Origin of the sequence: Fervidobacterium pennivorans DSM 9078, from assembly GCF_000235405.2 — a bacterium.
In the GTDB taxonomy this organism is placed as follows: domain Bacteria; phylum Thermotogota; class Thermotogae; order Thermotogales; family Fervidobacteriaceae; genus Fervidobacterium; species Fervidobacterium pennivorans.
Genome location: NC_017095.1, coordinates 1,111,201 through 1,341,886 on the forward strand (window position 1 = coordinate 1,111,201; position 230,686 = coordinate 1,341,886).

Genomic DNA, 230,686 nt, shown 5'->3' on the forward strand with positions numbered 1-230,686 from the left:
AACCTTGTATATGAACGCAGGTCCGGAGATTGGAGTTGCAGCATCGAAAACATATGTAAACCAACTCATTTTGCTTTACCTTCTTGGTCTTTACATCATCAAAAAGCGTGGCCTTTGGAACCAGGAACATCGCGAAATTGTGAAACAAATTGTCGAATCACCAAAAACGCTTAAAGGAATAATCACAAACAAAGAGATAGAAAACGTAGCAGATAATTACAAAAATTACCATCACTTTATGTACATAGGCAGGGGCATAAATACAGCAACAGCACTTGAAGGCGCACTGAAACTAAAAGAAATTAGTTATATAAACGCGGTTGGTTATCCAGCTGGCGAGCTAAAACATGGACCGATCGCACTTTTGGACCCAAAATTCCCAGTCTTTGCCTTTGTACCAAAAGACAGCCTCTATGAAAAGATGAGAAGTAATATCGAAGAAACAAGGGCAAGAAACGCAAGAATAGTCGCAGTTGCAACTCAAGGAGACGAAGAAATAAAGAAAATTGCACACGATGTTATCTATGTTCCAGAAGCACACGAAGACCTCTATCCTTTGATATTTGCGCCTGTAATTCAGCTGTTCGCTTACCACATTGCCGACAAACGTGGTTATGACCCAGATAAACCCAGGAATTTGGCAAAGAGTGTTACAGTAGAATGATGCAAGTTTGTGTTCTGACAATGAAAAACGTATCGTCAAGGAAAAATTAAGAGGGGATGGAATTAAAAGGTCCCCTCTTTTTGTCAAAAAACATAAAGTTTATATACTCTTAACTTAATTTGCTTTGTAAAAAATACTTTTTGGTATATAATAAACAAAAGAGCACATGAACTAAAATCTTCAAATCTGATTAAAACCGAACCGAAGAATATAACAAAGCACAGGGAGGTAAAGTATGGCACAAAAGTTTTGTTCATTTTGTGGACGAGCAGCAGACAAAGTAGAAAAGCTTATCGCTGGACCCGGAAACGTCTATATTTGTAGCGAGTGTGTCGAGTTATTTCACGATATCCTTCAGAGTGATAAGAAGATAAAACCAACAAGTTTTGGCTCAAGAGATAGAAAGGAACTACCAACCCCATCACAGATAAAAAGTGAGCTTGACAAATACGTTATCGGTCAAGAGCGAGTTAAGAGAATACTTTCAGTAGCGGTTTATAACCACTACAAACGCGTATTCTTTGGTAGAGACACTGCAGACGTTGAGATTGAAAAGTCAAACATAATTCTTATCGGTCCAACGGGTAGTGGTAAGACACTTATGGCAAGGATTCTTGCAAAAATTCTCGATGTGCCTTTTGCTATAGCCGATGCCACACCCCTTACAGAAGCAGGTTACGTTGGTGAGGATGTTGAAAACGTAGTTCTTAGGTTACTTGAAGTCACGAACTTTGATGTTGAGCGTGCACAGTACGGTATCATATATATCGATGAAATAGACAAAATAGCAAGGAAGTCTCCGAATCCTTCGATAACAAGAGACGTAAGTGGCGAAGGTGTCCAGAAAGGATTGTTGAAAATCGTTGAAGGAACGATAGCTAACGTGCCACCACAGGGCGGAAGAAAACACCCATACCAAGAGTTTATCAAAGTGGATACAACAAACATCCTCTTCATTGTTGGTGGAGCGTTCGACGGATTGGATGAGATAATCAAAAGAAGAATAGAAGGTAGTGCGATTGGTTTCAACGCACCTGTGAAAAGTAAAGAACAGATGAGGCTTGGTGAAATCTTGAGGCATGTCACCCCTGATGATTTGGTCCAGTATGGTCTAATGCCAGAGTTCGTTGGAAGATTCCCAGTAATCGGTACACTTGACGATTTGACCGTCGATGACTTAGTCAGGATACTCAAAGAACCGAAGAACGCAGTTCTTAAACAATACAAGAAACTCTTTGAGATAGATGGCGTCGAACTGGAAGTTGAGGAAAGTGCATTGTATGCCATAGCCAAAGAAGCTCTGAGACGTGGCACAGGAGCAAGGGCTCTCAAGAGTGTATTTGAAGAGGTTATGATAGATATCATGTTCGATATTCCTGATTTGAAAGCCGTTGAAAAGGTTGTCGTGACCGAAGAATGTGTCACTAAGCGCGAAAGACCTAAGATATACATGAAAGAATCGGCTTAACCAAATTTCAACAAATGCATCTCAAGCTTAAACAAGATGAAGGTGTTGTAGATGATAGTACTCGGAATTGAGACAAGCTGCGATGAAACATCAGTTGCTTTAGTTGAAGACAACAAAGTTATAGCAAATCTTGTTTATTCACAAATACTTACGCACAAAAAGTTTGGTGGAGTTGTGCCAGAAATAGCAGCGAGGGAGCATTTAAAAAAGCTCCCCGCTCTTTTTAATCAGTTATTATCTGAAACTCAGGTGGATATTTCACAAATAGACGGTATTGCCGTCACAAAAGGACCTGGACTCATAGGTGCTTTACTTGTCGGTGTATCTTTCGCTAAGGGATTGGCATTGAGATACAATAAAAAACTTGTTGGGGTAAATCACATAGTTGGACATGTTTATGCAAATTATTTAGCATATTCTGAGCTGAAACCTCCGTACATCGTTCTGATGGTTTCAGGTGGTCATACACTCATACTGAAAGTCGAAAGAGAAGGGAACATAAGACTCATAGGCAGAAGTGTTGATGATGCTGTTGGTGAAGCTTTTGATAAAATAGCAAGGCTTTTAAATTTGGGTTATCCCGGTGGTCCCGAAATCGATAGAGTCGCCAAATTAGGGAATCCTAAGGCTTTCCACTTTCCAAGACCAAAGATGTACGATGCGGACTACGATTTCAGCTTTTCTGGACTTAAGACTGCCGTGCTCTATGAGATTGAAAAACTCAAAAAAAGCGGTATTTCCGAACTACCAACCAACGACCTTGCCGCAAGTGCCCAGGAAGCGATGATAGATGTGTTGCTTTACAAAGTAACAAAAGCGGCAAAGGACAACAATGTAGATAAAATAGTCTTAGCGGGTGGTGTTGCTGCAAACAGTAGACTCAGGGAAAAACTGAATGAATTCGCTTCTGAAATTGAGTTTTATATACCTCCTCTTGAATTTTGCTCGGACAACGCAGCCATGATAGCAAGGGCCGGGATGGAGCTACTGAAAAAAGGTATCGACGATGGATTGATGCTTGAGCCTGTTCCAAATTTATTTGAGATGAATGAAATTATCGTCGGTTCATAACCTAAGTAGTGGTGATACAAGTGTGAATTATATCGTTGAAGTCGAGGCAGAAGTATTGAAGGACATAATCAAGAAAGCTGACAAAGTTTGTGGCACGTTAGAACCATCGATGAGAAAATTAGTATTCCTCTCAGAAGATGAGAGGTTGTATGTTATTGCATCGGACGGTTGTCTCAGCGGATATTTTCCTGTTGTCCCATTCTACTCCAAGATAACCTCTCCTTTTGAAGTTCCTCTTGATGTTGTAAAACATTTTGTATCAGAGCTCAGCGGAAAAATCAGCTTGCATTTCCAAGATGGTGTTCTTAGTCTAAAATCTCAGAATGAAATTCTAAGACTTAGGATTGCACCGTTTCAAAAAGATAGAGAAGAGAAAATCTTTGTGCCAAAACATCCAGAAGGTGCTGCTTTTTCTAAAAGAAAACTTTTATCCGAGATAGATTTTGCTTCCTCATTCCTTGAAGAAGGAAGCTATGTAGACTTATATTTTTCTCGAAACGCGCTTGAGGTTATATCGCAGCACTACGGACTTGTTGCCTACTCGCGCTTAGACGTTGAAAGGAATACAGATAATTCTGAGATGGTCTCTGAAAATGATGTGGTGAGTTTTTCAATTCGTATACCATACGTATCCACGAGGCATTTGATAAAAGTTCTTGAAATCGAAGAGACTAACCAAGTGCAGTTTTCGTTCAACCCAATCAGGAATAAGGTAATTATCTTCTCAGGCGATACATTCACAATGTGTGCAGATATTCCCGAAGAAACACCTCACATGCTTAGGAACTTATGCAGCAGATTTGAACCAAAAATCAGAATCTTGTCTTCTTTACTCCAAAGATTGCTACGAAGGTCGTTGATTGCAGGAAGGTTTTCGGATGTGGAAATATACTCAAGACACGGGGAAATTGTTGTTGTCTCTCAACACGGTCCAATTGCATACAAAGGTTCGATACCAATCCAAAGAGAAAGTGAAGAAGTACGATTCTCTTTTCAAACCAAAGCATTCATGCTCAGAAGTGTATTGAATCGAATAGGTAGCCAACATGTGCTCATCGATAATGTAGATGAATATGTTCTTTTGGCTCCACCATCACTCTCCAGATTCCTGGTTGTTAGAAATCAGAGAATTCAATAATTGCAATGCTTCTAACCTTTTCTCCACGTTGTTTTCAGATTTAGTTTCTTGCGCAATTACCTTCCCTCCAAGACTTTTGTAAATCATATCGCTCAGTTCCTTTAAATCTGTCCTTGCCGCCTTTAGCGCATACTGTTGCAAAAGCATCTCTCTAAACCATCTTTCACCAAAACTCTCCTGTATAAGTCCACTCTTTGGGACTGTATTGTACATCTTCTTGAAAACTTCGTATATATACCACGCTGCGAACTCCTCAGAAACCTTCCTGAGTTGTTTTTGATATTCTTCCGACTTTGTATCTATACTGAGGCTTTTTTTCGGATTCAAACTCTTTCCACTTTCAGGCTTTTGTTTACCCAAATTGATAATTCTATTCACATTGTTGTTGACCTTATTGAGTTCTATACCCATGTTCAACCCCTCTTGAATAAATTACATAATTCTCAGTTGCGCGTAAATCACACCAGCTTTGTGCAACTCTTGAATAATCGCAATAATATCCTGAGGTGTTGCGCCTACGGATTTTAAGGCTGTTATGAGATTACCAATCGTAGCTTGCTTATCACCAATCTGCCCGTTAGATATAACAATAACAAAATTACCATACGAAAGCACAAAATCAGCAATTTTCACATCTCTACCGAACACCACAGTTCCAGTTCGTTCGTTTATTACTACCTGTGCTGGAGTATCTACAGGAACTTCAATCTCCTCAAGTAACGCTAGAAAAGCTATAACGTCGTCGGCAAAAGCGTTTGGAACAGTTACCCTTACACTTGCCCCATCGATAGCTTTCGCAATGTTTGTTTTGAATGTAGTATTTATAGCTGTGGCTGTTCGTGCAGCCGTTGTGAAGTCCGGTTTATCTAACAATATCGTTATGGTATTTCCATCGACTATATTCATGGGTATTTCCCTTTCAACAAGTGCACCGTTTGGGATGTAGCCAACGACTGTGAACCGTTTTTGCAAGCTCGCAGAGCCTTTTGCATCCTCTCCACCAACAGATATTGGTCCTTGCGCAACCGCATAGATATTACCATCGGCACCGTAAAGTGGGGTTTGTAAAAGAACACCGTTACGCAAACTCTTCGCATCGTTTATACTCGCTACAACAACATCCAGCCTCATCCCAGGCTTGTAAAACGGTGGTATATCGGCAATAACCATAACAAGCGCCGCGTTTCTACTCTTCAGGTCATTGGGATTGACCGCTATTCCGAAGTTCTTCATCATATTTGCCAAAAGCGAAGAACTGAGTGTTCCACTATCACCCGTCCCATTCAAACCGACAACAAGCCCTATACCAAACAACTGGTTATCCCTGGCACCACGAAATTTAGCAAAATCCTTTATTCTAACAGTTGCTGAGAACGAAATTGTTGAAATTAAAACTAAGAAAAGCATAACAACTATCGCCTTTCTCACCATACGCATCATACCCTATGCCTCCACCAAGTCTCAGATACACTGAATCTAAAATCTAAACAAGTTTGCAATTGCAGAAAGGAGTAATCCTAGCCACGAACTCTGTTGTGGGTCATCTTGAAAAACGATTTTGCCATTTTCCCAAATTTGTGCATTAATAAGGTCTGTTGAATTAACAATATTACCAGGCTTTATTGCATCAGGATGGACCCAACCAGTTATAATAATCTCCCTGAGGTCATTCCCAACTTTAATCTGTTTGCGTCCTTCGAGGAATAACTTTCCCTGTTCATCCACTTGCTTTACAACAGCAGTTAACTCCAAAACGGCATTTGCCTGGCTTTTGTTGTCGCGCTTATCCGTAGTTGAACCACTTGCTGGTAGATACTTGCTTAAATCAAGCCCTACGAGTTTTGTTCCAGTGTTTATCGCGTTTAGAAAGGCATTTGTCAAAGAATTGACTTGCGATGACGTTGAAATCCTCGGCGATTCGTAGACCATTATCGTAACGTAATCTCCAACCCTGGAAGGTTTGTATGTTCCTATAAGATTTTTAAACTGGGGGTTGGTCGAAGATGTGTAAAGAGAAGTTGCGTATAGACTGGATGCTAAGAAAAATATCGCAAAAAGTGATATTACTAAAATCCTATTTGAAATGCATATCCAGAACCCTTTCTTCATCTCTACTTCACCTCCAACACCATTACAGTTCCATCTTGTTGAACAGTTCCTTTTATGATACTTCCATTGTCTAAATTCTTCACAGATATCACATTGCCAGCATAACCGTGTTCCAACGCTTGGGCGAGAACAGAGACTGTGACGCCTCCTACGATGCTGTAAGCTTTTACCACCTGACCTTTTATAACGATGGGAACGTCTTTCGTGTATCGCATATCGAGTATTTCACCTTTTATAAACACCTTATCTGCTAGCAAAGGCAAATCTTCTTCAAAAATAGGAACTTTATTCAATGCAAGCACATTCTCTTCACTATAAACCACATCTGTAACCCCAATAACTTCTCCCCTTTCTATCTTTCTACTTGCAACTGCAACTTTCCTTACAAGAATTGCTTCGTACATGAGAGAAACATACCCAACCGTTCTGTTTCCTTTCTTCAACGTAATTCTGACGAATGGAGAACTCTTATTCAGTACTTGAACAAAAACAGAATAATTATCATGGTCGATAATTTGACCAACTTGATTTTTCAACCTGAACTGTGTTCCTTCGGGATATCGCTTCGAAAGTTCACTCAGCACGATACCGGTTATATTATCGACAGTTAAAACCTCACCGGTAGCACTTTGAACAGCACTTTCCTGTGGTTTAGCTTCAATTACAATTGGCATGTCATCTATTTGAGCTTCGACGTTGCCAACACGTTTTTTGATTAGATTCACAAGATAACGCTTATTTAAAGAAAGTTTGCTATTAACAGGCACATACGCAACAATTATCTTTTCGAGTACCTCCTTTGGAACATCGGTTTGAGAAGCTTCAACAAGTTCGAGCATAGTAACTGGTCCACCGGAAGTTGTAACAGAGGATTTGAATGAAACGGAGTATGATAAAAGCACTGTGGAAAAAATAAAGAAGACAAAAATAAAACTTCGTTTCATAAAGCTCGCCTCGCTAACATACGACAAATGATATTAAATTATCCCCAAATGCGCTATTACACAACTTATTATACTACGGATTTTCTCCATTCTCCTCGAAGAGTTATTTTGTAGCAATCATTGTAACTTGTCCTTCATTTCATATTCATTTTGAAAAAAGATCAAAAAATGATACAATATTAAAAGTTAAACCTTATCCAAGCGTAACTGAATTTCTAACCTTAGCTGCTTAAGAGTTAAAAGAGGTGATAATGAGCAAAATGTTTCTGGTTCCTTGTTTAACATATCATCACTATATTTCCTTTCCTCACTTTTGTGTCATCATTCTTGTTCAATAAATTCTTTGGTACACTTATTAGTTCACTTTTTACAGCAATTTTTTGCCTTCGTTGGAGTTACTTGAGAAAGGAAGGGGATGGATCATTTGGCTTGAAAACATTATTTTTTTCAGCTTTTTGATAATATCTGCATTTTATTACTACTATTCAACAAAAAGGGTACTACATTTAAAAGAAAAAGCATTCAATGATGAAAAATTGAACGCAGAAAATTACTGTGTTTCTGTGATAATACCTGCCAGAAACGAGGAGAAGAATTTATCTAAACTCTTGCCTCTTTTACTGGACCAATCTGTCCGACCATATGAAATTATTATAGTTGATGATAATTCAACTGACAACACTTCAGTTGTTGCAAGCAGTTTTCCAAATGTATGTGTTGTCAAGCTGACGACTGAGCCCCCAAAGGGTTGGATTGGAAAGTCTTGGGCAATTTGGAACGGATATCTAAACTCGCATGGTGATTATCTGCTCTTTTTAGATGCGGATGTTGAACCAAGTAATGTATTTATTGAATCGCTTGTTAAAATACATAAGAAGTATGGTGGTTTGCTATCTATATGGCCTTATCAACGTTTGGAAAAATTCTACGAACATTTCACATTACCATTTAATCTTATGATTGTATATGCTAGTAACAATTTAGGTTTTCCAAACAAAAAACCTTCCGGTGCTTTCGGACCAGTGATCTTTACTTCGAAAAAAGATTATCAACTAATAGGAGGACATGAAGCTATAAAAGATAGTGTCCTTGAAGATATCAAACTTGGAAGACTGTATTCTGAACATGGTTTGAATGTGTCGAATTTTCTTGGGAATCATACAGTTAAATTTAGAATGTATCCATTAGGACTTAAACAACTTTTCGAAGGCTTTTCAAAAAATATGTCCTCAGGTGCAATAACAGGTGGCTGGTTTTCTTTTATTCTCGCCATTCTTTGGATGTTCGGAATTTATTCCTCGATGACTTCAATCTTCACTTTTGGTGGAATTTTGCGTTATTTTGTGACTTCTATTGTGTTATACATCATGGCAAAACCAACAGGAGAATACACTTTTTACGATGCATTACTTTATCCAATGTATTACGCGTTTTTCTTGATTGTTTTCTTTAATTCTCTGTATTTAACGATATTCAAAAAAGAGGTTTATTGGAAAGGAAGAAAAATTGATGTTCAATAACAAAATTCCAATTTATTTATCAATCATTGCACTACAATTTCTTTCTGGTAGTGTCATGTATTCATACATATTTGCAAAATTACTTAGGATTGATTTAACGAAAGTACGTGACGGCAATCCCGGCTCGTCTAATCTTTGGCGTGTCGCCGGATGGAAATGGGGTTTTACAGCACTTGCACTTGATTATTTTAAAGGAACACTACCACTTGCCATCTTCATTCTTAAATACGGTCAATCTTTAAATAAATATATAATTTCTCTTGCAGCACTTGCTGGGATTCTCGGACATGCTTTTTCACCAATGCTTAAATTCAAAGGCGGCAAAGCAATAGCAACATCTTTTGGTGCATGGTCTGTTCTTACAAAATGGGAAGGCCCCACAATCCTTGGTGGAGTTTTCACTGCATTTTCTGTGTACCACATGTTAATTGGAAAAAAGCAAACAACTCCTGAAGAGGACACTATCAGAGTTTTGTTCGGTTATATAGCACTTCTTGTGTATGTCATATGGAAATCCATGCATGGATATTATGAGCTTACAATTCTTTACATAGGTAATTTGTTTGTTATTCTATATAAGCACAGAAGGGAATTAGCAAAAATAATATTTCATAATAAGGCTAAAGCGAGGTCCCATGTATGAGAACTTCAGAAAAACTATTTTTTCTAATTTTTGTGTTAGTTTTTTTGTTTCTGATTAATATATCTATATTTTCACAGAATAACAATAATATGAATGTGTATTATCAAAGATTTTTAGATGCGCGTTCTTTCAAAAACGAGACGGAAATGCAAAAATTGAACTATGCTATAGAAAATGAATTAATGACTAATTTATACGATAATTCCGAAATTCTAAAACTTAAAACACTACCTTCTGAGGTTTATGAGAAATTTGGCGAAGAGCTCATGGAGTACAAGAAAAGAACAAGAATGTTTATCTAAAATAAGTAAAAGGGGAAGAGCTATGATTAAAAATCAATGGTATGTTGTTTTGTCTTCAAGTGAATTAAAGAAAGGGCAATTGATTGGGTTAACAAGGTTTGGTGAAAAACTTGCGATGTGGCGTGACGAAAAGGGAGATGTGCACTGTATATCTGATATATGTTGTCATCGAGGTGCTTCTCTATCTCATGGTAAACTCCTTGCTAATGGTGAAAGATTAATGTGTCCTTTCCATGGTTTTGAGTATGATCCGACTGGAAAGGTTCAGGCTATACCATCAAATGGTCGAACAGCACCAGTTCCAGAAAATTTCAAAGTGAAATCATACAAAACATATGAACTTGCTGATTTTATCTGGATATGGTATGGAGATAACGATCCGCCTTCACCACCAAGTTACTTTGACGATATAGATGATTCATTAGTTTATAGCCAATTCAGTGAAATTTGGAATGTCCATTACAGCAGAGCTATAGAAAATCAGCTTGATCCCATACATGTTCCTTTTGTTCATTATAATACCATTGGTCGCGGAAATAGAACAGTAGCTGATGGCCCTATTGTGAAATGGATTAACGATACTATGTTTTATTTCTACGTTTTTAATAGAGTTGATGATGGGACCCCTGCAAGAAAACCTGAGGAAATGGAAATTTCTGAAATGAGCAAAGTGTACCTTGAGTTTAAATTTCCAAATATTTGGCAAAATCACATACATGAAAAATTGAGAGTAACAGCCGCTTTTGTTCCTATCGATGATGAACATACTCTGATATATCTTCGTTTCTACGTAGGATTTACGAAAATCAAATTTATAGACAAGCTTATATCTTTACTTGGTATGCCATTCAACAGGAAAGTATTGCACCAAGATAAAGCTGTTGTTGAAACACAGATTCCTAAGAAATCAGAGCTCAAGATGTCAGAGAATCTAATAAACGGTGATTTACCCATCCTAGAATACAGAAAGAAAAGAGAAAAATTGAAGAGTGTTATTAATGATTAAAGGGGTGAGTTAATGGATATGACAAAACAAAAAAATCAAAGTGATAATGAATACGCGATAAAATCATTAGAACAGTTAATCCAATTGTGGACAAAGACGTACAACGATGAAGGTAAGCCCGATTGGTCGCATCTTTTACCTTATTATGATGAAAATATACATTTTAGGGACACTGTTCAAGAAATATATGGTATCGATGAGTTCAAAGCTATGGTCGAGCGTTTAACAAAGCGCTCTAAAGAGCTGCATATGAAAATTTTAAACGCAGTTATGGAAGGTAATATCATCTTTGTAGAGTGGAATATGATTATAAACTTCAGAAAGACTAAAACATCAGTAGTTCACGGTACAAGTAGACTTATTCTCAATGAGAAAGGAAAGATAATAGATCAAAGGGATTACTACGACTTATGGGGTGATATATTCGACAATATCCCAATATTTGGTAAAATTTATAGAAAATTCATGAAAAGGGTGTTTGGATGAGGAAAGAATATAATGGTTGCTCAGTAAGAAGATATTGGTCCCAGTACAAATGGTCAAACATATTTGAGATGATACGGAATATGTCCAGCAAGCCAAAAAAATGTTCAGATAGGTTCGACGGAAAACTTGTTGTTATAACAGGAGCAACATCGGGTATAGGTTATGAAACAGCAAAAAAGTACGCTTCAAACGGTGCAAATTTACTTACAATAAACAGAAATAAAGCTAAATCGGAGGCTCTATGCAAGGAAATATCGGAACGTTATGGAACAAAATGTAGTTACATAATTGCTAATTTAAGCAAAATAAAAGATATCAAAAATGTCGTAGAAAAATTAAATTCGCTCGATTCAAAAATAGACGTTCTTATTCACAACGCTGGTTTGTATCTCAATAAACTGACTATTACAGAGGATGGTTTCGAAACAAACTTTGTCGTACATTATCTCGCCCCGTTTATAATAAATTACTCTCTAATTGAAAAGCTAAAGAAAGATAATTCAACCCGTATAGTATTAGTTAGCTCTGAAGGATACAGATTTTCAGCATGGGGAATATGCTTAGATGATTTGAACTGGCAAAAGAGAAAATATTCAGGCTTAAAAGCATATGGAGCTGCAAAACTTGCTCAAATTTTGAGTATGCATATTTTTGCAGAAATTTTCATTTCTAATAACCTCAATGTTACCATTAATGCTATGCACCCAGGCTTTGTAAGAACAAACACCGGTCAGGACAATGGACCTGTATATAAATTTTTCAAAAAGAATTTTTTAGATAAAATATCCCGAGATCCTTCAGAGTCAGCAGAAGCACTTTATTATCTAGGAGTATCTAAAGAAGTCGAAGGAATAACAGATAAATTCTTCCATTACACTAAAATTGAAGAACTAGCACCTCCTGCAAAAGATATCGAATTAGCAAGGAATTTGTGGAAAAAAACATTAGAAATTATGAAAGACGCTTGTGGTTTTTAGAGAGGTGAAAATATGTTAAAAAAGCAAAGAAAAAAGGTAATCATAGTCGGCGGAGGGATATCAGGACTTACAGCATCTGTTTACCTGGCGAGAAAAGGTCATAATGTAACACTATTTGAAAAAAACGAGAAGTGCGGTGGTTTGGTAAATACTTTTGAATACAATGGTTTCAAACTTGAAGGTGGCGCACGCGCACTCGTGAACGCTGGTGTCATTATCCCAATGATTGAAGACCTCGGTTTAGACATAGAGATACTTAAAAATCCTATCACAATAGGTATTGAAGATAAGATACTACGTGTCAACGGTGTTGAAAGTTTAGAAGAGTATGCAAAAATTCTAGAAGATATCTATCCTGAAGCAAATAAGGAAATTGATGAATTGATATATGTTGAAAAGGAAATACTTGAATACATGAAAATCCTTTATGGCGTTGACAACCCACTCTTTTCTTTCAACAAAATAAAAGAAGAGGGAAAGCTTTTAGAGATGATGCCACGATACCTAATCTGGTTTTTTAAGTTCTTGAAGACCATAAAAAAGATAAATGAACTAAATGACCCCGTAGAAGATTATATTTCAAAATTCATCAAAAACGCTTCTTTAAAAGATATTGTGATACAACACTTTTTCCGAGGTACTCCTTCATTTTTCGCATTGAGCTACTTCTACTTATATCTCGATTACATATATCCAAAAGGTGGTGTTGGAACTTTTACACAAAAACTTGCCGAAAAGATAACCGAATATGGAGGTAAAATTTTTACTAATACATCAGTTGTAAAAATCATTCCATCAAAAAACATGGTGATTGACAACAAAGGAAATTCACACAATTACGATGAATTGATTTGGGCTACGGATTTGAAAACTTTTTACAAAATTCTTGATGAAACAAATCTGCCAAATTACTTGGTAAACAAAATTGAAAAGGAAAAAAATAAGGTGATGAAAGCACGTTCTGCTGAATCAGTTCTGACGGTATATCTTGGTATAGATGAGCCATCTGACTCGTTTGAGAAGATTTCAACAGGTCACTTCTTCTACACACCAAAAAGAAATGGAATTGGAGAATTCAACAAGTCTTGGCTTAAAAGGATTATAGAAAATTACGAAAATACAAGCAAAGAGGAAATTCTTAAATGGCTTGAAGGTTTTATTAACTACAACACATATGAAATTTCTATACCGGTTCTAAGAGACAAGAGTATGGCACCAGAAGGCAAGACTGGATTGATTGTAAGTTTCCTTATGGACTATGCTCTTGTCAAAAAGATAAGTGAAGATGGTTGGTATAACGAATTCAAAGAATACGCTCAAGACATTATAATCAAAAACTTAAAAGAAAGCATATATCCATTCATCGAAAATAAAATAATCTTTAAGTTTACTTCAACTCCACTTACCCTTGAAAAGATGTATGAAACATCAGAAGGCTCTATCGTAGGTTGGTCTTTTGAAGATGAAATACCCGTTCCTTCTGGCATTTTCAACATGAAAAAATCGGTTAAAACCCCCTTAAAAAATATATACAAGGCAGGAAAATGGGCATATTCTCCCGCTGGAGTCCCAACTGCAATAATTACAGGTAAGTTGGCTGCAGATATGATATAACTTGAATAAGACTTTTGCTCATTTATTTGGAATGATTTTAAAAACCTTTTTGTGTATAAGAGAGGGCAATAATTCTGTATTTCACAAGTTCAGTATTACAAATGGCGAGATAAGTTTCTTTAAGGTGCCTAGAAAGGTTTTTAGTCCAATTTTTCGGGGTGAATAAATAATAAGAGGAAAAACTCGGTCCGGCGCTGGAACCTCACAGAGATCAGGTGTTTCTCGCCTGGAAAACGACAGAAAGAACAAAAGAAGGACCCTGGAAAAAACTGAACGAGTCCTTGAAGAGACTCCGCACAGATCACTTCGATTTCTACCTCTTTCACGCTGTGACCACTTTAGATGAGTGGAAGCCATCTTTCCACCGGGCGGAGCTGCAGAGGCTTTTTTAAAGGCGAAAGAAGAAGGCCTTATAAGATACAGAGGAAGCATCCATGGCACTCCGTTTCACACTTTCACTGCCTGTTACTGCTGCGGTGAGTCCAAGTCATCAGGAATTTCTGTGGTGGATGTGTGACATTGTGGAAAAACAGGGAACGGAAATCAGCAAAGAAGAGCTGAAAATACTCGAAGAAAAAGCAAAAACAGTGGTGCCTGTTTTCCCTCTGGATCACTCCTGAATCATGTAGCGCATGATACTTGTTAGCTTTCTTCTGATTTTAGCGTTTTCTTCACACCAGAAAGCCACAAAAGAGGGCTGGATTTTGAGGGAGTACTTCTTTGCAAACTCTCTCACCTCGTCTGGCCCTTTCAATCTGATTTCAAACTTTACTCCATCGTACCTTCCATGGTTTCTCAAAAATGTATTGATCAATACCTTTTCTTCTTTTCCAAGTTCTCCATATCTTTCTATAAATTCTGAAAGCCTTCTTCCATTCATTTTATCCAGAGCTTTACTTAAAGTTGCCTTTCTTCCTTCAATATATGGATGTGCCCTGATCATCTCTGCCACAAATCGCATAGTTTCATATCTCTTGCTCATGAACTCTTTGAATTCTTCGGGATACTCAAGTAACCTGCAAGCTTCCCTAAATTTATCCTTTCTTGATATGTAGAACTCCTTTTTTCCTATCTGTGCCATGTACGTTGAAATGAACAACTTTTTTCTTTTAAGCGGTGGCATCTCTTTGATGCTTTTTATCGCTTCTTCAAATCGCATCTCTATCTCCAATTTGACTAGTTCATTGTACACGGGAAAAGGTGCTTTGACATTCACAGTAGAAGGTTTTATTAACTTTTTCAGAGTATTTCCCCTGACACTTTGTGTTTTTCCGTTTATAATCTCGGAAAGCCTCCCGGCTGACACCCTTTCTTTTCTGTATGTTCCTACCATGCCTTTAATGAAAGTCCTCAGTTCTTCTGTATTTGGATACTCTGACACGTTATAGCAGGGCTTCCACATTCTAACCTCATCTAAAAATTCTGAGTGGATCTCTGGAACTGTCAAAGAAGAGATTATTTCTGCCGTGAACGCGGTAGAAACAAGGCCAAGGTATTTTTCAATTGTGAAAAGGGTATCAAATGCATCAAAAAGATTGCCTGCTTCTTCGCGATAGTATCCAAGCCAGAACACAGCCTTCTGCGAGATGGAATAAGCCCAGATGGGATGTGTTTTTCTTATTCGCCATGCTATGCCATTCAAAGCGCTGACCATACCGGATGGGTGAGGTACTTTCTTTGAATGTTTGTACGACCGAACATAATGGAATATTGCCTCTGAGATCTTACTCTGCTCTGCGAGTTTCCTAGCCCTTGCAAGATGCAAGAACGCAGATGTTGGATCATCTACTTCGTACTCCTTTCCCCATATTCTCACGGATCGTGAAGATGATATACCGAACGCTTCGGCGTTTATTAACACAGGTAAAGCAACATTACGAGCTATTTTTGACATCGAAGGTAGTCTTTTTTTCAAGTATCTGTACAGCTTCAAATCAGGTTTTCCCAGGTTTCTGGAGATACCCAGTTTCTTAGCCATTAAAATGTCTCTTGCCGTTTTTGACCTGCAGACTTTCAGTGCTTTTTCTATCATCTGAAGAGCTGGTTCATACTCACCTCTCCAGATATGTTTAATCACCTGTGCGAAAACTTTCCAGTTTTCGGGGAAATCATTCTCAAGAAGATAGTTAACAAAAGGAACTGTGAAAGAACCGTATGTGAATATTGGTCGAAGAATATCCGGTATTTTCTTCATCTCAATCCCCCTGTTTCTGTTATATACAAAAAAAATCAAAATATTGTTAATGATAAAATAAAAATGTACTGAAAGTGGAATATAAGGATGTACAAAATTGTACATTGATATGATATCCTTTCTCATAGTGAGGAGGGATATCAAATGCAGAACTTAACAGCACATTTAAACATGATAAGGGCGATGAAAATGAAACCTAACTTTTCAGAACTTGCAAGAATATATGGGATGGATAGAAGAACAGTTAAAAAATATTATGAGGGTTATGAAGGAAAACCTAAGAATAGAAATAAACCAAGTAAATTGGACAAATACTATGATGAGATAAAATCAAAGCTTGCTATCAAAGGAGTTACAGTCAAGGGTGTTTATGAGTATTTAAAATCAAAAGATGAGACAATAGGAACATACTCAAATTTCAATAAGTATGTTAAGAAAAAAGGATTAAAGCCAGAGAAGAAAGTAAAAGGTCACCCAAGATTTGAGACAGATCCAGGTGAGCAAGCGCAAGTTGATTGGAAAGAGAATATAAAGCTTGTCTCAAGAAATGGAGAGGAGTTTGTTATTAATGTTCTTGATTTTAAATTAGGTTATTCAAGATATTGCTGCTTTGAGATAAACAGGACAAAAACTCAAGAAGAATTAATAGAAAGTCTAATAAGAATATTCAAAGATATAGGCGGAGTACCTAAAGAGATTTTATTTGACAATGCAGCAGCAGTTGTTGATATAACAGGTGAGAAAATTAAAGTAAATTCAAGATTTAAAAGTTTTGCAAAAGACTTTGGGTTTGAAGTGAAACTGTGCAAACCAAGACATTCGTACACAAAAGGAAAAGTTGAAGCAGCAAACAAGTTTATAGATTGGATACTGCCATATCAGGGTGAATTTGAAACAGAAGAGGACTTAGCAAGGATAATAAAAGAGATAAACGCAAAGGTCAATATGCAGCCAAATCAAACAACTCAAGTCCCACCTGCTCTTCTGTTTCAAAAAGAAAAAGAGTATTTACAACCCTTGCCAGACAAAAGGTTAATAGAGAGTTACCTAAATTCCTACAAGTCAGTTAAAGTCCAAAAGGACTCTCTGATTTACTACAAGGGAAGTAAATACTCTGTTCCACCCGAATACATAGGAAAAACAGTCCAAGTAAAGGAGGTGGAAAACAAAATTTATATTTATTATAACACAAACCTGTTAAGGATACATGTTATTGATGAAAAAAGTATCAATTATCACGATGAAGATTACAAACAGCTAATGCTAATGAGAGTTGGTCAAAAAGAAGAGCTTAACAAGATATGTGAGGAGAACGTAAAGAAATTTGATAATCTGTTGAAAAACTAAAGAAAGGAGAAAATCTAAAAATGAGCAACTATGTGAAACTACTTAACAACTTAGAAGAGTTAGGTCTTCACAACATAAAGAATAATCTTGACAAATACTTAGATTTAGTGGCAAGCGGAGAAAAGAGTATGACAGATGCATTGTATGAACTTAGCAACTTAGAGATAAAAGCCAAAGAAGAAAGGGCTATATTAGGATGTGTGAGGGTGGCAAATTTCCCATTTATAAAAGGTATAGAAGATTTTGATTTTTCATTTCAGCCAAGTATAAACAAGCAACAGATAATGGACTTAATGAGTTTGAGATTTTTAGAGGGTAATGAAAATATACTATTTGTCGGAACACCAGGGGTAGGGAAAACGCATCTAGCCACAGCAATAGGTATAGAGTGTGCAAAACGAAGGTATTCAACGTATTTTATACATTTTCAAGAGTTAATAGCTCAGCTAAAGAAAGCATTATTGGAGAACAGATTAGAGTACAGACTTAAGCATTTTTCGAAATACAAAGTTTTAATAATAGATGAGATAGGTTATTTGCCAATAGACAATGATGGAGCAAATTTATTTTTCCAGCTGATATCAAGCAGATATGAGAAGAGCAGCACAATAATAACAACTAATGTTGTATTTTCAGAGTGGGGAGAGATATTTGGTGGAGCGACGATAGCAAATGCAATTTTGGATAGGCTACTCCATCATTCTTACGTGATTTTCATAAAAGGTCCTTCATACAGATTGCAGTCAAAAACAGTATATTTTAGCAACACAAACCAGCAAAACTAAGTTTATTTTTTGTACATTTTTATTTTCGATTTTTTGTTCATTTTGATATTGACATTTACAAATATTGTGAGTTACAATAAAATTATATCTCAAACCTGCCTTCAAAAGCTAACTCTGAAGTACTCACAAATTATTTGTAGGACTTGAAAACCATATAGGTTGCGCTAATATCTACTCCGGGGTGGAAAAATGGGAAAAATTTTGGCGACTGTTATCGTTTAGATGGCCCAAAAGAGATACAAAATTATACAAGACCCAGTTTAATTGACAAAACTGACAGTTTTGAACAAGTAAAAATGAACATAGATCTATTAAAACAGAGTGATTTTTACATGTCATTTGAGGTTACTTACACAGGCCTACACAAAAGACTCAATTGGGATATTTTAAAAATAGACACTTACTTTTACTCTGAATTCAATACCACAAATGTAATTGTCTCCCCAGTATATGACTGGAATGGTTCTTTAGAAGAGGAATTAAAAATAGACGTTTCTATGGAGGAAAAATATTATGAAATGATAAACCTCCTTTTGAAAAAATGAACAAATAAGATTTGAATGATTTTGAACGCGTTTTCTTACATAAATTACTAATGTTATACTAAAACTGGGAAATTTTTAATCAATGATTTTAAGGAGGAGGGAACAAACCAGCATGAAGTTCTTTTCACTTCCTGAACATATCAGAGAGAGCATAAGAAAATTTGAAAGAAAATACAGAGGATACTATCCACTTTTCTTTTTTCTTGAAGCGCTGTTTCTGATTTTCAACATTCTCACCCCTCTTCTCATCAAAAGCACCATCGATAGTGCTTTTTACAAAGGAAGTGTCAGGGAGATTTTGCTCTTTGCAGGCCTGTATCTCCTCGTTCTGATTCTTCAGTCCTTTGTGATGTACAAACTCAACTATTCAGCAGCCAGATATCTGGTCAATAACTCACGCATCAGAGAAACAAGGAGCACCTATGCAAAGCTTCTATCTCTTCCCCTCGATCATCTGAGTCCTCAAAACGCAGGTGATTATCTCTCTGTGTTCACACGGGACATACCAAAGGCAGTTTCAGGGATATACCTTGGAAGATTACAGATTTTATTCAATCTGGGATTTTTCGCCGTTGTTCTTGTGGTGCTCTTCTTCCTAAACGTGAAGCTAACCATCGCTGTTCTTGTAAGTATTTTTCTGTTTTATCTGTCGACTCTTTTCTTCAAAAAACTCGTCATCAGGACCTCTCAGAAAGATCAGGAGAGCTATCAAACGTTTATGAAGAGAGCAAGAGAGGTGATCGAAGGAACTTCAACTCTCAAACAGTTCTCTGCTTCTTCACTGCTCAAAAATTTTCTTGACTCAAGTGCCAGGGAGTGGAGCAGAGCAAATATTAAGTACAGTGTGGCAAGTGAACTATCAAACACAAACATCGATATGAACAGGTGGATAGGGAGCACCCTTGTACTTGCCTTTGGAATATACCTTCTCTGGAAAGAGGAAATAAGTGTCGGAACTCTTGTTGCCTTTCAAGCCTACATGAACTGGATATACGACACCGTGAGAATGGTGCTCACAGGTTTGACTACGTTCTTCTCCTCGCTACCAAACTGGGAAAACTTCACGAGAATCTTCTCGCTGCCTTTTGAGAAAACAAGTGGAAGGAACCTGGAAGAGTTCGAAAAACTGGAAGCTGAACACGTCGAATTCAGCTATAGCGGAAACACAGTACTCACCAATATAGATATGAAAATAAAACGGGGTGATAAAATCGCCATAGTAGGGGCTTCGGGAGTAGGAAAAAGCACTCTTGTTTCTCTGTTCAACCGTCTCCTCTCACCCACAAAGGGTAAAATCCTGATCAACAACATTCCCATCGAGGAGTACTCTCTCTCCTCTCTCAGAAAAAGTATCATCCTTGTTCGATCAAACGACATGCTCTTCGACACCTCAATAAGAAACAACATCACCTTCTTCGAACACTTCCCCAAAGAAGAGATAGAGAAAGTCCTCAAAATATGTGAGTGTGATTTTGTGGAAAGGCTGGAAAACGGAATAGACACCCCTGTTGGAGAGAAAGGTGCAAAACTCTCAGATGGCCAGAGGCAGAGAATACTTCTTGCAAGAGCTCTTTTGAGAAAGCCAGAAGTGTTGATTCTGGATGAAGCCACCTCTGGCATAGACAGTGAAACAGAAGAGAGAATACTTGAAAGAATCCTGAAAGAAATAAACACCGTAATCATCATCTCCCACAGACTTTCTACAATAAAAAAGGCCAGGAAGGTATATGTCCTGGACAGCGGACGTATCCTGGACTCTGGAACTCATGAAGAACTGATGAGCAGATGTGAAAGATACAGAGAGCTTCTAGAAAAACAGTTCATAAAGAAGTGAACTGGAGGGAAGAAAGAATTGAAAGGGAAAAAACTGCGCATTATGAGAATGACACACATAAAACTTGCCATTTTAACAACCTTGAGTTTGATCCTCTCGAGCTTCTTCTATTCCAGAAGAGTCACTCTGCTGCAAAACGCTATTGACACGGCTTTACAAAATAAAGGGCTGTCAGCCTTTCTGGGCAATGTCATACTGTTTCTTGGATTTCTCATACTGACGATCGCTTTCGACTTTATCGCCAGTTTCGTCTCTGCCGTTAACAAAGTGGGAATGTTCAGGAACCTGGTGGAGAGTCAGATAAAACTGATGCTCAACGCCGATACAAACGATTTGAAAAGAAAAAACACGGGTGAAATAATAACACGGGTATTCGATGACGGGTGGTATGTAATTGATATATACGCTCAGGCACTTCCGGAACTGATATCTCTATCTTTCAAAGTGGCTTTACTTGTGGTTGCATTTTACCAGCTCAGCCCCTGGCTTCTTCTGATAGCACTGTTGCTATCTCCTATATACGGCTTCCCTATATCCACCTCCCGAAAAAAAATAAAGGATTATCAACAAAAAGAACGTTCAAGCTTTGAAGAGTGCGTCAAGTTCATAAACGAGACTATGAGCGGAATCAACGTTATCAAAGCGTTTGAATCCAAGAATGTGTTCTATAAAGAATTTGGAAAGCGCTCAAACCTCTGGATGAGCGCCCTGAACAATCTGTTCAATGTGATAGCAAAGACAGAGAGTCTCTTCCCGTTTCTGAATGGTCTGCTTCCAATAACCGTTGTTACCTTGTCCTCCATTCTCGTTGCAAGAGGAAAGATAACGATCGGAAGTGCGATCTCCTTTTACTATTTCGTAAGTGGCTTCTACGGCTCTGTAAGCGGTGTCTACAGCTCTGCTCTGGACTTCATAAGGTTGGGGATATACAGAAGACGTATCCAAGAGATTGCTCAACTCAATCCTGAAAAAGAAGGTAAAAAAGTGCTCAGAGACATCAAGGAAATACGTTTGCAAAATGTCTCTTTCAACTATCCTGATGGTAAAGAGATTCTCACTGACCTGAATCTCAGAATAAAACGGGGTGACAAAATCGCCATAGTAGGGGCTTCGGGGGTAGGAAAAAGCACTCTTGTTTCTCTGTTCAACCGTCTCCTCTCACCCACAAAGGGTAAAATCCTGATCAACAACATTCCCATCGAGGAGTTCTCTCTCTCCTCTCTCAGAAAAAGTATCATCCTTGTTCGATCAAACGACATGCTCTTCGACACCTCAATAAGAAACAACATCACCTTCTTCGAACACTTCCCCAAAGAAGAGATAGAGAAAGTCCTCAAAATATGTGAGTGTGATTTTGTGGAAAGGCTGGAAAACGGAATAGACACCCCTGTTGGAGAGAAAGGTGCAAAACTCTCAGATGGCCAGAGGCAGAGAATACTTCTTGCAGGAGCTCTTTTGAGAAAGCCAGAAGTGTTGATTCTGGATGAAGCCACCTCTGGCATAGACAGTGAAACAGAAGAGAGAATTCTTGAAAGAATCCTGAAAGAAATAAACACCGTAATCATCATCTCCCACAGACTTTCTACAGTGAGGAAAGCAAGCAAGATCATTTTAATGAACGGCGGAAAGGTGGAAGCTGAAGGAACACATGAAGAACTCATGGAAAAATCTCCTCTCTACAGAAATATCGTGAAAAACCAGCTTGTGATGTAGAGAGATTGCTTCAACATCTGAAAAACAAATGAATCATTCAATTTGTTATAAACACATTCAAAATCAGGAAGGAAGATAAACCCTGGGGCATCAAAAAGGTTCTTCGTTTTTATTCTCTCGTTTAAAGACGCTTTTCTGATCCTTATAATAATAGGCGGATTTCTTGCAACGTCTTCTGCTATTTTCGATTACTTCATTCCTCTCATTGCGAGAGATATTATCGATGCGCTGACGGGCCTGGAATTGAAACTGGGCAAGATTTATCTTCTTGGTTCACTCTTTGGTCTCTCATTCACTCTGACGTACGTTGGAGATCAGAGCTATTTAAAAGCAAAGTACAGTGCTGGACTTACCCTTCTTAACCAAAAAACACCCCCTTGATGGTTTTACTCTACCACTTCGGGGGTGTCTTTTTTTGTTTCATTTTTTGGTTTAGTGCAAAACCGTATGTTCGCTATTTTTTGAATACTTCACACATCCAAATCAACCAAGCTCAGTTGTCTTGCATGTCTCATTATGTATCCTCTGCGTTCTTCTGCATCCTTCCCCATAAGGATTTCAAATAGATTGTCCGCTTCTTCCGCATCTTCTATCGTTATTCGAATTATCTTTCTGGTCTTTGGATTCATCGTTGTCTCCCAGAGTTGCTCTGGATTCATTTCTCCAAGACCTTTGTATCTTTGAATTTCATACCGTTTTCCGTTTATGCTCGCAAGTTTGGCTTTCAGTTCTTCATCAGAATACAAGTAAACAGGCTTTTCTCCACTGACAGTGAGTTTGTAAAGTGGTGGCATTGCAACGTATATTCTTCCGTTTTCCAGTAATGGTCTCATGTACCTATAAAAGAGCGCCAAAAGTAGTGTTCTTATATGTGCACCATCGACGTCAGCATCGGTCATTATTATTATCTTTCCATATCTCAACTTCGATTCGTCAAAATTATCTCCGGTCCCAGTTCCTATAGCTGTGATGATATCTCTAATTTGTTCGTTTTTGAGAAGTTTTAGTTCATTGCTTTTCTCAACGTTAAGTATCTTTCCTCTCAATGGCAAGATTGCTTGGAAGTTCCTGTCTCTTGCCTGCTTAGCACTTCCACCTGCTGAGTCACCCTCAACAATGAAAAGTTCTGATTCTTCCAGGTTTTTGGTTATGCAGTCTGCAAGCTTTCCAGGCAATGTCGACGCGCCAAGACTACTCTTTCTTTTTACAGCCTCTCTCGCACGTTTTGCAGCCTCTCTTGCCTCACGTGTTTGCTGTGCCTTTTGGATTATAACCTTCAGCACAGACTCGTTAACTTCAAAGTAATCTGTTAGCTTGTCCCTAACAACTTTTGCGACGGCATCTTGGACTTCTTCGTTACCAAGTTTGGATTTCGTCTGTCCTTCAAACTGAGGTGTTCCCATCATCAAGACTGCTATGACTGCTGTCATCCCTTCACGCAGGTCTTCACCTCTGAACGGTTCACCTTTTATCATATTTTTCTTCTTTCCAAGTTCGTTAACAACTCTTGTGAAAGCTGTTTTAAAACCTGTCACATGCGTTCCACCGTCGACAGTCTTTATGTTATTCACAAACGAGATAATTTCCTCAGTGTCACTATCCGTATACTGGAATGCTACTTGAACCTGGACATCCTGGACACTACCTTCTATGTAAACCACTTCGTGAAGCGTTTTCTCTCCCCTGTTTAAGTAGGATACAAATTCTTTCAATCCTCCTGAGTAGTGAAGGGTTCTATGGATATTGTTTCTCTCGTCAATAAATTCAATTGTGACATTCGGATTTAGGAACGCCAAATCTCTAAGTCGTGTAAGTATCGTGTCTGAATCGAATTCAACGGTTGTGAATATAGTCTTATCCGGTTTGAATCGAACTATCGTTCCACGTTTCGTAGTTTCACCAATAACCTCTACTTCTGTTACTTTTTGACCTCGTGCGTAGCGTTGGCGGTAGATTTTACCATCTCTGTGAACTTCTACTTCCATCCATTCTGAAAGTGCGTTCACAACTGAAGCACCAACACCATGTAAACCTCCACTGACTTTGTAGCTTTCTTTTGAGAATTTACCTCCAGCATGGAGTGTGGTCATTACAACTTCCAACGCACTCGTTCCTGTCTCGGGATGTATATCCACAGGTATTCCTCGTCCGTTGTCTTCAACTTCAACAGAACCATCGGCCTTTATAGTCACTTTAATTTTGTCACAGTAACCTTGGATGGCTTCATCTATACTGTTATCAACAATTTCGTACACAAGATGGTGCAAACCTGTCTTCCCCGTAGACCCAATGTACATACCCGGTCTCTCGCGAACGGGCTCAAGACCTTTCAAAACCTTTATATTTTGTGCAGTGTATTGATTTGTCATTTCTTCTTTGTTTACAACATTATCCACAATTGCCACCTCCAATTTAAAAAACTCTTCTTAACCCCTACGTTCAATTTCAATCTTCAAGTCTGAAATTGCCAGTCCTAAGTGCTGTTCTATCCTTTTTTTGACCTGACGTTTCATCTTCCTCAGTTCGTTAACCCACATTATATCGTCACACACAACCGTTACTATCCCTGAATCGAAGTTTTTGAAAGCGCAGTGTTTTGAAACTGCACTACCGAGTATCTGCGTAGTTCCATCCTCCAATAAAGACATGATAAGCAACTTTCTAAAAAATTCGTTGCTCTTTGCTAAATCTTCAAATGCTTTTTTTAGAGTAAGCATTTTACATACTCCTCAAATTCTTTGGCAAGATTCTCAGAAAAGTTTGTACTAAGAGTTTTTAATGTGCCAATCTGATGAACAGGAACAATACCTCTACTTGTGTGTGTTAAGAAAACTTCATCAGCGTAAAAGATTTCAAATGGTTCAACGTATCTTTCTTCTACATTGTGACCTTTTTCTTTCAGAAATTTTATTACATACATACGTGTAATTCCGTCCAAAATACCAGAATCCAACGAGGGCGTTACAATCTTATTGTTCTTTACTAAAAACACGTTACTAAATGTCCCTTCGCAAAGTTGTCCTTTACTGCCGAGTAAAAGTACGTCGTAATTATCGCCTTTTGTAAGTCTTGCAAGGTATATATCTGGTCTTCCTATGGATTTCAAATCTGGAGGAATACTACTCGCATCTGCCCGTCGGACGGTTGTAAAATCTACTTTGACATAGTTAACTTCAAAACTCTCGGTAGATTCCTGAAGGACGTAACTGATTAATCTACCGTCGTATACGTATACTACCCTTATTCGTTCTGAAAGATTGTCGTATACTAATTTTTCAAACTCCTTATAAGTAGGAGGTTCTATCTTTAAATATCCCAATGATTTACAGAGTCTACGATAATGTTCATCAATCGCAAACGGTTTTCCGTTGTAAGTTCTAAGAGTTTCGTAAACAGCTATTCCCCTTGTCAATGCTTCTAGAATTTCACTCGTTTGATGCATACTTTTGAACAACTTTCGACACCACGCCTTCGTTTGTAACGGAACATATTTTTACTTTTGAAAATTCTCCCGTGACACCACCACTGCTTTCGTGGAGTAAGTAGTATTCGTCATATCCATAAGCAATTCCATTCTGCACACCTTCGACCAATACGATGGTTGTCTTACCTACAAGCTTCTTTCTATACTCGTATGCAACATTATCTGCGTGCTTGATAAGAATCTCTGCACGCTCTTTCTTTACATTCCCTGGAATTTGGTTTTCAAAACGTGCAGCAGGTGTATTAGGCCTTTGCGAATATCTAAAGGTATGTACTTTGCTGAACCCTACGGTTTTAACAAAATCTAAAGTTTCTTTGAATTCTTCATCTGTTTCTGCAGGAAAACCAACCATTATATCAGTCGTGATCGAAAACAATGGGTCAAATTCTCTGAGTTTGAGAACTCGAGAGATAAAATCATCCGCCGTATAGTTTCTACCCATCCTTCGCAACACACTCGTGCTTCCACTTTGAGCAGGGATATGCAAATGATTACAAATTCTCTCTTCTTGAGCAATAACTTCTATCAACTCATCTGTCAAATCCTCAGGATTTATCGAGCTCAACCTAATTCTAAAATCTCCTTCAATCTTTGCAATCGTTCTGAGTAATTGTGCAAGATTTAAACCTAAATCTGCACCATATTTTCCCAAGTTTAAACCTGTTATTACTATTTCTCTGTGTTTTTTCCTAACAAGCTTTTCTATCTCTTTGACAACAACCTCCAACGGTTTGCTTCTAATCTTTGTACCTCTCAACGAACGTATAACGCAGTATGTACATCCATTGTTACAACCATCTTCGACTTTCACAAAAGCCCGGGAACGCTCAGTTACGGAGTTTTCAACAATCTCGAACGATATATCATCCTCTTCCCAGTAACGCGAGTTGAAGTAACCTCCTACTTTGTTTATGAAGCTTAGTATGCGCTTTTTCTCAAGATTTCCTAGTACTAGGTCTACGCCCAAATTTTTGTATTCCTCAGCCGTTCTGGGAATCTGAACATAGCAACCTGTGAGTATTATCTTAGCATCTGGATTGAGCTTTCTTAAATGCCGTATTGTTTGTCTAACTTTCCTCTCTGCTTCGCTCGTGACAGCGCAACTGTTGAGTATATAAACCTCTGCTCCTCTGTCTTCGCCATAAAGTACTACATATCCCGCGTTTTCAAGGATTTCTATCATTAATTCACTTTCGTATTGATTAATCTTACAACCATGAGTAATTACAGAGACTCTCATCAGTCTTTCATCACTCCTATTCAATCAAATACCTTTATCAAACTTCTCCAGGTATTTCGATGTTTATAGCACTCTGCAAAATCGCGGCTCTTGTAACATAACCAAGCAATACGTTGTTCACATCAACAACAGGAATAATCCTATAGCCTTTCCTCATTATCATATCTGATACGTAAAGCAATGTATCGTTAGGTTTGACTGTGAATACGGGCTTTGTTGCGTATTTACCAATGGGCTCCTTGGCTATATTCTTCAAATTTTTTATGAATAAGTTCGTGTCTGGCAAAAATGCTGCTGTTTGAAGTAAATTAAAATAGCTTGGTAAACACGCCTTGATTATATCGTCTTCGCTTACAAATCCAACAACTTTCAAGTCCGTGTCTACAACGCACAGACCCGATAATCCTGTTTTGTTAAGTATTTCTATAACCTCTTCAACGGTGTCGTTTTCGAAAACGAATGTCAAATCGTAGGTCATAAAATCCTTAACCTTGAGATTCTGCATGTTACTCCACCCTCTCAGTTGTGACATGGGCTAGGAATTCTTCAATTTGACCTACTGACGGAGGTTCTTTACCCAAATAACTCGTCTTTGCAACAGCTGCCGCGTAACCATACCTTGCCATATCAAGGCAGCACTTATTTTGAAGATACGCATAGACCATGGCAGCAACAAACGTGTCTCCGCTACCAAGTAAGTATGAGTGGTCTATCTGAACTTTTGGTGAGAACTTCCAAACACCGTCCTCGTTCGCAACAAAATCATGTATCGTTTTGTAGGATAGTATAACCAGTTTTGCTCCTTGTTTAATAAGGTCTTTTGCCGCATTTATGTATTCTTGTTCAGTACTTAAAATATTTCCAAGAACCTTTTCACTTCTTCGCATGTCATATTTCAAAACGTCTGGAGACGTAATTTTTATGGAATCGGTTATAATCTCATCGCGTGCCTCCCAAAAAACAAACTTATTGTATTTCTTCGCTATCTTTGTCAGCTCGCCGTAAATGCTGTTTGGTACACCTCTCGGAACACTACCTGAAATCACAACTACCTTTACCTTTTGTACCAGTACTTCATACCTTTTGATAAACTTTCTAACGTCTTCCTCAGTTACAGTCGGACCCTCTGAGTTTATCTCTGTTAGTGTATGGTTTACTGTATCCTCAATAGCTATATTCTCACGAGTTTCATCGTTTATTCTCAAAAAGCTTGTGGTTATAAGCGTATTTTTCTTCCGTAACTCAGAAAGTAATACATTACCAACGTATCCTCCGAGAAAACCTGTTGCAATAGAACTAACACCGTAATGCGACAAAATAACAGCAACATTAATTCCCTTTCCACCAGGGGTCATTGTATTTTTTTCATTTGGAACAACATTCAATTCATCGACTTTAAAATTGTCAATTACAAATTCACGGTCTAACGCTGGGTTGAGACATACAGCCAAAACTTCCATAATTTATACCCCCAATACATATTCTTTGGGATCACCGTAGAACTTTACCTGACCGTTTTTCATAACAATTAGCACGTCACCTAAACCTATAAATCTTTTCAGTGTTCTTGTTGCCAATATTATAAGCTTGTACTCAGAAAGCCCTTTAAGCACTCTTGTAACCGATTCTACGTGCTCGTCATCAAGATGGTCAAGCAAACAATCGAGTATAAGAACTGAAGATTGTCTAAGAGTGGAGACAAAAAGAAGCAGTCCGATCTTTTCAAGTACATACAAAGAAGAAAGAGGTGTTTTTTCGAATTTATAAAGAGCTTTCAACACTCCAAAATTATCAAGCTCACTAGCGTGGTCTTCTATTTTGAATTTATAACTCGAGCCAAAAACCAACCTAATGAGTTCTTTGAAGTTGAGATAATCAAGCGATTCGAGAAAGTTTGTATCCAAGTAAGTAACTATCTGCCTAACTTCTTTTTCATCCATTTGAAAGATGCTTTGGCCATCAAAATATACGTTCCCTGCGTATTCTATATTCGGATAAACTTCTTGGTTCAGCAGAGCAAAGCTTCTGAGGAACGCGGACTTACCGGAACCCCTAGGACCATACAAAACTGCAAATTGACCGGTATTGAGAGATACATTCACATTTTCAAATAGCACACTGTCTTGCACTTTTGCACTAAATTTTTCACAGGTTAGATTTGTTATCTTACTTTGAGTCTTTCTTTTTCTCATCCTTCTTCACCATGTCTTTTAATCTTTCTTCCAGTTCCGATTTTGCCTTCTCATCACCCAAGTTGGCAAGCTTTATCAATTCGTATTGAGAAAGTATTTTTTCTTTCTTTCTTCTAACAACCTTTTGCACTTTATCAACTCCTTTTGATTAGTTTTTCTTTTCCTCTGTATTATACCACAAAACCCAGGTTCTTGCACCGACTGACAGATTAATATTCTTAGGCTCAGGTTAAGAAAGGTAAACAAAAAGTAAAAAATGGGCTACGCAAACTGTAGCCCATTTTACATTTTAATCCTGTCTTTTTTTCGTTACGTTTTGCTTTTTGCCCTTTAATGTTGTTTTATGCTTGCTGTTTAATAAACTCGCCCAATCTTCTCATACCCTCTTCTATTTTTTCCACTGATGTAGCAAAACTGATTCTCACAAAACCTGGCATCTCAAACGCACTACCTGGAACTGTTGCAACCAATTTTTCTGAAAGTAGCTGCCTACAAAATTCTTCATCGTTACCATTGACTTTGAAGAAAAGGTAAAACGCACCTTTCGGCTCAACAAATTCTAATCCGTAATCTTTTGCAAATCTCAGTATAACCTCTCTTCGCTTTTTGAATTCCTCAATCATGGAAGCATTATCCGTGTTACATGCCTCTATTGCCGCGTATTGAGCTGGGGTATTTATATTCGAACTAACATGACTCTGGATTTTGGAAATCCTCTTTTTTATCTCTTTGTTCTTAGTTGCCGTGTAACCTACACGCCAACCTGTCATCGCATGGGATTTACTGAATGCGTTGACGTATATAAGTAGTTCATCCTTTACAAGCCCATACATAGAAATGTGTTTTCCTTCGTAAACGAGGTCATCATATACTTCATCACTAATAACAAATATGTTTCTCTCATTCGCTATCGTTGCAATGAGTTCAAGCGTTTCTTTATCATATATGCCACCCGTTGGATTGTTTGGTGAATTCACAAGTATGGCTTTAGTCTTATCCGTTATGTGCGATATGATTTCCTCTTTTGTAGGGATGAAACCATTTTCGAATCGCGTCCTGACAATCACTGGTTTACCTCTTGCTAACAGCACCTGCGGAACATAACTAACCCACAACGGAGCAAACATCAGAACTTCGTCATTTTCTTCAAGTATTGCAGAAAAAGCGTTGAAGAGTGCCTGTTTACCACCGTTGCTAACAACAATCTCATCAGAAGAATATGACACACCCTTCTTTTCTTTCAAATATTTCGATATCGCTTCACGCAGTTGAGGTATACCGTTGCTATCTGTGTACTTTGTGAACCCTTTTTGCAAAGCTTCGATAGCTTTATCAACTATGTTTTTCGGTGTCGGAAAATCTGGCTCTCCCACGGTAAAGTTAATTACGTCTTTGCCTTCAGATAAGAGCTTTTTTGCAAGTGCATCAATCTCCAGTGTTTTTGACGGTGCTATACATTCTGTAGGATGCATTTGATAACACCACCTATGTACGTTTTGCTGTTTATCTTACTTTTTGTATCTGAATATTGGGAACTTCGTTGCAGAAACATCATCTAACCTTTTAACAGGTGTTGTGTATGGAGCTTTCTTAACAAGCTCAGGATTGCTGTGAGCTTCTTCGTAAATCTTTTCCATGATTTCCACAAACCTGTCAAGAGTCATTTTGCTTTCGGTTTCGGTTGGTTCTATCATCATCGCTTCGTGAACGATAAGTGGGAAGTAAATAGTAGGCGCGTGCATTCCGTAATCAAGTATTCTCTTTGCAATATCTAGTGTTTTCACACCTGTTTTCTTTGCAAATTCCTCGTTGTCGATTACGAATTCATGCATGCAAATCCTATCGTATGCAACTTTGTAAAGTCTTGAGAGCTTCTTTCTCAAATAATTTGCATTAAGAACAGCCATATCACTTACGTGTTTAAGCCCTTTATTTCCCATAGTTAGAATATAAGTGTATGCCTTAACCATCACTAGGAAATTACCGTAGAAGCTGCGCACCATACCTATAGATTTTGGTAAATTGTAGTCCAAATCGTATCCACTTTCCGTCTTTTTCACAATAGGCACGGGTAGGTAAGGTGCCAAATGTTTTTTAACACCTATTGGACCACTTCCAGGTCCACCCATGCCATGTGGTGTGCTGAACGTTTTGTGGAGATTCAGATGAACAATATCGAATCCCATATCTCCGGGACGAGTTCTACCCATAATTGCATTCAGGTTTGCTCCATCGTAGTAAAGTAATGCACCAACTTCGTGTGCCATCCTCGCTATTTCAAGTATGTCTTTTTCAAAAAGGCCCAATGTATTTGGGTTTGTAAGCATTATTACAGCAACGCTGTCGTCCAGGTGTGCTTTCAACTCATCAAGGTTTACACAGCCATCTTCGCCAGATTTTAATTCAATAACCTCAAATCCCGCCATCGCAGCGGATGCAGGGTTCGTTCCGTGCGCACTATCTGGAACGAGCACTTTTCTTCTCTTTTCAAGTTCGCCTTTATCTTCAAAATAAGCTCTTGCAACCAAAAGTCCTGTCAGCTCTCCATGTGCACCCGCTGCTGGTTGGAGCGTCATATCATCGGTCCCTGTTATCTCACAAAGCAGTTCCTTTAAATGCCCCATGAGTTTTATCGCACCAGTAATTGTTTCCCTTGGCTGGAATGGATGGAGATTTGTGAAGAGTGCTGCCATGTCTTCATTAATCTTTGGATTGTACTTCATCGTGCAAGAACCGAGAGGATAGAAACCTCTATCAACCGAGTAATTCTTAAGTGCAAGGTCTGTGTAATGCCTTACAACATCCACTTCGGATACTTCAGGAAGCATTGGAGGTTCTTTCCTCAGTAAGTGTTCAGGGATTTCACATTTAACCTCTTCGATATCGTAAACAGGTAATTCGTAACCTTTCCTACCTTGAACGGATTTTTCAAAGATTGTCATTTTGACATCACCTCAACAAGTTTCATCATGGATGTCTTGGTGTTAACTTCCGTTGCACAAACAAGCGCGCTCGGTCCAAGTGATTTGTATACCCTGTCTATTGGTATCGGACCAAGTACACCTTCCTTAACCATAGCATGCCACTTTTCCCTATAATTCTCTGGTACCTTAATCACAAACTCGTTGAAGAACTCACCTTTGAAAATCCGCTGGAAACCTTTTTCTTCGAGCATCTTGGCAAGCACATGCGCGTTGTTATATGACCTCCAAGCAACTTCCCTTAACCCCTGTGGGCCCATCGTGGAAAGATAAATTGCATTAATCAAAGCTATATAAGCCTGGTTGGAGCAGATGTTAGATGTGGCTTTTTCTCTTCTGATATGTTGTTCTCTTGTTTGAAGTATCATTACATAACCTTTCTTACCCTCTATATCTTTTGTTTCTCCAATAATTCTTCCGGGCATTTTCCTTACGTGCTTTTCAAGTGTTGTGAAAAAGCCTATGCCAGGTCCTCCAAGGTTTGGAGTAACACCAAGTGCTTGTCCTTCGCCAACAACGATATCAGCTCCGAACTTCCCTGGTGCTTCCAACAATGCTAAGGACACCGGTTCCGCCACAACTATGAATACAACGTTCTGAGGCACAATCTCCCTGATAGCCTTTAAATCTTCGATAACTCCAAAGAAATTCGGATAAGCAACTGCTACTGCTGCGACATCCTCGGAAAGCAAGCTCTTTAAATTGTCCATATCTACTTTTCCAGTCTCATCGTATTTAATTTCAAAAATTTCAATTCCCTGAGGTTTTGTGTAAGTCTTGGCAACCGTTCTGTATTCGGGATTTATTGATTGTGCAACAAGCATTTTGGTTTTTCCCGTTATCCTCGTTGCCATTAACAAGCTTTCTGCAAAGGCACTTGCACCATCGTACATGGAAGAGTTCGCTACTTCCATACCCGTTAACTCACACATCATCGTCTGGTATTCAAATAACATTTGGAGAGTGCCTTGAGAGACTTCTGCCTGATAAGGAGTGTAAGCGGTAACGAAGTTAGGATTTGAAGCCAAGTGTTTAACAACCGTAGGAATGTAGTGGTAGTATACACCTGCACCTAAGAACACGTTCTCAGGGTCAAACGATACATTTTCTTTAGCCAGGCTTTCCGCTATCTTCCTTACAGTAAATTCGTCCTTACCTTCAGGTATGTTGTAACCATCTATTGTCTTGGGCACATCAACGAACAAATCATCGATACTGTTAACACCTATTTCTTGGAGCATTTGTTTGATTTCTTCCTCAGTGTGTGGTATGTACCTGTGCACGTAACTCACTCCCTTCTGACTCCCTACCTAATTCAGATTATTCACTTTCGTGACCTTACACTACCACGGTAGAATGGAGTTTTAACAACCGTTCCGTCTACGTATTTGTCTCTTATCAATACCTGAACAATATCTCCAAGCTTGATATTCGCATCTACGAGAGCAAAGGCTATTGGTTTATTTAACGTTGGTGAGAACGTTCCGCTTGTTATATAACCTACCTTTTGCCCGTCTTTGTAAACTTCCATTCCGTGTCTTGGGACAAGCTTTGATTCGAACATCAACCCTCTGAGTCTTCTTTTTAATCCTTCCTCTTTTTGTTTTAGCAGTGCTTCCTTGCCATAAAAATCACCCTTTTCAAACTTCACTGCCCAGGAAATTCCCGCCTCGAGTGGTGTTATTGTGTCATCCATATCGTTTCCATACAACAAAAGCCCTGCTTCAAGTCTAAGAACATCTCTTGCACCCAAACCAGCTGGTTTTATGCCAATCTCAAGTAACTTGCGCCAAACAAAAGGTGTTTCGTTGGCAGGTAGGTAGAGCTCAAAACCATCTTCGCCTGTGTAACCAGTTCGCGAGATGATACCTTTTACTCCAAATATTTCACCCTCTGCAAAGGAGTAAAATCCTATATCTTCGAGATTCAGATTTGTATGTGGCTGGAGCTTTTCTTGAGCCTTTGGACCTTGAACGGCAATCAGACCTGTCTCGTCCGATATATCTTTAAGGGTAACGTTGAATTTCTGTGCCAGGTTCGATAAGTGATTGAAATCTTTCGTTATATTTGCTGCGTTCACTACGAACATAACCTTATCAGGTGCAATTTTGTACACAAGTAAATCATCCACAAATCCACCGTTTTCATTACACATGGCTGTGTAAATGACATCTCCAAATCCAATTGAACCAAAATCGTTAGTTACTACATAATTTGCAAAGTTTATAGCATCAGGTCCTTCACACAAAAATTCTCCCATGTGAGAGACATCAAACATTCCAACTTCTTTTCTTACCATGTTTACCTCAGCAACGATTCCCTCGTATTGTAACGGCATGTAGTAGCCTGCAAATTCTACCATCTTTGCTCCTAACTTTACATGGTCTTCATACAGTGGTGTGTATTTCACCTTAGTTCCCTCCTTTTGAAGTAAATTACAAGCTTCCTCGTAGTACTCCTCAGGCACTAATACCTCGCATTGAGCGCTACTTCCAAAAATCGGATGAACAAATACGTCCGTCTTTTGGATAATCACCGGAATACCATATGCCTCTAAAAATTTCTCAATAAGTTTCGCTTCTATTTCTCCTATTGTACTTTTGATTATTTTCCACATGACATATACCATCTCCAAAACGGATTTAATCTTCCCTTCAAAATCTATTTTAGTTCGTAATTCTAAGTTTTTCAAAACAACCTTATTCTTCCCAATAACGTTTAGGAACGATTTTCAAGTGTGAAGCGTCTTTTTTGTATCGTCCCACCTTCGCACACGGTCTTCCGTTAACTTCCACGATATCTGCAGTTATATCTATTTTTTTCTTCAAAAGTTTCGAGCCAACACCGTAGACATCTACAGGAACTCCTAATGATTCAAAGAGTTTTATTTTTTCCTCGTCAAAACCTCCTGAAACAACTATCTTTAAATCCTTTAACCCAACCTTATCGAATTCATTTCTTGCTCTCCAAACAAGTTCAGGACACACACCAAACGATTGAGGACCTATTGGAGTAACGGATTTATCTCTTAGATTTCCTGAAGTGTCGAATCTAACTCCCCAGATTTTGTTTTTGCCAGGTCCTATTATCGGTGATGGATCCGTTTCTCCAAGTATGAAGGGTTTTCCCATCACGTATTCGTAATGCTTCTTAACAACTCTGAACGTTGTTCCAATAACATCGTTGTCCCAGTCTACAAGGACTATCCTGTTCACATTATCCGGCATGTATTTGTCAAACGCAATAGCTGCGTCTTCGGTGCTACCATCGTATGCTGCAATTAATGCGTGTGGTATAGTTCCCATGGATTCAACTCCCCAGTAATCCGCGTTCGCATCGGTCGATACACCGAATGCACCTGCTTTAAGCGCAGCGTATCCATCCGTTGCTTGGACCCAGTAATGGTCAAAACGAGCACTGAAGAAAAGTATAGGTTTTCCGTTTGCCGCTTCAACAACTTTCTTAACAGCGGTTGCTGTGCTCGTTGCACGGGCTATAACTCCCAATAAGACGGTTTCAAGGTAACCAAAGTAGACAGGGTCGCCTTCGATAGTCATCAGTGGCTCGCCTTCAGGAACAAATTCCCCATCGTAGACTGCTCTGACTTCTATCTCATCCCATTTATCAACCCAAAGGTCGTTCAATTTCAACCTAATGTCCCATTTCTTCCTTGTAAGTTCAACAATCTTTTCAACATTCCCTTCAACAGCCAAACTTTGCATCGCTTTGTCCAAACTGATAATTTCGTTGTAGAGTTCTTTTGCCTTTACTTCATCTTTGTAATACCCTGTGCAATACCTAAGGATAGCCAACGCCTCGTCAACTCCACAAACTATTGCGTTGTCACGTGGAAAGAATTGGTAATACACTCTTGGGTGTCTGTTGTCCTTTTTTAAAACTTCAACGTATCTAGTGAAGTATTTGTCCGAATAATATCCCATCCTTATTCTATCTATAGGAACTTTAAAGACCTTGGGATGCAATCTTTTAAGATTCGTATTCTTCTGCTCGCTCATCGTCTTACCTCCCTTTCAGAACATTACTTGTTTTGTAATCGATACAGACTCTGCATAATGTACAACGCTCACGACAATCTATGGTAGTCTCACCTGAAAAGTATTTCTGATACTCGTTCCAAAGGAAGTTTTTATCAACTCCGCTATCGAGATGGTCCCAAGGAAAATCTTCTAATCCATACGGCCCCAAGTAAAGAGATATGTCTATTTCTTCAAAAAGTTTCGACCATTTTTCGTACGAGAAATGCTCACCCCATTCATCATAGTAACCAATTTTGTATGCCTTTTCAATGACTGGAAAAAGTAATCTATCACCACGAGAGAGTATACCCTCAACGAAACTTTTTTTACCATCGTTAATGTCCAATTTTCCAAATTTTTTGTATGGATTCAATATCTTTTTCACCATGTCCATGTATTCTGGCGGCTGGAGTTTTGCAAATTGGAAAGCCGTGTGTGGTTTTGGAATCAGTAAGTTTATTGATGCCGTTATGTCCATGAAACCAACTTTCTTGATAGCCTTTACAAGTTCACCTATTTCCCGTATATCTTCTTCTGTTTCATTCGGAAAACCAACCATGAAGTACAGTTTTATTCTCCTCCAACCTGCTTTCTTAGCTTCTTGAGCTGTTCTTAATATTTCGTCATATGAGATTTGCTTGTTTATCGCGTCTCTCATCCTTTGACTTCCAGCTTCCGGGGCAAAAGTTAGACCTGTTTTTCGAATTGTGGAAATTTTCTCAGCCAATTGTATATTAAAAGCATCAACGCGGGTCGATGGGATGGAGAGTGATATTTTCTTCTCTTTTATGTACGGAAGAAATTCATCGACTAATTCGTTAATCTGGGAGTGGTCTAATGCGGAAAGTGATAGGAGTGAAACTTCATCATATCCTGTATTTTCTATCAGCTTTTTTGCAATCTCAACAACCTTATCGAAACTTCTCTCCCTCACAGGCCTATAGACATACCCAGCATGACAAAATCTACATCCACGAGTGCAGCCCCTGCTGATTTCTACAACGACCCTATCATGAACACTCTCAACATGCGGAACTATTTTCCTCTCAAAATGTTTTACACTATCCAAATCCTTCAGTATGTTCCTTCTCACTTTTGCTGGCACAAAATCGTATTTTGGAACAACCTTTCGGCCAGTGTATGAATAAAAGATAGGAACGTAAACTCCCTCAATCTTTGCAAGTTCTTTTAGACGACTTTCTCTATCGAATCCTTTAGTTTCTTTTACCACCCTAAGAAAATTTTTAAAATTCACTTCCCCATCGCCTAAGTACACAGCATCGAATGCTTCAGCAATTGGTTCACAGTTGAACGCTACCGGTCCGCCACCAACAACTATTGGGTCATTATCCCTTCTATCGTAGCAACGAATAGGAATACGCGAAAGCTCTAATAACTTGAGCACATTTGTATAGGATAACTCGTATTCAAGAGAAATTCCGAGCACGTCCATTTCATAAATGGGAGTTTTTGTTTCAAGTGTAAAGAGCGGGATATTGTACTTTTCCATTTTTTCAATCATATCGGTCCACGGTAGGAATGTCCGTTCTGCATAAACAAAATCCAGTTCGTTAGCAAGCCAATAGAGTATCTCAAGCCCATAGTGAGACATTCCAACTTCGTAGACATCCGGAAAAGCTAAAGCAACACGGAGGATATCCTTTTTAACTTCTTTGACCACGGTGTTGTATTCTCCACCAATGTATCGCGCAGGCTTAGAGACTGTGTTTAAATGTTCAGAAAGGAACCTAAGAATTTCGTTGTTCAAATTTACCACAGTATACCTCCTGTACGCTTAATCTATCAGATAACTAAAGGATATAGAAATCTTCGCAACACCGGACACATTCAGCTCAACCTCAGCATAATCTGCTAACTGTTTAACGATAGTTCCAGCCGAGATAGAGAGGTTTGAAATACCTTTTGCTTGTATGACCACCTTTGTAAGTCCGTGCCCTTTTAAATTTAATTCTCCAGTTATATAAACCCTTCCGCCGATTTTTGTTGATTTAGTAAGTGTCCAAGAGTGAAAAACTTGCCAGCTCTTTGAAATAAAAACGCTTCCTTCTTTGTTCAAATCAGGCATTTGTGTAAGCCCGATAGGAACAGTATAGCCCAGGATATTACCATAAACATATAACTCTCCAGCGGGAAGTTCTTCATCTGTCTTCAGCTCAACAACATAATCGGCAGCTTGCCAGTTGTAACTGTAGTTGTAAGTTAGACTTATCCTATTGATATCCTTTCTAACCACTTTGACGGTCTTATTCTTGATATTTAACCCCTTATCCAAACCTTCCATGTTCCCCAAGACGAAAATCTTTCTACCAGCTGATGATGTTTCGAGTGCTTCTACTGACTGTGCAAGGGTCATTTTGTTAAAAGTCGTTGCTCTTGTTTCATCCGGAGCTGTTGACAAAATTACATACGCCTTTTCGATAGGTGCCTTAAGCTCAAAAAACTGTTCAAGTGTGTCTTCTTTTAAGCTGTAGTATATCCTGTATGAACCAGGAATCCTGAAAAGCACATCAGCCTCTTCACTAAGTCTAAGAACATTCTCAGTCTTTCCTTTCTCAAGTACCTTTGCAAGTCCAAAAGCAGTATTTGTGAACATATCCCCTGTTTCTGAAACAAGATAATTCTCCAATATCTTGTAAGTTCCTAGCGGTAATGTTGTGGGTAGTTCGTATTTTGTTTGGGTTGCTGTCGATTCAACATACCATTTCGATGCCGATGCCTGTAAAACCTGCCAGCTCTCAGGAATAACGAAGCCGTCTGCGACATTTTTGACCAACCAACCATAATAATTGAACAAGACAAGGACATCAGCAAATAGGATAGATGAGAACACAACCAGCATAATTGGTACAACTAACAGAGTTAACAGAACTCTTGACACTTTTCGAGAAACCATAAATTTTTGGGTCATACCAGACCACCTCTTTGTTTTTGGCGTTCTTTACGCCATACTACTTCCACATAGCCCAAACATTCTTTTTTTATCTTCTTTTTTAAAACAACGAGCTTGTTTATTCTCTGAAGTGGTTTTCTTTAAAAGCCAAACAGGTTTCCAACTTTATGAGTAGCGGTACTTAGATATTCATGGTATATGGAGCCCCGTCAAATGATTTAATGAAACATCATTACATCAGAGTATATCAGCATTCCAAAACTTACTCCAACGAGCACTAAAAACAAAATCGCTACTATTTTCCAAAATCTCTCAGCACGATACGATGAGTAAACAGGAACTGCGTATCCAAGGAGCATACCTGATAGTAACCCACCTATATGTGCCGCGTTGTTTATGCCAGAACCTGGAATAAATCCAAGTGCGACATTCAATATTATCATCGGTAGCAGAGCACTCCCCGTTATCGGTTTCAAAAAGAAAGGCGTATCTTTTCTAAAACCAGCTGCAAAGAGTGCTCCAACCAATCCAAAGATGGCACCGCTTGCACCTACTGATAGTGAATCATGGTAGAAAAAGTGTGTAGCTATATTACCGGCTATACCGGTTAAAATAAAATAGGAGAGGAAACGGTATGTACCGTAAATCCCCTCCGCATAGCTACCAAGTATGTAAAGAGCATACATATTGAACGCTAAGTGCAAAAAACCACCATGCATGAACATTGCAGTTACGATTCTCCACCACTCACCTTGGTCAACAAGCGGACCGTATTGTGCACCGAACAAGAGATAAGCATAGGGCTCACTTACGAAAAACGTTTGAACAACGTAAAACGCAAGCAAGATTATGGAATCTATCATTATGATGTACATGTACAATTGCCTTCGTGAAGCTATTTTATCAAGAAATCTGAACATACTACTCCTCCACTAAATGAAATTAAGCCAATGGATTGTATTTCGCAATTATCTCGTTTGTTTTTTCTTCCCTTATACTTTCAACTTTTTGCCATACCTCGCTCATAGCCGTTTTGAGCATATCGTTGAACATTTCCAAATCATCTAATAACTCCTTATCGTATACGATGTCCCGTATTTGCCTGTCACACGTTGCCACGATTTTGAGTGCACCACCGCCAACTTCAACCTCTACCTGTTCTTGAGCGAATGATTCTTCCAAGTTTTTGAGTTCTTCCTCCATCTTCATTTGTAGCCTCTGAAGTTCCGCAAAGTTCTTTGGAATTCCCGGTGCACCACCGCCACCACCAAGGTTTCTTCCACCAAAACTCTTCAACTTTTTCATACTGTTATCCTCCTTTTTGTGATTTTTAAGCAATATTATCTGTCCGACATCTCGTATATTCTGAAGTTATCTGTTCTGAGCAACTGCTTTTTCGGAGTAACTAAAAGAACCTCAGCACCGTATTTTGGGAATACGGTTCGCGTAAATAACCACCTATCTTCTCCAAGCACAAACGCTGCGGTTGAAAACGCATCGGCAATAACAGGGTCACCAGCTATCACGGTTGCACTGATTGCTTTATTTGCAGGATAACCTGTTCTTGGGTCCAGTATATGGTGGTACCTAACGTTATCAACGATAAAGAACCTCTCGTAATCGCCACTTGTGGCTATGGAACCTTCACTTAGGTAGACTATTGTTATATTTTCCCCTGGCTGTCCTCGTGGGTCTCTGACACCTATAACCCAATGTGTTTTGTTGTATTTTGGACCAAGAATCATTATCTGCCCACCCGTTTCCACAAATCCATGACACGATTTATCGAATTCCTTAGCTATCTGGTAAGCACGTTTCAGCGCGTATCCTTTTAATATACCGCCAAGGTCTATCCATGCACCGTTCGTTTTAATTTTCTTGTTAATATAGTCAATTGCTATTTTTTGATAACCGGAGTTCGAAACTGCTTCCGCTATTTCACTGGCACTAGGAACTGTGAATGTTCCTGTTGCCTCTCTTTCTGTAAACTTGCTGAATCCCCATAGCTGGATGAGTCGTCCTAATGCAGGGTCAAACGCACCTTCCGTATCACGCGCAATCTTAAGTGCCAAATCTATCACCGATAATGTTTCATCATCAACTTCAACCCAATCTTCTGAGTGGTTCAGCTTGTATATGATAGATGACTCAATGTATGGATCAAATTTCTTTTCTAATCGTTTCATTTCGTTAAATATTGCCTTGGAAATGGTCGAAGGATTGACCTTTGAAGAAATTCTGATACGAACGTAAGTTCCAAATATGTAATCTTCAAAATCTGAATACTGACCCGTTTTTCCAGAAACAAAGAGCAGGTAAATAGCTGCGATAATTATGAAAAGAACAATAACTGAAAAAACCACGATTCTGTTGAGTATCATGATTTCTTTAGGATCTGGTTGCTGCACACCTTACACCGCCCTTCCTCATCCAAATTTACAATCTCTACATTATAGCCTCTTCTAATTATAACAAGACTTCCACACTTTGGACAATATGTACTTTCGTATCGCTCGTCCCAGACATTCCCCAGGTATACGTAATTCAGATATTTTTTGGCAAGTTTGTAAGCTTCTATTAGAAATTCCACTCTCGTTGGAGGCTCACCGTATCTATATGCTGGATGATAACGAGAAAGATGCAGTGGGATATCGCTAGATATCTTTGCTAATGCCTTGAATTCTTCTTCAAGTTCATCGAAATTGTCGTTTCCTCCTGTAACTATCAGTGTAGTAACCTCCACATGAACACCTGCGTTATGCGCTTTTTCTATAGTCCTCAGCACATACTCATACCTTCCGCCACAAACTTTTTGATAAAAATCGTTGTTAAAGCCTTTAAGATCTATGTTCATTGCATCGATGAATGGTATCAATTCTTCGAGTGGCCGGTCGTTGATGTAACCATTTGTAACCAATACGTTCTTGAGATTTTTAGCTTTTGCCAGTTTGGCCGTCTCATATACAAACTCATACCATACTATCGGTTCACTGTATGTGTAAGCAATGCCTATGTTTCCTTCGTGTATGTATTCCGTTGCAATATCGACTAAATCTTCAGGAGTTATCTTTTTTACGTATGGTGGTCTTTGTTGGGAAATCTCCCAATTTTGACAAAATTGGCATCGAAAGTTGCAACCCCAAGTGCCCACGGATATTATCAAACTTCCTGGGTAGAAATGGAAAAGAGGTTTCTTCTCTATTGGGTCAAGTGCTATCGAACTGACTTCACCATAGTTCAGTGAATAAAGCTTACCGTTTATATTTTTTCTAACTCTACAGACTCCAAAACTGTTTTCTTTTATTACACATTTATGAGGGCACAGGTCACATTTAACCATGTTATTTCCAAGCTGTTCGTAAAACATCGCTTCTTTGAGCTTCATAAACTCAGGCACACTATCGTACTCGTGGGTGCTCATTCAGACTCACCACCTTATTAACTTCTGACAAATAACGTCCTAAAGGAGTTTTTAAGAGGTCTTGCGTTTTGTATTATTTCACCGTTTGGTAGAACGATTCTTTCATATCCATTGCCAGCTGTTGTTTTGGATATCTCACTTTTCAAAGGTTCTTCGTCGAGTACATAATCTATTTTTAGCTTTCCCAATTCGTATGTGTTGGGGTATATTAGTGTATATTCGCCATCTGGAATATGAGCCTTAAAAACACTCTTTCCATCGGTTCCGAAACCTGCTCTCACTGCCACATGTATACCGAACGGTAGTTGCAAAGCATAGGCAAGAGAGAATGGGGCTAATAGATTCTCAATCTTTGTTGGAGGGGTCAACGCTATCTTCAAAATATCGTACTCCATCTGAGTCCGTTCCCAGTCATCTTCAACCTTTATCTCTTCTTTTTGTATCACCTTTCCGAAAAGCTTGCTCCCAATCTTAACAACCTCTGGGTTAATACCACTTTTCAAAGAGCGCAATTTTTGGATAGCTTTCCTTCTACTTCCAAATATCTCGTCAAATGTCCCAATCTTTATTAGCGCCTCTATTGTGGAAAGTGAAAACCCGGATTTCTCTACAAATTCTTCAAATGAATTGAATGTCTGATTTTGCAAAATTTCTGCCTTTTCCGGAGAAATTCCAGGAACAACATAGAGTGGCATCACATATGTCTTTTCTTCTGCCTTTCTGTTACTTTGAGCAGGTAAAGACCCGATGTTCACCTTAGGTGGACGTATAGTGAAACCGAGCGCCTGTAAATTGTAAACAGCTGTAGGTAGAATAGTTGTGTCGTACTTTAGATAAACATCGTAAAAAAGCTTTGGATAATTGATTTTGAAATATGCCATAAGATACGTAATGTGCGCATACGCTACTGCGTGGGATTTGTTAAACGCGTACTCTCCCAAACTAAGTATAACTCTTGCGAGCTCTTTACCCTCACTGCCGTAAATTTCTACAAGTTTATTTGTGAGCGTTTCGTATATTTCTCTGACCTTGCTTACATCCTTTTTTGCTATCGCCTTTCTCAGTTCATCTGCCTGAACACTTGTCAATCCTGCTAAGTCCATAGCAATTTTCATTACCTGCTCTTGGTAAATTGGAAAGCCGTAAGTGTCACTTAATTGCGGAACTTTGAATTTCAGCTCTTTTTTCAATTTGAGTTGCCTTATTTCCCTAGTTACACCAGCTTTGATAGGTCCTGGCCTGTTGAGTGATATTGCTAAAACAAGCTCTTCAAACTTTGAAGGTTTTAAATCACGAACAACTTGCTTACCTATAAAACTGTCAAGTTGGAAAATATTATCCGTAAAACCAACAGATATGTACTTGTATGTCTTTTTACCTTCGCCGGTTTTTTCAAATTCTGGTATCATTTCGTATAAATCGTCCAGCTCACCATTCTTAGAACCAACAGAAAAATTCCACAATCGTTTTGCTTCTTCTTTTATGTACTTTAGGATGGTCAATGTCTTTAAACCAAGAATGTCAAACTTCACATATCCTAGCTTTTCTAAATCTTTCATATCCCACTCTACCGTTTCCGTGCCGGGGGCAAGAGGAAGGTTCATTGGAGTCGTTGAAATTATAACGCCAGCTGCATGTGTTGTTCTTTGAACAGGGATATCAGATAGGTAATCTGATAAAGGTCCATATTCATTCAATACCTTTTCTGGCATTGTTGCAAACGCACTTATATTGTAGACATTTGCAAATTCCTCTCTTAGAATACTTATCAGTCTTTGGCGCTGTATATCTTCAACGTCTAAATCAATATCTGGATAATCTCTCCTACCCTCGTTCAAAAACCTTTCAAATAGCAATCCGAATTCCATAGGGTTTACCTTTGTAATTCCAAGCCTGTAAGCGAGCAAACTACCAACAGCACTTCCCCTTCCCGGTCCAACTTCTATGTTATTTTCCCTTGCCAAATCCACTATGCGCTTAATTGTGTAAAAATACCCCTCGAATCCAAATTTCTTGACTAATTCAATTTCGTGTTTGAGCCTGTCGTAATATTCCTTCTCGTTTTCCAAAAGTTCGAGCAGTACATCCTTTGATTTTTCATAATGTAACGTTTGAGTACTCTTCAAATCGTATCTAAATTCGCCTCTAACCTTGAGTTCAAAACCTTTGAAATCTGTCACTAAAGAAACTCCCTCAGGAGCTTTTCCAAAATATTCTACCAATGCCTTAAAATAATCTTCTTGACCAGGCAGATAGTAAATCGGTGGCTGGGAGATGGACTCGAAGTTATGCTTGAGAAATTCCACAAGTTCCGGTGTCTTTCCATAGTCATTGTATACACTAAACATCTTTTTCAAATCGTTTGTGTCTTTGGCAATATAAGTATCTATACCAACTCTAAGTCCTACGATACCTTTTACTTTGTAAATCGTAGCTGTTTGCAAAAACTTAACGACGCCAGAGAATGTAGTGTCAGAAAGCACAACCTGGTCAAAACCGTTCTCCAGGCACCATTTAAATAACTCTTCGAATTTTATCACGGAACCTTCAAAAGAATAAGGCGAAGCGATGCAAATAGTTATAAATCAACCACCTCAAACAATCGGTATCTCAGATATATTTTCACTGGCCAGATGCATTTAAGATTTCGCGTCTCAACTCTGGAAGCCTTGGATTTCTAAACACACCGTATCCCATCACCAGAATATCAACACCTGCTCTAACAAGTTCTACGGCGTTTTCGTTTCCTACCCCTCCATCAACCGCTATCTTAAAGTTTAGCTTTCTTTCCTTCCTAATGTCATTAAGTCTTTTTATTTTATCCATCATTGTTGGAATGAATTTCTGTCCAGAAAAGCCTGGATTGACTGTCATTACCAATATACCATCCACGTATGGTAGTATTTCATCTAAAGTGGACAACGGCGTTGCCGGATTGATAGCAACGAAAGCTTCCGCTCCAAAAGACTTTATATACTCTACCGTTCTGTGCAGATGATAACATACCTCTTGATGGACAGTGATTCTTGTAGCTCCCTTTTCGACGAAACCCTTGATAAGTTCTGTTGGATTTGTAACCATAAGGTGTGCATCAATGGGCATATTGGTAAATGTTCTAAGAGCCTCTATCATTGGAAATCCAAAAGTTAAATTCGGAACAAAGTGCCCATCCATGACGTCAAGGTGTATCTCGTCTATCAGCTCCTGCACTCTTTTAACCTCTTCACTAAGGTGTGCTAAGTTGGCTGCAAGTATAGATGCACTCACAATAGCCATAGTTTATCCTCCTTTTCGAACAATTATTACACTCATTGCGGTTATTAAATCTAGATTGAACCTTCGTGATACACACCAGAAAAATAAACCGTCATAATTTTAATAGAAATTTTCCCTCTTTTCTGATATAATTATACACGTGGAAACTAAAAATACAAATATTTTGCGAGGTGAAGATGTGTCGGTAAGGAGAATCGTTGTACCTGCTGATGTTGCTATGATAGAAGTGCTTGGACAGTACGATAACAAGGCACGGTATCTGAGAAGGAGATACAACGTGGAAATCTCAGTTGTAGACAACGAAATCAGAGTAAGAGGAGAGGATGAAAAGTCCCTCGATATTGTCGAAAAGGTTTTAAGGGAAGTTATCAACATAACACGCGATGGTCACTTGCTTGACTGGACAGAATTTGAATACATAGTTGAAGAAAACGAAAAGATAGAAAACCCTAGAGAAGTATACAAAAAATCTGTTGGAAAGGTAAAAGCTAAAACAGAAGGCCAGAAAAGATATCTGGAAGCCATAGAGAAAAATGATATAGTCTTTGCGATAGGGCCCGCAGGCACGGGTAAGACGTATCTTGCATCGGCTGTAGCTGTAGATTATCTAAAATCAGGAAAAGTGCAAAGGATTGTCCTCACAAGGCCGGCGGTTGAAGCTGGAGAAAAACTTGGATTTCTGCCTGGCGACTTGACAGAGAAAGTAGACCCTTATCTCAGACCTTTGTACGATGCACTTATAGATATGCTTGGAATCGAAAAATTCATCTCTCTTAGGGAGAAAAACGTTATAGAAATAGCACCACTGGCATATATGCGTGGCCGAACACTGAACAACGCTTTTATAATACTTGATGAAGCACAGAATACAACATATGAACAAATGAAAATGTTTCTGACACGTATGGGTTTTGGTTCGAAAGTTATAGTTACTGGTGACATAACACAAATAGACATAGAAGAAAGGTCAGGACTAGTAGTAGCGCAAGAGATACTCAAAGACATAGAGGGTATTGCGTTTGTTTACTTAACTGATGCTGACGTTGTAAGACACCCCCTTGTTAAGAAAATCATAAGAGCATACGATAACTTTGAAAGAATGGAAAAACAAGAAAAAATGGAGAAGCAAAAAACAAGTAGATGAATTATCAGAAACATAAAAAACGACGTTCATACGAGGAGAGAACGGGAAGAATGGAACAACAAGCTCATAGGTCAGAAGTAATGTTAAGCGAATCTTTCATGTACGATGGTATAATTATTGCACTCATCATAAGCGTTGCAAATAACCTCTACGACCTTGGAGTCCTTGACCTTGCAAATGAGTTTATTTTGATACTCATAATATGGTATGGCATTATTGAACATTTCATCCGGAACTCTAATGTCATCAACTTTGATATCAGGTATAGATTACTTTTCTACACAACCCTGCTTGGTGGAGCAGCCTTAAATACTATAGTTTATAAAACATACGGTATTAGCTACATACCAATTATAATTGCTCCAATGATTATTACACTCCTTGTTGACTACGAGTTCGGTGCTAGCGCTGGGTTGATTCTCTCACTTTCAACCGCTTTTCATCACCACGATTTCTTCATGTTCCTACACCTTTTCCCTCAAGTGGTTATCTCTACATACTTGCTAAAGAACACAAAGAATAGAATACAGGTCGCAAAAGCTGGTTTAGTATCGGGTATCGTTAGCTTGTTAATGATTCTTTTACAAGAACCAGTTCGACATTTTTACTTCTCTCTGAAAGACTACATAGTGATATTCTTGAACCCCATATTCTCATCTATTGCCGTTGTTGGCATTCTGCCGTATATCGAAATAACGACACGCATTTACTCCAACATTGGGCTTGCTGAAATTGCGACGATTAACCATCCTTTGCTTAAAACTCTTTCACTCCATGCGCCTGGCACCTATCAACACAGCTTACGAGTTGCTGAACTAGCCGAACATGCTGCAGAAAGCATAGGTGCTAATTCAGTACTTGTCAGAGCCTGCGCGCTTTACCATGACATTGGTAAGGTAAGAAACCCTGAGTTTTTTGTAGAGAACTTAAAGTCACCTGAGGAAAACCCGCACAATACATTACCTCCTGACGTTAGCAAGAGTATCATTATGAAGCACGTTACCGATGGTATCGAAATTGCTCGGAAAAACAGATTACCTATCCAAATAGAACTAGCAATTCCTCAACACCATGGAACAAGAGTACAGAAGTATTTCTATATAAAGGCTTTGACAGAAAACCAAAATACCCCTATAGAAGAATATCGATATCCAGGACCAAAACCAAAAAGTAAAGAAATGGGTATTCTGATGCTGGCTGATATTGTTGAGGCAACATCAAAGAGTCTTAAAAACACTTCAGTCGAAGAAATAAAAAAGGTCATAGAGAAGACTATAATAGAGCTCTTTGAAGAGAATCAGCTCGACGAAACCGGTTTAACACTGGGTGAATTAAGAACCATAATGGATAGTTTCTTGGGTGTCTTTCAAAGTCTTTCAGCGCATAGGATAGAATACCCAACGATAAATAAGGAGATAGAAACTATAGGATAAAAATAGAACAACGAAAAAACAGGATGGTGATATTCTTGGAAGAGTTACTTAGGTTTTTCGAAGTACCTGAAGAAGTGGAGAAAATACTAAGTCCCTACAAAAAGAAACTTTCCGAAATCATTGAAAAAGAAATTGGAAGAGTTCTTATACATTTTATTTTCGTTGATACCGAAACAATTGCAGAGATGAACAGGGATTACCGAGGAAAGGAAGGACCAACCGACGTACTAACATTTGTTTATGGAAACTCCCACGAAGAAGTTGAAAATCTGGGGGAGAAAGCATTTGAAAACACAACTGAGCCGTACGCTGAAGGATACATATGCTTAGATATCGTTAAGAAAAATGCCGAGGAATACAACAATACATTTGAAAAAGAACTCTTGACGGTGGTTGTTCACTCTATTTTACACATGGCTGGTTACGACCACGAATATGATGCAACAAATGCTGAGGAAATGTTTCAAAAACAAGAGATGTACCTTAGAAAATTGCTTAGTGAATAACCGTTAGCTATTCAATGGTAAGGTTTTTGATGCCCCACTCGAGCATTTCTGCATGTTTTCGTTCGACAAAATTCGGGTCGGTTTCGAGCTCATATGGATTGAGTTCACCGTTTATAAGCCTTCTTACTTTATCGATATAATCTCTCATTTTTTTCACGCTATCATAAGAACCATAATCACCATGACCCGGAATCACGTACTTTGCCTGTGGCATGTTATCTAACGTCTTCAACCATACGTTCAAATTGCTGTCAGGAACTATCTCTGGGTGTATATCATTAACCACAGTATCACCTGTAATTAAGACCGATTCACTGGGAATATATACATAGGATGAGTCTGGGGTATGTCCAGGTCCATAGATAAAGAGTATCTTTAAGCCATCTTCGTATTCGAACTGGTCTTGAAAGAGCACATTTGGTAGTTTTGGCTCAGTGTACTCAATGCCCAAACTTTCAAAATACGAAGCGTCAAATTGCTCCATCTTTTTCCTTGTAAGCTCGTGTGCTAAAATAGGAACGTCAAAAGCAACGTTCCCAAGTGTATGGTCTGGATGGTAATGTGTGTTAAAAACAAGACTTATATTTTTCATCGTAAAGTCCCGAACGAATTTTGCAATACTCTTTGCTTTTTCTGGGAAAAGCGACGTGTCAATCAACACAACACCTTTCTTTCCAATGATTATTACGTTATTTGCTGCTTCCTCATGCTCGATTAAATATACATTTTCAGTAACTTTTTTTACCACTTTGCAACACCTCAATCATCGCGTGCTATTTTGACAAGTGTTTTTCACATAAATTTTTCTCTGAAGGAGTTGGTAATTCCTTGAAAGTTTTACTATCTGGTTACTACGGTTACGGTAATTTCGGTGATGAATTGATGCGATTAAGCATGGAAGATTTCTTAAAAAAATACAAAATTGACTACATCACTGCACTACCGAAAAGAGAAAGCAAAGACTCAATATCTCGGTTCAATTTACTTGAACTTTTAGGTGCTATTTTTGATTGTGATGTTCTCATTTACGGAGGCGGGGGATTACTACAGGATATAACAAGCTCAAAAAGCTTTTTATACTACATATCTACAATACAATTAAGCTTTCTTCTGAATAAACCAGTTATTTTGTTCGGTAATAGCTTCGGACCTATTAAAAAACCTTTGGATAGATGTTTGTTGAATAAAACCCTCAAAAATGAAAAGATTTATATTTTTGCAAGAGATTTAGTTTCTTATAGATTCGCGAAGCGCATTAACAAGAATACAGTACTCTCTTGCGACCCAGCTGTTAGATTTCTCAGCACGATTGACAAACTACCCGAGAAAAAATACGACTTAGTTCTTGTGCCAAGAAATATTCAAAATGTTGACAAATACGACATATTAGGAAAGTATTTCAATAACATAATCGTTTGCCCAGCACAGAACACTGATATAAACATTGCAAAAATAGTAAGTAAAAGATTGAATGCTGACTATTTCGATAACCCTGATGATGTTAACTCAGTTTTGTCATATCTATTATCGTCCAAGTTTATAATTTCTGAAAGATTCCATCCTACCCTCGTTGGTGCGTATTTTGGCATTCCATTTATTTCTTTGGAAAATTCTAAAGCGGAAAGATTCTTTAGAAAGTACACAAACAGAAAAGAATTCTTCGCAAAAGACATGGTAGACATTTATCAAAGGTACAAGAGTGTTTCGGAAAATCCGTTATACCTGAAATCAGAAATGGATAAAGAGTGCGATGAGTCATTCAAAAAACTTTATAAATTACTGATCAAAATCAAGTCATCCGGCTCAATACTTTGACATAGTATGATTAATCTTGTTTATTAATGATGATTTAAAAAAAATAAAAATTTTGAGACCATATTGGGTTTTAAAACAATTTGTGGTATAATATGCTTGCAAAATGCGGTAAAATGATTTTGTAACATAAATTCTAAATTATATACTTAGAAAGGTAATGAACTTAAAACCCGTTTATTGAAGAACAAATACCGAAAGTAGATTCATAGCCAAAAAAGTAGAAGAAGGATTAAGGACATTCAAGAGAAATATCAATAGTAGTTCCAATACATCCAAGAACAAGAAAGATTGAGGAATATAACCTTGAAAAATATTTAGAAAAAGTGAAAGTAATAGAACCAGTTGAAGACCACATTTAACCTTATTGTTTGAATAAAAGCACTTTACCAAGGAGGATTACAATGGTAGTACACCTGTTACTCGCTGGCTATAAAAGTGCTTATACGAAAAAATTTCTCGAATTCCTTGCTGAAAACTTTCCAAAGAATGAACACGTTGTTGTAGCTTTCGGGCGTAACTGTTCGCAGCGAATTAATAAAACGAATACTGATATAAAAGTACTTTGTGTTGATTCACTGAGAAAATTACCGACATACTTTAGATTGGTAAAGCAAGCAAGGTTGATTATCGCCCATTCGTTGTTTTTTACACGTGGCTTGATGTTGCTCTTTACTAAGCCAAGCGTATTAAGAAAAACGATTTGGATCTTATGGGGTGGAGATCTTTATAACTATTGGGTGAAAGAACACCACAATCCAAAAGAAAAAATAATTGAGTTCGTTAAATCTGTTGTTATCAAGAAAATAAAAGGTGTGGGATGTCTCGTTAAAGAAGATTATGAATTTCTGAAGACGAAGTATGCTACTTCCGCTCGCTATTTCTATGTTTTTTACCCGAATCCTGTTGATTTTTCACTCCTTGATAGTGTGAGGAATATGGCCTCTTTATCTTCTTCCAGTAAGAAAAAGTGTCTTATTGGGAATTCGGCAACTGAGACCAACAAGCACTTAGAAATCCTCCAGGCGTTATCCAAACTGAAAGAAGAAGATTTTGAGATAATATGTCCACTTTCATACGGTGACAAAAGATACGCCGAGAAGATCATTGAAATGGGACAGAGGATATTTGGCACTCGTTTCGTACCTCTCACACAGTTTCTAAGTCCGGACGAATACGCAAAGATCCTCGCCTCTGTTGATGCTGCGATTTTTAATCATAACAGGCAGCAAGGACTGGGGAACATTCTTGCGTTGCTCTATCTTGGTAAGAAAGTATATACTCGAAGTGATATACCAACCTGGGGGTTTTTCCAGAGATTAGGAATAACCGTATATGATACAAAAGAATTTCTGCAAAAGCCCGATAATAGCATTTTTGATTTTGATGAACGAATTGGAAGACGAAACAGTGAAATAATTGCAAGAGAATTTTCTGAGGAACGCTGCGTTGAAGTATGGAGAAATTTATTTTCCAATTGAGAGTGCAGCTTTACAAAGGAGGGGGACAAACTTGAAAGGTATAATCCTAGCAGGTGGTTCTGGGACCAGGTTTTATCCAGCAACGATAGCTGTGAATAAGCAGCTTTTGCCACTATATGATAAACCACTCATATATTACCCACTCTCCGTTTTGATGTTGGCTGGGATTCGAGAGATTCTAGTTATTTCGAATCCCGAGTACCTGGCTCTGTATCAAAAGCTTCTTGGCGATGGTTCTCAACTTGGCGTACAATTTCAATACAAAGCACAGGAGAAACCAAGAGGAATAGCTGACGCTTTTATCGTAGGTGAAGAGTTCATTGGTAACGATACGGTCTGTCTTGTCTTGGGAGACAACGTCTTTTTTGGGCAGGGGTTTACACCGATCTTGCAACAGGCGGCGAAGTTGGAGGATGGGGCAATAATCTTCGCTTACCCTGTCAAGAACCCGAAAGACTTTGGAGTCGTTGAGTTTGATGAGAAGTTTAATGCAATAAGTCTTGAGGAGAAGCCGGCCAATCCCAAGTCAAACTACGCCGTTCCAGGCTTATATTTCTATGACAACCAGGTGGTTGAAATAGCCAAGAGCATTAAACCATCCTGGAGGGGGGAACTTGAAATTACGGATGTCAACAAAGAATATCTGCGCATGGGCAAGCTAAAGGTGATACCATTAGGCAGAGGATTTGCATGGCTTGATACCGGCACGCCAGAAAGCTTTCTGGAAGCAGCCAACTTCGTTGCCACGGTACAGAAAAGGCAAGGGTTTTATATAGCCTGTATTGAAGAAATTGCGTACAGGATGGGGTTTATTACAAGGGAACAGTTATTGGAACTTGGAAAGAAAATGGAGAAGACAGAATATGGCAAATATCTACTTACGATAGCGGGTGAATGTGTATGATAAATGTCACAAGAAGCATGATGCCAGAGTTTGAGAAGTACGTCGATAAGATTAAAAAGCTTTGGGAGACAAGATGGCTGACGAACAATGGAGACTACTTGCTTGAACTTGAAAAGAAACTATCGGAACGTTTCAATACGAACTGTGTGCTTGTATCAAATGGAACGTTAGCACTAATAATCGCTCTCGAACTCTTTGATTTTCCCAAGGGATCGGAAATCATCGTGACTCCGTTCACTTTTGCGGCAACTGTTGAAGCAATAATTTGGCAAGGTTACAAACCTGTATTTGCGGATATTGATCCAGAAACGTTCAATATACTCCCTGAGGAAATTGAAAAGAAAATAACAGATAGAACAGTTGCAATAATGCCCGTGCATGTATTTGGGAATCCTTGTGCTGTAGAGGAGGTAGAAAAAATTGCCAAAAGCAACAACTTAAAGGTAATATACGATGCAGCGCATTGTTTTGATGTATTCCACAAAGGGCAGTCTGTCTATAAGTACGGGGATGTTTCTGTGGCAAGTTTCCACGCTACTAAGGTATTCCATACAATAGAGGGAGGAGCCATATTTTCTGAGGACCCTCATCTGATAGAAAAAGCAAGGAGGCTTAGGAACTTTGGGTTTAACGAACAAATAGAAATCGTTCATCCAGGAATAAACGCAAAGATGAACGAATTTCAAGCAGCAATGGGGTTGTTGAACTTGGAGATAGTTGATGAGGAAATAGAAAAAAGGAAAAAGAACTACGAGATGTACAAAGAACTCCTAGAAGGTACAGGTGTTGTTTTCCAGAAATTGAATCCAGGGCTCACAAAATACAACTATATTTATATGCCGGTCCTTTTCAAGGATACAATAACAAGGAACAGAGTTTATGAAGAATTAAAAGCAAACGGATACAATCCCAGGAAGTATTTCTATCCATCTCTGAACAAAGTGTTTTCGAATGAAGGATGTCCAAATTCGGAAAATGTTTCCTCGAGGATACTTCATTTGCCTTTGTACGGCGAGCTGGAGACCAAACATATTGAAACAATTTGCCAAATCATCAAGGATGTAATTAGGAGGGGTTGATTATGGCAGTCAAAACATCGTTTTACACACCTGAAGAACTCAGAGAAATTGGATTTGCTAAAATAGGAAAGAATGTACTGATAAGTCGCAAAGCATCAATATATGCGCCGGAACTAATTGAAATCGGAGATAATGTAAGAATTGATGATTTTTGTATTTTATCCGGGAGAATAAAGCTTGGGAGCTATATTCACGTAGCAGCAGGTTGTTATCTATTTGCTGGGGACTATGGGATAGAAATGGAAGATTTTTCTGGGCTGTCAAGCCGCGTAGCTATATACGCTGTAACAGATGACTACGGTGGAAAGTACCTTACAAACCCAACCGTACCAAGTCAATACAGAAATGTGGTGGGTGGAAAGGTTCACATCGGAAAACATGTGATCGTAGGAACTGGGGTAACCATATTGCCAGGTGTTACAATAGGCGAGGGTGCAGCAATAGGGGCGATGAGTTTGGTTACCAAAGATGTACAACCCTGGAAGATAGCAGTGGGTATACCTGCAAAAGAGATCAAAGAAAGGAGCAAAGACCTTCTTCAACTTGAAAGAAAGCTAGAAGAAAGTAGGAGGCAAGAATAATGAAATACCTCATCACAGGAGGAGCCGGGTTCATTGGAACGAATTTTATATATTACATGTTAGAATACCATCCTGAGCATGAGTACGTTTGTTTAGATAAATTGACGTACGCAGGCAATTTGGCAAACTTGCAGAAAGCGATGGAATACAAAAACTTTCGCTTTGTCAAAGGTGATATAGTCGATAGGAGGCTTGTTTTTGATTTATTTGAGCAAGAAAAGTTTGATATTGTGGTAAATTTTGCAGCAGAATCACACGTGGACAGGTCAATAGAGAATCCCGAGTTATTTCTTGTTACAAACGTACTTGGCACACAGGTGTTACTTGATGCTTCAAGGAAATTTGGTGTAAAAAGATTTCACCAAATTTCAACTGATGAGGTATATGGTGACTTACCGCTCGATAGACCGGAACTAAAGTTTAAAGAAACAGATAATCTAAAACCATCCTCTCCGTATTCTGCTTCAAAGGCATCAGCTGATCTACTCGTGCTTGCGTATTACAGAACGTATAAGTTACCCGTAACTATCTCAAGGTGTTCGAACAATTATGGTCCTTACCAGTTTCCCGAAAAGTTGATTCCCTTAATGATAATCAATGCATTGAATGATAAAGAATTGCCTGTTTACGGCACAGGGCAGAATGTGAGAGACTGGATATACGTAACCGACCATTGCGAGGCGATAGACATTATCTTGCAGAGAGGTAAGGAAGGGGAAGTGTACAACATAGGGGGAAGTTGCGAAAAGAGAAATATCGAAGTCGTGAAGACGATACTTAAAAAGCTTGGGAAACCAGATAGTTTGATAAGATTTGTGAAAGACAGACCGGGACACGATCTGAGGTACGCAATGGACACGAGCAAAATGGAAGAAGAATTCGGATGGAAGCCGAAAACCGACTTCGAAGAAGGAATCGAAAAGACGATAAAGTGGTATCTAGATAATGAGCATTGGTGGAAAGAGATAGTCAGCGGTGAATATATGAAATACTATGAAAAAATGTATGGAAATAGGCTTAGGGAGACCAATAGCGGCAGTGTGTGAAAAAGAGTGTTAAGGAGAATAGTAAGTAGAATCATTTTTCCCCAAGACTTCTCTTGAGAATTTTGGTTTTGTTGAGATATTCGAAACGAACGTTAGCCTTTAAGAATAATCTAAGACACTCGGTAGTGGTTACCAATAGGGAAGCACGAGAAGAGAGGACTTAGAACATATGTGAGCCAAAAGTACAGAAACAAAGAGGTGGAAAGATTTGCTAATAAGTTACATAAAGGGCCTTCTCACTTTTCGTTGGGCACGTGGTTGAAGGCGATGATTAGTTTTATTACCACATCAGTGGTAAGCTATTTGATCGTTCGCGAGGAGTTCGGAAAGGCTTCAATGCTTACCTTTGTCTACAGTGTGGCTCTGATTATATCTACAATTGGAAAAGGCAAAGAGTTACGGTTATTCAGGTATAAATGAGGTAGTTATTCCGAACTTTTAAACCTTTGGACAAAAACGAAGTAAGGAAACAGCTGGGCATATATACAGAGGGATACAAGTACGTGGGTTTCGTGGAAAATCTAATAGAGATAAAACGCGCAGACAAATTGGTTAAAATATTCGACAGAATAAGACAAAAAGTTGAAAACGCCAAATTCATTGTCGTCGGAGATGGGTACTTAAGAAAGAAGATGGAACAAGAAGCAAAAGAAAAACGACTAGACGTTATTTTCACTGGCAGGTTAAGTCAACATGAAGTGGTGATTTATATGAACGCAATGGATGTTACGGTACTTCCGAGTAGAAAAGAAAGTTGTTGAAGTGCTGAAAAACGGATACGATCCAGACAGGTTAATACAGAGGGCAAAGGAATACACATGGAAAAAGATAAGTGAAAAGGAAATGAAAATCTACGAAGAAGTCATAGCAAAAAGAGGTGAAAACGTTTGACAATAAAAAATTACATAAAAGGCTTTTTTTCCTTTTCAATAGGCACATGGCTTAGAGCAGTAATTAGTTTTGTTTCTACACCAATAATAAGTTATCTTATTGTTCCAGAAGAATTCGGCAAAGCCTCAATGTTTACTTTGGTTTACAATATCTCTTTAATAATATCCACGATAGGTCTGGATCAGAGCTTTGTCAGATTCTACAACGAGGTAGAAGAGGAAGAAAGAGGAAGTTTATTCTGGGAATGCATTCTTTTTCCCTTTCTAATTTCAATTCTTATTTCTTCAGTATTTATAGTATTCGAAGGGAAAACAAGCACCTTTTTGTTTCAGATTCACTATCCCTTTATAGGATGGTTTCTATCATTGAGTTTAATCACCGGACTGTTTCAAAGATTCAATGAGTTATCAGTGAGGATGCAAAAGAGAGGTTTGGTTTTTTCAGCCATTCAAATTATTTCTGCTTTATTCAATGTCATTATCACCATACTGTATGCAAAGTTCATTTCAGCGGATTTTTATGCAATAATAGCTGGTCAAATAGGTGGGAACATTGCAGCATTATTGTACGGTCTTCTTACCGATAAGGAAAACAGAAAAATTTCCAGAGTTAATGTTTCAAATATCAAGAAATACCTCAGTTATGGTTTACCCTTCATCCCAACTTTTCTGATAACCTGGCTTTTTACATCCATGGACAGAATCTCGTTAAGGTACTATTCAACCTTCAACGAAATGGGATTGTATACGGCTGCGTTCAAATTGGTGTCGGTAATGAACTTGATTCAGACTGGATTCACAACATACTGGGTTCCAGTCGCGTATGAAAAATACTCCAAAGAGCCGGAAAATAAAGATTTTTACAGAAAGGCATTTCTGGTTGTTTCGCTCGTTATGTATATATTTGGATTACTGGTAATTGGGTTCAAAGATATAATCTTTCTTTTGTTTGCCAAAAGTTACAGAGAAGCGTCTTACATTGCTCCTTTTTTGATACTGATGCCCATAATGTATACCATATCAGAAACAACTGTAATGGGTATAAACTTCAAAAAGAAAACATACTGGCATATTGTGATAGCAGCAACAAGTGCACTGGCAAATTTTGTAGGAAATACTCTGTTAGTTCCAATTCTTGGAGGAAAAGGTGCCGCTATATCGACAGGGCTTTCTTATATAGTATTTTTTTCAATGAGAACTTTAATTTCAAAAAGATTATACGATGTAAAATATGATTTAAGTAAGATAGTAGTTAGTAATATAGTAATAGTTATAGTTGCTCTGATAGGAACATTTAGGCGCAGTACTTTAGAAACAATTTTATCAGCCTTGGTTGGTATTTTAGTAGTTTTATTATTGTATCATAAAGAATTGAAGTATTTAATGAAAACTCAAAAAATTTCAAAATCTTTAAAAGCTAAGTTTGTTAACAAATAATTCTTATTAAAAACAATTTCCCAATCAATATTGAATAAATTGCTAAGCAGTGACAAGATAAATAATCTATTTTGTTTTAGAAGTTATATCTATTACACTACAGTCCTTTTTAATTTTTCTTATTGATTGAATAGCTACCTTTCGAGGTGGCTTAGACTGTTGACAAAGGTGCTTCTAACTTTAAAAGTGAACTAGAAGCACCTTGAAGGACACAAAACCAGAACTAAGATTTTTTATACTCAAACGAGGTGATAATATGACAGTTTTATTAATAGGATACTTACATCCAAAATATGACAAAAGAGTATTCAGAACAGTAAAAAGTTTAGCAAAAGAATGTAAAATAATTTATCAATACTGGACAGATGAAAATGAAGAAAAATATACAGAAAATAACATAACATACATACCTATAAAATACACAAAAGGTGTTAAAGCCAAACTTCACATTAAAATAAAAAACAGAATAAATCTTGATAACATTATAGTTAATATAATTAAGAATTATGATTACGATATACTTTACATGCATCATTTTCCTGAAACTAAACCCGTTCTTCCTTTTAAAATAGCAAAAAAAAGAAAAAAGAAGGTTGTTTTTGATATTCATGAATATCACCCAGAAAGCTTCTTAAACTCATTGAAAGGAAGTATAAAAAATCTGAAAATAAATATAATGTGGAAAATTTTTAAAAAACAAATAGAATTTTCAGACAAATTAATATTTGTATCAGAAGAAACTAAAAATGATATTTTAGAAAAAACGAAGTTAAAAAAAGAATCATTAGTCGTTCCAAATTTTGCTTCTTTTTCAGTAAATCACGAGACAAAAACAAAAGAAATTGTATTTGTTGGGAAAATCTCTAGACCACTAATTAAAGAAAAAGAAATTTTAAAAAAGCTTATAGAAAATGGCTTTACATTTAAAATTATTGGAATGGACTCTAACCTCTTCAATGATATACCGCATATTTATACGAATTTTCTACCCTATGAACAGATGATGAAAGAACTTTCAAAGGCTTCATTTTCACTTATTTCATATCAAACTGTAAATGATGAGAGGTATAAAAATGATACTCTAGCATTACCCCATAAATTTTTTGATTCTATTGCGGCAGAAACACCTGTAATAGTAAAAGATACATTTGTTTCAATGGCAAAATTGGTGGAAAAGTATGGCATAGGAGTAGTTATAAATTCCAATAACGTAGATGAGTCAGTAGAAAAGATACTTAAAGCATATGAGAACTATCACTTACTCATTGAGAACATAAAAAAGCACAAAGATAAATTTGTTTGGAATGAAGAAAAAGAAAAAGAATTTGTGGATTTTGTTTTAAAATGATGGGGGAAAAGATATGAAAAAAGTATCAATAGTCATTCCTACAAGAGATGAAGAAAATATATTGAAAAACGCATAAATTCACTTTTAGAAATGATTATCCAGAAAAAGAAATAATCGTTGTTAATGGGAAGTATATTAAGAAGCACAATTTGTTTGACACAACGTGAAAAGATAAAAGGATAAAAGGCAGGTGGTTCATAAGCGAACCACCTGCCTTAGTTGTTTTTAGTTGTTTTTCGTTAGTTCAAGCTCCCAATCGTATCAATTGATTACTTAATTAAACCTAAACCTTTAAGGAACATCTCTGCTACTTCTGGGGGTTCATATCCTTCAACATCAACAAGGTAGTTTAATCTGATCATTATATTCTGGTTGAGATACAATGAAAGCGGTCTGACTATATCTCTAATTTGAGGATATTTATCAAGAACTTCTTTTCTCACTGTTGGAACTAAATTGTATGGTGGGAAGAATTGCTTATCGTCTTCAAGTACAACCAAATTATATTTCATCAATTTTCCATCAGTAGAAAATACCATAGCTACATCTATTTGTCCGTTATAGAGTGCTTCATAGGTTAAACCAACTTCCATCGTTTTTACCTGGTTCTTTTTTACACTCATTCCATAAACTTCAGCCATTTTCATAAAGCCATCTGGTCTTTGGAAGAATTCATAATCAACTCCGTAGATAAGATCGTGGTTCTTTTCGTATTTAGCAAGGTCCGATATTGATTTTATACCGTTTTTCTCAGCAAATTCCCTTTTTACAGCAAGTGCATAAGTGTTGTTAAAACCACACATATCAAGCCATACTATACGATTTTTCTCAAAATCTTCCTTTTTCACTGCCTCGTAAAGTTTCAAAGGATCTTGAATAACAGTTTTATGCTTAAGGTAGGCAACCCATGCGGTTCCAGTATAGTCAGCATATATGTCTACTTGACCAGTTTCTAAAGCCTTTCTTGCGGCAAAAGAGCTCATCCCTGTGTATAGCTCTACATTAAATCCTGCCTCTTCAAGTAATTTAGCTATCATGTTACTCACAATGAATTGTTCTGTAAAATTCTTTCCTCCCACTTTAATTTTCGGTGCTGCAAATGTAAGGGAAATTCCTACGATTAACAAAACAACCAGTAATAACTTTCTCATGGAAAACACCTCCTATTATTTTTGATGGTGATAATTCCAGCCCGTTATTTTTAAAAATCCATGCTAACTAAAAGAATGCTCTCCTATTAGTTTTTTCACAAAACATCCCCCCCTTTCAGTTAAAAAGGCCAAAAAGCAATTAGGAATGGATAACTATTCTGTAGATTTATTAAGTTGTAGCCCTGGAGAAGTAAGTTTTTTCTCAAGAATAGAGAGCAATATATCAACGATAATTGCCAGCAAAGCTAATGGAATAGCTCCACCAAGTATCATTTCAGAACTCATCAAACGCAAGCCAATAAAAATTGTCTCTCCAAATCCCCCTGCTCCAATAGCAGATGCCACGGCCGTAGTACCGATATTGATTGTAGCAGCACTTCTTATTCCAGCAGCTATTGCCGGGAAACTCATAGGTATTTCAACTTTCCACAAGATTTGTCTATCAGTCATTCCCATGCCCCTGGCAGCTTCTTTTATTTGCGCGGGTACGCTTATTAGCCCCGAAGCAGCGTTAAATACTATTGGCACCAAACTGTATACAACCAGCGCAAAAATGGCTGTTCGAGCTCCAATTCCTAAAAAGAGAAATGTCAATGCTAAAACCGCAATACTCGGTACAGCTTGACCAACTCCAGTAATGGATAATGCAAAAGTTCTAGCTTTTTCTCTACCTGGTCTGGTTACATAAATAGCTATTGCTAATCCCACTATTATAGAAATTGATAAAGAAACAGAGAATAAAAATAGTGTTTGCCATAATTGGTGCATTAAATTGTCAATATTTTGCATCCAAAAATCGAACACACTATCGTACATACACATCACTCCTCATATATCTACATCAAAGCTTTTTTTAATCTTTTTATATACTATCTTCTCCCGTACTTTCAAAAACATCGAGTAAATCTCTAAGGCGTAACACACCCAAGATTTGAACCTTATCGTTAACAACTGGAACGACAGATAATCCAGATGACATCATTATAGACATCGCTTCTAAAAGATTCGAACTAGGCCTGACAGTTTCAATTTGTTTTATTAGTTTCCTCAAATCTCGATCCTCTTTTACTTTTTCTATGAACTTCTTGGACACATATCCCAAAAACCTTCCCTTTTTATCAACAACGAATAGATATGTGGCATTTTTTTTGTTCATTTCTTCCAGTACATCCTTTATTTTTAAATTGTCGCTAAGTTCAATCACGTTGAAATCTTTTTTGTAATACTCTCTAACTTCCGTTATTTCTAAGCTTCTTAAAACTCTATCAGAACCGAGAAGCTCTTCCACAAATTCATTTTTTGGATTACGGAGAATTTCTTCAGTATCATCATACTGCACCAATTTGCCCTGATTTAATATGGCAATTTTATCTCCAAGTTTAATTGCCTCTCTTATGTCGTGGGTAACAAAGACAATGGTTTTTTTAAGTTGATCTTGAATTTCGAGAAGCGCGTCTTGAAGCTTTTCTCGATTGATCGGGTCGATAGCTCCAAACGGTTCATCCATCAAAAGTATATCTGGATCAGCTGCTAATCCCCTTGCAATTCCTACACGTTGCTTTTGCCCTCCGGATAGTTGAGCAGGGTATCTATCTCTGTAAATCTCCGGGTCAAGATTAACTAACTCTAAAAGCTCATTAACTCTCTTTCTTATCTTTTCTTCATCCCATTTCAATAACCTTGGAACAACTGCAATGTTTTCAAATACAGTCATGTGTGGAAACAAACCGACATCCTGAATAACATAACCTATGCTTCTTCTCAATTGAATGGGGTCAATCTCATCAATAGAAGTTCCATCGAATCTAATGTCTTCACCAGTACGCTCAATTAACCTGTTAATCATCTTCAAAGTGGTTGTCTTTCCACAACCGGATGGACCTATCAAAATCGTCAGTTTGTTATTCTCAATCGTCAGATTTAAACCATCCACCGCTTTTGTACCATCAGGATAGTATTTTTTTAAATCAATCAATTCTATTGCCACTTTCTCAACTCCTTTCAAATCATTATTTATTGGTTTTTCTCTCTATTTTTAACCCTTCTGATGTCAAGGCATTTTCAATCGCAAGAAGCCCATAATTAACGCCAACACCCAGAGCTGCAACTAAAATAGCTCCTAAAAGAATCATCTCGAGTCTTGACCTGCTCAAGCCACCAAAAATGAAGTATCCAAGGCCTCCTGCTCCAATTAAGTATGCTACAGTGGTGACCCCGACACCCATAACTGCGGCATTCCTTACGCCTGCCATAATAATAGGCAAAGCCAAAGGTAACCGGATCTTAAAAAGAATTTGACTACTGGTCATACCCATTCCTTTTGCTGCTTCTATAATCGCAGGACTAACCGTTCTTATAGCAACTAATGTATTTCTAATCATAGGTAACAAAGAATATACAATCACCGCAACTACGGCAGGAACAATTCCAATTCCAGCGTTAAAAGGTGCAAGCAAAACAACCATTATTCCAAATAAAGCAAGACTGGGAATCGTCATCAGCACACTGGAAATGTAAAGAACAACAGCTTCAATCTTTTTATGATGGGAAATATATATACCTACAGGCACTGCAATGGCTATAGCAAGTGGAATTGCTATGCCTATTATCTTGAGATGTTGCAACAGATGTCTTAAGATAAGCTGATTGTTTTTAATTAAATACTCAAGAAAGTTCAAATCCATCCCTCCTTACTAAGATAAAATTTATATACATCCACATTTTAGTTATTTGCAAGAAATTAAAGTTAGTCATCTTCTAAAGTGCCGGCACCATAAGACAGTAGTGCATAAATCGACAAATTTTAGCCCGTAATTACAAATAATTCAAAATATTTAAAAGTTTCTCGTTTCAACGTAACACATCCACGTATATATAACATTTTATATAGGCGCCATTAAATATACTATCAAAAAAAAAGATGGATTGTCAACCTTGGTTGTAGATATATTACGAAATGTTAACAAAATAACTTTTTTTACAGTGTTAAACACCTTGAGCATCGTTGTTATTCTTTTATTTGAGATGATTTTGAACATGATTGCGTCGAACACTATAACCAGACCTTTGTAAATATCAGTTAGGCACTATGTCAATAAGATAGGTCAGATGCTTTCAGGATACAAAATGGCGCATAAAAAGCAAGTGGCGTGCTAATAGAGACAGTTAGTGTGGTCGAAGTGGTATCAGCAGATAGAAGGATTGCCTGGAAGTTCACAAAAGCAGAGTGCAGCAACACAAGAAATGACAACAAGCGAAGGCAAGCCAAGAGTTAAGTAGTGCTGCAGAAGAGATGAGTTCTATAGCTAACAGTTTGCTTGAACAAGTAAGGAAGTTCTAGATTTAAGGTAAATATACTATAGTGAGCAAAAAGCCGTCTCAAGAGAGACGGCTTTTTTAAGATGCTTAAAGATTCTATTGTTGTACCTTCTTATTTTACAGTCGCTTTCTTTGGTTTTACTTCTTTGCAAAGTCCTGCATAGCATATTTTGTCTTTTATGTGTGCTTCGAATTCTTCCCTAAAGTTGTTAATTAGCGAAAGCAACGGCACATTGATACTCTGTCCAAGTCCACAGAAAGAGGAATCTGCTGTGACGTAAGCTATCTGCTCAAGGTATTTCAAATCTTCTTCAGTTCCTTGGAATTTCGTCATTTTTTCAAGAATATCGCACGCAACTTTTGTTCCTTCTCTACACGGAGTACATTTACCACAAGACTCGTGTCTGAAAAATTCCATAACGTTGAGAGCGATATCCACAGCACAGTGAGTATCATCGATAGCAAGTATGACACCGGAACCAAGGCTGACACCATAATTCTTCATTGAATCATAATCGAGTGGTGTATCAAGTTTATCTGGTCCGATGAATGTTCCAGCCAGTCCTCCTGTTTGGACCATCTTCAGTTCTCTTCCGCCTTTTATTCCTCCACCAAATCCATAGAGCACTTCTCTGACAGTAACACCCATGGGTAGTTCGACCATTCCACGCCTGTTAACATCTCCAACTAAACAGAAGACCTTTGTACCTGGCGAGTTAGGAGTCCCTATGCTTCTGAACCATTCAGCGCCGTTCAGTATTATCTGTGGAACATTCGCCAATGTTTCCACATTATTTATCACCGTAGGTTTGCCGAATAGACCTACCTGAGGTGGATAAGGAGGTTTCAACCTCGGTCTACCAGCTTTACCTTCAATCGACTCGAGCAACGCAGTCTCTTCACCGCATACGTAAGCACCTGCACCAAGTCTTACGGTCAAATCAAAGTTGAAACCACTACCGAGAATGTTTTCTCCAAGGAATCCGTATTCATATGCATCCTTAATCGCTTTTCTTAGATTCTCAACGGAATTGTAGTACTCACCACGTATGTATATATACCCTTTCGTTGCTCCAACAGCGTATCCTGCTATAATCATGGCTTCGATTATTGAGTGTGGGTCACCTTCCATGATTAATCTGTCTTTGAATGTTCCAGGTTCACCTTCGTCAGCATTACAGACTATGTATTTCTGGTCTGATTGTGCCTTTGCTGTGAACTCCCATTTCAATCCGGTCGGGAAGCCTGCACCACCACGGCCACGTAACCCACTTGCTTTTATTTCGTTTATGATTTCTTCGGGTTTCATTTGGAGCGCTTTGGAAAGCGCAAAGTAACCGTCTCTTGCAATGTACTCTTCTATGTTCTTGGGATCGATGACACCTATATTCCTTGTGACAATTCTATATTCTTTGACTTGGAATTTTTCACCGGGCTTTAGCTTAGATTTATCAACTGTCAAATCCCAAACCTGCCTACCTTTGAGTAAATGTTCTTCCACTATCTTTTTTACATGCTCTTTTGACTTGACGACGTAATAAACATCATCCGGTAGAACATGCATAACAACACCATCGTATGCCCCTATTGCCACTGTTTCTAAAACACTTACAAGAGAATCTAGATTATACTCTTTTATCAACGTTCTCAAATAGTTTGCAAATTCTCTTGCTCCTAAAAGGATGCTGTTACTATCCACAGAAACCAGAACGGTAATTGGTGTCATTTCGCATCACCGCCCTTGAGGCTTTCGATAATCTCTTCAACTTTTTCTACTGTTAAATCTCCATAGTATTGGTCATTAATCATTATCACAGGAGATACCCCACACAAGCCAAGACAACCTGTCTCTTCCAATGTAAAGAGCCCATCTTTTGTAGTCTCACCAAAGTCCACACCGAGTTTCTTTTTCAGATACTCAACAATCTCCCGTCCTCCAGGCACATGGCATGGCAAGCTGGTGCAAACACGGATGATATACTTTCCTCTAGGTTTTGTAGAGAACATCGTGTAGAAGGTGAGCACTTCGTAGACCTTTGAAGGTGGGACATTCAGTTCTTCAGCTATCATTTCACCTACTTCAGGTGGTATGTAATGACTTTGGTAGTAATCTTGGACTTTATGAAGCAAGTAAATTAGTATATCCTGTTCTTCAAGTTGTTCGCTTTTCAACTCATCGATTATATTTCTTAAAGTCGCGCGATCCACACACCTTCCCTCCCCGAATGAAAAATTAGAAAGCTTGCAAAAATCAAAAGATCTAATAAACAAAGGTGAGCCTCCCTCATAACGGGGGCTCACCTTTTTTTGTTACTTCGTGACGCTTCCCACTATCGCTGGTGTTACCTTGCTAATTGCCCCGAATCTACAAACTTCGATACAGCTACCGCACCGTACACATGCTTCTTGGTCGATTTCGTGAACCTTTCTTACCTCACCGTGTATTGCATTTACTGGACATACTCTTGCACACGCGGTACAACCTACACACTTCTCTGAATCTATCACGTAGCTTATGAAAGCTTTACATTTCTTAGCCGGGCATTTCCCTTCTTTCACATGTGCTTCGTATTCGTGCCTGTAGTATTTGAGTGTCGACAAAACTGGATTTGGTGCAGTTTGACCAAGACCACACAAGGATGAGTCTTTTATCACCTGAGCTAATTGCTCGAGCTTTTCTATATCCTCCATCGTTCCTTCGCCTTTTGTGATTCTGTCGAGTATATCGTACATGACCTTTGTTCCTTCACGACACGGTGTACATTTACCACAAGACTCATCAACTGTGAATTCCAAGAAGAATTTTGCAACATCTACCATACAATCGTCTTCGTCAAGCACAATCATACCACCAGAACCCATTATGGCTCCGAGTTTACCAAGCGATTCATAGTCCACAGGAGTATCAAAGAACTCGGCCGGGATAACTCCACCACTTGGTCCACCCGTTTGGACAGCCTTTATCTGCTTTCCTTGTGGATGACCTCCTCCAATATCGTAAAGTAGCTCCCTTAGTGTGATTCCCATTGGTACTTCGACAAGACCTGTGTTTTTAATCTTACCCGCAAGTGCAAATACCTTCGTTCCAGGTGACTTTTCAGTTCCGTATTGTCTGAACCATGAAGCTCCTTTGAGAATTATTGGTGGAACAAGCGCAAGTGTTTCAACATTGTTTATGACCGTAGGCTTGCCCCAAAGACCTTTTTGAACAGGGAACGGAGGCTTGACTCTTGGCTGACCGCGTTTTCCTTCAATCGAGTGCATCAAAGCCGTTTCTTCACCACACACAAATGCTCCTGCACCAATTCTTATTTCGATATCGAACGAAAAACCAGTTCCGAAGATGTTTTCTCCAAGGAAGCCATACTCGTGTGCCATTTCTATTGCTCTTTGAAGTCGTTCAATTGCAAGTGGGTATTCCGCTCGCACATAGACAAACCCTTTTTGCGCACCTATCGCATATCCAGCAATAGTCATTGCCTCAACTATTGAATGTGGGTCACCTTCGAGGATAGACCTATCCATGAAAGCTCCTGGGTCACCCTCGTCAGCGTTACAAATCATGTATTTAACATCTGATTTCTGCTGTCTTGCTAATTCCCATTTTAAACCTGTTGGGAATCCCGCTCCACCTCTACCTCTCAAACCGCTGTCCTTAATTTCTTTTATAACTTCCTCTGGTGTCATCTGTGTGAGTGCCTTGTGCAGTGCAAAATAACCATCTCGTGCAATGTATTCTTCAATACTCAGTGGGTCAATGACCCCAACGTTTCTCAGAGCTATTTTGACTTGCTTGGCGAAGAACGGGATTTCTGTTGATGTTTTTTCCTGTATTGTAAGTTTTTCTTTTTCTCCTTCAAACAGATATTCGGGAACAACACGACCTTTTAATATGTGCTCCTCTACTATTTTCTCTGCCGCCTTCGGTGTGAGTTTTTGATAATAGACTCCATCTGGGTAAATAACTGCAAGTGGACCCAAACTACATGCACCCATACAACCGGTCTCAACAATCGAAACTACGGAGTCAAGCCCATATTCTTTTAACTTTCTCTCAAAAGCCTGTTTTACACTCTCTTCGCCAGCGGATATACAGCCACCACCAGCACAGATTAGTATTGTATTAGTCTTAAGCGCCACGCCTTTCGCCTCCCCAAACTAAGAAAGTAATCTCAGTAAGTTCGTAATACTTTTACTTATCCGTTTCCACTTTCACTAAATTATTTTCGAACGTCTTTGTATCTTTTATCAGTCCCAGATGGTATTTGAGGATATCTTTAACTACGTCGGTGTTCATCATCCCATAATAGTATTTCTTTTCACCGTCAGTAACCATCACGGATGGTCTGTATTTGCATGTTCCCAAGCATTCGGCTTCCACAATCTTAACCTCTTCTTGAAATCCCATCTGTTTTGCCAGTCTTAAAAACTCATCGCGTATGTTCAAACCTCCATTTTCTTTGCAGCAGCCTACTACACAAACGTGAATTTCTACCATTTGCAACCACCTTTTTTTAAACTTCGCCTCTTTTAACAACCAAGTCTGAAACGACTTTTCCTTCAAGTACGTGTGACTGAATTATTCTCTTTGCATTTTCTGGAGTCACATTCCCGTAGACTATTGGTTCTTGACCTTCAAGAGCAACTTCTATTGTTGGTTCAACTTCACACAAGCCCATACAACCGGATTGCACAACTGCTATATCGTCTATTTTCATTTCATTTAGATACTCAACTATTGCTTTCAACGTATCCTTCGCACCTGCTGCAATTCCACATGTACCCATCGCAACGACAATCTTTCCTCTTTTTCCTGCTTCCCTCATCTTGATATTTTGAAGTGCTTGTTCTTTAATTTTCATTAATTCTTCCAAGCTCTTTACTTTACTCATTGCGACCCACCCCTCCTGTACGCAGCAATGATTTTACTAACCATGTCGGGAGTTACTTTTCCATAGAAATCTTTTTCACCAATCAAAACAACTGGTGCCATACTACAAGCTCCGAGACATCTCACTGGATGAACAGAGAACAACCCATCCTCCGTTACTTCCTCTGCCTTCACACCTAGTTCTTCTAAGAACCTTTCCATTACCCTGTCACCGCCCTTAACATAGCAAGCGGTTCCAAGGCAAACCTTTATTTGATATCTACCTTTTGGCTTGGTGGAGAAGAAATTGTAGAACGTCACAACACCATAAACTTCAGATACTGGAACGTTCAACTTCTCCGCTATATGCTCTTGAACTTCCTGCGGTAACCAACCAAAAAGTTCTTGTGCTTTGTGAAGAACACCTATAAGCATACCTGGTTTGTCTTTAACCTTTTCGATATAAGCGTCCAGTTCTTCGTAAAGTTCCTTGTGTTGCTCACATACGGCCACACACATCCCTCCTTCACACTTCGTGATTATTATAACATGATAATGCGCAAAGTTCACCATTGTAAAAGAGTATCTAATTGGCATCTTCTGGAGATTTCTTTCTTTTTTGCAAGTTATTCAACTTTTTCTATTACTTATGCTTTTTTTCACAAGGTTCTTAAAATAAAAAAACATCTTTGTTTTACTTCTTTCACTCAAAGAGCTAGTGAAATAAGCACGATTAACATTCCCAAGATTTTGAAAATACTTAAAGTTTCTCCAAGTAAAATTAGTGCGAAAATAGTTGCGACTACAGGTTTTAGGAAGAATACCCTGCTAGATTGTGTTGCACCAAGTGTCTCCATGGCTTTAAAATAAGTAAGATAAGCAACTCCGGTAACAATGAGACCTAAATAGATAAGAATTATCCAACCAGCGAAGTTGATTTGAGTGGGAATATTGAATTTTCCAAAAGCCACAAGTAAGGCTATGTATACAAAGCTAGAACAAAGTGACGAATAAGCCGTAACAAGTAAAGGACCGTATTTTTTTGTATATTTTTTCATTAAAACAGTGTAAAGTCCGAAAGTTAAGGCGGCAAGAATACCAAAGAATATGCCAAGCCACGAATCACCTTTAATTTTTCCCAAGCTGAAAATAAATATACCAATAAAACCAAGTCCGATACCAATATATTTTCTCAATGGATACTTCTCTTGCAAGATAACTGATGCAAATAATGAAACAAAAATAGGGTTACTTGCAACAAGAGTCGCGGCAGTTGAAGCATTCGAATATTTCACTGCTAACTGTAGCGAGGTCATAGAAATAACACTGTTAAGTGCACCTATAATTGTGATTGGAAGTACATCTTTTACATCCGGGTCTTGCTTAACAAATAGTATCAGAAAAAGTCCGCCAATTAAAAAGCGGAAGGAAGTCATGAAAAATGGGTCTACCTTGCCCATCAAGGGCTTGGATACAACTTCTATACTTGAAAAAGCAAGCAATGTGATTGATAAAAAGATGTAGGCCAAAACTTTACGACTTTTCTGCTCGTTACTCATAGAGTCATCTTCCACCTATGCAATTTTCTCATTATCCAATTTTATAATGTTTAAAAATCCGTTTCTTCACATGCCAGGTGCAAGATACGCCACCTTCAAAACGTACCATATCTCCTGCTCCAAAATTTACCTTTGTTCCATCATCGAGCTCAACTTCAACTTCACCTTCAACTACGTAAAACTGTTCAGGCTCATCGTAATACCAATCAAAAGTACTTTCTTCTTTGCTCCATGTACTCCATTTTTTTGCTTCTTTGATTTCTTTCTCTGTCGGTTTCCAAATTCTGACCTTTTGCATAACAGAACCCCCTCTTAGTGAAATTTTTAATCAAGTAGTCCAGATTTATTGTACAGCAACTGTTAGTTTATGTTAATCAAGAATTTGTTAATATTTGGGAAAATAATCACAACGTCTTAGACCTACTTTGATTTCCCTAATGTTTGACAAAGCAAAGAAAAGTAAGGTAGAATTCTTTTTGAATTGTCTCTCTTACAATGCAACTACAATACAACCTGGGAGGGGAGTGGATTATGGACTCTGGAAACAGGAAACAAACAATTCTTCTTACTGGCTTTGAACCTTTTGGAGGTGAGAAAGTCAATCCGAGTATGCAAATCGTAAAGAGACTGTCGAAAAGGCACTTTCAAAATATACATATTGAGACATTGATACTGCCTGTCAGTTACGAGAAAAGTACTAAAGTGCTTGAAGAGTATTACAAGGATCATCATGTAGACTTCGTGCTGCATTTAGGGCAAGCCGGTGGAACTTCCGGAATAAGAATTGAACGAGTTGCGATAAATTTACTCGACTCGAGGCATCCTGACAATGATGGAGTCATAAAAAGAGAAACTCCCATCTTGGAGAACGGTCCTGATGGATATATGACACGTATCAACGTAAGGGAAATCGCTAATTTTCTGAATTCAAAAAAAATTCCCGCTTTTGTTTCTTACACAGCGGGTCAGTACATTTGTAATGAGGTCTACTATTATTCACTCCACCATTCAAAAACTTTTGGTATACCAAAGCACGTATTGTTTATACACCTTCCTTTTTTACCTGAGCAGGTAGCAAGCAAAGAGGGTAAGACAGAGAACATACCTTCCATGTCGCTTGAGCTACAAACAAAAGCCATCAGACTGCTACTGGAGAACATCGAGCGCTTTATCTAATTTTCTTAGTTTTATTTGAACAACTTCACACATTCAACAGCACCAAAGCTCATCGTTATGCTCATAGGAAGTTTTCTCAAAATTCGTCCAATTTCAACATTTTTGGTTACTATTGACCAATATCTCTCGTGGTCATTAATCAAGAGAGTATAGTTATCTCCGCTCACCCCCAAAAGAATTTCGTTCACTAATTCTTTCATGTTCTGGTCAAAAGGTATCGTTTCGTACTTTGAATTCTCCGAATAGTAGTTTATCCCCTGACTACGTCCAAAGGCAACAAATGAATAGTCATCAGGTAATTCTGAATATCTCTTTTTGAGAGCATTTGCCACTGCAAACGGCAAGGCTTCAGGCATTATCCCAGAAATTTCTTTGTTCAAAAATTCCAACAATAGACGCATAGAATCCTCAGAAGACCTTATTCGTTCGAATATGGAATATAAGCCATCTGAGTATGCAATAAAAGTGAGACCGTTTTGTAATTCAAATCGCCCACAGTCTTCACTAGTGTATTTATAATCCATAAGTCCAATAGGGAAAATGGACTTCATCATCATCTTACTGAATCTGTGCCCGTCGTAAACGATCAAAGGTGGGTGCCCGCAATTGATGTACTCAACTTCGTTACCTCTTATTCTTAAAAAAAGCCCAGTAACATAGTTGTGGCCTAATACTGTCTTTAGACTTTCCTGAAGCTCGTTAATCATATCAGCCATATTTAGATTCCTCTGTGCTGTTGAACGAATAACGGACTTTACAGCGGAGCACAAAAGAGCTGACTGAATGCCATGGCCAGATATATCAGCTGTGTAAAGGTAAACATCCTCATTAACAGTGAAGTAATCGTAAATGTCACCACCTACTATTTGGGAAGGCATGTATTTCGATGTTATCCAAATTCCATTACAAACCTGAACTGGCTCTGGCAACATTAATGTTTGAAGTGAACTGGCAAGATTGAGGCTTTCTCGAAGTTCTTTGTATAAACTTTCGATTTTCTCTCTGTTCTTTTTGAGTTCGATATGCAAAGCTATTTTTGATATAAGTTCCACATCGATAATCGGCAACTCGATATAGTCTGAGATACCTATCTGGTATAATTCCAACAATGTAATGTAATTCTTCTCTTCTATTATTACAATAACCGGCAAGTCCTTTATCTCAACCGTTGTCTTAATATACCTAACAACATCTTGCGCGTCTCTAAGCAACCAGTAATAAACAAGAATAAGTTGAGCATCGGTTCTTTTCAAAGCTGCGCTAACATCTGAGGCAATACTGACATCATAACCAACGAACTGCAGTAATTCAGCAGTATCTTTTATAACGTTTGGGCTATCTGTAAGGATTATAACACTATCACTCGGCATCCTAGCCACTCCTCAAGTTCCCAATGATTCTATAGCACTCTTTCATAGTTTTTATTATACAATATCTTTTGTAAGAATTAACACTTCAATCTTCTCAATAACAAAAAAGGGGGACGCATTCAATGGGTAAAGCAGGGTTAAGAGTAAGTATCATAGGTGCTGGGAGTGCGGTGTTTTCAATGAAAATCATCTCGGATTTCTGTAAAGTTTCCAGTCTTTCAGACTCTAACATTGTGCTCATGGATATCGACAAAACACGAGTTGAAAATGTTCTGGTGCTTGCAAAGGAACTGAGTCAATATTTTGGAGCAAAACTCACATTTGAGATTGCTGATACTATAAAAGGTGCTGTTGAAGGTTCCGACTTTGTTATAAACACAGCGATGGCTGGAGGGCATGGATATCTTGACCTTGTCAGGTCTATTGGTGAAAAGCATGGTTATTATCGTGGAATAGATGCTCAGAACTACAATTTTGTATCCGACTATCTCAACCTCACGAACTGGAATCAAATGACTTTGTTTCTGAAGATAGCCCGAACAATTGAAAAATACGCTCCAGAAGCTTGGTATCTTCAGGCTGCTAACCCTGTCTTAGAAGGTACAACACTTGTTTCTACACAAACTGGGATAAAAATGGTCGGATTTTGTCACGGACACTATGGAGTAGAGGCTCTTGCAAAGTTCTTAGGTGTTTCGGAATACGAATGGCAAGTCGGTGGAGTAAACCATGGAATTTGGTTGACAAAGTTCACAACAAAAGAGGGCAAAAACCTCTACGAGGAAATCGAAAAAGTTGCTCAAAACGTTAAATACGAAGAATTTAAACCTTCCAATCCTTTCGATGACCAGCTTTCACCAGTTGCTTGGGAGATGTATAAAATGTATGGTTTGTTCCCAGTGGGTGATACCGTCAGAAATTCTACATGGAAATATCACAGAAATCTGGAAACTAAAATAAAGTGGTATGGAGCTCCATGGGGTGGTGCAGATTCCGAAATAGGATGGAAATGGTATGTGGAACAGTTAGCGCAAGTTGTTAATGTGATAGATATGTTTGCGAAAATGTTACGTAGTGGAGTAAAAATAAATGAGCTAAAAACCGGCACACCTATTGATGATTATCTAAAAGAAATACTGAGTGAAAAGTTGAGCGGTGAGCAACACGTACCGTTTATAAACAGTGTTGTCACTAACACCCCAGGAAGATTTGTTGTAAATGTTTTAAACAATGGCAAAATTAAGAACGTTGATAACGATGTAGCGGTAGAAATCTGCGCTACGGTATGTGGTGAAAAGTTTGAGTTTGAAGAAACTCATGTTCCAGAACGAATTGTGAACTGGTATTTAAAACCAAGAATCTTACTTGCAAAACAAGCTTTAGATGCGTTCTTAAACAAGAATGTCAAACTGATAGCCGATATTTTAGAGAGAGACCCAAGAACAAAAAGCAGTGAGCAGGTGGAGAAACTGATATCCGAACTTTACCCGATAGTAATTAAAAAGGCAAAGGAAATAGAAGAACAAGAGTAACACAATAACTTGTAAGCAAGTGTTGAAAAAGGCTGGGAATTGCTCCCAGCCTCAGATTGTTGACAAACCCCCACTTTTCGATAAACGAAAGGTGGGGTTTTATTATCGCCAATACAACTTTTGAGAAAAATTCTAATAAAACTTCCAAATTTTTGCCCTTCCCTGGACCTCCCTTCCCCTTTTTCCATATCCAATTCGCTAATTTTTTCATGTTAAAACATGTGCAAGTCAATAACACTTGCATGTGCACCTTTTCTATCCCCCTCAGCATCGTCACCCTCATACCGTGCTTCTCCTTCAAGTCCGCAAATACCCTCTCTATCGTCTTGCTTCTTTCTTTGTACAACTCTTTACATTCTTTCGTGTGCCTTAAATACTCTACTTCTTCCATGTATTCTTCCCATACATGTCGGGTGATTATCTTCGTGTGATTCTTACTGCTTGTACATCTACCTAAATCTTCACATTTCTCACATACCTTCGGATCCGATTTGTATTCTTTGTACCCTTTTCTGTTTGTTGTTGAGTATTCTAATATCTGCCCTTGTGGACATATGTAGCAATCGTAATATTCATCGTATACGAATTGTCTTTTTTTGAAATACCCTTCTTTGTGTTGTGCACGTGTGTATGGCATGCACGGGACTATACCTTCGTCCATCAATAGCTTACATATCGGTGGAGTCTTGTATCCTGCATCCAAAGCTGCCCTTTTCGATTTGCCAGCGTTCTTTTTGTTTTATTGAATAAGTTCTCAAACACCATGCTGTCGTGGACATTTGCTGGTGTTGTTATACAGCTTAGTATTATCCCGTTCTTATCGCATGCTATGTGTGCAGAATATCCGAACTGGTGTTCTTTTTCATTTTTGTTTATCATCCCGCTATCTGGGTCTGTCGTGCTTATTTTTATTTCCTTCAGTTTTACTTTCTCATGTGTGAAATCCAAAGGCTTCAATCCGTGTTTTTGCCTATCTTTGTTTATTTCTTCTTCTAAAGCTTGTTTGTATGTCTTGGTTTGCTCCTCTACAAATACCTTCTCGTACTTTTTCTTGTTCGCACTTGCTTTGATGTGTGTTGAATCCATGAACACGGCATCCATATTTACCAAGCCATGCTCGATTGCTTGCTGCAGTATTTTGTTGAAGATTTGCTCAAACAAATCGGTTCCTTTGAACCTACGTTCGTAGTTTTTACTGAACGTGCTGAAATGAGGGATGGTATCAGAAAACCCGAATCCGAGAAACCATCTGTATGCGACGTTTGTTTGTATTTCCTTTATGGTTTGACGCATGGATTTTATGCCGAACATATATTGGATAATGGTAATTTTAATTAACACAACGGGGTCAATACTAGGTCTGCCATTATTGAGGCAGTACTTGTCTTTGACAAGGTCGTAGATGAAATCGAAATTGATGGCGGATTCGATTTTTCTGACGAGGTGGTCATGAGGGACGAGTTGCTCGATGGAGACGGATTCGATTTGTTCTCTGCGTGATTTATCTTTGTTGATGGTCAGCATGTATATTCCTCCTACTATTTGTGTAAAAAAAAGAGGATCCTGTTTGGAAAGGATCCTCTTTTGAAGAGATTATACTTGAACAAGTTATACTTTGTCAACAGTCTGAGGCTGGGAATTGCTCCCAGCCTTATTTTTCTTTAGCATTACTTAAATCTCCAATAATTTCTATAACCTCTTTTCCACCAAGCATTCTCTCAATTTCTTCCATTCGCCCTTTTTCATCTAATTCTACCACCTGACCTGTATCACCTATCCTACGTAAAGACAAATGCTTGTCTGCTTTCAAAGCAATCTGAGGCAAGTGGGTTACAACTATCACCTGATGTTTTTTCGAAAGTTCACTTAGTTTCTGAGCCAATTTTACAGCAGTTACCCCACCTATGCCGGCATCAATTTCATCGTATACCAGCACATCGGTACTAGCCATACTGAGTTCCAACGCAAGCATCAAACGTGATAGTTCACCACCAGAAGCTATCTTTCGCAATGGATATAGCGGGCCATCGGAGAGCGTGCTTCCAACCAGCTCAACTTCATCTATCCCGTTTTTTGTCATTGTTTTTTCATAGAAGGAAAAATCTATCCTTGCGTTCATATTCAAATCCTGCAAATGTTCGGAAATCGCTTTCACAATTTTTCTCGCAGCACCTTTTCTTTTTTCGCTTATTTGAAGTGCTAAGTCACGCAATTCGCTTTCCAATCGCTGACGTTCTCTTTCCGCGTTTTCTAAGATTTCAACCGTCTTTTCAACAATCCTTATTTCCTCGGACCACTTTTTGAAATTTGCCAGCACATCTTCTATTGTGGGACCATATTTCCTACGCAATTTCCTATAGACCCACAACCTGTTTTCAATCTCTTCAAGGTTTATATCTTCTATATTAGCCAGTTCTTTGCCTATTCTGTTGTTAAGCTCTGCTATCGATTCAACAGCATTGTCTAACAAATCGTGATATTTATCTTCTAGCAGTGAATAGACTCTTCTCAATGCGTATTCTATCTCTTCCAGCTGTTGAGAAGCGGTGCTATAGTTTTGGAGAAGAGTTTGCATGTTAAGTGCTTTTTTGTATTTTTCTTCAAGTTCTTGTTCTTCGTCTTCACTGAGATTTGCATTTGCTATTTCGTTAACTCTTTCCTTTAGCTCTTCAAGTTTTTTCAACTCTGTAGCTTTGTCCGTTGTAGTGATAATTTTGACAACTTGTTGATATTCATCGTAAAGCTTTTTGTAGTTCTCAAGTATTTTTGAGTTTCCAGCTATTTCGTCGAGTATCTCAAGGATAAAATCTTTATCTAATAGCTTCATATGTGAGTTTTGCTTATGGATAGTTACGAGACTCGAGAGGACGTTTTGGATTTGTTCACGACTAACCAATCGACCATCTATTTTGTAGAATAATCTCTTGTTTTTTCGCTCAACACTGAACACATGTTGACCTTTTTTTATTCCAATCTCCTCGTAGTCCTTATGAAGGTTTACAACCATGTCGGCCGAGAAGGTCTCACTACGGATGTTCTGATAGTCCAAAAACGAACCAATCACGTCGAGAATTAAGCTTTTCCCAGTTCCTGTCTCACCAGTTATTATGTTAAGACCTTCTGAAAGATATATATCTACATCCTTTAAATAAACATATTCATTGATGTGTATTAATTCAATCAAGAGCAACTCACCTCAGCAAAATTCAAACAAATGTCCCAAGAGTTTTACTTGTGTTCATCTTTGCCCCTCAAATTTCCTTTGTCAAATGCATATGGTAACAATTCGCTAACAGTGGTTTCCAATACCTCACCTTTCAGATTAGTCAGTATGACTTTAAAATTTCCGAATTCAGCCATAACCTGCCTGCACGCTCCGCAGGGAGCAACTGGTTTTTCCGTATCCGCTATCACAACCAAAGTATCAAATTCCCTTTCGCCGTTTGCTACAGCAGAAAAAATTGCGGTTCTTTCCGCACAGTTTGTTAAGCCATATGATGCGTTCTCAACATTCGCACCTATGTATACTTTCCCGCTCTTTGTAAGCAAAGCAGCGCCAACGTGAAATTGAGAATACGGGGCATAAGCATTTTTCATAGCTTCTTTGGCTTTCTGTATGAGTTCTTCAGTCCTCATTATCCTCGACCTCCTTGTTCTGATTCTTGGCTGCGTCTTTTTCTTGCTTGATAGTTACCAAGACTTTTTCTATCTTATTCCTTGAGGCAGCAACAACTTTAAAAGCTATTCTCTCATCCTCGTATGTTTCTCCTACCTTCGGAATGTGCTTAAACTTTTCGAGAAGATACCCTGCTAATGTGTCAAATTCCCCTTCTGGAAATTCTATCCTGAGTTCCCTTTCAATGTCGTTGAGTGAGAGCGTAGCGTCAACCAAGTAGGAATTATCGTTGATTTTCTTGATTCCGGTATTTTCTCCTTCGTCGTATTCGTCCATTATCTCACCAAAGATTTCTTCAAGTATGTCTTCCATAGTGACGATACCAGCTGTTCCTCCGTATTCGTCAACAACTATAGCCATATGAACCTTCTTGGCCTTGAATTCTTTTAGCAATTCAGATACAGGCATAAACTCAGGCACAAAGAGAGGTGGTCTTATCAGTTCCTTGACTAAAACTTTGTCTACAACATCCATCCCTCTTCGAGCAATGAAGCTGAGCACATCTTTTGCGTAACAGATTCCAACAATATTGTCTATTGTTTCACGATAAACAGGTATTCTCGAGTATTCTTCTTCAACAATGATTTCCATTGCTTCTCTTAAAGTCTGACTTTCTTCAATAGCTACTATATCTATCCTTGGAATCATTATCTCCTTAACCAATGTCTCGTCCATTTCAATTGTGCGCTCTATCATTAATCCCTCTTCGTGTGTGATGGACCCTTCCTCACGTCCTATCTCCAGATAAGAGGCTATATCATCCATTGTTATAAAAGGTGTTTCCTGAACAACATTCCCACCTAAAAGTTTAACTATTGCGTTGGCAATTGCAATAAACATAGTAATTATTGGCGACAACATCTTTGAAATAAAAATTATGATTTTAATACTTCTTTCGAACATTTTTTCACTGTTTTGCCTTGCCAAAATCTTTGGAGTAATCTCTCCGAATACAAGTAAAAAGAAGGTCATCACAAGTGTAGAAAGTATTGCTGAAAGCGATTCTGATTTAACTACTTGCGAGAACATTACTGCAGCTAAGGAGGAAGCTAAAATGTTCACCAAATTGTTTGATATCAACAGTGCTGTGAGCAATTTGTTAAAAAAGTGCATTTCACTTTCTTCCTCTTCTTGCTCTTCTTTACTTTTGGCGAGAAGCCGCAGTTCGTGACGGCTAACAGATGTCAGCGCAGTTTCTGACGCCGAGAAAAATCCCGATATCATAATCAACAGAACTATGAAAAACGCATACCATAAATAACTCAGTGGATCCTCCACGAAAAGTTCACCTCCAAGAATTTTTTACACTGATTATATTATACCATAAAGACAATCGCGGGTTAACGTTGGAAATACTTTAACAGTATGATATAATTAAATGTGTTGTAAAATTCATAAATTCAACTAAACGAGGTGGGGTATATCCAAAGCAACGGACTTATTTTAGATTTTGAAACCCTTAAAGTTGCCCTTGAAAAGTCAAAGATATTTTTACTTATCTTCGATGAAAACGGAGAAATCTTAAAAGTCTCCGATAATGTTCCTGTTTGCCTAAAGAATCTAACAAACGTTTTTCGTATCTTGCCGGACTTTTCTGATATAATCAAGCGCGTTAATAAGAATGGCTTTTCACAAGATATTATAACTTTGCACACACCAGAAACTGAAAAGATAAAACTTTTAACGTTTAAAGCCAAAGAATACTACTGGACCTTAGGTGAAGTGATAACAGAACAGCTACTTATCGATGAAGTTATAACTGAAAAGCTTGAAACGTTAACAATGTACCTTGAGCTTGCTCCTGTTTTTTTTGTTGTTTTAAATGAGAAAGGGAAGATTGCATACGTCAACAACTGGACTCTTGAAAAAACAGGCTACAGTTTGGTAGAAGTTCTTGGAAAGAATTGGTTTGATATATTTATTCCAGAGGATATAAAGAGTACAGTTAAGCGAGTTTTTGACGATATCATGAATGGGCGTGTTGAACCCCGCAAAACATTTGAAAATGATATCATAACAAAAGACGGAAAAACCATTACAGTGCTTTGGCAAAATAAATTACTCACCAAAAACGGTAAGCCATTCGGAACAATAAGTGTGGGAGTCGATGTCACTGAACAAAAAATCAGAGATTTCGAAGAGGATATTCTATTTTCCATCCTTAGTGCTACTTCGGAAACTAGCTACCATGATGCCATAAGCAAACTGGCAAAGATATTAGAAGAAAAGTGCAATATAAAAAGAGCGATTGGAAGAATCCAAACACACGAGGAAACAAAATTTTTCGAACTTCTGAATAAAATCGAAACTAATGAGAGGGACCTATACAAAACCATTAACTACGAACGCCGGTTAGATGAAAAAACCTTAAGCTTAGAAATGTCTTATAAAGCGCTACCAAAATATGCTACGAAAAGATGTTTAGAAAATATTGCAGCGGTAATCCTTAACTTCATAGACAGTGTTTACTATATTCAGAAGTTAGAAGAAGCCTCATTTAGAGATCCATTGACCAAGCTTTTCAACAGAAGGTATTTCGTGATGATGTTACAAGCTGAAATTAGGCGAATAAAACGATACGGTGGTGACTCGTGTGTCGTAATGATCGATTTAGATGGATTAAAACAAATCAACGATACCCTTGGTCACGACAAAGGCGACCTTGCGATAATTACGTTATCTAAAGTCATGATGGAAAACACACGAAATACTGACGTGTGTGCAAGATTTGGTGGCGATGAATTTGCAATACTACTTCCTAATACTCCCCTGGAATCCGCTGGTCTAATTATTCAAAGGATAATTGATAAACTCGATACGCTTGATATAAAAGAATTTCGAATATCAATAAGTGCAGGTATTACCAAAATCTTGCCAAACGATGACACCAATGGTATAAGTGTGCTTAAAAGAGCAGATGAACTACTCTATAAAGCGAAAAGAAGTGGTAAGCACACCATATGTATTGATGGTACTGAAGAACAGAACAATTCCTATAACTGAAATTTTTATCTCAGCAAAAATGTTCTCTAACCTCTTTGTACGCCTCAACAATGGTTTCTAAGTCGTACTTTCCTGGTGTAACACTAAGATGTGAAGCATTTATTACAATTGATGCCCATGAATGTATATCATCATCAGTGATTAAAGTATCAAGTCTTACGTTCAAAAGACGGTAGAATTCGTACAGTGAACCGTCGAACATATCGATGATAACGTTAGCTTTTTCACACCCATATTTTTTTGCGATTCTCAATTCATATGGCAAAAAAACAGCTGTAGCAAGTCCATGTTTTACACCTTTGTCCGTTGTTAAAGAATAACCCAATGCATGTGCAACCGTAGTCCCTGTTTGAGCAATAACCATTCCTGCCAATGTTGATGCAAACATCATCCGTTCTCTGTAGAATTCATTAGCCAAATCACTCATTAACTTTGGGAGATACTCTTTGATTATCTTAACACTTTCAATTGCAATCATGTCACTGAAAGGTGTAGCTCTCGTTGATAAAAATCCCTCTACTGCATGAGATAATGCGTCAAGAGCTGTAGAGAGTGTTAGTGATTCACTTAACGTAAATGTGTATTTATAATCAACAAATGAAATTTTTGGAAACACGCATTCGTGTGAAAAACCACGTTTTCTGCCATTTACAGTCAGCACAGAGTACTGAGTAACCTCACTACCAGTTCCTGCCGTGGTAGGAATGCATATTATCGGTTTTGCACTTTGATATTTACTTTTGTCATACAAGTCTTCGGGTTTCAAGTGTTTGTTCTCAATAAGCACTGCCACAGCCTTTGCAGTGTCCATTGGACTTCCACCACCAAGTCCGATAACTACATCAACGTCTTCGAATCTTTCTGATATCTCCTTTACAACCTCCAGAGGAGGATTTTCGGGAGTTTCATCGTATATGTACACATGCTTTCCTTCAAGCACGTCTAAAATATCGTCAAAACTACCATTTTTCCTCGAACTTCTTCCAGTAATAATGAGAAATGTCTCACCGAGAGACTGAAAAAGTTCTCTATTCTTAAGAACAATATCTTTCCCGTACAGCACTTTAGTTGGCATAAAAAAACCCATTCGACTACCACCCTTTCATCTCTATTTTTCTACCGTTTTCAATCTTCCACAAAAGTTACAAGAAAAAAGCTGGTCCGAAAAGACCAGCAATTGAGTAAACTTTAAAACAAATCGATTATGCTGATATCATTGCTGCCCCTGAATAACAAACCAGAGGGCTGCACCTCCTAATATTACCCCAAGAATACTGAGGATCAAAGATATGTTACCCGTTTGATTTGTTTCAAGCGCTGCCACCTTTGCCTTTAAGTTATCATTTTCGCTCTTTAGTTGTGCAAGTTCATCTTTCAAATTTTTAACATCCTGTGAGTTCTTCTGTTTTAATGCTTCAACATCTCCCGAAAGCGTTGAAATGTTGTTCTTAACGCCTGTAACTTCTGATTTAAGACTTTCGACATCCTGGATTTGTTTTTCAAGACCTTCGACTTTTCTTTCAACTGTCGAAATTGCGTTTTTGACTTCAGAGTCAACTTGTTTTAAATTGATAATCTCAACTTTTAAGTCGTTCACTTCGACCTTCAGATTTGCAATTTCGTCTTGTAAAGAAGAGTCCATTTTTTTAAGTCCGACTATCTCATTGTTAAGAGCATCAACTGTGCTTTTAAATTTGCTAATATCAGACTTCATGCTATTTACGTCTGCGAAAATGGCTGACTGAAGTTTTGAGACTTCGGAAACAGACTGTTTGATAGCATCTATCTCTGAAGTTTTTCTTTCTACATTTGAAATTTTTGTTTCAATTGTTGATAGCGTTGTCAGTTGTGCACGAATAGAGTTTACAGAATCCTGTAAATCTTTCACGTTTTTCTCGACTCCGGAAACTTTTGAAGAAAGAGTTGTGACACTCTCCGTAGTTGCAAGCGATGAAATTCTTTGATTTAAAGAAGTTACTGTTTGCTCAAGAGTGGTTAACCTCTTCTTTAGGTTTTCTACCTCGTTCCTCACATCATCAACGTTTTTCGACAACTCGTTAAGATTCTGTCCTGTAGGCGTCACTGAAACTAAACCCCTCATCTCGGTTACTTTAACTGTCAAAGCATCATACAGTGCTTTAAGATCATCTAAATCCCTTTTTAAGTTGTTTAGCTGCTTAGAAGAATCCTGTACAGTCGATGACAAAGAATTAACCTGAGCAATCAAATTATCAATTCGTGTGTTGATGTTTTTATCAGCTGTTGCAAGTTCAAGTATTTTATTTGAAATGTCCTTAAGTTGCGCATCGATGTTTGCTGGAAGTGCAACTTGTTGCGATTGCTGGGATGATGTTGTTGAAGTAGGTAGCTTCTTTTCCACAGCAGAAATCCTATCGTTTAATATATTCAACATTCTATAGAGCGCAACAGCAAGTTGATACCTAGTTAAAGGTTGATTTCCTTGGAAAGTTCCATCTGGCATACCACTCAAGATACCGAGCTTGGTTAATTGGTCAACAGCCTCGTAAGCCCAATGGTTTGCCGGCACATCTTTAAACGTTGCTGCGTAAAGGCTACTGAATAATGCAACAACAATAAAACAAACTAAAAATGCTCTTTTCATCTTTTGACACCCTCCTTCTTTATTTTAGTTTTTCAGGCTCGCTAAATCTATTTTATCATAGCTTGTAAGTTACACAAGTTCTACGAGTTTTTCTGGAATCTTATCAGCGGGAAGTACATAATCAGCGTAACCTTCTTCTATAACTGACTTGGGCATACCAAAAACCACGCAAGTTTCTTGGCTCTCGGCTATGACAACACCTTTGAAGAATTTAACCTTAAAGGCACCCTTTGTACCATCCTTTCCCATTCCGGTAAGAATAACAGCTATAGTATTTTCTTTGTAGATTTCTGCAACTTTATCGAGAGTATAATCCACTGCGGGTCTTACGTTGTTAATTTTTTCTGTGTTTTTATCAAGATAGATAATACCTTTTTTATCCTGATACTTGACACCCATATGATAATCCCCTGGAGCTACATAAACCCATCCGGGTTTAAGAACATCACCTTCTTCTGCCTCTTTAACAGACAGGTTGGAAATTCTATCTAATCTCTGTGCTAAGGATTTCGTAAATCCTGGAGGCATATGCTGAACCAGCAAAATAGGTGCAGGAAAATCCTTTGGAAGAGGCGGGATTACGAGATCCAAAGACCTTGGCCCCCCTGTTGAAGCACCTATAACAACTACTTTGCCTGATACTACAGATTTCACACGGAGATTAGCCAACGGTTTTCTCTTAAGAAGGATTTGCGAAATATTTATTTTCATAGCATCTCGAATTTTTTGCACCAACTCTGGTCCCATTTTTCTGAAATCCATAGATACGCTACCGGAAGGCTTGGTTACAAAATCAACGGCACCTAGTTCAAGTGCTAAAAGTGTTATTTCTGCTCCTTCTTCTGTCAAGCTACTTACCATTATAATCCGCGTAGGTGCTCTCTTCATTATCTCCTTCAGTGCCTCAATACCGTTCAACTTTGGCATCTCAACGTCCATAGTAATTACATCTGGTTTGAGCTTCAACGCAAGCTCAACGGCTTCCATTCCATCCCTTGCTACACCAACAACTTGCATATCTGCTTCTTTGTCGATAATATCCTTTAGAATCATTCTCATAAATGGTGAATCATCAACAACCATTACTTTTATTTTTTCTTTTTCCAACTTCTCACCACCTTGATACTGAGTAACGGAAACGTAACTGTTGATATTATAGCAAAAATCTTCGCTATTTCCAAACTCCAGTCAAATAGAATACCACCAAAGACCATAATTCCGACTGTTACGGAGAAAAGAGTTGCCCACAACACAACTCCCGCACTAACATCTTTGATTATCTTTATTACAGGGTGGTACTCCTTACTGTACAAATTCATCAGATGTTCGATAATAGTGTTTACAAGTTCTGACCAGATGACAAAGAAAACAGCGAATATAATCCACAATGTGTCTTCCCTTTTTACTGGGAGGAAAAATGTTGCGGCAATGACCAATAACCCTATTGAAAAATGTATCCTTAAGTTTCTCTCTGATATTATTGATTCAACAATACCCTCTATTGCATGTTCAAATGATTCTTTGAGATTATTCGAACCCAATCGTCCTTTTTCTTTTTCTTTCAATGCGAGGTTTGTATACCTTGTCCGTAAGCGCCGCTCCAAATTTGATCGCCTCCACGTTCAGTTCGTAATATTTAGGGTTAACTTCCTCTTTTACAGCTTCAAACAACGTATCAAAATCAACCAAAGCCGTGCTCTTTACCAAGGCCCCGAGCAATATCATGTTTGAGACCATCACGTTACCGAATTTTTCAATCGCTAGTTTGCTGGCTGGAATATTGATTATTCTTTTCGTAACTCGTCTGAATTCGTTTGGAATGTCCTTTATATACGTGCTGTCATAAACAATTATACCATTGGTTGCAACGAATTTGGCCTGGCTAACCATAGATGGATGCATTATTATCAAAGAGTCAAATACCACAGCTTTTGGATATAGTATCGGTTCGTTTGATACCAAAACATCACAGTAACTAGGTCCACCACGTACTTGTTCGCTGTAATTCTGTGTCTGGACAACATATTTTTCTGCTAAAACAAAGGCTCTTGATAAAACGTAACCTGCAAGCAAATTACCTTGTCCACCAATTCCGGCAATCCTTATAGAAAAAGGCCTTGTCATTGTCATTCCCCCTTACTTTGATTAGCATAGGTAAGTCTGTATCTAGTGTAGAAATCAGGCTTAGATTCATCTTTTCTAAACACTCCTATAACGATTTTGCCCTTAAGCTCTTCTTCTGTCATTTGGTCAGCTTTCTCTTTCATGACAGTATTGTTTTTGAAGTAATCCATCATCTGCCAAGGCTCCCTTAATCCGTTGTACCTTCCGTAGTATGTATGGCAATTCGTGAGAACTTCTACAATGGAAATACCCTTGTGGAGAAGCGCTTCTTTTATGTATTTTACAGTGAGCTGATAATGATATACTGTTGACCTTGCAACATACGTAGCACCAGCAGAAAGAGCAAGATTTACAACGTTGAATTGCTCCTCAACATTACCCAATGGCATTGTTCCAGCGATTTTTCCAGCCGGAGTTGTAGGTGAGTGTTGACCACCTGTCATTCCATAAATCATGTTATTGTATATTATGACTGTTAGATTGATATTTCTTCTACACGCATGAATGAAATGATTGCCACCAATAGCTGTAATATCTCCATCCCCACCCATCACAACGACCTTGAAATCCGGTCTTGCAAGTGCTACACCTGTCGCAAAAGCTATAGCTCTACCATGCAGCGTGTGCATCGTGTTAAAATCAAGATAACCTGTCGATCTTGATGAACAACCTATTCCAGAAACAACGGCTGTCTGATCAGGGTCCAAACCGGTCTGGTCATAAGCTTCCAAAAAGCTTTTGAGTATTATTCCGTTCCCGCAACCTGGACACCATACCGTGGGCCATCTATCTTCCCTTATGTACTTGAGCAGCTTATCTACCTTCACTCTCCCCACCTCCATACACTTCTATTCCACATGTTTTGAAAAAGAAATCGGTCAAAGGATCTGGGTAACCCTCTATGTACACTACTCTCTTAATACCGGCATTGATTATAAGGCGTGCGCAAACAGAACACGGCTTGTGAGTCACGTAGATTGTGGCACCCTCTGTTGAAATCCCAAATTTTGCGGCTTGCATAAGCGCATTCTGCTCGGCATGCAAGCCATAACAGATTTCTTGATTCCTGCCCGATGGAATATCCAAATCATCTCTGATACAACCAATCTGGTCACAATGTGGAAACCCAGAGGGGGGTTGATTGTAACCAGTTGCCAATATTCGTTTGTCCTTTACTATTAAAGCACCAACTTTTCTATGAACACAGGTGGACCTTTCTGCAATTAACCTGGCTAATCTTTTGAAATAGTCGTCCCAGCTCTCTCTTTCATCTTTTGACTCTTTTATGGTAACATTTTTAAGGTATGACTCCAAATCCATAACTTCACCTCTTTTGTCTATCAGACCAAACATTTAAGATTAGTGACTAATTTTATTTTAAACCAATTAGTAAATAATATCAACTGATAGCAAAATTTACGAACTAGAGCAAGGGGGCGTAAATGTGGAAAAGTTTGAGATTTCAGTTGTTAGAGCAGAAATTGGTAGTATTTTAATATTTACAAGAAATGACGTCTGCGAACAAATCCAACTAACTGAAGATATTTTACCAGAATACGGAAATAACATATTCACAAGACAGATTAACGAGTATCTTTGCGGTGAACGGAAAGTTCTTGATTTTCCAGTTAGGTATTCGACTGGTCCCGTCTTTGAAAAGATTTGGTCATATTTGAAAGAAAATGTGACTTATGGTAAAATCATAACGTATGGAGAATTGGCTAAAATATGCGGTACAAGTGCAAGAGTTGTCGGATACGCTATGGCATCAAACCCATTGCCTTTGTATATTCCATGTCATAGGGTTGTTGGTAAAGATTCTATAGGCGGGTTTACAGCAAGAAATGGTAAATCTATGATTAAGTGGAAAGAATATCTTTTGAAGCTGGAGGGATCACTTTGAAGAAATTCTTGTTCACATTATTTTTAACATTTTTCTTTTTGTCCCTGTTTACACCTCTTGTGATCTACAACAGATATACTGCAAATCTCTCAGCGCCACAGAACAAAATTCCAACAAGCCTGGTTGTTGAATATTCTGACGGGACACCATTGTACAGTCCAAAGACTGTTTGGGTTGATTTTGATGATATTCCAGTACTCGTTAAGGACAGTGTGATAGTATCTGAAGATAAGAGGTTTTACACTCACAGTGGTGTCGACCTTATAGGAGTAGCTAGGGCTCTTTTTACGATAATCACCACCGATGAAATTCAAGGTGGAAGCACCATTACTCAACAGTTAGCAAGAACTTTGTATCTCTCACAGGAGAGGACTTGGAAACGCAAGATAAAAGAGGCACTTATTGCACTTTGGTTGGAACAAAATTACTCAAAAAATGAGATTTTAGAAATGTATATAAACTCTGTATACCTAGGTAATGGAGTTTACGGTTTTCCAGCAGCTGCAAAATTTTACTTTAACAAAACCCTGGAACAACTAACACCTCTTGAAATTGCAATGCTCACTGCAACACTCAGATCTCCGGAAAAAGCCAATCCATTGAAAGAGCTGAATAAAGACTTCACAAAAAACGTTCTGAGAAAAATGAAGGAGGCCGGAGTATTAACTGAACTTGAATATTCACGTGCGTTGGAGGAACTTAAAAATATAGATATAAGAAACACAAATGATTTTGCACGTTCATTTGATCAGGATCTCTTTTGGATAATTGTTACAGAACTCAAAGAGCTTGGATTTGAACTCGGAGATTTAAGAAATGGCTTCAGAGTTAGGACTACAATTGACAAGAAGTTGCAAGAGCTTTTAGTTTCTAACATAACCAAAGACCAATGGGCTGGGTTGATAGTTGAGCATTCAACAGGAAAAATAAGAGCAGCGTATGGACTTGGTATAATTAATGGGCGTCGGCAGCTTGGTTCAGCTATAAAACCATTCTACTATTACCTTGCATTTATGGCAGGGTACAATCTTGATGACTTTCTTCCGGACAATCCTATCAAAATTGGGCGATGGGAACCAGAAAACTTTGACAAGAAATTCCGAGGGAAAGTAACTATTGAATATGCGCTCGCACACTCTTTGAACATACCATCTATCAATTTGTTTTTGAAACTTGGACAAGGAAATGTTACGAATTTCCTAAAGAATACATTGATGATATCAGGTTTCTATCCTAACGATGCCACTTTGGCACTTGGGACCTTAGAAACATCCGTTGCCGATGTTGCGCAAGGTTATTCAGCAATATTTACTGGAGGTTTAGTCATCAGACCACGAATTGTTGAGTACGTTAAGGATAAGAATGGGTACGTATACTATTCGTACAAACCTGCTTTAGTAAATGTTGTTAAACCACCCAAGGAATTTGATAAAAGGACACCGCTAGAAGCTTCTATCCTGACACTCAGGGCAATGGAAAAAGTAGTTACCGAAGGAACTTCCCGGTCTGCACAAATGCCTGGAAGAAAAATATACGGAAAATCAGGTTCTGCGGAAAACTATGCGTGGTTTGTTGGGGGAGACGGAAAATACCTCTTCATACTGGCGAGGGATAACGTAAAGGAAGTCAGTGGTCTTGTAGTAACTCCAAAGTGGAGAGAGATAGCTGTCAAAACTGAAATAGGATACACTCCAATTTCTTTACCGATTAACAGTAAGATTCAAAGATTCAACGTCATGGGCGACTCCGAAAACCTTACAGAACCTAAAACAGTTACAGGTGAGGCTCCAGAAAGCACTTCAACTACCTCACAACCAGAAACAATAAATTCCGTTCAAGAAACAAATCAAAATAAACCAATAAAACTGTCTCGGGAAGAGATTGTTTCCAGGGTGAAAACATCCTCAATTACAGCAAACGAGCTTGTTGAAGTTTTGAAATCATATAGTCCAGATGAAAGAAGAACCATCCTTTCTGAAATAAACTCTTTGTCGCAAGAACTTGCGGCGGAAGTCTATCAAAAGCTATTAGACCAAGGTATAGAGTTTTAAAATGCATTGGAGGTGTTGTGAAGTGAAATTTTTCTACAACTTGGAGAGAAAGGATAACTTTGAATACATAGTTCTGCGGGTTGAAGAAAATAATCTGTCAGGAACAGGAGCAATACTACCAATTAGAAAAAACGGTGAGAACTATAAAATTTTTATGGGGGTAATTGAAGAGTACAGAAGCATCGTTGAAAAACTGCACTGCGAAGATGTTTTTGTCATTACCGGTATACTTGAAGAACATTTTCCAAACCATCCGAAGGTTAAGTTTGCAATCCAAGCAGCAGTACTTGAACTGTTTTCTAAAAAATACAACCTTGACATCAACAAACTTCTGGGCGGTCTGAAGTCAACCAAAAATGAGTTGTGTGGTGAAAGGCTCTTCCCTGAGTACTTGGGAGATGTCTTTCATGCAAAATACTATCCAGGAACCAAAAAAGAAACGAATACGACATTTGTCCTAACAAAATATCCAAATAACGAGATGGATACTATCCTCAGTGCGCTTTCCTCAAATTATGAGTATCTGGAGGTGATTTCTTGGAGAGAACTTTTATAATACTTAAGCCAAACGCAGTTAGAAGAGGGCTCATTGGAGAGATATTGAAAAGATTCGAGCAAAGAGGAATAAAAATCGTCGGTCTAAAGTTTCTTTGGATGACACAGGAGCAATGTGAAAAACTGTATGAACCACACAAAGGTAAACCATTTTACGAAGAACTTGTGAACTTCATGATGAGCGGACCTGTTGTGGCAATGGTTGTAGAAGCACCGAGAGTAATAGAAATGGTAAGACACATCGTTGGAGCAACTGATCCACTTAAAGCAGAGGCGGGAACAATAAGGGGAGAGTTTGCACTAACCGTAACTAAAAATCTCATCCACGCAAGTGATTCTGTTGAAAATGCCGAAAGAGAAATGTCCATATTCTTCTCACCAGAGGATTTGATAGAGTATAAACTTGATATACAAGACGATATTTGATAAAAAGCCACTTGAAAAATTCAAAACCTGGGGGTCAACCCCAGGTTTTATTCTTGATTAACCTACCCATTATTCCTCAACAGGTTTTCTAACGCGTATCATGACTTCATAAGCGATGAAAAACACTATAAGAGCCGAAACGAAACCAGCTACTGGACTATTAAATATACCGGCAATTAAATAACCCAGTGCAGAGATTACCATAACAAACGTAGCGTAAGGCATCTGTGTGGCGACATGTTCAAGATGCGGGCAACCAGCTCCTGTTGAAGATAAAATCGTAGTATCTGATATAGGTGAACAGTGGTCTCCAAAAATCGCACCGCCAATTGAAGCACCAACTGTAATAAGTGCGCTGTTCAAAAGGTTAGCACCTGTTTTCTCAGCGAGCGCTATAGCAATTGGCATGGCAATAGGAATCATTATCGCAAACGTTCCCCAGCTTGTCCCTGTGGCGAAAGAAATAGCTGCTGCAATTATAAACACAACAACCGGTAAAGCCCACAATGGAAAACCGCCGCTTGTGACTACATGAGCAAGATACTTCGAAAGTCCCAATCCACCATCTTCCGGTGAACTCTTAATAACCGTTCCTATCGTCCAAGCAAGGGTCAATATAACAAGTGCTGGAACCATTGACTTTATACCACCAACAATAGCTTCTCCAACTTTTTGGATTGTAAGTAATCCTCTTAGCATAAAATATATCGACGCAAAAACTAATGTAAACAACGATGCATAAAATAAGGCCTTGGAGGCATCAGTGTTGTTAAACGCTTCTTTGAGTGTCATAGACTTCACTGCTTCTGAAAATGTATGTATGTTTTCTCCGTCTATCGCTCCAAGGTATGTAGTAATTGGGAAGAAAATCACCGCAAGACCGACAAGAACAAGAATTGGCAAAATCATGTCAATCGCTCTAGCCCGTTCCTTGACAACTATACCTTCTTTAACTTCACCTGTTGGTTGACCAAATTCTGCATTGTAAAGTCCCAAACCTTTGAGCGCTCGGTTTTCACTTTTTGCCATTGGCCCGAAGTCCCTTCTGAGTATGGTTTGAAGAACCATAAGTATTGCTAGTATTGCGTATAGATTTATAGGTATGAGTAGGATAAAGAATGTGAATTCACTAACACCAAGCTTTGAAAAGCCATCTGAACCTTTGATGATACTCATTATAGTAACCACCCAGCTTGAAATAGGCGCCAAGACACTTACTGGGGCTGCCGTTGAATCCAATATATACGCGAGTTTCGCTCTTGAAATCTTTTGTTCATCAGTAACAGGCCTCATAACGGTGCCTATTGTTAAGGAATTAAAATAATCATCGATGAATATGAAGATACCAAAAAGCCATGTTATGATAAGCGTACCCTTTCTACTCTTAACCTTCGAAGCCATCCATTTTCCAAAGGCACTTGCGGCACCTGTTGCTTGCATCAGACCAACAAAAGCACCAAGGAGAGCACAGAACAATATGATTCTTATGTTCCACCCATCGTTAAGCGAATTAGCGATACCGTCTGTAGCATCAATTAAAGCAGTAACAGGATTCCAGCCGTTGACTATAAGATACCCTACAAACACTCCTGTGAAGAGAGAAAAGATAACCTCTTTAGTCAAAAGTGCTAACGCAACAGTAATAACTGGCGGTAACAAGCTCAGCCAACCATAGTGTTCCATGTTTTCCCCTCCTCCCTATAATGTTATTTTGCTAGATTATACCACTTTTCAGTTACAAAACAAAGCAGGAATTACAATTTTCTGTAAATATCTATCAACTTTGCTATTTACTGAGTTTGTAATTACCACCTTTTCGTGGTATAATAAATTTAAAAATGTACTTGATTTAAGAAATTTAGGGAGGTGTGAACATGACAGGGAGAGAACTTTTCAACATCGCTATCAAAGTAGAATCAGCGGGCTACGCTTACTACTCTAAACTATCCGAAAAGTCTACAGGGCAACTCAAAGAATTCTTCAAAGAACTTGCAGAGCAAGAAAGAGAACATGCAAAAAGATTCGAGGAACTAATGAAAAAGTACCAAGAAGACCAATCACTGGCAACTTGGCAAAATGAAGAAGTGAGCGGTTATGCAGAAACTTACGCAAAAGCTTTTATCTTCCCGGAAATTGAAAACGAAACGGTTCCGGAAACTATCTTTGGTGCTTTGAAAAAAGCTATAGAGGTCGAGAAAGATTCGATAATTTATTATAATGAAATCAAACAAATAGTTCCCGACCCAAAACCAATTGAGGAAATCATCAATGAAGAAAAGGAACATCTTAGAAAGTTGTCCGAAAAACTTCAAAGCGAGGATTTATCAACGTACAGTGAAGGAAGCATGATTTAACGGACAAGTAATCGTAAAAAAGAACCCGGGAAACCGGGTTCTTATTAATACATTTGATTGTAAAGTTAGGAGGCCACTATGGATTTATCAAATGCATATAAAATGGAGAAAGTTTACAAAGTCAGCTTTTGGGCAATCTTTCTTTACATGAATCTTTTCGCCAGTTCTTTTTTATTTTCCATAGAGATAACATTTTCATTCGTTGGCGATGTTATGTTCCATATGCCTACTGTAAATTCCGCCTATTCGAATGGAAAGTACCATTTTGAAAATATCTTTGAACACATTAAAAAATACATTGAAAAAAGTGATATTGCCTTTTGTAACCTTGAGACTACTCTTGGTGGCCAACCGCATACTGGCTACCCACGGTTCTCTTCACCTGATGAAGTGCTTGATGCATTGAAATATGCAGGGTTCGATATTATCAACGTGGCAAATAATCACATGCTTGATAGAGGTGTCTTAGGATTGAAGAGAACGTTGGAACAAATAAAAAAACACGAATTAATATACGTAGGTGCTCGTTCCACTCCACTTGAGGAACTGTACAAGATTATTGAAGTGAAAGGTCTTAGAATTTCATTTGTTTCATTCACTTATTCAACAAATGGTATTCCTATTGATGAAAAGTACAAATACATGTTCATGTATATCTCAAAACAAACACTTCTTTCGATTCTTAATGAAATGAAAAAGATATCAGATGTGCTCATAGTCTATTTTCACTATGGAAACGAATACGAAACAACCCCTACAAAAGAGCAAATAGAACTTGCATACCTTGCGTTGGACAACGGTGCAGATATGGTTATTGCAAGCCATCCCCATGTTCTTCAGCACATTGAGCTTGTAGAATACGGCCCGAAGACAAAACTTATAGCTTACTCACTTGGTAATTTTCTTTCAAACATGAAAGCCCCTGGTACAGATGAGGGCGTAATACTAAACGTAACTTATCATCCTATAAAGGGCGTTGTTGATGTAACTCCTATTCTCACGTGGGTCCACTGTTACAAGTTAGCAGGTAAATCCTATTATAGAATATTACCTGCTGCAGATTTCACTCTATACCCCGATGAATTGCTAACAAAAACTGATACAAAAAGACTGGCACAAATAGCTCAGAAAAAATTGTCTGAACAGAAAGTAAAAAGACCGCTAATTTCGAAAACTTCTAGCAACCTTAATACTTCATTAAAGAATTATTTTTACAAACAACTTATGAACTCTCTTATACTTTTGCACTAACGTTAAAACTTCGGATTGACACAAAGTTATTAGTGACATACTTATGTAGTAACCTTAGTAAAAAATTTGCCTTTGCTGATAAAAAAAGAGGACGACTCTAAGTCGTCCTCTTTTTGGCTCCGGCGGAGGGACTCGAACCCCCAGCCTAGTGGTTAACAGCCACCCGCTCTGCCGGTTGAGCTACGCCGGAACACTCTTTATATATCGATTTCTATTATACCACATTCGTAAAACTTGTCAAGACCTTACTTTCTTGAAGGTTCCTCTTTCGCTTGCGCGTTAAAATAATATTATGAAACCTTTTTCTTGTCAAGCCCCCTTTTTTAAGTAATTTAAGACTCCGATTAAATTGAGAATAAAACAGCATTTAACGTTAAAGATGTTGAATTTTCACAACCTTGCCGGTATAATTATTTGCAGAACAAACAAAAAACAACATAGTTAGCATCGGAGGTGATAACATGCCAATGTACAGATACGTGTGTGAAAACTGCGGAAACGAAGAAGTTCACATGCATGGATTCAACGAATCTCCAACGATATCATGCTCTGCGTGTGGTGGCAGGATGACAAAAACGATAGGTAGAGTAGGAATTGTATTCAAAGGTAGTGGCTTCTATATCACTGACAGCAGAAAATCAACAACATCAAAAAACGAAAACGAATAACCAAAATTAAAGCCCCCGAATTCGGGGGCTAATTTTATCCTCTACAAAGGCTTACTTTATAATCTTTACGTTGGCTGCCTGAGGACCTTTTGCACCGTTCTGAACATCAAACTCGACTTTGTCGCCTTCTTTGAGTGTTTTGAATCCTTCAACTTGAATAGCACTGTAGTGAACGAAGATGTCTTCTCCGTCTTCTTTTGTGATGAAACCGTAACCTTTCTTTGCATCAAACCACTTAACTGTACCTTTCATGTAACAACGCCTCCTAAAATCTTATTTACTAACCGCCGTCCTTATTGTGGCGGTTGATTAATTATACACCAGTAGGTTTCAAAAGTCAATAGACTTCTTGGTTATGTAAAAAGAAAAAGAATAAAATCTGATAGAAGAAAACTTATCTTAATCGTTATCAACAAAATTTTCCTGTTACGAGCACAAAAAAGCCCCCGTTTGGGGGCTCATTTTCATCCTCTAAAGCTTACTTTGAAAGCCTTACGTTGGCTGCCTGAGGACCTTTTGCACCGTTCTGAACATCAAATTCTACTTTGTCGCCTTCCTTGAGTGTTTTAAACCCATCAACCTGAATAGCGCTGAAGTGAACAAAAATGTCTTCTCCGTCTTCTTTTGTGATGAAACCGTAGCCTTTCTTTGCATCAAACCACTTAACTGTACCTTTCATGCGATAACGCCTCCTAAAATCTTTCTTTCTAACCGCTGTTCCATTTTTCAGCGGATGATTGATTATACACCCCTGGCAAAAAAAGTCAATACCTTTTTAAAAATATCTTTCCTCAGAAAAGAAAAACCCTTCAAATCCTTACTGTTAATGCTATAATTGATTAATGCATATCGTGAAAATGTTATAACTCAGTCAAAGAAATAAAGAAATATGGTAAATTAGTAGAACACGGTCTTGAAGGTCTTGTAGTAGACTTTGTCCTCTAAAACTTATTTTTGAACCACCAAAAGTCATTATGATGCAGTGTTTCAGAAGTCTTAAACCCTCTATATACTCCATATCAGACCAAGCAAGGGAGGAAAAACATGAGAAAAGACAAAAAAACAGAAAAAGAGTACCGAAAATTGAACAAGATTTATCAACTTAGCCGAAGCGGAAAGTTGATGATAGAAAGAATCCGAAAAACGAAACTCAAAATTGGCATAGTTGCCTCATTGGTTTTTCTCATAACCTTTATCATATTCTTTACGTTGATATTTCCTGAAAATGGTGTTATAAGCACAAAAAAATTGGAAAACTTAAACTTCTCTTCAAATAGTGCAGCAACTTATTTAGAGGCACCGCACTTAACGACCATAATGGATAGTGTCACTACATATAGCACTGATACATTTTTTTACATCAAGATATTTCCACCAACAACAAATGAACTCTCAGAAGCCAGTTTGGTCTTACTGAAACCACAATTGACCAATACCAATTTATCAAATGCAAACGTTGAGAATAACAATAGCCAATCAGAGCAAAACGAAGGACAATCAAGTGAAGAAAGCCAGAATTCCTTTAACACAGAACAAACTAACCAAAAAGGTACCCACGAGAGTAATGCTAAAGAAAACGAAGTAGAACCTATAAAGCAAAGCCAAGATGTGGACATTAAAACTGGCATTACCGTTTCGCCCTCCAAATATCATTACGTTATTGCTTACAATATCAATGTTTTTGACTCCCCTGAAAACGGAAAGGTTATAGACAAGCTGAAATACGCTACGTATGTTGAAAAGCTAGATGAAGTTACGTACAACGAACTTAATTTCTCAAAAGTCAGATATAATACACCAAATGGATTTAAGGAAGGATGGGTCCGTTCAAGCTCGTTAAGCAACTCGTTAAAATCTATAACAGGTGAAGAATACGACGAACTCGTATTCGAACCCTTCAAAAAGATTAAGGCAAGAATCGATGATGTAAGAGGTATATACCTCACAAGAACATCAGTTAGTAACGTTCAAAAGATACAACAGTGGACAGAATTTGCAAAAGCAACAAATATAAACGCATTTGTTATAGATGTTAAAGACGATGAAGGATTTATGCTTTTCGAAACAAATGCCGCAGCTGAAATTGTTCCTGAAGCAAATGCTAAGGCTTTCTATAAAAAAGAAGAAATGAAGAAGATCGTAAAAGAACTTAAGGACCAAGGCTTATACTTAATCGCAAGAATTGTTTGTTTTAAGGATCCTTCTTATGCACGTGCTCACAAAGACAGGGCGATAGTATACAAAGACACTGGAGAACCTTACATGGGAATCTACAAAGTACCGTGGGCATCGGCATACGATAGACAGCTTTGGGAGTACAACGTTAGGGTCGCTATAGAAGCAGCCGAAGTTGGTTTCGACGAAATTCAATATGATTACGTCAGATTTCCAGAGCTCACCAAGGAAACTCGCCAGCGCGTAAATTTGAGACAGGTCGGAGATGAGTCCTTCGCAGAAGCTATTCAGAAGTTTTTAATTTACTCAAAAAGAAAGCTTGAACCTTACAACATTCCTTTGGCAGCGGATGTTTTCGGACTTGTATCAACTGCTGTTGATGACGTAGGTATCGGTCAATATTGGGAAGCTATTTCGAACGTTGTTGACTACATATGTCCGATGTTTTACCCGAGTCATTATGCACCAGGCTCTTTTGGGCTCAGTGTACCTGATGCGTACCCATATGAGACGATTTACAACGCTCTAAAAGACGGAATTAGGAGAAATCTGCATGTACCAACCCCTGCGAGAATAAGACCTTGGCTCCAGTCATTTACTGCAACGTGGATTAAAGGACATATCGTATACGACGAAGAGGCTATTCGAAAACAAGTAAAAGCTGTTAAAGATTTAGGAATAAACGAATACATGTTATGGAACGCGTCAAACAATTATAAGAAAATGTGGTACGAATGATTTTTGTTCGTATCTCGAACTAAGTAATTTTTTGTGGTATAATATTTTACAAGGTGCTCAATACTCAAAAGTTCCGGTGGTGAGTACATGCGTTTGGATAAATTTCTTAAAACAAACCGAATAATAAAAAGAAGAACCGTAGCTCAAGAAGTTGCAAAGGCTGGACTTGTGAAAAAAGATGGAAGGATTCTAAAGCCATCCTACGAAGTCAAGCCCGGAGATATTTTGGAAGTTTCATACGGTAGACGTACTTTGAAAATTTTAGTTACCGATGATATGAAATACCAAATTCTTGAGGAAAGATTCCGAGGTGACGAAGATGAGGAGTCTAATTGAAAATCATGTCGACGATTTTTTGGAAATACTTACCTACGAAAAGAGATTTTGGAAGGAATTCTGGACGAAGTTACCATTCAAACCTATTACTGAGAATTACGCAAAGCAATTTGAAAATTTCTACGAAAAATTGGCTAATCTTTCTCGCAATCAATTGACCGAATTCTCACATGTATACGACGAGCACAAGGAAAAGATGAAAGAAGAACTTTCCATAAGGCTTCGAAAAAATGCCCGCGATTTGGAATTGTCGCGTGAGGATTTTGTTATTTACCTTATAGTAGGGATTGGTGAAAAAGATTGGGTTGTTGTTGACGGCAAGCATGAGAAAGTAATTGTTTTCGACGTCTTTTCGCTTTGGAAAAAAGGGAAATTTTCGTCTCTTGCCGATGCTGTCTACCAAGCTGTTATACATTTCAGACACGGAGATCTGGAAGGAGATTACTATGACAAGTCCGAAATATTCTCAAAATTAAAGGATGAAATTACAAAACTTGACAACGCGAACATCTTGCAAAATATCTGTGAGCTTTTGGATAAACATGTTCCATATTATAACTGGACAGGATTCTATTTGATGGACGAAAACGAAGAAGGTGTGCTTGTTTTAGGTCCATACGTTGGCGAACCAACAGAACACGTGCGAATACCTGTTGGAAGAGGTATTTGCGGACAAGCTGCTGCAACAAAATTAACGTTCGTGGTGCAAGATGTTAGTTTGGAAACCAATTACCTTTCCTGCAGCCCTCATGTGAAAAGTGAAATCGTTGTGCCTATATTACGCAATGACGGTAGTGTTTTTGGAGAAATTGATATAGACAGTCACTTCAAAGCACCTTTCGATGAGAGAGACCAAGAATTCTTAGAATGGATAGCGAAGCAACTACTGGTGAGAGTAGTGCACTGGAAAGAATTCGAAAGAAGAATTAAGATAGCTTACTTGGATAGTTATATCTCCTATATTTTGAATGAAATAGTAAAGTTCAATATTCCTTTTGATGTGAGTCTTTACGTACACTACGATGCTGAAAAAGTTCCAGAGAATCTTTACAAACTCTGGAGAATTGCTCGAAAAATGCGCAATGCTAAACTCGATAAAATATTGGTAGTAGATAACGTTGAGGAGCAAAAAGCCGAACTAAGAACAAAGCTTGGTAATTTTGTATTAAACTACAACGACTTACAACTACCTGTTCCAGAAATAGTAAGAAAGATGATTGTTGAAGGAACACAAGAAGCTTCAAAAATACTTTTCTCGATCCATCATACGGCAACAAAATTAGCGCAAAGCTTCGTGAACACAAGGCTTATAACAGAATATGCGTTGCAACCGGAGAGTAATGTCAATACGATTTTGTACGCTTTTTTAACAGGTATAACCGCAGGCTATTCAGGTTCTTTTAACAGAGCCATGTTTTTCTACCACACTGACGGTCAGTTTGTCTTTCAGAAAGCTCTAGGTCCTAGGACTGAAGAAGAAGCTCACAGAATCTGGGAAGCCATTGAAGACATAGAACTGAATATGTCAGATTTCTTGGAAACGGTCTCTAAAGATTTTAATTCGGCCTTAGAATTGCTATACGAGGGAAAAGCTATAAGCGAGGAGCAAATAACCAGATACCTTGATGGCGAACCTCATATAGTAAAAAAACAAGATTTACCAGAAATCGCTGAAGAGTTTGATATTGTTAACGAGTTCGCTATCATGACTCTTAAGAGTGGGAACAAACTTGTTGGTTTGCTATTAGCAGATAACAATTTTGACCGCAAACCTATATCCGAGTACCAACTCGCTGTCTTAAAAGATTTAGGACACCAAATGGTTCTAATTTTGGAAAATAGAAGATTCATCGAAACAATGAAAGAAAAAGCCGAGGTTGATGCATTAACTGGCTTAAGAACTCGCAGGGCTTTGGAAGAATTCATGTCCAGTCCTCCATTGAAACAATTCTCAGTCGTCTTCATGGATTTGAACAAATTTAAGCTTGTAAACGACATGTATGGCCACGAAAAAGGTGACGAAGTGCTTAAGAAATTAGGTAAGTGTATAAACTTGAATGTAAGAAAAGATGACTTAGCATTCAGGTACGGTGGCGATGAGGTAGTACTCATCATCGACTCAGTCGACAAAAACGTCGTTCGAAAAGTTGTGGAAAGAATCTCCGAGTGCTTTGCAAAGTCTACTGAAATGTCCTTCTCAACCGGTGTAGCATTTTACCCAGAAGAAGGCGACATCAATAAAGTGTTGAAACTTGCCGACGAACGATGTTACAAATCCAAATCTACAGGAAAGGTTGAGTTCTAAGGTATTGAAGAACTTATGCTACGGGGAGTGGGTTTTGTGAAAAACGAGGAAAATATAAAGAAAGAAGGTAAGAAAAAAGCTGGTGTATTTTTCAGACTATTAAAATATGCTCTACCGTATTGGCACCTTTTAGCTTTGGCTATCGTAGTTGTGCTTGTCCTTACATATTTAGCACTCTTACCACCGCAAATTGTGAGGAAAGCTATAAACACATATATACTTTCAGAGTCTTTGCAGACAGCCGAAAAGCTTTCGGGAATATCAAAACAGTCCCTTCTGTTCCTTATCGTCTCAGGAGGGATTTTCCTTTTTGAGTACCTTTCGATACTTGTTACTACATACATCGGTGGTCGAGTTGTTTACGACTTACGACGGCAACTATATGACCATGTATTAAAGCTCCCTATGTCTTTCTTCGATAGACATCCTAGTGGACAAATAACAACAAGGATAACAAGCGACACACAAAATGTCCAAGAGTTCTTCACATCAGTTATAACCAGTATTGTCAACGATGTCTTCCTACTTGCAGGTGTAATCATAATGATGTGGAGAATTAGTTCAAGACTTTTCCTTGATATCATTTATATCTTCCCCGTAATTATCGTAGCAATGATTGTTTTCAGGTATTTTGATATCAGGGCATACCGAGCTGTTAGGTCAAACATTGCACGTATCAATGCATACATCGCTGAAAACTTGGCTGGAATGCCTGTGATTAAATTATTCAACGCCGAAGATTACAAAAGGAAAGAATTCGACCAAATAAACAGGGAGCTTTATAAAGCTAGAATGAATCAACTCTACGTTTTCGGTATCTTTCGACCTTTGATTAACTTCTTATATTACCTCACTTTATCGCTTATTATCTGGTTCGGGTCTAAGTATATCTTAGGCAAAGTGCTGAACTTTGGGGACCTTTACGCTTTTGTTTCTTACATTGATACGTTCATGAGACCTATCGAGGATTTATCGGAAAAGTACGATATAATCCAAAACACTATTGCCAGCGGCGAGAAAATCTTTGCGCTTTTGGATGAACCACAAGAAGAACAAGGCAATTCTAACGGGAAAAAGAGCATAGAAAAAGGAGTCATAGAATTCAAAGATGTGTGGTTTAGTTATGACAACAAACGTTGGGTTTTGCAGGGTGTAAATCTTTCGTTTTCTCCAGGAGAGTTAGTCGCTATTGTTGGCGAAACCGGTGCAGGTAAAACAACGATAATGAACCTTATAAATGGAATGTACAGACCACAAAAAGGTGTTATTCTAATAGATAATGTACCACTGGAAGAATACGACATCCATGCTTTGAGAAAAGAAGTATCAGCCGTTCCTCAGGATGTGGTGTTATTCAGTGGAACGTTATTAGACAACATCAGGCTTTTCCACGATGAAATACCCGAAGAAGAAGTTTACAAAGCTCTTGAAAAAGTCGAAGCATTAGAAATCATACAAAGATTACCGAAAGGGATATATACTGAGATAGTTGAAAGAGGAAAAGGTATCTCTGCAGGTGAAAGGCAATTGATAGCATTGGCAAGGTCTGTGTTATTCGGTGCTAAAATATTCATACTCGACGAAGCAACGAGCAATATTGATGTAGAAACAGAGCACAAAATCCAGAAAGCAGTTAGAGAATTGTCGAAAGAAAATACCGTCATAATGATAGCACACAGGCTTTCTACAGTTGTAAACGCTGATAGAATAATCGTTGTCGCTGATGGGAAAATTGCTGAAGAAGGTAAACACTTTGAGCTATTGAAAAAGAAAGGTGCTTATTACAAACTTTACGAAATACAATTCGCCAAAGAGGAGACTGCCTGAATATGGTTCTGAGAGCTTCCTACTGGACCTGGAAATTGCTTAATGGAGAATCTATTCCAGATGAGATGCCCACTGCTTACCTTATGCTTGATGGGGAATGTATGTATAACTGTGCTTACTGCACACATGCAAGAGATTCAGAAAGTGATAATTCATATTTGTCTAGAGTAGTTTGGAAATTAATAGAACTTAAAGATTTGAATTCGATAAGCTTAAAGTTCAAGCGTGTTTGCATTCAGACTGTTAATTACAAAGGATACTTTGAAGATATACTTAACGTTGTTGAACGTCTGAGAGTTCTTGACACCAACAATAAATTACTCATTTCTGTTTCCACACGTATGAAAAACGAAAAAGAAATCGATATACTAATGAATTCAGGAGTTAACGACTTAGGTATTGCTATCGACGTAGTTTCTGAAAATCTTCACAGATTGTATCGTTCTTGGCCCTTAGAATATACCCTCTCATTGATACGTTACGGAGCAGAGAAGTATCCAGGAAGAATTACAACGCATGTTATCGTTGGACTTGGAGAAACGGACAGAGAACTCTATGAAATATTCAAGCTAATGAAAACTTACAACGTCAAAGTCGCACTCTTTGCTTTTACTCCAGTACGGGGAACAAGACTCGCGCATTTAACACCACCATCTCTTGAACGATACAGAAAAATCCAAATACTCAGGTTCTTGATGTTCGAAACAAACGAATCACCGGAAGTAGATTTTGATGAATATGGCAATCTAAAGATATTAAAGTACGATAGCTCTATAGACATCTCAAAAGCCTTCCTTACATCCGGATGTACACATTGTACAAGACCTTACTACAACGACAGTCCGAGAAATAAAGTGTTGTATAATTATCACACAACCATGGAGACGCAAAAGAAATGATTCTGTAGACCTTGACCTTTTGAAAGCTTTCACCTAACAAGTGAGGCGATTTTGTTGAACATGAATCAGTTCTACGACTTGCTTCAAAGGTATGCATTAAGTTACGGATTAATTCTTACACGTCTAACAGGAATGATGGTAATAGCACCGCTATTTGCAGGGTTTTCATTACCATTGGAGATAATGGTTATACTACTTCTAGCACTTGGATATGTCACACTGCCTAATGTTGTTATTCCTGTTTCTTTGCCTCTGCCGATAATCACAATCGTTGGCTCGGCATTGTACAATTTTTTCATAGGTTTCATTATAGGATTGATAGGATACACCATTGTTAGCGCAGTCTATGTTGGAAGCGAAATTTTTGGTATCCAGTCGGGATTCAATGTAAGTGGTTCGTTAGACCCAACAATGGAAGAATCCCCCTTAACAAGTGAATTTATCTACTTGGTATCGGTTTACATATTTGTCTCTTTAAAAGGTCATCTAATTCTTTACAAAGCTGTCGTTGAGTCTTTTCAAAAATATCCGATTCTTATCTCCGAAATTTCATTCAAAGACATTAGTGGACAATATGTAAGAATTTTTACCGATGCGTTTTTGTTCTCCTTGCAAATAGCGTTACCTATAATAGGTCTTATGTTCTTAATAAACGTGCTTTTTGGAATTCTCTCTCGACTTGTTCCTCAAATGAACGTTTTCATGGTTGCTATGCCTGCTTCTACACTGATACTTTTCGCTGTGCTTGTGGGGATGATTCCTGTATGGGTAGAACTGATATCACGGATGGTTTACAGGTTGGAACCATATCTCAATCAGTTACTATCAAAATAGCCAAGATAAATCTGCAACTATTCGCGGATCCTGATAAAACAGAAAAGGCAACACCACGTAAAAGACAAAAGGCAAGAGAAGAAGGTCAAGTTCCTGTATCGCGTGAATTCATCTCCGGCCTTGGCTTTCTATTTGTATCAACTCTTTTTTTATTTACTGGTAAGCAGCTCTTAAATGCATTAATGAACGGAACGATATCCACCTTCGAGATATCAGATGTCGAGATAAGAACTTTCGAGGACTTTCTAATATATGGTGTCAAGCCTTTCACACCCGCTTTTCTGTCCCTTTCTTTTCTGGTGCTCAGTGCTGCACTTTTTTCCCTCATAATTGGATTACTGCAAACCAGGTTCCTTTTCACACTCAAGCCTTTGAAATTCGACTTCAACCGTCTCAACCCAATAAGTGGGCTCAAAAGGATGTTTTCGCTTAGGTCTCTTTTCGAATTAGCGAAAGCTATTGCAAAACTCTTAATCGTGGGTTTCGTTGGCTACAGTGTGATTAAAGGTAATTTCCAAAAGATAATGATAACCGCTGATTCCAGTTTAATTGACGGTGCTTTACTTATCTGGGGCACCTTTACAGAGCTTATAATCAAATGTTCGATAGCCCTATTAGTTGTTTCAATAGGTGATTACTATTTTTCACGCTATGAATACGAACAAAGTATCAAGATGACAAAGCAGGAGGTAAAGGAAGAATTTAAAGAAATAGAGGGAAACCCTGAGATTAAGAGGCGTCAAAGGCAGATAATGATGCAATACGCTATGCACAGAATGATGCAGGAAGTTCCGGAAGCAAGCGTGGTTATAACCAACCCAACACACTTCGCGTGTGCATTACGTTATGACCCAGAAAAAGACTTTGCCCCAGTATTGGTTGCAAAAGGGGTTGACAGGGTTGCATTGAGAATAATAGACATAGCAAGGGAAAACGACGTTCCAATCGTCAGAAACCCAAAACTTGCAAGGGAGATATACTACACCACCGAACTTGGAGATGTGATACCAGAAAAACTTTACAAAGCAGTTGCAGAAGTTCTTGCTTACGTTTTTACACTTAGGGAGAAGAGAGAAACTCTAAAGTAATTGCCCTGCCGAAGATTCGCTTTTCAAGGGGGGAAGCTTTTGAAAATCTACCATGACCCAAATTTCGCTTTGCAAGAACTTCTGGATTATTATGCTCCTTCAATCTTGGAGATAAATGGCGAAAAATTTATAGACTTGCATTCACTAAATATTGTGAATTTTTTGGGCCTGCAACCAATTAATCGGTACCATGAGGAAATCAATGAATGTTTTTTTAACGTCAACGAATATGAAACCAACGAAATTCTACCTCTCGAAAACCTTTTACCGTTCAACAGCGAAAATTTTGAAAAATTTAAAATCTCAAATACGTTATCTTTTGAATATCTTAAGTATAATGAAGTTTACAATAACTTGTTTCTTAAAGTGGAAAATACACTTAACAACCTTGAATGCGTAATATCACTAAATAACAACTTCCTTACCCAGCATTTTGAGGCTTTTGCAGACGTAGGTTTTGAATTCCTACTTGAGCTAAATGTCATTCTAACCATTAAAAACTTGGTATGTAAGTACTCTTTCGGTTCTCGATTTAATCATCCATTTGCCTTTCGAATAGAGCTTTCCAACGCTTCTTATAACCAGGTCTATGAATTTTTGCAGGAATTTAGAGACTTTAATACAAAAATTTCTAAACGAATACCAGCCCTCTATAGCCGATTCAAGCAACTTCCAAAATCAGATGAACTCGAACGCATCTTAAAGAATAGCACGATAGATAGTTTTAGCAAAACAATATATAATTACGGCAGTGTAGAGTTGTTCATTACTGACCTGAGAAAATTGGTTGAATTATTGGCCTTGTTTTCTGAGAATTCAACGTTAGATTAAAGAACTGCACTTATCGTGATAAGTAATTGCCCAGCAAAATACGACGTTAGAACTAACACATCTCTGTTTGGAATTTTTCTAACATATTTATCATATGAAAGGAGCAAGTCCGATAAAAAGAAAAGAATTGCACCAGAGAAGGTCACAGCACTTAAAGAAGAAAATGCAACCGTCGTGCTTATTGCTAACACGTATAAAAAATCGCAAGTTTTTCTTTGCTTAAGAATCTAAGAAAAAGAAAATAGCTAGTACAAATCAACAAGAATATAAATACGATACTAAATTATGTAATTCCTTCGATTTTGTAAAACACAAGGACATAAAAATATAATAAAGAATGTTCCCATACCATGAATGTACCATGAATGAAAAATTTATCGATTCTAAGAACCCGCCTAACGCTCCAGATAAATTCTTTGTCACCGCTTGACTGCACGTTCTCTTATTATCTCCAATGCTTTGTTCAACATTACATCCTCTATACTTTTCACATAGTTAATCCTTTCTTCTGTAGTTAACTCTATTTCATAATCCGGTTTTAACACTGCATCATGTTGAATAGGTTCATTTATCACAGCACTCGGGAAGATAAAACTCGTCTTAGCCGAATCATCGAATTTATAATCCACTTCGGTTGTATGGTTTATCTTCATCAACGTTGGCTCGCCTATGGTTCTATCTTCACGGAGCTTTTTGAATGTATATATAAAATCCAGAGCCGCATTTGATGTGTATCTGTCAAATAGAACCCAAACATCTGCTTTAATAAATGGTTCTCTTGGCTCAAATGTGTGGAAAAATTTTATTCTGAGCAACTCGTTTGTCGTTTTTTCAAAGTCTACACCGTACTTATTAAGCACGCTCATATTGTAGGCAGTGTTAACTATGGAAATCCATCTCTCAACCGATGTTTTCTTATCCACAAAATGTTCGAACAATTCTTTGAAGATTGTAAAATCCCTGCTAGCAACCCCACGCAGGTCTACTAAAACTACTTTCATATCGTTATTTTGAACCAGTGTGTTCGTTACAAAATCTCTGTAACTGTTATAAATCGTTCCGGAGAGGGTGAAAGTTCCAAACTTAAACACTCCAATATCGCCTTCCTTATAGAACTCGAAAGGTCTTCTCGTTGGAAGGGCTGGAAACTGGGCACTTTCACGTGGATAACTCATAGCAGTCATCGTTTTCACAACAACGGTTTTCTCTACACCATCGCTCTTGACTTTTATATTATACTCCCTTTGCCTATAAAAAATGCCAATTTTATCTTTATTTTTATCAACTAACTCAGGAATCAGTTGTATTAACGATGATAATTGCTGCTCGCGAATAGAGTAATTTTCGCCAGATGTATATGGCAACAACTGGTTTATTAATTCTGAAATCTTTCTCCCATTGATTTCTAGTAATTCATCACCGGCTTTTATATCTTCCACCGCACTTGAGGATACAATGGCCCTACCATCAACCACTATTACTGTAAACGGCAAAACACTATAAACAGGTTCTATGGGAGGATAAAGCCTAAAATTCTGGTCATTAACAACAGAAAGTGCGGGTTGGATAACCTTAAAGACATCGATAGGAAGCATTTTCTTTCTGTTTGGCTTATACTTATGATATTCATCCAAGACCCTTCTTGCAATTTCTTCTCTATCTTCTGAGGGATAGGTTTCTTTAATCGTTCGCACAGCACTATCAAATAATCTCTCTACTCTATCCAATGGCACTAAACGTTTTTGGTACTTGTAAAACTCGATAATCCAAGACAAAGAAAAAGTCACCACGATACCACTTATCATGAATATCACGAACAACCTTATTCCCGTCTTCAAAATAATCCCCTCCGTTCCAGATGTCTCTAATCACTCTCTTAGATATTATAACATCCAAGCTAAACCGTTTAAAAAGTAGGTTTCTTACCTAAAAACGCTTTCTGCCCAAAAGACAAAGCAAATCAGATAGCTTAACCCAGAAAACAAGCGTATACTCAAGTTTCTTGCATTATGCGGTTGAAAATTCATAAGTTATCGAATTTTTTACGTGATATTATTCACAACTGTGCTTAACATTTTCCAAACAAGTGATATAATGAAATTGAGTTGTGAATAATTTCACACTAAAATACTTTGAATAAACTATAGAAAAACTACAATTGAACTGGGGGTATAAGTGATGGACTATTTGTTGACGAAAGAGCAATTATTGGCAAGAGAACTATTTCGTGAATTCGCTGAGAAAGAGGTTAAACCTTTAGCACAAAAGGTTGACGAGGACGAATATTTTCCAACCGAGACGGTAGAAAAAATGGCAGAAATAGGTATGATGGGCATACCTTTCCCAAAAGAAGTTGGTGGTGCAGGTGGAGATTACCTAACTTACATAATCGCCGTCGAAGAAATAGCGAAATACTGTGCAACAACTGCGATAATCCTGTCTGCACATACATCTTTGTGCTGCTATCCAATATACATGTGGGGCACAGAACACCAAAAAGAAAAATACCTTAGACCTCTTCTTAGAGGAGAATATCTTGGCGCGTTTGCATTAACCGAACCAAACGCTGGTAGTGATGCCGGAAACCAACAAACAACGGCGAAACTCGTTGGTGATTACTACGTACTTAACGGTTCTAAGGTATTTATAACTAACGGTGGAAAAGCTGATGTCTTTATTGTTTTTGCAATGACAGATAAATCGAAAGGGACAAAAGGTATCAGTGCATTTATTGTGGAAAAGGGCTTCGAGGGTTTTAAAATAGGAAAACCCGAGAGAAAACTTGGTATTAGAGGTTCCTCAACAACCGAGTTAATTTTTGAGGACTGTAAAGTCCCTAAGGAAAACCTCCTTGGAAGCGAAGGAATGGGGTTCAAAATTGCTTTGCAGACCCTCGATGGAGGACGCATCGGTGTTGGTGCACAAGCTCTTGGAATTGCGGAAGGAGCCATTGCAGAGGTGTTGAAATATGTTAAGGAAAGAAAACAATTCTCAAAGCCTATAGGCTCATTCCAAGGAATTCAATGGTACATCGCGGATATGATAACAAAAACGGAAGCTGCTAAATTGCTGGTCTATAACGCAGCATTAAAAAAAGACAGAGGAATTTTGACAAGTGCAGACGCCGCGATGGCTAAAAAGTTCGCATCCGACGTTGCAATGGAGGTTACAACTCAAGCTGTTCAAATATTTGGAGGTTACGGATACACAAAAGACTATCCTGTAGAACGCATGATGAGGGATGCAAAGATTACCCAGATATACGAGGGAACAAACGAGGTTCAAAAAATGGTTATAGCATCACACTATATAAAGTGAGGTGTGAATGATGAGTTTTAGAATTATAGTATTTGCAAAACAGGTTCCAGATACAACAGAGGTTAGAGTTGACCCGATAAAAGGCACACTTATAAGAGATGGCGTCAAGTCAATAATGAACCCTGAAGATAAGAATGCGCTTGAAGTCGCACTACAACTCAAAGATAAATACGGAGCAAAGGTCACTGTAATAACGATGGGACCTCCTTCGGCTGAAGCTATCCTTAGAGAAAGCTACGCAATGGGAGCTGATGAAGCAGTGTTAATAACTGACCCTCTCTACGCAGGCTCGGACACCTGGGTTACCAGTATGATATTAGCAAAAGCGGCTCAAATGATGGGTTTTGATTTAATATTAACCGGTCGTCAGGCAATAGATGGAGACACAGCGCAAGTAGGTATTGAAATTGCGGAGCACTTGAAGATACCAGTGATAGCCTACGCTGTTGATTTGAAAATTGAAGGAGAACGAGTAATTGTCACTCGAGAATTGGATAACACATACGAAGTAGTTTCAACCAGAATTCCTTGCTTAGTGACGTGTACAAAAGAGCTCAATAAACCAAGGTATATGAGAGTCGAAAATATCTTTGGATGCTTTGATAGACCTATCAGCATCTTTAACAATTCAGTTTTAAAATTTGACAAGAACGAAGTAGGTTTGGTAGGTTCACCTACAAAAGTTAGAAGAACGTTCACAAAAGGTCCAAAAGAACAAGGAACGATTTTCAACGGCACTGCCGATGAAGCTGCTGAACTGATTCTTTCAAAATTAAAGGCTGAAAAGTTAATAAGTGAACAATAGACATGTTTAAAAGGGGCGTGACATTATGATTATGGTCTACTGTGAACAAAGGAATGGTGAACTACTGAATGTTGGCTTAGAACTTATTGGGAAAGCGGTCGAATTATCAAAAGACTTAGACGGCGAAGTAACTGCAGTAGTTTGCGGAAATAAGATAACCCAGCTGTCTGATAAAATCTCCCAATACGGAGCGACAAGGATTATAATAGTAGAACATCCGCTTTTAGAAAAATACACAGTCGATGCTTACACAGAGGCGCTTTATCAAGTTATCACTTCGGAAAATCCCGACATCCTTCTTCTCGGAGCCACTCTCACCGGACGCGAGCTCGGTCCACGACTTGCAGCAAGACTAAGAACAGGACTCACAGCGGATTGCACAAACTTAGAGATAGATCCTGAATCAAAGTTATTACTCATGACCCGTCCTGCGTTCGGTGGCAATCTTATGGCAACAATAATTTGTCCAGAACGAAGACCTCAAATGGCAACGATAAGACCTGGAGTTTTTCCTCTGCCAAAACCTGATACCCAGAGAGAAGTCGAAGCATACGTCTTTACTCCCAAACTGAGTGAAGAGGATATAAAAGTCAAAGTTCAACAAATTATCGCAAAGGTACGCAAACATAAAGATATAACCGCTGAAAAGATAATAGTTGCTGGTGGAAGGGGTGTTGGTTCCAAAGAAAATTTTGAATTACTAGAAGAATTAGCAGAATTACTCGGCGGTGGTATCGCTGGTTCAAGGGCTGCTGTTGATGAAGGATGGTTGCCAAAAGACCTGCAAGTAGGTCAGACTGGCAAAGTCGTCAGACCAAAACTCTACATTGCAATCGGAATAAGCGGTGCTATACAACACCTTGCAGGTATGCAGGAAAGTGAGTACATTATAGCCATAAACAAAGACCCTGAAGCTCCTATAATGAAAATTGCAGATTTGGCTATTGTTGGAGATTGGAAACCTATAGTTAGAAGACTCATACAACAACTGAAGCAGACAATGAATATACAAGAAGAAAAGATCTCTTGAGATAAATTAAATAGTTAAAAACAGGTTCAATATGGACCTGTTTTATATATAATTTATAATTATTGTTAAAATGCCTCAGCTACCCTTTTGGAAGCAAAGTAACTATATCTTTGGAAGAAACAAGAAAAGAAAAATTAATCCACCAATTAAGACTAAAATACCTTCAGTCAAACCAGGAAAAGACGGTCAAAGATACTGTATATTACGGCAACTCCTACCAACGGACTGAGTATCCTCATTATACTATCAACCGAATTGAATATTCCAAGTGTTTCGCAAGGTTTATCACGTTCAACGAATTTTGTAACCAGTGAACTAAGCGCTACACCAGTTAACGCGGAAGATACCGAAATTAGTTCGTTGAATGCAAATGAAACTTTCTTTGAACCTTTCGCCGGCTTTGAATCAGGTAAGAAGAAGATTATATTCAAAAGATTAATAAAAGAAAGCCCAACGGCAAAAAACGCTGGAATTGAAAATCCCCATCTGCTCAAAAATTCACCAAAAGCAGGCCCCAATATGAATCCCAATCCAAATGCCGCCCCAATGAGCCCTAAACTCTTAGCCCTGTTCTTCTCATCTGTTAAATCTCCTATGTAGGACTGCACAACTGTTATATTTCCACCTGTTAAACTGTCTACCAATTTTGAAAGAAATATAACAAAGATTGAACGCGCAAATACAAGTGTCAGTAAAGACAGAAATGTTCCGCATTATACGTAATCACCCCAAACTTATTTTATGATTAGTTAAGGTAATTACAGCTGTGATGAAAGCACTGTTAGGGTGATATAATTGATTTGAAACGCATTAAATGAATTTTTATTTTTGGGGAGGAATTTTGATGAGCATTCTTGCCATCGATTGTGGTACGCAAAGTTTAAGAGCAATCATTTTTTCAGAAAAAGGCGAAGTTTTAGCAGCTGAAAAAGTTGACTTTGAACCATACTATTCACGCAATATCGGCTGGGCAGAGCAATCTCCCGAAGTTTATTGGGAAAGCTTAGCGAAAGCTACGAAACAACTAAAAGAAAAATTTCGGAATATATTTAATTCAATAGAGGCTGTGACACTAACTACGCAAAGAGCGACAATAGTTGTTGTTGACCAAGATGGTAATCCTTTAAGAGATGCTTTCATTTGGCTTGATGAACGGGAAGCTGTAGGAAAACCAAAACTTTATTTTCATGAGAAGTTAGCTTTTTGGCTTATCAAAAAACTTCCCACAGCTGAAATGGCATACAGAAGAAGCAAGGCCAATTGGATAAAACAATTCGAACCTCAGATTTGGAGTAAAATCCACAAATATCTACTGCTTTCCGGATATCTAACTTACAAACTTGTGGGTAAATACATAGACTCAACGGCTTCTCAAGTTGGATACATTCCATTCGATTACAAATACAAATGTTGGATTAAAAGTCCATATCACTATAAGTGGAGACTTTTTGGTGTAGAAAGAGAAAAACTCCCCAACCTTGTTAATCCAGGCGAAATCTTAGGTTATATCACAAAAACTGCGGCACAATTCACGGGATTGAAAGAAGGAATACCGGTCATTGCTGCAGGCTCGGATAAGCAATGTGAGACTCTTGGAGTTGGTTGTCTTTCACCAAACGTTGAAAGTATAAGTCTAGGAACAACGGCAACAATTCAAACAACTACAACAAAATACGTTGAAGTAATACCGTTTATTCCACCATACCCATCTATACTACCAAATGCCTATAACCCAGAAATCGGAATATCCAGAGGCTTTTGGTTGGTTACCTGGTTCAAAAAAGAATTTGCACACAGTGAAATCAGAGAAGCCGAGGAGCTTAATACATTCCCGGAGAAAATACTTGACAAATACCTGCGCGAGATTCCTGATGGAAGCGACGGATTAATTATACAGCCCACGTGGACAGCAGGACCCGAACGCCCCTTTTCAAGAGGAGCGATTATAGGATTTTCAGACAGACATACTCGGTTGCATGTCTATAAAGCGATTATCGAAGGTATCGCTTACGCTTTGCTTGAAGGGAAAAAGAACATAGAAAGAAAAACCGGTGTTCGAATGGAAAAAATAGGTCTTTCAGGTGGAGGTTCAAAAAGTGACGAGGTATGTCAAATAACTACTAATATCCTAGGTGTTCCAACATATAAAGTACAGACGAACGAAACAGCATCACTTGGTGCCGCTATAGTGGGATACGTTGGTATAGGAAAATACAAAACTTTTGAGGAAGCTGTTCAAAACATGGTTAGAATCGAAAAAATCTTCTATCCAGATGTTCATAAAAACAAACTCTACATGGAATACTTCGACAGGGTGTATTCTAAAATCTGGAAACGCATGGAAAAATTATATCATGAGCTTGGGAAAATAACTGTCAAAACATCTTCTGCACAACCAGAACTTTGAAATCAGCATTTTCTTTGGTAAGTTTTTATTATTTTTTTATCAAAAACCACAGACTTTTTTCTTGACAATGGCACCTTAAATTTTGTATAATTCAATCATCCATTTAACAATTCCACACTTTCGGATAGGAGGGGGCGTAGCATGAAGAAGTTTGTTTTACTTACAGCAGTTTTCGCACTTTTGCTGGTAACATTCAGCTGTACCAACTCATTAGAGCCAAGATTTGAACCACGCGCACAAGGTGAGTTTGAGGTTTCAGAGAAACTTGGCGTATCCGGAACAGAAGAAGATTACGTTCCTGGAGAATATGTTGTCCAGTTCGAGCCAAGAGAAGATGCGGTTAAAGCATTATCAAGTGTTGGTGCAGAAGTAGTCAGAGCATATTCATTCAGCGATGTTCAAATCGTAACAGTAAGAACGGAAAAACCAGAACTTCTTAATTCTCTTCCAGGTGTCAAGTCAGTTGATAAGAACTACATTTACAGAGCACTCGCAACACCAAACGACACATACTACCGATACCAGTGGCACTACAACAATATCAAACTGCCACAGGCATGGGATATCATGAAATCTGCTAATATCGTTGTAGCAGTTATTGATACAGGAGTTAGCTTTACACATCCAGACCTGCAAGGCATATTCGTTCAAGGCTATGACTTTGTCGATGGAGATTACGATCCGACAGACCCGGCACAGGATGTGAGCCATGGAACACATTGTATAGGAACAATAGCCGCTGTTACAAACAACAGCCTTGGTGTTGCCGGAGTTAATTGGGGAGGATATGGAATAAAGATAATGCCTATCAGGGTTCTTGGCGCAGACGGTTCCGGAACACTCGATAATGTCGCAGCTGGTATCAGATGGGCAGTTGACAACGGTGCAAAAATAGTGAGTATGAGTCTTGGTGGTAGCGGTGCACAAGTTCTTATGGATGCCGTTAAATATGCTTACAGCAGAAATGTAACACTTATCTGCGCAGCAGGAAATGAGAGTAGACCTTCGCTATCCTATCCAGCAGCATATGTTGAAACGATCGCAGTAGGTGCAACAAGATACGACAACACACGCGCTCGGTATTCTAACTACAATTACACAAGATACTACGATCCTTACAGAAAAGCGTATGTATACCATTACCTTGACGTTGTTGCTCCTGGTGGAGATACAAGTGTTGACCAAAACGGTGATGGATACGCAGATGGTGTGCTCAGCACAACCTGGACACCGACATACGGAAATACATATATGTTCTTGCAAGGTACATCGATGGCAACACCACATGTTGCAGCGCTTGCAGCTATGCTTTACGCAAAAGGTTACACAACACCAGAGGCGATTAGAAGCAGACTTATCAAAACAGCTTATAAGATTCCTGGATACACATATAATTCGAGCGGATGGAACAAATACGTTGGCTACGGTTTAATTGATGCTTACAAGGCATTGACATACTAATCTTCAGCAAAAGAGGGAGGATTCAGACCTCCCTCTTTTTTTACACGTTTTGTTTATCCTTATTCACCTTTCTTTCCTTCCTGCTGTTTTATCTGTCGCATCCTTTTAAATTCTTCATGTTCTTGCTTTAGTTCATTGATTAAGTCCTCCACTTTCCAAGTTAGGCTTGTTGGAGTAGTGCTTGCAAAGATAATATCTTCCCCTTGGAAATTTTCCTTGATAATTTTCATTGCTTTAAGAATTTCTGCCTTGTTAAATCCATGGAGAATAATAACTTTTTGTTCTTTTTCTTGCATGTTAATCCTCCTCCTTATCAAAAAAAGAGTTTTCTCCATTTTACTTAGTCTAATTGTATATAAATTTTCATTTAAGGTCAAGACTTTATGGTATAATTGAAGTTAGCAAAATCAAGACTTTATGCTATAATTAAAGTTAGCAAAATAAAGCAACGTTAGAAAGACCGCTTTGTTAAGATTTTAAAAGAGGTTTGATTTTGAGAGACATAAGTTTTCTTATATTCTTGGTAATTTCTGCACCGTATTACTACTACTCATAAATCGGGTTCTTTGTTCTAAAAACAACCTGTCCACAGGGCATTTTTTCTACGCACCATCGAAAGAGAGACTTGGGGAAATCAACAGGTCTTGGCTAAAGAAAATACCAATGCTTGAAAAAAATGTACGAAACTTTAGAAAGTTCCGTTGTTAGCTGGTCTTTTGAAGGACAAATTCCAGTACCATCAGGAATGTTCAGTTTGAAGAGCGCTATAAAAACTCCAATAGGTAACATTTACAAAGCAGGAAGTGGGCTTACGCCCCTGTTGGTGTACTAACGGCTATCATTACCGGGAAGCTCGCAATGGATATAAGTTAACAACTTTTAGAAAAAGGGGTGAGAGAGATGGTTGACATTTTCACGATTATCTTCCAAATTTTCTGGATGGTTTTGATTTTCTCGTCATTTGCACCACTTTTCAAAAACTTTTCCATTCACTCTGCACGGGAAGCTATTATACGGCAGATCGAACAAAAAAGAAAAAGCAGGGTTATAACGTTGATTCACAGACAAGAGTCGTTTAGCTTTTTCGGATTCGGGATAAGAAAGTTCATAGATATTGAAGATTCTGAAGAAGTACTCAGAGCTATTAAAATGACCCCAGATGATATGCCGATAGACTTCATTATTCACACGCCTGGTGGTCTGGTCTTGGCAGCAGAGCAGATAGCAAACGCTCTTAGAAAGCACAAAGGCAAAGTAACCGTTTTTGTACCGCACTATGCAATGTCAGGTGGCACACTGATTGCTCTTGCTGCTGATGAAATTGTAATGGACGAAAATGCTGTCTTGGGACCCGTTGACCCGCAACTTGGACAATATCCTGCGGCTTCAATTCTTTCGGTTGTAGAAAAAAAGAATATCAACGATATAGACGACCAGACACTGATTCTGGCAGATATCGCCCAAAAAGCAATGAAGCAGATGAAAGAATACGTGACAGAACTTCTAAAAGAAAAGTATCCAGACAAAGCTGAAAAACTTGCAGAAGACCTGGTTAGTGGAAAATGGACCCACGATTACCCTATCACCGTGGAAAAAGCGCGAGAGCTTGGTATCAAGATATCAACAGACATGCCAAAAGAAATCTACGCGTTGATGAGTCTTTACAAAAATCCGAACTCCGGCAGACCTTCTGTTAACTACGTTCCAATTAACTATAAAGAAGACTAAAAACGAAAAAGCGGCTCGAAAGAGCCGCTTTTTTGATTTAAAAGAATAGAAGAGTTTAGATTAATAACCTTCAGTCTGTAGGCTTAGCGAAAACAAAGACAAAGGAAGACCATGTGGTGATGAATTGAGACCTATGTAAAACAAGAATTCCTGATTTTCCCCTACAGGTTTAGTCAATTCTGAGAACGGCGCAAATATACCTACAGAAGGATAAAGTTTCAATCCTTGCATGTACATTTCCACAAAGAAGTGAGTGTATATACCGTGTTGGAGTATAGTCTCGACCGATGGATTCGTAACACCGAGCGTAATTCCGCTATTTCTCAGATAAATAGCGTTCCTAAAAAGAAACGCATTATCTGTGAATAGAGTAGAGGCTATTGACATATCATAGCTTGCCTTCTCTGGCTGGTTTAAGTTGAGAGCAACTTTACCTTCAAATGTTGTAGACTTTGTAAGTGCGATATCCACTAATCCTGCGATAAAGAAATTAGACTTTATCTTCTCTGGGTCAAAGAGGTCCTCAAGCTTGTCATTGCTTAACAACCCAAAAACCTGAACATTATATGGCATTCCAAAAGCATATGATGAAACCAAAAGTCCAAATCCAATATTGTTCAGATAAACTACTGGGACATTTGCAGTGAACAAACTAAAAACAGAATCAAACAAACCTATGTCCTTGGTCTTGAAACTAAACGTCAGATAACCGTAAACATCTGTTATTGGACTCAACGCGAACCCGCCAAGTCTGAGCATGCCGGTAAGACTGTAATCGTTCGTTGGATAGTAGTAGCTTGCAGATAGCTGGTAATTATCCTTCATCGTAAGCCAGCTCATATACTGAGAATAGGTCATATCAAACAACGTATCGGTCAGTATGAAATCAAACACTGGCGTTAAGACCAAAAACGTGTCATTTTCAATATTAGCAAATGTGAATATAATATAACCTCTGTGTATATCGTTTTCAATATCATATTCGTAAATAGGTATCCAAGTGAGTGGTTTCGTCATTTTCTGAATTCTAAACGAAATTTCAGAACCATACTGATATTTCTTGTCTTGGAACTTGAATACTGGTTCGTATCTGACCAAACTCACTTCTTCTTTCTGTGCCCTTATTTTATAAACCCCCGTTCCTGTGTTTACCGAGTATGGAATGTAGCTTACGTAATATAACTCGTCTTTGTCGATTACAAAATCGTATACGAGGAGATTCTCACCTAGTTTGTAAAGCTTTCCCTCGGCTAAATCGTAATAGTAAGGATTTACATACTTCCCATCTACTCTTGTAAAGAGCAAGCCATTTCCCCAAAGTCTCACATAAGGACCTTTCATGGCATCGTCTTCTAAGACAACCGTGTTTTTAGTTACCAAGTCGTACACTATTATTTCATAATCAGAAGTAAGCATTGCCAACTTGCCATTATCTACATCCATGTAAGTAATGTATTTCTCTATGGACAGTTCCAAACCTTGCCCAGAAACTCTCGTTTTCATTTTCTTAGCATCGTATTGTGCAATATATAGATACCCATCATCTACATCAAATGCAGAAATATTGCCCTTAGCTATCAGCTTATTCGAAGTAATCTCCCAAATTTGGTTTTCATATTTTCCAAAATTTTCAGCCTTTGTGAGAACATAAGTTTTGTCTTTATCGTATTTGATATCTAACGCAATTACTGTTTTGCTTCCTTGTTCTTTACCATCTTTACTTAAGAAAACAAGCCTTGGATTGACACTACCAATATAAGATGTTGCTGGACCAAATTCTACACAATACACCCCTAACTTCTCACCCAAAAGGTCTAACTTATATATCTTCGCGTTTGGCGCCTTGTATATCAAATCTCCTTCCGAGTAATTCAACTTCATCAACGACCTTATCCAATCTGTGTAGAGTTCGTCAAATGGTTTACCAAAAACCTTCTCAAAAATATCTTTGTACTTTAACCCTATTTCAACATCTGGAAGAATTGTGGACGTTAACGCTATATATCTCTTCATCTTCTCAATACCGTAAGAGTCAACCAAGTATTTATAGAAACCTGCCGTGAAGTTATAGTAAAGTTGCCCTCCTCTAAAGTCATCAGGCGGCATGATTTCCTTGTAGGTAAAAGATGGAAAGTTTTGTATGGTATAGTAATATAACCCATCAGAAACATACGGATTGTTCAACCTTCCAGAATTCTTTGAAAACGCACTTTCAGCAAATACCGTTGTTCCTTCTCCAAATGGTCCGTTCATCTGAGGCAAATACGGAAATCCCATTAAAATACTCACAAGCTGCGTAAACTCATCTTGATATGTAAGATGCACCATATGTGTGAATTCGTGGATAATCAAATACGTATACCAGTCCTCAAGAGGAAGTTCGAAACTTATCCAGCTTTCAGGTGGCCACATGTACAATGTTATCGTTCTGTGAAATAGAGGATTTGTAAAACCATTACTAACGGTTCCTTTGTCTTGTAAAATTATCGTGATCCTTCCAGGGTCGTTGCCAATCAGTTCAATAACCTGTTGCCTAACGTTTTCAAATATCTTACCTACAAGTTTTGCAGTCTCTTCATATCCTTCTGGAAATAAAACATCACAGTGCTCAAATTGCAAAATCCAGGAAAACATATAATTTGATAAAAACACAATCATAAAAAACAAGCCCAAGGCAATCCATCTTTTCAATGTTCATACCTCCGTATTTACTTAGCTTAATTTTAAAGTGTTCTACTATAAAATTGGCTATCAAAAGTCTTTTTGCCACAAAAGATTATATCATAAACTAATGTACGCAATCAATTGTACGCAATCAATCTCAATTAACATAAACCTTCACAAAAAATCTGGTAATATCATAAAATCTAATTTGCGTTGCACAATTATTGGCTCCCAATTCCTTACAATCAAATTTTTCTATTCTACTAACTATCCTCATTCTTGTTCGCATTACCCAAAGTTCAGTTGATATAACACAAAAGTAGGTTGTGTTTATTAATCAAGCCTGTTTCAATTACTTACTCACATGTAGTACAAAAAACCTCCTTTGGGAAGAGTGAGAATTCCCAAAGGAGGTGCGAAGACTTTGCAATTAACTTTTATAGTTATATAGAATTATCTGAAATAATGGTACAAAATCAAACCATCTCCATCATCAGTAGATGCCCACTCAAAATTATCCTTGGAATATTTTACAAATTTTCCACTTCCACCAAGGTATCCACCATATTTAACTTGGTTCCAAACACCGGCAGGGTCGTTACAAATGTAATTTGTACCATCAAAGGCTAAAACTACCATCACATGACCCGAGCGTGTATACCAACCTTGAATAATTACAGGACCTCTTTGTAACTCCGCTCTCAAATCTGCAGCAGTACCAAGCTTTGTATACATCCTAACACTAGAACCTTTTTCTCTGGCAATTGTGTTAAATACATAATCTAACCCTGCAGCATCGTAAACTGGTCCTCCGAACCTGCTAATAAGATAATCTGGGGTCCTTGACCAGCCACCTGTATTCACCCCTGGCTTTGTGATTCCAAAATAATCCAACATCATTGCTACAGAGGTTAAATTACACGTACTACCAGGATAGGCATAATTACTGTACTGATTATAATACGGAACGTTCGGGATTATGCTTTGATTTTCGACATTGTCAGCATTCTTTCCTGTTCTTTCTGCTAATAATATACCTCCTTTTCTGTCGTAGACCCTTATCCTTGTGTAGATAGAACCTGGTTGATTGAAAACTATGTTGAAAGTTACCCTTTGCGATGTCTGACCACTTCCAAGTGTTACATTACCCTCGGCTACTTTCCATGAACCATAGCTTCTATCTATGTACACTTCCACAAAATATGGTCTATTTACCTTCACGTAGTTGGTTTCGCTAAGTAATACCTCTAACTGTTCCGTTTCATTGACTCTCAACGGATAACTTGTGTACAAAATTGAGCTTATTTGAGGTGTTGGAGAGGAAATATAATCTTCATACATTCCAATTCTTTGGACAAGCAAAGTTCCACCAGGTCTATCATACACCTTTACCCTTGTGTACAAAGCACCTGGAGTGCTAAACCTAACCGAGAAACCAACATAGCCACCTATGGAATCTTTTGGAATTGTTATATACCCTTCCGCTATTTTGAATTCAGCGTTATTTAAAGCGGGACGAATAGCAAAAACCTCTACAAAGTAAGTTCGTGAAGTATTTGTTTGTGTGGTTTCTTCAATGAATATTCTTACATTTTCCTGTTCGCCTACTTTTAATGGTAAAGTGGTGTATTCTATCCTTTTAATAGCAGGAACTGGTAAAGAAGCCAAAACTGACTTATCCGAAGTTAATTCCATTTCGGTTAAACAGTTTTCTGCGACCTCTTTAATATCTATATCTTGTTTTGTAGTTAGGTCAAAACTTACAACTTCTTCTCCATGTTCATCTGAAGTTTCTAACGCACTCTTCGTACAACCGGTAAGAACGAAAAACACCAAAACAACCGTTATGAAAAAAATCGAGAGCACAAGTTTTCGACCTTTCATCATATCAACCTCCCTTGTTCAAAGGCGTTTTTAAAATGAACAGATTAAAAAGCGCTTTCCGAAAAATTATTAATAACACCTGTTAGCTCACAGTTAAAATCTACCGCTTCTCAGTACGTATGATCAATCAAGTTAGCTTGCACTTCTTATTGTGGCTCGTAAACCACTTTTTGTGTACAGGCCGTAGAAATCAAAGAAACTAATACCGCTGCCAGCAAAATAACATAGATAAGAACTTTCTTCATGCTTCCCACCTTCAACTATGAGAAGTTAGCACCATTACTCTGAATATACCGCAGGAAACAGAATAAACCAATATTATCTTTTCGGTAACGTTACCAATCAATTTTTCCAACAAAAGTATGAAACAATTTACATGAATTATTATATTAATAAAAACAGGACTTAGAAAAGAAAAAGAATAAAATTTCTATAAAACTATCTTGTATGAGCTTTTAATACGAAAATCTTATTTAGCTGTAAGTTATTGAAATTTATTCGCACCATCGCTCTTAGAGAACTTTGAACCGAAGTTTTTGGACACTGGAGCTGCCATTATTGCGTGTTCCAAAGTGTTGTTTACTCTGTTTGACCATTCGGAACTCATAACAACTTTTGTCCCTTCATAGTCAAAAAAACCCCCGTTGATGGTTTTACTATACCATTTCGGGGGTGTTTTTTTGGTCCACGTTTTAGTCTAGTATGAAACACTTTTTCTAATAATAAGAAATCAAGTTGGTTGCTTTTATTCTACAGTAGTACCAAAAATCATTTGGGGTAATCCATGTGGTGATGTATTTATTCCTATGTAAAACAAATATTTAAGCGTATTATCTTCACTAAATAACTCACTAAACGGTACAAATAAACCAACTGACGGATAAACTTTTAGACCTTGCACGTAACTTTCAACAAATAAATGTCCATAAATCCCATGTAAAATCGTCCCAGTATTACCATCTAAAACAAGCGGATTGGCAACACCAAGAGTTAACCCACTATTTCGCACTAAAATCATGTTTCCAAATAAGAATGCATTATCTGTAAAGAGTGTTTTTGCTATCGAAACATCGTATGAAGCTAAGTCGAGTGAGTCAACTTTTATTGTTGTTTGTGCTTCAAACGTAGTATCTCTCCCAAGTGCCATACCTAAGTAACAATATGTAAAAAGATTGGAAAGCAATTTATCAGTACTGAACAACTCTTGGATTTTATCATTGCTCAAAAGCATGAAAACTTGTGCTTTATAAGGTATTTCAAATAAGTACGATGTAGCCAAAACCCCTGCCCCTATGTTATTCTTATAGACCCCTGGAACACTTAAGCCAAACAGGTTAAATGCTGAATCAAGAAGTCCTATGTCTTTACTTTTGAAGCCAAAAGTAAAATATCCGTACAAATCAGTTATTGGGCTCAAACTAAATCCGCCAATCTTCAGCATTCCACTGAGATTGTAATCGCTCGTTGGATAATAATAGCTTACTAATAGTTCGTACGTGTCTTTCATTGTAAACCAACTTACATACTGAGAGTATGTTAAATTAAAATCAGTGTCTGTAAGCTTCAAATCAAATATCGGCGTAACTATCAAAAATGTATCATTTTCGATATTCCCAAATGTGAATATCATATATCCTCTGTGCTCGTCGCTGTCAATATTGTATTCATACATGGGTATCCAAGTAAGAGGTTTTATCATCTTTTCGATTCTAAACGATAATTCAGAACCGGACTTAAACTCTTTATCGATAAATTCATACTTGTACTCGTATTTTACTAAGTTACTTTCTGTTTTTACAATTTTAGATTTGTAAACACCTGTTCCCGTATTGAGTGAGTATGGTATATAACTCACATAGTAAATATCTTCACCTTCAATTGCGAAATCATATACTAACATGTCTTCACCAAGTTTGTAAAGTCTCATCTCAGTTAAATCGTAGTAGTAAGGATTTACATATTTTCCGTCCACTCTTGTAAACAGCAAGCCATTTCCCCAAAATCTCACATAAGGACCTTTCATGGCATCGTCTTCTAAGACAACCGTGTTTTTAGTTACCAAGTCGTACACTATTATTTCATAATCAGAAGTAAGCATTGCCAACTTGCCATTATTTACATCCATGTAAGCAACGTATTTCTCTATGGACAGTTCCAAACCTTGCCCAGAAACTCTCGTTTTCATTTTCTTAGCATCGTATTGTGCAATATATAGATACCCATCATCTACATCAAATGCAGAAATATTGCCCTTAGCTATCAGCTTATTCGAAGTAATCTCCCAAATTTGGTTTTCATATTTTCCAAAATTTTCAGCCTTTGTGAGAACATAAGTTTTGTCTTTATCGTATTTGATATCTAACGCAATTACTGTTTTGCTTCCTTGTTCTTTACCATCTTTACTTAAGAAAACAAGCCTTGGATTGACACTACCAATATAAGATGTTGCTGGACCAAATTCTACACAATACACCCCTAACTTCTCACCCAAAAGGTCTAACTTATATATCTTCGCGTTTGGCGCCTTGTATATCAAATCTCCTTCCGAGTAATTCAACTTCATCAACGACCTTATCCAATCTGTGTAGAGTTCGTCAAATGGTTTACCAAAAACCTTCTCAAAAATATCTCTGTACTTTAACCCTATTTCAACATCTGGAAGAATTGTGGACGTTAACGCTATATATCTCTTCATCTTCTCAATACCGTAAGAGTCAACCAAGTATTTATAGAACCCTGCCGTGAAGTTATAGTAAAGTTGCCCTCCTCTAAAGTCATCAGGCGGCATGATTTCCTTGTAGGTAAAAGATGGAAAGTTTTGTATGGTATAGTAATATAACCCATCAGAAACATACGGATTGTTCAACCTTCCAGAATTCTTTGAAAACGCACTTTCAGCAAATACCGTTGTTCCTTCTCCAAATGGTCCGTTCATCTGAGGCAAATACGGAAATCCCATTAAAATACTCACAAGCTGCGTAAACTCATCTTGATATGTAAGATGCACCATATGTGTGAATTCGTGGATAATCAAATACGTATACCAGTCCTCAAGAGGAAGTTCGAAACTTATCCAGCTTTCAGGTGGCCACATGTACAATGTTATCGTTCTGTGAAATAGAGGATTTGTAAAACCATTACTAACGGTTCCTTTGTCTTGTAAAATTATCGTGATCCTTCCAGGGTCGTTGCCAATCAGTTCAATAACCTGTTGCCTAACGTTTTCAAATATCTTACCTACAAGTTTTGCGTTTTCCTCGTATCCTTCTGGATAAACTATGTCGGCGTGTTCAAAGTGGAGAACTCCAGACAAAGCAACAGCAGAAACAAATGTCAAGAAAAATGCCAAAACCAAAAAGCTCTTTTTCACAAGCTTCACCCCCAATATATATAAACCATATTTCATATTTTCCTCCATAAACATTTTATCACATTATCATTTTTCTGCATCTGGCCAAAGTAAACAACAAGTGATACATAGAAACAACAAAAAAGCGGCTCTTTCGAGCCGCTTTCGTTTGCTATTTTTACTATTATTTCCTACCCTCTGCAAGAGTGTTGAGATCAAGTTTTATTCCAGGTCCCATTGTGGAAGCAATAACTGCTTTCTTTATAAAGTTACCCTTCACACCTGCCGGTCTGAGAGCAAGAATCTGTTCGTAAGCAGATTTTATGTTTTCTTTGAGTTTTTCTGAGTCAAATGAAGCTTTTCCAACTGGTATGTGTATATTTCCTGTCTTATCTGTTCTAACCTCGACTTTACCCTTTTTGAACTCAGAGACCGCAGATGCAACATCATCTGTAACTGTTCCTGTTTTTGGATTCGGCATTAATCCTCTTGGACCAAGGACCTTACCGAGCTTACCAATAACCTTCATCATATCTGGAGTTGCGATTGCAACATCGAAATCAAAGAATCCTTCGTTAGCAATTTTGTCAGCAAGTTCTTCTGCTCCAACGTAATCTGCACCTGCTTGTTTTGCTTCCTCTGCCTTGTCTCCCTTTGCAAAAACCAAAACTCTTACAGTCTTACCTGTTCCGTGTGGAAGGCTAATTGTACTTCTTATATTCTGCTCACTTTTTCTGTAGTCAATGTTCGTCTTTACGTGAAGTTCCACCGTTTCATCGAACTTTGCCGTCGCTGTCTTTTTTACAAGCTCTACTGCTTCGTCAAGTGGATAAGATTTTTCTCTATCTACGAGTTTTCTTACTTCATTGTACCTCTTGGAGTGTTTAGGCATGTGTGAGCCTCCTCCTTTCCGCTTCAGTCTACAACTTCCAGACCCATGCTGCGAGCTGTTCCTTCGATTATTCTCATCGCAGCTTCAATGTCGTTTGCATTGAGGTCTGGCATCTTGAGTTCAGCAATTTCTCTGATTTGTTGCCTTGTCACTTTTCCAACAATCTTCCTCTTCGGTTCCGGCGAACCTGAGTTGATTTTCGCTGCCCTCTTCAGTAAGAAGCTGGCAGGAGGAGTCTTCGTGACGAACGTAAATGACCTGTCATCGTAAACAGTAACGATGACTGGTATTAGCAATCCAGCCTTATCAGCCGTGACTGCGTTGAACTTCTTACAGAATTCCATCAAGTTAACTCCTCTTTGACCCAATGCAGGACCTACTGGAGGAGCTGGCGTTGCTTTTCCGGCTTCGAGCACAAGCCTAACCTGTGCTACTACTTTCTTTGCCATACAACTTACCTCCCTTTTTGTGGTATTTTCGGGCTCTTTGCCCTCCCACTGCGCACAATGCGCGCAAATTATCTTTTATTTTTTACCCTTTATATCTTCTCTACTTCACTCACATGAACAGTAACTGGTGTTTCTCTACCAAATATCGTAATATTCACCTTAAGCTCTTGTTTCTCTTCATCGACTTCTTTTACTACACCTACAAAACCTTCGAACGGACCAGTTATAATCTTTACAGAATCGCCAGGTTGTATTTCCAGCTCTACCTTTGTAACCTGTGCTTTTGCTTCGTGTCGTATTTCCTCAAGACCTGCTAATCTCTTAATGTAATGTACTTCTTGTGGTTTCAACGGGAGTGGTCTTCCACCCGCCGAGACAAATCCCATCACAAATGGTGTGCTTCTGACAAATTCCCATGTATGGTCGTTCATTATCATCTCAACAAAAAGATAACCTGGATAGAGTTTTCTTTTCTTTGTCTTTTGGATAATTATCTCTTTTCTCGTTGGATATTCTACAATTGCAACCCTTCCAGTGCTCTTTGCGTATATCTTTCTTCCCTCAGCTAAAACTTGACCAGCCTTAACTACAACACCCTTTTTACAAACATTCGGATTAAACACATCAACGTGAATTACATAAACATCCTCGTCACCAAGAATGGTTCTAACAACTACCCTTTTGACTTTTTCATTTATCGCCACTTTACCATCTATATCACAGATATATTCATCCGAAGCTGCCAAAAACGTTCCCTGGAATACATTTGCCCCTACGCGAAGTCCGGAAATCGGTTTGGCAGATTCCGGGATTACGTAAGTCTTTGAAAATTTCTTATCTGTAGTTTCGATAACTATCCTTCTGGCGTTTGTAACATCAACTATCGTTCCATCTCTTCTAACCTTAACAGCAGGTTCTTCGGCTATCAAGTCACCTTTTTCTACATCCATTCCGTTACTAACGTGCAATTTAGCATCATGACTCACAATATGTCTTTCAAGAGACTTACTGGAAGTGTCTATAACGGTCTCTTCTAAAACAACAACGTTTGGGATAATATTTTCATATCCCTGTGCTTTTATTTTAGCTTCAAGGTTTTCTTTTACCTTATTTTCATACCCGGTGATGGTATGAATTATGTACCATTCTTTTTTCATTAGTTATTCACCTCAGAATTTCTTAAGCAGCGCGCCAAGTGTTCCAGAGAAGAGAAGGTCAACTAAGAAAAGATAAATTGACGAGACGGCTAAAATAAATAAAACTACTCCTGTAGATGCCAGGAGTTCTTCTCTGTTAGGCCACGTTGTCTTTTTCGCTTCTGCGATAACCTCTCTAAAGAATTTCTTCAACTTTTCCATCGTTATCTCCCCCGATAGCCTTTATATTTAGGTACGGATAGTGTTGTATGTTCAATATATTATAAAATTTGGCAGGGGCGGCAGGACTTGAACCCGCAACACCCGATTTTGGAGACCGGTGCTCTGCCAGTTGAGCTACGCCCCTGCAAAAATAATCATAACTAAATATTAGCTATTAAACCTTTGTTTCTGTATGGAATGTGTGTTTGTTGCACTTTGGACAGTATTTTCTGAGTCTGAGTTTATCTTTCTTACTTTTTTCTTTTGTCGTGTAATAATTTCTTGTGCCACACTCTTCACACTTGAGCCCTATTTGAACTCTCATCGTCGTCCAGCCTCCTATACTATAAAAAAATATTTGGTGGTGAGGGAAGGATTTGAACCTTCGAAGGCATTCTGCCAGCGGATTTACAGTCCGCCCCCTTTGGCCACTCGGGCACCTCACCACACATTCAGTGGCTGGAGCCAACGGAGGGACTTGAACCCTCAACCTGCTGATTACAAGTCAGCCGCTCTAGCCGGTTGAGCTACGTTGGCTCGCTTATGCGTTAGTTATTATACCTGAGAGGGGCAAATTTGTCAACGTTTCATCTGCGTTTAAGTATGTTACATTTTTTCAAAGACGCTCACAAACTGCCAGTGAATATAATACCATATTCTCTCGGAATTTCAAGGGAGAATTTGATTTTTGATTGTCGCATAACTTAGAGTATTGTATAAGCTTCAATTATTACTGATATCTAGTATATTCCCTGTATCCCTCAAATTTCCTCCGAACTTCGACCAAGAACTTTCAGCTAAGCCTGAAGATTTGGTTTGAACGGCATAAATCTTCCAATTTTCGCCACCAAAATAGATAGTTCCACCCTTACTCAATGTTGGAGGCGACCATATCTTGCAACCTATATTCACACGCCACTTTTCTGTTCCATTTGAAGGGTCATTTTAATCACATCTTTTACAGCATACAATGTTTTAATCCCAGCCACTCACATAGACCGTTTCGTCTGGTCCAAGTACTGGTGATGCATTGACATGCCACGTAAAGTTCAACCTTGACAATACCACTTACATTCGTTGCCTTAACAATAACAGTAATAATTCCAAAAACAAATGTGTTGTGTTCTGAGTAAATTATTTTGACTTGCGGATTTGACCTACGAAATTTCAAAATCGTTCGGTAAGTAATAAAAAAGCCATCCCTCAAAGGATGGCTCAAGGCAGAAATCTAAGTTTTACTTTACTCGTATATAATCTCCCAAGTGAATTCTGGCACTGCCTTTTTCAACATTGCGGAAACACCACAGTATTTGTCTTGAGAAAGCGTGACAGCCTTTTCCACTTGTTCCTTTGGTGGTTCACCGTTGAATTTGAAATGGTATTTTAGATGAATCTTTGTGTAAACTTTTGGATGTTCCTGTGATTGCTCGTACTCTACCTCCATCCAAAAGCTTTCCATTTTGTCAATCACTTTCATTTTCCTGAGCAAGGACACAACATCCATACCTGTACATCCCATGAGTGAATAAAGCATTAATTCTTTAGGTCTTGGTCCTGCATCCCGACCACCAACCGAGGGGTCCGCATCGATAACTAAATCATGACCAGACAATGTCTTCGAATAAAAAAGCATTCCTGAATAAAAATCCATACGTGCTGTTGCCATGGTCTAACCTCCTAAAATAAACTTTTTAAACCTTCATTTTTCCAAGCAATATGAGAAGTCCCAGGATTATCATAAACGCTCCACCGATATATTTGACCCACATTTCCCATTTTGGTTTTCCAAAGCCGACAGTGAGAGCTTTTGAAAGTGCTGCGCCTATTGTCAAAAATGGGATTGAGATACCAAGAGAATATACGAACAGCAACAAGATCCCTTTTAATACACTCTTTTGAGCTGCAATGAGCAATATAGAAGCAAGAACTGGACTACTGCAAGGAATCCAAACAAACCCAATTGCACCACCAAGGATAAGTCCACCAACAAAACCAACATTCTTGAATTTCCAAACGTTTGCATTCTTGCCTTTAAATATTTGGACTTCCAACATGTATAATATTCCCAGAGTTATTATACTAATTCCAATAACCTTTTCCAAAATGCCACCGTATTTGGACAAAAATGTGCCAAGAAGCGAGGAAAAACCTCCGAGAAGGCTGAATATTACAGAAAAGCCTATGAAAAACCCGGCAAGTCTTTGAAACCTTTTTTGTCCGCCAAGAACTATCCCTATGAATCCCGGGATTAGGGGCAAAACACAAGGACTAAAGAATGAAAGTAACCCATGGATAAGCGCAACCCAAATACTCACATCTGTTTGAACAAGTGAGACCATCTTTCTCACCAACTTTCAAGAAATCACTTATTCAATTGTTTTCAACAAGCAAAACCCTTAATACGCCCATTTCCTTAAGCTTGTTGGCAACCTGTACATTTGATGTCACGTAAACCGTATTTATGTCAACATTACTTGGAACACTCTCAACTTGCTTGGCGTTCTTATCATATTTCAAAACGTATTGTGCATCGTTTTGTTTAACCTTTACAATCGTTGGTTTTCCTTTGTAGTCGTCTTTCTTTTTCGAATACGCTTCGAAACTTTCTTTGTAGTTTTCTTCAACAACTTTTACTAGAAACCTAAGGGCTTTGAGAAAATCATCTGCCGGCATATAACCAGGCACCTGTGTTATTTGGGTTTTATCTTTCAAAAAGACAAAAGTCGGAGTACCTCGAACACCAAAGGCTCCAAAAAGTTCTGTGTTGGTGTAGGTTTTCCCCAGGAACGTGGTTTTATAGTTTCCAGGTTCTATCCTAACAAAGATATAGTTACCCCTTAGAAAATCTTGGATTTGTTTGTTTGTAAGTACTTCTTTATTAAAAAGTTTACAATAATAACAGGATTCGGATGTAAAGGCTATCAAAACCATTTTTCCCTCAATATTCGCTACTTTGTGTGCAGTGCCAAGGTCTCTAAATTCGTACTCGTAAGCTTGCACCGTAGTGGCAAAAACTGAAAGAGTAAAAAATGCAACCAATACTAGAAACCTTCCAAAACGGTTAAGCATATATATCACTTCCCTTTAATTACTGTGGTTTTAACTTTGAATTTCTTCATAAAAAATCTTGATAAAAAACGCAGTAACGGACAGCTGAACTTCATTCTATTAACCTCCCTTTTGTAAAGAAAGAACAGTTGAAGAAAGAGAATGTAGGGAAGGCTCTTGATAACCTTCCCTACGTTCTTTGTTCTTAGCTTATTCCAAGAATTCTATCAATTCTTGCTTTATCAAAACCAACGATTATTTGGTTGCCTATTTCGATAACAGGAACACCCATCTGTCCAGATTTTCTTATCATTTCTTCCGCACCTTTTCTATCTTTGGAAACGTCCACTTCGGTGAATGGAATCCCAAGCTGCCTGAAATATTCTTTCGCTCTTCTACACCATGGACAAGTTGGTGTTGTATAAATCTTTACTTTAACATGTGCCATAGTCTCACCTCCCAAGATTTATTTTTTAAATTAGAAGTATTTCTTTAAATTAGAAGTATTTCTTCGCAGCATGTTCCACAGCTATTGCACCGTCTGCTGCTGCGGTAACTATCTGTCTTAGATTTTTGACCCTGATATCACCAACTGCGTATATACCTGGAACGTTTGTTTCCATGTTCTCATCTGTAATTATGTAACCATAATCATTCATGTTAACAAGACCTTTGAATATTTCGGTTTGTGGGACAAGTCCAACGTAGATAAACACTCCGTCAGCTTTTATAACCTGTTCTTCTTTTGTTTCGTTGTTTACAATAACAACTTCTTCAACTTTGTTTGTACCTCTAATTTCCTTCACGACATGGTTTGTTATTACCCTAATCTTTGGATTGTTCAAAACTCTCTCTTGCAACACCTTTGCAGCTGTCAGGTATGGCAAGTTCTGTACCATTGTAATGCTCTTTACAATCTTTGATAGAAAATGGGATTCGTCACATGCACTGTCTCCACCGCCGACTACAACAACATCTTTATCTTTGAACAGGTATCCATCACAAGCAGCACAGTAGGTAACTCCTCTACCTCTGAATTCCGCTTCACCAGGAACTCCGAGTTTCCTTGGTTCCGTTCCCGTTGCCAAAATAACAACTCGACCTTTTACTTTGTTGCCATCATCAAGTTCTACAACTTTGTAATCCCCATCCACGTAAACTTTCTGTGCGAATGCATAATGGAATTCTGCTCCAAAATGTTTTGCATGGTCCGCAAATTTTTGACCTAACGCTTGACCTTCGATGCTTATTTCACCAGGCCAGTTTTCAACTACGTGCGTTTGTGTTACTGCTCCACCTTCAATCGCTTTTTCTATGACAAGTGCAGTTAAACCTGCTCTTCTTGCGTATATAGCAGCAGTGAGACCAGCAGGACCTCCACCGATTATGACAATATCGTAGTAATCTTTTAAATTCGAACCAAAACTACCAACTTCGAACTCAAATCCACTCATCTTAATCCCTCCTCCTTTAATACTCTTTCTTGTATCATTTCTTTCTAAAAATTCAGGGCACAAGTGCTTGTGCCCTGAACGGTTTAACTACTTTAAAAATGTCTCTTTTTCCTAATCCTTATTACTCTGCCAAATCGAGAACTTGCTGCAAGAACTGTGGTTCGGGATAAGCACCTATAAAGAACTTGTCTGGATTCCTGTTGATCGCTATGTGAGGAACGGAAGAAACACCAAACTGTTCGCTTAAATCAAAGAATTCATTTGCTTCAATGACTTCCGCTGTTACCATGTCACTTGCAAGAGCCATGTTGTGTGCTGTGAGTGCTGCCCTTGGACAGTACGGACATGTTGGTGTAACAAAGACACTTATTTTCACAGGTTTATCAAGTGATTGAAGTTTGGCTATAGTTTCAGGTGAAAGTTGTGGTTTTGCACCATTTCCAAATGTAATAATGTCTTGAATAAGTGTTCCGAACTCATGTCCTGAAGGAATACCGTAGAATCTGACTCCTCTATCTTTTCCATCTTCGAGCGTGAGAATCAATGCAGGTGCAAACTCTACATTGTATTCCTTACCTTTTTCGCTGTCTTTGTGATACTTTTCAACAATGATTTTATCGGAAAGTTCCTGTACTTCATCGAGCAATTGGCTCTCTAAATCACAGTATTCACAGTCTTCCCCATGAAAGAAAATCAACTTCACGTTGTTTTTAAGTTCCTTTGCGAACAAATCTTGTAAGTACTTCCTATCCTTTTCTTGTAATAAACCCATATAAAACACCTCCAGTTTCGTTTTTACACAACCATTATACTCCTAAAGTCTTCAATTAGGGTTAACTAATTGTAAAAATTAGACTAAATTTGTCTATTTTTCTCCTATCGGATAAACAAACGATTTCATTCAATTACTTGTCTAAAAACCACTCGATCACGGCTTTAGTAACCTCTTCTTTTTCCACATCGTTACTGAGCACGTGCCCTGATTTTTCGAAGACTAACATTTTGCGCTTCTCAGAGCTAATGTTTTTATATATGAACTCAGCTGCTGAAAGCGGAACTGTGTTATCGTTTCTTGCTGCAACGACGAGAGTATCACTCGTTATCATGGGAACCTTTTTTCTTGCTTCCTTCATGAGTTTATACAATTCTGCCGCTTGTTTGGGCCAGTTGTATGACCAATATTCATTCTTGAGATATTGCAAATCTGGGTCATCGTACTGTTCATCATTTTGTCTGACCATCTTCTCTTTGAAGAGTGCCAACAACGGGGCCAAGGCTATTCGTTTATCAAACACATGCGTTGCTGCTGCGAGTGTTACCAGTTTTTTGGGTTTCAAATCGGCTGCCATAATAAGTGCTATGACCCCACCCATTGAAAGTCCTGCTATATAAACTTCTTTACAGATGCCTTGGAGGTCATAATAGGCATCGTATGCTCTTCTCAACCAATCGTGACGCGTTGTAGTTAAAAAGTCCTTCCCACATGTTCCATGCCCTGGTAGTCGTGGTACTGAAACCGTGAGACCTGCTTTGTTCAATTCGTTTGCCATGTATTCAAAATCATGCGGTGAGCCAGTAAAACCGTGAACTAAAAGAACTCCCGTATCCCCTCCACGCAAAAATATTGGTAAAGACCTCTTCACTGTTCGACAATTCGCAAACTGCATAGTTACCCCCCTGTTCTTTAAAATTCGCTGTTAACTCTCTCAATTATACCATACACTATCGTGTTCTTTACTTTTTACTTGTAAACATCGTAGAAACAAGGAAAGCAGTGAATAAGAAAAGCACAATCGTTGGGCCTGGTGGTAAATCAAAATAATAAGCAGATAAGAAACCAAAGAAGGAAAATACGGAGTTGAATACCATAGATTGAATAACTGCAGAAATAAGCGACCTTGCACGCCCCTTAGAAAAAGCTCCAGGAAGGACCAAAAAGGCACCCATAACAATTACGCCTGCAAGTTTTAAAGCGGATACGACAACCGTTGAAACAAGCACGAGTACTAAAAGTCTAATTATGTGCGTTTTTATACCATAAAATTTTGCCATTGTTTCGTCAGCAAGCCAGTAAGCGATTTCATAATGTTTCAAGCTTAGCACAGCTATAGTAAGCGCAAGAACAAAAACCATAAAATAGATATCATGGTTAGAAATAAGTAAGATATTTCCAAATAGATAAGACGTTACATCCACTGTGTAACGAGGGGATTTAGAAAAGAGTACAACACCAATGGACATAAATACAGGTAATAACATCCCTATGGCCGTGCTTTCCGCAATCTTTGAGTCGTTACTTAATACATATACAAGGTATGCGAAAAACAATGTTGCCAGGACTGAACCAAGCAAAACGTTAAAATTAAATATAACAGCAAACGCCACACCAGCAAATATTGCGTGCGCCAGCCCATCGCCTATAAACTCCAATCTTTTGTAAACAATAATAGGTGAAACCATACCTGTCACAAACGAGATTAACACATTTGCAATCAATGCATTTCTCAAGAATTCGTAATTCATCAAGTCAGTGATGAAAGTCATCGTATCACACCCTATTTATTTTCTTTGAGATTTGAGAGATCAGGATTTTCATGCGCGTGTTCTACTTCATAGTGTGAATGAGCCCTAATCCATATATCAAACTCACCAAATAACTTTTTAATATCTTCTGGACTAATTTCTCTTGTTGGTCCGTGACAGTGCAATGTCTTATTGAGACACATTACAGTTTTACATTTTTCGAAAACCATTCCAATATCGTGGCTCACCATTAATATCGTAATTCCCAGGTCTTCATTAAGTTCATAGAGAAGGTCGTAAAATCGTGCTTTTCCCATTTCATCCACTCCAGATTCTGGTTCGTCGAGTATCACAATATCAGGTTTACCCACAATTGCCCTTGCCAATGATGCTCTTTGATACTGACCACCAGAGAGTGTTCCAACAAGCCTTTTTCCGAAGCCTTCAAGTCCTACCTTGGTTAACACCTCGTCAACAATCGCTTTCCAATTTTTCTCTTTTCTAACAGGTAACCTCACGAAATCGTAGACGCTGATTGGAAACTCTCGGTTAAACGAAGAAAGTTGAGGAACATACCCTACTTTTCCCTTCAGTATAACTTCTCCTTCGTAGGGTATCATCCCAAGAATAGATCTAATAAGCGTAGACTTTCCGGCACCATTGGGTCCAATTATTCCCACAAAATCTTTTTTGTAGACTTTGAAATTTATATCCTTTAAAACCTCTATCTCACCGAACTTAACAGAAAGATTCTTTACAATTACCACAGGTTCGTCATTTAAACTACTTGCCATAAACTGCCTCCTTGATTGAGTTATAAGCATTTTCAAACAAATCGGCTATGGTTTTTGCTTCTCTCCCAAGTGGGTCAAGAATCTTGTATTGCCTTTTCAATTCGCTTGAAACAACCTTTATCGCCTCAGTTCTGAACTGCGGACCTACAAATACTCCTATCAAATTACTCTTCTTTGCCAGTTCGATTATATTCTTTAAATGTCCTGCCGAAGGTTCTTTCCCATGTCCCTCTTGCAAAGCAAGGACTTGTATACCATATTTTTTAAACAAGTATACGTAAGAAGGATGCTCTAATATAACAACTGCACCTTTCTTATCCTTGAGGAGCTGATCAAATTTTTTAGAGACTTCCTTTAATGAGTTTATAATCATTTTCGCATTCTCTTCATAAACTTTTGCGTTTTGTCTATCCATTCTCACCAACTCGTCCCTTATCGCAGGAATGATGTAATTGGTCAAAAAGTCGATAGAAAGCCATACATGTGGATTATAAGTACCTTCTTCATGCTCATCCTCTTCTTCCAGCTCGACCAAATACTTTGATGGTATTTTTTCACCAACAAAAAGCACTTTCTTATAATTCTTTAAATACGCATTATCAAGCCCCAGCCCATTCGCAACAATTAAGTCAGCCTTCGAGAGTGCTTTGACATCACTAATGGTTGGATTAAAAGTGTGAGGGTCACTCCCCGGTTTTATTAGCAAACTCACGGTTACTTTCTCACCTACAATCTGTTTAACTATAAGGTAATACGGATTGATAGTAGTAACAATGTTCAGTCCAAACATCCAAGTAATGAATATGGAAACAATACTCACAGCTAACATCTTCCTCATTCTAACACCTCCACCTTAGATTACCTTTCCGATACTTTGAGTTACGATTTTTTCTTATGACAGTCTTCGCACAATCCACTAAATAAAACAAAATGTTCTTGGATTTTGAATTTGAAGTGCTCGGAGAGATATTTTTCGTAATCATGCATATGACATTCATCAATTGGAAACAGTCTTCCACATTCGACACACCTGAAAAAATGTCTGTGGACAGAAGATGAGTAATAGTATGTATAGTTGTCAAGTGAAAAACGTTTCAGATAACCAGTCTGATACAAATACTCAAGTGCGCGATATACTGTAGTCAAGCTCATATCTTTAAGTCGTTTGCTTACTTCATACGCGGTCAACGGTACCGGAGAATTTATTATCTCTTTATAAACCTGTTCTCTGTTTCTTGTCATGCGCATCTGGCATACCTCCGATGACTTTTTGCAAGCCGTTGCATAATTTGCAAATGATTTTCATTTTCATCTACAGTATATCACTCTTACCAAGTCTGTCAAGTCTAATTCAACTTCAGCAGACCTATTTATTATGCCATGTGTTAATGCGTAGTTTCCTCATAAATAAATTGTTTTAGCACACATTTAAAAAATTACCGTCAAACCACTTGACACTTAAAAACCCTTGTGGTATTATGTTTATCGGCACGTCAAGTCAACGCTGCCGAAGAGGTGACCTGGTAGCTCAGCAGGTAGAGCACCTGACTTTTAATCAGGGGGTCGCGGGTTCGAATCCCGCCCGGGTCACCAGAGAGAGGTGCGAGAGTGGCGGAATTGGCAGACGCGCTGGACTTAGAATCCAGTGGGACTGATAATCCCGTGAGGGTTCAAATCCCTCCTCTCGCACCAGGGAAAGGTTACCGAGCGGGTGTAGCTCAGCGGTAGAGCACTTGCTTGCCAAGCAAGGGGTCGCGGGTTCGAAACCCGTCACCCGCTCCAGAACTCGATAGGTGCGAGCGCACAAGCGCTCGTTTTTTATCGGAAAAATCGATGCCTGACTGTTTGACTTGTAAGTAAAAAACAAGAAGGGTTCTTGACGAAAGTTGGCTTGTGTGGTATAATATATAGCGAAAATAACAAAGAAAAGTTTATGCCGAGGTGGCGGAATTGGCAGACGCACATGGTTGAGGGCCATGCGGTCATTGGGACCGTGCGGGTTCAAATCCCGCCCTCGGCACCAAAAAATGATGAAAGCGCCCTTTAAAGGGCGTTGTTTTTTCGATAGTGCAAAATCAAATAATTTTGAACGAAATTGAAACAAGGTAAGTCTAAATATATGGAAAATAAAGGATTGTTCTGAAAACAAAGGGGGCGAACGGTCTCGACGGGGGTAAGCCCTCTTTGGAAGCGAGCCGAGGTTGCCTGCCGTCCTCGTAAAAAAACGGCAGGGAAAAGATAAGTGCCAACGAATACGTTCCTCTCGCTGCCTAATTAACAGGTAGCCGTCCTCTACGAGGTTTGGCCAGCGCCTCGTAGTTGGGCGTGACCCAGCTGGCCAGGTAGCTCAGATGCGCCTCACGTCTGAAGCTACCTTACTTAGTGAGGCTGGTCAGTCAGTAGCCTGTCTGTGGGCGACTGACTGACGAGAACCAAAACACAGACTGCGCTCGGAGATGCCAAAGAGGGTTTACTTTCGGACGCGGGTTCGATTCCCGCCGCCTCCACCAGATGTAAATATATACAATATACAAAAAAGCCCTGAGGAAAATCAGGGCTTTTTTAAATGCATTTGAAAATTTCTCTACCATGGTAAGTTGAGAGGTTTGATTTCCTCTTCATACAATCTTTCTAATTCTCGCTTCAGTTCATCGCTTAGTTCAAATTCAGAAGCTTTGATATTGGATTCAAGTTGTTCAAGATTTTTAACACCGGTTATAACAGTCGTTACAGCATCAAAGCTTAGGATAAACCCGATAGCGTATTTAACTAAGTCCTCATCTTTAACAATAGTTTTTATTTTGTCAACTATCATTGCTCTCTTTAAAATCACATCTTGACTCCAGCGTGCACGTATACCTTCGAATTTACTGTTTGCGTTGTATTTGCCTGTCAACCAACCAGAATCCAAAGGCACTTTGATTGCTAAGAGAATTCCTCTTTCCTTGACTTTGTCGAAGAGATATTTCGGTGATTGGTGAATTATATTGAAAAGAATTTCAATAACATCAACATCCCAGTTGTTCAAAACTAACTCAAGTTCTTCAAGAGTGTCTATACTCACTCCGTAACCGCGTATTTTTCCCATGCGTTTAATCTTTTTAAATTCTTCTTCGTGATTTGTTTTTCCTTCCAGGATTTCTCGAGGTGGATTGTGAAGAATCACACTATCGATATATGTTGTCTGGAGTCTTTTCAAACTCTCGTTTATCGACCTTTCTATCGCCTCTTCACTAAAATCTGTTTCACCCAAGTGATTGTGACCGAATTTTGTGTTGATGAACACATTCTCCCGAACATCTTTTAAAGCTTCACCTATGATTCTTTCGCTTAAGCCATTGGAGTAACCTGGCGCTGTATCAAAAAAGTTGATACCCATTTCATATGCTGCTCTGACGAGTTTAACGCCCTCCTCGTAGGTCATAGCCCCCCAAAGGGGATTAGCTAACTGCCAGCCACCAAATCCTATTTCACTTATATAAACATTGAACCTTTTTACGTATCTTTTGTTCATAAACTAACACCTCCGTAATAGAACTTTGTTATTCATATATGATATCGCCATATCAACTCTCTGTCAATGAATTGTAATCATAATTAGCTTGTTGAAAATTGTCTGATTTGCTAAAATGGGATTTAGAGAGTCAATAAAATCTTTCCGAAAGGGGGCTCTATATGACTCGAGAAAGGCCACACAACATAGAATTTGAAATTACAACAGCCTGTAATTATCAATGTATCCACTGCTATTGCAACGCTGGTCCAAAGTCAAAGAATGAACTTTCGACAGAGCGGGTAAAGAGCGTTATAGACCAGCTTGTTGAAGCTAATACAGAACTACTTGATATTGTTGGTGGGGAACCACTTGTTCGTTCGGATATCTACGAAATACTTTCATATGGCTGTGAAAAAGGGTTACAAATGATGATGAACACCAACGCTTCGCTGGTAACAAAACAAGTAGCAAGAAAGCTTAAAGAAGCTTGTCCAAACTTGCTAATCGGTGTCTCACTCGATGGTCCAACACCAGAAATCCATGAAAAAATTCGTGGAAGGGGAACTTTTGACAAGACGATGAATGGAATGGTAAATTTGCTCAACGAAGGTTTTGATGTTACTATTCTCTTCGTTGTAAATGCCTTGAACTATAAATACATCGATGACATGCTCAAACTTGCAGAAAGCCTGGGAACACACTTATACGTTGACCGCTTCGTCCCTGTTGGGAGAGGACTTTTGCACAAAGATTTGTTGATGCCAACAAAGGAACAAATTCAATATGTTGCCAAAAAGCTGGAAGAATATAACGGAGGTGTACAGTTATTTGTCGAGGAGAATATCTTTGGTGGAGAATGCTCTGCAGGAAAAACACATGCGTCTATCTTAGTTGATGGAACCGTTGTCCCATGTGGTCATTTTAGATACAGCCCAGAATTCTATATGGGGAACATAAATGAAAAACCATTTAAAGAGATTTGGTACAGCTATGACCAACAAAGTATTGTTCCAAAACAGTGCTCAACCTGTCCACTCTACAAAGTAAGCTGTCATGGAGGCTGTTTTGCATATTCGCATTTAATCTATCAAACCAGTGATTTGCTTGTTTGTAAAGTATTGTGAATTATCCCGAAAGCAAGGGTGATTAGAACTTATGGATAACCACAATAAAGGACTAAAACCTCACAGAGAATCTATAACAGAAGTGTTTCTTGGACTTAGTTTAACGAAAAATAAACTTGTCTTTAAAGGTGCAATTGTTGGATTTCTTAGCGGACTGGTCGTAATATCTTACAGACTAGGAATACATAATGCTGATATTTTACGAGAAAATATCCGTAAATTGGCGTTATACGAACCGAAGTTTTTGATTTTAATCTTTGGAATCTTCATTGTTAACTCTTTCGTCATCACTAAACTTGTGAAATCAGAGCCAATGATCAGTGGCAGTGGTATCCCTCAAATAAGGGGAAAAATACTAAGACAATTTGACTATAACCCTTTTAGCGTGCTTTTTAAAAAGTTTTTAGGTGGAATCTTAGCTATATTGAATGGTTTTTCATTAGGTCGAGAGGGTCCATCTATACAACTAGGTGGAACGATAGGATTGGCAGTTAGTAAACTATGGAAAGCAAACAAAATAGAAGAAAAGTACTTAATAACTGCGGGTGCAAGTGCAGGATTAGCTGCTGCTTTCAATGCACCATTAGCTGGAGTTGTATTTGCACTAGAAGAGTTACATAAGAGCTTTTCTTCATCTGTTTTAATAGTTTCTATGGTTGCTGCAATTGTTGCAGACTTTGTTTCAAAAATCATATTTGGACTGAATCCTGCTCTTTCATTTACATTAATCCAACCAATTGAGCTTAGGCACTACTTACTATTACTGTTACTCGGCGCGTTGACAGGTATATTCGGAGTCATTTTCAATCGAACACTTCTCAAATTTTCCGCCTTGTTTGATACTATTAGATTGAAAGTGTTCCTTGTTTCACTGTTATGTATTTTTCTGCTTTTTTGGTTTCCGGAAGTATTAAGTGGTGGACATGAACTCATTTTAGAAATATATTATGAAAGAAAAACGATAGGAATGTTATTGGTTCTACTGATTTTTAAATTCCTACTTACAGTACTAAGCTATGCTACTTCGGCACCTGGTGGTATTTTTCTTCCAATCTTGGCAATTGGGGCACTTTTTGGAGATATGGTTTATAACATGTTAACTGCTATTTCATCACTACCGGGGTATAAAGCAAATTTTATAGTCCTTGGTATGGTTGGATACTTTACTTCAGTTGTAAGGGCACCTATTACAGGTATAGTATTAATAACGGAAATGGTTGGCTCTTTTAACCATATTTTGGAGCTGTCTGTTGTAGCATTTAGTTCGTATTTCACAGCTGAATTAATGCGTGAGGAACCAATATACGAATCACTGTTGAAAAGAATGCTAATGAAAAAGGCAAAGACAGAAAAACATGAAGAATCTCCAGAACATGATTACTATTTAGACGAGAAAACTTTGATAGAAATACCCATAAACACGGGTTCTGAACTGGATGGCGTTATGATTAAAGACTTTCCCTGGCCTAAGGGTTGCTTGGTAGTGTTAGTAAAGAGAGGAAGTGCAGAAATCATTCCTAACGGCAAACTAATACTGCAAGGCGGTGACATATTAACAGTCCTCTGCTCTAAAAAACAGGCTGTAGAATGCAAAATGTATCTTATTTCAAAAGCAACAAATGAAAGGTCGTTCAATAAACCAAATTGAATACGCTGAATATATAGATAATTAAATGCAAAGGCTCCGGAAAATCCGGAGCCTTTTTGTTATTATCTGATTGGTTTGTCTTTCGTTGCCTCTTCTAGTGTCAGGAGTCTTTCGTACCTTCTATTTACGTATTCTTGTAACTCATCTATTATCTCTTGTGCATCTGGTCTTGAAAGTAGAGGTTTGAACCTTCCCTGAGCTTTTATGTATTCTGCTATTGGTTTTGGATTTGTGATTTTCTTTGTTACACGATAGACTCCTCTTTCAACTTCGTAAAGTGGCCAGTATAGTGTTTCTATTGCTAGTTTGCTAATTTCAACTGACTTATCATCGCTAACTCTCCAAAACCTAACACACGGTGAGTATGCAGCTATGAACGATGGTCCATCAAATTCAAGTGCTTTTTCTATTTTCTTCATGAAATCCATCGGTTCTGCTATGGAAACTGTCGCAACATAGACATTCTCGTGTGCTGCCATTATCTCAACAAGGTTCTTTTTGAGTTGTACTTTTCCAGGGAGTTTTTTTCCAACGGGAGCTGTTGTTGTGTCTGAACCTGGGGGTGTTGCACCTGACCTCTGATTACCTGTATTCATGTATCCTTCGTTATCGTAGACGATGTATATGAATTTGTGACCTCGTTCAATTGCTCCAGAGAGTGATTGCAATCCTATATCGTATGTTCCACCGTCTCCACCGAATGCAAAGAATGCATATTTCTTATCTTTATCAATTTCTCCCTTTTTCACAAGCGCTCTGTAAGCCGTTTCTACTCCGCTTATTGTTGCAGCAACGTTTTCAAATGCGTTGTGAATGTATGGAACATTCCAAGATGTGTAAGGATAAATGGTTGTAGAAACTTCCAAACAGCCAGTTGCAAGGCCAACAACGGGTTCGTATCCTTTAGCTATTGCTGTCATAAGGGCAAATCTCACAACGTTTGGAGCCGCACATCCCGGACACATTCTGTGTCCCTGTGTCATCCCAGGATTTTTATCGTGGAACAACTTTGCGAGTTCTATAGCGTTAAGTGGCATTTATTACACCTCCTTATTCTCTTAATCCAAGGTATCTTTCTTCATCAGCAATCAAGTTGCCTTTGAAGGCATCTTCAAATGCCTGTCTGATGTGTTCTGGTGTTATGTCTCTTCCACCAAGACCGTAAACATAGCTACCAATCTGTGGTCTCACTGCAACTTCATAGAGCGCTGATTTTACTGCCTCGTAGAGTGGAGCTTCAGCACCAAAAGATGCAGACCTGTCAAGAACAACAACACCTTTTCTGGCGTTAAGCACTCTTTGGAATTCGGATTTTACAAAAGGTCTGAAGACCCATGGTTTTACGAGTCCGACCTTCTTACCTTCTGCTCTAAGCTCCTTTACTGTGTGCTTAATTGTTCCTGCTGTTGAACCAAGGGCAACCATTATATATTCAGCGTCGTCTACCATGAATTCGTCAAGAAGGTCGTATTTTCTCCCAGAAATCTTCGCAAATTCTTCCGCAACTTCTTTGAACACTCTTGGAACGTGCTTCATCGCTTCTATTTGCTGTCTCTTGTGTTCAAAGTAGTAATCGTAAAGGTCAAGTGGACCATACGTTACTGGTTTTGATGTATCAAGTAACGGATACATTTTGATGGGTTTCCCAACAAAGTTTTTGACTACGTCATCATCAAGAGTTTCGACTACTTCAACACCGTGGGAGATTATAAATCCATCGAAATTGACCATAACAGGAAGTCTAACATCTGGATGTTCTGCTATCCTGTATGCCATTACTGTAAAGTCGTATGCTTCCTGAGCATTTTCTGCCCAAAGTTGAATCCAGCCACTGTCTCTTTCTGCCATCGCATCGCTGTGGTCACAGTGGATGTTGATTGGACCAGAAAGCGCCCTGTTGGCAACTGCCATAACGATTGGAAGTCTCAAAGAAGCAGCAATAAATACGACTTCGTGCATAAGTGCAAGACCAACAGAAGCAGTTGCTGTGAATGCTCTTGCTCCTGCAGCTGCTGCACCAACAACCGCACTCATTGCTGAGTGTTCACTCTCAACAGGAATCATTTCGGTATCAACGACACCATCAGCCACGTATTTGGCAAAGTACTCAACAACAGGTGTTTGTGGCGTAATTGGATATGCCGCAACAACATCTGGATTTATCTGTTTCATTGCGTAAGCTATCGCTTCCGCTCCCGTAATTGCTTGTTTTAAAGGCATTTTCGCACCTCCTTACTCTTCAGCAAATTCTGTTTCTGGTTTCATGACTATAGCTCTCTTGTCTTCTGGAGCAGGCTGTTTTGTCCTTGGATCCGTACTTTTTGGACAGACATTTGCACAAAGGCCACAACCTTTACAGTAGTAGTAGTTGTAACCTTTCATCTTCGGTTTTCCATCAACAATTTCGACCACTATAGCCTGGTCCGGACAGTACAACCAGCACTGCATACAGTGGATACAGTTTTCTGGTTGGTAAACCGGTCTCATTACTCTCCAAGTCCCTGTTTTGTATTGTTTTGAATTTCCTGGTTCAACGATTAAACCACCAATTGGTATTTCCTTCCATCCTTTGAGTTCAGGCACTGCAGGTCACCTCCTCATATCCTCTGTGAAGTGCCCTAATGTTCTTTTGAACAATTTCTTCACCGAATTTCTTAAGGAACATGTCTCTAATCTTGTCTTCTACGTACTTGAGTTCAACAATACCAGTAACCCTCGCAATTGCGCCAAGAACAACCGTGTTTGGTGTACCTCTTCCAAGCTCTTCAAGCGCGATATCTGTTGCTTTTACAACACAAATTTTTCCTTGGAATCCTGTCTTTTGTCTTACCCATTCAATAGGCTTAACCGTGTTCACTATAAGTATCGTTTCGGGGGTTGTTCCCGCTAATATATCTGGGTTTCCTAAAAGTGTGTCATCAATAACAACAACAAGGCTGGGCTTTTCAACGGAACAGTGGAGTAGGATAGGTTCGTTCGAAATTCTGTTGAAGGCTTTCATCGGAGCTCCCGTTCTTTCCGCACCGTATTCTGGGAATGCTTGAACGTATTTACCCATGTCAAGTGCGGCTTCTGCAAGCATTTGGGATGCACTCTTTGCACCCTGACCAGCTCTTCCATGCCACCTGATTTCAAATATCTTCGCCGGCACGTTTTTTACCTCCTTTCGAATTTGCAAGATTTTGGAACTTTTGTGAAATATGCTGTGATTCTGATTGATAAAATTTTCACATTTATTGGTAAAATATTCTTTCAACACATAACCCCCGAGATGAAAACACCACCTCGGGGGAGATTATTTTTCCAGAGACTCGAAGCTTTAAATTGACACCAGTTTATATTTTTAAATACATCTTGTAATCAGCATCAGGGAAGATATCGTCGACATACTCGAGTCTCTGTAACTCCCCGATATCTATATTACCACTCTTTAGCATATCATACAAGTTTAAGAATCGTTTAATATGCGTTTTGGTTCTGTTAACTGCGTATTCCACACTTGTTCTTGTGGTCATTATAAACGCCCAGTCACTCGATTGTGCGAGCAATAACTCCCTAACCATCTGATTCAACACGCGAATCTTTAAAGGGTCGGTCTCATTCGCATGCTCTTTTGCAACTTCTGTCATTCTCTCAACCATTTCATGAAGGTGCGGATAAATCCAATCGTTCGTTCCATTCAACCATACTTCGTTGTAACCGTTCGCACCCCAACTTGAAGCAGCAGGGGTAAGTATCTGGACTTTCTCTATCCAATCGACGAGATCACATGCTCTAACAACTCTGAGTTTTTGACTCTTAGCTGCTTCCCTCATAAAGTATTCCAGGAAGAACGGTCCTTCGTACCACCAATGACCAAATAATTCTGCGTCAAATGGTGCAACAATTACTGGTTCAAGACCTTCGAAAAGATTTAATAAATAGTCTATCTGAGCTTCTTTCTTTCTTAGGAAGTCCTTAGCATGTTCGTATGCAGTCGCTTTCGCTTCGTCGATATCATAGTAATCTTTTTTGTCAAGAGGTGTATCTTTCGAAGTGATTTTGTGGTATTTTATACCTGTGTTCATCCTAACCCCACTTGGATCTATATAGGGCCTTATATATTCGTATTCTCTGTCGAATCCAATATCTCTGTAGAATTCTCTGTACCTTGAGTCTCCCGGATACCCAATTTGTGCGCTCCACACCTGTTCAGAGCTTTCCGGGTCTCTTGCAAATGCAAAAACGTTATTTGGAGTAACAATGGGTCTATATACTCCGTATCTTGGTCTTTCATCAGCATACCAGAATGCGTGTGAATCAACAAAGAAATACTCAAGCCCATATTCCGCCAAGTATCTATCAAGTCCTGGGAAGTAAGCGCATTCCGCCAACCATATACCGCGCGGTTTAACTCCTATATGCCTTTCGTATGTTTTGATAGCTTGTTCTAATTGCGCACGAATAGCCTGCGGATATTGTTCCATAAATGGTAAATATCCATGCGTTGCGTTGCATGTAATAATGTCCAGGTATCCTCTTGCCATGTATTCTTTGAAACCGTTAAGGATATTCTTCTTGTATACTTCACGGAATATGTAAAGTGTATCTTCAAGATTTTGCAAGTAATACTGAGCCATTTTGTGTTTTCGTGGATGCTCGTTTACTGTTCTAACAACTTCTTTGCGAGCCAATTCTATAAGTTTTTCTAAATGTTTTTCGTATTTATTTTGAAGGTCTGGATTAGCGAGCATCTCCATTAAAGGAGGGGTTATCGACATTGTAAGTTTCACAGGAACTTTATCCTGCTCCAAATTTCTGAACATTCTCAACAATGGAATGTATGTTTCCGTAATAGTTTCAAACAACCAGTGCTCTTCCAAGAAAAACGGATACTCTGGGTGATGAACGTAAGGCAAGTGTGCGTGAAGAACAAACATCATCTGTCCTCGTGGCATACTTATATCCCCTTCCCACTAAGTCGAATAACACTGATGCTTCCAGCACTCGAAATCCGAAAAAGGTGCTCCAAACCTTGGACCGAGCCACTAATTCTTTCAACAATAGGTGTTAGCATACCTTCAGATGGCATAACTATTCTCCTTCTTTTTCTTAGATCCAGCCATCTTTCTCTCGTAGACTGACTTGGAGAGTTCACTGGAACCCGGCAGAGGTTAGATCTGAGCAAATATTTGTAATTGCCGTTTGAATCGTAGTAGCCAAGTTCAGCCAAGTAATGTGCTCCAGGCATCGGGACGTTTATATAGTAATTTTTCGTAGAGAGGATATCTATAGCAACTTCAAATGTTCTGTGCGCATTTGTCCCGTCAAACTCTATGAAGGTTACATCGTAAACCCTCAAAACAACTTTTTTCACTTCCTGAGATTTCAAAAATTCTCTGTTTGCATGACTAAGGTCCCAGTAAATGTGTATCCAAAATGGATTGACAGGCATCGCAACAAGTTTGTCTTTGTTGTAGGTGTCGGGAATTGATATATCTTCTTTGAGTGGTTGTGGCGTTGTCTGAATTTGACCTGTTGAGGAAGTAGACGAGGATGGTCTTGATTGCTCCGCTTCTTCAGGTTGGACAGCTTTTGTTCTTTCGATATACCTTTCGATGAGCTTCCGTACCTCGCTTTTTGTCATCTGCTTTTTAACGGCTAAACCAAGTTCTTTTGCTTTTGCCTTTAATTCTTGAATCGTTCGTTTCTGACTTAACCATTCTTCCAACTGTTTTACAATACTCATACCAGATTCACCCCCCAGGCTTCTGTCGTAGTTTGACCTTTCATGTAAAATGTTACTACGGGGGCTCATAGTTGTAAAATGTTGTAAGAACATAAATTCTACATATATTGTTGTGTAATGTTTTATAATAGTCATTATTCGTCTTCAAACAAATGATTACAACATACTTATATTAATTTAAGAATGTATTTCCATTCATAAAATTAAGGTTTCATCAAGAAAAAGGAGTCCAAACGATGGACTACTGCAATACTAAACTTTAAAAAAGTTTAAAAAATACACTTCGATCTACTCTAGTATTCTTCTTAGAAATTCTCTCGTTCTCGGCTTTTTTGGATTTCTCAAAATCTCTTCTGGTGGTCCTTCCTCTTCAACGACACCTTGAGAAATAAATACGATTCTATCAGCCACATCCCTGGCAAATCCCATTTCATGCGTAACAACAAGCATGGTCATACCACTGCGTGCAAGGTCTTTCATGACGTCAAGAACCTCACCTACAAGTTCAGGGTCAAGGGCGGATGTAGGTTCATCAAAAAGCATGATTTCAGGGTCCATCATCAATGCCCTCGCAATCGCAACTCTTTGTTTTTGACCACCGGAAAGTTGTTCTGGGTAGGCATCTATTTTGTCAAGTAGACCAACTCTACTAAGTAATACTTTCGCCTTCTCAATTGCCTCTTCTCTTGGCATTTTTTTCACCTTAGTCGGAGCAAGAATTAGATTGTCTAATACGTTCATATGAGGAAACAGATTGAATTGTTGGAAGACCATACCTATTCTTGTTCTGAGCTGATTTACATCGTATTCGTCGATATCCACGCCATCTAAGTATATCTTGCCGCCTTGATATTCTTCGAGTTTGTTTATACATCTCAAAAGTGTGCTTTTTCCTCCACCACTGGGACCGATGATAACAATTGTTTCACCTCTTTTGACTTGTAGGTTTATTCCCTTCAGGACTTCCAGTTTTCCAAAACGTTTCACCAAGTTCTCTATCTTAATAATGATTTTTTCCGTGCCATCATTTAACTTGCTCATTTCACTAATTGCTTCATTGTTATTACTCATGCTGTAGCCATCCTCCTTTCAATATACCTAACTATGCGGGAGATGACGAATGTCATGACAAAATATATGAACGCTATCCCAAAGTATATAGAGAATGTTTGAAATGTTCGAGATATTATAAATTGTCCACTTCTCATCAATTCAGAAACACCTATCACAGATGCAAGGGAACTATCTTTTGTTAGGGTTATGAATTCGTTACCAAGTGCTGGTAAAATGTTCCTAAAAGCCTGTGGAAGGATTATGTACCTCATCGCTTGCCAGTGAGTTAATCCCAATGAACGCGCAGCTTCGTACTGACCTCTTGGAATAGACTGAATACCCGCACGAACGATTTCCGCAATATATGCACCGCTGTTTAATCCAAGTGCCGTTATTGCTGCTGGGTATGGTGCGAGTTGTATTCCAAGTTGTGGTAAACCAAAATAGATAATTGATATCTGAACGAGCAGTGGAGTTCCACGCAAAAACTCTACATATGCAGTACAAGGATAATTTATTAGTTTTATCTTAGATAACCTTCCCATACCGATGAAAGTTCCTAAGATTAATCCTATACCAACGGAAAAGGCTGTAAGTTTAAGCGTTTCCCATGCACCAACAAGAAGAAATGGAAAACTTTTTAGTAATTCTATCAACGCTTCCACAACTTTCCCTCCCGAATAGAGACTCTAAACTGTTCTTGTCTCCCATAAAAAGGTCAGAAAAACAAAGAAGCCCCCTTTATGTTTCAACACAAAGGGGGCTTTTTACGAATTATTCAAACCACTTCTGGATTAACTTGTTATACACGCCAGAGCCTTTCAAAATATCAAGTGTCTGATTTACGAAATTCAATAATTCTTTGTTCCCCTTCTTAACCGCTATTCCGTAAGTTTCGCCAGTATCTATGACAGCACTAATCAAGAACTTTGGAAATTTCTTTACGTAAGCTTTTGCTGGTGCTTCATCAAGTACTACCGCATCAACACGGCCATTTTGCAATTCCAAAAACGCATCAGTGAATTTTTGGAACCTAACAACTTGTATTCCGTTGATCTCGCTGATAACTAAATCTCCCGTAGTTCCAAGCTGGACTGCCACCTTTTTACCAACAAGCTCTTCTAACTTCTTTGGTTCGAATCTCCCGTCCTTTCTTACAACTATCGCTTGGTTTGCCTCAAAATAAGGCTTCGAGAAATCAACAACCTTTGCCCTTTCTTCGGTAATAGTCATACCTGCGATGATTAAGTCGATCTTCCCTTGCAATAGAGCCGGAATCAAACTATCAAATGGCAGGTTCACTATCTCGAGCTTAACACCTAGCCTTTTTGCCAGTTCGTTAGCGATGTCTATATCAAAACCAACAACTTGGTTTTTCTCGTCAACGAACTCAAATGGTGGAAACGTTGGTTCAGTGCCTACAATTAGTTTTCCTCTTTTCTTAATCTCTGTAAGGCTTTGTGCAAAACTCAGTGTTACAACTATCACGATAGCAACAAGTAAAACTAGCACAGCGATCCTTTTCATACAACATCCCTCCTCGTGTTATAAAATCAAGAAAAGCTTAACAAAGCTTACTTAAAATTACATCTGTGCAGAAACTATCCAAGTAACTTGACCAGTTTGCACATTGTACTTTCCAACTGCATTAAAGAAAGAATTTGCAATGCCTAACCCAAATACCCAGTCATTGTTACCCGGTTGTCCAACATATACGTAAATCATACTCACCGGCAATGCAAGTTCCCAGGTGTAGGTGAATGAACCTCCGAGAACATCCTTTAAACTCGGAACTGTGAATCTAAATAGGAAGTAACCGACATCGCAAGATTCAACTTTGAAATTAACAGTGGCATTTAACCAATCCAAAGAATCATTCAAAACAAACTGACCGTCTTGTTTTTTGAAAACTCCCCTGTTTTCAAACGAAAGTTCAAAGCGTGACCATGAAGCGAACAAGAAAGACGTCTTTTTGTAGCTCGCAATTCCAAACGCAACGGTTGGTGTTTCGTATGCACTCAAATCTGATATTTGCTCAAAATTCGGGACATTTGAACTAAGTGCAACGAATAATCCACTCGTAGAAATCCCCAAACCAACGTACACAGGTTGATTTAGCTCAAAGTTTGGATACTCAACGGTTGTACCAAGTGACAAGTTTAGTCCAAAAATGTCCAAATATCCCTCAACACCTATAGTATAAACTCCTTCAGAACTTCCAGGAACAAGCGTAGCCCTGATGATGTAAGGCTGAGCAACCACACTTGAAGGTTTTGAAGCATTCAATAACTGAGAGACATCAACTCCCTGAGCATAGGTAAGCACAAAGGTAATAATCAGAAAAATGAACGTAAGTTTTTTCATATTTTCCACTCCTTTCATCAAGATTTTTTCAAGCTCGGAGCTTTTTTTCAATCAAAGTGAGATCTCCAAATTCCGAGAATAGTTCATCGATTGTTTTTAGAAATCCAAGTCTGTTAAGCCTTATATCTTCTTCTTCAACCATCACAAATACTTTATCAAAGTACCTGTCTATAAATGGTCTGAGTTCTGTTATCTTTCTCAAAGCATCTTTGTAGTTGAGATGTTTGATGTAATCGAGAACCACTGGTTTTATTTCAAGATATTTTTCGAACAATTCTTTTTCTTCATTCTGAACGAATTTTGCGGAATCAAAATAATCAGACTCATGCTTTTTGCTTATATTATGGACCCTCTCGAACCCAACCAAAAGATGTTCAAACTCATCGGTCCCGACTAATTCCATAATCGCCTGTGCCGAAAGAATACCTCTCAAAGGTTTGTTCCAAAGTTCTCTAACTGCACGCGCGATATCGTATCTCAAACGAGTGTTATAAAGTTCGAATCTGTTTTCAAAAAAATCAAAAAGTCCTGTTGGCAATTCTTTATTTAGCTCTTCACATGCTGCAAATATGATTGGTTTCAAATCCAAATCCCAAGAGAACTTTTCCACGATTGAGTAAATATCATCGACCTTACTTCTTAATCCGTATGGATCTTTCGAACCGCTGGGTATATTACCAATCACGAAATTTCCAACAACCGTGTCTATCCTATCCGCAATACCCACAACTGCACCTTCGATGGTTGTTGGATTGTTAGAATAATGTTCTTCAATGCCCCATGCGACATCTTTTGGTTCACCATCTTTAATGGCATAAATTCTACCCATTATACCTTGTAGCTCCGGAAATTCGTATACAACATGTGAACCAATGTCTGCCTTACACAGTCTTGCTGTCCTTAATATTGTACCACTTTTCTTTTCCAATCCCAAAATCTCAATTATTTGTTGTGAGAGTTTTTCTATCCTTTGTACTTTATCGTACAACGTTCCAAGCTCCTTTTGAAACACCATTTCTTTGAGTTTCTCGTTGAAACTTTCAAGCGGGACTCTTATGTCTTTGTCGTAGTAGTATCTGGCATCTTCTAATCGGGCATTGATAACTCTCTCGTAACCTTTTCTTGCATTGCCTTTTACGTCTTCTGGCATGTCGATGAATGCCAGGAATAAATTGGTTATCTTTCCATTTTTCTTTACCGTGAAAGACCTTTGGTGATGTTTAATCGTTGTTCTAATCAATTCTTCTGGAAGCTCTAAATATTTTTCTAAAAACTCACCTTGTATCATCTTCGGGTATTCTGTTAGTATTGCAACTTCCTCTATCAAAGACTCATCTTTGTCAACTTCGAACCCCAGTTTTTCAAACTCTTCAAGTTGCTTCAAAATAAATTCTCTTCGCTTTTCAATTTGTGGAATGACATAATAACTGTTCATCTTCTCCAAGTAGTCCCTATAGGAATTTACTTCAAAGTAGTCATCTTTAACAAAACGATGTCCAACGGTTTTGTTCGATGATTTCAACCCGAAAATTTCCATATCAAGAATTCTTCCGTCGTAAACAGCCAAAACATGATGAGGTATTCTTACAAATTCGTACTTTCCATCTCCCCATTTCATAGGCTTTCTGAATTTCAAACCATAAATTATCTGAGGTACAACCTTCTTCAAGACGTCCTCTGTCTTTATACCTTTTTGTATTTTCGTTATGTAGACATAGTTCTCTACTATTTTGACATCTTCAAGCGTTGAACCGTTCGATTTCAAAAAACCAAGCAACGCCTTTGTAGGTTGTCCATCTTTATCATATGCCACGTTCACCGCCGGACCTTTCTTTTCAAAAACTCTATCTGGAGTGGTGTCAGAAAGACCATCCAAGACGAATCCGAATCTTCTTGGAGCCACAAAGACTTCGAACTTTTCGAATTGAACTCCTTCATTCTTTAATGTATCTGGCACCTTCTCAGAAAGTTGTTGAATTATCACGGGCACTTCCGTTGTTGGGAGCTCTTCAACTCCTATTTCAAAAAGGAATTCACTCATTTTTACCACCCTCCGCTTCAACAAATGCCTTTGCACATTTACTTGCCATAGCTCTTATGTCTCTTATAAATGTCTGCCTTTGCGCAACACTTATTGCATTTCGTGCATCAAGCAAGTTGAATGTATGCGAACACTTAAGCAATTGTTCATACGCAGGGAAGAGCAAACCTTTTTCTATTAATCTCTCAAACTCTTTTCTGTATATATCGTAAAGTGTAAATAGCGCATCAGTGTTGGCTTCTTCGAAGTTGTAGATAGAAAATTGCCTTTCGTTTTCTTTGAAAAGTTCTCCGTATCTAACATCTTTGTTCCACATTACATCATAAACGTTATCGACACCCTGTAGATACATGGCTATCCTTTCCACGCCATATGTGATTTCCAAAGGAATTTCTGATAACGAAATTCCTCCAACTTGTTGGAAGTAGGTAAATTGAGTAATCTCCATACCATCGAGCCAAACTTCCCATCCGATTCCCCATGCACCAAGCGTTGGCGATTCCCAGTTGTCTTCAACAAAGCGTATATCGTGCTCTTTTGGGTCTATTCCGAGTGCTTTTAACGACTCCAAATAAAGCTCTTGGGACCTTTCTGGATGTGGCTTGAGTATCACTTGGTATTGATAGAATCTTTGCATTCTATTTGGATTTTCCCCGTACCTACCATCAGTGGGTCTTCGGCTTGGTTGCACAAAAGCAACATTCCAAGGTCTTTTCCTCAATACACCAAAGAAGGTTGATGTATGGAATGTTCCAGCTCCCATTTCCATGTCGTAGGGTTGTTCAATAAAGCAACCTTGGCTTGCCCAAAATTCATCGAGGGTCTTTATCACGTCCTGCAAGTACACATCGGGTTCCTCCTTTCAAATTTATAATATTCCACAATTAAAACTCACCCAAAGATTTTCTCTATTACATACGCCCAAAATGGAAGTGTCACTAAAGAAAAGAGTGTTGTAAGTGCAACAGTCATTCCTGCCTTCGGAACAAGTTCCTTTTTAAAAGCACCTATAACCACAACACTGTTGACACCTATAGGCATGGCACATTCAAGGAGGAAGACTTTTGCTTCGAGTGGTTCAAAAAAGAACGCTATTGGTAGCAACATCAGAGGAATTAACAAAAGTCGTTCAACAATTACCAGGCTGTAACCCTTTATTTCCGAAGTCTCAAATTTGATTCTCGATATACCAAGTCCAACTTGTAATAGTAAAAACGGTATCGCCATTTCTTTGAGCCAGTTAAAGGCCGTAAGAACTCCTCCAGGAAGTTGTTTATACGAAATTCCTGCTATTCCAAATCCCCAACCCAAAATGATAGCATAGAGGAAAGGAAGCTTCAAAATATTTCTTACCTCAAGCTTACCCCTGATAAGGGCTGGAAGTAAGGTGCTACCTACAAGTACATTTACGAATGAATAAACCACACCAAGCGCAAGAGCTTTTTCTCCCCAAAGTGCCATTAGTACTGGATAACCAAGGTATCCAGAGTTCACATACACATTTCCCGTGAAGAATATCTCCCTGTCTTCTTTATGTAACCTCGAAATCAAGAACGATATAGCAAACATCACGGAAAAGCCAATTCCATAACGCAAGAGCACACCAGCAGTAGGAATGTAGTCGTTCATGAAAGCAAAGGTTACAATAGGTGCCATTAACCAAGTAGCAATTTTATTGAAAAGAGTGATATCTTCTTTGAACAGCTTACCATAGATATAACCGACAAACATCATTATAAAGGAAGGAACCACCGCATTAAATGCTTGCTTTATCAAAACTTTTCCCTCACTTTTAATTCTAATCTCAGAAAGATTTGCTGAAAGAAACCCCAAAGTTACCTGAGAAGAACGGCAAGTTGTTTCCTTCTTGGGGTCTTAAAAGTGGCTTTCTTACATTGTCACTACTAACTTCAACAAGTGTTGATGCATTCCAAATAAAGCCTGCGCTGACAGAAGCCCAGAATTTAAGATGTCTTGAAATGCTTTCGGAATAGGAAATCGTACCAATTGCCCTATATTCTTTTACCGGATCATCGAGCAGATGCGTTCCTGGTAAATACGTCGTTCTATCGTTCCAGGGGTTAACTGGTGACCTTTCGCCAAGAATAACGAATTCAAAATTTGCGTTAAAATTTGGAATAAAACTCGGTGCATAATTAACCATGAACGCTAAGTTGTTTTCTCCATATTTGTAACCTGCGTATAACAATTCAAACGGTAATACTACATTCTTTCCATCCCTAGTGTAAATAAAATAAGGATAATACGTATATCCATAGAACATTTGGTTACCAGATTCTGCCGATGGTTGGAATGTATACTTAGTTGCTCCAGCATGATAAAAGCTAAAAGTTCCAATACTTGTTTTTTGAACCAAACCAATTGACCAAGCAATCTTGTCTGGGTTTTGGTAACTTTCTGGATAGATGAATCTATTCATGTTTATATCATCGACAAGAACTTGCGCATAGTAATATCTGTCAATATCTGTGTAATCTAAAAAGAATCCGCTTATATAATTTGTTTCTCCGACACCTTCCGGATAGGGTCTCCCAGCATCGTTTACGTACTGAATGAAAAATGAAGGAATCGGATTTGCGAAATACTCAAAGTTAAAAGTTTGTCCAACATACACGGTAATGTCTTCGTATCCGAATCTGAGATTCCCAATTCTCAAAGCGTAGACTTTGTAGTTTGAACTTTTTAATTTTTCGCGTTCATCTGTTCCAAATTTGAGTTCACACAGCTGTGTCCACCTTGTTATGTATATGAACTTCCCATCATCGAATGAAACATCTACTGTATTTCTGGGGATATTGACTGATGAAATGAAAAGAGAGTATGGACTTGGAACAACATCCCCTAGGTGTGTTTTACCTAACGTAACTGAAAAATTATCATTTCTAAGAGATATCGAACCTTCTTTAAAATCAAAATAAAACCCCGCGTAGTATGACTCAGAAAATGGATCGTTAAAAACACCGTCATTTTTTGCAACCATAGAAGCTTTGAATTCGAAAGCATCAGAGAGATGTAAGAGGCCAATATCAAAAGTCCAGAAAGATGAATTGTTTATAACTTCCCTTTCGTTGTACATCAAAAAAAGTTTGCTACCAAAGTTATAGCTACTTGCCAAAGAAAATTCTAAGGCAAAGGCTGAAGTAATATATGATAAACCAAACAAAAACAACAAAAAGAAAAGCTTTAGATTTCCTGCTCCTCCTTTTTCCATACGACCTTTCCTCCGTGTGTAATAGAGTTTACTTCGGACGGTATTGAAATCCCTTGATTAATAACTTCAAGTATCAAGTCAACAGGAAGCGAGGTTTCAAACCAAATCTCCTCAACCCTGATTTCTTCCCATCCTCTGTCCGCAAACCTTTGGATAACCTTTTCGACAGCTTTCTTGTATTTTTCAAAATCCATTTCATATTTGCCCATAACGCCACCTCCGGTTTATTTCTTGATGATAATTTTATCACGTAGAACAAACTCTGCAAACTTTTCTAATCCGTGATTTTAAATACTTTCCATACTCATCATTGTTCAAACTAGTTATAGATACACACATATTATGACCATTTGCATGCACAATTTTCCCATCTCCGATGTACATCATTACATGTCCTTCCATGTAAAGCAAATCACCAGACATTAGTTTTTCTTGTTCATCGATTGTCGCAATCTTTGGATATCTATTTTCCTGATCACTTGCATCCCTTGGCATGTCGACATTCAGCGCAACATCATAAAGCCGATTAACGAAACCGGAACAGTCAAAACCATAAGAAGATGTTCCACCCCAAAGATATGGAATTCCAATCATCTGGAGTGCAAGTTCAACCACAGAATTGAAATTCTCATTTGGTTCATCAACTACATTATAAATGAATCCATTCGGCATGAAAAAATCTTTTCCGTTTTCAGTGTAGAGTCTACTCCCAAATGGCAGTAAGAAATTCACAGGACCGCTTATCCTGCAAAACGGTACGGAAACCTTTATCATTTTAAATTTGATAATCTGCTTATATTCCTCTTCACTCATAAAATACAGGGTATTTTTATTCACGTAACCTTTATAATCAAGTCTTACATCCCGCACGAAGATGTAATCAAATTTTTCCAAGATTTGAATGTCTTCCAAAATCTCCACAATCTCTCCAAAAACAAGTTGATGAACCCTTTCGCTTCTAAATTTTCGTTCCGCGCGCACATCTGTAACAGGTGTCACAACTATCGCATTCATTATCGCACGTCCTTTTATGAAATGTATTTCAAGCATATTATACCACATCCCCGTTCACTATTGAGTTTAATCCTTTTCAAAGAGATTAAGCAAGAAAATCTAACGGTGAAAAAGCATGACCAACTATACTGAACGATTCTCGGACAAAACAAGACTTTTTAGCTGCTATTCGCGTTGCAATTTTCACAGCCGTTTTGGTAAAATGTTGACAGGAAATTCCGGTAACGTTACCAGAAAGATTACAGTTAAGCAGAAGAAAAGACGATCTCAAAAAAGTTCTTTATATTTCGCAAACAGCATGTTGGTGCATTCAAGAGGTACATCACAACCTTTGAGGAGGTGGAAAGTATGAAGAGGAGTTTCTCTAGGATTTTAGTTGTTCTCTTGATTGGTTTGGCGGCTCTGTTGTATGCTGAAAAGGCAAAGATAACCATCTGGGCTTGGGACCCGAACTTCAACATTCCGATTATGCAAGAAGCTGCGGCAAGGTACAAGAAAATCAACCCAGATGTCGAGTTTGAGATTGTAAATATGGCAAAAGCAGATGTAGAACAAAAACTGAATACAATACTCGCGTCTGGAGTAAAAACAGGACTTCCTGAAATAGTCCTTATCGAAGATTACAACGCGCAAAAATATCTCCAATCATATCCTGGGGCTTTTGCTGATTTAACAAAACACTTTACCTGGTCAGAATTCGCTCCATACAAAGTAAAACTCATGACTTTAAACAACAAAGTTTACGGTGTCCCATTTGACTCAGGTGTCGCAGGATTTTTCTACAGAATAGACTACATTGAACAAGCTGGTTTCAAACCATCCGACCTCGAAAACATTACATGGGACAGGTTCATTGAAATTGGAAAAGTTGTTAAACAAAAGACAGGAAAGTACATGATTGCAGCAGACTCATACGACGGAGGTTTAATGAGAATACTTTTGCAATCGGCTGGAAGTTGGTACTTTGACAAATCCGGAAAACCATATATTGCAAATAACCCTGTTTTGAAAGAAGCACTCAGGCTCTACAAGGAAATCAAAGACTCCGGTATTGCAAAGGAAGTTTCAGGTTGGAACGAATGGGTAGGTGCATTTAACAGAGGTGAAGTCGCAGCCGTTGTAACTGGTGTGTGGATTATTGGTTCCATTAAAGCTGAAAAAAGTCAGGCAGGTAAGTGGAGAGTTGCACCTGTTCCAAGAATGAACCTTAAGGAATCCGTTAATGCATCAAACCTCGGTGGCTCAAGCTGGTATGTATTGCAAAACAGCAAGTACAGAGATGTTGCTATCGATTTCTTGAAGAAAATATACGCACGTGATGCCGATTTCTATCAAAAGATATTAGTCAAATATGGAGCAGTTGGCACATGGCTACCAGCTCAAGGTGGTTCTGCTTACAAAGCAAAAGATCCGTTCTTCGGTAACCAACAAGTCTTCCAACTCTTCTCAGAATGGATGAAGAAGATACCACCAGTGGACTTCGGTGTTTACACTTATGAAGCAGACGCCGCAATTATGAGTGTGATGCCCGATGTTTACACTGGGAAACTCTCTATAGACGAAGCTTTGAAGAAAGCAGAACAACAATTTTTAAACTCAATTAGGTGATTTTGCATCTCTTCCGGGAAGGTCTCCGGACCTTCCCGTTTTTTTAATACCCCCTCAAAGATGTCAAGGAGGAATGAAAAAATGCCAAGAAGCCGTAAAAGAAAAGGTTTAGAATCTGTTTGGGATAAATGGGGATGGATATTTGTTAGCCTTATGCTGGCTGGTGTAATCTTATTTGTCTTCTACCCCATTTTATATTCTCTCTATCTTTCAACCTTTTCGACAAGGGGTTTTTTAAAAAACTTTGTAGGTTTGGGTAACTACATAAAGCTTTTTAAGGATACATACTTTCTTCTTTCTCTGAAAAATATCCTAACAATCCTAGTGATTCAAGTTCCGATCATGCTCTTCCTTGCTTTGATTTTCGCAACGTTGCTGAATGACCCTAAGGTAAAATTCAAAGGTATTTATCGAACGGCACTTTTTCTTCCCGCAGTTACTTCTTTAGTTGCGTACACAGTAATTTTTAGAGTAATGTTCAGTAACGATGGTCTTGTGAACCATGTGCTTATGACTATCGGTCTTATAAAGGAGCCGATAAGGTGGTTGCTTGATCCTTTTTGGGCAAAGGTGACTTTGATAATAGCTTTGACCTGGAGATGGACAGGTTACAACATGATGTTCTACTTAGCAGGACTGCAAAATATACCAATAGAAGTTTACGAAGCTGCTGAAATTGATGGTGCAACAAAAACTGTGCAGTTTTTTAAAATCACGCTTCCCTTGCTAAAACCCATTATTCTTTTCACAACGATCACATCTACGATAGGTACTTTGCAACTTTTCGACGAACCGATGAACTTAGCAGCTGGTGTTGTAACAGGTTCAAGTGTTGGACCCGGGAATTCACTTCTAACTCCTTCTGTCTATATATACAACGTGTGTTTCAAATACTCTCCAAACTTTGGTTATGCTTCAGCTATTTCGTATGTCATAGTTATGATTTCTGCAGTTCTTGCTATTATTCAGTTTAAAGTGGCAGGTGAGAAAGAATGAACAGAAAATTGAGATACATTCTCATATACTTATTTCTTACAATATCAGCCTTCATATCTGTTTTTCCGTTTTACTGGATGATCGTTGGAAGCACCAACAGTTCTGTTGATGTTTTGAAAGGAAAACTCACTTTTGGAGGGGAATTTTTGAACAACCTGAAAAATCTGTGGGAGAACTACAATTTAGGAAAAATCCTTCTAAATTCAACCAAGATCTCGCTCTTCGTTGTGGTATTTTCAATTATCGTTTCATCAATGGCCGGATATGGTTTTGAAATATACGCTTCAAGGTCGCGGAACAGGGTATATTCTGCTCTCTTACTTACTATGATGATTCCATTCGCAGCCCTAATGGTTCCACTTTTCAGACTTATGTATTTCTTCAATCTTATAGACTCTCATTGGGGTGTCATTCTACCGATGATTCCTTCTGTATTTCTAACATTTTTCTTCAGACAAAGTTTCAAGCAGTATCCGAAAGAAATTATAATGGCAGCGAGGGTTGATGGTGCAAACGAATTGAGGATATTTTTCTCGATAGTCTTACCATCGATGAAGTCCGCATACGCTGCAGCAGCAATATATTCTTTTATGACAAGTTGGAATGCATATCTCTGGCCACTTGTCATTATACAAAGTGAACAAAATAAAACTATTGTTCTTATGATTTCCAGTATTGCATCAGGTTATACACCAGATTTTGGAGTTGTCATGATGGCGGTTGTTATTGCAACTTTACCAATGCTCGTTGTCTTCTTTGCTTTACAGAAACAGTTTGTTCAAGGTGTTCTTGGATCAGTAAAACAATGATTTTGAGAATAGCCTACTTTGCCGTGGATGGCTTTGCAGACAGAAAATGGCAGTTTGTAAAATAGTTTTTGTTCATGCAAAGTAGAATATTTTTTGCAAAGTTGTGTTCGTGGGCATGCTATATTTAAAAACATTGCGTCTGAAAAGTTAAAATGACCGATGTTGATATCATCACCTTTAAAGCGGGGGGTATGTTATGTTTGAGCTTCGTCGAAGTTTTGTTGCTATGCTTTTTTTGCTGATAGTAGCTATGGTGGTACTTACGGGTTGCGTTAAGATTGATTCAGAAGACACAGATGGCATATTTGTGAAAGTTATTGTAAGGTCCACAGAAAACGAGGAAGTCGAAAAGGTTTCGCCAGGACTAAGTGCATATAGCAATATTATCGAAAACATAGTTATCACTGTGGAAAACGAGCAGGGCGAAGTTGTCTATCAATCTGTTGAAAGTGATTTGTCCAAGACCGATTTTCAAGTTAGCCTTCCAGGATACGGTACCTACAAGTTCACCGTTGAAGCTAAGGATTTTGACAAAACAACGTTCATGAGAGCTTCAAATACTGTTTTTGTTGGTTCGCAATCGCAAACGGTAGTACTTTATTATACATACTTTAACCCTTACGGCACGTATTACACCTACTACAAGGCGTACGTTATACCAGTCTACAAATCTCTATATAAGATAATACCCTTTTTTGAATACTCTAACATCAGCTCAAACGGATGGACGCGCGCAACACCTGCACTTTACGAAATAAGGAAAGCATACAGTGGATATCCATCTATAGTTCTAATACACGGCATCGATTCATCGGAAATTTCTGGTTTATGGAGCGACTACAAGAAAGACATTATTAACAAATGGAGTTCGTATGTGCCTAAACAGTATGGTCTGTACTTTTTTGCATATCCAACTTTAGACGTACCATTAGACTTTAGCGCAAGTGTTCTAATCCAGTCGATCAATACTCTCGGAAGTACTTTAAAAACAAAATTTTACTTTTTTGCTCACAGTATGGGTGGATTGGTCTTTAGATACGCACTGCAAAACCCTGTCTTTAGAACTTACGTGGCTAAAGTTATTTTCTCTGGAACACCACACATAGGAAGCCCTCTTGGAAATCTTGTTGTTATGGACAAAAACAAGCTTTCATCAAGGAGTGACTGGGATTTAATAAAGAACGCATTAATACTTGCCAATATGGGTGGTGTTTTCGTCGAAGCTCCAAATTACAGATATTTGGTGTACGGCGTCCAGCATCCAGCAATTCCAACAGGTGTCACGTACAAAACATTTGCTGGTGTTGTTCCTTACTACGACTTAGCAAGCATGATAAATGCTGCATGGTCAAACGGAATAACCAATACTTTAGGACACGCAATAGTAGCTGCTTTGATGGCAAAAGTCTTTGGTTCTGATTTCTCAAAGAGCGACGGTGCTGTTCCTCTACAAAGTGCTAGTGCTCTTGGTAACACGGAAGTTATTAACGGCTTTACTCACTACGACTTAGCAATTAATCCAACGGTTATAAGCAAAGCTATGAAATTCTTTTTCAACGTTACTCTCAGCATACCAGAAGAACAATCTACTAACTAAATAAACTGCCTAATTCTCTAGATAACATCTCCAAAGTAATTTCAAAATTTTAATTGTGCATTACTGTTATTCAATTATTCCACAAGTGGGCCTGCGCCCACTTTTCTTATTGTATGTGCTATAATTTTTGTGCTAGTAATTATCAAGAGGGGAGCTGTAAAATGCATGGATGAAAAGCGTTCCGTCAAATTTTTCAACAAGTTAACACACATTGCGAAAATTATTTTGTTCACGAAAGGAATATTGATCTTGTCCTCGTTCTTCCTTGCTTTCTCAAACTTCTTGCTATTCTTGACTGTAGTTGTGATTCTAAACGTCCCCCTTCTCAGAAAATCAATCTTTGGAAGACTTCCCACAGACACAAAAGAACTTAGAAAATCAAATGTTTTAAGTAATCAGGAAACATACGAGTATTTGCCCGGTCTTTTTCTTGATGTGTTTTACCCTTCTTTCTTTACTGAATCTAAGAAAAGCCAATCTGTAAAAGGTATCGTGCTTTTTGCACACGGCGGAGGCTGGATTAGTGGGTACAGAAGACAACCGAATAACCTTTCTTGGTATAGATACCTTGTCAGCAAGGGGTTCATCGTAGCAACTATAGATTACGAAAGAGGATATAAAGCCGGTATCGAAAAGTTAATTGAAGAGCTGCTTCAAGCAGTTGTTTTTTTAGAAAATCATTTGTCAAGTAAACTTGGGATAAATGAAAAAGTTTCACTAATGGGATTATCGGCAGGTGGTCATCTTGCTTTATTGGCTGCTAGTCGTATCCCCGAAAGGGTTAAAAACGTTGTAGCTTACTATTCACCTTGCGACTTGCTTGATATATGGCATTCTGCTTCTATTTTTGCGAGGTTTGCTGCTGCAACAACGCTAAAGAGATTGCCTACAAGAGCAAGAGATGTGTACGAAAGGTATTCTCCTATCAACAATATAACCGAAAATTATCCACCGACTCTTCTTGTGCATGGTTTGAAGGACTCCGTTGTTCCATATTTTTCTTCCGTGAAAATGTTTAAAACACTCAGAGAAAAAGGACTGGCAGCAAAACTTCTCCTCCATCCAAAAGGTGATCATGGTTTCGAGTTTGTTTTGAGAGACCGAAGGACTGTTGATATAATAGAGAAAACCGCACAGTTTTTGGAGGGAAAGTTATGGTAAGTTTCAATTACACAGGTAAAATCACCGATTTTACACAAGGATATATAATGAAATCGAAGAAGTTTCGTGGTATATACACTCGTTTTCACACACTATACCCTAATCCAGAGAAAGGTACAGAAATCGTCGAATACTATATTTTTGACCCCAAGGAAGAGCCCGTCGGCATATTATTTATTTTGCATGGGCTTGGAACATCCAATATCCCATTTTTACTGTGGATGGCAACACACCTTGCAAATGCTAATGTCAGAGTCGTAATGCCAATTTTGCCGGGAAACTTTACAAGGGTTGCACATGGTTCTGTCAGTGGAAAAGATTTCTTTGATGCAGATGTCGAGAAGGCTACAAAATTTTGGGAACAGGCAGTTGTTGATGTGTTGTCCGTAATTGACCTTTTGAAATCTCAGAACCTGTGGGTCGACAACGCTCATCTATTTGGTTTTTGTCTTGGCGGTATGATATCGGTTATGATAAACGCCATTCGAAACGATTTCAAAAAAACCATCCTAATGACTGTTGGTGGAGAAATGGCAACCCTTATGTGGCATTCACCTACGTTAGCGTATTTTAGAAGAAGTATTGAAAAACTCAAATCAAACGAAAAAACCAGAGGAAAATTAAAACACTTTATCGATGACCAGAAGAAAATAAAGGAGATTTTTGAGGAACAATTAAAAATGTTAAAACAGTTCAAATCAGTTGAAGAAATGCAATCGAGCAATATACACCCCTATCTGAAATTAGACCCCATTGCATACGCTCAGTTTGTGGATAGAGAAAAGATAATCTTTGTGGAAGCACTTTTTGACAAAGCACTTCCGAAAAGAAGTAGGAAGTTGCTATGGGAGGCATTGGGAAAACCAAAGCGGTATATCATACCAAGTGGACACGTCACATGGCTTCCATGTGGCTTCTTTGTTGGACGGTTCATATTACAAAATATGGGAATCAAGGAGTTTAAAAAACAGATGGAACTACTGAAGAAAATAGAACTTGAAGAAAAGAAGTAGGAACCAATCTCTTTTAGAAACCAGGCCAACCAAAATCAAATACTGCACCAAAAGGCAATTCTTGCCAGTTTTTTAAGAGCTTAAATTCTACGGAAATATACTTATCGAATTTTGATTGTGTAACTGTATGTGAGTCAATTATATAGTCTATCGTTCGTTCAAAATCTCCAAAGTTCACTTTTAAATAGTAACCGTCTATAGTTAAAGTACTTGGACGTGCTTGTGGAATTTCAGGGTGAATACTGTCCCAATAACCGCCGTTATCAGTGAGAAATTTTGCCCATATGTTCGCAGACGACATTATAAAGATACGACTAACCGCACTATCAAGGGATGCTTCGACCCTTGAACTGATATCCAAGACTTCCTTCATAACGCCTGCTATCATCAGCGATGCTACAGATGATAAAAGAAGAAGCAAAAGAGCGATAGATATGTTAATGATTCCTTTTTTCATTTTGAATCTCACCACACTTTTTAATCTGGTTACGTACTATTTTACGCCCTGAGGCAAAACAATGAATTTCGTCTTTTCCACTTCTCCCGTGCTCCCAACGATATCCGACCAAGGCATCTTCCATTTAATTTTGAGCTCGATGCCTATTATGTTATCCTTGATTGCTTTAATTTCCGGACTGTTTTTATATGTATTCCAATCACTTCTATTGTCGAATCTTATTTTATTTGTGTTTCCACCTTGGTCATAAACTAAATAAGCCTCAACATACTCTACGTTTTCTAAAAGTGTCACAGGAAAGTAATTAGTTGTCAAATCGAGTGCAGGCATAAACCTTGTCATAACGAATCTCTTTTCAGAAGCTCTGTATTCAATTCTTACTTGTCTAAATGAACGGGTAACGTATCCATTGTTAAAAACTGCATTCTTAAACCTTGAAATAGGATAAACAAAGTTGTCGGTAGGTAAAAGGTCAAGCTCTACTGATTGAACCGCAAGGTTAATTTCTTTTAAAGTGAAACGGTCAGAAGGGCTAACGTTTCCACCGCTGAATGGTTGACCATTTAGATAATATCTCAGCTTTGCATACCTTGGTTGGTATCCATCACTTGATGGCGAGAGTGCAGTTGTTAATATAGCCCATCCAGCAGGTCCTAAGTAACCACTTTGGAGAGGTGAGTAAGTTCCATCTGAATTTCGCTTGAGTGTCACCGGATATGTAATCACATAAGTTACGTAAATTATGAAACCATCATTCGTCTTTTCAATGTCTATACTGTCATTGAGCCAAAGATGGTCGGTAATATCCCGGTATATCGTCCCAGGTCTAGTGTAACTCCCAGCATTTCCAGGTGTAAATACGGGTCTAAGAAGTTGCAAATTCTTATTACTTTGATTCACAAACAACGTTGACCCACTACCAGCCCATTTCAGTTCACCTTCTATTACATCGAAAAGAAAATTGACATAACTGTTCGCGTAAAGCGAATACAAAGTGGATTTTGAAACCCTATAAGACCTCAAAGTCATATCCATAACCAACGTAAGTATGGCAAAGAATATGGAAATCACTATCAAGCTTATTAGAACTTCTACAAAAGTGTAACCAAATCGCTTTCTCATAGCAGTTCCTCCAAGTATCGAGAAGATTTTCTACTTTTCAATCAACTTTGGGTAAGAATCCTGTATGACTACCCGAACCGATTTGTCACCATATGAAAATTCAAAGGTACAATTTGAGTAAGTCAGGTCAAACGTAGAATCTGAGAGATATTTAACAAAAAGACCGTCTATTGTATACAGGTCTTGTATTTTGCTAACCTCCATGCTGTTAAATTTGAAAACCACGCCTTCGTAATCTTTAGTATTCAACTCGAAAGAAGATATATACTTTCCATCGTCTGGAATACCGTTAAAATCGTTGTCAATAAACGCATAGAATGTTTTGTTTTCATATTTTATACAAACCACAGAGTTTCCAATGAACCCTTCTCTTCGAGCATCGGAAAGCAAGAAAAAAAGCTTTTGAGAAAGAGAAGTAAGTTTCGCTTCTACAGGAAGATTTTGTGCCATTTTAGAGATAACCGGCGTGGAGATTCCCATTATAATAGCGATGAGCAAAATAGCGATGAGCGTTTCAACAAGTGTATATCCAGTTCGTAAAGATATTCTCACTGTTTTGGCACCACCTTTGTCTCCACATAACGACCTTTGGAATCAGTTACTCTAACCACCACAACAACAATATTCGAGAGTCCGGAGAAATTTAAGGTAACAGGTTCTCCATCGGGTGACATGGTGAACTTACTGGAGTAATTGGCGATAGTTTTTGTCACGTTCACAGTGAACTCCTTACCGTGGTATATAACCTTTCGAGTTCCACTAGCAATTTGAAGTACATTCATAGTAAGAATTTTCTCACACTCGTTCAAAAGCACGTCTGAAAGTTCCACTAGTGCTTGGTTTTCGTAAGACTTTTTAAGAAGGTTATATGAACTCACCATAGCAATGCCAACGGAGAACATTATAATTACCAAAGCAATCAAAGCTTCAACAAGTAGCGAACCTTTTCTCACAACACCACCTCATTCAGGAAAAACTATATCTCCGTAGCTTAAAGAATCGTTTACCAAGTACTTTTCAACCATCTAAATCCTTTAATTTCAACTGTCGCGGGCTTTGTCCATATTCTGTACACCACACTTTTCAGATGCGGTGCTGTGTTTTGGTTGTCAGGGTATAATACTATCAGAATTTGCGGATCCGGTGATGGAGTTGAGAGTACAACACGCGCCTTGAATGACCCGTTAAATGGAACTGGTTTTGGATCCATGGGTAACCATTCTTTTGTATTGGGATCTATCTTATTTGGGTCAAGCATAAGCGGAAAATTTTTTGGGTCTATTATCGTCGGGTCTTTAATAGCACCTTTGGAGTATCTTATTTCAAATTTTCCTGAACCGTCGTTTGTAAACGACACCTCTACCTCTATTGCATAAACAAAATAGTACTGCAAAACACTTCTTGGAATACCTCTAGTTATAGTACCATCAGGCAATTTGAAGTTCACTAAGTTTGTAAGGTAATCACTTAAGAGAATACCAGGTTCCGTAACATACTGCTGTACAGTTTTTGTAATCACTTTATAGAAGTTACCTGAGTGGTTTCCATCGGCTGCAACAAAGTCGGGTATTCCATCGTTGTCAAGGTCACCAATTGCGCCAGCATCAAAATCGTACGGTGGTTTGTTTTCCGACGAATAACTACCTTTAACAAGTTCGAGACTAGTAAACTTCGGTTTCCCAGTTGTATCACGACTCGTGCCTTTGAACAAGTATATCGAACCTCCAAAGTTTTTTCCCTGACGCCATGCATCAGTTCCAACAAAGATATCTGGCTTCCCATCTCTGTCTAAGTCCGTTACCTTTACTATCGTTGGTCCAAATGATGGCAGATACTTTGGACTCTTTGAGTTTGGAATAGTTATATCTACACTTGCTTCTGTTCCAAGGTCTCCATCAAGATTGACTATAGCAACCTTCTTTGTTGGGTTATATTTTATCTCATTATTAACAAGTTCGCCATAGTATATGAATATACCTCTTTTGTCAGTATTACCTGCAACAATGTCTGGAACACCATCACCGTTCAAATCTCCTATATCCAGAACAGCTCCTCCGTTGGATGCAGTTGTGCCTATGTCCGGGTCTGAAAACAGCAAAGTAATCTTCGAAGTATCGAAAAATCTGCTGTTTCCTCGTGTTGGGTCGTTCTTCCAAAACCATATTCTTCCACTCATGTCCGCGTAAATTATGTCTTTGTATCCGTCTTTGTCAAAGTCGTAACTTGCCATTGCACTGACTGTCCAATTTGTCAGGAACTTTGAATCTTTATTAATACGAGTTATCGCTATATTTTTACCCTTATCTTGAATTGTTGGTTTCGGGGTTATCACATCGTTGATAAATGCAGCTTGATACTTTGCATTGTACAAGAACAAGTCAAGTTTACCGTCGTTATTAAAATCATCCACCACCATTGTCCCGTCACCAGCTATGTAACTGTAGCTTGAATTTCCTATAACATATGATGTAACATCCTGGAAGTCAAGAGTTCCGATGTTTGGCATCGTATTTCGTTTCACAACCAACATACCACCGTATGTTACAGCAACTATGTCTGAATATCCGTTCCTGTCAAAATCCACAGCATGTGTTTGAGACACGTCCCTGAAGGGACCCGCTCCTGGGTCCGCCTGGACAGTTTGGATTTTGTAAGCGTTAACAGCAACAACGTTACTACCTATAACACGAACGGAAATGTTCCTTGCATAGACAGCTCCAAAAGCACTTTCCGGTTTAGATTGGTCGTAATTAGAGATTGGAAAAGTGCTTGATACAAAGTTTGGCCTACTCCAATCAATATTCATCGAATCTGCAGCGTAAACTTTTAGGACCAACAAAAGTAAGAATGTCAACAAGCAGCAAAGGTTAACAACAAACTTTCTCATTTATACCACCTCTTTTGATTTCAAAAATCCCCCGCAATCTCAAGCGGGGGATTACCATGAACAAAAGTATAATAATCACTCTGTTAGCCAAGCGTATATAAGTTTTGTGTATATACGTATGTATTTCTTAAACGATTCCAAAGACCAACATTCATCAGGCTGGTGCATGTGTGTATCTTCTCCTGGGAAAACCGCACCGTAAGCTACACCGTATGGAACGCTTCTTGCATATGTACCTCCACCGATTGAAATAGGTTCGGACATATCTTGAGTTTCTTCACGGTATATCTTCAATAGCAATCTCATAAAGTCACTGTCTTTTGACACATAAAGAGGTTTGCTGTAACTTGTTCGTTCTACTTCAAATCCTTTCATAGCTTCTTTGATTTGCATTGTTATCATATCCACATTGAAGAATATCGGATGCCTAATGTTTATAACCGCAGTTATCGTATCGTTCTCAAGCTTTAGAATCCCAAGGTTGCACGTAAGTTTTTTACTCACATCATCTTGACCAGATATGCCAAGACCTATACCGTAGTAATCTTTTCCAAGGCGTTCGTATAACGTTCTAATTGTTTCATTCTCCGGACCAAAACCAATTCTAGAAAGTAATTCAAGCATACCTGAAGCCGCATTAATTCCAGCTTCTGGATGAGCACCGTGTGCAGACTTGCCAAGTGATTTAATTGTGATTCTGTTACCATCAACTTTGTATTCGTATTTGCACTTTCCTATGTAATTAGACACTAAATATGCAATTTCGTTCAACTTATCAGACTCAATAATTGCAATACATTCTTCTGGTACAACATTCGCTGCTGTTCCCGCCTTGAGTTCAACAAGCTTTGTGGAGTAGTCTTTAGTGATAGTTCTTTTTATAGTGTAAGTAACTATACCTTTTTCTGCAAAAACTGCAGGAAAATCTCCATCCGGTGTCACTGCCGCATCCGGATAAGGTTCTTTCGTAAAGTAATACTTCAAACACTGCGAACCATTTTCTTCGTTTGTACCAAATATAACACGCACCCTATTTTTCGGTTTATCGACCAATTCTGAGGCTATCTTTAACGCAAAAAGTGCTCCTATGCTAGGTCCTTTATCGTCAGAAACACCTCTTCCGTACATCTTGCCATCTCTAATCACCAATTCAAACGGATTGCTTGTCCACCTCTCTATATCACCTTCGGGAACAACATCTAAATGTCCAAGTACAGCGTAAAGTTTTCCACCTTCGCCGTATTCAACATGTCCTGCGTAGTTATCAACGTTCACACTCCTAAATCCAAGTTCTTCCGCTATCTTCAGGGTTTCATGTAAGGCTTTTGCTGGTCCCTCACCAAAAGGCATCCCATCTTTTGGTTCACCCATGACAGATTTAATCGCTATAACCTTTTTAAGAGCTTCTAAGATTTCATCAAAATACTTATCAACCTTTTCGTTGATGATTTTGTTGATGTCTGACATAACTGATACCCCTTTCTATTTTTTTATTCATCAATATTTTACCATAAACATGAAAAACTTTACACTAAGGATTTCCATTGCTTCGGTTTTTAGTAGAGTTTCTTATTATTAATTCAACAGGCAAGATTATCTGCGAAATGGAACCAGTTTCAATATTCTTTATCAAACTCTTGAACGCTTCTCTTCCCAATCGGATTTTATCTGTAGCTACCGTGGTTAGCGGAGGCTCTATTATTGACGAAAAGCTGATGTCATCGAAGCCAACAACGGAAAGTTCTTCAGGAATTTTAAGTCCATGCTCTTTTAATAGTTTGATAACTGCATAGGCAAAGATGTCGTTATAACAGATTATCGCATCATACTTAAAATCTTTTTTCGTCTTCTGGAGAAACATTTGGAAAGTTTCGTAAGCATTTTCGAAACCTTCATTTGAGTATATGACTCCGAACTCAACTTTGTTTTCCAAGGTTAGTTCATACTCATTTAGAGCTTTTCTCATCCCCTGTTCCCTAACTCTTGCTGCGTATTTGTATTTCTGAGCATTCAAAAAGAGAACATTTTTATGTCCAGTGTCTAAAAGGTATTTCATCGCTATGTATCCGCCACGTTCGTCGTCACTGCATACGTAGTTTGTAGGTATATTTTCAAATCTTGCCCCAATTACAACATTTGGAATTCCCTGATGGACTAATCTGAGAATATCGTCTATCCTTGTTTGCACTGCTGTTATAATTAAACCATCAACACGTCTTTGCAACAAAGTGTTTATAGCTTTTTCTTCATTTTCATAGTTTCGATCAGTATTCACAAGCAATATTGTATAGCCATAGTTTCGAGCCTCGAGTTCAATTCCCTTTATTACTTCCGCATAGAAAGGATTGGTGTTGTCGACAACAACAACACCTATTAGATGTGTTTTCCTTGTTCTTAATGCACTGGCTGTACAATCTCTTGTGTATCCAAGCTCAGCTGCAACTCGGAGAATTTTTTCCTTGGTCTCCTTTTTTACGTATCCGCGCCCACTTAGTGCACGCGAAACAGTGTTGATGGAGAATCCTGAAGCATCAGCAACATCTTTTATTGTTGCAAACTTTTTTCTTTTCACCATTATTTAAAGTTTTCCTCCTCAATTTTCTGAACTTCTTTATACGCATTCTTCAAAAATTCTTGGCGCCATTCTGGAAAACCTTCTGTAAAAGAAGAGTCAAGCCATTTATCCACAATATCACATGCTTGTTCAGGAGCAATAACCCAACCACCCATTGTAAGCACATTTGCGTTATTTACAACTTTTGCCATCTTTCCTGTGTAGCTACCTTCAACGGCAACCGCGTATATACCTTTGAATTTATTAGCAACTATCGACATACCTGCACCTGTTCCGCATATCAATATCCCTCTCTCGTATTCTCCCGACTGAATCTTTTTCGCAACACGCGGTGCAACAACATAGTAAGGAAGCCAATTTTCTGGGTCCAAAGTTCCCACGTCTTCTACTTCGTATCCTTTCTCTTGAAGGTACCTTTTCACCGCTTCTTTTAAAGTGAAACCTGATTTATCAGAACCAATAACTATCCTTTTATCAGCCATACTGCATTCCCCCTTCTCTTTATTCTATATCAATTTATAATTTTGATAATAATCCCTGTATGGAACTTTATTTATTGGAGAAAGCTCGAGCCAATTCATGACTTCTATGAATTCGTTGTCCCAGACACCTTTAACAACAGGGAAGTGATGTTCTACCTTTCTGACGAGCAATGTATTCATTAAGTCGAGGGCATTGATTTCTTGCCCAAAGTATTTGAGTTTTCCCAACCACCCTCTGCTACCAAAGTAATCTGGTTTGCTTTCATCGTTTATAAATTCACCGGTCATCACGAAATATTCAGACAAGTTATTTCCAATCCTCGCTATGGTCGCTGACATCTCTGAAAACTTCATACTCGCCACCGGTGCCATTTCTAACCATCCTTTACCTTCTACGTAAGGTCCAGGGTTAAAATGTCTTTCTAAGATGGGCTGACCTTTGGAGTAATATTTGCTACCAATGCCGCAGTGCCACAAGAAGATGCTGTTATCGGACATATCGAAACTGGATAAGTCCATTAAGATTGCCGGATAATTAGATATGTACTCGAGTATTTTCATACTTAGCAAGCTGACGATATCACCTTCACAGACAGTTGTAGTTCCTTCATCAGAGAGAAACGCGTAGGCTCCGCAAGGTACCATGCCCAACTCGCTTCTGAATCTTGGCCAACAACTTATCGCAAGACCATCATAGTTACCTTTCTGAGCAAGTTCTCTAACTGCACAGACAAGCCTTGCCATTTTCTCTATAAAACCTTCAGCGAATTTATCAGCAATAAAGTATTTTTCGCGGATTTCTCTTTCAATTTCTCTAACCTTACTCTCACTTTGTTCAAAGAACAGCTTCTTTAAATCTCCGAACTCTATTTCGTCAACTGAAACACCAAATTTAGACATTAAAAGTCTTGGATCGTAAAACAAGTTATCAAACCCGGGTGCTCGTCCACCAACTAACGCATAGTTTGAACCTTTCACATTGACTATGGCTCTCAATGCTCTTATTGTTACTTCAAACCTTCTTTTGAAAAGTTCGTCTTCAACAAATCCATAGAACCATTTTGCATCTTTACCAAGGTAAGGTAAGAACCTATCTATAATACTCATGTTTAGATTCATATTACAGAACGAATTAAGTGGCAAAGGACCGGAAGCAGTTATCTCCGGTACAGCCCACAGACCAAGGTAAGCTTTAGTTTGAGCCAAGATTTGTATCAGATACCCAGAAGAAAAAGATGTAGACTGGACAAGGAGAAAATCAATTTTTTGGTCTTCCATTTCTTTAAGTGCTTGGATAGCGTCATTTTTAGTCACAACAAAACTTTCTCTCCAATAGAATTCAAAATCAAGCTCTTGAGACAATTTTCTCAAACCCTCGACGCTTTTGTTGTAAACCTCTTGCTTGTTTCCTCTGTAATTCAGCTGAATAAGTCCAACAAGTCCTACTCTGAGTTTCCGTTTCATGCTGCTTCTCATTCCACGCCACCTGCCTTCTCAAAAATATCTTTCCAGCGAGAACTCAACCTGTAAAACACGGGCGGATAACCTATCGGGGTTTCTATTTCGTAGATACCTCCTGAGTACTTTTTACCACTCCACAAATGTATCCATTCATCGTCTGGTAAAAACACTTTTTTTACGTTTTGACCACTTTCTACAACGGGGGCTACCAATAAATCTTCTCCAAAAAGATATTGATACTTCAACTCTTCGACATTATCAACCTTGTACTTTAGGTTTAGAGGCATTATTATCGGCTTTCCTTTACAGGTGTACTCTTCAACGAGATGCTTTATATATGGTTTCAAAGCATAATGCACTTTGCTCATCCGTGCAAAGTGCTCCAACGTCTCTTCATCTGAGTCGAACTGCCAGTTCTCATCTGGCCAATTACCTTCATGTGTTCTCATAACTGGTGTGAATGTCGCCTGCTCAGCCCATCTCATAAATAATTCTTTCGTTCGTTTTGTCACAACTATGTCAGGTACGTTTTTTGCTAACGTTGTGTATCCACCTATATCAGAATGAGTGAGTCCTATTCCTGACATTGTCATAGAGAGTGCTGCAACAATAACGGAGGGTAATCCATCATCCCTCGACCAATTCACAAGCTGGTCTCCATGCCAGAAAAGTGTTGAGTACTTAGCACTGTAAAGATTTCCCGCCCTCATGAAAAACACAACTTCGCCTTTTTTTCCAGCTTCTTGGACCACTTCTGCGTTTATTTTTGCCCACTCCACGGGATACCTGTTGTGGTATAGCTCTGCCTGTGTTCCATCGTACAAAACAGCGTCTGTTGGTAGGTATTCTCCAAAGTCAGCCATCCAACCAGAAAGTCCAATACCTATCATATTTGATTTGATGACGTTCTTTATCCATTCCCTGGCTTCTGGGTTTGTGAAATCGACAAGTGCCGCTGGGAAGGTTGTAACTACAACGTGGTACTCTTCACCGTTGTTCTTTTTAACAAGATATCCCTTTTGTGAAGCTTCTTTGTAGAGCGAGCCCTCCAAAGCAAGGAATGTGTTTATATACCCAAGCGTCCTTATTCCCATACTTTTGAGTTGATTTATCATTCCAGGCAAATCTGGATACATGCTCTCATCATAGACCCAGTTCCACATCAACTGTTTTCCGAAAGTTGTAATACGTTTGCCTTCCCAATCTTGGATCCAAAGCCCAGTTATTTTCAAACCTTTTTCAAGTGCATTCATAATTTTTGGCATGACCACATCTCGCCCGCCCTGAAGCCCCAGAATTACTCCATTGTATATCCATTCAGGAAGCGGGTTTGGAAGACCGATATTTTTGGAAAGTTTTATTACCGTGTCAATAAGCGACTCTCCAACGCCAAATTCTATCTTCTGCGGTATTTCGTGTATTTCAAGCTCATGGAAATCTCTGTGCGAGAAATCGAATTCACTGTAAGCATAACTATGCACTATTGCGTAGTAATTTTTACTTGAAACAAACGTTGGTTGAGGAAAGTAGGTGGTGTACCAATCTCCTCCTGCATCATCTTTGAAGTTCGCAAAATGGGTTATGATTTCCCTCTTATTCCTTCCAACGCCCTGCTCTGAAACCCACAACGGAACTCTTTTTGAACGCAAGTTTAAATAAGAGTATTGTTCACCGCATCCGTATATTTCCTCATTTTCGGACGCAGGTATGTAAATCCAAAATCTGTTTAATTGTTCTGAATGTGATAGTATTTCAATATTCAGCGCGTCCATGCTAATATTGAATCTACATTTCAGTTCTTCACCGCTATGGGAATAGAAGAGTATTTCATAACTTTCTGACGTTTTCGATATCACTTTGAACTCTCTCAGCGGTATCTTAATTTTGTAGTATTTTGAAATGTTAAAATTCCCATGCGACATTTCGTATGTATTTTCACCATAACCCACTGCAAACATAGGAAAATCCTTCTTATGCATCAATTCAAAACTTCCCAGCTTTAATCTAATTGATTTATCGTTAATCTCTATCATTGTTACCACCTCTTTGGGCTATAAAGGCCACATAACCTTACTTTTCCAAAAACTTTTTAGCTTCACTGTAAATATCCTTTGCCGTCATCTTGTATTTCTCAAGCAGAAAGTCCGTTAATCCGACCTCACCAAAGTGGTCCCTTACACCTATCCTCACAACAGGAACTGGATAGTGCTCGGTTACTACTTCACAGACCGCACTCCCCCATCCGTTGAGTATGCTGTGGTTTTCAGCAACAACTATCTTCCCAGTTTCCTTTGCCGCTTTGATAATGGTCTCCTCATCAACAGGTTTAAGTGTATGCATATTCAACAATCTCACGCTGATTCCCTCATCTTCAAGCATGTGTGTAGCAATTATAGCCTGGCCTACCATCAACCCAGAAGCAATTATAGTTACATCCTTTCCATCTTTCATCGTGTATATCTTCCCAATTTCGAATTTTTCATTGCCAGAGAAGAACCTATCCTTTCTTCGTCTGTAAAGCCTTGTATAAACTGGTCGTTCATGATAGATGATTTGCTTAAACAACGCTCTGAGTTGAATAGCATCAGCAGGTTCAACTATGACCATATTAGGCAGATTTCTCATTATACCAGCATCTTCAAAGCTCATATGTGTACCGCCGTTGAGTTCTGCTGTAACACCTGGATCCGTTCCCATTATTTTCACAGGTAATCCCGCGTAAGCTATGGATATTGTTATTTGGTCGTACGCGCGCCTGGTTGCAAATGGGGTAAAACTGTGAGCAATTGGAATAAGTCCCATATTTGCAAGTCCTGCAGCTATACCCATCATATTTGCCTCTGCTACTCCAACATCGATAAATCTCTCGGGAAACTTTTCTTTGAATTTCAGCGTGCTATCCGACCTTGCTAAGTCCGCGTTTAACACAACAATGCGGTCATCCTGTTCTGCCAAATTAAGCAACAGCTCACCGTATATATCTCTAATTTCCCTATCATCTTGCGTTGGCAAAGGCAATAGTTTCTTTGTATTGCTCATTGCACATCAGCTCCTTCAATTTCTTCGATTTCTTTTCTGAGGTTATCTATCGCAATTTTTAATTCCTCTTTCTTGATAGGCATATTGTGGGATGTCACTTTACCTTCCGCAAAGAAAGCCCCTTTACCTTTGATTGTGTGCAATATTATCATCGTTGGTTTTTCATCTTGCGACATGCCTTCACGGATAGCATTGTATATCTGCTGTACATCGTGGCCATCAATTTCTATCACATGCCAATTAAACGCTCTCCATTTATCTGCAAGTGGTTCAAGGTTATTAACTTCGTGAATGTACCCGTCTATCTGCATTTTGTTGTAATCGGTAAAAGCAATTAAGTTATTCAGTTTATTATGTGAAGCAAACATCGCTGCTTCCCAGATTTGACCTTCTTGAGATTCCCCGTCACCTATAAGAGCAAAGACACGTATGTTCATCTTCCTGATTCTCGCCCCAAGTGCCATGCCAACGGCAGCTGATAAACCTTGTCCGAGTGAGCCAGCGGTCATATCAACACCTGGAGTTTTTAACCTGTCGCAATGACTTGGAAGATTCGTATTAGGTTTGTTCAACGTGTATATCCATTCGTATGGAAAGTATCCAAGGTCCGCTAATACAGCGTAGAGCGCAGGTCCAGCATGCCCTTTCGACAGGACAAATCTGTCCCGTTCGTCCCATTTAGGGTTCTTGGGGTCTATTCTCATAACCTTGTAGTAGAGCACCGCCAAAGCTTCAGCTATGGATAGGGAACCTCCGACATGCCCTACTCCAAGATGACCTATCATTTCAAGGGTAATAATTCTTATTTGCGTTGCTTTCTTTTTCAAGAAAGTAACTTCTTCCGGTGTCAAATCTGGTAGTTTGCCATTCAAAATTAATCCCTCCTCATCAGATGCTGAAATAATGCTATCAATATATCTCTTTTAAGATTCTTAGCACATCATCATAACTTGGTTTCCCTGGTGTCAGATTTATTATGTTCGCTTCCATGGAAACCTTAGCTATTTCTTCAAGCTCATTCTCTTTTACACCATAGTCACGAAGTCTGCGTGAAAACCCCGAATACTCCATTAATTGCTCCACTTTCTTGGCAAGTTCTTCCACATCTTTCAATCCAAGATAACTTGCAAAATCATCCATTTTCTTGGAAACAAATTTGTAAGTCCACCTAATCAAACTTGGTAGTGTCAGTGCACACGCAAGCCCATGCTCCACGTTGTAAAAGCTTGTTATTGGAAAGCTAATAGCATGTGCTGCTGTTGTTCTTGTTTGACTAAATGCCACACCCGCTATTGTCGCTGCCACAGCCATTTCATCCCTTGCCCATTCTTCACCATCGATAGAAGCTTCGAAACTTTCCAGTATCATTTTCGCTGCTCTCAAAGCAAGTCCTTCAGTGTAAGGTTGCGTACTAATAGCCCAGTAGCTTTCAACTGCATGTGTAAGCGCATCGAGCCCTGTTGTAGCTGCAATTCTCCTTGGCATCGAATAAGTCAAGATAGGGTCTATCAAAGCAACATCCGCCCAAAATGTTGGACTTGTCATCGGTCTCTTTATCCCATTCAGTGTGTAAACTCCAACATTTGTCACTTCACTGCCTGTTCCTGACGTCGTTGGCACAAGCATCAGTGGTAATCTTCTGTCAAACCTTTTCTTTCCTTCAATATAATCACTTAGTTTCCCTTCGCTCACTAACAGAGAGCTTATCGCTTTTGCAGTATCAAGTGTGCTCCCTCCACCGATACCTATCACACCATCAAATTTAGGAGCGCCTTTTGAATACTCATACACACTCTCGATAATCTCATCAATCATTTCGCACGGTGGGTTGGGAACGATTTTATCGTAAATAAAAACTGATTTGTACTTTTCCATAGCCCTTTTAAAATATTCGCTTGTGCTAACAAATGGGTCACATATAACAAGTACTTGCGAAACACCAAAGATATCCCTTGAGTTTTCTAATTCACCCTTTCCGTATACAATTCTGACAGGATTAAATATTTGGAATTTCTCGGTTTCTAACATATTTATCACCTCCTCGCTTGCCTTCTTTGTTTGATAAACTGATTGTTCATGGTCAACAAGAACGCACCCACGAGTATCACCACGACACCTATTAATTGTTTACCAGTAATGGACTCTCCAAAAAAAGACATCACAATCAGCACATACACCGGCATGAATAAAAGCGAGGTTCTCACAAGCCACACGGGGAAAAGTCTTAGATTTCTGTAATAAACCACGTATATCAAGTACTGAAACATACCGGCAGAAATAAGTCCCAACGTAGGTATATTAATGCCCAATAGTCTAAAGTTATCAATCACCTCGTGTAGTAGTGACTTCAATGAAAAAAGTGAAAAAAACACTAGTGTGAAGAGATTGTTGTAAAACGCAATAACAAAATCTGTTCCAGGGTTTCTTTTATCTTCTTGAACACTCCGAATAACAAATGCGTTCAAACTTATGAAAAACGCGCTCAGTAAGAAAAATACATCTCCTTGACTAAGCTTTAGTAAGTTTTGAGCATTTGATACGAGACCTACACCAAGGAGCATAAACACCATCGCAATTATATCCAGCAATCCTGGGATTTCTCCAAAAAACAGAGAGATAAAAGCCGAGAAGAGTACGTCCGTTCTCAACAGCACCGCACCTTTCGAAGCCGTTGAATACTTAAAACCCAAGAATGCGGTAATATCCAAAGCAAAACCAAGTAGACCTATTAAGAGAAGTCTCAAAAAAATATATCTTACCTTCAATAATTCACCATTTCTCCTCAGTATTGCTCCCACCAAGAGCATAAAAAAGAGCACAAAAGTACGTATGAATATACCATTGAAGATTACACTAAATGCGGATAAGGATATTTTAGTTGCTACATAATAAGTTCCCCATACAACGACTAGTGTTAAGAGGTTTACTGCCTTTATAATCACACTCTCCCTTTCCATCTCCAGCAAAATTGTTCAAACAAAGTAATTGTCAAATTAACTCTCTTTCTAATTCCCTCAAAGTATTTTCATCTACATTTGCACCCTGACGTTTGGCATTCAGAATTTCTATCAGTTTTTTATGAACTTCTGGTTTGAGCGGGTATCTTATTGCACAATAGATACCCACCAACAGTAACAAGATTGGTCCAACGAAAACTATTAAACGTATTGCCAACACAACACTCTCTGGTTGTTTTGGAATCTCGTTACCCTTCGGGTTTATGTATCCTACTGCACCAAGTATCAAAAGAATTAAAGCTTGAACAAGCGCTGATGAAACTTTTCGAAGGAACGTTGCAAGCGAAGAAATACTTCCTTCCCTTCTTTCAGAATATTTCAACTCAGCAACATCGGTAACATCTCCAAGAATCGTATGTGGCATAACAGCGACTGCAGAAACACCTGCACCTATCAGTGCTGCAACGGCCAACAACAGTTGTGATGGCCAATCTGGTCTGAAAAAGAATGTGATCGCGGCACCTACCATCCATACCAAAGCACCAACAATATACGCAAAATTCTTACTTTTTTTCCTCGCAATAGTTGCATAAACTGGCACGAAGATGATTTCGGTTATAAGTAAAACCCCCAGAACAGCGGAAACAAAGTAAGGTCTTCCGATGTAGTATTTCATGTAGTACGGGAAGATAACAGAAACGGTGTCAATCGCCAGATACGCAAAAAGGAACATGCCAAGATAAAGCCTGAATGTCTTTATTTTGAGTGGTTCTATAATCAATTCTTTAAAATTCAGTTTGGTTGTTGCAGGGTTGAAGTTCTTTTCTTTTGTAAATGCAAAAACCCCAAGATATGGCAGTGCAAAAAACGTTCCAAAGATGATTGACATCGTTAAGTAACCCTTCTTTGGGTCGCCCATACTTTTCACTATCATCATCGGTAAAACCGCGCAAAGGAGTGATGATAGTAGAGAGAACATTAGCCTCAAAGAATTTATTGCAGTTCTTTCGTTGTAGTCTAGAGTAATTTCCGCACTCATTGCGGTGTAAGGTATCAAAACCATTGTTACAACCGTGTTGAGGAACATATATGAAAAGAGGGCGTATAAAAATCTTGCAAATGTACTCTCAAACGATACCGGATACCAAACCATAACAAACGATAGGAATATAAATGGTACACCAAACAAAAAATACGGTCTGCGCCTACCCCATCTTGATTTTGTTCTGTCACTTATGTAACCCATTATTGGATCTGTTATAGCATCCCATATCTTACCAACCAAGAAAATGATGGAGGCATAAGCTGGAGGAATCTTAACAACATCGGTCAAAAAAATCGCGTAGAAGAAGTTGATGATGTTAAATACTCCTCCACCGTAAACATCACCCAATCCGAAGAAGAACTTCGTTATAAACGGCACCTTTTCGTTCCCATTCACATGGTTATCGCCCTTAACTTCTATACTCATCCCTTAATCCCCCCTGATATAAGACCTTTTATAATGTATCTTTGCAAGCTCAGAGTTATAACAAACACCGGTATGAGCATAATAGTACCCGCAGCTGTCAGCTGTCCCCACCTTGGAGCATATTGTCCAAGAAAACCATTCACAGCAACAGGTGCAGTTCTTGCGTTCACAGATGTCAAAATCAGAGCATACAAAAATTCGTTCCAGGACATCAAAAATGCAAACACACTTGCTACCACAAGTCCCGGAGAAACGAGTGGAAAGAAAACTCTCCAAAAAATCTGCTTTTCCGTAGCACCATCTACTCTTGCCGCTTCTTCATAATCTCGAGGCACAGCAGCAAAAAAAGGTAGAAGTAACCATATGACATACGGTATGTTAAAACTGACGTGAGCCAAGATTATGCCTGTCAATGTGTCTCTCAGTCTTAAATAGTTAAACATAACGTAAAGTGGTATAACAAGCGATATTTGTGGAATCATTCTGAAACCAAGAAAAGTATATGCTATTGCTTCTTTGAACTTAAATACGTACCTTGTAAGTCCATAAGATGCCATCGCACCAACGATGATAGAAATCATCGTTGAGCTTGCACCAACAACAAGACTGTTCTTCAAACTATTTAAAAAGTCACTGTTTGAAAGTACCTCTTTGTAGCTTTGAAGTGTTGGTTTAAAGTAAAAAGGTCCACGAGCCCAAATATCAATGTCCCTTTTAAACCCACTGGTAATAACGACTATTATAGGCATCAATTCAACTATTAAAACGGTCAATGAAACAATAAAAATAAGAGATGAAATGACTGTTTTCGTTCTTTTTCTCGCTCTTCTCCTTCCATCTGTTCTCATCCACGCTCACCTTCAAACTGAATATTCCGTCGCACGATAAAGAAAGATATTGTTAGCGCAAGAACAAGCAAAACAACACCCATCGCAGCAGCATATCCTATGTTGAAAAATTCAAATGCTTGCTTATTGATATAAAGTGACAGCAACATCGTCGCGTTTCCAGGTCCTCCGCCGGTCATAACGTAAACTTCGGAAAATATCCTCAGTGCATCGACCAACCTAAGTAAAAATGCTGTCGCTATAGTTGACCTAAGCTGAGGCAAGATAATTTTAAACACCCTGGTCCAAAACCGAGCGCCATCGATTTCTGCGGCTTCAATAATTTCCCTTGGTAGTCCAGTCAGTCCAGCATATATGAACATAAACATAAATGGCCACATACGCCAGACATCCTGAACCACCACCATTCCATAAGCAAAATCAGGTTCCGCAAGCCACGCCTTTACACCAAAACCAAGTTTTTCCAAAATGAAGCTTATGATACCGTATTCTGGTTGTAACATCAAACGCCAAGTTAAACCGGAAATAACAGGAAGAATAAAAACAGGGAGCAAAAGTAACGACCTAACCAAAGTATAGAATTTCCCGTCTCGGTTCAGCAGTAGCGCCACGAAAAAGCCTATAATCGTTTCTATTGGTAGTGCAATGACAACAAAACCAAACTGAAGCCAAAGCGAATGCAAAAATTCTTTATCTTTAAACAGCCGAATAAAATTCCCAAACCCTATAAACTTTCTTTCCGCGGTGTGAAACAGGTTCCAGTCAAATGTTGACATGTAAATGGAATATATCACCGGAAATACAAGAATAGCAAAAACTATTACCAAGGCAGGAATGATGAAGAACCAATGGGGGCTTGAGCCCCCACTTTTCTTGGTCTTACTACTTACCAACAAGCTCGTTGAGCTCATCTTTCATCTTCCTCACAGCTTCTTCTGCCGTCATCTTTCCGCTTATTGCCGCCAGCCAATAGTTCCTGATTATCTGGGAAGCTTCGGGATATTTTGTAAACCTTGGTCTGGCGACAGCATTCTTCATAGAATCAAAAATAGCCTTAAACCAAGGTCTTTCCTTGTTGTAATTCGGGTTGAGCAGTAAATCGGACCTGGCCGGAGTGAAACCTTTTGGGATGAGTTTTTGCCCTGTTTGATATGAAGCCCACCAGTAAGCAAACTCTGCCGCCGCTTCTTTGTTCTTCGAGGCGATTGGCATAGCTAATACCCAGCACCCTCTAATGGCTGCTCCTTTTACTGGACCAACTGGCGGTGCTGAGTAGATAATCTTACCTGCGACAAGTGAGTTGTTTGGATCTTCATGTTGTGGAACAAGCGCTGGCCATTGGAACATCGTAAATACCTTCCCTTGATTAAATGCGGCAATCCTTTCTGAGTGCCCCATGTCAAGTGCACCCGGAGGTGAGAACTTTAAAAGTTCTTTGTAGAAATTAATCGCTTCGACTGCTTTCTTTTCATCGAGAGAAACAACAACTTTGCCTCCTTGTACAGTCAAAGGACTTGTACCAAATGATTCAAACATGAATATCGCTTCTGCTGTTGAACCTTCTGTCTGTTTTGTGAACGGTGCGAATCCATAAATACCTTTGGAATAGAAGAACTCTGCCATGTCTTTTAGTTCCTTGAACGTTTTTGGTACACCAAGGTCGTATCCATACTTTGATTTGAACTCAGTTCTGTACTTTGGATCATTGATTAAATCTTTCCTTGTCATCCAGATATAAACGTTTGCGTTAATAGGCATACCTACGAAGACCCCTGCCCACTGTGCTGCTTCGAAAGCGTTCGGTGCAAAGACATTGAGATTCGGCTTTTTGTAAACTTTACCCAGTGCCCACTGCTCAAATGGTAACATGAGGTGTGCGAGGGCTGGTATGAACGGTTCATCCACAGTTACCAAATCATAGTCTGTTTTGTCCAAACCAACGCTTACTCCAATCTTTTGCAGTAAGTTACCCGACGGAACCAACTCGAGGACAACTTTTATACCTGTTGCTTTTTCAAAATCAGATATACCTGTCTTGAGAGCCTGAGTCAGCGCGTCGTCCCACGCAAGAACTTTGATCGTTGTGTTGTAAGGTGCCGCAAGAACAACCGCCAAAAGACCTACTAGAAACAGTGCTAAAAATACCCTTTTCATCTACATCACCCCCTTGGAAGGTTCATAGCTTAAAACTTGTAACCGAAACTTCTTTATCTTTAGGATAATATAATCTAATGTGGTAACGTTATCATATATTAATTTAACCACAAAGTTGCTATCAAACAAAAGCCAGATAGGCCTAGAAAATGTAGAAAAATCCCGTCTCTGATGCAAGAATGATAGCCAAATGTCTGTTTTTTTTCAAGTTACTTTAAATTTTGCCTCTCTGTGGTAACGTTATCATATTTATAAAAAATAAAGGTGGCCCGAAAAACTTAGCCACCTTACAAAATTCGGAAGTTCAAAAGATTGTTGATATTAAATTTCCCTAATCATATTTCTATAGATCCCCGGATAAGAACCTTCAATCTCTATTGCATTCACGGTTTTTCTATAATACTCAATCGGACCGGGGTCTCCTATAATGGCATAAGCGTATCCGACGTTGAACATATCGTGCAAACAAGCCAACAAAAGAGCCTTTCCTATCCCTTTTCCCCTGTATTCTTCATCAACACCTGTCGGTCCGAAAAATCCACGTACTGTAGCATCATAGCAAGCAAATCCAACAATTTTGTTCGTCTTCTCATCTATAGCTATGAACGATGAAATTGGTTTGTTTGAAAAAGTCATATCAGTTTCGCTTGCCCAATGATTGCCAAATTTCGACCTGACCCATTCAACAACAAAGTATTTTTCTGGACCAATTGGACGTTTGATAATAATCCCATTTTTCCTAGCTTCTTCTAACGCGCTATTAAGCTCGGGTAACTCATACAACTTTACTAACATGTCACCCATACGTTCACCCCCAGATAAGAGGTCAGATTAAGTCCATGAGTATTTTGGCAAAAAGTATTGCAAGAACCCCAAGCATCACAGGTTTGATAATCTTTGCACCTTTTTTCAATGCAAGTCCCGAACCGAGCCAGTTGCCCGCAATCCCGAAGACGGCTGCAGGCAGTCCTATGGAATACAAAACCTTTTTACCAACGATGAAAGTAAGAAGTGCACCTATGTTTGAAGCCAAATTGACTATCTTAGCTGTTCCAGATGCACTCACATGATCTAAGGACAAAAAACTCACATAGAGTATTATCAAAAATGTACCAGTTCCTGGTCCAAAGAAGCCATCGTATGTGCCTATAGTTAAACCTATCAAACCAGAAACTACAACAGCACGTGTCTTTGAGATGTTTTCCACTTCCAATGTTCTTTCTTTCCTCGGATTTGCCAAAAGGACAATTAAAGCTGCCAGAGGTATTAAGAAGGCTAAAACCAATTTTAAGATGTTATCGCTCAATACAAGTGCCAACCTAGCACCTATATGTGATCCAATAAGCGACCCAACGACTGAAGGAACAGCAATAAGGTAAACTATCGCCCTTCCTTTCGCATACCTGAGCGTGCTGAAAATTGTTCCTATCGTTGATGAAAGTTTGTTTGTAGCCAGTGCGTTATGACTTGGCAAACCTACGAACAAATAAGCAGGAAGTGAGATAAGACCTCCACCCCCAGCTATTGAGTCAACGAATCCTGCTAAGAAAATTAATGGATAAAGTATAATTAAGTCTTGAAAAGTTATGTCCATTTTAATCACTCACTTTTCTGCTAGATGAATACACTATAGTGCCGGAATTTTCACTATCTTTTCCAATAACCACCCTATTAGATACGCAACTACTGCCGAAAGCCCACCAACAAACAACATCTCAAAGCCGCCTTTGTACCACTTTACGCCAGTAACAACCTGACGCAGTGCACCCACGAAAAATAACGTCGCCGCAGTTATTAAACATGATGCCAAAAACTGATTTTGTGCTAACAATTGAGATTGAGAAGCGAAGATGTACGCTATCAACGGCATGAAACCTGCGATGACAAACGATAAAAATGTTATAATCGCACTTTTAAGAGGATTTGTATCATCTTCGAAGATCCCAAGTTCCTCGTGTAACATCGTATCTACCCATATTTCTTTATTACTTGTAATTGCCTCAACAAGATGTTCTAATTTTTCGCCAGTTAGTCCTTTTCTCTTGTAAATCTCTCTAACTTCTAATTTTTCAGCTTCGGGCAAATGTTCAATCTCCCACAGCTCCCGTTCTTTTTCGGATTTTATGTAGTCTTTCTCCGATTTCTCCGATAGGTAGTCCCCAATCGCCATAGAAATACCGTCGGCAAATAGATTTGCTAAACCGACAATGATAGCAATCTTAGGACTCAAGTTTGCTCCAGCTATTCCAGATATTGCGGCAAATGTTGTTACTATACCATCACTTGCACCGTAAACAGCTTGACCTATGTATTTTCCCTGCTCAGTCTTGTGCCAAGGTTCTTTTCCTATTTCATCAGGTGAATGTAGCTTTTTGTGAGTTTCTAAATCCCCCTTCTTAAAAGCTTCACTGGCAAGCCTTGGTCTTGACTTCGGTGTGAGCTTTGAGAACAGCCATCTGAACACTTCTCTATGCCCCCCTTCTGGAAGTTTACATAATTTCATTATACCATATATGCATACTCTGGTATCTAAAAAACAGTGTATTAACTTACCTCGTAGTTACTAGATACAAAATGTTAACCTTTTCTTTTCATTGAAACCTATTCAAAACCACTTGACAAAAATTTTTTCTTTGGTATTATTGGTAACGGTCACTGATTGAAGAGCCGAAATTGTGCGGAAAAACACGAAAAAATAAAGGGAACGCCCCCATCGTCTAGCGGTCTAGGACACTGGCCTTTCAAGCCAGCGGCACGGGTTCGAATCCCGTTGGGGGCGCCAGTTTTTAAAACAGGTTGGGTGCGTAGCTCAGAGGGAGAGCGTCTGCCTTACGAGCAGAAGGTCGTAGGTTCAAGTCCTGCCGCACCCACCAAGCGGAAAAAATAAATTGAAACGATTATATAAAAACTTAATGGTGGCCAGGTAGCTCAGTTGGTAGAGCAGTGGACTGAAAATCCACGTGTCGACGGTTCGATTCCGTCCCTGGCCACCAGTTTTTTTATATACACATGAAAATGCGAAAATCATGTGTTGAATAACTGGAAAGTTTTGGTATAATCGAAATTAGACCTACAAATGTATGAAAAGGAGGAAGTAGTATGAAGAGAACGTACCAACCGTCTCGCATTAAAAGGAAAAGAACGCACGGATTTCTTGCCAGAAAGTCCACACCTGGCGGAAGAAGAGTTCTAAGGAACAGAAGAAGAACGGGTAGATGGAGACTCACAGTCTGAAAAGGTATACGTTCAGAAAAAGAGAGCGCCTGAGACTCAGGAGGGACATATCCCTCGTTTTTAGATACGGTAAAGCTATTCAAAGCGAAGAGTTTGTAGTGCTTTACAGGAAGAATGGACTTGATTACAGTAGGTTAGCTATTATCGTAAAGCGAAAATTTGGAAAGGCGAACCGGAGAAACAAATTGAGAAGATGGATTCGTGAGTGCTTTAGATTGAACAAAGATTCTATTCCGAAGGGATTCGACATCATCGTTATAGCAAGGAAAGCGCTATCCGAAAAGTTTGAAAAAAGTAACTACGAAGTTGTCTGCAAAGCACTTTTGGGAAATTTTGAGAGGTTAATTGATGCGGAAAGCAATACTGGGAATCATTAGATTTTATCAAAAGTACATTTCTCCTTTAAAACCTCCAACATGCAGGTTCGAACCAACCTGTTCCACATATACATATCAAGCTGTGGAAAGGTTTGGTGTTTTTAAGGGGTTCCTCCTGGGTTTCTGGCGCATTCTCCGATGTAATCCTTTGTCAAAAGGTGGATTTGACCCTGTTCCGGAAGAATTCACACTGTTCCATCTTCCTAAACATGACAAACCCGTGGAACATCAAAAAATAAATAACATTCGAAGGAGGCGGTCGAGTTGAAAAAAATAACCGTCATTTTTTTGTTGTTAATAACAATGGTAGCGGGATTGACACTTTTTGCTGGATTCTTCGTGGAAGAACGTGTTGATTCTATAGTTATCACATCAAGATATCTACAAGTTGAATTGGGGAAAGATGGCAATTTGCAGAAGGTTACTCACATGTTGGGGAGAGCGTATTTATTTTTTATAAACGACAACGATGGTTTTAATTTGTTTGATTTACAAGGTAAGGAACTTTCAGTTGCAACACCAACATACAACATTCAATACGGTGAGAAATCGAAAGATTTGAAGGACTCATACGAAAGTGTCAAAGTTATTTTCAGTTATGAAAACGGGATTGAAAAGATTTACTCCTTTGACCAGAGGTTTTACACTTACACTTTTGATGTGGAAATTCGCTCCAACGAGGAAATCAAAGTCGCGCTACCATTAATCTGGGATAAATCAACAGTTCGCTCAGCAGTGAATTTCTTTGTCTCATTTAGACCTGATAAAGACTACTCATCCATTGTCAAATTCTCGGGTAAGTTAGACCAAACACAAGTCATTGGGAAGGACTTGAAATTCACAGTTTACATGGGGCCATACAAGAAGGTTGTCGTAAAGCATGTTTTTGGAGAAGATTATGAAAGAATTGCAACACTCATAAAAACCATCCCTGGCGTAGGAACCTGGTACAGTTTTATATCTGATGGTCTCAACGAATTCTTTAGTTGGATAAATTCATTTACAAAAAACTTCGGTTTAACAATTATTATCTTCACAATTATAGTTAGGCTTATTCTCTACCCGTTCTATCATGCACAAACTAAACAGATGATTCAAATGAGAAAACTACAACCGGCTGTAGATGCTATCAAAAAGAAATACAAAGACCCACAAAAACAACAAGAAGAATTAATGAAACTCTACAAAGAAAACAAAATAAATCCATCGAGTGGTTGTTTGATGTTACTTATTCAGTTACCAATCTTCATGCTTCTTTACGGAGTTATTCAAAGTTATCAGGAACTTTTCTCAGTATCTAAAGGTTTCTTGATTTGGAAGGACCTTTCCGTAGGTGGCTGGTCAAACAACTGGCTCTTCTTAGTAGTAACAATATTGACAAGTTATTACCTCGCACTTATCACTAGTCAGGATAGCCGAACTGCTTGGCAGCAGATACTCATGGGTTCCATATTCCCGTTCTTCTTTATAAGCTTACCAAGCGGTATATTCCTTTACTGGACTATGAACTCGATAATTCAACTCGTCATCACATACTACATATACAAACGTTACAAGATAAAAGGCATCTCCCAGCACGAACTTTGGGGAATTCAAAAAAAGAGGGTATAAACCAACGTAAGCAACAAACTACGCGGTAAGAAAAAGGGGTGGGTGACTTGAAGACGATAAACTACGTAGGTAAAAGTGTAGATGAAATCATTGAGCAATTCAAAAGTGAACATGATGTTTTGGAAGGAGAGTATGAAGTCAATGTTATTGATAAAGGGACTCCCGGTATTTTCGGACTTTTCGCAAGAGATGCAGTGGTAGAGATTACGATAACTAACAGGTACTATGAGAGAAAGTTAAAAGAGTTTTTAGAAGAGATTTTTAAACGCTTTGGAGCTGATTATTACATTGAAATAGCAAGTCGCGGGAAAACGTTTATAGCAACATGTCACAGCGAAGAAATTGGGAAACTAATAGGAAAGCACGGAAAAGGCTTAGGAGCTTTGCAACACCTTGCTAATATATACCTAAACAGATTAACAGACACAAAAGTTACCGTAGTTATCGACGCAGGAAATTATCGTGAGAAGAGAAGAGAACAATTAGTAAAGATTGTAGAAGCAGCCGTTGAAAGAGCACGAAAATTCGGTAAAGTGAAGTTAGACCCAATGTTTGCATTCGAAAGAAAAATCGTCCATGAGTTAGCAAAGAAACATAAAGATATACACACGTACTCTGAAGGTTTGGAACCTTACAGGTACGTTGTCATTGAGGCAAGGAGAAGGGGGCGAAACAATGAAGATAGGAAACATTTCAGAAATGCAACCACTTGAAATCGATGGCGGAAAGATCTTAAAACGTGTTTTGATTGGTCCAAGAGATGGTGCTCCGAACTTCGTAATGAGACTCTTTACATTGAAACCTGGAGCTTCAACACCGTATCACACCCACCCATGGGAACACGAAGTATTCGTTGTTGATGGAGAAATTGAAGTTGTGAGTAAAAATGGAAGGACAAGGGTATCTAAAGGTTCTTTTGTTTTCGTTGAACCAAACGAAGAACACCAATTCCACAACTTCACAGATAAAGAGGCATCGTTCATCTGTGTCATTCCAAAAGAAGGTGGAGAATAATAAGTTATCACATCTTTGTCTTTATCAACACAAATTTAACGTAGTTTTATATGTATCGTTTACTTGACACTCAAAAACGTGTGTGCTATAATAACTCACGGTCCTTCGCGTCGGGGCGTAGCGCAGTTGGCTAGCGCGCCGGTCTTGGGAACCGGAGGACGCTGGTTCAAGTCCAGTCGCCCCGACCAGTGATGCGGGTGTAGCTCAATTGGTAGAGCATCGGCCTTCCAAGCCGAGGGTTGCGGGTTCGAGTCCCGTCGCCCGCTCCAGGTTTATTGATAATCTAAACGCCGAAAGGCAGGTTGCGGCCGTAGCTCAACAGGATAGAGCATCGGACTTCTAATCCGAGGGTTGTGGGTTCGAGTCCCGCCGGCCGCGCCAAAAGAAAAAATCAATAAAACAACTATTTGTGGTGGCTATAGCTCAGCTGGCAGAGCGCCTGACTGTGGATCAGGTGGTCGAGGGTTCAAATCCCTCTAGCCACCCCAGTTTTTTATATAATGCAACTATTGAGGACGCGCTCGTAGCTCAACTGGATAGAGCGTCGGACTTCGGATCCGATGGTTGCGGGTTCAAGTCCTGCCGGGCGCGCCAGATTTTGAGAAAAAATCCTAGTTCATTCTGTCAACAGTGGTTGTAACATAAAGTGCGTCATTCTCCGGTGCTTAGAACAAACTACTGAGCTATCAAGCGCCAAAGAAGGGGAGGTAGAACTATGGAAGTACTAAAAGTCTCTTCAAAATCAAACCCAAACAAAGTTGCAGGTGCGTTAGCAGGTGTTATCAGGGAAAAGGGCAAAGCGGAAATTCAGGCTATCGGTGCGGGCGCTGTTAACCAAGCAGTTAAGGCAATCGCAATCGCAAGAGGGTACCTTGCGCCAAGTGGATATGACCTTGTCTGCGTTCCAGCATTCACAGATGTAACAGTGGAAAATGAAACAAGAACAGCGCTTAAGTTCATAGTCTTCCCCAGAGAATAAGTGTAAAATCGAAAATTAGAAAACACAAAGCGGTCCGAAAGATGGACCGCTTTTTATGTTTTTTTGTGCCCGTACATCGTTATTTAAGAGAATTAGCTGAAATTCTTGTAAAGAAGGTCATATTGTCGTTTTTTGCAACAAGAATAACAATGTCTTTCGTTGCGTCCCCCATCTTATCTATAGTGATTGACCCAGTTACACCATCGTAGTTTTCGATATTCCTTATACCCAATGCTATCTTTTCCGGGTTTGTGCTTTTGACATTCTCAATAGCCTTCAAAATAATCATATAAGCATCGTACCCTAAGGCTGAAAGTGTCGAAGGCTTTTCTCCGTATCTCTTTTCATATAGCTCAACAAACCTTTTTCCCAAAGATGATAGTGCCGCATCTGGGTGATAATGATCCGAGAAATACAAACCTTCAACCGCTTTACCACCTATTTTAATCAGTTCGGGGGCATTTGCTCCATCTCCCGCAAGGAAGTATCCTTTAAAGCCTAAAGCTCTTGCTTGTTGTGCGATTAAAGCTATCTCGTTGTAGTAACCAGCAATTAAAATGGCTTCACTACCAAAAGCTATCGCCTGGGTGATTTGTGCACTAAAGTCTGTGTCTCCTGTTTTGTATTGAACTTGCAGTACTTTTCCACCAGATTTTTTGAACCTTTCGATGAAATAATTCGAAAGCCCAACGCTATAATCCTGCTCAATATCTGTGAACACTGTAACTTTTGTTAGTTTCAAATTCTTTACTGCAAATTCCGCCAAGGCGGTCCCTTGCACAGGGTCTATGAAACAGACACGTGAGACAAATTTCTTCCCCTGCGTAACAAGGGGATTAGTTGATGCAGGGCTCAAGAGTGGAATTTTCTTACTCTCAGCTAACTCACCAGCAGCCATCGAATTACCACTCATTATTTCTCCAATCACTGCTACTACTTTTTCCCTGTCAATAAGTCTTGCCATTCCGTTGGCGGCTTCTGTTTTCTCACTCCTAGTGTCCATGTAAACAAGTTCAACTTTTTCCCCCAACACTGAACCTTTTTCGTTGTGAGCTATCTCAATACCCCTTTTCACTAAATCCCCAGCAGCGGCTAACGGACCTGTTAGTGGCAATAGAACCCCTATTTTTACGACCGCAAAGGAACTCATATAAATCAAAGAAATGAGTGTAAACAATAGTGCCTTCAATGTTTTACCCAACATAGTTCGCACCTCCTTTAGACAACTTCAAAAGTTTCTAAAGTTTCCCCTTAACGAACTGACATACGCATTCAAATCAAAATATCCATGACCAGAAAGTGTGAAGACAATTGTCTTTTTCTCATTCTTTTTCGCTTCCTTAATCACATATGCTATTGCGTGTGCCGATTCTGGTGCAGGAACGATTCCCTCCACTTTTGCAAAAAGCTTTCCGGCTTCGAAGACCTCATCCTGACTAACCGCTGCAGCGGATATCAGTTTTTCGTAGAGTAACTTTGAGACAATAGGGGCTGCTCCGTGGTATCTTAACCCACCTGCGTGAATTGCTGGGGGAACAAAGTCCTTACCAAGTGTGTACATTTTCATCATTGGTGTCAAACCTGCGCTATCTCCAAAGTCATATCGATACTCACCTTTTGTCAGTGACGGACAGCTCTCGGGCTCTACCGCAACAATTTCGATATCTTTCCCATCGAGAACATCAGGAATAAAAGGCAATATCGTTCCACCGAAATTAGAACCACCTCCATGGCATGCAACAATCATGTCTGGCGTAATTTCTAACTTTTTTAATTGCTCTTTCAATTCGAGTCCAATTATCGTTTGGTGTAGTAACACATGGTTCAAAACACTTCCAAGTGCATACTTTGCATTTTGTTCTTCAAGGACTGTTTCAATAGCCTCTGAAATCGCTATACCAAGTGTTCCAGGGTGCCCTTCGTCAAACATCTGACCAAATTGCGTTAACTTGCTCGGACTTGGAACTACGTTACCATCAAATAAATTCATTAGTACCTTTCTGAAAGGCTTTTGATTATAGCTAATTTTTACCATAAATACTCGAACTTCCAAGCCAAACTTAGCACCTGCGTACGAAAGTGCACTTCCCCACTGCCCTGCACCCGTTTCGGTTACCAAAACTTTTGTTCCTGAGATTTTGTTGTAGTAAGCCTGTGCAAGAGCAGTATTTGTTTTGTGACTACCTGTAGGGCTGAGCCCTTCGTATTTGTAATAAATCTGTGTACGCGTTCCAAGGTATTCTTCAAGAAAGTGTGCTCGAACGAGTGGTGTAGGTCTGTAGACTGCGTATTCTTTCAAAACGGGCTCAGGAATAGGGATAAATCTTTTGTCACTTACCTCTTGTTCAAGCAGTGGTTCCGGGAATATCCTAAGCAACTTCTCGGGTCTCATCGGCTCACCTGTTTTTGGGTCAAGTGGTGGGTCCAATTTGAATGGCAAGTCTGCAAGCACGTTGTAGTAACTTCTTGGCATTTCCTCGGGCTTCAAATACACAACTTCCCTAAACATACAGTCCCCTCCTCCTTTTATGTGGATTTTTTGTTAAATAAAAAAGCCGGGTACGTTTTTACACGTACCCGGCGATTGTCCACACTTTGTATTTTTTGTTGTTGCCTATTTTCTCCTTAGGTGTGGCAACAACAGACTGGTGGACAACCACCGGTTGTCCACCACCAAGAATTTGTTGAATTTATTTGATATTGATTAGCATTCAAAGAAAATCTAAATTTACTCACCAAAATCATACACCGTCCGTTATGCTGAGCTTTTTGGTATTTTATCATAAACATTTGGAAAAAGTCAAGAGAAACTCGCTCACAATTTTATATGTTTGAACTTCACTACTGTGCTTTGCATTTTTCAATCAACTCAGTCACATATTTATCCATCATCTCTTCTACTTTTTCCTTCATTCCAGGCATTCCAAGAAATGAAGACTCAACAGTGATTATGATTCTATCTTTTTGAACTTCGATCGTTCCTTTCCCAAAGATACTAACCTTTGCTTCAAAGACGTTCTCACTTATTCTTGATATCTTCACGTTGAATTTAGAAATGTACGGTTCTGCTTCTTTCACAGCAACATTGTAGAGTCTCTCTGGCTCACAGGTATGCACGTATTCCTTCCTTATCGTCATCCTCTTCCCCCTTTAAAATTCGTTCCCAACTTTGATTTTCATATTTTGAACAGCCTTTTTTGCGAGTTGCTCTTGTTTTAACCAATATCCATCAAGAATACCTTTTGAAGCAAGTTGCCCAAGGAATTTGTAATGGTAATCTTTCAAAACACCGGGTCCGACATCTGAAAGAGGTGTGCCTGGTAGAGGCATAAAGGTGTGGGCATGAATTTTTGCATTGTACCTCTTAACAATCTTCTCGATGAAATTGAACGTTTGTTCCACATCTTCTTTTGTTTCAAACGGAAATCCGAATATGAAATCTACTTTCGCATAAAAACCGTTGTTAGCCAATATTTCAAGCGCTTCTTCTACCTTCTCAACAGTATGCCCACGACGTATAAGCTGTAGTATCCTATTGCTTCCACTTTGTGCGCCTATAACGATATAATCATGGTTCACATATTTTTTGATAACTTTGACCATCTCATCGGTAACACTCTCAGGCCTTACATCTGATGGGAACGTTCCAAAGTATATCTCTTTTACTCCTGTAGATTTTATTTTATAAAGCAACTCATCAACGACTTCAGGCATCGGTTTAACTCCATTCTTACTACCATACCCGAACGCATTTGGTGTAATAAATCGTGCAATCGTTTTTCCATGCTTTACAGAAATTTTTTCGTATTCGACAATTTGTTCTATACTTCGGTGCCTAACTATTTTGCCAGCCAATCTTGGTGTCTGGCAGTATCCACAATCGAAAGGACAACCACGGGAAATCTCTATAGGCATGAAGAGTTTCTTCTTCTCACATATAGGAGGGTATTTATTCAAATCGACACGATTTTTTACCCCATCAAAGATTCTATTTTCAGGTAACTCACCTTTCAGAAATCTGATGATATTCTCTTCTCCATCACCAACAAAGACATAATCAAAACCAAGCTCTAATAGTTCGAAAGGTAGCGCCGTTGCATGTGGACCACCAGCGATTACAGTGTAACCATGTTTTTTCAACACTCTAAGTTCTTCAATTACCGTATCCAAATCGAAGGTCATAAATGAAAAAGCAACTGCAGTATCCGATACCGGATACTGCAAGATATCAGCAACGTTTTTAGTTTCTAAAATCTCCACATTTTCAATCTCACTAAGCACAGCAGAAACAAGTGCAGTAACACTGTAACGATTATGCTTTGTTGTTCTGAATATGAGCCTTTTAAACATACTTATCCTTTTCGAGATTACCTCCAATTATCCTTAACCCCAAATCTTTTTTCTTACTTCAAGAGCAGGTTCAGCAAGTAGTAAAGAATGACCGCTATCCATAAAGACTATAGACTTGCACTCTTTACCGTAAGATAAATTTACCATTTTTCCACCAAGCTGGCTGCTTGCTCTTATACGTCTTGACACCGTTGACGTAATCGGGATAACCGCGATTACTCTGTCTCTTACGATATATACGTTCTCGTTTATTCTTGCAACTGCTTCGGACATATTTCTAACCCCCTCTTTCTTTACGTTTTTACTTTCACACGTTGAACCTTATTGTTATTATATCACCATCTTCAACGATGTAATCTCTTCCAACAAGCTTCATCAATCCAGCGTCTTTAACCGCTTTCTCGGAACCAAGCCTCACGAGGTCGTCGTATTTTATTACCTCTGCACGGATAAAACCTCTTGCCAAGTCGCTATGGATAACGCCTGCTGCATCGACTGCTGTTGCACCTTTTCTGAGCGTCCATGCACGTACTTCGTCTTTACCAACAGTAAAGAAGGAAATCAATCCAAATTGTGTATAAAGTGCTCTGGATAATCTTTCAATACCTGTTTCGTCTGTTCCCAATTCTTTGAGAAATTCCATCTTTTCTTCTTCACTCAAGGCGTTCAGTTCCATTTCAAGCTTACCACACAGTTCGACATACGCAAACCCATTGTCTTGACAAAGTTTTATAACTTCATCCTTGGTTTGATAACTCTTTTCAGAGAACTGTTCCTCATCAACATTTACTACTACACCTATCGGCTTCAAAGTAGTAAGTGAAAAACCACCAAGCATCTTTTTCTCTTCATCCGTGAGCCCAATTTTCGATAAAAGTTGTTCGTTTTCTAAAGCCTCTTGTATGCGTTTTAGCAACTTTAACTCTGTCTCTTCCTTTGGCTCGAGCTTTCTCTTTGCGTTTTCTAATCTACCAATCCTATTTGTCACTACGTCAAGGTCCCTGAACAGGAATTCATCCAAAGTAGCTTTGAGCTGGTCAATAGGTTTTTCTACCTCAGGGTATGGTACACTATCATTCTTAAACGCTCGAACCACGATAAGCATAGCTTCAACGTTTTGGATGGCGTTAAACACCGCTGTTCGTTCCTTAATATCTTTTATCTTCAAAGCGGGCGTATCGAAAAATTCAAGGGTTGCATAAGTCACTTTCTTTGGTTCATACATCTTTGCAAGAACATCAACTCGTTTATCATGGACTTTTGCAGTTCCCTTTTGATGCTCTTGAGAAAAGAGGTCTACTTCAAGTCCTGTAAGCAAAGAGAATATTGTCGTCTTACCAACCTGTGAAAGTCCAACGATACCTACTTTCATTTCTATTCCTCCTTGAACACCTTTATTAGTGTTGCAATGCGTTCGTTCCTATTGTGCTTTTTGAGTGTCTCGATAAATTCAGAATTTCTCTCAGCGCGAGCAATCGCTATCAATTTTCCATCATGAAAAACCTGGATTATTTGGTCCTTTTTGAAATTCTCGTATTCTACGAGGTCTTCAACCTTTGGTTGAACACCGTTATATATTTTCTCTTGGCTATTCACAATTATTTTTGGAAAATCAAGCACTTTTTCCAATGGAACTAGACTCTTGATAATCAGCTCTCGTAAGCTCTCAAAAGCTTGGGCATCTAAATTCTTTGTCTCTGGTATCATTATTGCATTATCGACTACAAATCTCCCAACGGATAACCTCCTAAGTTCTATTGCAGTTGCTCCACAGCCCAACTTATAACCTATATCCATGCACAAGCTTCTTATGTAAGTGCCAGAAGAGACCTTGGTAACGAATTCAACCTCAGGTAAGTTAATCTTTATGTCCCATATATCGTATATTGTTACTTCACGCGGTGGAAGGTTTATAATCTTCCCTTCGCGTGCGAGTTCATACAACTTTTTTCCTTGGTACTTCTTAGCCGAGTACGCAGGTGGAACTTGTTTGTATGTTCCTATAAAAGATTTTATCGTATTCAAGACTTCTTCTTCAGAAAGTTTTGAGACATCATCGGAATGGTCTTCCATTATTTGACCTGTTATGTCAAAAGTGTCGGTGATTACACCTAATCTGAACTTTACCTTGTAGACTTTGTCAGCATGTTGAAGATACTCAAGTAACCTTGTAGCCTTTCCTACACCAACCACAAGAAGACCCGTTGCGAACGGGTCGAGCGTTCCAGCATGTCCAACTTGTTTTACTTGAAGCAGTTTTCTAATTCTCTCAACAATATCGTGAGACGTCGGTCCCTTTTCTTTATCTACAAGTAGTATTCCTGAAACTACTGGCACAACATCACTCCAAGTCTCGCTTTTTTATCAGAAAATTACCAGTTTTCCAAGAACCTGATATCGTTTCTCACCAAGTCCCTGATATCTTTCACACCGTATTTTACCATTGCGATTCTTTCTATGCCAAGTCCAAACGCAAGTCCGCGCCATTCTTCCGGATCATAACCTACGTTTTTAAATACGTTAGGATGAACCATTCCTGCACCAAGTACCTCAAACCACCTGTTGTTAAAGTATATATCAACCTCAAAGCTCGGTTCGGTGAATGGGAAGTAACTTGGTCGGAGTCTTACCTTAGTATTTTCACCAAGCAGCCTTCTTGCAAATTCTTCCAAGAAATACTTCAAGTGCTTTACTGTAACATCGTGGTCAACGTACAAACCTTCCATCTGTGTAAACATTGGAAGGTGTGTGGCATCGTAGTCTCTTCTGTAAACCCTACCTGGTGCAACTATTGCAAGAGGTGGTTTCCTTGAGAGCATGGTACGTATCTGGACAGGCGAGGTATGTGTTCTTAACATGTACTCGTCGTTGATGTAGAAAGAATCGTGCGCATCACGTGCAGGATGCCATTCTGGAGTGTTGAGCGCATCGAAATTAAACCAAGGCTGTTCGATTTCCGGACCTTCAACTACTGAGAAACCCATTGAAATGAATATATCTTCTAATTCTTTCTGGACCTTCGTAATTATATGTAAATGTCCACGAGCCCTGCGTGCACCCGGCATTGTTGGATCAACCCAGAGTTTTTTGTAAAGCAGTTGTTTCTCACTTTCCATCAACTGACTTTTTCTTTCTTCAAGCAAACCTTCTATCTCATCTTTTAGCTCGTTGACAACCTTTCCAAAGTTTGGTCTTTCTTCGGGTGGTAAATCTTTGAGCTTTTTCATCAGTGAAGTAACAATACCAGATTTTCCCAGGTACTTTACCCTCAAGTCGTTAAGCTGTTTACTATCAGTTGCATTTGAAATCTCGTTTTTTGCATTCTCAAGTATACTTTTGAGTTCTTCAGAGTATCCGGAATATCCAGAAACCATGTGTATGCCCCCTTGTTCATCTCACAAGAATTTATTTCTCGAATTGCCCGAGCGTGTAAACAACTAACCCGCCAATAGCAATCCAAAGAAACATTCCAAAAACATTACCTGTCCCATGATAAGCTGGGGTTATGGGATAAAGTGAACCGGCGATTAATCCCAGGATAAAGTTCAAAACAGAGAGCTTAGCCTTTTCAAACCAAATCTTCAGAAGTTTCGAAATAGTTCCTATACCTATCAAAACACCTATTCCAAGAGTAAGTATAAAAAGCAAATCTGAAATCGTGAACCCACCACTGGCAATTTTTGTTAACTTAGACACGGTTTTTATAGCTGCTTCGTAGTACCCCATGAGCATCAGCAGTAATGAGCCACTAATTCCAGGTAAGACCATCGCCGCTCCCGCAATAACACCAGCAAGAGCTAAAAAGAAATAGCCCAATCCACCTACCACGGAAGTTACGTGTGATTGACCACTTTTAAAAAAATACGGAACGACAACTATCAGAAAACCAACCACAAACTCAAAAAAGCGAAATTTAGAAACTTCTTTTCTGAAATTCCACAAAGAGAAAAGTATAAGCCCAAAGAAAAAACTGTAAGTATAAAACGGGTGGTTTTGAAATGCCCATGTAAGTAATTTACTCCCAGTAATAACCCCAATAAGAATTCCTATAGCAAGTGTTGCTATAAAGGCGATATCTTTCCTACTAATCTTAAACTCCATTATGTCGTTTATAACATCGATAAACCTCTCAAAAATGCCCATTATAACAGCTATTGTTCCACCGCTGATACCTGGAATCACATTCGCCCAACCCATGAACAAACCCGCTATGATTGGTCTAAAAATTTCATCGTACATTCCTGCAGTCCTCCTGTATAACCACTTTTTGGTTTACTTCAATCGCTGTCAGTTTCCCACCGTACACACATCCTGTATCGATTCCTATTTTATCTTCATCAAAATATACCTCTTCAAAGGGCGTGTGACCAAAAACAACTACAAAGCCCAGGTTATGTCTTTTAAGTATAAACTCTTCCCTAATCCATATCAAATCCCTTGGCTCCTGTTTCTCAATTGGCACATTTGGTCTAACGCCACCATGGACAAATAGATATTTCCCTTCGATGTGGTAGTATTTAGTATTTCTGTAGAAGCTCATGTGCTCCTCGTTCGTTTCTAATTGAATAAGATTTCCGTAACTTCTAATTGTTGCCTGTGCTCCGTTTAAGTTCCATAAAAAGATATCATCGTTATTATCGATAACATCAAGCAACATCTGTTCGTGGTTTCCTCTTAAAAACACACACTGCGTCATCTTAGAGAGCAGGAGCAAAAAATCAACAACTCCCTTCGCATCGGGCCCTCTGTCTATATAATCACCCAGGAAGATTAACTTATCGTGCTCACTCGGTGATATTCTTTCTATCACTCTTTCCAAAGCTCTCAAACAACCATGAATATCACCTATTGCCCATAATCCCATTTAACCGAACTCCTCATCGATATTTTGTTATTTTTTCTTTTTAGTTTTCGTTGTAGAAGTCTTTGAATTCTTTGACTTCGAAGTTTGACTCTTCTTGTAAAATCTTTTCTTGCTATAGTTACTCGATGAATTCTTTTCCTGTGTATTACTTTCTTTGTTGATTCCTTCTTGAATTTCTTGCTCTAATTCGTCCTGTTCGTTTGAATTTTGTTCTTTCACCACATAAAGCTTATTACCATCTATGACTCCGAATATATCCGGTTTTAAAGCCTTGTTTGCTTTACAATGTGGGCAGTGTAAGTATAGGCCGAACTTTCCAACTTTGAGTTTGTAGTTACCTGAACAGTCTTCACACTGGATATCTGTATCAAAATCTATAGCAAAAAACTCATTCTTAGCTTTTTCCAAATCCTTGTTGAACTCCTTGAGGAACGTCTTGACAACCTCTTTCCAATCCCTTTTACCATTTTCAATTTCGTCGAGGTCCTTTTCCATCTCGGCAGTAAATCCCTTGTCCACTATATCCGGAAACCTTTGCTCAAGATAATGGTTCACGACAAATCCAAGAATTGTAGGAATCAGAGTTTTTCTTTTCTTAACAACGTATCCTCTATCCAAAAGTGTTTGGATAATCGTCGCATACGTGCTTGGTCGACCTATGCCTTCCGCTTCTAATGTCTTAACGAGTGAAGCTTCCGTGTATCTATCCGGAGGTGTTGTTTGTGATTCTGCTGTTTTAACCTCGACCGAGTATTCTTCATTAACCTTAAGTTCCTTATGTTCTTCGCTTAGTTCGTTGTCTAATGTGTAAACTTTTTCAAATCCATCAAATATACGTTCTCTTATACTTGCCTCAAAAACATATCTACCACTCTCGAAATCGTAGCTGTACTGTTTGTAAACCGCACTACTCATTTGCGATGCGATGAATCGCTTCCAAATCAGTTCGTATAACTTATGGTGGTCTTTGTCCAGCAATTCTTTAGCCTTTTCTGGGGTAATATTTATATCAACTGGCCTGATACACTCGTGGGCATCCTGTATTTTTCCTTTGGTCTTCGAGTTTTTCTTGGAAGTTCCACTTGCACTTCCATTTAGGTATTCTTTTCCGAAATTTTTCAAAATGAACGCTTCTGCTGCCTCTTTCGCTTCATCGGAAACTCTTGTTGAATCTGTTCTCATGTAGGTTATAAATGCAATGTGCCCTTCTTTTGTATCAACACCTTCGTACAACTCTTGAGCTATTCGCATCGTTTTAGAAACTGGGAAGCCGAGCTTGCTTGCCGCATCCTGTTGCAATGTACTGGTTATAAACGGTGCAGGTGGATTTTTCTTTACTTCCTTGATATCTACATCCACTAAACGCACGCTCTTTACGTTTTTAACCACATCTTTTGCAATATCTTCATTTATATCTGTGGGTTTCACCTTTTTACCATCTATCTTTGTTAAATAAGCCTTCAACCCTGCGATATCTATCCAAACTTTGAAATACTTCTGTGGAACAAATCTAAGCCGTTCTCTTTCACGTTCACAGATTATTTTTAGAGCGGCAGATTGTACTCTCCCTGCACTTTTTGCATCCTTTATGATACGCCAAAGAAGTGGGCTAATCGTATAACCTACTATTCTGTCAAGTACTCTTCTAGCAAGTTGAGCGTTGACTTTGTTCATGTCTATCTCCCTTGGGTTCTTAACAGCTTCCTTTATCGCGCGCTCGGTAATTTCGGTGAATGTGATCCTGTTCTTTCCCTTGACTCCAAGGATTGTTGAGAGATGCCAGGCAATGGCTTCTCCTTCTCTGTCCTGGTCGGAAGCAAGTAACACTTCTTTTCCTGAAGTTATCTTCTTTATCTGCTCAACAACACTCTCTTTGCCTGGTATAATCTCAAAATCCAATTTAAGCGAATCAAGGTCCACACCAAACTGTTTCTGTGGAAGGTCACGGATGTGACCTTTTGAAGATATGACCTGGTAATCACTTCCAAGGATTCGCTCTATTGTTTTCGCTTTCGCAGGTGACTCAACGATAATAACTTTTCTCTTTTCTGTCTTTGCCTCATCCTTCTTGTGATATTCCTCTACACCCTGTTGGCTGTTTTGTTTTTCCAAGTCATCTCTTTTGTCTTTGGTCTTGGATTTTGCCATAGCTTTCACCTACTTCCTTTATTTAAGGAAAAACCTTCTGCTAAGATTCGAGTCGTATTCACTCCAATCTTTTTCCTTATCCTCCTTGTCTATTATCTGCATCACACGATTAATCTTGGAATCCATATTTTCAATAAAGTGAAGCACAAGTGCCTCTGGGGTTTTTGGTAACACAGGCGAGCCCCACTCGAATTCACCATGATGGGATGCAATAAGGTGTTTTAATTTCAAGAACTTCTCATAGGATATTCCCCTTGCCTTTTGAGCTAGCATTTCGATTCCTATGATGATATGCCCCACCAATTCACCTTCCGTTGTCACTTCTATGCCATTGTAATTAACTGTGTATTCCTTGACCTTTCCAATATCATGTAACAACGCACCTGTCACAAGTAAATCTCTATCAAATTGGTTGTAAATCCTACAAACACTGTCGACAAGTTTCGCAACGGTCAGCGAGTGTTCCAATAATCCACCTTTATATGCGTGATGTATCCTCATTCCCGCCGGTGAACTCTTAAACATTTCTACAAAATTTTTGTCCTCAACAAAGAATCTTTGAAGTATTGTTTTGTAATCTTCGTCTCGGATTGTATCAATCAACCTGAGAACCGATTTATACATTTCTTCAACATTTTCAGCACTCTTAACAAAACGTTCAATATCGTATTCATTTTCAGAAAGCTTCTTTATAGCGTCCTGTTCGTTTAAGATATTTATCTGTACACGCTCCTCGAAATACACAACTTTTCCTCTGACGTTGACAACATGACCAACCTGGAGTTTTTCATCGTTTGCCTCAGCGTTGTACCAATCAACAGCCCGAATGCTTCCGGTTCTGTCTTCCAACGTTAAAAGCAGGAACTTTTTACCATCTTTTGCTTCTTGGAGTTTTTTGCTCTTAATTTTGTATATTCCATCGATTTCTTTGTCGATCCAGTTCCGCAGTTCCTCCACATAAGGAGACCTAAGCTTTTCAAGAGTTTCTCTGAATCTGTTCACAATTCCAACCCCTCGTATTTTCTTGGTACCCGTTCGGAGATTCTGCAGGTTACCTCGTAGTTTATTGTTCCTACTAATTTCGCTATTTCCTCAGCAGTAATTTGATTAGCGCCTTGCTTGCCAATCAAAACCACCTCATCGCCTATCTTGACGTCTTCCAAGTGGCTAACATCTACCATGAACTGGTCCATACAGACTCTTCCAACAATTGGACACTTTTCCCCGTGTATTAATACATATCCCTTGTTTGATAAGCTTCGCCAATATCCATCAGCGTATCCAACAGGAATGGTTGCAATCCTCATTTCAGTGTACGCAGTGAACGTTCGACCGTAACTTACCGTGTCTCCAGGCTGTATGGTTTTTACATGTGAAACAACTGTTTTCCAAGTGAGTACAGGTTTCAATTTATCACTCTTGACCGTATCACCTGGTTGTAAACCGTAACTCGCAATACCAACCCTGACGTAATCGAAACAATTGACAACTCTTGATATCCCCGCCCCACTGTTGCAAACATGTTTTATCTTGACATCCAAATCGAGTTTCGAAAACTCTTCTGCCTGCTTTTGAGTAAATGCCACATCCGACTCTTCCAAACTATCAGCTACAGCAAAGTGAGTGTAGGCTCCTTCAACCTCAAATCCCGCTTTCCGTGCTGCTTTAACAAATTCTATTGCTTCGGCAGGTGGGATACCCAATCTGCGCATTCCTGTGTCTATCTTTACATGACACTTTGGTTTGAAAGCTTCTTTCGAATACCGCCAAAGTTGCTCCCAAGAGTAAAGTGTTATGATTATGTTATGCTTGTAAGCTATTTGAAGCATGTCTGGTTCGATGTAATTAAAAACCAGGATGTTAGACTTTAAACCGTGTTTACGTAATTCAAGGGCTTCTTCTAAAAACGCTACCGCAAAATAGTCCATTCCTGCCCGTTCCGCTGCTTTGGATAGCACAACCGCACCATGACCATACGCATTTGCTTTAACAACAGGCATGACCTTAGCCGGTGCACAATGCTCTTGGAAGAAACGGAGGTTGTCGATATAGTTCCTAACGTTTATCACAGCGTATGTTCTTCGACTTTCCACAAGCAGCGCCTCCCAACCCTTCTATTTACACATCTTTTGCAAATCGTTTGGTAAACTTGATAAAACCACCTGGACACCATCAATAGGCGGTAGTTTGTACACCTTCCATCGCGTTCTTATTTTTGTTTCAAAAACTCCATCTTCAACTTCAATTATATCACTTAAGGGAACTGAAAAGTATATTGTTGAAATTTTATCCTTTGAAACCTCCAACTTTAATATAAAACTTTCTATCAAAAAGAAGACAAGCCCAGCATAAGCTGATAAAAGTACAAAGACCATTAAACTTGATAACTGCAAAGAAAAAAGATAGAGCACAACAGGTGTGCTCAAAATTATCTCTAACAGTATTAAAACTTTATACCACTTCTTTACTCTCAAGACCATACTCATCACTCATTCAATTTCAAAAAAAGCGGGGTGTATCCCCGCTTTTTATGCCTCTACTGCTACGGATTGTGATTTACTTACGTACCTTTTGACCTTACCTGCTTTTAAACAGCTTGTACAAACGTTCATCCTTTTCACAGTTCCGTTTTCAAGTAGAACCCTTACTTTCTGAACATTTGGCTTAAACCATCTGTTCGTGTGTCTGTTGGAGTGGCTGACGTTCTTACCTGCTCTTGGTTCTTTTCCGCAAATTTCGCACTTTGCCATGACCGCTTCCTCCTTTATTTTGATTTTAATTACTATATCAATTAAGCCACACTACAGTAGGGACCACTACGTGGTATATTATACCAATTCTCTTTGCAAATTCAAGTAGGATTTTTTGTAGCTTAGGTTAATTTTATCTGATTTCTTGGACTTGGACCGTATTTGTTGTTCCAGGTTTACCCCAAGGAATACCAGCAACAATGACAACTTTATCACCAGGCTGGACAAATCCTAATTCTTTGGCTTTTTTCGTAACCTCCTCTATCATCTCATCCGTTGTTAAACTCTTTTCAAGCATTACAGGAACCACGCCCCAAACTAACGATAACCTACAGAACGTTTCATAGGAATTTGTTGCAGCCATTATGGGTATCGATGGTTTGTATTTAGAGACATGGATAGCAGTCGCTCCTGTTCCCGTCGCGGTTATTATGAGCTTCGCGTCGATGTTTTTGGCAAGATTAGTCGCTGCGTAAGAAATCGCACTTGGGAGATCCAAACTCGACGAATACTCTTTTAACCAGTCAAGTCTAAATGTTTCGTACTCTTCCATAAAGGATTCAGTGTTCTTTGCCACTTCATCCATAACCCGTACAGCTTCGCATGGATACTTACCAATTGAAGTCTCTGCGGAAAGCATTACGGCATCCGTTCCATCTAAAATGGCGTTCGATATATCAGTTACTTCAGCTCTGGTCGGAGTTGCGCTATTTATCATACTTTCAAGCATTTGGGTTGCGGTAATCACGGGTTTTTTATAAAGATTCGCAACTTCTATTATCCGCTTCTGAGCAATTGGAACCTGGGCTATGGGAATTTCGACTCCAAGGTCTCCTCGTGCAACCATCACAGCATCCGCCTTAATTACAATCTCTTCAAGATTATTTAAAGCTTGTGCGGTCTCTATCTTCGCTACTATAGGGATGTCCGTTAGTCTTTTCGCATCTTCAACATCTTTTGCTTTCCTAACAAATGAAAGTGCAAAGTAATCTATCCTTTCCTCATTTCCAAGTCTAATAAATTCTTTGTCCCGGTCTGTAATAGATGGTATAGAGATGTCGACACCTGGAAGGTTGACACCTCTTTTGTGTGTTATCGTTCCACCGCGGTCAATTACGCATATTATAGCTTTTCTGGACTTATCGATGTCCTTAACTGTTAAAGAAACTGCTCCATCATTAATTAATATCCTTTCACCAGGTTTGATTTCCTCGTAGAGTTTATCGTAGTTTATCCAAAAGCGTTGTGAATTACCAACAAATTCTTCGCCACATACAATTTCTACTTCTTTTCCATCCTCGAGTGTTATGTAATCTGTTTCAAACATTCCCGTTCTTATCTTTGGACCAGCTAAGTCTAAGAGTATGGCAAATTGATACCCTTTTTCTCTCACCCTCTTTAGCCTTTCAATCCTTTCTCTGTGAACCTCTATTGTCTCGTGCGATGAATTCAACCTGAAGACTTTAACCCCACATTCCAAGAGTTTAACAATATTTTCTTCCGATTCGCTCGCAGGTCCAATAGTCGCAACAATCTTTGTTTTTCTCACCCTTACACCTCCAATCTTCTTTTTGCTTGAGAAAGCTTTATATTTTTCAAGTATCGCCTTTTTCATATTATACCACAAAACCAAAAGAAAAAAGCCCGCGACTTATTGCTGTCACGGGCTTTTCTACCAATTTCTTTTATATGGGTTATTATTCAATGTTCCATTTCATTATACCAACGATAAGAACCACAACGTAAGCCCATGTGATTGAGAAAAGTGGTATAAGAGCTGCACTCTTCACCCAGAAAAAGTCAACAACGTTTAGGGCAATCATTACCACACTCATTAAGACTGCTTTTCTCATACCTTGTCTAACCCTCAGCTCACCAAAATCCTTGGCAATGAGGAAAGTAAAAATAGCCAGAATAACGTATGCTACCGGGGATATAGAGAGTCCTAACTTTGAGAAGAAGAGCTTGAAATCTTCTGAGAAGAAACCAACAGAGATAAGTATGTAAACTCCTGAAACAACGTTTGCAATGTTCATAGACGCCTTTGCCTGCTGTATTACCGCAAGCAATATAGGCACTGCTAAAACTATGTTTGCTATGAACATCAAAACAGAATACGCATTCACATTCGTCATTCAAACCACATCCTTATGACCTTACAATGTGGCTTTGTATTCATCTTCCGTCAAAAGCTCGTCAAGTTCCGCAGGATTCGACATTTCTATTTGAACAAGCCAACCTTCACCCTCTGGGTCTTGGTTTATCAATTCTGGCGTGGCGTTTACCTTATCGTTGACTGCTACTATCTTACCACTGACTGGTGCATATACATCGCCAGCTGCTTTGACGCTCTCAAGCGATACTATTCTTTCTCCCTTTTTAACTTCCTTGCCAACAGCAGGAAGTTCTACGTAAACAATGTCTCCAAGTTGTTCTTGTGCATAGTTTGAAACTCCTACTTTTCCTGTTTCAGTGTCGATCCATTCATGAGTTTTTGTGTACTTTTTCATCCCATCATACCTCCCTTGAGCTTTATGATAATGTTAACTAAAAGTATTGAAACTTTCCAAAAACTGCATTATCCTTATAAAGAGGGGACACCCCCCAACCAACTCTCGACAAAGGAGGTATCCCGATATGAACAACTCAACGCTCTCTTGTCCAAAATGCGGTTCCACCAGCTTATACAAAAACGGTCATGACAAATACGGTAACCAACAATTCCTTTGCAAACTCTGCCATCATTCTTTCAAACTCTCCCATTCTCAAAAACGCAAAAACTTCCCTTTCCCTTATCCCAAATGCACTTCTTGTGGTAAATCTATGCAAATTTACAAAGTCCGTCGCTCTTTCGTTGTCTTCCGTTGTAGAGCTTGTCGTACCAAAGATAGAGTACCTTTTAACCTCCCCGAACCAGTCACCCTTATTCCTGAGAAATTTAAATATTTCCGCTTCCCTATCTTTTTCGTCTTAAAGGCTTTTGTTTTGTATATGAAACACAATATGTCTTATCGCTCTCTTGCTCATTCTCTTAATATCAAAGTATCTCATGTCACCATATACAAATGGGTTATTAAATTGTGTACTTTATTCTCTGTACTTTTTCCAACATTTACCATCGAAAATGTTTTCTCAGTTCATGCTGATGAAACTGTTCTTGTGTTCAAAGAACAAAAGTACTATGTTTGGCTATTAGTTGATCACGAAACTAACTTAATTCTTTGTTGGCATGTCTCAAAGTATCGTGATATGGGACAAGTCAAAGTATTGCTCGAGAAGTTCTTTGGTAATTCAAAACCTAGAAACATTGAACTTATTACTGATGGACTTGGTGCATATGAAAGTGCAGTAAAGCTGTTGTTCAGAAATATCAATCACGTAGTGGTACCGCTCGGTAAAAACAATCAATGTGAATCTAAGTTTTCATTGTTGAAAGACTTTTTCCGACTCAAGCGAGGGCTGAAGAATACGAAGAACTTAGCGAAATATATTCAAGGATTTTGTGTAGTGAAGAATCTTTGGAAAACGCACAATGGCAATATCAATCGCATTCTTTCACAATTACACTCTTTCATCACTACAAGTTAACACTATCAGCTTTATTGTGAATTTATTTGCTAATTAATTATAGCACACCTTGTAAAGTTATCCAACATCCAAAAACCTGATTCGCTCTCCATAAATCCTATATACCTCTCTTATTATCTCACTATCTGGATAATTTTCAACTATGCGCTTAGCATCTTCTCGTGCTATTAACATGAGTTCTGTATCTGAGATAATATCTGCCACTTTAAACTCAGGAAGCCCATGCTGGCGTGTTCCAAAGAATTCACCTGGTCCTCGCAATCTTAAGTCGTATTCTGATATCTTGAACCCATCGTTCGTACTTGCGAAGAATTGTAATCTGTCCCACGCCTCCTCGCCTGCTTCACTCACTATGAGGAAACAATAACTTTGTTTTTCGCCCCTTCCTACTCTTCCTCTTAGTTGGTGCAACTGCGCAAGCCCGAATCTTTCAGCATTCTCAATGACCATTATCGTTGCGTTAGGTACATCCACCCCAACTTCTATAACAGATGTTGAGACCAATATCTTGATTTCTCCTCTTACAAATTTACTCATTACATCGCTTTTTTCTTCGTCAGACATCCGTCCGTGGAGCAAGCCCATGGGAATATCGGGAAACGCTTCCTTGCTTAATGTACGGTACATATCCTCCGCCGCTTTCGCGTTGATTGCTTCCGATTGTTCAATCAAGGGGTAAACTATGTAAGCTTGGTCTCCATTCTCAAGGACCTGCTCTCTAACGAATTTGTAGACTTCTTTTGCTCGTGTGTGCCTCAATGTAAACGTTTTGATTTCCTTCCTACCTGGAGGCATTTCATCAATAACAGACACATCCAAGTCTCCGTAGAGTGTTAGAGAAAGTGTCCTTGGGATAGGTGTCGCAGTCATGATGAGTGTATCGACGACCTTTCCTTTCGATATTAGTTCTTCCCTTTGCTTTACACCGAATCTGTGTTGCTCATCAATTATCACAAGACCAAGGTTTGCAAAGTGAACATCTTCCTGAATTAGCGCATGAGTACCAACTACAACATCCAAATCCCCGTTTCTTAGAGCAAACTTTATCTTTTCTTTTTCCCTTTGAGAAGTTGAACCAATGAGCAACGCAACCCTGATACCAAGTTCTGTCAAATGATTAAAGAGTTTTTGAAAATGTTGGATAGCAAGAATAGAAGTGGGAACCATAAACGCACTTTGATAACCTGCCTCGTAGTTGTCTATTATCGCAAGTTCAGCAACTAGCGTCTTACCGCTACCCACATCTCCTTGAAGTAATCTGTTCATCGGGTCCGGACTTCGCATATCTTCGCGAATTTCTGCATGTGCCCTCTTTTGTGCGTTCGTAAGTTTAAACGGTAACTTTGATATGAATTCCTCAGCAAGCCTACCGGAAAAGCTCTTAGGAATTCCTCCAACTTGTTTGACATTCCGCTTGGACAGATATAATGCTGTTTGAAACAGAAGAAGTTCCTCATATGCCAGACGCTTTCGAGATATCTTGTAATGGAAAGAACTCTTCGGAAAATGCATCCCGGTATAGGCTTTCCAGACATCGATAAGTCTTCTTTCTTCAAGTATTTCTTTCGGTATCAAATCTCTCAAATTACATATGCTAGGCAAGTTGTCTGCAATAATTTTTCTGATAGTCCTCTGTGTTAGGTTTTCAGTTAGAGGATATATAGGCAATATTGTTCTTTCCGGAGAATCACTTAACGAAATCTCAGGGTTTTGTATCTCCATCGCTCCAAAAAAACCTCTTTTAACACTCCCAGTTACATAAACCTCTCTACCTACTAGTTGTTTAAGTTCCATTTCTTTAAATTCTTGGTTGAACCACTTCAAAATAACCTGGTTTATCCCGTCTTGCAAAAGTGCGCTAACAATTATCAAGTCACCTTTTTTGGTTTTTTCTACGCTCTTCAAAATTCCCTTAGTCGTAATTTTTTCATTTTCTCGAACGTACATCAGTGGTATAACTTTTCTTCTGTCTTCGTAATCCCTCGGAAAGAAACTTATCAAATCTCCTATAGTCTGAATTCCAAGTTTTCTAAGTAGTTTTTCCCTTGCAGGTCCTACACCTTTTGCATATTTTATAGGAACATCCAACGACTTAGCAAACTCCGACGACTCACAAGTAACGGAGTATGTCAGAAAATTGTATTTAAAACGCTCAACCATTCCTCGAACATGGGAAAGTCTTTTTAGTGCACGATGTGTTGGAAGTTTTTTTGCCTCGATTATGTAGTTTCTAAATTCTTCGAGCTTAACCTGTATTTCAACGTCAGAAAGAAGAGGATCATCTATCCTTTCGTAGTTGTCCTCAATATATTCGATGAGAGCGTTTAGGGCTTCTTCACTTATTTCTCTTGATATTTCATAGCAATTATCAAGAAATTCTTCGATGAGCAACATACTTACACCCTCTTTTTGAGGTCTTTAATAGTACATAAAAAGGTACGTCCAAAGACCGCTATTTTGGAACCTTATCTTTTTAGTAGCCCTTCCAAAAATTTTCTCAAAATCCTTGTCAGGATGTAGCAGATAAAAATTCGCATTCGGAAACTTTTCTCTCAAAATCTTTATATCCCTAATTACCTTACCATCATCTAACCTTTGACCATACGGGAGATTGGAAATTACCCAAGCTTTTTCGGTGAATACAGGCAAATCTCTAAAGTCCAAGCACGAAAATTCAACCGGTAAGGTTGTCTGAAAGATTTTGGAAGCTATTCTTAAGTTTTCTTGAGCAATTTGTATAACTTGGCAATCGATATCACTTCCTTTGATAATTTTCCGAGAAGGTTTTTCAGAAAGATTCTGAAGGTCTTTTAAAGCTTCTTTCTTTGATTTTCTCCATTCTTCTTTTAAAATCATCCAGTTCTCAGAGATATACTTCTTATTTACATTCGGCAAATTTATAGTACTCGCCTCTATGGGAATTGTACCACTGCCACAGAAAGGGTCAAAAAGGGCTGGACTTTCATTGTTAGTATTCAAATCCAATCTTGAAAGCGTAATAATTGCTGCGGCTATTGTCTCTCTAAGTGGCGCTTTACTTGTCTTTAAACGATAACCACGCTTTGATAATGCATCTCCAGAAGTATCGAGCAATAAGTATGCCTCGTCATCCTTCAATACGAGGATGAAACTGTAGACAGGACCACTTTCGTCAGTTCCACCTAAGCTTTCAACAATTGCCTTTTTTAAAACAGAAGCAACCGCCCCAGTTGCACTGAGTTTTGAATTTGTTATCTTCAGTTTGTCTATAACAATCCTTGCGTTCTTTTGAACAATTTCCTTCAAATTTGAATATTTCACATTATCAAAAAGCTCATCGAACGTTTCTGCTTTGAATTTTTTTATCAATATCGATATTCTATCTGCTGTTTTCATATACATGTTCAAAAAAGGCAAGTCTTCCAACCTTGCTTTAAAAAATATCCTCCCGGAGGAGGAATAATAGACCTTGTATCCAAATTTTTTAAGTTCTAATGCCACCGCACCTTCCAACCCCGAAGAACAGAAAGCAACAATGTCAAAAAGTCCACTACTATTGTTATCTGCACCGATACTCATGAGAACCTCCAACTCTTGAATTTTTTTCTTTTTCTTATGTCCGAACTATCGCTATTATTATCCACCCGGCCTATCATGGCTTTCAAATGTTCCTTTCTTTTTATTTGAGAAAATCAAACTGTCATCGAGGACTACGACTCCAGTTCCTTCAAATACTACACCCTCATCTACGTTAACAGAAAAGAGCATACGATTGACAACATTGTTATAGATAATATGTCCGAAGACGTTCGTTTTCGAAACTTGAGCACCAATCCACATCTGCGCTTTTCTATAGAAAAATTTTGAAGGATAGCTTGTCCGCTCAAAACATATGAAAAGATTGGGAGGATTCTTAACGTAGTTTTCAATAATCCCTATCTCTGTGCCAATCAAAATACGAAAGACCGTATTATCAAACTTCACATCAACCTTTTTATCAACGGTGTGTTTATGTAACGCATATTGATAAATGTAGACCTTGTTCCCATCAAAATAGAATGTGTAAGGAACATCAAATTTATACCCATTTAGATTCGTAGTGATTAGTATGTCCACATCATACTCACTTGTTACTAAAGAACTTCCCGAGATGATAATCATTATTCACCATCTCTCTAATTCAAAAATTCAAAATTAATCAAAACTAAGTGTTCATCATCTCTCGTCTAAGCACTTCATATATGATGATACCAGCACTAACAGACACATTGAGTGAGTCAATGGAAGTTTTCATGGGTACTGAAACCAACTCATCACACGATTGTTTAACAAGTTGTCGTATCCCACTACCTTCGTTACCAAAAACGAGGGCTAGGGGCCTTTTTAAGTCCGCTTGCCATATAGGTTTACCTCTCATGTCTGCTCCATATACCCAAACGCCTCTTTCCTTGATTTTTTCGATGTATCTAGAAAGGTTTACGGTTATAGCTATCGGTACCCTAAAGACTGTACCAGCAGAGGCTTTAACCGCTCCTGGTGTAACATGCGCACTGTTGTCTTTGGTTAATACAACCATATCTACGCCAGCTGCAACACAGGTTCGAACAATAGCGCCGAGGTTTTGTGGGTCTTGGACCTGGTCAAGCAAAACAAGAAACGGGTTTTCTGGCAAATCGTTTTCATCTGCATACTCAAATTCACCGATATCAATCACTACACCTTGGTTCTTTTCTTCACCACACAACCTCTTCAAAACATTTTTTGGAGCCACTGAATACGGTATCTTTCTTTTTTTAACTTCTTCTATGAGACTTTCTAATTCTCTATCACCACTTTCGGAAAAGTAAACCATCTTTATCGGCTGCTTACTTTGAAAAAGCTCTTTGAGCACATTTCTACCATAGACTATCATTTTTCATTCACTTCCTCAACTTTTTTATATTCCTGCGATTTCACTTTATTCCAGTATTCATCCATCTCTTCAACGGTCATGTTCTCCAGTTTCTTTCCATCTTTCTCAATCTCCTTCTCCATTTTTTCAAACCTTGCGATGAATTTCTCTGTAGCTTTTCTAATCGCGCTTTCTGGGTCCACGTTTAAAAACCTTGCTAAGTTTACGATTGCAAAAAGTAAGTCTCCCATTTCTTCTTCTATTTCTTCCTCGTTTTTTGCGTTTTTCAGTTCTTTTACTTCTTCCTCAACTTTGTGCCATACATCTTCAATTTCTGTCCAGTCAAAACCTACACCAGCAGCGTTCTCTTGGACTCTACGAGCTAATGAAAGACCAGGCAAAGCATGGTTCACATCCCCAATACTCGAGCGTTTTTTCTGACCCTTTTCCTTTGCTTTTATTTCCTCCCAACGCGCATACGAATACCCTTGTGCATTACCAAACACATGCGGATGGCGTCTCACTAGCTTGTCGGAAAGCGTCTTTATAACATCTTCAATTGTAAATGCTCCCCGCTCTGCGGCAATTTGGGAATGAAAAACCACTTGCAAAAGTACGTCACCAAGTTCTTCTTTAAGTTCTTCATCGTCGTTATTATCAATAGCGTTAAGCACTTCGTACGCTTCTTCTATCAAATATGGCTTCAAGCTTTCATGCGTTTGTGCTTTATCCCACTCACATCCGTTTTCTCCTCGCAGTGTTGCCATAATTTCTACGAGTTTTTCGAACTCTTTTCCAACCATCTTCTTACTTCCTCCATTTCCAGCTTCAGGGACCTGCTCATCAATGATTTTATCGAATCAATCGGAGATTTTCTATTGTAAATTACTTCATAAACTTCTTTGATTATGGGGAGGTCATGCTTATTTCCGTAATTTTCTACAACTGCTTTACAGGTAAACGCCCCTTCCACTATTTCTTTACTTGCTTCCAATAGATAGACGGGGTCATACCCTTTTGCAACCATCTCCCCATAACGTCTGTTTCGGCTGTGTTTACTTCCACACGTGACTATCAAATCACCTATCCCTGCAAGTCCCATAAAAGTGAGAGGATTAGCTCCAAATTCTATAGAAAACCTTGCAATCTCATATAATCCACGCGTGATTAAAGCGGCTTTTGCGTTATCCCATCCACCAAGTCCATCAACGATACCTGCAGCTATCGCTATGACATTCTTGAGAGCTCCTGCCAGTTCTACACCGACAACATCATCGTGAACATACACTCTGAAGTAATCATTCGAAAATTCCCTTTGGAATTCCGAAGCCATTTCTCCCGCCACAACGACAGCTGTTGGTAACTTAAGCGCTACCTCCTCAGCGTGAGAAGGACCCGATAAAACCGCGTATTTACATCCTAAGGTTTCGTGAACTATCTCCGATACCCTCTTACCAGTCGCTATTTCTATACCCTTGGACAAATTAAGTACGATACTAACATCATAATCAATTTTCTCCAGCACGCTCCTTACAAACTGGACAGGTACTGCGATAATTAAGGCATCATAGTTCTTACCGACAGAAATATCAGCGGTTACCGGCACATTCAAGTCCACATCTGGAAGATGTGGCATTTTCTTTCTTTTATTCAATAAGTTTGCATGTTCTTCGCTATGTGCCCAAAGCAAAACCTCATGTCCATTGTCTTTCAGCATTTGAGCAATCGTACATCCCCAACTACCAGCACCAAGAATGAAATAGCGCATACAAGAACACCTCGAATCAAATATTAAGAATACGGAAAGTTATTTACCTTGTTCTTCTTCTGATGAAAGAAAATCCGCCAAAACCGATACAGACCATTTAACAGCTGGTGTTCTATAGGGGTTCGAAGCACTATCAAGCTTGATTATCCATTCTTTGCTTCCAGGTTCTTCTGGGTAAGCCACCAAATAATAGTGTTGTTGGAACTCGCCATCCGATGAAATTACTTTTATTAAGTAAGCATCATTCCCTGTTGATTTGTAAACACCTTTGACAACCACTACTTTCTTACCTTCTTTGAATACTTTATTGTGAAGCAACGGCAGTTTCTCTTCAGCAACGACGCTCCTAGCATGAGGCATTTCGTGCCTACCTCCTATCAGCCTTTCAATCTCTATATGCTTAACCTTTCTTATCACAAGCGAATAGATATTTCTGCCATACTTTATCCATTTTTGCTCGTAACGCGTCTTTATTTCTCTGTCTGGATTCTCCAAAAATTCGACAACTTCGAATCCCATTTCCTTTGCTGTTTCCATTGTCTGTTTCGCATACCATTCAACATCTGTTGCAAGCTCAAAAGTACCACCGTCGACAAGCACGTTCGAAAGTGTTTCAAAAAACTCTGGAACGATAACTCGCCTTCTTTCGTGGGATTTCTTGTCCCAGGGAATTGGAAAGTTCATTATCACTTTTTCAACACTCTTTGGTCCGAAAAATTCCCTGAGTCCAAACCTCGCATCGGTTATTACTAATCTAACGTTCTCAAGACTCTCCACTCTCTTATGAGCCTTTTTCATAGAAGTTATTGAAACCTCGAACCCGACAAAATTCTTTTCAGGATGCTTTATTGCATAAGACTGAAGATATTCACCACTCCCGAAACCGATTTCAACGATAATACCATTGTTGTTGCCAAAGACGGTGGACCAATCTATAGGTAAGTAATCAAATAAAGCGGGACGCACTTCTTTGGAAAAGACACCGTATTTTTCCAAGTCCTTCATACATTTACACCTCGTCTGTTTTACTTTTCTTGATTAACTATTCATATCACTTGAAATAAGCACTTAATTCTCTTATATACTGTCCTGACGGATATAATTTCTTATAAACTTCGTACTTCTTTGCTGCTTGCTCTTTTTGACCTAATTCGATATAACTAAGGATTTCGTAGTAGTACATGTCTTCTTTAAAGTAAACATCTAAGTTTTCTATAAGCGGTTCTATGTAAGAGAAAATCGCTACAGCATTTCCATATTGTCCTTCCACGTAGAATCTCAGACCTATCAAGAATAACTCTCTTAAGTCTTTCGTTTGCTTAAGAATTTGTTCAACAACTTCGTTTTGCTGAGACGAATTTACAGTCTTTTGCTCGACAACCTGCTGATTTTGTGAAGTAGAATTTGTCGAAGCATATGTAAGTTCCAATAAAGTCACAGAACCTTGTTCAAGAGTTTTTATGGTTTCCTTTGAGCTGGATAGTCCTGAAGAAACAACAGAGGTTTCATTCTCATTTAAAACTGAAGACTCAGAATTCTTTTGAGTAGAGGACAATATCTCTAATATTTTTGAGACATTTGATTTTAGTACTTCAAGATCTTTTTTTACATCATTGTCCAAAACACTTTGTTCTCTAGACTTCGCCACTGTTTCTTTGCTAGAAATCTCTTCCGATAACTTTTCTATCATCAGCGAAAGCTTATCAAACTTTTGTTCAAATTCCAAGATTTTTTCTGTAAGGTCTCCGCTGGCTTGACTGCTCTGCTCCTTAGCAGTTCCAGTCTGTTCTTTAATTTGCAAAACTTCTGAATAAAGAATGCTTATAGACTGCGACAGTGTTTCCAAACGTTTTTGAATTGCATCCAGTGACAGAATAAAGCTCCCCTGGTCATTTGTGGTTTTTGATGAATCTGCCGATTGGGAACTAAGCTGAGTAATCTGAGAAGAAATTTCACCCAACCTTGCCATAATGTTTTTCATACTTTCGTCAAGTTTTGCTTTCACAAGTTCCATCACGCTATCTTCTATCCTACCTAAACGCGTTTTAACAATAGCAAGTTCAGAATATATTCTTTCAAAATCATTAGAAGAAGACAAAGAGGCAGATTTTGCCGACGATGTTGTTTTCAAACCCTCTAATTTTCCTTCAAGAGACGCTATCCTTTCTTTTAGCGTCCTTACCTGCATACTAAGCTCTTTCAAAGCTGTGTCATCGTACTTTACAATTGTGGTCTGCGAACCGGAATTACCAGTCGAAACTCCTTTGTTCAAGCTCTCAGCAACTTGGGATATTTCTCTCTCAACGCCAGATAATTTTTCGTTTATCAGAGACAGCTGATCTGATAATGCTTTTGGTAAATCATTGTTCGAGACTTGCGTTGGATTTTCAAGCTTTTTGTTTATATAATCAAGGCTGGTTTTCACAACTTCCAAAGTCTTTGACAGTTCCTCGTATTTTTTAGTAATGTCGTTTGTATACCCTTCTATTTTTCCTTGAAGATTGGACATACTCTTTTCCAATTTTCCAAGTTGCAAAGTTCCAGATTTGGTGAAGTTCATAAAGGACACAACTAAGTTTACCAAAACCACTATGAAGATGACCAAAGTCAACGTAGGAAAAAGGAACGTGCCCAATGATTTTTGTTTCTTAACTTGGGTGAGAACAGGGTGTGTTTTATCAAGCTGGCTGAGTATTTCAGACAATAGTTGTATTTTCTTTTTATCCCCACGCTTTAACGCTGTTAAAAGTTCCATAGCGATGATTTCTATAACTTGAGGAAACTCCTTCTTTATTCTCTGAACTTCAGCGATAACTATTGGATAGTTCTCCTCATTAAACTCTTTGAGAATCTTCTCAAGTGCTTCTGAAACTTTGCTGACGTCTTTTTCTATGTTTTCAACGATATGTATATAAAGCTCTTGTCGTTCTTTTGGCATGAAATTGAATATCTCAACAGCTCTTGCATAATTCCCAGCCTTTACTTCCAATTCAAATAACAAATGGTTGTATTTCTTACCAAGTGCCTCCAATATGTTTCTCGCAAGGGAAATTTCATTATTTGATATCAAAAACCTTATAAATCGTTCAACCGAATCTGAATTCCTTTCAAAAGCATCGCCAAAATCTGAGTTTCTTTTCTCCACACCAGTTCACCCCTATTCCAAATTTCTTATTCGTTTTCTCTCAACGTTTTGAAAACATCTGGGATATAGTTTAAAATGTTGAACGCACTGTTCATGCCTTCCACGGGAACCATTTCACCAGCTAAACCAAACACATACACTCCAGCCTTTACCGCTTCGATAGGCTCAAGATGTTGAGAGATAAGACCTGCAAGTAATCCGGAAAGAATATCCCCACTTCCTGCTTTTGAGAGAGAAGTATTACCAGTTATGTTGAAGTATATTTTTTTGCCGTCTGAAATTATCGATGTTGCATCCTTTAAAACGGTTATCACACCATACTTTTCCGAGAATTCGTAGACAAGTTCGTAGTTTTGTTTGACATCTTCTAATGTTTTTTTTGTCAGTCTGGAGAACTCTCCAGGATGCGGAGTTAAAATCACTGATTTTGAAGGGTTCTTTTCCTTTAACAAGTCGATGTTCTGGGATAAAACATTAAGGCCATCAGCGTCTATTATCATGGTATTTGGCACTAACAAAAGCTTTCTTATTATATTTAGTTTTTCTTCGCTTTTCTGCGTATCCCAACCAGGTCCAACAACAAAAATAGCGTCTTTGTTAACAGTAGATATAAAATCTTCCAATCTTTCAACGTTGAAATCCTCACCAATATTCACACATATCAGTGATGGGTCATGATTCATAGCACATTCACACACTTTGGAAACAGAAACCACTTTTACCATGCTTGCTCCGCTTCTTAACGCAGCAAGCGAACTTAAAACGGGTGCACCTATGTATTTATTCGAACCTCCGATTATAACTACTTGTGAATATGTCCCTTTATTTGACCAACGAGGTCTGCTTGGAAGTCGCAATTTCTCGGTGGTTATAAGTTCTTTGTTGATGCCGTATGTCAGCATATTCAAACTGGGAATGCCTATCTTTGCAATCTTAAGTTTTCCGCACAATTCTCGACCTGGAAACAGGAAGTGTCCCACTTTCGGTAAACCAAAAGTTACAGTTAAATCCGCTTGGATCGCGCATCCCATTATTTTTCCATCATCTGCACAAACTCCTGATGGTATATCGACAGACACTATGCATCTTGAATATAAGTTCATTATTTCTATCAACTTGGTGAGTTCTTCATCACTAATTTCCCTGTTCAAACCTGTTCCAAAAAGGGCATCAATAACGATGTCAGCTTCGGAAATAATCTTCGATGCTTCTTCCAATCCAAGCTCGCTGTAGTTGTACACAATTCCACCATGCTTCAAGTATCTCTCGTAGTTCTTTCTAGCAACCTCTGTAGTAGGATAACCAACGGATATAACCCTTACAGCCTCCGTGTAGTTAAGAAGGTCCCTCGCAGCAACGTACCCGTCACCACCGTTGTTTCCAGAACCGCAAACAATGACAAAGCTCTTGCTTGGAAGTTCCCCATACTCGTTCCAAATAGCTTGCACTACGGAAATGCCCGCCCTTTCCATGAGAATCTCTTCACTAATATCGAAATCTGTTATTGTTCTTTTTTCCAGTTCCTTCATCTCTTTACTTGTTATCGCAAACATGTTCTCATCTCCTGTAAAGTAAGCGGTAAATACGATAAAACCTCAAGACTTTCCTAACGTATCTCTCACCTGCGTCCGTTTTGACATCATCAGGGGCATATGGACCTGTATTGTAATGAATCAACGCCGTCTTGAGCTCTCCGTCTTTTTCTAATAGATAATTCAAGTATTTACAACCAAGGGCTATATTTCCCTCTATTGTCGTATAATCAAAGTTCGTCTTGAACTTTTTATTTACCCATTCTGCTGTCTCCGGCATCAATTGCATGAGCCCGTATGCTCCCACGTTAGATTGCGCACTTGGTCTAAAGCTACTTTCTGCCCGTATTACACTAATTACCAAAAGTGGGTCCAAACCATCAGCATATTGGACAACGATATCGTAATACTTTAAAGGAAAAAGCTCTACGAAAATCAAAGTTAAAAATACAACACTTATAAAGATAAGCATGAAAAATACACGCACAACTTCGTCTCCTCCTATGTCACATATTAAAACACAAAATTCCCAGGAACTACTGGGAACATCCAAGAAACATTCTGAAGATATTATAGCACAAAGCCTAACTTAAACAACAGTATCTCAAATAGCTAGATACTTAGAATAAGCCTTACAAAAAGAAGTGAGTAACCAAATATTATTATGAACGGACCGAATGGTATAACGCGGTTCTTACTTAAAAGAGAGTAAACCATGCCCCCCAATGAAGCCCCAAATAAAAGTAACGGCATAAATGAAAAGCCGACTGCAAAAGAATAAACTGGAAGTAAAAACAAATCACCTTCACCTATACCGTCTCTATATTTCATTTTCAGTACAATCAATATCCCCAACGAAATTAAAGCTCCAAAAACATCTAGAAACATGGAACCTCTGAAATGTAATACGTTAATCAAAAAAGCCGAGACAAGAACCGTTATCCATGTATAGTCAGGCAACAGCATGAGTTTCAAATCTGTAAAAATTGCTGGAACAGAAGCTACAAAAATTGCGTCTGTTAATAGAGCAACATCCAGTGGGAAAAGTACGTGATTAATAAGAAAAGAAACGCCAAAGATTAACTCAACAAGCGGGTATCTTACGGAAATCTTTGCATCACAATGTCTACACCTTCCTCGAAGGATAATGAAACTGAGAATAGGTATGTTATCGTACCACGCGATACGTTTGCGACAACTCGGACATACCGAAAAACGGGGCTCAGTTAATTTGAGCCCCGCTATTGGCCTATAAATTAAAACATTCGCAAAACTCCCAAAGATTGTTCCCATGACAAACCAAAACAACAAACTTACTTTATCCCACATAGTTCCTTCTCTGGCTGTGTAAGTAATTCATCGAAGAATTCACGTTTTCCGTAAAGATACCAGAAGTCATCCTCTTTTAAATCCTCAATAATTTTTCGAGCCTGTTCATACCGATTGGTCTTAGCATACGCAACTGCCAAAACCAGATTTAAATGTCTTGCTTCTGGAGAAGTTTTTACAACGTTTTCTATCACTTGTATAACTTTATCGTAATTCCCTTTCTTTAGATGAACTTTCGCCCAAATCTCTATACCGTTTGGATCGCTTCTTGGATCAATCTCCATAATTAAGCTTTCATATTCCTTTGCTTTTTCTTCGTTTCCTATTCTTTTGTACAGTTCGGCCAACTCGTAGAGTGCGATAATATTGTTTTCGTAAGTTTCTCTGAATCTTTCCAAAACCTCTATAGCTTTGTCTATCTTACCCATTTTTGAATATGCGTCGGCGAGCATAAAGTAGGTGAACGTATTTGTTGGTGAAAGCTTTATTTCTTTTTCCCAGTATTCGATAGCCTTCTCATAATCACCAATATTATAGTAAGCTTCTCCAATCATCGAGTAAGACTGGACAAGCCATGGATCAAGTTCGATGGACCTATTAAGATATTTAATAGCCCCTTCAACATCATTTTCTTCAAGCAACAATGAGCCGTAGAACTCGTATGCAGGGGCGTAATTCTTATCAAGCTTCATCGCAAATTTGAGAATATCCTTAGCAACCTCTGTTTGATTCTTATCAGCGTATTCGATAGCAAGTTCATACAATCCATCTGCTGTTCCGTGCATAATCTTTTCCGGAGTTATTCCATACCTATCCAAGAACTCCACCACTTCACTCCAAACTATCGGTTCGTAAACAATTTCGTTAAGCGCGGCTATTCGCTCTTCCAACTGTTCTAACTTGTTGATATCTTCGTAAAGTTCTTTATGTTCTTCAAAATCTTTTTTCATGTTACGCCAATCCCCAGAATAGAAAAGGTCACGTAAAATAACAAGCATAGGCGTTTCATCTTTGATGTCCATAATTAATGGGTTTTCTGAGCCCAAGATCAGTTTGATAACCATTAACAACACCTCCTAGTTTGTAACTTTGCATTTACATTTTATCATATTTCTTCACAAAAGTAAATGCTGCGGTTTCTTTCCAAAATACGCAAAATAAGAAAATCAAACAAGAAAAGCTTATTTAAAACCTTTTCAAGCTGATTTACGTTGAAAATCTACAATGTTGTATGATTCCTCTCGCATATTTTGGCTAAAACCTAATTTTTAAGGAAAAATTAAGCAAGTGTATGATATAATTCTTGTGTTTAAGAATAAAAGCTGAAAGAGGAGGTGCTTGGTATGAAGAACATTTCCAACATCAAAAAACTAACCTTCGGACTTTTATTGCTTCTTTCCGTTCTCTCACTGGCGATTGTAAACGCTGATTATCAAAACCCGATAGTAAACGTTGTTAAAGTTGCAGCTCCAGCAGTTGTGAAGATAGACGTTGTTGTTCAAACAGAAGTATACATTGATCCGTTTATTAGAGAGTTCTACAGGCAGTTCTTTGGAGATATACCAAGGCAATTTGAGGAATCGAATAGTGTTGGGTCGGGATTTATTATCAGCAAGGAAGGTTATATAGTTACCAACTATCATGTAGTTAAAGGAGCAAAGAAGATTACAGTTACGATGTTGAACGGCGACGTATACGATGCACAATACATCGGCGGAGATGAAGAGCTTGATATTGCAGTAATAAAAATCAAACCTACAAAGGATTTACCTGTTCTCGAAATGGGAGATTCTGACAAACTTCAAATTGGTGAATGGGCAATCGCAATTGGTAACCCTCTTGGATTTCAACACACAGTAACGGTTGGCGTTATATCTGCAACAGGTAGGAAGATACCAAAACCTGACGGTTCTGGATATTACACAAACCTCATCCAAACCGATGCGGCGATTAACCCCGGTAACAGCGGTGGTCCGTTGCTCAACATTTACGGTCAGGTGATTGGAATCAACACGGCAATTATAAATCCAACGCAAGCAATGAATATAGGTTTCGCTATACCAATAAACACAGCTAAGCGATTCATTAATCAAATTATCGCCACCGGAAGAGTTGAAAAGGCATATCTCGGAGTATATGTCCAGACAGTCACAGAAGCACTTGCAAAGAGTTTAGGGCTCAAAGTAACAAAAGGTGTCTATGTATCTCAGGTTGAAAAAGATTCACCTGCTGCTAAAGCTGGTATCAGAGAAGGTGATGTCATAGTAAAACTTAATGGCACTGTGGTAGAAAGCGCTGAAGAACTAACATCTCTCGTAAGAAATTACACACCTGGAACGAAAGTAAAAGTAACTGTCAATAGAGCAGGTAAAGAAATCACATTAGATGTTACACTGGGAACATTGCCAAGTCAGAATGGTTCATCAACTACCAGTTCAAAAGAATTCTACGGATTGAAAGTTTCAAATCTGACTGCAGACGATAGGTCAACGTACAGAGTACCTGCAGGGTTGGAAGGAGTTATCGTGAAAGAATCTAAAAATTCGTTTATTAAAGTTGGAGCTGTTATCTACCGAATTTCAGTGAACGGGTACTCGTACGACATCAAAAACATCAGCGATTGGAACAAAGTTGTAGATAACATAAAAAAGGGAGATTATATCGGAATCTTCTATTACTACAATGGTGTTAATTCCGTCTTTTCATTCCGATATAACTGAAGAATTTCTATAAAAAGATAAACCATATTATTTTCACAAACCCCCGCTATTCAAAAGCGGGGGTTTTCGGTATAATTAAATGATAAATGAGCAACGGCGAATAGAGCGTTACTCTAAAGGAGGGATTTTGTAAGTGAAGTGTAAGAAATGCTCCAGTCAGGCTGTCATCCATCTAAGGGCACATAACATAGCTCTTTGTAAAGAACACTTCATAGAGTTTTTTGAGAATCGAGTTCAAAAAGGTATTTCACACTTCAAGATGTTCACAAAAAAGGATAGAATCCTTGTAGCAGTTTCGAGTGGAAAAGATAGTTCAGCAGTTCTGTACGCTTTAAAAAGACTTGGATACGATGTCGAAGGTCTATTCTTAAAAATGGGCAGGCACACAAATGCTGCAGAACGTGTTGTGAAACAATTGGAAGAGGCAACAGGCGTGAAAGTGAACATTCACGATGTTACCCAGTATTTTGGTGGACTTGGCACAGGTGAAATTGCCAAAATCGTAAAAAGACCTGTGTGTAGTATATGTGGCATTGTAAGACGCTACTGGATGAATAGGTACGCGGTAGAGCACGGATTCACAGTCTTAGTAACAGGGCACAACATGGATGACGAAGCAACATTCCTTTTTGGAAATATTATGAATTGGCAAACAGAATACATGGCAAGGCAATGGCCTGTTCTTGAAAAAACGCACGAAAAGTTTGTAAGAAAAGCCAAGCCATTGATTTACGTTTCAGAGAGAGAAACTTATGCTTATGTATTTTTAAATAACATACCATTCATGGAACAAAAATGTCCGTTTGCAAAAGGCGCTACCAGTTCTATGTACAAAAAGCATCTGAATTTATTGGAATTTGAACAACCCGGTGTGAAGCACAGATTTCTGTTTGGTTATTTTGAAAAGTTCAAAGACCAGTTAAATAGAAAGCACGAAGTAGAATTAAGAGCCTGTTCGAAGTGTGGATACCCAACGACTGAAGAGAAATGCCAATACTGTAAACTCGAGGAACGAGTTGGTTCATACCTGTCATTGGTGAAATAAAATTTCGATCAGGAACATAATATAGAGTCTTAGAACAACCATTTTGGGACGGTGAAAGTTCTGAAATACAAGTCAAAGCTTTTTAAGATAAAGGAAAATGAGTTCTCGGTGTTTGATTACTTGCTTATCTTCGTCGTAATAGCGATAATGATTGTTGGCATACTTACACTTAGAAGTGTTGTTAAAGACACTCCTCATCAGTCACGCTTAATCAAGCAAATCATTTGGGACATCGCAGGTATTGCAACAATGTTCTACGTAGTCTTTGAAAAAGAAGCAAGGATAAAATCATACACAAAGTATATTTACGCTATTTCGGTGGTGTTACTTGTCGTTGTCCTTATTTTTGGAAAAACCGTATACGGTGCACGCCGATGGATTGACATGGGGACTTTCGATTTACAACCTTCTGAATTATTTAAACTTGCTGTTATCTTGATGCTAGCTTCTATATTTTCACAGTATCACAAGACTAAAGCACTGATACTATCCATCATGGCAGTTCTTCCAGCAGGGCTTATATTCTTAGAACCAGATTTGGGTATGACTTTGCTAATTGGATTTATATGGTTCTCTATGCTGCTTGCAAGTGATGTGGAAAAGAAGTATATTTTCACAATCGTTGGGGTTACGATAGCGTTTATTCCTTTTGCTTTTTTCTTCTTGCTTGAAGACTATCAACGTGTGCGAATACTCGCACTATTTAACCCCGAAGAGCACTTTCGAGAAGGTGCATACAACGTTATAATGTCGAGGTCCGTGATTGCCAACGGTGGAATTTTCGGGACTGGTTACGAGTTGGGAACAGGCACTAACATGCACATTGTCCCTATGCAGCACACTGACTTCATCTTTTCCGCATTTGCAGAACAATTTGGTATAGTTGGCACCTTTATTTTGCTGGGTTTATATGCTACAATATTACTGGCAGGTTTAATGCAAGTAGGACGTTATAAAGATGACTTCTGGGAATTTGTCGCAATTGGCGTGTGTTCTGTCTTCGCTTTTCACGTGTTCGAAAATGTAGGGATGAACCTCGGAATACTCCCGGTGACCGGTATTCCTTTACCGTTTATAAGTTACGGAGGTACTTCAACATTAGTGTTTTCTGCACTTGTAGGGCTTTTGATTAAAGCACGAGCTGTGTCTAAAAAGGCACGCCAGGTTATGTGAAATAAATGAGTAAATGAGCTGAAAGCAATTACTACTTTAATTTCCGTTTCTGAGGAGTGGTAAAAATGCCTATTGCTAAGAAGAAAAAAACCAAAGATTTTTCTTCCTTCTTCGGCATGTTGTTCTTCACAATTGTAATCGTATCTGTAATTCTCTCGGTTGGGAACTTTGTTCGCTATTCCCAGCTCCTAAAACAATATAACGAACTGAAAGAATATGTGGATAATAAAGTCTCAGAAATGAAGGCAGAAAACGAAAAGCTTAAAGACCTCCTCGCTCCAAACTCACTGGTTGACAAATACATTGCAGCAGCAAATTATCTGCGCGATTTCGGATACGATTTTGAAAAAATACTTGTTGCACTAAACGATGATCCAACAACCGGTTATTTTATGGTCTTCGTTGCTGGCAATGAAAGTAGCTGGTTCACAGTAAAAGACAAAGAAAAAACATACTTCAGCCGAGAATTAAAACCTGGACTTTCAAACTACAGGTTCTTTTATTTTAAAGAACCGCGGATAAAAACGAATTACGATATAATCGTTCCACCCAACGCAACTATAACTGTTGGCAAAGCTGGAAAAGTGTATTTGCTCTTCTACGGTGTAGGATTAAGATTCCATCCAACCAAAGTTGTTCAGTTAACCGAATCCTCTTACGAAAACTTTGCTGAAAAATTCTCACTGTATATTCCGGGCAATAAATAGTTCATAGGGTATCCTGAGAAAAATAAAAACAATAAAACCAAACAAAAACCGGGCACTTTTCGTGCCCGGTTTTTTTTCTGGTAGCGGGGGTGGGATTTGAACCCACGACCTTTGGGTTATGAGCCCAACGAGCTGCCAGACTGCTCTACCCCGCGACGTCTATCTATGTTAGCCTTCATTTGATTACACCCACCTGGTGCCGGGGATCGGAGTCGAACCGACACGGGAGTCTAACTCCCAGCGGATTTTAAGTCCGCTGCGTCTGCCAATTCCGCCACCCCGGCTCCGTTGGATATTATACCACCATATTTTGAATTCTGTCAAGAGTAATTGTTATGCCTCAGCTATGATTTTCAATATTGCATCCTTTATCACTGAAAGTTTCTTTTTCGCTTCCTCTTTTACTTTATCAACTGTATAAATATACACCTTTAATTTTGGTTCAGTTCCAGATGGTCTTATCGCATACCACGAACCATCACTGAGGAAGAACCTAAGTACATTTGAAGCAGGTATATGCCTTTCAACTTCACCTATGACGTTTCCATTTGCATCATAGACCTTGCGTTCCAAATAGTCGATATATTTAACCAAATCCAACGTTCCAATTTCTTTTGGATACCTCTTTCTAAAGACTTCCATGATGCGCCTGATTTTTTCCATACCCTTAAGTCCTTCGTACACCAGAGAAAAGTTATCTTCAAGATAGTAGCCGTAAGTCTTGTACAGCGACTCAAGAACGTCTATAAGGGTTTTGCCCTGCTTTTTGTAATACGCAGCCATTTCTGAAATTATCATCGACATCATCACACCGTCTTTGTCCCTAACAAAATCTCCAGTAACATACCCTATACTCTCTTCGTATCCAAATTGGAACGAATACTTTCCTTCAAGTTCATTTTCAAGGCCACATATGTTTTTGAATCCAGTTAATGTCTCAAATGTTTCAACACCGTACGTTTTGGCGATGAGCTTACCAAGGTCGCCAGTTACTATGGACTTGATGATTATTCCGTTTCTTGGAAGTATACCCTTCTTCTTTCTTTGAGAAAGTAGATATTCTATCAACAAGGCTCCAGTCTGGTTACCATTCAATGCAACATACTCTCCATTATGCTTGACCATAACCGCATTTCTATCAGCATCCGGGTCAGTTGCAAGAATTATGTCTGCGTCCCTCTTTTTCGCATATTCAAGAGCAAGATTAAATGCTCTCAAATCTTCTGGATTTGGATATTCAACAGTCGGGAACTCTCCATCTGGGTTCTCTTGTTCAGGAACGATAAAGTAATTCGTAAACCCTCGTTTATCAAGCACGTGCCTCACGAATCGTCCACCTGTTCCATGAAGTGGGGTATAAACTATGGATATATTTTTGTCTATATCATCACAAAGAGCCAAGGAAAGTACCTTTTCAAAGTAAGCATTATCGACTTCAGAACCCACTATCTTTATTAATCCTTTCGACATTGCCTCATCAAAATCCATCTTTTTTATCATGCCAAAATCCGTTATCTTCTTTATATTCTCCTCAATAGGTTTGGCTATGTCGTCGGTGATTTGTGAACCTTTTTCCCAGTAGACCTTGTATCCGTTGTATTCAGGAGGGTTGTGACTTGCTGTAATCACAATACCTGAAGCAGTCCCAAGATATCGAACTGCAAAAGAAAGCACCGGTGTTGGTCTAATGTCGTCAAACAAGTAAACTTGTATTCCATTCGCAGCTAACACTTGTGCAGTTATCCTCGCAAACTCTCTCGACATCCTTCTCACATCATAAGCAATTACCACGCCACGCTTTGCGTATTCCGCACCACGGCTGTTTATAAAATCGGCAAGACCTTGAGTTGCCTGAGAAACTGTATATATGTTCATGCGGTTTGTTCCAGCCCCTATCTTTCCCCTTAATCCTGCAGTTCCAAACTCCAAATCAAGCAGGAACCTCTCCTTTATCTCCTCCTCGTTACCCTCTATCGCTCTAAGTTCTTCTTTTGTCTTTTCATCAACATAAGGACTTTCAAGCCACTTCTTATATTCAGCCATATAATCCCTCATGTCCTTATACCTCCCTCTGGCCGTTTTATTTAAGCTCTCCTGTTGTCAAGGTATTATTTCGCCTCAAAAGTGACATTAACTGTGAGCATTATTTCTTTTTCTTTCGTTGATGTGTCATACGTTCCGTAATCACTAATCTCAACACTATTTGGTGCAAGCACCTGAGCAACACCACTTCTTGCACTTATTACTTTGCCTACTTTCAAGCCCCCGCTCTCTGCAATCTCTTCTGCCCTCCTTCTTACATCTCTGACAACACTTGAAAGCAACTGGACTCGTTTCTCAGCAAGCTTTGAGTAATAATATTCTACTGGATTGACTTTGCTAATAGTGACACTTCTTTATCAGTTATGTCATGTTTTTTATTGGCGTCAAAACTACCTCCAGTCTCAAACTATTATATCACAACCAATTAAAAAAACGCGGGCTTTTAGCCCGCATATTCTGTAATTTTATAATCTGTTTTTGTTAAAAAGTTTTGGTTCATTCCTACTCTTCTACTCCTACTTCTTTTAACCAACCCTTGATATCAATTCCAGACCATGCCATAATTCTCATTTCTGTAATTGCGTTATCAACAATGTTTTTGTAAAGCATCTGAGCGATGATATCGTCGGAAGCCTTGAGTTTCGCTAAAAAGTCTTTCAAGTCTACCTCTGGATTACCGTTCAACTTAATCTTTTTGTTAAGAATATCAAGTTCGTAAGTCAGCGTAAAATTCTTAACTACTTTCTTCTCCATTCGCATCACCCCCGAGCTAACCAGCTAAGGTTCTCGGGATATTATATCACAAAAATTCAACATGTGCAAAAAACAGTCGAAAAGTTAATGTTTCTTATTTTTTCTTTTTATTTCATCATTTCCTTTCTTCTTTCTTCCATTATCTTTTTCAACTGTTGTGCGAGTGCTGTCCGCGTTTTGGTATCGAGATGGTCGATAAACAATACGCCATCAAGGTGGTCATATTCATGTTGGAATATACGAGCAGGGTAACCTTCCAAAAGTTCTTCGTGATACACTCCATGCTCATCTTGGTATCGCACACGCACCCATTTATATCTCCATACATCAGCAAAGACCCCTGGGATGCTCAAACAACCTTCTTCACCGAGTTCTTTCTCATCAGAGTGCTCTATAATCTCGGGGTTAACGATCATTTTAAATCCACTTCCGTCATCCATCCCAAAAAATCTCAGAGACATGCCTACCTGTGGTGCAGCAAGTCCTACACCATCTTCTGCATACATGGTCATTTTAAATTCTTCCAAGATAACACGAACTTGAGCGAAATCTGTCACAGGTTGTGCTTTTTTTCTCAGAACAGGATCACCTAAAATTCTGACTTTCACCGTAAATTCCCTCCAATTCTTCTAGCAATTTTTCGTTCGTCATGAATATCGTTATTGGTGTTACAGATATGTACCCTTCCCGCAACGCCTTATAATCAGCCTTCGGGTCCGGGTCATCCTCTATTATATCACCAAGCATCCAGTAATACTCACGTCCGGAAGGGTCTATACGCTTTTCGAAATAATCTTCATATCTGCGTTTGCTCTGCCTTGTGAGCTTCCAACCTTTGATTTCTTCATAAGGTATCGAAGGAACGTTTATGTTTAGAGCTGTATATCTTGGGATGAGCTTCAGGTCAAATTCTCTCAAAAATTTCACAAGAAACTTTGCAGCTGTGTCGTAAAGTGGAGCTTTAAAATCAGCCACAGAA

The 230,686-nt window shown here is 38.7% G+C and carries 222 protein-coding genes, 18 tRNA genes, 1 other RNA gene and 3 pseudogenes (2 of these 244 running past the window's edge); 87 read left to right on the plus strand and 157 right to left on the minus strand.

Translation table 11 applies throughout. The annotated features are described in order from the left end of the window. The 4 genes from glmS to FERPE_RS05190 all read left to right on the plus strand — a co-directional run. A protein-coding gene (gene glmS, locus FERPE_RS05175) for a glutamine--fructose-6-phosphate transaminase (isomerizing) (RefSeq protein WP_014451600.1) crosses the window boundary here: on the plus strand, positions 1-664 show its 3' portion. 1,148 nt of this gene lie to the left of the window's left edge; the window shows 664 of its 1,812 coding nt (coding positions 1,149-1,812); its start codon lies beyond the left edge, outside the window; the stop codon is at positions 662-664. A gap of 235 nt (positions 665-899) precedes the next feature. Further along, positions 900-2,132, plus strand: a complete 1,233-nt coding sequence (gene clpX, locus FERPE_RS05180; protein ID WP_014451601.1) for an ATP-dependent Clp protease ATP-binding subunit ClpX — start codon at positions 900-902, stop codon at positions 2,130-2,132. Positions 2,133-2,183: 51 nt separating this feature from the next. Then, the gene (gene tsaD, locus FERPE_RS05185) at positions 2,184-3,203 is read left to right on the plus strand and encodes a tRNA (adenosine(37)-N6)-threonylcarbamoyltransferase complex transferase subunit TsaD (protein ID WP_014451602.1); all 1,020 of its coding nucleotides are present in this window, start codon (positions 2,184-2,186) and stop codon (positions 3,201-3,203) included. Between the two features lie 22 nt (positions 3,204-3,225). Continuing rightward, entirely contained in the window at positions 3,226-4,341 is a 1,116-nt protein-coding gene (locus FERPE_RS05190) for a hypothetical protein (RefSeq protein WP_041262839.1), read from the plus strand. Here FERPE_RS05190 and FERPE_RS10235 read toward each other — a convergent pair. From FERPE_RS10235 to flgA, 4 genes are read right to left on the minus strand one after another with little or no spacing between them, the layout of a single operon-like run. Next, positions 4,297-4,752: a rod-binding protein gene (locus tag FERPE_RS10235; RefSeq protein ID WP_014451604.1), complete on the minus strand. Its 456-nt coding sequence runs from the start codon at positions 4,750-4,752 to the stop codon at positions 4,297-4,299. The two genes, FERPE_RS05190 and FERPE_RS10235, sit on opposite strands and share 45 nt — an antisense overlap. 21 nt (positions 4,753-4,773) lie before the next feature. After that, a complete protein-coding gene (locus FERPE_RS05200) occupies positions 4,774-5,769 on the minus strand; it encodes a flagellar basal body P-ring protein FlgI (protein ID WP_041263315.1) in 996 nt (331 codons plus the stop codon). Between the two features lie 48 nt (positions 5,770-5,817). Next, complete coding sequence (locus FERPE_RS05205; protein WP_014451606.1) at positions 5,818-6,450, minus strand: flagellar basal body L-ring protein FlgH; 633 nt, start codon at positions 6,448-6,450, stop codon at positions 5,818-5,820. 2 nt (positions 6,451-6,452) lie between these two features. After that, positions 6,453-7,394, minus strand: coding sequence for a flagellar basal body P-ring formation chaperone FlgA (flgA, locus tag FERPE_RS05210; RefSeq protein ID WP_014451607.1), 942 nt, complete (start codon positions 7,392-7,394; stop codon positions 6,453-6,455). Positions 7,395-7,774: 380 nt separating this feature from the next. Between flgA and FERPE_RS05215 the strand changes: the two genes are divergently transcribed. From FERPE_RS05215 to FERPE_RS10715, 9 genes and pseudogenes are all read left to right on the plus strand, one after another. Beyond that, on the plus strand, positions 7,775-8,914 hold the full coding sequence (locus tag FERPE_RS05215; protein ID WP_245530391.1) for a glycosyltransferase family 2 protein: 1,140 nt from the start codon (positions 7,775-7,777) through the stop codon (positions 8,912-8,914). Beyond that, the gene (locus FERPE_RS05220) at positions 8,904-9,557 is read left to right on the plus strand and encodes a glycerol-3-phosphate acyltransferase (RefSeq protein WP_014451609.1); all 654 of its coding nucleotides are present in this window, start codon (positions 8,904-8,906) and stop codon (positions 9,555-9,557) included. The genes FERPE_RS05215 and FERPE_RS05220 overlap by 11 nt, the downstream gene beginning before the upstream one ends. Beyond that, a complete protein-coding gene (locus FERPE_RS05225; RefSeq protein WP_014451610.1) occupies positions 9,554-9,859 on the plus strand; it encodes a hypothetical protein in 306 nt (101 codons plus the stop codon). Before FERPE_RS05220 ends, FERPE_RS05225 begins: the two co-directional genes overlap by 4 nt. A gap of 22 nt (positions 9,860-9,881) precedes the next feature. Then, complete coding sequence (locus FERPE_RS05230) at positions 9,882-10,865, plus strand: aromatic ring-hydroxylating oxygenase subunit alpha (RefSeq protein WP_014451611.1); 984 nt, start codon at positions 9,882-9,884, stop codon at positions 10,863-10,865. Between the two features lie 12 nt (positions 10,866-10,877). After that, entirely contained in the window at positions 10,878-11,351 is a 474-nt protein-coding gene (locus FERPE_RS05235; protein WP_245530392.1) for a nuclear transport factor 2 family protein, read from the plus strand. Next, a complete protein-coding gene (locus tag FERPE_RS05240) occupies positions 11,348-12,328 on the plus strand; it encodes an SDR family NAD(P)-dependent oxidoreductase (protein ID WP_014451613.1) in 981 nt (326 codons plus the stop codon). The genes FERPE_RS05235 and FERPE_RS05240 overlap by 4 nt, the downstream gene beginning before the upstream one ends. Positions 12,329-12,340: 12 nt before the next feature. Next, positions 12,341-13,942, plus strand: coding sequence for a phytoene desaturase family protein (locus FERPE_RS05245; RefSeq protein ID WP_014451614.1), 1,602 nt, complete (start codon positions 12,341-12,343; stop codon positions 13,940-13,942). Positions 13,943-14,127: 185 nt separating this feature from the next. Then, positions 14,128-14,334, plus strand: a pseudogene (locus FERPE_RS10810) (aldo/keto reductase); the annotation flags it as partial. Positions 14,335-14,376: 42 nt separating this feature from the next. Further along, positions 14,377-14,562 carry a hypothetical protein gene (locus tag FERPE_RS10715; protein WP_052312847.1) on the plus strand — a complete coding sequence of 62 codons (186 nt, stop codon included), beginning with the start codon at positions 14,377-14,379 and terminating at the stop codon, positions 14,560-14,562. On the opposite strand, the gene FERPE_RS05255 is transcribed toward FERPE_RS10715, so the two are convergent. After that, entirely contained in the window at positions 14,553-16,136 is a 1,584-nt protein-coding gene (locus FERPE_RS05255) for a hypothetical protein (protein WP_014451615.1), read from the minus strand. The genes FERPE_RS10715 and FERPE_RS05255 overlap by 10 nt on opposite strands. Before the next feature lie 144 nt (positions 16,137-16,280). Between FERPE_RS05255 and istA the strand changes: the two genes are divergently transcribed. The 5 genes from istA to FERPE_RS05280 all read left to right on the plus strand — a co-directional run bounded on the left by istA (position 16,281) and on the right by FERPE_RS05280 (position 22,360). Further along, on the plus strand, positions 16,281-17,483 hold the full coding sequence (gene istA, locus FERPE_RS05260) for an IS21 family transposase (protein ID WP_014451616.1): 1,203 nt from the start codon (positions 16,281-16,283) through the stop codon (positions 17,481-17,483). A gap of 20 nt (positions 17,484-17,503) precedes the next feature. Beyond that, a complete protein-coding gene (istB, locus tag FERPE_RS05265; RefSeq protein WP_014451263.1) occupies positions 17,504-18,268 on the plus strand; it encodes an IS21-like element ISCbe3 family helper ATPase IstB in 765 nt (254 codons plus the stop codon). A gap of 332 nt (positions 18,269-18,600) precedes the next feature. Then, positions 18,601-18,813, plus strand: coding sequence for a hypothetical protein (locus FERPE_RS05270; protein ID WP_014451617.1), 213 nt, complete (start codon positions 18,601-18,603; stop codon positions 18,811-18,813). 112 nt (positions 18,814-18,925) lie between these two features. Continuing rightward, positions 18,926-20,647, plus strand: a complete 1,722-nt coding sequence (locus FERPE_RS05275; protein ID WP_014451618.1) for an ABC transporter ATP-binding protein — start codon at positions 18,926-18,928, stop codon at positions 20,645-20,647. Positions 20,648-20,665: 18 nt separating this feature from the next. Then, the gene (locus tag FERPE_RS05280; protein WP_014451619.1) at positions 20,666-22,360 is read left to right on the plus strand and encodes an ABC transporter ATP-binding protein; all 1,695 of its coding nucleotides are present in this window, start codon (positions 20,666-20,668) and stop codon (positions 22,358-22,360) included. A 470-nt stretch (positions 22,361-22,830) separates the two neighbouring features. Here the strand turns inward: FERPE_RS05280 and gyrB are convergent, their stop codons facing one another. From gyrB to rpe, 21 genes are all read right to left on the minus strand, one after another. Beyond that, the gene (gene gyrB / locus FERPE_RS05285; RefSeq protein ID WP_041263319.1) at positions 22,831-24,729 is read right to left on the minus strand and encodes a DNA topoisomerase (ATP-hydrolyzing) subunit B; all 1,899 of its coding nucleotides are present in this window, start codon (positions 24,727-24,729) and stop codon (positions 22,831-22,833) included. A 57-nt stretch (positions 24,730-24,786) separates the two neighbouring features. Beyond that, positions 24,787-25,077: a DciA family protein gene (locus FERPE_RS05290; RefSeq protein ID WP_014451621.1), complete on the minus strand. Its 291-nt coding sequence runs from the start codon at positions 25,075-25,077 to the stop codon at positions 24,787-24,789. Continuing rightward, positions 25,065-25,802 carry an aminotransferase class IV gene (locus tag FERPE_RS05295; RefSeq protein ID WP_014451622.1) on the minus strand — a complete coding sequence of 246 codons (738 nt, stop codon included), beginning with the start codon at positions 25,800-25,802 and terminating at the stop codon, positions 25,065-25,067. Before FERPE_RS05295 ends, FERPE_RS05290 begins: the two co-directional genes overlap by 13 nt. Further along, the gene (gene mtaB / locus FERPE_RS05300; protein ID WP_211204763.1) at positions 25,786-27,087 is read right to left on the minus strand and encodes a tRNA (N(6)-L-threonylcarbamoyladenosine(37)-C(2))-methylthiotransferase MtaB; all 1,302 of its coding nucleotides are present in this window, start codon (positions 27,085-27,087) and stop codon (positions 25,786-25,788) included. Before mtaB ends, FERPE_RS05295 begins: the two co-directional genes overlap by 17 nt. A gap of 34 nt (positions 27,088-27,121) precedes the next feature. After that, a complete protein-coding gene (locus tag FERPE_RS05305; RefSeq protein WP_014451624.1) occupies positions 27,122-27,589 on the minus strand; it encodes a CBS domain-containing protein in 468 nt (155 codons plus the stop codon). A gap of 1 nt (position 27,590) precedes the next feature. After that, positions 27,591-28,544, minus strand: coding sequence for a 1-phosphofructokinase family hexose kinase (locus FERPE_RS05310; protein WP_014451625.1), 954 nt, complete (start codon positions 28,542-28,544; stop codon positions 27,591-27,593). A 3-nt stretch (positions 28,545-28,547) separates the two neighbouring features. Beyond that, a complete protein-coding gene (locus tag FERPE_RS05315; protein WP_014451626.1) occupies positions 28,548-29,276 on the minus strand; it encodes an ATP-binding cassette domain-containing protein in 729 nt (242 codons plus the stop codon). Then, entirely contained in the window at positions 29,251-29,406 is a 156-nt protein-coding gene (locus tag FERPE_RS10450; RefSeq protein WP_014451627.1) for a hypothetical protein, read from the minus strand. Before FERPE_RS10450 ends, FERPE_RS05315 begins: the two co-directional genes overlap by 26 nt. A gap of 211 nt (positions 29,407-29,617) precedes the next feature. After that, positions 29,618-30,748 carry an aspartate aminotransferase gene (gene aspC, locus FERPE_RS05320; protein WP_014451628.1) on the minus strand — a complete coding sequence of 377 codons (1,131 nt, stop codon included), beginning with the start codon at positions 30,746-30,748 and terminating at the stop codon, positions 29,618-29,620. 36 nt (positions 30,749-30,784) lie between these two features. Continuing rightward, entirely contained in the window at positions 30,785-32,218 is a 1,434-nt protein-coding gene (gene gcvPB, locus FERPE_RS05325; protein WP_014451629.1) for an aminomethyl-transferring glycine dehydrogenase subunit GcvPB, read from the minus strand. After that, positions 32,215-33,540: an aminomethyl-transferring glycine dehydrogenase subunit GcvPA gene (gene gcvPA, locus FERPE_RS05330; protein ID WP_041262841.1), complete on the minus strand. Its 1,326-nt coding sequence runs from the start codon at positions 33,538-33,540 to the stop codon at positions 32,215-32,217. Before gcvPA ends, gcvPB begins: the two co-directional genes overlap by 4 nt. 41 nt (positions 33,541-33,581) lie before the next feature. Next, positions 33,582-34,874 carry a glycine cleavage system aminomethyltransferase GcvT gene (gene gcvT, locus FERPE_RS05335; protein WP_155804253.1) on the minus strand — a complete coding sequence of 431 codons (1,293 nt, stop codon included), beginning with the start codon at positions 34,872-34,874 and terminating at the stop codon, positions 33,582-33,584. 82 nt (positions 34,875-34,956) lie between these two features. Then, complete coding sequence (locus FERPE_RS05340; protein WP_014451632.1) at positions 34,957-36,273, minus strand: nicotinate phosphoribosyltransferase; 1,317 nt, start codon at positions 36,271-36,273, stop codon at positions 34,957-34,959. A gap of 4 nt (positions 36,274-36,277) precedes the next feature. Continuing rightward, a complete protein-coding gene (locus tag FERPE_RS05345) occupies positions 36,278-38,071 on the minus strand; it encodes a TIGR03960 family B12-binding radical SAM protein (protein ID WP_014451633.1) in 1,794 nt (597 codons plus the stop codon). An 18-nt stretch (positions 38,072-38,089) separates the two neighbouring features. Further along, on the minus strand, positions 38,090-39,223 hold the full coding sequence (locus FERPE_RS05350) for a hypothetical protein (RefSeq protein ID WP_014451634.1): 1,134 nt from the start codon (positions 39,221-39,223) through the stop codon (positions 38,090-38,092). 200 nt (positions 39,224-39,423) lie between these two features. After that, positions 39,424-40,125, minus strand: a complete 702-nt coding sequence (locus FERPE_RS05355; protein WP_014451635.1) for a rhomboid family intramembrane serine protease — start codon at positions 40,123-40,125, stop codon at positions 39,424-39,426. A 22-nt stretch (positions 40,126-40,147) separates the two neighbouring features. Continuing rightward, the gene (locus FERPE_RS05360) at positions 40,148-40,510 is read right to left on the minus strand and encodes a YbaB/EbfC family nucleoid-associated protein (protein ID WP_014451636.1); all 363 of its coding nucleotides are present in this window, start codon (positions 40,508-40,510) and stop codon (positions 40,148-40,150) included. Between the two features lie 35 nt (positions 40,511-40,545). Then, a complete protein-coding gene (locus tag FERPE_RS05365; RefSeq protein WP_014451637.1) occupies positions 40,546-41,613 on the minus strand; it encodes an FAD:protein FMN transferase in 1,068 nt (355 codons plus the stop codon). After that, positions 41,583-42,626 (minus strand): AmmeMemoRadiSam system radical SAM enzyme, encoded by a 1,044-nt coding sequence (amrS, locus tag FERPE_RS05370; protein ID WP_014451638.1) that lies wholly within the window; start codon positions 42,624-42,626, stop codon positions 41,583-41,585. Before amrS ends, FERPE_RS05365 begins: the two co-directional genes overlap by 31 nt. Before the next feature lie 17 nt (positions 42,627-42,643). Continuing rightward, positions 42,644-45,208, minus strand: a complete 2,565-nt coding sequence (locus FERPE_RS05375) for a PHP domain-containing protein (RefSeq protein WP_155804109.1) — start codon at positions 45,206-45,208, stop codon at positions 42,644-42,646. Positions 45,209-45,248: 40 nt separating this feature from the next. Next, positions 45,249-45,902, minus strand: a complete 654-nt coding sequence (gene rpe / locus FERPE_RS05380; RefSeq protein WP_014451640.1) for a ribulose-phosphate 3-epimerase — start codon at positions 45,900-45,902, stop codon at positions 45,249-45,251. A gap of 178 nt (positions 45,903-46,080) precedes the next feature. Here rpe and FERPE_RS05385 point away from each other — a divergent pair, with 178 nt between their 5' ends. The 3 genes from FERPE_RS05385 to ybeY are packed head-to-tail and all read left to right on the plus strand — an operon-like array spanning position 46,081 to position 48,985. Continuing rightward, the gene (locus tag FERPE_RS05385) at positions 46,081-47,046 is read left to right on the plus strand and encodes a PhoH family protein (protein WP_014451641.1); all 966 of its coding nucleotides are present in this window, start codon (positions 46,081-46,083) and stop codon (positions 47,044-47,046) included. 50 nt (positions 47,047-47,096) lie between these two features. Next, positions 47,097-48,479, plus strand: a complete 1,383-nt coding sequence (locus FERPE_RS05390; RefSeq protein ID WP_014451642.1) for an HDIG domain-containing metalloprotein — start codon at positions 47,097-47,099, stop codon at positions 48,477-48,479. A gap of 23 nt (positions 48,480-48,502) precedes the next feature. Beyond that, positions 48,503-48,985 (plus strand): rRNA maturation RNase YbeY, encoded by a 483-nt coding sequence (gene ybeY / locus FERPE_RS05395; RefSeq protein WP_082204744.1) that lies wholly within the window; start codon positions 48,503-48,505, stop codon positions 48,983-48,985. A 7-nt stretch (positions 48,986-48,992) separates the two neighbouring features. On the opposite strand, the gene FERPE_RS05400 is transcribed toward ybeY, so the two are convergent. Continuing rightward, complete coding sequence (locus tag FERPE_RS05400; protein ID WP_014451644.1) at positions 48,993-49,733, minus strand: MBL fold metallo-hydrolase; 741 nt, start codon at positions 49,731-49,733, stop codon at positions 48,993-48,995. Positions 49,734-49,813: 80 nt separating this feature from the next. Here FERPE_RS05400 and FERPE_RS05405 point away from each other — a divergent pair, with 80 nt between their 5' ends. The 9 genes and pseudogenes from FERPE_RS05405 to FERPE_RS05445 all read left to right on the plus strand — a co-directional run bounded on the left by FERPE_RS05405 (position 49,814) and on the right by FERPE_RS05445 (position 59,563). Further along, on the plus strand, positions 49,814-50,800 hold the full coding sequence (locus FERPE_RS05405) for a polysaccharide pyruvyl transferase family protein (protein ID WP_014451645.1): 987 nt from the start codon (positions 49,814-49,816) through the stop codon (positions 50,798-50,800). A 401-nt stretch (positions 50,801-51,201) separates the two neighbouring features. Further along, positions 51,202-52,278, plus strand: a complete 1,077-nt coding sequence (locus FERPE_RS05410) for a TDP-N-acetylfucosamine:lipid II N-acetylfucosaminyltransferase family protein (protein ID WP_014451646.1) — start codon at positions 51,202-51,204, stop codon at positions 52,276-52,278. 31 nt (positions 52,279-52,309) lie between these two features. Then, positions 52,310-53,182: a glucose-1-phosphate thymidylyltransferase RfbA gene (gene rfbA, locus FERPE_RS05415; RefSeq protein WP_041263330.1), complete on the plus strand. Its 873-nt coding sequence runs from the start codon at positions 52,310-52,312 to the stop codon at positions 53,180-53,182. Beyond that, positions 53,179-54,261, plus strand: a complete 1,083-nt coding sequence (locus FERPE_RS05420) for a DegT/DnrJ/EryC1/StrS family aminotransferase (protein ID WP_014451648.1) — start codon at positions 53,179-53,181, stop codon at positions 54,259-54,261. Before rfbA ends, FERPE_RS05420 begins: the two co-directional genes overlap by 4 nt. 2 nt (positions 54,262-54,263) lie before the next feature. Then, positions 54,264-54,842, plus strand: a complete 579-nt coding sequence (locus tag FERPE_RS05425) for an acyltransferase (protein ID WP_014451649.1) — start codon at positions 54,264-54,266, stop codon at positions 54,840-54,842. Beyond that, entirely contained in the window at positions 54,842-55,888 is a 1,047-nt protein-coding gene (gene rfbB, locus FERPE_RS05430) for a dTDP-glucose 4,6-dehydratase (RefSeq protein WP_014451650.1), read from the plus strand. The genes FERPE_RS05425 and rfbB overlap by 1 nt, the downstream gene beginning before the upstream one ends. Positions 55,889-56,267: 379 nt before the next feature. After that, positions 56,268-56,779 (plus strand): annotated as a pseudogene (locus tag FERPE_RS10365) (glycosyltransferase); the annotation flags it as partial. Continuing rightward, positions 56,776-58,215, plus strand: coding sequence for a lipopolysaccharide biosynthesis protein (locus tag FERPE_RS05440; RefSeq protein WP_014451651.1), 1,440 nt, complete (start codon positions 56,776-56,778; stop codon positions 58,213-58,215). The pseudogene FERPE_RS10365 and the gene FERPE_RS05440, both read left to right, overlap by 4 nt. 256 nt (positions 58,216-58,471) lie before the next feature. Beyond that, positions 58,472-59,563, plus strand: coding sequence for a glycosyltransferase (locus tag FERPE_RS05445; RefSeq protein WP_014451652.1), 1,092 nt, complete (start codon positions 58,472-58,474; stop codon positions 59,561-59,563). 269 nt (positions 59,564-59,832) lie between these two features. On the opposite strand, the gene FERPE_RS05450 is transcribed toward FERPE_RS05445, so the two are convergent. The 12 genes from FERPE_RS05450 to FERPE_RS05505 all read right to left on the minus strand — a co-directional run bounded on the left by FERPE_RS05450 (position 59,833) and on the right by FERPE_RS05505 (position 70,759). Continuing rightward, positions 59,833-60,714 (minus strand): ABC transporter substrate-binding protein, encoded by an 882-nt coding sequence (locus tag FERPE_RS05450; protein ID WP_014451653.1) that lies wholly within the window; start codon positions 60,712-60,714, stop codon positions 59,833-59,835. Positions 60,715-60,867: 153 nt separating this feature from the next. Next, entirely contained in the window at positions 60,868-61,530 is a 663-nt protein-coding gene (locus tag FERPE_RS05455) for an ABC transporter permease (RefSeq protein WP_014451654.1), read from the minus strand. A gap of 46 nt (positions 61,531-61,576) precedes the next feature. Next, positions 61,577-62,701: a betaine/proline/choline family ABC transporter ATP-binding protein gene (locus FERPE_RS05460; RefSeq protein ID WP_014451655.1), complete on the minus strand. Its 1,125-nt coding sequence runs from the start codon at positions 62,699-62,701 to the stop codon at positions 61,577-61,579. A gap of 22 nt (positions 62,702-62,723) precedes the next feature. Next, the gene (locus FERPE_RS05465) at positions 62,724-63,392 is read right to left on the minus strand and encodes an ABC transporter permease (protein WP_014451656.1); all 669 of its coding nucleotides are present in this window, start codon (positions 63,390-63,392) and stop codon (positions 62,724-62,726) included. Positions 63,393-64,144: 752 nt separating this feature from the next. Then, the gene (nuoF, locus tag FERPE_RS05470; protein ID WP_014451657.1) at positions 64,145-65,758 is read right to left on the minus strand and encodes an NADH-quinone oxidoreductase subunit NuoF; all 1,614 of its coding nucleotides are present in this window, start codon (positions 65,756-65,758) and stop codon (positions 64,145-64,147) included. After that, positions 65,755-66,240 carry an NADH-quinone oxidoreductase subunit NuoE family protein gene (locus FERPE_RS05475; protein WP_014451658.1) on the minus strand — a complete coding sequence of 162 codons (486 nt, stop codon included), beginning with the start codon at positions 66,238-66,240 and terminating at the stop codon, positions 65,755-65,757. Before FERPE_RS05475 ends, nuoF (FERPE_RS05470) begins: the two co-directional genes overlap by 4 nt. Before the next feature lie 102 nt (positions 66,241-66,342). Beyond that, positions 66,343-68,172: an NADH-quinone oxidoreductase subunit NuoF gene (gene nuoF, locus FERPE_RS05480; RefSeq protein ID WP_014451659.1), complete on the minus strand. Its 1,830-nt coding sequence runs from the start codon at positions 68,170-68,172 to the stop codon at positions 66,343-66,345. A 52-nt stretch (positions 68,173-68,224) separates the two neighbouring features. Next, positions 68,225-68,530: a (2Fe-2S) ferredoxin domain-containing protein gene (locus FERPE_RS05485; protein WP_014451660.1), complete on the minus strand. Its 306-nt coding sequence runs from the start codon at positions 68,528-68,530 to the stop codon at positions 68,225-68,227. A gap of 16 nt (positions 68,531-68,546) precedes the next feature. Further along, a complete protein-coding gene (locus tag FERPE_RS05490; RefSeq protein ID WP_014451661.1) occupies positions 68,547-68,924 on the minus strand; it encodes a (2Fe-2S) ferredoxin domain-containing protein in 378 nt (125 codons plus the stop codon). Then, positions 68,921-69,415 (minus strand): NADH-quinone oxidoreductase subunit NuoE family protein, encoded by a 495-nt coding sequence (locus tag FERPE_RS05495; RefSeq protein ID WP_014451662.1) that lies wholly within the window; start codon positions 69,413-69,415, stop codon positions 68,921-68,923. Before FERPE_RS05495 ends, FERPE_RS05490 begins: the two co-directional genes overlap by 4 nt. A gap of 194 nt (positions 69,416-69,609) precedes the next feature. Then, positions 69,610-70,461 carry a DMT family transporter gene (locus tag FERPE_RS05500; protein ID WP_014451663.1) on the minus strand — a complete coding sequence of 284 codons (852 nt, stop codon included), beginning with the start codon at positions 70,459-70,461 and terminating at the stop codon, positions 69,610-69,612. Between the two features lie 31 nt (positions 70,462-70,492). Continuing rightward, the gene (locus tag FERPE_RS05505; protein WP_014451664.1) at positions 70,493-70,759 is read right to left on the minus strand and encodes a cupin domain-containing protein; all 267 of its coding nucleotides are present in this window, start codon (positions 70,757-70,759) and stop codon (positions 70,493-70,495) included. A gap of 233 nt (positions 70,760-70,992) precedes the next feature. Here FERPE_RS05505 and FERPE_RS05510 point away from each other — a divergent pair, with 233 nt between their 5' ends. Then, a complete protein-coding gene (locus FERPE_RS05510) occupies positions 70,993-71,637 on the plus strand; it encodes a pyroglutamyl-peptidase I (protein ID WP_014451665.1) in 645 nt (214 codons plus the stop codon). 11 nt (positions 71,638-71,648) lie between these two features. Here FERPE_RS05510 and FERPE_RS05515 read toward each other — a convergent pair whose 3' ends face one another. Continuing rightward, complete coding sequence (locus FERPE_RS05515) at positions 71,649-73,007, minus strand: PP2C family protein-serine/threonine phosphatase (RefSeq protein WP_014451666.1); 1,359 nt, start codon at positions 73,005-73,007, stop codon at positions 71,649-71,651. 122 nt (positions 73,008-73,129) lie between these two features. Between FERPE_RS05515 and aglA the strand changes: the two genes are divergently transcribed. After that, entirely contained in the window at positions 73,130-74,539 is a 1,410-nt protein-coding gene (aglA, locus tag FERPE_RS05520; protein ID WP_014451667.1) for an alpha-glucosidase AglA, read from the plus strand. Here the strand turns inward: aglA and FERPE_RS05525 are convergent. The 4 genes and pseudogenes from FERPE_RS05525 to FERPE_RS05540 all read right to left on the minus strand — a co-directional run bounded on the left by FERPE_RS05525 (position 74,505) and on the right by FERPE_RS05540 (position 79,493). Further along, positions 74,505-76,063: pseudogene (locus tag FERPE_RS05525) on the minus strand (IS1182 family transposase). The gene aglA and the pseudogene FERPE_RS05525 overlap by 35 nt on opposite strands. A gap of 127 nt (positions 76,064-76,190) precedes the next feature. Continuing rightward, positions 76,191-77,723 carry an AAA family ATPase gene (locus FERPE_RS05530; RefSeq protein WP_014451669.1) on the minus strand — a complete coding sequence of 511 codons (1,533 nt, stop codon included), beginning with the start codon at positions 77,721-77,723 and terminating at the stop codon, positions 76,191-76,193. A 44-nt stretch (positions 77,724-77,767) separates the two neighbouring features. Then, positions 77,768-78,175: a cytidine deaminase gene (locus FERPE_RS05535; protein WP_014451670.1), complete on the minus strand. Its 408-nt coding sequence runs from the start codon at positions 78,173-78,175 to the stop codon at positions 77,768-77,770. Continuing rightward, positions 78,165-79,493, minus strand: a complete 1,329-nt coding sequence (locus FERPE_RS05540) for a hemolysin family protein (protein ID WP_014451671.1) — start codon at positions 79,491-79,493, stop codon at positions 78,165-78,167. The genes FERPE_RS05535 and FERPE_RS05540 overlap by 11 nt, the downstream gene beginning before the upstream one ends. Before the next feature lie 135 nt (positions 79,494-79,628). On the opposite strand from FERPE_RS05540, the gene FERPE_RS05545 reads away from it, so the two are divergent. Beyond that, positions 79,629-81,218 (plus strand): sensor domain-containing diguanylate cyclase, encoded by a 1,590-nt coding sequence (locus FERPE_RS05545; protein WP_014451672.1) that lies wholly within the window; start codon positions 79,629-79,631, stop codon positions 81,216-81,218. 10 nt (positions 81,219-81,228) lie between these two features. Here the strand turns inward: FERPE_RS05545 and FERPE_RS05550 are convergent, their stop codons facing one another. From FERPE_RS05550 to FERPE_RS05580, 7 genes are all read right to left on the minus strand, one after another. Then, positions 81,229-82,305, minus strand: coding sequence for an iron-containing alcohol dehydrogenase family protein (locus tag FERPE_RS05550; RefSeq protein WP_014451673.1), 1,077 nt, complete (start codon positions 82,303-82,305; stop codon positions 81,229-81,231). 126 nt (positions 82,306-82,431) lie between these two features. After that, positions 82,432-83,841: an S-layer homology domain-containing protein gene (locus FERPE_RS05555; protein ID WP_014451674.1), complete on the minus strand. Its 1,410-nt coding sequence runs from the start codon at positions 83,839-83,841 to the stop codon at positions 82,432-82,434. 69 nt (positions 83,842-83,910) lie between these two features. Then, complete coding sequence (locus tag FERPE_RS05560; RefSeq protein ID WP_041263334.1) at positions 83,911-84,924, minus strand: protein-glutamate methylesterase/protein-glutamine glutaminase; 1,014 nt, start codon at positions 84,922-84,924, stop codon at positions 83,911-83,913. 5 nt (positions 84,925-84,929) lie between these two features. Beyond that, on the minus strand, positions 84,930-85,406 hold the full coding sequence (locus FERPE_RS05565; RefSeq protein WP_014451676.1) for a diacylglycerol kinase family protein: 477 nt from the start codon (positions 85,404-85,406) through the stop codon (positions 84,930-84,932). Further along, complete coding sequence (locus FERPE_RS05570; RefSeq protein ID WP_014451677.1) at positions 85,369-85,965, minus strand: 2-oxoacid:ferredoxin oxidoreductase subunit gamma family protein; 597 nt, start codon at positions 85,963-85,965, stop codon at positions 85,369-85,371. The genes FERPE_RS05565 and FERPE_RS05570 overlap by 38 nt, the downstream gene beginning before the upstream one ends. A 2-nt stretch (positions 85,966-85,967) precedes the next feature. Beyond that, positions 85,968-86,792 carry a 2-oxoacid:ferredoxin oxidoreductase subunit beta gene (locus FERPE_RS05575; protein WP_014451678.1) on the minus strand — a complete coding sequence of 275 codons (825 nt, stop codon included), beginning with the start codon at positions 86,790-86,792 and terminating at the stop codon, positions 85,968-85,970. Beyond that, positions 86,779-87,285, minus strand: a complete 507-nt coding sequence (locus FERPE_RS05580) for a deoxycytidylate deaminase (RefSeq protein WP_014451679.1) — start codon at positions 87,283-87,285, stop codon at positions 86,779-86,781. The genes FERPE_RS05575 and FERPE_RS05580 overlap by 14 nt, the downstream gene beginning before the upstream one ends. A gap of 124 nt (positions 87,286-87,409) precedes the next feature. Between FERPE_RS05580 and FERPE_RS05585 the strand changes: the two genes are divergently transcribed. Genes FERPE_RS05585 through ndk form a run of 4 tightly spaced genes read left to right on the plus strand, consistent with a single transcriptional unit; the run spans position 87,410 to position 90,900 of the window. Continuing rightward, positions 87,410-87,868, plus strand: a complete 459-nt coding sequence (locus FERPE_RS05585; protein ID WP_014451680.1) for a methylated-DNA--[protein]-cysteine S-methyltransferase — start codon at positions 87,410-87,412, stop codon at positions 87,866-87,868. Then, complete coding sequence (locus FERPE_RS05590; protein ID WP_014451681.1) at positions 87,865-89,919, plus strand: transglycosylase domain-containing protein; 2,055 nt, start codon at positions 87,865-87,867, stop codon at positions 89,917-89,919. The genes FERPE_RS05585 and FERPE_RS05590 overlap by 4 nt, the downstream gene beginning before the upstream one ends. Before the next feature lie 22 nt (positions 89,920-89,941). Next, positions 89,942-90,475, plus strand: a complete 534-nt coding sequence (locus FERPE_RS05595; RefSeq protein WP_014451682.1) for a hypothetical protein — start codon at positions 89,942-89,944, stop codon at positions 90,473-90,475. Continuing rightward, the gene (gene ndk / locus FERPE_RS05600) at positions 90,457-90,900 is read left to right on the plus strand and encodes a nucleoside-diphosphate kinase (protein WP_014451683.1); all 444 of its coding nucleotides are present in this window, start codon (positions 90,457-90,459) and stop codon (positions 90,898-90,900) included. Before FERPE_RS05595 ends, ndk begins: the two co-directional genes overlap by 19 nt. A gap of 69 nt (positions 90,901-90,969) precedes the next feature. Here ndk and FERPE_RS05605 read toward each other — a convergent pair whose 3' ends face one another. Then, on the minus strand, positions 90,970-92,583 hold the full coding sequence (locus FERPE_RS05605; RefSeq protein ID WP_014451684.1) for a Na+/H+ antiporter NhaC family protein: 1,614 nt from the start codon (positions 92,581-92,583) through the stop codon (positions 90,970-90,972). Between the two features lie 191 nt (positions 92,584-92,774). Between FERPE_RS05605 and FERPE_RS05610 the strand changes: the two genes are divergently transcribed. Beyond that, positions 92,775-93,254: a ferritin-like domain-containing protein gene (locus tag FERPE_RS05610; RefSeq protein WP_014451685.1), complete on the plus strand. Its 480-nt coding sequence runs from the start codon at positions 92,775-92,777 to the stop codon at positions 93,252-93,254. Positions 93,255-93,332: 78 nt separating this feature from the next. Further along, positions 93,333-94,505, plus strand: a complete 1,173-nt coding sequence (locus tag FERPE_RS05615) for a CapA family protein (RefSeq protein WP_014451686.1) — start codon at positions 93,333-93,335, stop codon at positions 94,503-94,505. A 114-nt stretch (positions 94,506-94,619) separates the two neighbouring features. On the opposite strand, the gene FERPE_RS05620 is transcribed toward FERPE_RS05615, so the two are convergent. Beyond that, positions 94,620-94,695, minus strand: a tRNA-Asn gene (locus tag FERPE_RS05620). A gap of 271 nt (positions 94,696-94,966) precedes the next feature. Here FERPE_RS05620 and FERPE_RS05625 point away from each other — a divergent pair. Further along, positions 94,967-95,173, plus strand: coding sequence for an FmdB family zinc ribbon protein (locus FERPE_RS05625; RefSeq protein WP_014451687.1), 207 nt, complete (start codon positions 94,967-94,969; stop codon positions 95,171-95,173). Between the two features lie 51 nt (positions 95,174-95,224). On the opposite strand, the gene FERPE_RS05630 is transcribed toward FERPE_RS05625, so the two are convergent. Both FERPE_RS05630 and FERPE_RS05635 read right to left on the minus strand, forming a co-directional pair. Next, complete coding sequence (locus tag FERPE_RS05630) at positions 95,225-95,425, minus strand: cold shock domain-containing protein (protein ID WP_014451688.1); 201 nt, start codon at positions 95,423-95,425, stop codon at positions 95,225-95,227. Between the two features lie 226 nt (positions 95,426-95,651). Beyond that, the gene (locus FERPE_RS05635; protein ID WP_014451689.1) at positions 95,652-95,852 is read right to left on the minus strand and encodes a cold shock domain-containing protein; all 201 of its coding nucleotides are present in this window, start codon (positions 95,850-95,852) and stop codon (positions 95,652-95,654) included. Positions 95,853-96,217: 365 nt separating this feature from the next. Between FERPE_RS05635 and FERPE_RS10260 the strand changes: the two genes are divergently transcribed. The 8 genes from FERPE_RS10260 (at position 96,218) to FERPE_RS05675 (ending at position 106,206) form a co-directional block, all read left to right on the plus strand. Continuing rightward, positions 96,218-98,086 (plus strand): putative glycoside hydrolase, encoded by a 1,869-nt coding sequence (locus tag FERPE_RS10260; RefSeq protein ID WP_014451690.1) that lies wholly within the window; start codon positions 96,218-96,220, stop codon positions 98,084-98,086. An 87-nt stretch (positions 98,087-98,173) separates the two neighbouring features. Next, a complete protein-coding gene (locus FERPE_RS05645; RefSeq protein ID WP_014451691.1) occupies positions 98,174-98,422 on the plus strand; it encodes a S4 domain-containing protein in 249 nt (82 codons plus the stop codon). Beyond that, positions 98,406-100,727 carry a diguanylate cyclase domain-containing protein gene (locus FERPE_RS05650; protein ID WP_014451692.1) on the plus strand — a complete coding sequence of 774 codons (2,322 nt, stop codon included), beginning with the start codon at positions 98,406-98,408 and terminating at the stop codon, positions 100,725-100,727. Before FERPE_RS05645 ends, FERPE_RS05650 begins: the two co-directional genes overlap by 17 nt. A 36-nt stretch (positions 100,728-100,763) precedes the next feature. Further along, positions 100,764-102,554, plus strand: coding sequence for an ABC transporter ATP-binding protein (locus FERPE_RS05655; RefSeq protein WP_014451693.1), 1,791 nt, complete (start codon positions 100,764-100,766; stop codon positions 102,552-102,554). 2 nt (positions 102,555-102,556) lie between these two features. Then, complete coding sequence (gene lipS2, locus FERPE_RS05660) at positions 102,557-103,453, plus strand: LipS2 family lipoyl synthase (RefSeq protein WP_014451694.1); 897 nt, start codon at positions 102,557-102,559, stop codon at positions 103,451-103,453. Positions 103,454-103,513: 60 nt separating this feature from the next. Beyond that, a complete protein-coding gene (locus FERPE_RS05665) occupies positions 103,514-104,287 on the plus strand; it encodes a flagellar biosynthetic protein FliR (RefSeq protein WP_041263342.1) in 774 nt (257 codons plus the stop codon). Then, entirely contained in the window at positions 104,218-105,375 is a 1,158-nt protein-coding gene (gene flhB, locus FERPE_RS05670; RefSeq protein ID WP_014451696.1) for a flagellar biosynthesis protein FlhB, read from the plus strand. The genes FERPE_RS05665 and flhB overlap by 70 nt, the downstream gene beginning before the upstream one ends. Before the next feature lie 39 nt (positions 105,376-105,414). Then, on the plus strand, positions 105,415-106,206 hold the full coding sequence (locus FERPE_RS05675; RefSeq protein ID WP_014451697.1) for a hypothetical protein: 792 nt from the start codon (positions 105,415-105,417) through the stop codon (positions 106,204-106,206). On the opposite strand, the gene FERPE_RS10370 is transcribed toward FERPE_RS05675, so the two are convergent. Next, positions 106,203-106,397, minus strand: a complete 195-nt coding sequence (locus FERPE_RS10370) for a lysoplasmalogenase family protein (RefSeq protein ID WP_167843806.1) — start codon at positions 106,395-106,397, stop codon at positions 106,203-106,205. The genes FERPE_RS05675 and FERPE_RS10370 overlap by 4 nt on opposite strands. A gap of 228 nt (positions 106,398-106,625) precedes the next feature. After that, entirely contained in the window at positions 106,626-108,044 is a 1,419-nt protein-coding gene (locus FERPE_RS05680; RefSeq protein ID WP_014451698.1) for a PDZ domain-containing protein, read from the minus strand. Between the two features lie 340 nt (positions 108,045-108,384). On the opposite strand from FERPE_RS05680, the gene FERPE_RS05685 reads away from it, so the two are divergent. Genes FERPE_RS05685 through FERPE_RS05695 form a run of 3 tightly spaced genes read left to right on the plus strand, consistent with a single transcriptional unit; the run spans position 108,385 to position 111,359 of the window. After that, positions 108,385-109,524, plus strand: coding sequence for an acyl-CoA dehydrogenase (locus FERPE_RS05685; RefSeq protein WP_014451699.1), 1,140 nt, complete (start codon positions 108,385-108,387; stop codon positions 109,522-109,524). Between the two features lie 10 nt (positions 109,525-109,534). Beyond that, positions 109,535-110,329, plus strand: coding sequence for an electron transfer flavoprotein subunit beta/FixA family protein (locus FERPE_RS05690; RefSeq protein ID WP_014451700.1), 795 nt, complete (start codon positions 109,535-109,537; stop codon positions 110,327-110,329). Positions 110,330-110,354: 25 nt separating this feature from the next. Next, positions 110,355-111,359, plus strand: a complete 1,005-nt coding sequence (locus tag FERPE_RS05695) for an electron transfer flavoprotein subunit alpha/FixB family protein (RefSeq protein WP_014451701.1) — start codon at positions 110,355-110,357, stop codon at positions 111,357-111,359. A gap of 167 nt (positions 111,360-111,526) precedes the next feature. On the opposite strand, the gene FERPE_RS05700 is transcribed toward FERPE_RS05695, so the two are convergent. Beyond that, on the minus strand, positions 111,527-112,060 hold the full coding sequence (locus FERPE_RS05700) for an MFS transporter (RefSeq protein WP_082204746.1): 534 nt from the start codon (positions 112,058-112,060) through the stop codon (positions 111,527-111,529). Between the two features lie 143 nt (positions 112,061-112,203). Here FERPE_RS05700 and FERPE_RS05705 point away from each other — a divergent pair, with 143 nt between their 5' ends. Further along, on the plus strand, positions 112,204-113,766 hold the full coding sequence (locus tag FERPE_RS05705; RefSeq protein WP_014451702.1) for an FGGY-family carbohydrate kinase: 1,563 nt from the start codon (positions 112,204-112,206) through the stop codon (positions 113,764-113,766). A gap of 141 nt (positions 113,767-113,907) precedes the next feature. After that, a complete protein-coding gene (locus tag FERPE_RS05710) occupies positions 113,908-115,227 on the plus strand; it encodes a S8 family peptidase (protein ID WP_014451703.1) in 1,320 nt (439 codons plus the stop codon). A gap of 59 nt (positions 115,228-115,286) precedes the next feature. Here the strand turns inward: FERPE_RS05710 and FERPE_RS05715 are convergent, their stop codons facing one another. Continuing rightward, positions 115,287-115,523 carry a DUF3783 domain-containing protein gene (locus FERPE_RS05715; RefSeq protein ID WP_014451704.1) on the minus strand — a complete coding sequence of 79 codons (237 nt, stop codon included), beginning with the start codon at positions 115,521-115,523 and terminating at the stop codon, positions 115,287-115,289. 604 nt (positions 115,524-116,127) lie between these two features. Between FERPE_RS05715 and FERPE_RS05720 the strand changes: the two genes are divergently transcribed. Beyond that, positions 116,128-116,955 carry an SDH family Clp fold serine proteinase gene (locus FERPE_RS05720; protein ID WP_014451705.1) on the plus strand — a complete coding sequence of 276 codons (828 nt, stop codon included), beginning with the start codon at positions 116,128-116,130 and terminating at the stop codon, positions 116,953-116,955. 60 nt (positions 116,956-117,015) lie between these two features. Here FERPE_RS05720 and FERPE_RS05725 read toward each other — a convergent pair whose 3' ends face one another. From FERPE_RS05725 to FERPE_RS05830, 23 genes are all read right to left on the minus strand, one after another. Then, positions 117,016-119,646 carry a hypothetical protein gene (locus FERPE_RS05725; RefSeq protein WP_014451706.1) on the minus strand — a complete coding sequence of 877 codons (2,631 nt, stop codon included), beginning with the start codon at positions 119,644-119,646 and terminating at the stop codon, positions 117,016-117,018. 426 nt (positions 119,647-120,072) lie between these two features. After that, positions 120,073-121,503, minus strand: a complete 1,431-nt coding sequence (locus FERPE_RS10265) for a C39 family peptidase (protein ID WP_052312851.1) — start codon at positions 121,501-121,503, stop codon at positions 120,073-120,075. Positions 121,504-121,987: 484 nt separating this feature from the next. Beyond that, positions 121,988-122,110 (minus strand): hypothetical protein, encoded by a 123-nt coding sequence (locus FERPE_RS10790; protein ID WP_280985138.1) that lies wholly within the window; start codon positions 122,108-122,110, stop codon positions 121,988-121,990. 138 nt (positions 122,111-122,248) lie between these two features. Further along, positions 122,249-124,873 carry a hypothetical protein gene (locus tag FERPE_RS05735; protein WP_211204744.1) on the minus strand — a complete coding sequence of 875 codons (2,625 nt, stop codon included), beginning with the start codon at positions 124,871-124,873 and terminating at the stop codon, positions 122,249-122,251. A gap of 163 nt (positions 124,874-125,036) precedes the next feature. Continuing rightward, on the minus strand, positions 125,037-125,744 hold the full coding sequence (gene rplA / locus FERPE_RS05740; RefSeq protein WP_014451709.1) for a 50S ribosomal protein L1: 708 nt from the start codon (positions 125,742-125,744) through the stop codon (positions 125,037-125,039). A 23-nt stretch (positions 125,745-125,767) separates the two neighbouring features. Then, entirely contained in the window at positions 125,768-126,193 is a 426-nt protein-coding gene (gene rplK, locus FERPE_RS05745; protein ID WP_014451710.1) for a 50S ribosomal protein L11, read from the minus strand. Positions 126,194-126,282: 89 nt separating this feature from the next. Further along, positions 126,283-127,350 carry a transcription termination/antitermination protein NusG gene (nusG, locus tag FERPE_RS05750; protein ID WP_014451711.1) on the minus strand — a complete coding sequence of 356 codons (1,068 nt, stop codon included), beginning with the start codon at positions 127,348-127,350 and terminating at the stop codon, positions 126,283-126,285. A 12-nt stretch (positions 127,351-127,362) separates the two neighbouring features. Further along, positions 127,363-127,551, minus strand: coding sequence for a preprotein translocase subunit SecE (gene secE / locus FERPE_RS05755; protein WP_014451712.1), 189 nt, complete (start codon positions 127,549-127,551; stop codon positions 127,363-127,365). 69 nt (positions 127,552-127,620) lie between these two features. Beyond that, positions 127,621-127,696, minus strand: a tRNA-Trp gene (locus FERPE_RS05760). 30 nt (positions 127,697-127,726) lie between these two features. Next, positions 127,727-127,876, minus strand: coding sequence for a 50S ribosomal protein L33 (gene rpmG / locus FERPE_RS05765; RefSeq protein WP_014451713.1), 150 nt, complete (start codon positions 127,874-127,876; stop codon positions 127,727-127,729). Positions 127,877-127,910: 34 nt separating this feature from the next. After that, a tRNA-Tyr gene (locus FERPE_RS05770) sits at positions 127,911-127,997 on the minus strand. 14 nt (positions 127,998-128,011) lie between these two features. Beyond that, positions 128,012-128,088, minus strand: a tRNA-Thr gene (locus tag FERPE_RS05775). A 703-nt stretch (positions 128,089-128,791) separates the two neighbouring features. Continuing rightward, complete coding sequence (locus FERPE_RS05780) at positions 128,792-129,217, minus strand: OsmC family protein (protein WP_014451714.1); 426 nt, start codon at positions 129,215-129,217, stop codon at positions 128,792-128,794. Positions 129,218-129,242: 25 nt separating this feature from the next. Continuing rightward, positions 129,243-129,890, minus strand: a complete 648-nt coding sequence (locus FERPE_RS05785; protein WP_014451715.1) for a cytochrome c biogenesis CcdA family protein — start codon at positions 129,888-129,890, stop codon at positions 129,243-129,245. Between the two features lie 31 nt (positions 129,891-129,921). Next, positions 129,922-130,620, minus strand: a complete 699-nt coding sequence (locus FERPE_RS05790; protein ID WP_014451716.1) for a thioredoxin family protein — start codon at positions 130,618-130,620, stop codon at positions 129,922-129,924. A 184-nt stretch (positions 130,621-130,804) separates the two neighbouring features. Continuing rightward, on the minus strand, positions 130,805-131,047 hold the full coding sequence (locus tag FERPE_RS05795) for a glutaredoxin family protein (protein ID WP_014451717.1): 243 nt from the start codon (positions 131,045-131,047) through the stop codon (positions 130,805-130,807). A gap of 49 nt (positions 131,048-131,096) precedes the next feature. Then, complete coding sequence (gene trxB, locus FERPE_RS05800; RefSeq protein ID WP_014451718.1) at positions 131,097-132,053, minus strand: thioredoxin-disulfide reductase; 957 nt, start codon at positions 132,051-132,053, stop codon at positions 131,097-131,099. Positions 132,054-132,174: 121 nt separating this feature from the next. Then, on the minus strand, positions 132,175-132,825 hold the full coding sequence (pdo, locus tag FERPE_RS05805; protein WP_014451719.1) for a protein disulfide oxidoreductase: 651 nt from the start codon (positions 132,823-132,825) through the stop codon (positions 132,175-132,177). 133 nt (positions 132,826-132,958) lie between these two features. Next, positions 132,959-133,720, minus strand: coding sequence for an alpha/beta hydrolase (locus FERPE_RS05810; protein WP_014451720.1), 762 nt, complete (start codon positions 133,718-133,720; stop codon positions 132,959-132,961). A 67-nt stretch (positions 133,721-133,787) separates the two neighbouring features. Next, on the minus strand, positions 133,788-134,597 hold the full coding sequence (locus FERPE_RS05815; RefSeq protein WP_014451721.1) for a metal ABC transporter permease: 810 nt from the start codon (positions 134,595-134,597) through the stop codon (positions 133,788-133,790). Positions 134,598-134,608: 11 nt separating this feature from the next. Beyond that, on the minus strand, positions 134,609-135,370 hold the full coding sequence (locus FERPE_RS05820; RefSeq protein WP_014451722.1) for a metal ABC transporter ATP-binding protein: 762 nt from the start codon (positions 135,368-135,370) through the stop codon (positions 134,609-134,611). Further along, entirely contained in the window at positions 135,360-136,208 is an 849-nt protein-coding gene (locus FERPE_RS05825; RefSeq protein WP_014451723.1) for a metal ABC transporter substrate-binding protein, read from the minus strand. The genes FERPE_RS05820 and FERPE_RS05825 overlap by 11 nt, the downstream gene beginning before the upstream one ends. Before the next feature lie 41 nt (positions 136,209-136,249). Next, positions 136,250-136,618 (minus strand): Fur family transcriptional regulator, encoded by a 369-nt coding sequence (locus FERPE_RS05830; RefSeq protein WP_014451724.1) that lies wholly within the window; start codon positions 136,616-136,618, stop codon positions 136,250-136,252. Between the two features lie 269 nt (positions 136,619-136,887). On the opposite strand from FERPE_RS05830, the gene FERPE_RS05835 reads away from it, so the two are divergent. The 5 genes from FERPE_RS05835 to ssrA all read left to right on the plus strand — a co-directional run bounded on the left by FERPE_RS05835 (position 136,888) and on the right by ssrA (position 137,880). Next, positions 136,888-136,963, plus strand: a tRNA-Lys gene (locus tag FERPE_RS05835). Between the two features lie 9 nt (positions 136,964-136,972). Next, positions 136,973-137,062 (plus strand) — tRNA-Leu (locus FERPE_RS05840). A 15-nt stretch (positions 137,063-137,077) separates the two neighbouring features. Beyond that, positions 137,078-137,152 (plus strand) — tRNA-Gly (locus FERPE_RS05845). A gap of 153 nt (positions 137,153-137,305) precedes the next feature. Then, positions 137,306-137,393 (plus strand) — tRNA-Leu (locus FERPE_RS05850). A gap of 127 nt (positions 137,394-137,520) precedes the next feature. Then, positions 137,521-137,880: a transfer-messenger RNA gene (gene ssrA, locus FERPE_RS10380) on the plus strand. 74 nt (positions 137,881-137,954) lie between these two features. On the opposite strand, the gene FERPE_RS05855 is transcribed toward ssrA, so the two are convergent. Then, positions 137,955-138,884, minus strand: coding sequence for an aldo/keto reductase (locus FERPE_RS05855; RefSeq protein ID WP_014451725.1), 930 nt, complete (start codon positions 138,882-138,884; stop codon positions 137,955-137,957). A gap of 161 nt (positions 138,885-139,045) precedes the next feature. On the opposite strand from FERPE_RS05855, the gene FERPE_RS05860 reads away from it, so the two are divergent. Both FERPE_RS05860 and FERPE_RS05865 read left to right on the plus strand, forming a co-directional pair. Continuing rightward, positions 139,046-139,990 (plus strand): radical SAM/SPASM domain-containing protein, encoded by a 945-nt coding sequence (locus FERPE_RS05860; protein ID WP_014451726.1) that lies wholly within the window; start codon positions 139,046-139,048, stop codon positions 139,988-139,990. 31 nt (positions 139,991-140,021) lie between these two features. Beyond that, positions 140,022-141,638: a ClC family H(+)/Cl(-) exchange transporter gene (locus FERPE_RS05865; protein ID WP_014451727.1), complete on the plus strand. Its 1,617-nt coding sequence runs from the start codon at positions 140,022-140,024 to the stop codon at positions 141,636-141,638. 62 nt (positions 141,639-141,700) lie between these two features. Here FERPE_RS05865 and FERPE_RS05870 read toward each other — a convergent pair whose 3' ends face one another. From FERPE_RS05870 to FERPE_RS05945, 16 genes are all read right to left on the minus strand, one after another. Further along, a complete protein-coding gene (locus tag FERPE_RS05870; RefSeq protein WP_014451728.1) occupies positions 141,701-142,675 on the minus strand; it encodes a thiamine pyrophosphate-dependent enzyme in 975 nt (324 codons plus the stop codon). Positions 142,676-142,688: 13 nt separating this feature from the next. Next, positions 142,689-143,858, minus strand: a complete 1,170-nt coding sequence (porA, locus tag FERPE_RS05875) for a pyruvate synthase subunit PorA (RefSeq protein WP_014451729.1) — start codon at positions 143,856-143,858, stop codon at positions 142,689-142,691. Between the two features lie 12 nt (positions 143,859-143,870). Then, complete coding sequence (locus FERPE_RS05880) at positions 143,871-144,221, minus strand: 4Fe-4S binding protein (RefSeq protein ID WP_014451730.1); 351 nt, start codon at positions 144,219-144,221, stop codon at positions 143,871-143,873. Further along, positions 144,214-144,789, minus strand: a complete 576-nt coding sequence (locus tag FERPE_RS05885) for a 2-oxoacid:acceptor oxidoreductase subunit gamma family protein (protein WP_014451731.1) — start codon at positions 144,787-144,789, stop codon at positions 144,214-144,216. The genes FERPE_RS05880 and FERPE_RS05885 overlap by 8 nt, the downstream gene beginning before the upstream one ends. Positions 144,790-144,973: 184 nt before the next feature. Then, entirely contained in the window at positions 144,974-146,575 is a 1,602-nt protein-coding gene (locus FERPE_RS05890) for a glycoside hydrolase family 57 protein (protein ID WP_041262849.1), read from the minus strand. A gap of 2 nt (positions 146,576-146,577) precedes the next feature. After that, positions 146,578-147,366, minus strand: a complete 789-nt coding sequence (locus FERPE_RS05895; protein ID WP_014451733.1) for a DUF4912 domain-containing protein — start codon at positions 147,364-147,366, stop codon at positions 146,578-146,580. A 288-nt stretch (positions 147,367-147,654) separates the two neighbouring features. Continuing rightward, complete coding sequence (locus FERPE_RS05900) at positions 147,655-148,407, minus strand: amino acid ABC transporter ATP-binding protein (protein WP_275045760.1); 753 nt, start codon at positions 148,405-148,407, stop codon at positions 147,655-147,657. Positions 148,408-148,433: 26 nt separating this feature from the next. After that, complete coding sequence (locus tag FERPE_RS05905; protein WP_014451735.1) at positions 148,434-149,084, minus strand: amino acid ABC transporter permease; 651 nt, start codon at positions 149,082-149,084, stop codon at positions 148,434-148,436. Positions 149,085-149,193: 109 nt separating this feature from the next. Next, on the minus strand, positions 149,194-149,946 hold the full coding sequence (locus tag FERPE_RS05910; protein WP_014451736.1) for a basic amino acid ABC transporter substrate-binding protein: 753 nt from the start codon (positions 149,944-149,946) through the stop codon (positions 149,194-149,196). A 57-nt stretch (positions 149,947-150,003) separates the two neighbouring features. Then, complete coding sequence (locus FERPE_RS05915) at positions 150,004-150,783, minus strand: hypothetical protein (RefSeq protein ID WP_014451737.1); 780 nt, start codon at positions 150,781-150,783, stop codon at positions 150,004-150,006. A 28-nt stretch (positions 150,784-150,811) separates the two neighbouring features. Further along, positions 150,812-152,824, minus strand: coding sequence for a glycine--tRNA ligase subunit beta (gene glyS, locus FERPE_RS05920; protein ID WP_014451738.1), 2,013 nt, complete (start codon positions 152,822-152,824; stop codon positions 150,812-150,814). Further along, a complete protein-coding gene (locus tag FERPE_RS05925) occupies positions 152,817-153,671 on the minus strand; it encodes a glycine--tRNA ligase subunit alpha (RefSeq protein ID WP_014451739.1) in 855 nt (284 codons plus the stop codon). The genes glyS and FERPE_RS05925 overlap by 8 nt, the downstream gene beginning before the upstream one ends. A gap of 44 nt (positions 153,672-153,715) precedes the next feature. Continuing rightward, on the minus strand, positions 153,716-154,600 hold the full coding sequence (locus FERPE_RS05930) for an AEC family transporter (RefSeq protein WP_014451740.1): 885 nt from the start codon (positions 154,598-154,600) through the stop codon (positions 153,716-153,718). A gap of 28 nt (positions 154,601-154,628) precedes the next feature. Beyond that, on the minus strand, positions 154,629-156,056 hold the full coding sequence (locus FERPE_RS05935; protein WP_014451741.1) for a hypothetical protein: 1,428 nt from the start codon (positions 156,054-156,056) through the stop codon (positions 154,629-154,631). Continuing rightward, the gene (locus FERPE_RS05940; protein WP_014451742.1) at positions 156,029-156,265 is read right to left on the minus strand and encodes a hypothetical protein; all 237 of its coding nucleotides are present in this window, start codon (positions 156,263-156,265) and stop codon (positions 156,029-156,031) included. Before FERPE_RS05940 ends, FERPE_RS05935 begins: the two co-directional genes overlap by 28 nt. A gap of 37 nt (positions 156,266-156,302) precedes the next feature. Further along, positions 156,303-157,106, minus strand: coding sequence for a C40 family peptidase (locus tag FERPE_RS05945; protein WP_014451743.1), 804 nt, complete (start codon positions 157,104-157,106; stop codon positions 156,303-156,305). A gap of 312 nt (positions 157,107-157,418) precedes the next feature. Here FERPE_RS05945 and FERPE_RS05950 point away from each other — a divergent pair, with 312 nt between their 5' ends. The 6 genes from FERPE_RS05950 (at position 157,419) to FERPE_RS05975 (ending at position 164,254) form a co-directional block, all read left to right on the plus strand. Further along, positions 157,419-158,678 (plus strand): ABC transporter substrate-binding protein, encoded by a 1,260-nt coding sequence (locus FERPE_RS05950; protein WP_014451744.1) that lies wholly within the window; start codon positions 157,419-157,421, stop codon positions 158,676-158,678. 81 nt (positions 158,679-158,759) lie between these two features. Then, positions 158,760-159,674, plus strand: coding sequence for a carbohydrate ABC transporter permease (locus tag FERPE_RS05955; RefSeq protein ID WP_014451745.1), 915 nt, complete (start codon positions 158,760-158,762; stop codon positions 159,672-159,674). Continuing rightward, positions 159,671-160,483 carry a carbohydrate ABC transporter permease gene (locus FERPE_RS05960; protein ID WP_014451746.1) on the plus strand — a complete coding sequence of 271 codons (813 nt, stop codon included), beginning with the start codon at positions 159,671-159,673 and terminating at the stop codon, positions 160,481-160,483. The genes FERPE_RS05955 and FERPE_RS05960 overlap by 4 nt, the downstream gene beginning before the upstream one ends. A gap of 196 nt (positions 160,484-160,679) precedes the next feature. Then, positions 160,680-162,080: an esterase/lipase family protein gene (locus FERPE_RS05965; RefSeq protein WP_014451747.1), complete on the plus strand. Its 1,401-nt coding sequence runs from the start codon at positions 160,680-160,682 to the stop codon at positions 162,078-162,080. 165 nt (positions 162,081-162,245) lie between these two features. After that, complete coding sequence (locus FERPE_RS05970) at positions 162,246-163,241, plus strand: alpha/beta hydrolase family protein (RefSeq protein WP_014451748.1); 996 nt, start codon at positions 162,246-162,248, stop codon at positions 163,239-163,241. Next, positions 163,235-164,254, plus strand: a complete 1,020-nt coding sequence (locus FERPE_RS05975; RefSeq protein ID WP_014451749.1) for an alpha/beta hydrolase — start codon at positions 163,235-163,237, stop codon at positions 164,252-164,254. The genes FERPE_RS05970 and FERPE_RS05975 overlap by 7 nt, the downstream gene beginning before the upstream one ends. A gap of 13 nt (positions 164,255-164,267) precedes the next feature. On the opposite strand, the gene FERPE_RS05980 is transcribed toward FERPE_RS05975, so the two are convergent. The 21 genes from FERPE_RS05980 to FERPE_RS06080 all read right to left on the minus strand — a co-directional run bounded on the left by FERPE_RS05980 (position 164,268) and on the right by FERPE_RS06080 (position 186,171). Further along, entirely contained in the window at positions 164,268-164,711 is a 444-nt protein-coding gene (locus FERPE_RS05980) for a hypothetical protein (protein ID WP_014451750.1), read from the minus strand. Positions 164,712-164,747: 36 nt separating this feature from the next. Continuing rightward, positions 164,748-165,833 (minus strand): prepilin-type N-terminal cleavage/methylation domain-containing protein, encoded by a 1,086-nt coding sequence (locus FERPE_RS05985; protein ID WP_014451751.1) that lies wholly within the window; start codon positions 165,831-165,833, stop codon positions 164,748-164,750. Positions 165,834-165,863: 30 nt separating this feature from the next. Next, on the minus strand, positions 165,864-166,385 hold the full coding sequence (locus tag FERPE_RS05990) for a prepilin-type N-terminal cleavage/methylation domain-containing protein (RefSeq protein WP_014451752.1): 522 nt from the start codon (positions 166,383-166,385) through the stop codon (positions 165,864-165,866). After that, positions 166,382-166,786, minus strand: a complete 405-nt coding sequence (locus FERPE_RS05995; protein ID WP_014451753.1) for a hypothetical protein — start codon at positions 166,784-166,786, stop codon at positions 166,382-166,384. The genes FERPE_RS05990 and FERPE_RS05995 overlap by 4 nt, the downstream gene beginning before the upstream one ends. A 50-nt stretch (positions 166,787-166,836) precedes the next feature. Beyond that, positions 166,837-168,720 (minus strand): FG-GAP repeat domain-containing protein, encoded by a 1,884-nt coding sequence (locus FERPE_RS06000; RefSeq protein WP_014451754.1) that lies wholly within the window; start codon positions 168,718-168,720, stop codon positions 166,837-166,839. A 75-nt stretch (positions 168,721-168,795) separates the two neighbouring features. Continuing rightward, entirely contained in the window at positions 168,796-170,187 is a 1,392-nt protein-coding gene (pepV, locus tag FERPE_RS06005; protein WP_014451755.1) for a dipeptidase PepV, read from the minus strand. 64 nt (positions 170,188-170,251) lie between these two features. Beyond that, entirely contained in the window at positions 170,252-171,295 is a 1,044-nt protein-coding gene (locus FERPE_RS06010; protein ID WP_014451756.1) for a LacI family DNA-binding transcriptional regulator, read from the minus strand. Then, positions 171,295-171,777, minus strand: coding sequence for an RpiB/LacA/LacB family sugar-phosphate isomerase (locus FERPE_RS06015; protein WP_014451757.1), 483 nt, complete (start codon positions 171,775-171,777; stop codon positions 171,295-171,297). Before FERPE_RS06015 ends, FERPE_RS06010 begins: the two co-directional genes overlap by 1 nt. A 24-nt stretch (positions 171,778-171,801) precedes the next feature. After that, on the minus strand, positions 171,802-173,253 hold the full coding sequence (locus FERPE_RS06020) for a hypothetical protein (protein WP_014451758.1): 1,452 nt from the start codon (positions 173,251-173,253) through the stop codon (positions 171,802-171,804). Beyond that, positions 173,250-175,271 (minus strand): alpha-glucosidase, encoded by a 2,022-nt coding sequence (locus tag FERPE_RS06025; RefSeq protein ID WP_014451759.1) that lies wholly within the window; start codon positions 175,269-175,271, stop codon positions 173,250-173,252. Before FERPE_RS06025 ends, FERPE_RS06020 begins: the two co-directional genes overlap by 4 nt. 37 nt (positions 175,272-175,308) lie before the next feature. Then, positions 175,309-176,277 carry a transketolase family protein gene (locus tag FERPE_RS06030; protein WP_014451760.1) on the minus strand — a complete coding sequence of 323 codons (969 nt, stop codon included), beginning with the start codon at positions 176,275-176,277 and terminating at the stop codon, positions 175,309-175,311. Continuing rightward, positions 176,274-177,149 (minus strand): transketolase, encoded by an 876-nt coding sequence (locus FERPE_RS06035; protein ID WP_014451761.1) that lies wholly within the window; start codon positions 177,147-177,149, stop codon positions 176,274-176,276. The genes FERPE_RS06030 and FERPE_RS06035 overlap by 4 nt, the downstream gene beginning before the upstream one ends. A 37-nt stretch (positions 177,150-177,186) precedes the next feature. Further along, positions 177,187-178,305: an iron-containing alcohol dehydrogenase family protein gene (locus tag FERPE_RS06040; RefSeq protein WP_014451762.1), complete on the minus strand. Its 1,119-nt coding sequence runs from the start codon at positions 178,303-178,305 to the stop codon at positions 177,187-177,189. 5 nt (positions 178,306-178,310) lie between these two features. After that, complete coding sequence (locus FERPE_RS06045; protein WP_155804113.1) at positions 178,311-179,234, minus strand: DMT family transporter; 924 nt, start codon at positions 179,232-179,234, stop codon at positions 178,311-178,313. A gap of 31 nt (positions 179,235-179,265) precedes the next feature. After that, a complete protein-coding gene (locus FERPE_RS06050) occupies positions 179,266-180,705 on the minus strand; it encodes an MFS transporter (RefSeq protein WP_014451764.1) in 1,440 nt (479 codons plus the stop codon). Then, positions 180,702-181,553 (minus strand): carbohydrate ABC transporter permease, encoded by an 852-nt coding sequence (locus FERPE_RS06055; RefSeq protein WP_014451765.1) that lies wholly within the window; start codon positions 181,551-181,553, stop codon positions 180,702-180,704. Before FERPE_RS06055 ends, FERPE_RS06050 begins: the two co-directional genes overlap by 4 nt. Next, positions 181,550-182,464, minus strand: a complete 915-nt coding sequence (locus FERPE_RS06060; protein ID WP_014451766.1) for a carbohydrate ABC transporter permease — start codon at positions 182,462-182,464, stop codon at positions 181,550-181,552. The genes FERPE_RS06055 and FERPE_RS06060 overlap by 4 nt, the downstream gene beginning before the upstream one ends. Continuing rightward, positions 182,436-183,707 (minus strand): extracellular solute-binding protein, encoded by a 1,272-nt coding sequence (locus FERPE_RS06065; protein WP_014451767.1) that lies wholly within the window; start codon positions 183,705-183,707, stop codon positions 182,436-182,438. The genes FERPE_RS06060 and FERPE_RS06065 overlap by 29 nt, the downstream gene beginning before the upstream one ends. Before the next feature lie 321 nt (positions 183,708-184,028). Then, the gene (locus FERPE_RS06070; protein WP_014451768.1) at positions 184,029-184,511 is read right to left on the minus strand and encodes a GNAT family N-acetyltransferase; all 483 of its coding nucleotides are present in this window, start codon (positions 184,509-184,511) and stop codon (positions 184,029-184,031) included. Between the two features lie 22 nt (positions 184,512-184,533). Further along, positions 184,534-185,301 (minus strand): TSUP family transporter, encoded by a 768-nt coding sequence (locus FERPE_RS06075; RefSeq protein WP_014451769.1) that lies wholly within the window; start codon positions 185,299-185,301, stop codon positions 184,534-184,536. Positions 185,302-185,334: 33 nt separating this feature from the next. Beyond that, positions 185,335-186,171: a VIT1/CCC1 transporter family protein gene (locus tag FERPE_RS06080; protein WP_014451770.1), complete on the minus strand. Its 837-nt coding sequence runs from the start codon at positions 186,169-186,171 to the stop codon at positions 185,335-185,337. Positions 186,172-186,413: 242 nt separating this feature from the next. Here FERPE_RS06080 and FERPE_RS06085 point away from each other — a divergent pair. The 15 genes from FERPE_RS06085 to FERPE_RS06155 all read left to right on the plus strand — a co-directional run bounded on the left by FERPE_RS06085 (position 186,414) and on the right by FERPE_RS06155 (position 190,922). Beyond that, positions 186,414-186,489, plus strand: a tRNA-Glu gene (locus FERPE_RS06085). A gap of 16 nt (positions 186,490-186,505) precedes the next feature. After that, positions 186,506-186,580 (plus strand) — tRNA-Val (locus FERPE_RS06090). 44 nt (positions 186,581-186,624) lie between these two features. Further along, positions 186,625-186,700: transfer RNA gene (locus FERPE_RS06095), tRNA-Phe, on the plus strand. A 106-nt stretch (positions 186,701-186,806) separates the two neighbouring features. After that, positions 186,807-186,941 carry a 50S ribosomal protein L34 gene (gene rpmH, locus FERPE_RS06100; RefSeq protein WP_014451771.1) on the plus strand — a complete coding sequence of 45 codons (135 nt, stop codon included), beginning with the start codon at positions 186,807-186,809 and terminating at the stop codon, positions 186,939-186,941. Beyond that, on the plus strand, positions 186,923-187,318 hold the full coding sequence (rnpA, locus tag FERPE_RS06105) for a ribonuclease P protein component (protein WP_014451772.1): 396 nt from the start codon (positions 186,923-186,925) through the stop codon (positions 187,316-187,318). The genes rpmH and rnpA overlap by 19 nt, the downstream gene beginning before the upstream one ends. Next, complete coding sequence (gene yidD, locus FERPE_RS06110; RefSeq protein WP_014451773.1) at positions 187,290-187,586, plus strand: membrane protein insertion efficiency factor YidD; 297 nt, start codon at positions 187,290-187,292, stop codon at positions 187,584-187,586. The genes rnpA and yidD overlap by 29 nt, the downstream gene beginning before the upstream one ends. After that, entirely contained in the window at positions 187,583-188,929 is a 1,347-nt protein-coding gene (yidC, locus tag FERPE_RS06115; RefSeq protein WP_014451774.1) for a membrane protein insertase YidC, read from the plus strand. Before yidD ends, yidC begins: the two co-directional genes overlap by 4 nt. 47 nt (positions 188,930-188,976) lie before the next feature. Then, positions 188,977-189,642, plus strand: a complete 666-nt coding sequence (jag, locus tag FERPE_RS06120) for an RNA-binding cell elongation regulator Jag/EloR (protein WP_014451775.1) — start codon at positions 188,977-188,979, stop codon at positions 189,640-189,642. Next, entirely contained in the window at positions 189,605-189,943 is a 339-nt protein-coding gene (locus FERPE_RS06125; RefSeq protein WP_014451776.1) for a cupin domain-containing protein, read from the plus strand. Before jag ends, FERPE_RS06125 begins: the two co-directional genes overlap by 38 nt. Positions 189,944-190,054: 111 nt before the next feature. After that, a tRNA-Pro gene (locus FERPE_RS06130) sits at positions 190,055-190,131 on the plus strand. A gap of 5 nt (positions 190,132-190,136) precedes the next feature. Next, positions 190,137-190,212 (plus strand) — tRNA-Gly (locus tag FERPE_RS06135). A gap of 35 nt (positions 190,213-190,247) precedes the next feature. Further along, positions 190,248-190,324 (plus strand) — tRNA-Arg (locus FERPE_RS06140). A 31-nt stretch (positions 190,325-190,355) separates the two neighbouring features. Beyond that, positions 190,356-190,431, plus strand: a tRNA-His gene (locus FERPE_RS06145). A gap of 29 nt (positions 190,432-190,460) precedes the next feature. Continuing rightward, positions 190,461-190,537 (plus strand) — tRNA-Arg (locus FERPE_RS06150). Positions 190,538-190,658: 121 nt separating this feature from the next. Next, positions 190,659-190,922, plus strand: a complete 264-nt coding sequence (locus tag FERPE_RS06155; RefSeq protein WP_014451777.1) for a stage V sporulation protein S — start codon at positions 190,659-190,661, stop codon at positions 190,920-190,922. A gap of 79 nt (positions 190,923-191,001) precedes the next feature. On the opposite strand, the gene FERPE_RS06160 is transcribed toward FERPE_RS06155, so the two are convergent. The 18 genes from FERPE_RS06160 to gcvH form a co-directional block, all read right to left on the minus strand. After that, positions 191,002-192,126 (minus strand): ABC transporter substrate-binding protein, encoded by a 1,125-nt coding sequence (locus tag FERPE_RS06160; RefSeq protein ID WP_014451778.1) that lies wholly within the window; start codon positions 192,124-192,126, stop codon positions 191,002-191,004. A gap of 24 nt (positions 192,127-192,150) precedes the next feature. Next, positions 192,151-193,431, minus strand: coding sequence for a TrpB-like pyridoxal phosphate-dependent enzyme (locus FERPE_RS06165; protein ID WP_014451779.1), 1,281 nt, complete (start codon positions 193,429-193,431; stop codon positions 192,151-192,153). A gap of 332 nt (positions 193,432-193,763) precedes the next feature. After that, positions 193,764-194,060 (minus strand): hypothetical protein, encoded by a 297-nt coding sequence (locus FERPE_RS06170; protein ID WP_014451780.1) that lies wholly within the window; start codon positions 194,058-194,060, stop codon positions 193,764-193,766. A 12-nt stretch (positions 194,061-194,072) separates the two neighbouring features. Next, a complete protein-coding gene (locus tag FERPE_RS06175) occupies positions 194,073-195,272 on the minus strand; it encodes a TIGR04013 family B12-binding domain/radical SAM domain-containing protein (RefSeq protein WP_014451781.1) in 1,200 nt (399 codons plus the stop codon). A gap of 33 nt (positions 195,273-195,305) precedes the next feature. Then, complete coding sequence (locus tag FERPE_RS06180) at positions 195,306-195,545, minus strand: DUF370 domain-containing protein (RefSeq protein WP_014451782.1); 240 nt, start codon at positions 195,543-195,545, stop codon at positions 195,306-195,308. A gap of 34 nt (positions 195,546-195,579) precedes the next feature. Further along, a complete protein-coding gene (locus FERPE_RS06185) occupies positions 195,580-196,644 on the minus strand; it encodes a DUF933 domain-containing protein (RefSeq protein ID WP_014451783.1) in 1,065 nt (354 codons plus the stop codon). A 2-nt stretch (positions 196,645-196,646) separates the two neighbouring features. After that, on the minus strand, positions 196,647-197,609 hold the full coding sequence (gene truB / locus FERPE_RS06190) for a tRNA pseudouridine(55) synthase TruB (RefSeq protein ID WP_014451784.1): 963 nt from the start codon (positions 197,607-197,609) through the stop codon (positions 196,647-196,649). A gap of 35 nt (positions 197,610-197,644) precedes the next feature. Next, positions 197,645-198,646: a phenylalanine--tRNA ligase subunit alpha gene (gene pheS, locus FERPE_RS06195; RefSeq protein WP_014451785.1), complete on the minus strand. Its 1,002-nt coding sequence runs from the start codon at positions 198,644-198,646 to the stop codon at positions 197,645-197,647. Positions 198,647-198,677: 31 nt separating this feature from the next. Beyond that, entirely contained in the window at positions 198,678-199,511 is an 834-nt protein-coding gene (locus FERPE_RS06200; protein WP_014451786.1) for a DUF368 domain-containing protein, read from the minus strand. Continuing rightward, positions 199,501-200,136 (minus strand): metallophosphoesterase family protein, encoded by a 636-nt coding sequence (locus FERPE_RS06205; protein WP_014451787.1) that lies wholly within the window; start codon positions 200,134-200,136, stop codon positions 199,501-199,503. Before FERPE_RS06205 ends, FERPE_RS06200 begins: the two co-directional genes overlap by 11 nt. A 27-nt stretch (positions 200,137-200,163) precedes the next feature. Then, on the minus strand, positions 200,164-202,284 hold the full coding sequence (topA, locus tag FERPE_RS06210; protein WP_014451788.1) for a type I DNA topoisomerase: 2,121 nt from the start codon (positions 202,282-202,284) through the stop codon (positions 200,164-200,166). Positions 202,285-202,302: 18 nt separating this feature from the next. Further along, complete coding sequence (locus tag FERPE_RS06215; RefSeq protein WP_014451789.1) at positions 202,303-203,286, minus strand: 3'-5' exoribonuclease YhaM family protein; 984 nt, start codon at positions 203,284-203,286, stop codon at positions 202,303-202,305. Beyond that, a complete protein-coding gene (gene alr / locus FERPE_RS06220; RefSeq protein ID WP_014451790.1) occupies positions 203,283-204,377 on the minus strand; it encodes an alanine racemase in 1,095 nt (364 codons plus the stop codon). The genes FERPE_RS06215 and alr overlap by 4 nt, the downstream gene beginning before the upstream one ends. 21 nt (positions 204,378-204,398) lie before the next feature. Next, positions 204,399-204,764, minus strand: a complete 366-nt coding sequence (locus FERPE_RS06225; protein WP_014451791.1) for a hypothetical protein — start codon at positions 204,762-204,764, stop codon at positions 204,399-204,401. Positions 204,765-204,812: 48 nt separating this feature from the next. Further along, positions 204,813-205,034 (minus strand): 50S ribosomal protein L28, encoded by a 222-nt coding sequence (gene rpmB, locus FERPE_RS06230; protein ID WP_014451792.1) that lies wholly within the window; start codon positions 205,032-205,034, stop codon positions 204,813-204,815. A 133-nt stretch (positions 205,035-205,167) separates the two neighbouring features. Continuing rightward, positions 205,168-206,583 carry a pyruvate kinase gene (gene pyk / locus FERPE_RS06235; RefSeq protein ID WP_014451793.1) on the minus strand — a complete coding sequence of 472 codons (1,416 nt, stop codon included), beginning with the start codon at positions 206,581-206,583 and terminating at the stop codon, positions 205,168-205,170. 148 nt (positions 206,584-206,731) lie between these two features. Then, complete coding sequence (locus tag FERPE_RS06240) at positions 206,732-207,169, minus strand: hypothetical protein (protein WP_014451794.1); 438 nt, start codon at positions 207,167-207,169, stop codon at positions 206,732-206,734. A gap of 21 nt (positions 207,170-207,190) precedes the next feature. After that, positions 207,191-207,544, minus strand: coding sequence for a glycine cleavage system protein GcvH (gene gcvH, locus FERPE_RS06245; protein ID WP_014451795.1), 354 nt, complete (start codon positions 207,542-207,544; stop codon positions 207,191-207,193). A 127-nt stretch (positions 207,545-207,671) separates the two neighbouring features. Here gcvH and FERPE_RS10625 point away from each other — a divergent pair, with 127 nt between their 5' ends. After that, positions 207,672-208,622, plus strand: a complete 951-nt coding sequence (locus FERPE_RS10625; protein WP_011993230.1) for a DDE-type integrase/transposase/recombinase — start codon at positions 207,672-207,674, stop codon at positions 208,620-208,622. A 57-nt stretch (positions 208,623-208,679) separates the two neighbouring features. Here the strand turns inward: FERPE_RS10625 and recG are convergent, their stop codons facing one another. From recG to FERPE_RS06310, 12 genes are all read right to left on the minus strand, one after another. Further along, entirely contained in the window at positions 208,680-211,016 is a 2,337-nt protein-coding gene (recG, locus tag FERPE_RS06255; RefSeq protein WP_014451796.1) for an ATP-dependent DNA helicase RecG, read from the minus strand. Between the two features lie 24 nt (positions 211,017-211,040). Continuing rightward, the gene (locus FERPE_RS06260; RefSeq protein ID WP_014451797.1) at positions 211,041-212,180 is read right to left on the minus strand and encodes a THUMP domain-containing class I SAM-dependent RNA methyltransferase; all 1,140 of its coding nucleotides are present in this window, start codon (positions 212,178-212,180) and stop codon (positions 211,041-211,043) included. Between the two features lie 57 nt (positions 212,181-212,237). After that, positions 212,238-212,762 (minus strand): hypothetical protein, encoded by a 525-nt coding sequence (locus FERPE_RS06265; protein ID WP_014451798.1) that lies wholly within the window; start codon positions 212,760-212,762, stop codon positions 212,238-212,240. Positions 212,763-212,805: 43 nt separating this feature from the next. Beyond that, positions 212,806-213,513, minus strand: a complete 708-nt coding sequence (gene rlmB / locus FERPE_RS06270) for a 23S rRNA (guanosine(2251)-2'-O)-methyltransferase RlmB (RefSeq protein WP_014451799.1) — start codon at positions 213,511-213,513, stop codon at positions 212,806-212,808. Continuing rightward, positions 213,510-214,295, minus strand: coding sequence for a nucleoside triphosphate pyrophosphohydrolase (gene mazG, locus FERPE_RS06275; protein WP_014451800.1), 786 nt, complete (start codon positions 214,293-214,295; stop codon positions 213,510-213,512). Before mazG ends, rlmB begins: the two co-directional genes overlap by 4 nt. Continuing rightward, positions 214,265-215,260, minus strand: a complete 996-nt coding sequence (locus FERPE_RS06280) for an NAD(P)H-dependent glycerol-3-phosphate dehydrogenase (protein WP_014451801.1) — start codon at positions 215,258-215,260, stop codon at positions 214,265-214,267. The genes mazG and FERPE_RS06280 overlap by 31 nt, the downstream gene beginning before the upstream one ends. A 39-nt stretch (positions 215,261-215,299) precedes the next feature. Further along, positions 215,300-216,265, minus strand: coding sequence for a tRNA (guanosine(46)-N7)-methyltransferase TrmB (trmB, locus tag FERPE_RS06285; RefSeq protein ID WP_014451802.1), 966 nt, complete (start codon positions 216,263-216,265; stop codon positions 215,300-215,302). Between the two features lie 46 nt (positions 216,266-216,311). Further along, positions 216,312-218,405: a coiled-coil domain-containing protein gene (locus tag FERPE_RS06290; RefSeq protein WP_014451803.1), complete on the minus strand. Its 2,094-nt coding sequence runs from the start codon at positions 218,403-218,405 to the stop codon at positions 216,312-216,314. 26 nt (positions 218,406-218,431) lie between these two features. After that, positions 218,432-219,958 (minus strand): bifunctional ADP-dependent NAD(P)H-hydrate dehydratase/NAD(P)H-hydrate epimerase, encoded by a 1,527-nt coding sequence (locus FERPE_RS06295; RefSeq protein ID WP_014451804.1) that lies wholly within the window; start codon positions 219,956-219,958, stop codon positions 218,432-218,434. A gap of 4 nt (positions 219,959-219,962) precedes the next feature. Then, complete coding sequence (locus FERPE_RS06300) at positions 219,963-220,424, minus strand: lytic transglycosylase domain-containing protein (protein WP_014451805.1); 462 nt, start codon at positions 220,422-220,424, stop codon at positions 219,963-219,965. 125 nt (positions 220,425-220,549) lie between these two features. Continuing rightward, positions 220,550-221,266, minus strand: a complete 717-nt coding sequence (locus FERPE_RS06305) for a prepilin peptidase (protein ID WP_014451806.1) — start codon at positions 221,264-221,266, stop codon at positions 220,550-220,552. Further along, positions 221,251-222,330, minus strand: coding sequence for a tetratricopeptide repeat protein (locus FERPE_RS06310; protein ID WP_014451807.1), 1,080 nt, complete (start codon positions 222,328-222,330; stop codon positions 221,251-221,253). Before FERPE_RS06310 ends, FERPE_RS06305 begins: the two co-directional genes overlap by 16 nt. Before the next feature lie 279 nt (positions 222,331-222,609). Here FERPE_RS06310 and FERPE_RS06315 point away from each other — a divergent pair, with 279 nt between their 5' ends. The 4 genes from FERPE_RS06315 (at position 222,610) to FERPE_RS06330 (ending at position 226,911) form a co-directional block, all read left to right on the plus strand. Continuing rightward, positions 222,610-223,986: a Do family serine endopeptidase gene (locus tag FERPE_RS06315; protein WP_014451808.1), complete on the plus strand. Its 1,377-nt coding sequence runs from the start codon at positions 222,610-222,612 to the stop codon at positions 223,984-223,986. Positions 223,987-224,119: 133 nt separating this feature from the next. Beyond that, a complete protein-coding gene (locus FERPE_RS06320) occupies positions 224,120-225,031 on the plus strand; it encodes a TIGR00269 family protein (protein ID WP_014451809.1) in 912 nt (303 codons plus the stop codon). A gap of 51 nt (positions 225,032-225,082) precedes the next feature. Further along, the gene (locus FERPE_RS06325) at positions 225,083-226,204 is read left to right on the plus strand and encodes an FtsW/RodA/SpoVE family cell cycle protein (RefSeq protein ID WP_245530396.1); all 1,122 of its coding nucleotides are present in this window, start codon (positions 225,083-225,085) and stop codon (positions 226,202-226,204) included. A gap of 65 nt (positions 226,205-226,269) precedes the next feature. Then, positions 226,270-226,911, plus strand: coding sequence for a hypothetical protein (locus FERPE_RS06330; protein ID WP_014451811.1), 642 nt, complete (start codon positions 226,270-226,272; stop codon positions 226,909-226,911). A gap of 78 nt (positions 226,912-226,989) precedes the next feature. On the opposite strand, the gene FERPE_RS06335 is transcribed toward FERPE_RS06330, so the two are convergent. From FERPE_RS06335 to surE, 7 genes are all read right to left on the minus strand, one after another. Next, positions 226,990-227,066: transfer RNA gene (locus tag FERPE_RS06335), tRNA-Met, on the minus strand. A gap of 39 nt (positions 227,067-227,105) precedes the next feature. Beyond that, a tRNA-Leu gene (locus FERPE_RS06340) sits at positions 227,106-227,195 on the minus strand. A 49-nt stretch (positions 227,196-227,244) separates the two neighbouring features. After that, positions 227,245-228,966 carry a phospho-sugar mutase gene (locus tag FERPE_RS06345; RefSeq protein ID WP_014451812.1) on the minus strand — a complete coding sequence of 574 codons (1,722 nt, stop codon included), beginning with the start codon at positions 228,964-228,966 and terminating at the stop codon, positions 227,245-227,247. A 53-nt stretch (positions 228,967-229,019) separates the two neighbouring features. Then, positions 229,020-229,295, minus strand: a complete 276-nt coding sequence (locus FERPE_RS06350) for an SIMPL domain-containing protein (RefSeq protein ID WP_082204749.1) — start codon at positions 229,293-229,295, stop codon at positions 229,020-229,022. Positions 229,296-229,455: 160 nt separating this feature from the next. After that, entirely contained in the window at positions 229,456-229,707 is a 252-nt protein-coding gene (locus tag FERPE_RS06355; RefSeq protein WP_014451813.1) for a hypothetical protein, read from the minus strand. A 107-nt stretch (positions 229,708-229,814) separates the two neighbouring features. Further along, positions 229,815-230,315 (minus strand): peptide deformylase, encoded by a 501-nt coding sequence (gene def / locus FERPE_RS06360; protein ID WP_014451814.1) that lies wholly within the window; start codon positions 230,313-230,315, stop codon positions 229,815-229,817. Beyond that, positions 230,293-230,686: the 3' portion of a 5'/3'-nucleotidase SurE gene (gene surE, locus FERPE_RS06365; protein WP_014451815.1), read on the minus strand. 386 nt of this gene lie beyond the right edge of the window; only the last 394 of its 780 coding nucleotides appear in the window; the start codon falls outside the window, past its right edge; the stop codon is at positions 230,293-230,295. Before surE ends, def begins: the two co-directional genes overlap by 23 nt.

Excerpts from the sequence above, each read along its gene's own strand:
- FERPE_RS05555 (WP_014451674.1), bottom strand. The coding sequence starts at position 83,841 with ATGAAAAGAGCATTTTTAGTTTGTTTTATTGTTGTTGCATTATTCAGT.
- FERPE_RS06040 (WP_014451762.1), bottom strand. The coding sequence starts at position 178,305 with ATGTTAGAAACCGAGAAATTCCAAATATTTAATCCTGTCAGAATTGTA.
- topA (WP_014451788.1), bottom strand. The coding sequence starts at position 202,284 with ATGGCAAAATCCAAGACCAAAGACAAAAGAGATGACTTGGAAAAACAA.
- FERPE_RS05235 (WP_245530392.1), top strand. The coding sequence starts at position 10,878 with ATGGATATGACAAAACAAAAAAATCAAAGTGATAATGAATACGCGATA.
- FERPE_RS06010 (WP_014451756.1), bottom strand. The coding sequence starts at position 171,295 with ATGGTGAAAAGAAAAAAGTTTGCAACAATAAAAGATGTTGCTGATGCT.
- FERPE_RS05935 (WP_014451741.1), bottom strand. The coding sequence starts at position 156,056 with ATGGAAAAAGGAGGAGCAGGAAATCTAAAGCTTTTCTTTTTGTTGTTT.
- FERPE_RS10260 (WP_014451690.1), top strand. The coding sequence starts at position 96,218 with ATGAGAAAAGACAAAAAAACAGAAAAAGAGTACCGAAAATTGAACAAG.
- FERPE_RS06125 (WP_014451776.1), top strand. The coding sequence starts at position 189,605 with ATGAAGATAGGAAACATTTCAGAAATGCAACCACTTGAAATCGATGGC.
- FERPE_RS06345 (WP_014451812.1), bottom strand. The coding sequence starts at position 228,966 with ATGAGGGATTATATGGCTGAATATAAGAAGTGGCTTGAAAGTCCTTAT.
- rpmG (WP_014451713.1), bottom strand. The coding sequence starts at position 127,876 with ATGAGAGTTCAAATAGGGCTCAAGTGTGAAGAGTGTGGCACAAGAAAT.
- FERPE_RS05615 (WP_014451686.1), top strand. The coding sequence starts at position 93,333 with ATGGATTTATCAAATGCATATAAAATGGAGAAAGTTTACAAAGTCAGC.
- FERPE_RS05690 (WP_014451700.1), top strand. The coding sequence starts at position 109,535 with ATGAGTTTTAGAATTATAGTATTTGCAAAACAGGTTCCAGATACAACA.
- lipS2 (WP_014451694.1), top strand. The coding sequence starts at position 102,557 with ATGGTTCTGAGAGCTTCCTACTGGACCTGGAAATTGCTTAATGGAGAA.
- FERPE_RS05505 (WP_014451664.1), bottom strand. The coding sequence starts at position 70,759 with ATGCAAAAGGTCAGAATTTGGAAACCGACAGAGAAAGAAATCAAAGAA.
- ybeY (WP_082204744.1), top strand. The coding sequence starts at position 48,503 with ATGGTGATATTCTTGGAAGAGTTACTTAGGTTTTTCGAAGTACCTGAA.
- FERPE_RS05915 (WP_014451737.1), bottom strand. The coding sequence starts at position 150,783 with ATGAAAAAACTTACGTTCATTTTTCTGATTATTACCTTTGTGCTTACC.
- FERPE_RS05485 (WP_014451660.1), bottom strand. The coding sequence starts at position 68,530 with ATGGTAGAAATTCACGTTTGTGTAGTAGGCTGCTGCAAAGAAAATGGA.
- rfbB (WP_014451650.1), top strand. The coding sequence starts at position 54,842 with ATGAAATACCTCATCACAGGAGGAGCCGGGTTCATTGGAACGAATTTT.
- amrS (WP_014451638.1), bottom strand. The coding sequence starts at position 42,626 with ATGAGCACCCACGAGTACGATAGTGTGCCTGAGTTTATGAAGCTCAAA.
- FERPE_RS05360 (WP_014451636.1), bottom strand. The coding sequence starts at position 40,510 with ATGAAAAAGTTGAAGAGTTTTGGTGGAAGAAACCTTGGTGGTGGCGGT.
- FERPE_RS10715 (WP_052312847.1), top strand. The coding sequence starts at position 14,377 with ATGGCACTCCGTTTCACACTTTCACTGCCTGTTACTGCTGCGGTGAGT.
- istB (WP_014451263.1), top strand. The coding sequence starts at position 17,504 with ATGAGCAACTATGTGAAACTACTTAACAACTTAGAAGAGTTAGGTCTT.
- FERPE_RS05970 (WP_014451748.1), top strand. The coding sequence starts at position 162,246 with ATGGATGAAAAGCGTTCCGTCAAATTTTTCAACAAGTTAACACACATT.
- FERPE_RS05295 (WP_014451622.1), bottom strand. The coding sequence starts at position 25,802 with ATGCATCAAACGAGTGAAATTCTAGAAGCATTGACAAGGGGAATAGCT.
- FERPE_RS06175 (WP_014451781.1), bottom strand. The coding sequence starts at position 195,272 with ATGTTTAAAAGGCTCATATTCAGAACAACAAAGCATAATCGTTACAGT.
- gyrB (WP_041263319.1), bottom strand. The coding sequence starts at position 24,729 with ATGACAAATCAATACACTGCACAAAATATAAAGGTTTTGAAAGGTCTT.
- FERPE_RS05900 (WP_275045760.1), bottom strand. The coding sequence starts at position 148,407 with ATGAGCAAGTTAAATGATGGCACGGAAAAAATCATTATTAAGATAGAG.
- aglA (WP_014451667.1), top strand. The coding sequence starts at position 73,130 with ATGGGTAAAGCAGGGTTAAGAGTAAGTATCATAGGTGCTGGGAGTGCG.
- FERPE_RS05780 (WP_014451714.1), bottom strand. The coding sequence starts at position 129,217 with ATGGCAACAGCACGTATGGATTTTTATTCAGGAATGCTTTTTTATTCG.
- FERPE_RS05830 (WP_014451724.1), bottom strand. The coding sequence starts at position 136,618 with ATGCGCATGACAAGAAACAGAGAACAGGTTTATAAAGAGATAATAAAT.
- FERPE_RS05940 (WP_014451742.1), bottom strand. The coding sequence starts at position 156,265 with ATGGGCAAATATGAAATGGATTTTGAAAAATACAAGAAAGCTGTCGAA.
- FERPE_RS05560 (WP_041263334.1), bottom strand. The coding sequence starts at position 84,924 with ATGGTTGTTGATGATTCACCATTTATGAGAATGATTCTAAAGGATATT.
- FERPE_RS05535 (WP_014451670.1), bottom strand. The coding sequence starts at position 78,175 with ATGAGGACTGAAGAACTCATACAGAAAGCCAAAGAAGCTATGAAAAAT.
- FERPE_RS06165 (WP_014451779.1), bottom strand. The coding sequence starts at position 193,431 with ATGTTTAGGGAAGTTGTGTATTTGAAGCCCGAGGAAATGCCAAGAAGT.
- FERPE_RS06170 (WP_014451780.1), bottom strand. The coding sequence starts at position 194,060 with ATGACGATAAGGAAGGAATACGTGCATACCTGTGAGCCAGAGAGACTC.
- FERPE_RS05825 (WP_014451723.1), bottom strand. The coding sequence starts at position 136,208 with ATGAGGAAGATGTTAGCTGTGAGTATTGTTTCCATATTCATTACTTGG.
- FERPE_RS06075 (WP_014451769.1), bottom strand. The coding sequence starts at position 185,301 with ATGGACATAACTTTTCAAGACTTAATTATACTTTATCCATTAATTTTC.
- nuoF (WP_014451657.1), bottom strand. The coding sequence starts at position 65,758 with ATGACACCAATTACCGTTCTGGTTTCTGTGGATAGTAACAGCATCCTT.
- FERPE_RS06330 (WP_014451811.1), top strand. The coding sequence starts at position 226,270 with ATGCCTATTGCTAAGAAGAAAAAAACCAAAGATTTTTCTTCCTTCTTC.
- FERPE_RS05420 (WP_014451648.1), top strand. The coding sequence starts at position 53,179 with ATGATAAATGTCACAAGAAGCATGATGCCAGAGTTTGAGAAGTACGTC.
- FERPE_RS06025 (WP_014451759.1), bottom strand. The coding sequence starts at position 175,271 with ATGATAGAGATTAACGATAAATCAATTAGATTAAAGCTGGGAAGTTTT.
- FERPE_RS05710 (WP_014451703.1), top strand. The coding sequence starts at position 113,908 with ATGAAGAAGTTTGTTTTACTTACAGCAGTTTTCGCACTTTTGCTGGTA.
- FERPE_RS05790 (WP_014451716.1), bottom strand. The coding sequence starts at position 130,620 with ATGCTTAACCGTTTTGGAAGGTTTCTAGTATTGGTTGCATTTTTTACT.
- FERPE_RS05955 (WP_014451745.1), top strand. The coding sequence starts at position 158,760 with ATGCCAAGAAGCCGTAAAAGAAAAGGTTTAGAATCTGTTTGGGATAAA.
- FERPE_RS05425 (WP_014451649.1), top strand. The coding sequence starts at position 54,264 with ATGGCAGTCAAAACATCGTTTTACACACCTGAAGAACTCAGAGAAATT.
- FERPE_RS05645 (WP_014451691.1), top strand. The coding sequence starts at position 98,174 with ATGCGTTTGGATAAATTTCTTAAAACAAACCGAATAATAAAAAGAAGA.
- FERPE_RS05490 (WP_014451661.1), bottom strand. The coding sequence starts at position 68,924 with ATGAGTAAAGTAAAGAGCTTGGAAGAATTAATGAAAATTAAAGAACAA.
- FERPE_RS10790 (WP_280985138.1), bottom strand. The coding sequence starts at position 122,110 with ATGAGTTCCGAATGGTCAAACAGAGTAAACAACACTTTGGAACACGCA.
- FERPE_RS05705 (WP_014451702.1), top strand. The coding sequence starts at position 112,204 with ATGAGCATTCTTGCCATCGATTGTGGTACGCAAAGTTTAAGAGCAATC.
- gcvH (WP_014451795.1), bottom strand. The coding sequence starts at position 207,544 with ATGAAAAAGTACACAAAAACTCATGAATGGATCGACACTGAAACAGGA.
- FERPE_RS05665 (WP_041263342.1), top strand. The coding sequence starts at position 103,514 with ATGAATCAGTTCTACGACTTGCTTCAAAGGTATGCATTAAGTTACGGA.
- FERPE_RS05205 (WP_014451606.1), bottom strand. The coding sequence starts at position 6,450 with ATGAAGAAAGGGTTCTGGATATGCATTTCAAATAGGATTTTAGTAATA.
- FERPE_RS05255 (WP_014451615.1), bottom strand. The coding sequence starts at position 16,136 with ATGAAGAAAATACCGGATATTCTTCGACCAATATTCACATACGGTTCT.
- FERPE_RS05625 (WP_014451687.1), top strand. The coding sequence starts at position 94,967 with ATGCCAATGTACAGATACGTGTGTGAAAACTGCGGAAACGAAGAAGTT.
- FERPE_RS06280 (WP_014451801.1), bottom strand. The coding sequence starts at position 215,260 with ATGCGCTATTTCATTCTTGGTGCTGGTAGTTGGGGATGTACGATTGCT.
- nusG (WP_014451711.1), bottom strand. The coding sequence starts at position 127,350 with ATGAAAAAAGAATGGTACATAATTCATACCATCACCGGGTATGAAAAT.
- porA (WP_014451729.1), bottom strand. The coding sequence starts at position 143,858 with ATGCCTTTAAAACAAGCAATTACGGGAGCGGAAGCGATAGCTTACGCA.
- flgA (WP_014451607.1), bottom strand. The coding sequence starts at position 7,394 with ATGAAACGAAGTTTTATTTTTGTCTTCTTTATTTTTTCCACAGTGCTT.
- FERPE_RS05795 (WP_014451717.1), bottom strand. The coding sequence starts at position 131,047 with ATGGCACATGTTAAAGTAAAGATTTATACAACACCAACTTGTCCATGG.
- FERPE_RS06060 (WP_014451766.1), bottom strand. The coding sequence starts at position 182,464 with ATGAGCTCAACGAGCTTGTTGGTAAGTAGTAAGACCAAGAAAAGTGGG.
- FERPE_RS05275 (WP_014451618.1), top strand. The coding sequence starts at position 18,926 with ATGAAGTTCTTTTCACTTCCTGAACATATCAGAGAGAGCATAAGAAAA.
- FERPE_RS06160 (WP_014451778.1), bottom strand. The coding sequence starts at position 192,126 with ATGTTGGGTAAAACATTGAAGGCACTATTGTTTACACTCATTTCTTTG.
- FERPE_RS05695 (WP_014451701.1), top strand. The coding sequence starts at position 110,355 with ATGATTATGGTCTACTGTGAACAAAGGAATGGTGAACTACTGAATGTT.
- FERPE_RS05270 (WP_014451617.1), top strand. The coding sequence starts at position 18,601 with ATGTCATTTGAGGTTACTTACACAGGCCTACACAAAAGACTCAATTGG.
- FERPE_RS05350 (WP_014451634.1), bottom strand. The coding sequence starts at position 39,223 with ATGACCCAAAAATTTATGGTTTCTCGAAAAGTGTCAAGAGTTCTGTTA.
- FERPE_RS06240 (WP_014451794.1), bottom strand. The coding sequence starts at position 207,169 with ATGACGAATGTGAATGCGTATTCTGTTTTGATGTTCATAGCAAACATA.
- FERPE_RS05910 (WP_014451736.1), bottom strand. The coding sequence starts at position 149,946 with ATGAAAAGGATCGCTGTGCTAGTTTTACTTGTTGCTATCGTGATAGTT.
- FERPE_RS06260 (WP_014451797.1), bottom strand. The coding sequence starts at position 212,180 with ATGAGTATCGGTGCAGATAACAATAGTAGTGGACTTTTTGACATTGTT.
- FERPE_RS06030 (WP_014451760.1), bottom strand. The coding sequence starts at position 176,277 with ATGAGCAATACAAAGAAACTATTGCCTTTGCCAACGCAAGATGATAGG.
- yidD (WP_014451773.1), top strand. The coding sequence starts at position 187,290 with ATGCGGAAAGCAATACTGGGAATCATTAGATTTTATCAAAAGTACATT.
- FERPE_RS05500 (WP_014451663.1), bottom strand. The coding sequence starts at position 70,461 with ATGAGTAACGAGCAGAAAAGTCGTAAAGTTTTGGCCTACATCTTTTTA.
- FERPE_RS06050 (WP_014451764.1), bottom strand. The coding sequence starts at position 180,705 with ATGAGTATAGAAGTTAAGGGCGATAACCATGTGAATGGGAACGAAAAG.
- FERPE_RS06200 (WP_014451786.1), bottom strand. The coding sequence starts at position 199,511 with ATGTACGATGAAATTTTTAGACCAATCATAGCGGGTTTGTTCATGGGT.
- FERPE_RS05305 (WP_014451624.1), bottom strand. The coding sequence starts at position 27,589 with ATGCAGAATCTCAAGGTTAAGGATTTTATGACCTACGATTTGACATTC.
- flhB (WP_014451696.1), top strand. The coding sequence starts at position 104,218 with ATGGGTAGAACTGATATCACGGATGGTTTACAGGTTGGAACCATATCT.
- FERPE_RS05410 (WP_014451646.1), top strand. The coding sequence starts at position 51,202 with ATGGTAGTACACCTGTTACTCGCTGGCTATAAAAGTGCTTATACGAAA.
- aspC (WP_014451628.1), bottom strand. The coding sequence starts at position 30,748 with ATGCATCCTACAGAATGTATAGCACCGTCAAAAACACTGGAGATTGAT.
- pdo (WP_014451719.1), bottom strand. The coding sequence starts at position 132,825 with ATGGGTTTATTACAAGAAAAGGATAGGAAGTACTTACAAGATTTGTTC.
- FERPE_RS06305 (WP_014451806.1), bottom strand. The coding sequence starts at position 221,266 with ATGTGGGATAAAGTAAGTTTGTTGTTTTGGTTTGTCATGGGAACAATC.
- FERPE_RS05895 (WP_014451733.1), bottom strand. The coding sequence starts at position 147,366 with ATGAGTATTGTAAAACAGTTGGAAGAATGGTTAAGTCAGAAACGAACG.
- FERPE_RS05890 (WP_041262849.1), bottom strand. The coding sequence starts at position 146,575 with ATGCCACGAGGACAGATGATGTTTGTTCTTCACGCACACTTGCCTTAC.
- pheS (WP_014451785.1), bottom strand. The coding sequence starts at position 198,646 with ATGGTTTCTGGATATTCCGGATACTCTGAAGAACTCAAAAGTATACTT.
- FERPE_RS06225 (WP_014451791.1), bottom strand. The coding sequence starts at position 204,764 with ATGGTCTTGAGAGTAAAGAAGTGGTATAAAGTTTTAATACTGTTAGAG.
- rpmB (WP_014451792.1), bottom strand. The coding sequence starts at position 205,034 with ATGGCAAAGTGCGAAATTTGCGGAAAAGAACCAAGAGCAGGTAAGAAC.
- rlmB (WP_014451799.1), bottom strand. The coding sequence starts at position 213,513 with ATGATAGTCTATGGTAGAAATGTGCTCAAAGAGCTTTTTCAAAGTAAG.
- FERPE_RS05870 (WP_014451728.1), bottom strand. The coding sequence starts at position 142,675 with ATGCCACTTAACGCTATAGAACTCGCAAAGTTGTTCCACGATAAAAAT.
- FERPE_RS05855 (WP_014451725.1), bottom strand. The coding sequence starts at position 138,884 with ATGAACAAAAGATACGTAAAAAGGTTCAATGTTTATATAAGTGAAATA.
- FERPE_RS10625 (WP_011993230.1), top strand. The coding sequence starts at position 207,672 with ATGAACAACTCAACGCTCTCTTGTCCAAAATGCGGTTCCACCAGCTTA.
- FERPE_RS06310 (WP_014451807.1), bottom strand. The coding sequence starts at position 222,330 with ATGGTTATCAAACTGATCTTGGGCTCAGAAAACCCATTAATTATGGAC.
- FERPE_RS05960 (WP_014451746.1), top strand. The coding sequence starts at position 159,671 with ATGAACAGAAAATTGAGATACATTCTCATATACTTATTTCTTACAATA.
- gcvPB (WP_014451629.1), bottom strand. The coding sequence starts at position 32,218 with ATGACAATCTTTGAAAAATCCGTTCAAGGTAGGAAAGGTTACGAATTA.
- rpe (WP_014451640.1), bottom strand. The coding sequence starts at position 45,902 with ATGGCTATTGTGAGTGCATCTATACTTGCAGCCAACTTAGCACACCTT.
- tsaD (WP_014451602.1), top strand. The coding sequence starts at position 2,184 with ATGATAGTACTCGGAATTGAGACAAGCTGCGATGAAACATCAGTTGCT.
- FERPE_RS05685 (WP_014451699.1), top strand. The coding sequence starts at position 108,385 with ATGGACTATTTGTTGACGAAAGAGCAATTATTGGCAAGAGAACTATTT.
- FERPE_RS10265 (WP_052312851.1), bottom strand. The coding sequence starts at position 121,503 with ATGAAAGGTCGAAAACTTGTGCTCTCGATTTTTTTCATAACGGTTGTT.
- glyS (WP_014451738.1), bottom strand. The coding sequence starts at position 152,824 with ATGAGTGAATTCCTTTTTGAAATAGGAGTTGAAGAGCTCCCAACAACG.
- rnpA (WP_014451772.1), top strand. The coding sequence starts at position 186,923 with ATGGAGACTCACAGTCTGAAAAGGTATACGTTCAGAAAAAGAGAGCGC.
- FERPE_RS05455 (WP_014451654.1), bottom strand. The coding sequence starts at position 61,530 with ATGTACGATAGTGTGTTCGATTTTTGGATGCAAAATATTGACAATTTA.
- FERPE_RS05310 (WP_014451625.1), bottom strand. The coding sequence starts at position 28,544 with ATGGAAGTTTTGGCTGTATGTCTCAACCCAGCGTTAGACCGTGAATTT.
- FERPE_RS05860 (WP_014451726.1), top strand. The coding sequence starts at position 139,046 with ATGACTCGAGAAAGGCCACACAACATAGAATTTGAAATTACAACAGCC.
- FERPE_RS06065 (WP_014451767.1), bottom strand. The coding sequence starts at position 183,707 with ATGAAAAGGGTATTTTTAGCACTGTTTCTAGTAGGTCTTTTGGCGGTT.
- trxB (WP_014451718.1), bottom strand. The coding sequence starts at position 132,053 with ATGAGTGGATTTGAGTTCGAAGTTGGTAGTTTTGGTTCGAATTTAAAA.
- FERPE_RS05240 (WP_014451613.1), top strand. The coding sequence starts at position 11,348 with ATGAGGAAAGAATATAATGGTTGCTCAGTAAGAAGATATTGGTCCCAG.
- FERPE_RS05650 (WP_014451692.1), top strand. The coding sequence starts at position 98,406 with ATGAGGAGTCTAATTGAAAATCATGTCGACGATTTTTTGGAAATACTT.
- pepV (WP_014451755.1), bottom strand. The coding sequence starts at position 170,187 with ATGTCAGACATCAACAAAATCATCAACGAAAAGGTTGATAAGTATTTT.
- istA (WP_014451616.1), top strand. The coding sequence starts at position 16,281 with ATGCAGAACTTAACAGCACATTTAAACATGATAAGGGCGATGAAAATG.
- FERPE_RS06205 (WP_014451787.1), bottom strand. The coding sequence starts at position 200,136 with ATGGGATTATGGGCAATAGGTGATATTCATGGTTGTTTGAGAGCTTTG.
- FERPE_RS06315 (WP_014451808.1), top strand. The coding sequence starts at position 222,610 with ATGAAGAACATTTCCAACATCAAAAAACTAACCTTCGGACTTTTATTG.
- FERPE_RS06045 (WP_155804113.1), bottom strand. The coding sequence starts at position 179,234 with ATGGAAAGGGAGAGTGTGATTATAAAGGCAGTAAACCTCTTAACACTA.
- FERPE_RS05965 (WP_014451747.1), top strand. The coding sequence starts at position 160,680 with ATGTTTGAGCTTCGTCGAAGTTTTGTTGCTATGCTTTTTTTGCTGATA.
- FERPE_RS05515 (WP_014451666.1), bottom strand. The coding sequence starts at position 73,007 with ATGCCGAGTGATAGTGTTATAATCCTTACAGATAGCCCAAACGTTATA.
- secE (WP_014451712.1), bottom strand. The coding sequence starts at position 127,551 with ATGGAAAAGTTGAAGAAATTCTTTAGAGAGGTTATCGCAGAAGCGAAA.
- FERPE_RS05290 (WP_014451621.1), bottom strand. The coding sequence starts at position 25,077 with ATGCTTACTCTAAAAAAAGCATTTGAAGATTTAGCAAAGAGCAACGAA.
- rplA (WP_014451709.1), bottom strand. The coding sequence starts at position 125,744 with ATGCCTAAACACTCCAAGAGGTACAATGAAGTAAGAAAACTCGTAGAT.
- FERPE_RS10235 (WP_014451604.1), bottom strand. The coding sequence starts at position 4,752 with ATGGGTATAGAACTCAATAAGGTCAACAACAATGTGAATAGAATTATC.
- FERPE_RS05630 (WP_014451688.1), bottom strand. The coding sequence starts at position 95,425 with ATGAAAGGTACAGTTAAGTGGTTTGATGCAAAGAAAGGTTACGGTTTC.
- gcvT (WP_155804253.1), bottom strand. The coding sequence starts at position 34,874 with ATGTGGAAAATAATCAAAAGTACAATAGGAGAAATAGAAGCGAAACTT.
- FERPE_RS06000 (WP_014451754.1), bottom strand. The coding sequence starts at position 168,720 with ATGAGAAAGTTTGTTGTTAACCTTTGCTGCTTGTTGACATTCTTACTT.
- FERPE_RS05945 (WP_014451743.1), bottom strand. The coding sequence starts at position 157,106 with ATGCTTGAAATACATTTCATAAAAGGACGTGCGATAATGAATGCGATA.
- FERPE_RS06355 (WP_014451813.1), bottom strand. The coding sequence starts at position 229,707 with ATGGAGAAGAAAGTAGTTAAGAATTTTACGCTGACTTACGAACTTGAT.
- FERPE_RS05315 (WP_014451626.1), bottom strand. The coding sequence starts at position 29,276 with ATGAGAAAAAGAAAGACTCAAAGTAAGATAACAAATCTAACCTGTGAA.
- FERPE_RS05605 (WP_014451684.1), bottom strand. The coding sequence starts at position 92,583 with ATGGAACACTATGGTTGGCTGAGCTTGTTACCGCCAGTTATTACTGTT.
- FERPE_RS05720 (WP_014451705.1), top strand. The coding sequence starts at position 116,128 with ATGGTTGACATTTTCACGATTATCTTCCAAATTTTCTGGATGGTTTTG.
- FERPE_RS06265 (WP_014451798.1), bottom strand. The coding sequence starts at position 212,762 with ATGATTATCATCTCGGGAAGTTCTTTAGTAACAAGTGAGTATGATGTG.
- FERPE_RS05450 (WP_014451653.1), bottom strand. The coding sequence starts at position 60,714 with ATGAGAAAGTTATTACTGGTTGTTTTGTTAATCGTAGGAATTTCCCTT.
- rplK (WP_014451710.1), bottom strand. The coding sequence starts at position 126,193 with ATGGCAAAGAAAGTAGTAGCACAGGTTAGGCTTGTGCTCGAAGCCGGA.
- FERPE_RS05635 (WP_014451689.1), bottom strand. The coding sequence starts at position 95,852 with ATGAAAGGTACAGTTAAGTGGTTTGATGCAAAGAAAGGCTACGGTTTC.
- FERPE_RS05355 (WP_014451635.1), bottom strand. The coding sequence starts at position 40,125 with ATGTTCAGATTTCTTGATAAAATAGCTTCACGAAGGCAATTGTACATG.
- FERPE_RS05570 (WP_014451677.1), bottom strand. The coding sequence starts at position 85,965 with ATGACAAGGCCTTTTTCTATAAGGATTGCCGGAATTGGTGGACAAGGT.
- FERPE_RS05340 (WP_014451632.1), bottom strand. The coding sequence starts at position 36,273 with ATGAGCGAGCAGAAGAATACGAATCTTAAAAGATTGCATCCCAAGGTC.
- trmB (WP_014451802.1), bottom strand. The coding sequence starts at position 216,265 with ATGAAGGACTTGGAAAAATACGGTGTCTTTTCCAAAGAAGTGCGTCCC.
- FERPE_RS06185 (WP_014451783.1), bottom strand. The coding sequence starts at position 196,644 with ATGAAAGTAGGTATCGTTGGACTTTCACAGGTTGGTAAGACGACAATA.
- FERPE_RS05390 (WP_014451642.1), top strand. The coding sequence starts at position 47,097 with ATGGAACAACAAGCTCATAGGTCAGAAGTAATGTTAAGCGAATCTTTC.
- clpX (WP_014451601.1), top strand. The coding sequence starts at position 900 with ATGGCACAAAAGTTTTGTTCATTTTGTGGACGAGCAGCAGACAAAGTA.
- FERPE_RS05230 (WP_014451611.1), top strand. The coding sequence starts at position 9,882 with ATGATTAAAAATCAATGGTATGTTGTTTTGTCTTCAAGTGAATTAAAG.
- FERPE_RS05785 (WP_014451715.1), bottom strand. The coding sequence starts at position 129,890 with ATGGTCTCACTTGTTCAAACAGATGTGAGTATTTGGGTTGCGCTTATC.
- mazG (WP_014451800.1), bottom strand. The coding sequence starts at position 214,295 with ATGGTTGGAAAAGAGTTCGAAAAACTCGTAGAAATTATGGCAACACTG.
- FERPE_RS05820 (WP_014451722.1), bottom strand. The coding sequence starts at position 135,370 with ATGGCAAGTAGTTTAAATGACGAACCTGTGGTAATTGTAAAGAATCTT.
- FERPE_RS05580 (WP_014451679.1), bottom strand. The coding sequence starts at position 87,285 with ATGGATTTGGAGTCATACCTTAAAAATGTTACCATAAAAGAGTCAAAA.
- FERPE_RS05715 (WP_014451704.1), bottom strand. The coding sequence starts at position 115,523 with ATGCAAGAAAAAGAACAAAAAGTTATTATTCTCCATGGATTTAACAAG.
- FERPE_RS05985 (WP_014451751.1), bottom strand. The coding sequence starts at position 165,833 with ATGAGAAAGCGATTTGGTTACACTTTTGTAGAAGTTCTAATAAGCTTG.
- recG (WP_014451796.1), bottom strand. The coding sequence starts at position 211,016 with ATGTTGCTCATCGAAGAATTTCTTGATAATTGCTATGAAATATCAAGA.
- FERPE_RS05550 (WP_014451673.1), bottom strand. The coding sequence starts at position 82,305 with ATGGGTTTTTTTATGCCAACTAAAGTGCTGTACGGGAAAGATATTGTT.
- FERPE_RS06055 (WP_014451765.1), bottom strand. The coding sequence starts at position 181,553 with ATGAGAACAGATGGAAGGAGAAGAGCGAGAAAAAGAACGAAAACAGTC.
- FERPE_RS05815 (WP_014451721.1), bottom strand. The coding sequence starts at position 134,597 with ATGACTTTCATCACTGACTTGATGAATTACGAATTCTTGAGAAATGCA.
- FERPE_RS05610 (WP_014451685.1), top strand. The coding sequence starts at position 92,775 with ATGACAGGGAGAGAACTTTTCAACATCGCTATCAAAGTAGAATCAGCG.
- rpmH (WP_014451771.1), top strand. The coding sequence starts at position 186,807 with ATGAAGAGAACGTACCAACCGTCTCGCATTAAAAGGAAAAGAACGCAC.
- FERPE_RS06020 (WP_014451758.1), bottom strand. The coding sequence starts at position 173,253 with ATGAGAAGCAGCATGAAACGGAAACTCAGAGTAGGACTTGTTGGACTT.
- FERPE_RS06155 (WP_014451777.1), top strand. The coding sequence starts at position 190,659 with ATGGAAGTACTAAAAGTCTCTTCAAAATCAAACCCAAACAAAGTTGCA.
- FERPE_RS05865 (WP_014451727.1), top strand. The coding sequence starts at position 140,022 with ATGGATAACCACAATAAAGGACTAAAACCTCACAGAGAATCTATAACA.
- FERPE_RS05220 (WP_014451609.1), top strand. The coding sequence starts at position 8,904 with ATGTTCAATAACAAAATTCCAATTTATTTATCAATCATTGCACTACAA.
- FERPE_RS05810 (WP_014451720.1), bottom strand. The coding sequence starts at position 133,720 with ATGCAGTTTGCGAATTGTCGAACAGTGAAGAGGTCTTTACCAATATTT.
- FERPE_RS06070 (WP_014451768.1), bottom strand. The coding sequence starts at position 184,511 with ATGGGTGACATGTTAGTAAAGTTGTATGAGTTACCCGAGCTTAATAGC.
- FERPE_RS05245 (WP_014451614.1), top strand. The coding sequence starts at position 12,341 with ATGTTAAAAAAGCAAAGAAAAAAGGTAATCATAGTCGGCGGAGGGATA.
- FERPE_RS05980 (WP_014451750.1), bottom strand. The coding sequence starts at position 164,711 with ATGAAAAAAGGAATCATTAACATATCTATCGCTCTTTTGCTTCTTCTT.
- FERPE_RS06015 (WP_014451757.1), bottom strand. The coding sequence starts at position 171,777 with ATGGCTGATAAAAGGATAGTTATTGGTTCTGATAAATCAGGTTTCACT.
- FERPE_RS05445 (WP_014451652.1), top strand. The coding sequence starts at position 58,472 with ATGACAGTTTTATTAATAGGATACTTACATCCAAAATATGACAAAAGA.
- FERPE_RS05950 (WP_014451744.1), top strand. The coding sequence starts at position 157,419 with ATGAAGAGGAGTTTCTCTAGGATTTTAGTTGTTCTCTTGATTGGTTTG.
- FERPE_RS06295 (WP_014451804.1), bottom strand. The coding sequence starts at position 219,958 with ATGTTTGCGATAACAAGTAAAGAGATGAAGGAACTGGAAAAAAGAACA.
- FERPE_RS05975 (WP_014451749.1), top strand. The coding sequence starts at position 163,235 with ATGGTAAGTTTCAATTACACAGGTAAAATCACCGATTTTACACAAGGA.
- FERPE_RS05510 (WP_014451665.1), top strand. The coding sequence starts at position 70,993 with ATGGACTCTGGAAACAGGAAACAAACAATTCTTCTTACTGGCTTTGAA.
- FERPE_RS05225 (WP_014451610.1), top strand. The coding sequence starts at position 9,554 with ATGAGAACTTCAGAAAAACTATTTTTTCTAATTTTTGTGTTAGTTTTT.
- FERPE_RS06180 (WP_014451782.1), bottom strand. The coding sequence starts at position 195,545 with ATGTCCGAAGCAGTTGCAAGAATAAACGAGAACGTATATATCGTAAGA.